Source organism: Sulfitobacter indolifex, assembly GCF_022788655.1.
Classification (GTDB): Bacteria; Pseudomonadota; Alphaproteobacteria; order Rhodobacterales; family Rhodobacteraceae; genus Sulfitobacter; species Sulfitobacter indolifex.
This window is the reverse complement of the sequence record NZ_CP084951.1, coordinates 2024112-2251048: the sequence shown is the minus strand read 5'-3', so window position 1 is coordinate 2251048 and position 226937 is coordinate 2024112. Positions and strand designations below refer to the sequence as shown.

At 59.7% G+C, this 226937-nt stretch carries 211 protein-coding genes, 6 tRNA genes, 1 other RNA gene and 1 pseudogene (2 of these 219 cut by a window edge); 124 read left to right on the top strand and 95 right to left on the bottom strand.

Going from position 1 to position 226937, the window contains the following annotated elements; all coding sequences use genetic code 11:
* On the bottom strand, positions 1 to 931 hold the 5' portion of the coding sequence (locus DSM14862_RS10970) for an amidohydrolase (protein WP_007120478.1). 221 nt of this gene lie to the left of the window's left edge; only the first 931 of its 1152 coding nucleotides appear in the window; it begins with the start codon at positions 929 to 931; the stop codon falls past the left edge of the window.
* 27 nt (positions 932 to 958) lie between these two features.
* Positions 959 to 4375 carry a bifunctional proline dehydrogenase/L-glutamate gamma-semialdehyde dehydrogenase PutA gene (gene putA / locus DSM14862_RS10965; RefSeq protein WP_007120477.1) on the bottom strand — a complete coding sequence of 1139 codons (3417 nt, stop codon included), beginning with the start codon at positions 4373 to 4375 and terminating at the stop codon, positions 959 to 961.
* Between the two features lie 107 nt (positions 4376 to 4482).
* Here putA and DSM14862_RS10960 point away from each other — a divergent pair, with 107 nt between their 5' ends.
* Together DSM14862_RS10960 and DSM14862_RS10955 are read left to right on the top strand one after the other, a co-directional pair.
* Entirely contained in the window at positions 4483 to 4959 is a 477-nt protein-coding gene (locus tag DSM14862_RS10960; protein ID WP_007120476.1) for an Lrp/AsnC family transcriptional regulator, read from the top strand.
* Positions 4960 to 5021: 62 nt separating this feature from the next.
* A tRNA-Leu gene (locus tag DSM14862_RS10955) sits at positions 5022 to 5108 on the top strand.
* Positions 5109 to 5123: 15 nt separating this feature from the next.
* On the opposite strand, the gene DSM14862_RS10950 is transcribed toward DSM14862_RS10955, so the two are convergent.
* Positions 5124 to 6659 (bottom strand): MHYT domain-containing protein, encoded by a 1536-nt coding sequence (locus DSM14862_RS10950; RefSeq protein WP_007120475.1) that lies wholly within the window; start codon positions 6657 to 6659, stop codon positions 5124 to 5126.
* Between the two features lie 423 nt (positions 6660 to 7082).
* On the opposite strand from DSM14862_RS10950, the gene DSM14862_RS10945 reads away from it, so the two are divergent.
* Positions 7083 to 7451, top strand: coding sequence for a PAS domain-containing protein (locus tag DSM14862_RS10945; RefSeq protein WP_131541695.1), 369 nt, complete (start codon positions 7083 to 7085; stop codon positions 7449 to 7451).
* A 78-nt stretch (positions 7452 to 7529) separates the two neighbouring features.
* On the opposite strand, the gene metG is transcribed toward DSM14862_RS10945, so the two are convergent.
* Together metG and DSM14862_RS10935 are read right to left on the bottom strand one after the other, a co-directional pair.
* On the bottom strand, positions 7530 to 9242 hold the full coding sequence (metG, locus tag DSM14862_RS10940) for a methionine--tRNA ligase (protein ID WP_007120473.1): 1713 nt from the start codon (positions 9240 to 9242) through the stop codon (positions 7530 to 7532).
* A gap of 72 nt (positions 9243 to 9314) precedes the next feature.
* Positions 9315 to 10538 (bottom strand): MFS transporter, encoded by a 1224-nt coding sequence (locus tag DSM14862_RS10935; RefSeq protein WP_040701545.1) that lies wholly within the window; start codon positions 10536 to 10538, stop codon positions 9315 to 9317.
* A 154-nt stretch (positions 10539 to 10692) separates the two neighbouring features.
* On the opposite strand from DSM14862_RS10935, the gene DSM14862_RS10930 reads away from it, so the two are divergent.
* From DSM14862_RS10930 to DSM14862_RS10920, 3 genes are read left to right on the top strand one after another with little or no spacing between them, the layout of a single operon-like run.
* Positions 10693 to 11736, top strand: a complete 1044-nt coding sequence (locus DSM14862_RS10930; protein ID WP_007120471.1) for an aldo/keto reductase — start codon at positions 10693 to 10695, stop codon at positions 11734 to 11736.
* Positions 11736 to 12281, top strand: coding sequence for a lipocalin family protein (locus DSM14862_RS10925; RefSeq protein ID WP_007120470.1), 546 nt, complete (start codon positions 11736 to 11738; stop codon positions 12279 to 12281). Before DSM14862_RS10930 ends, DSM14862_RS10925 begins: the two co-directional genes overlap by 1 nt.
* Before the next feature lie 47 nt (positions 12282 to 12328).
* Positions 12329 to 13249, top strand: a complete 921-nt coding sequence (locus DSM14862_RS10920; RefSeq protein WP_007120469.1) for an EamA family transporter — start codon at positions 12329 to 12331, stop codon at positions 13247 to 13249.
* Here the strand turns inward: DSM14862_RS10920 and DSM14862_RS10915 are convergent.
* Together DSM14862_RS10915 and DSM14862_RS10910 are read right to left on the bottom strand one after the other, a co-directional pair.
* Positions 13246 to 13941, bottom strand: coding sequence for an NUDIX hydrolase (locus tag DSM14862_RS10915; protein ID WP_007120468.1), 696 nt, complete (start codon positions 13939 to 13941; stop codon positions 13246 to 13248). The two genes, DSM14862_RS10920 and DSM14862_RS10915, sit on opposite strands and share 4 nt — an antisense overlap.
* 42 nt (positions 13942 to 13983) lie before the next feature.
* Entirely contained in the window at positions 13984 to 14400 is a 417-nt protein-coding gene (locus DSM14862_RS10910; RefSeq protein WP_007120467.1) for a DUF983 domain-containing protein, read from the bottom strand.
* A 218-nt stretch (positions 14401 to 14618) separates the two neighbouring features.
* Here DSM14862_RS10910 and DSM14862_RS10905 point away from each other — a divergent pair, with 218 nt between their 5' ends.
* The 5 genes from DSM14862_RS10905 (at position 14619) to DSM14862_RS10885 (ending at position 17399) form a co-directional block, all read left to right on the top strand.
* Positions 14619 to 15245: an EF-hand domain-containing protein gene (locus DSM14862_RS10905; RefSeq protein WP_007120466.1), complete on the top strand. Its 627-nt coding sequence runs from the start codon at positions 14619 to 14621 to the stop codon at positions 15243 to 15245.
* 55 nt (positions 15246 to 15300) lie between these two features.
* The gene (locus DSM14862_RS10900) at positions 15301 to 15888 is read left to right on the top strand and encodes an RNA polymerase sigma factor (RefSeq protein WP_113075749.1); all 588 of its coding nucleotides are present in this window, start codon (positions 15301 to 15303) and stop codon (positions 15886 to 15888) included.
* Entirely contained in the window at positions 15881 to 16249 is a 369-nt protein-coding gene (locus DSM14862_RS10895; RefSeq protein WP_007120746.1) for a hypothetical protein, read from the top strand. The genes DSM14862_RS10900 and DSM14862_RS10895 overlap by 8 nt, the downstream gene beginning before the upstream one ends.
* 1 nt (position 16250) lies before the next feature.
* Entirely contained in the window at positions 16251 to 16772 is a 522-nt protein-coding gene (locus DSM14862_RS10890; protein WP_007120745.1) for a periplasmic heavy metal sensor, read from the top strand.
* 120 nt (positions 16773 to 16892) lie between these two features.
* Positions 16893 to 17399, top strand: coding sequence for a hypothetical protein (locus tag DSM14862_RS10885; protein WP_007120744.1), 507 nt, complete (start codon positions 16893 to 16895; stop codon positions 17397 to 17399).
* Here DSM14862_RS10885 and DSM14862_RS10880 read toward each other — a convergent pair.
* From DSM14862_RS10880 to DSM14862_RS10870, 3 genes are read right to left on the bottom strand one after another with little or no spacing between them, the layout of a single operon-like run.
* Positions 17396 to 17944, bottom strand: coding sequence for a TadE/TadG family type IV pilus assembly protein (locus DSM14862_RS10880; protein ID WP_007120743.1), 549 nt, complete (start codon positions 17942 to 17944; stop codon positions 17396 to 17398). The two genes, DSM14862_RS10885 and DSM14862_RS10880, sit on opposite strands and share 4 nt — an antisense overlap.
* The gene (locus tag DSM14862_RS10875) at positions 17944 to 18483 is read right to left on the bottom strand and encodes a TadE/TadG family type IV pilus assembly protein (RefSeq protein WP_007120742.1); all 540 of its coding nucleotides are present in this window, start codon (positions 18481 to 18483) and stop codon (positions 17944 to 17946) included. The genes DSM14862_RS10880 and DSM14862_RS10875 overlap by 1 nt, the downstream gene beginning before the upstream one ends.
* The gene (locus tag DSM14862_RS10870; RefSeq protein ID WP_007120741.1) at positions 18480 to 19910 is read right to left on the bottom strand and encodes a Tad domain-containing protein; all 1431 of its coding nucleotides are present in this window, start codon (positions 19908 to 19910) and stop codon (positions 18480 to 18482) included. Before DSM14862_RS10870 ends, DSM14862_RS10875 begins: the two co-directional genes overlap by 4 nt.
* 356 nt (positions 19911 to 20266) lie before the next feature.
* Between DSM14862_RS10870 and DSM14862_RS10865 the strand changes: the two genes are divergently transcribed.
* From DSM14862_RS10865 to DSM14862_RS10815, 11 genes are all read left to right on the top strand, one after another.
* The gene (locus tag DSM14862_RS10865) at positions 20267 to 21697 is read left to right on the top strand and encodes a Glu/Leu/Phe/Val family dehydrogenase (RefSeq protein WP_007120740.1); all 1431 of its coding nucleotides are present in this window, start codon (positions 20267 to 20269) and stop codon (positions 21695 to 21697) included.
* A gap of 149 nt (positions 21698 to 21846) precedes the next feature.
* Positions 21847 to 23100 (top strand): sarcosine oxidase subunit beta family protein, encoded by a 1254-nt coding sequence (locus DSM14862_RS10860; RefSeq protein ID WP_007120739.1) that lies wholly within the window; start codon positions 21847 to 21849, stop codon positions 23098 to 23100.
* Between the two features lie 12 nt (positions 23101 to 23112).
* Positions 23113 to 23385 carry a sarcosine oxidase subunit delta gene (locus tag DSM14862_RS10855; protein WP_007120738.1) on the top strand — a complete coding sequence of 91 codons (273 nt, stop codon included), beginning with the start codon at positions 23113 to 23115 and terminating at the stop codon, positions 23383 to 23385.
* Positions 23382 to 26318 (top strand): sarcosine oxidase subunit alpha family protein, encoded by a 2937-nt coding sequence (locus tag DSM14862_RS10850; protein ID WP_007120737.1) that lies wholly within the window; start codon positions 23382 to 23384, stop codon positions 26316 to 26318. The genes DSM14862_RS10855 and DSM14862_RS10850 overlap by 4 nt, the downstream gene beginning before the upstream one ends.
* Complete coding sequence (locus DSM14862_RS10845) at positions 26311 to 26850, top strand: sarcosine oxidase subunit gamma (RefSeq protein ID WP_007120736.1); 540 nt, start codon at positions 26311 to 26313, stop codon at positions 26848 to 26850. Before DSM14862_RS10850 ends, DSM14862_RS10845 begins: the two co-directional genes overlap by 8 nt.
* A gap of 51 nt (positions 26851 to 26901) precedes the next feature.
* Positions 26902 to 27210, top strand: a complete 309-nt coding sequence (locus tag DSM14862_RS10840; RefSeq protein WP_007120735.1) for a hypothetical protein — start codon at positions 26902 to 26904, stop codon at positions 27208 to 27210.
* A 132-nt stretch (positions 27211 to 27342) separates the two neighbouring features.
* Positions 27343 to 29343: a DNA primase gene (gene dnaG, locus DSM14862_RS10835; RefSeq protein ID WP_040701749.1), complete on the top strand. Its 2001-nt coding sequence runs from the start codon at positions 27343 to 27345 to the stop codon at positions 29341 to 29343.
* 136 nt (positions 29344 to 29479) lie between these two features.
* Positions 29480 to 31462, top strand: coding sequence for an RNA polymerase sigma factor RpoD (gene rpoD / locus DSM14862_RS10830; RefSeq protein ID WP_040701763.1), 1983 nt, complete (start codon positions 29480 to 29482; stop codon positions 31460 to 31462).
* 144 nt (positions 31463 to 31606) lie between these two features.
* A complete protein-coding gene (locus DSM14862_RS10825) occupies positions 31607 to 32017 on the top strand; it encodes a hypothetical protein (protein ID WP_007120731.1) in 411 nt (136 codons plus the stop codon).
* A gap of 3 nt (positions 32018 to 32020) precedes the next feature.
* Positions 32021 to 32422, top strand: coding sequence for a hypothetical protein (locus tag DSM14862_RS10820; protein ID WP_007120730.1), 402 nt, complete (start codon positions 32021 to 32023; stop codon positions 32420 to 32422).
* Positions 32423 to 32839, top strand: a complete 417-nt coding sequence (locus DSM14862_RS10815; RefSeq protein ID WP_007120729.1) for a secondary thiamine-phosphate synthase enzyme YjbQ — start codon at positions 32423 to 32425, stop codon at positions 32837 to 32839. It begins immediately after the preceding gene.
* An 18-nt stretch (positions 32840 to 32857) separates the two neighbouring features.
* On the opposite strand, the gene DSM14862_RS10810 is transcribed toward DSM14862_RS10815, so the two are convergent.
* Complete coding sequence (locus DSM14862_RS10810) at positions 32858 to 33529, bottom strand: SDR family oxidoreductase (protein WP_007120728.1); 672 nt, start codon at positions 33527 to 33529, stop codon at positions 32858 to 32860.
* A gap of 185 nt (positions 33530 to 33714) precedes the next feature.
* Here DSM14862_RS10810 and nrdR point away from each other — a divergent pair, with 185 nt between their 5' ends.
* Both nrdR and ribD read left to right on the top strand, forming a co-directional pair.
* Complete coding sequence (gene nrdR / locus DSM14862_RS10805) at positions 33715 to 34182, top strand: transcriptional regulator NrdR (RefSeq protein WP_007120727.1); 468 nt, start codon at positions 33715 to 33717, stop codon at positions 34180 to 34182.
* Positions 34183 to 34211: 29 nt separating this feature from the next.
* A complete protein-coding gene (ribD, locus tag DSM14862_RS10800; protein ID WP_040701759.1) occupies positions 34212 to 35291 on the top strand; it encodes a bifunctional diaminohydroxyphosphoribosylaminopyrimidine deaminase/5-amino-6-(5-phosphoribosylamino)uracil reductase RibD in 1080 nt (359 codons plus the stop codon).
* Between the two features lie 3 nt (positions 35292 to 35294).
* Here the strand turns inward: ribD and DSM14862_RS10795 are convergent, their stop codons facing one another.
* From DSM14862_RS10795 to DSM14862_RS10785, 3 genes are all read right to left on the bottom strand, one after another.
* Positions 35295 to 37319: a capsular polysaccharide biosynthesis protein gene (locus DSM14862_RS10795; protein WP_007120725.1), complete on the bottom strand. Its 2025-nt coding sequence runs from the start codon at positions 37317 to 37319 to the stop codon at positions 35295 to 35297.
* 9 nt (positions 37320 to 37328) lie between these two features.
* On the bottom strand, positions 37329 to 38462 hold the full coding sequence (locus DSM14862_RS10790; RefSeq protein WP_050770437.1) for a polysaccharide biosynthesis/export family protein: 1134 nt from the start codon (positions 38460 to 38462) through the stop codon (positions 37329 to 37331).
* Between the two features lie 114 nt (positions 38463 to 38576).
* Positions 38577 to 39869: a capsule biosynthesis protein gene (locus DSM14862_RS10785; RefSeq protein ID WP_007120723.1), complete on the bottom strand. Its 1293-nt coding sequence runs from the start codon at positions 39867 to 39869 to the stop codon at positions 38577 to 38579.
* A 129-nt stretch (positions 39870 to 39998) separates the two neighbouring features.
* Between DSM14862_RS10785 and DSM14862_RS10780 the strand changes: the two genes are divergently transcribed.
* The 4 genes from DSM14862_RS10780 to nusB all read left to right on the top strand — a co-directional run bounded on the left by DSM14862_RS10780 (position 39999) and on the right by nusB (position 42822).
* Positions 39999 to 40586, top strand: coding sequence for a riboflavin synthase (locus DSM14862_RS10780; protein ID WP_007120722.1), 588 nt, complete (start codon positions 39999 to 40001; stop codon positions 40584 to 40586).
* Positions 40587 to 40668: 82 nt separating this feature from the next.
* On the top strand, positions 40669 to 41793 hold the full coding sequence (gene ribB / locus DSM14862_RS10775) for a 3,4-dihydroxy-2-butanone-4-phosphate synthase (RefSeq protein ID WP_007120721.1): 1125 nt from the start codon (positions 40669 to 40671) through the stop codon (positions 41791 to 41793).
* Positions 41794 to 41797: 4 nt separating this feature from the next.
* A complete protein-coding gene (locus DSM14862_RS10770; protein ID WP_007120720.1) occupies positions 41798 to 42349 on the top strand; it encodes a 6,7-dimethyl-8-ribityllumazine synthase in 552 nt (183 codons plus the stop codon).
* Positions 42346 to 42822 carry a transcription antitermination factor NusB gene (gene nusB, locus DSM14862_RS10765; RefSeq protein WP_007120719.1) on the top strand — a complete coding sequence of 159 codons (477 nt, stop codon included), beginning with the start codon at positions 42346 to 42348 and terminating at the stop codon, positions 42820 to 42822. The genes DSM14862_RS10770 and nusB overlap by 4 nt, the downstream gene beginning before the upstream one ends.
* A gap of 63 nt (positions 42823 to 42885) precedes the next feature.
* Here the strand turns inward: nusB and ssrS are convergent.
* From ssrS to DSM14862_RS10740, 5 genes are all read right to left on the bottom strand, one after another.
* A non-coding RNA gene (gene ssrS / locus DSM14862_RS10760) (6S RNA) lies at positions 42886 to 43040 on the bottom strand.
* Positions 43041 to 43082: 42 nt separating this feature from the next.
* The gene (locus DSM14862_RS10755; protein ID WP_007120718.1) at positions 43083 to 43505 is read right to left on the bottom strand and encodes an SRPBCC family protein; all 423 of its coding nucleotides are present in this window, start codon (positions 43503 to 43505) and stop codon (positions 43083 to 43085) included.
* A complete protein-coding gene (locus DSM14862_RS10750; protein WP_007120717.1) occupies positions 43502 to 43822 on the bottom strand; it encodes an ArsR/SmtB family transcription factor in 321 nt (106 codons plus the stop codon). The genes DSM14862_RS10755 and DSM14862_RS10750 overlap by 4 nt, the downstream gene beginning before the upstream one ends.
* Before the next feature lie 94 nt (positions 43823 to 43916).
* Positions 43917 to 44693 (bottom strand): COG3904 family protein, encoded by a 777-nt coding sequence (locus DSM14862_RS10745; protein WP_007120716.1) that lies wholly within the window; start codon positions 44691 to 44693, stop codon positions 43917 to 43919.
* Positions 44690 to 46018, bottom strand: coding sequence for a hypothetical protein (locus tag DSM14862_RS10740; protein ID WP_007120715.1), 1329 nt, complete (start codon positions 46016 to 46018; stop codon positions 44690 to 44692). The genes DSM14862_RS10745 and DSM14862_RS10740 overlap by 4 nt, the downstream gene beginning before the upstream one ends.
* A gap of 89 nt (positions 46019 to 46107) precedes the next feature.
* Here DSM14862_RS10740 and DSM14862_RS10735 point away from each other — a divergent pair, with 89 nt between their 5' ends.
* On the top strand, positions 46108 to 46584 hold the full coding sequence (locus DSM14862_RS10735; RefSeq protein ID WP_407705328.1) for an MmcB family DNA repair protein: 477 nt from the start codon (positions 46108 to 46110) through the stop codon (positions 46582 to 46584).
* Between the two features lie 26 nt (positions 46585 to 46610).
* On the opposite strand, the gene DSM14862_RS10730 is transcribed toward DSM14862_RS10735, so the two are convergent.
* Entirely contained in the window at positions 46611 to 46799 is a 189-nt protein-coding gene (locus tag DSM14862_RS10730; RefSeq protein WP_040701755.1) for a DUF6324 family protein, read from the bottom strand.
* Positions 46800 to 46878: 79 nt separating this feature from the next.
* Here DSM14862_RS10730 and DSM14862_RS21875 point away from each other — a divergent pair, with 79 nt between their 5' ends.
* From DSM14862_RS21875 to DSM14862_RS10715, 4 genes are all read left to right on the top strand, one after another.
* Positions 46879 to 47052 (top strand): hypothetical protein, encoded by a 174-nt coding sequence (locus DSM14862_RS21875; protein ID WP_007120712.1) that lies wholly within the window; start codon positions 46879 to 46881, stop codon positions 47050 to 47052.
* Positions 47053 to 47361 (top strand): GNAT family N-acetyltransferase, encoded by a 309-nt coding sequence (locus DSM14862_RS21870; protein ID WP_322790846.1) that lies wholly within the window; start codon positions 47053 to 47055, stop codon positions 47359 to 47361.
* A 65-nt stretch (positions 47362 to 47426) separates the two neighbouring features.
* Positions 47427 to 47503, top strand: a tRNA-His gene (locus DSM14862_RS10720).
* 164 nt (positions 47504 to 47667) lie between these two features.
* Positions 47668 to 48123 (top strand): PRC-barrel domain-containing protein, encoded by a 456-nt coding sequence (locus tag DSM14862_RS10715; protein WP_007120710.1) that lies wholly within the window; start codon positions 47668 to 47670, stop codon positions 48121 to 48123.
* Between the two features lie 71 nt (positions 48124 to 48194).
* On the opposite strand, the gene DSM14862_RS10710 is transcribed toward DSM14862_RS10715, so the two are convergent.
* Together DSM14862_RS10710 and metF are read right to left on the bottom strand one after the other, a co-directional pair.
* Entirely contained in the window at positions 48195 to 48677 is a 483-nt protein-coding gene (locus DSM14862_RS10710; protein ID WP_007120709.1) for a PaaI family thioesterase, read from the bottom strand.
* 80 nt (positions 48678 to 48757) lie between these two features.
* Positions 48758 to 49624, bottom strand: coding sequence for a methylenetetrahydrofolate reductase [NAD(P)H] (metF, locus tag DSM14862_RS10705; RefSeq protein ID WP_007120708.1), 867 nt, complete (start codon positions 49622 to 49624; stop codon positions 48758 to 48760).
* Positions 49625 to 49718: 94 nt separating this feature from the next.
* Between metF and DSM14862_RS10700 the strand changes: the two genes are divergently transcribed.
* On the top strand, positions 49719 to 50624 hold the full coding sequence (locus tag DSM14862_RS10700; RefSeq protein WP_007120707.1) for a LysR family transcriptional regulator: 906 nt from the start codon (positions 49719 to 49721) through the stop codon (positions 50622 to 50624).
* 114 nt (positions 50625 to 50738) lie between these two features.
* Here DSM14862_RS10700 and DSM14862_RS10695 read toward each other — a convergent pair whose 3' ends face one another.
* Positions 50739 to 51779 carry an NADP-dependent oxidoreductase gene (locus tag DSM14862_RS10695; RefSeq protein ID WP_007120706.1) on the bottom strand — a complete coding sequence of 347 codons (1041 nt, stop codon included), beginning with the start codon at positions 51777 to 51779 and terminating at the stop codon, positions 50739 to 50741.
* Positions 51780 to 51945: 166 nt separating this feature from the next.
* Here DSM14862_RS10695 and DSM14862_RS10690 point away from each other — a divergent pair, with 166 nt between their 5' ends.
* Positions 51946 to 52731, top strand: a complete 786-nt coding sequence (locus tag DSM14862_RS10690) for an inositol monophosphatase family protein (RefSeq protein WP_007120705.1) — start codon at positions 51946 to 51948, stop codon at positions 52729 to 52731.
* Here the strand turns inward: DSM14862_RS10690 and DSM14862_RS10685 are convergent, their stop codons facing one another.
* Complete coding sequence (locus tag DSM14862_RS10685) at positions 52732 to 53022, bottom strand: DUF6476 family protein (protein ID WP_007120704.1); 291 nt, start codon at positions 53020 to 53022, stop codon at positions 52732 to 52734.
* Here DSM14862_RS10685 and DSM14862_RS10680 point away from each other — a divergent pair.
* Positions 53021 to 54067: an RluA family pseudouridine synthase gene (locus tag DSM14862_RS10680; protein WP_007120703.1), complete on the top strand. Its 1047-nt coding sequence runs from the start codon at positions 53021 to 53023 to the stop codon at positions 54065 to 54067. The two genes, DSM14862_RS10685 and DSM14862_RS10680, sit on opposite strands and share 2 nt — an antisense overlap.
* 173 nt (positions 54068 to 54240) lie before the next feature.
* Positions 54241 to 55137 (top strand): RNA polymerase sigma factor RpoH, encoded by an 897-nt coding sequence (gene rpoH / locus DSM14862_RS10675; protein ID WP_007120702.1) that lies wholly within the window; start codon positions 54241 to 54243, stop codon positions 55135 to 55137.
* Between the two features lie 61 nt (positions 55138 to 55198).
* Here rpoH and DSM14862_RS10670 read toward each other — a convergent pair whose 3' ends face one another.
* On the bottom strand, positions 55199 to 55831 hold the full coding sequence (locus DSM14862_RS10670) for a GntR family transcriptional regulator (protein WP_007120701.1): 633 nt from the start codon (positions 55829 to 55831) through the stop codon (positions 55199 to 55201).
* Between the two features lie 88 nt (positions 55832 to 55919).
* Here DSM14862_RS10670 and DSM14862_RS10665 point away from each other — a divergent pair, with 88 nt between their 5' ends.
* Positions 55920 to 56480, top strand: coding sequence for a protein-tyrosine phosphatase family protein (locus DSM14862_RS10665; protein WP_007120700.1), 561 nt, complete (start codon positions 55920 to 55922; stop codon positions 56478 to 56480).
* A gap of 218 nt (positions 56481 to 56698) precedes the next feature.
* Positions 56699 to 57085: a hypothetical protein gene (locus tag DSM14862_RS10660; RefSeq protein WP_007120699.1), complete on the top strand. Its 387-nt coding sequence runs from the start codon at positions 56699 to 56701 to the stop codon at positions 57083 to 57085.
* A gap of 57 nt (positions 57086 to 57142) precedes the next feature.
* Here DSM14862_RS10660 and DSM14862_RS10655 read toward each other — a convergent pair whose 3' ends face one another.
* Positions 57143 to 58318, bottom strand: a complete 1176-nt coding sequence (locus DSM14862_RS10655) for a dipeptidase (RefSeq protein ID WP_007120698.1) — start codon at positions 58316 to 58318, stop codon at positions 57143 to 57145.
* 128 nt (positions 58319 to 58446) lie between these two features.
* On the opposite strand from DSM14862_RS10655, the gene DSM14862_RS10650 reads away from it, so the two are divergent.
* Entirely contained in the window at positions 58447 to 58716 is a 270-nt protein-coding gene (locus DSM14862_RS10650) for a DksA/TraR family C4-type zinc finger protein (protein WP_007120697.1), read from the top strand.
* A gap of 71 nt (positions 58717 to 58787) precedes the next feature.
* Here DSM14862_RS10650 and DSM14862_RS10645 read toward each other — a convergent pair whose 3' ends face one another.
* From DSM14862_RS10645 to DSM14862_RS10625, 5 genes are all read right to left on the bottom strand, one after another.
* On the bottom strand, positions 58788 to 60605 hold the full coding sequence (locus DSM14862_RS10645; protein WP_007120696.1) for a M3 family oligoendopeptidase: 1818 nt from the start codon (positions 60603 to 60605) through the stop codon (positions 58788 to 58790).
* Between the two features lie 56 nt (positions 60606 to 60661).
* Positions 60662 to 62260, bottom strand: coding sequence for an ATP-dependent DNA ligase (locus DSM14862_RS10640; protein WP_007120695.1), 1599 nt, complete (start codon positions 62258 to 62260; stop codon positions 60662 to 60664).
* Positions 62257 to 63261: a ligase-associated DNA damage response exonuclease gene (locus DSM14862_RS10635; RefSeq protein WP_007120694.1), complete on the bottom strand. Its 1005-nt coding sequence runs from the start codon at positions 63259 to 63261 to the stop codon at positions 62257 to 62259. The genes DSM14862_RS10640 and DSM14862_RS10635 overlap by 4 nt, the downstream gene beginning before the upstream one ends.
* Positions 63262 to 63323: 62 nt before the next feature.
* Complete coding sequence (locus DSM14862_RS10630; RefSeq protein ID WP_007120693.1) at positions 63324 to 64271, bottom strand: alpha/beta fold hydrolase; 948 nt, start codon at positions 64269 to 64271, stop codon at positions 63324 to 63326.
* Positions 64271 to 64561 (bottom strand): SCP2 sterol-binding domain-containing protein, encoded by a 291-nt coding sequence (locus DSM14862_RS10625; protein ID WP_007120692.1) that lies wholly within the window; start codon positions 64559 to 64561, stop codon positions 64271 to 64273. Before DSM14862_RS10625 ends, DSM14862_RS10630 begins: the two co-directional genes overlap by 1 nt.
* A gap of 74 nt (positions 64562 to 64635) precedes the next feature.
* Here DSM14862_RS10625 and DSM14862_RS10620 point away from each other — a divergent pair, with 74 nt between their 5' ends.
* From DSM14862_RS10620 to DSM14862_RS10600, 5 genes are all read left to right on the top strand, one after another.
* Positions 64636 to 65193, top strand: a complete 558-nt coding sequence (locus DSM14862_RS10620) for a tetratricopeptide repeat protein (RefSeq protein ID WP_243254247.1) — start codon at positions 64636 to 64638, stop codon at positions 65191 to 65193.
* A gap of 15 nt (positions 65194 to 65208) precedes the next feature.
* Complete coding sequence (locus DSM14862_RS10615; RefSeq protein ID WP_243254246.1) at positions 65209 to 68193, top strand: helicase-related protein; 2985 nt, start codon at positions 65209 to 65211, stop codon at positions 68191 to 68193.
* On the top strand, positions 68194 to 68577 hold the full coding sequence (locus DSM14862_RS10610) for an RNA-binding S4 domain-containing protein (RefSeq protein ID WP_007120276.1): 384 nt from the start codon (positions 68194 to 68196) through the stop codon (positions 68575 to 68577). It abuts the gene before it with no gap.
* Between the two features lie 52 nt (positions 68578 to 68629).
* Positions 68630 to 68965 (top strand): ferredoxin FdxA, encoded by a 336-nt coding sequence (gene fdxA, locus DSM14862_RS10605; RefSeq protein ID WP_007120275.1) that lies wholly within the window; start codon positions 68630 to 68632, stop codon positions 68963 to 68965.
* A gap of 315 nt (positions 68966 to 69280) precedes the next feature.
* A complete protein-coding gene (locus DSM14862_RS10600; RefSeq protein ID WP_007120274.1) occupies positions 69281 to 69793 on the top strand; it encodes a CarD family transcriptional regulator in 513 nt (170 codons plus the stop codon).
* Between the two features lie 53 nt (positions 69794 to 69846).
* Here the strand turns inward: DSM14862_RS10600 and cobS are convergent, their stop codons facing one another.
* A complete protein-coding gene (gene cobS / locus DSM14862_RS10595; RefSeq protein WP_007120273.1) occupies positions 69847 to 70653 on the bottom strand; it encodes an adenosylcobinamide-GDP ribazoletransferase in 807 nt (268 codons plus the stop codon).
* 79 nt (positions 70654 to 70732) lie between these two features.
* On the opposite strand from cobS, the gene cobT reads away from it, so the two are divergent.
* Positions 70733 to 71746: a nicotinate-nucleotide--dimethylbenzimidazole phosphoribosyltransferase gene (cobT, locus tag DSM14862_RS10590; protein WP_007120272.1), complete on the top strand. Its 1014-nt coding sequence runs from the start codon at positions 70733 to 70735 to the stop codon at positions 71744 to 71746.
* Positions 71747 to 71779: 33 nt separating this feature from the next.
* Here the strand turns inward: cobT and DSM14862_RS10585 are convergent, their stop codons facing one another.
* Both DSM14862_RS10585 and DSM14862_RS10580 read right to left on the bottom strand, forming a co-directional pair.
* Entirely contained in the window at positions 71780 to 73693 is a 1914-nt protein-coding gene (locus tag DSM14862_RS10585; protein WP_007120271.1) for a monovalent cation:proton antiporter-2 (CPA2) family protein, read from the bottom strand.
* 18 nt (positions 73694 to 73711) lie between these two features.
* On the bottom strand, positions 73712 to 74167 hold the full coding sequence (locus DSM14862_RS10580; RefSeq protein ID WP_040701431.1) for an Lrp/AsnC family transcriptional regulator: 456 nt from the start codon (positions 74165 to 74167) through the stop codon (positions 73712 to 73714).
* Positions 74168 to 74304: 137 nt separating this feature from the next.
* On the opposite strand from DSM14862_RS10580, the gene hppD reads away from it, so the two are divergent.
* The gene (hppD, locus tag DSM14862_RS10575) at positions 74305 to 75399 is read left to right on the top strand and encodes a 4-hydroxyphenylpyruvate dioxygenase (protein ID WP_007120269.1); all 1095 of its coding nucleotides are present in this window, start codon (positions 74305 to 74307) and stop codon (positions 75397 to 75399) included.
* A gap of 87 nt (positions 75400 to 75486) precedes the next feature.
* On the opposite strand, the gene DSM14862_RS10570 is transcribed toward hppD, so the two are convergent.
* A complete protein-coding gene (locus DSM14862_RS10570) occupies positions 75487 to 78363 on the bottom strand; it encodes a hypothetical protein (protein WP_131541693.1) in 2877 nt (958 codons plus the stop codon).
* Positions 78364 to 78490: 127 nt separating this feature from the next.
* Between DSM14862_RS10570 and DSM14862_RS10565 the strand changes: the two genes are divergently transcribed.
* Positions 78491 to 79192 (top strand): SIMPL domain-containing protein, encoded by a 702-nt coding sequence (locus tag DSM14862_RS10565; RefSeq protein ID WP_007120267.1) that lies wholly within the window; start codon positions 78491 to 78493, stop codon positions 79190 to 79192.
* Between the two features lie 48 nt (positions 79193 to 79240).
* On the opposite strand, the gene DSM14862_RS10560 is transcribed toward DSM14862_RS10565, so the two are convergent.
* On the bottom strand, positions 79241 to 80533 hold the full coding sequence (locus DSM14862_RS10560; RefSeq protein WP_007120266.1) for an O-acetylhomoserine aminocarboxypropyltransferase/cysteine synthase family protein: 1293 nt from the start codon (positions 80531 to 80533) through the stop codon (positions 79241 to 79243).
* 77 nt (positions 80534 to 80610) lie between these two features.
* Positions 80611 to 81615: a hypothetical protein gene (locus DSM14862_RS10555; RefSeq protein ID WP_007120265.1), complete on the bottom strand. Its 1005-nt coding sequence runs from the start codon at positions 81613 to 81615 to the stop codon at positions 80611 to 80613.
* Between the two features lie 91 nt (positions 81616 to 81706).
* Here DSM14862_RS10555 and DSM14862_RS10550 point away from each other — a divergent pair, with 91 nt between their 5' ends.
* Positions 81707 to 82291: a hypothetical protein gene (locus tag DSM14862_RS10550; RefSeq protein WP_007120264.1), complete on the top strand. Its 585-nt coding sequence runs from the start codon at positions 81707 to 81709 to the stop codon at positions 82289 to 82291.
* A gap of 1709 nt (positions 82292 to 84000) precedes the next feature.
* Positions 84001 to 84309 carry a hypothetical protein gene (locus DSM14862_RS10545; RefSeq protein ID WP_131541691.1) on the top strand — a complete coding sequence of 103 codons (309 nt, stop codon included), beginning with the start codon at positions 84001 to 84003 and terminating at the stop codon, positions 84307 to 84309.
* A 110-nt stretch (positions 84310 to 84419) separates the two neighbouring features.
* Here the strand turns inward: DSM14862_RS10545 and DSM14862_RS10540 are convergent, their stop codons facing one another.
* Positions 84420 to 85331 (bottom strand): helix-turn-helix transcriptional regulator, encoded by a 912-nt coding sequence (locus DSM14862_RS10540; RefSeq protein ID WP_131541690.1) that lies wholly within the window; start codon positions 85329 to 85331, stop codon positions 84420 to 84422.
* Between the two features lie 412 nt (positions 85332 to 85743).
* Between DSM14862_RS10540 and DSM14862_RS10535 the strand changes: the two genes are divergently transcribed.
* The 3 genes from DSM14862_RS10535 (at position 85744) to DSM14862_RS10525 (ending at position 88002) form a co-directional block, all read left to right on the top strand.
* Positions 85744 to 85998 (top strand): hypothetical protein, encoded by a 255-nt coding sequence (locus DSM14862_RS10535; RefSeq protein ID WP_007120261.1) that lies wholly within the window; start codon positions 85744 to 85746, stop codon positions 85996 to 85998.
* A gap of 184 nt (positions 85999 to 86182) precedes the next feature.
* A complete protein-coding gene (locus tag DSM14862_RS10530; RefSeq protein WP_007120260.1) occupies positions 86183 to 86482 on the top strand; it encodes a hypothetical protein in 300 nt (99 codons plus the stop codon).
* Positions 86483 to 86616: 134 nt separating this feature from the next.
* On the top strand, positions 86617 to 88002 hold the full coding sequence (locus DSM14862_RS10525; RefSeq protein ID WP_083804570.1) for a DUF4214 domain-containing protein: 1386 nt from the start codon (positions 86617 to 86619) through the stop codon (positions 88000 to 88002).
* A 455-nt stretch (positions 88003 to 88457) separates the two neighbouring features.
* Here the strand turns inward: DSM14862_RS10525 and DSM14862_RS10520 are convergent, their stop codons facing one another.
* The 4 genes from DSM14862_RS10520 to DSM14862_RS10505 all read right to left on the bottom strand — a co-directional run bounded on the left by DSM14862_RS10520 (position 88458) and on the right by DSM14862_RS10505 (position 91884).
* Entirely contained in the window at positions 88458 to 88862 is a 405-nt protein-coding gene (locus DSM14862_RS10520; RefSeq protein WP_007120258.1) for a Rap1a/Tai family immunity protein, read from the bottom strand.
* Positions 88863 to 89271: 409 nt separating this feature from the next.
* Positions 89272 to 90561, bottom strand: a complete 1290-nt coding sequence (locus tag DSM14862_RS10515) for an adenylate/guanylate cyclase domain-containing protein (protein ID WP_083804569.1) — start codon at positions 90559 to 90561, stop codon at positions 89272 to 89274.
* Between the two features lie 126 nt (positions 90562 to 90687).
* A complete protein-coding gene (locus DSM14862_RS10510) occupies positions 90688 to 90960 on the bottom strand; it encodes a hypothetical protein (protein ID WP_040701347.1) in 273 nt (90 codons plus the stop codon).
* A gap of 270 nt (positions 90961 to 91230) precedes the next feature.
* Positions 91231 to 91884 carry a recombinase family protein gene (locus DSM14862_RS10505; protein ID WP_007120255.1) on the bottom strand — a complete coding sequence of 218 codons (654 nt, stop codon included), beginning with the start codon at positions 91882 to 91884 and terminating at the stop codon, positions 91231 to 91233.
* A 636-nt stretch (positions 91885 to 92520) separates the two neighbouring features.
* On the opposite strand from DSM14862_RS10505, the gene DSM14862_RS10500 reads away from it, so the two are divergent.
* Entirely contained in the window at positions 92521 to 93273 is a 753-nt protein-coding gene (locus DSM14862_RS10500) for a uracil-DNA glycosylase family protein (protein ID WP_243254245.1), read from the top strand.
* Between the two features lie 116 nt (positions 93274 to 93389).
* Here DSM14862_RS10500 and DSM14862_RS10495 read toward each other — a convergent pair whose 3' ends face one another.
* Complete coding sequence (locus DSM14862_RS10495) at positions 93390 to 93707, bottom strand: hypothetical protein (protein WP_007120253.1); 318 nt, start codon at positions 93705 to 93707, stop codon at positions 93390 to 93392.
* Positions 93708 to 94022: 315 nt separating this feature from the next.
* On the opposite strand from DSM14862_RS10495, the gene DSM14862_RS10490 reads away from it, so the two are divergent.
* Both DSM14862_RS10490 and DSM14862_RS10485 read left to right on the top strand, forming a co-directional pair.
* Complete coding sequence (locus DSM14862_RS10490) at positions 94023 to 94877, top strand: hypothetical protein (protein ID WP_131541688.1); 855 nt, start codon at positions 94023 to 94025, stop codon at positions 94875 to 94877.
* Between the two features lie 1263 nt (positions 94878 to 96140).
* Positions 96141 to 96905, top strand: a complete 765-nt coding sequence (locus tag DSM14862_RS10485; protein WP_007120249.1) for a hypothetical protein — start codon at positions 96141 to 96143, stop codon at positions 96903 to 96905.
* A gap of 752 nt (positions 96906 to 97657) precedes the next feature.
* Here the strand turns inward: DSM14862_RS10485 and DSM14862_RS10480 are convergent.
* From DSM14862_RS10480 to DSM14862_RS10465, 4 genes are all read right to left on the bottom strand, one after another.
* A complete protein-coding gene (locus tag DSM14862_RS10480; protein WP_131541687.1) occupies positions 97658 to 98632 on the bottom strand; it encodes a hypothetical protein in 975 nt (324 codons plus the stop codon).
* 118 nt (positions 98633 to 98750) lie between these two features.
* On the bottom strand, positions 98751 to 99110 hold the full coding sequence (locus DSM14862_RS10475; RefSeq protein ID WP_131541686.1) for a hypothetical protein: 360 nt from the start codon (positions 99108 to 99110) through the stop codon (positions 98751 to 98753).
* Between the two features lie 285 nt (positions 99111 to 99395).
* Entirely contained in the window at positions 99396 to 101045 is a 1650-nt protein-coding gene (locus tag DSM14862_RS10470; RefSeq protein WP_007120246.1) for a tyrosine-type recombinase/integrase, read from the bottom strand.
* A 93-nt stretch (positions 101046 to 101138) separates the two neighbouring features.
* Positions 101139 to 101222 (bottom strand) — tRNA-Tyr (locus tag DSM14862_RS10465).
* Between the two features lie 112 nt (positions 101223 to 101334).
* Here DSM14862_RS10465 and rlmB point away from each other — a divergent pair.
* A complete protein-coding gene (rlmB, locus tag DSM14862_RS10460) occupies positions 101335 to 102111 on the top strand; it encodes a 23S rRNA (guanosine(2251)-2'-O)-methyltransferase RlmB (protein WP_007120245.1) in 777 nt (258 codons plus the stop codon).
* A gap of 258 nt (positions 102112 to 102369) precedes the next feature.
* Here the strand turns inward: rlmB and DSM14862_RS10455 are convergent.
* From DSM14862_RS10455 to DSM14862_RS10430, 6 genes are all read right to left on the bottom strand, one after another.
* A tRNA-Gly gene (locus DSM14862_RS10455) sits at positions 102370 to 102444 on the bottom strand.
* Between the two features lie 156 nt (positions 102445 to 102600).
* A tRNA-Gly gene (locus DSM14862_RS10450) sits at positions 102601 to 102675 on the bottom strand.
* Positions 102676 to 102808: 133 nt separating this feature from the next.
* Positions 102809 to 103198, bottom strand: a complete 390-nt coding sequence (locus DSM14862_RS10445) for an MAPEG family protein (RefSeq protein ID WP_007120244.1) — start codon at positions 103196 to 103198, stop codon at positions 102809 to 102811.
* Positions 103199 to 103298: 100 nt separating this feature from the next.
* Complete coding sequence (gene ctaD / locus DSM14862_RS10440; protein WP_007120243.1) at positions 103299 to 104972, bottom strand: cytochrome c oxidase subunit I; 1674 nt, start codon at positions 104970 to 104972, stop codon at positions 103299 to 103301.
* A gap of 186 nt (positions 104973 to 105158) precedes the next feature.
* Entirely contained in the window at positions 105159 to 105839 is a 681-nt protein-coding gene (lipB, locus tag DSM14862_RS10435; protein WP_007120242.1) for a lipoyl(octanoyl) transferase LipB, read from the bottom strand.
* Between the two features lie 45 nt (positions 105840 to 105884).
* On the bottom strand, positions 105885 to 106592 hold the full coding sequence (locus DSM14862_RS10430; protein WP_007120241.1) for a DsbA family oxidoreductase: 708 nt from the start codon (positions 106590 to 106592) through the stop codon (positions 105885 to 105887).
* 268 nt (positions 106593 to 106860) lie between these two features.
* Between DSM14862_RS10430 and DSM14862_RS10425 the strand changes: the two genes are divergently transcribed.
* The 3 genes from DSM14862_RS10425 to DSM14862_RS10415 all read left to right on the top strand — a co-directional run bounded on the left by DSM14862_RS10425 (position 106861) and on the right by DSM14862_RS10415 (position 113406).
* Positions 106861 to 106946: transfer RNA gene (locus DSM14862_RS10425), tRNA-Leu, on the top strand.
* Between the two features lie 296 nt (positions 106947 to 107242).
* Positions 107243 to 109066, top strand: a complete 1824-nt coding sequence (locus tag DSM14862_RS10420) for an autotransporter assembly complex protein TamA (protein WP_007120240.1) — start codon at positions 107243 to 107245, stop codon at positions 109064 to 109066.
* A complete protein-coding gene (locus DSM14862_RS10415) occupies positions 109066 to 113406 on the top strand; it encodes a translocation/assembly module TamB domain-containing protein (RefSeq protein ID WP_007120239.1) in 4341 nt (1446 codons plus the stop codon). The genes DSM14862_RS10420 and DSM14862_RS10415 overlap by 1 nt, the downstream gene beginning before the upstream one ends.
* A 41-nt stretch (positions 113407 to 113447) precedes the next feature.
* On the opposite strand, the gene DSM14862_RS10410 is transcribed toward DSM14862_RS10415, so the two are convergent.
* Positions 113448 to 113984, bottom strand: coding sequence for a flavin reductase family protein (locus DSM14862_RS10410; RefSeq protein WP_007120238.1), 537 nt, complete (start codon positions 113982 to 113984; stop codon positions 113448 to 113450).
* Between the two features lie 262 nt (positions 113985 to 114246).
* Between DSM14862_RS10410 and DSM14862_RS10405 the strand changes: the two genes are divergently transcribed.
* A complete protein-coding gene (locus DSM14862_RS10405; protein WP_007120237.1) occupies positions 114247 to 114750 on the top strand; it encodes a DUF992 domain-containing protein in 504 nt (167 codons plus the stop codon).
* 74 nt (positions 114751 to 114824) lie between these two features.
* Here DSM14862_RS10405 and DSM14862_RS10400 read toward each other — a convergent pair whose 3' ends face one another.
* Together DSM14862_RS10400 and acs are read right to left on the bottom strand one after the other, a co-directional pair.
* Complete coding sequence (locus tag DSM14862_RS10400; protein WP_007120236.1) at positions 114825 to 115397, bottom strand: MOSC domain-containing protein; 573 nt, start codon at positions 115395 to 115397, stop codon at positions 114825 to 114827.
* A gap of 60 nt (positions 115398 to 115457) precedes the next feature.
* Entirely contained in the window at positions 115458 to 117413 is a 1956-nt protein-coding gene (gene acs, locus DSM14862_RS10395) for an acetate--CoA ligase (protein ID WP_007120235.1), read from the bottom strand.
* A 349-nt stretch (positions 117414 to 117762) separates the two neighbouring features.
* Between acs and DSM14862_RS10390 the strand changes: the two genes are divergently transcribed.
* From DSM14862_RS10390 to DSM14862_RS10380, 3 genes are all read left to right on the top strand, one after another.
* The gene (locus tag DSM14862_RS10390; RefSeq protein WP_007120233.1) at positions 117763 to 118779 is read left to right on the top strand and encodes a C4-dicarboxylate TRAP transporter substrate-binding protein; all 1017 of its coding nucleotides are present in this window, start codon (positions 117763 to 117765) and stop codon (positions 118777 to 118779) included.
* Between the two features lie 96 nt (positions 118780 to 118875).
* Complete coding sequence (locus tag DSM14862_RS10385) at positions 118876 to 119505, top strand: TRAP transporter small permease subunit (RefSeq protein ID WP_007120232.1); 630 nt, start codon at positions 118876 to 118878, stop codon at positions 119503 to 119505.
* Positions 119505 to 120905 (top strand): TRAP transporter large permease, encoded by a 1401-nt coding sequence (locus DSM14862_RS10380; RefSeq protein WP_007120231.1) that lies wholly within the window; start codon positions 119505 to 119507, stop codon positions 120903 to 120905. The genes DSM14862_RS10385 and DSM14862_RS10380 overlap by 1 nt, the downstream gene beginning before the upstream one ends.
* Before the next feature lie 6 nt (positions 120906 to 120911).
* Here the strand turns inward: DSM14862_RS10380 and DSM14862_RS10375 are convergent, their stop codons facing one another.
* The 3 genes from DSM14862_RS10375 to DSM14862_RS10365 all read right to left on the bottom strand — a co-directional run bounded on the left by DSM14862_RS10375 (position 120912) and on the right by DSM14862_RS10365 (position 125859).
* On the bottom strand, positions 120912 to 122027 hold the full coding sequence (locus DSM14862_RS10375) for an AI-2E family transporter (RefSeq protein WP_007120230.1): 1116 nt from the start codon (positions 122025 to 122027) through the stop codon (positions 120912 to 120914).
* A 104-nt stretch (positions 122028 to 122131) separates the two neighbouring features.
* Complete coding sequence (locus DSM14862_RS10370; RefSeq protein WP_007120229.1) at positions 122132 to 124732, bottom strand: AAA family ATPase; 2601 nt, start codon at positions 124730 to 124732, stop codon at positions 122132 to 122134.
* A complete protein-coding gene (locus DSM14862_RS10365; RefSeq protein ID WP_040701346.1) occupies positions 124729 to 125859 on the bottom strand; it encodes a metallophosphoesterase family protein in 1131 nt (376 codons plus the stop codon). Before DSM14862_RS10365 ends, DSM14862_RS10370 begins: the two co-directional genes overlap by 4 nt.
* Before the next feature lie 358 nt (positions 125860 to 126217).
* On the opposite strand from DSM14862_RS10365, the gene DSM14862_RS10360 reads away from it, so the two are divergent.
* Both DSM14862_RS10360 and DSM14862_RS10355 read left to right on the top strand, forming a co-directional pair.
* Positions 126218 to 129145 carry a hybrid sensor histidine kinase/response regulator gene (locus DSM14862_RS10360; RefSeq protein ID WP_243254244.1) on the top strand — a complete coding sequence of 976 codons (2928 nt, stop codon included), beginning with the start codon at positions 126218 to 126220 and terminating at the stop codon, positions 129143 to 129145.
* A 198-nt stretch (positions 129146 to 129343) separates the two neighbouring features.
* On the top strand, positions 129344 to 129610 hold the full coding sequence (locus DSM14862_RS10355; RefSeq protein ID WP_007120225.1) for a DUF3253 domain-containing protein: 267 nt from the start codon (positions 129344 to 129346) through the stop codon (positions 129608 to 129610).
* Here DSM14862_RS10355 and DSM14862_RS10350 read toward each other — a convergent pair.
* Positions 129607 to 129927 carry a hypothetical protein gene (locus tag DSM14862_RS10350; protein ID WP_040701345.1) on the bottom strand — a complete coding sequence of 107 codons (321 nt, stop codon included), beginning with the start codon at positions 129925 to 129927 and terminating at the stop codon, positions 129607 to 129609. The genes DSM14862_RS10355 and DSM14862_RS10350 overlap by 4 nt on opposite strands.
* On the bottom strand, positions 129927 to 130097 hold the full coding sequence (locus DSM14862_RS10345; RefSeq protein WP_243254243.1) for a hypothetical protein: 171 nt from the start codon (positions 130095 to 130097) through the stop codon (positions 129927 to 129929). The genes DSM14862_RS10350 and DSM14862_RS10345 overlap by 1 nt, the downstream gene beginning before the upstream one ends.
* Before the next feature lie 322 nt (positions 130098 to 130419).
* Between DSM14862_RS10345 and DSM14862_RS10340 the strand changes: the two genes are divergently transcribed.
* The 7 genes from DSM14862_RS10340 to DSM14862_RS10310 all read left to right on the top strand — a co-directional run bounded on the left by DSM14862_RS10340 (position 130420) and on the right by DSM14862_RS10310 (position 138003).
* Positions 130420 to 130836, top strand: coding sequence for a hypothetical protein (locus DSM14862_RS10340; RefSeq protein ID WP_007120222.1), 417 nt, complete (start codon positions 130420 to 130422; stop codon positions 130834 to 130836).
* Between the two features lie 30 nt (positions 130837 to 130866).
* The gene (locus tag DSM14862_RS10335) at positions 130867 to 131940 is read left to right on the top strand and encodes an extracellular catalytic domain type 1 short-chain-length polyhydroxyalkanoate depolymerase (RefSeq protein ID WP_007120221.1); all 1074 of its coding nucleotides are present in this window, start codon (positions 130867 to 130869) and stop codon (positions 131938 to 131940) included.
* A 1-nt stretch (position 131941) separates the two neighbouring features.
* Positions 131942 to 133063 carry a C45 family autoproteolytic acyltransferase/hydolase gene (locus tag DSM14862_RS10330; protein ID WP_007120220.1) on the top strand — a complete coding sequence of 374 codons (1122 nt, stop codon included), beginning with the start codon at positions 131942 to 131944 and terminating at the stop codon, positions 133061 to 133063.
* 46 nt (positions 133064 to 133109) lie between these two features.
* Positions 133110 to 133373, top strand: a complete 264-nt coding sequence (locus DSM14862_RS10325; protein ID WP_007120219.1) for an oligopeptide/dipeptide ABC transporter ATP-binding protein — start codon at positions 133110 to 133112, stop codon at positions 133371 to 133373.
* 109 nt (positions 133374 to 133482) lie between these two features.
* Positions 133483 to 134427: a helix-turn-helix domain-containing protein gene (locus DSM14862_RS10320; RefSeq protein ID WP_007120218.1), complete on the top strand. Its 945-nt coding sequence runs from the start codon at positions 133483 to 133485 to the stop codon at positions 134425 to 134427.
* Positions 134428 to 134527: 100 nt separating this feature from the next.
* Positions 134528 to 135946 carry an aldehyde dehydrogenase family protein gene (locus DSM14862_RS10315; protein ID WP_113075725.1) on the top strand — a complete coding sequence of 473 codons (1419 nt, stop codon included), beginning with the start codon at positions 134528 to 134530 and terminating at the stop codon, positions 135944 to 135946.
* Between the two features lie 74 nt (positions 135947 to 136020).
* Positions 136021 to 138003 (top strand): copper amine oxidase, encoded by a 1983-nt coding sequence (locus DSM14862_RS10310; RefSeq protein WP_040701343.1) that lies wholly within the window; start codon positions 136021 to 136023, stop codon positions 138001 to 138003.
* Positions 138004 to 138216: 213 nt separating this feature from the next.
* Here DSM14862_RS10310 and queF read toward each other — a convergent pair whose 3' ends face one another.
* The 7 genes from queF to DSM14862_RS10275 form a co-directional block, all read right to left on the bottom strand.
* Positions 138217 to 138681 carry a preQ(1) synthase gene (queF, locus tag DSM14862_RS10305; protein ID WP_007120215.1) on the bottom strand — a complete coding sequence of 155 codons (465 nt, stop codon included), beginning with the start codon at positions 138679 to 138681 and terminating at the stop codon, positions 138217 to 138219.
* 15 nt (positions 138682 to 138696) lie between these two features.
* On the bottom strand, positions 138697 to 139404 hold the full coding sequence (queE, locus tag DSM14862_RS10300; protein WP_007120214.1) for a 7-carboxy-7-deazaguanine synthase QueE: 708 nt from the start codon (positions 139402 to 139404) through the stop codon (positions 138697 to 138699).
* The gene (gene queD / locus DSM14862_RS10295; RefSeq protein WP_007120213.1) at positions 139401 to 139754 is read right to left on the bottom strand and encodes a 6-carboxytetrahydropterin synthase QueD; all 354 of its coding nucleotides are present in this window, start codon (positions 139752 to 139754) and stop codon (positions 139401 to 139403) included. The genes queE and queD overlap by 4 nt, the downstream gene beginning before the upstream one ends.
* Positions 139754 to 140455: a 7-cyano-7-deazaguanine synthase QueC gene (gene queC, locus DSM14862_RS10290; protein ID WP_007120212.1), complete on the bottom strand. Its 702-nt coding sequence runs from the start codon at positions 140453 to 140455 to the stop codon at positions 139754 to 139756. Before queC ends, queD begins: the two co-directional genes overlap by 1 nt.
* A 610-nt stretch (positions 140456 to 141065) precedes the next feature.
* Positions 141066 to 142133, bottom strand: coding sequence for a tricarballylate utilization 4Fe-4S protein TcuB (gene tcuB, locus DSM14862_RS10285; RefSeq protein ID WP_007120210.1), 1068 nt, complete (start codon positions 142131 to 142133; stop codon positions 141066 to 141068).
* A complete protein-coding gene (tcuA, locus tag DSM14862_RS10280; protein ID WP_007120209.1) occupies positions 142123 to 143508 on the bottom strand; it encodes an FAD-dependent tricarballylate dehydrogenase TcuA in 1386 nt (461 codons plus the stop codon). The genes tcuB and tcuA overlap by 11 nt, the downstream gene beginning before the upstream one ends.
* Complete coding sequence (locus DSM14862_RS10275; protein ID WP_007120208.1) at positions 143505 to 144185, bottom strand: GntR family transcriptional regulator; 681 nt, start codon at positions 144183 to 144185, stop codon at positions 143505 to 143507. Before DSM14862_RS10275 ends, tcuA begins: the two co-directional genes overlap by 4 nt.
* Before the next feature lie 89 nt (positions 144186 to 144274).
* On the opposite strand from DSM14862_RS10275, the gene DSM14862_RS10270 reads away from it, so the two are divergent.
* Positions 144275 to 145321, top strand: coding sequence for an AbrB family transcriptional regulator (locus DSM14862_RS10270; RefSeq protein ID WP_040701341.1), 1047 nt, complete (start codon positions 144275 to 144277; stop codon positions 145319 to 145321).
* Here DSM14862_RS10270 and DSM14862_RS10265 read toward each other — a convergent pair.
* From DSM14862_RS10265 to DSM14862_RS10240, 6 genes are all read right to left on the bottom strand, one after another.
* Positions 145296 to 146270, bottom strand: a complete 975-nt coding sequence (locus DSM14862_RS10265; protein WP_007120206.1) for a D-2-hydroxyacid dehydrogenase family protein — start codon at positions 146268 to 146270, stop codon at positions 145296 to 145298. The two genes, DSM14862_RS10270 and DSM14862_RS10265, sit on opposite strands and share 26 nt — an antisense overlap.
* A 9-nt stretch (positions 146271 to 146279) precedes the next feature.
* Positions 146280 to 146438 carry a hypothetical protein gene (locus tag DSM14862_RS10260; RefSeq protein ID WP_007120205.1) on the bottom strand — a complete coding sequence of 53 codons (159 nt, stop codon included), beginning with the start codon at positions 146436 to 146438 and terminating at the stop codon, positions 146280 to 146282.
* A gap of 7 nt (positions 146439 to 146445) precedes the next feature.
* Positions 146446 to 147261, bottom strand: a complete 816-nt coding sequence (locus DSM14862_RS10255) for a universal stress protein (RefSeq protein ID WP_007120204.1) — start codon at positions 147259 to 147261, stop codon at positions 146446 to 146448.
* Position 147262: 1 nt separating this feature from the next.
* On the bottom strand, positions 147263 to 148351 hold the full coding sequence (locus tag DSM14862_RS10250; protein ID WP_007120203.1) for a 4-oxalomesaconate tautomerase: 1089 nt from the start codon (positions 148349 to 148351) through the stop codon (positions 147263 to 147265).
* Positions 148352 to 148362: 11 nt separating this feature from the next.
* On the bottom strand, positions 148363 to 150393 hold the full coding sequence (locus tag DSM14862_RS10245) for a tripartite tricarboxylate transporter permease (RefSeq protein ID WP_007120202.1): 2031 nt from the start codon (positions 150391 to 150393) through the stop codon (positions 148363 to 148365).
* 71 nt (positions 150394 to 150464) lie between these two features.
* The gene (locus DSM14862_RS10240; protein WP_007120201.1) at positions 150465 to 151541 is read right to left on the bottom strand and encodes a type 2 periplasmic-binding domain-containing protein; all 1077 of its coding nucleotides are present in this window, start codon (positions 151539 to 151541) and stop codon (positions 150465 to 150467) included.
* A gap of 150 nt (positions 151542 to 151691) precedes the next feature.
* Here DSM14862_RS10240 and DSM14862_RS10235 point away from each other — a divergent pair, with 150 nt between their 5' ends.
* Positions 151692 to 152363 carry a response regulator transcription factor gene (locus DSM14862_RS10235; protein WP_007120200.1) on the top strand — a complete coding sequence of 224 codons (672 nt, stop codon included), beginning with the start codon at positions 151692 to 151694 and terminating at the stop codon, positions 152361 to 152363.
* Entirely contained in the window at positions 152360 to 153730 is a 1371-nt protein-coding gene (locus DSM14862_RS10230; RefSeq protein WP_007120199.1) for a sensor histidine kinase, read from the top strand. The genes DSM14862_RS10235 and DSM14862_RS10230 overlap by 4 nt, the downstream gene beginning before the upstream one ends.
* A 370-nt stretch (positions 153731 to 154100) precedes the next feature.
* Here the strand turns inward: DSM14862_RS10230 and DSM14862_RS10225 are convergent, their stop codons facing one another.
* Positions 154101 to 154718, bottom strand: coding sequence for a helix-turn-helix domain-containing protein (locus tag DSM14862_RS10225; protein ID WP_007120198.1), 618 nt, complete (start codon positions 154716 to 154718; stop codon positions 154101 to 154103).
* 155 nt (positions 154719 to 154873) lie between these two features.
* Between DSM14862_RS10225 and DSM14862_RS10220 the strand changes: the two genes are divergently transcribed.
* The 12 genes from DSM14862_RS10220 (at position 154874) to DSM14862_RS10165 (ending at position 168747) form a co-directional block, all read left to right on the top strand.
* Positions 154874 to 156007 carry an NAD(P)/FAD-dependent oxidoreductase gene (locus tag DSM14862_RS10220; protein ID WP_007120197.1) on the top strand — a complete coding sequence of 378 codons (1134 nt, stop codon included), beginning with the start codon at positions 154874 to 154876 and terminating at the stop codon, positions 156005 to 156007.
* On the top strand, positions 156004 to 157287 hold the full coding sequence (locus DSM14862_RS10215) for a TRAP transporter large permease (protein ID WP_007120196.1): 1284 nt from the start codon (positions 156004 to 156006) through the stop codon (positions 157285 to 157287). The genes DSM14862_RS10220 and DSM14862_RS10215 overlap by 4 nt, the downstream gene beginning before the upstream one ends.
* 32 nt (positions 157288 to 157319) lie before the next feature.
* Entirely contained in the window at positions 157320 to 158291 is a 972-nt protein-coding gene (locus DSM14862_RS10210; protein ID WP_040701338.1) for a TRAP transporter substrate-binding protein, read from the top strand.
* The gene (locus tag DSM14862_RS10205; protein WP_243254242.1) at positions 158260 to 158820 is read left to right on the top strand and encodes a TRAP transporter small permease; all 561 of its coding nucleotides are present in this window, start codon (positions 158260 to 158262) and stop codon (positions 158818 to 158820) included. Before DSM14862_RS10210 ends, DSM14862_RS10205 begins: the two co-directional genes overlap by 32 nt.
* On the top strand, positions 158817 to 160265 hold the full coding sequence (locus DSM14862_RS10200; protein WP_007120193.1) for a M81 family metallopeptidase: 1449 nt from the start codon (positions 158817 to 158819) through the stop codon (positions 160263 to 160265). Before DSM14862_RS10205 ends, DSM14862_RS10200 begins: the two co-directional genes overlap by 4 nt.
* A gap of 12 nt (positions 160266 to 160277) precedes the next feature.
* Positions 160278 to 161780: an amidohydrolase family protein gene (locus tag DSM14862_RS10195; protein ID WP_007120192.1), complete on the top strand. Its 1503-nt coding sequence runs from the start codon at positions 160278 to 160280 to the stop codon at positions 161778 to 161780.
* Positions 161781 to 161794: 14 nt separating this feature from the next.
* Complete coding sequence (locus tag DSM14862_RS10190) at positions 161795 to 162676, top strand: CobW family GTP-binding protein (protein WP_243254241.1); 882 nt, start codon at positions 161795 to 161797, stop codon at positions 162674 to 162676.
* Positions 162677 to 163418: 742 nt separating this feature from the next.
* Positions 163419 to 165854, top strand: coding sequence for a TonB-dependent receptor (locus DSM14862_RS10185; RefSeq protein ID WP_007120189.1), 2436 nt, complete (start codon positions 163419 to 163421; stop codon positions 165852 to 165854).
* 57 nt (positions 165855 to 165911) lie between these two features.
* The gene (locus tag DSM14862_RS10180) at positions 165912 to 166595 is read left to right on the top strand and encodes a Fe2+-dependent dioxygenase (RefSeq protein WP_007120188.1); all 684 of its coding nucleotides are present in this window, start codon (positions 165912 to 165914) and stop codon (positions 166593 to 166595) included.
* Positions 166596 to 166598: 3 nt separating this feature from the next.
* The gene (gene exbB / locus DSM14862_RS10175; protein WP_007120187.1) at positions 166599 to 167432 is read left to right on the top strand and encodes a tonB-system energizer ExbB; all 834 of its coding nucleotides are present in this window, start codon (positions 166599 to 166601) and stop codon (positions 167430 to 167432) included.
* Positions 167433 to 167437: 5 nt separating this feature from the next.
* Positions 167438 to 167905 carry a TonB system transport protein ExbD gene (gene exbD, locus DSM14862_RS10170; RefSeq protein WP_007120186.1) on the top strand — a complete coding sequence of 156 codons (468 nt, stop codon included), beginning with the start codon at positions 167438 to 167440 and terminating at the stop codon, positions 167903 to 167905.
* A complete protein-coding gene (locus DSM14862_RS10165) occupies positions 167902 to 168747 on the top strand; it encodes an energy transducer TonB (RefSeq protein WP_007120185.1) in 846 nt (281 codons plus the stop codon). Before exbD ends, DSM14862_RS10165 begins: the two co-directional genes overlap by 4 nt.
* Here the strand turns inward: DSM14862_RS10165 and DSM14862_RS10160 are convergent.
* Positions 168732 to 169820, bottom strand: coding sequence for an alpha-hydroxy acid oxidase (locus DSM14862_RS10160; protein ID WP_040701336.1), 1089 nt, complete (start codon positions 169818 to 169820; stop codon positions 168732 to 168734). The two genes, DSM14862_RS10165 and DSM14862_RS10160, sit on opposite strands and share 16 nt — an antisense overlap.
* Positions 169821 to 170109: 289 nt before the next feature.
* Positions 170110 to 170553: pseudogene (locus DSM14862_RS10155) on the bottom strand (tyrosine-type recombinase/integrase).
* Between the two features lie 612 nt (positions 170554 to 171165).
* On the opposite strand from DSM14862_RS10155, the gene DSM14862_RS10150 reads away from it, so the two are divergent.
* Together DSM14862_RS10150 and dusA are read left to right on the top strand one after the other, a co-directional pair.
* The gene (locus tag DSM14862_RS10150; protein WP_113075722.1) at positions 171166 to 172620 is read left to right on the top strand and encodes a sensor histidine kinase; all 1455 of its coding nucleotides are present in this window, start codon (positions 171166 to 171168) and stop codon (positions 172618 to 172620) included.
* Between the two features lie 871 nt (positions 172621 to 173491).
* On the top strand, positions 173492 to 174454 hold the full coding sequence (gene dusA / locus DSM14862_RS10145) for a tRNA dihydrouridine(20/20a) synthase DusA (protein ID WP_050770412.1): 963 nt from the start codon (positions 173492 to 173494) through the stop codon (positions 174452 to 174454).
* Positions 174455 to 174456: 2 nt separating this feature from the next.
* On the opposite strand, the gene DSM14862_RS10140 is transcribed toward dusA, so the two are convergent.
* Positions 174457 to 175644, bottom strand: a complete 1188-nt coding sequence (locus DSM14862_RS10140; protein WP_007120179.1) for a multidrug effflux MFS transporter — start codon at positions 175642 to 175644, stop codon at positions 174457 to 174459.
* 185 nt (positions 175645 to 175829) lie between these two features.
* Here DSM14862_RS10140 and DSM14862_RS10135 point away from each other — a divergent pair, with 185 nt between their 5' ends.
* Positions 175830 to 176651, top strand: coding sequence for a sulfite exporter TauE/SafE family protein (locus DSM14862_RS10135; RefSeq protein ID WP_007120178.1), 822 nt, complete (start codon positions 175830 to 175832; stop codon positions 176649 to 176651).
* Positions 176652 to 176802: 151 nt separating this feature from the next.
* Entirely contained in the window at positions 176803 to 177057 is a 255-nt protein-coding gene (locus DSM14862_RS10130; RefSeq protein ID WP_007120177.1) for a hypothetical protein, read from the top strand.
* 7 nt (positions 177058 to 177064) lie between these two features.
* On the opposite strand, the gene DSM14862_RS10125 is transcribed toward DSM14862_RS10130, so the two are convergent.
* Genes DSM14862_RS10125 through ccmI form a run of 3 tightly spaced genes read right to left on the bottom strand, consistent with a single transcriptional unit; the run spans position 177065 to position 178996 of the window.
* Positions 177065 to 177304: a DUF1289 domain-containing protein gene (locus DSM14862_RS10125; RefSeq protein ID WP_007120176.1), complete on the bottom strand. Its 240-nt coding sequence runs from the start codon at positions 177302 to 177304 to the stop codon at positions 177065 to 177067.
* A complete protein-coding gene (ruvX, locus tag DSM14862_RS10120) occupies positions 177297 to 177770 on the bottom strand; it encodes a Holliday junction resolvase RuvX (protein ID WP_007120175.1) in 474 nt (157 codons plus the stop codon). Before ruvX ends, DSM14862_RS10125 begins: the two co-directional genes overlap by 8 nt.
* On the bottom strand, positions 177767 to 178996 hold the full coding sequence (ccmI, locus tag DSM14862_RS10115) for a c-type cytochrome biogenesis protein CcmI (RefSeq protein ID WP_007120174.1): 1230 nt from the start codon (positions 178994 to 178996) through the stop codon (positions 177767 to 177769). The genes ruvX and ccmI overlap by 4 nt, the downstream gene beginning before the upstream one ends.
* A 196-nt stretch (positions 178997 to 179192) precedes the next feature.
* Between ccmI and DSM14862_RS10110 the strand changes: the two genes are divergently transcribed.
* The 9 genes from DSM14862_RS10110 to rarD all read left to right on the top strand — a co-directional run bounded on the left by DSM14862_RS10110 (position 179193) and on the right by rarD (position 187430).
* Positions 179193 to 180437, top strand: coding sequence for a sarcosine oxidase subunit beta family protein (locus DSM14862_RS10110; RefSeq protein WP_007120173.1), 1245 nt, complete (start codon positions 179193 to 179195; stop codon positions 180435 to 180437).
* A 103-nt stretch (positions 180438 to 180540) separates the two neighbouring features.
* Positions 180541 to 180831: a hypothetical protein gene (locus DSM14862_RS10105; RefSeq protein ID WP_007120172.1), complete on the top strand. Its 291-nt coding sequence runs from the start codon at positions 180541 to 180543 to the stop codon at positions 180829 to 180831.
* A 108-nt stretch (positions 180832 to 180939) separates the two neighbouring features.
* Positions 180940 to 181269, top strand: a complete 330-nt coding sequence (locus DSM14862_RS10100) for a sarcosine oxidase subunit delta (protein WP_007120171.1) — start codon at positions 180940 to 180942, stop codon at positions 181267 to 181269.
* Between the two features lie 65 nt (positions 181270 to 181334).
* Complete coding sequence (locus DSM14862_RS10095) at positions 181335 to 184352, top strand: sarcosine oxidase subunit alpha family protein (RefSeq protein ID WP_007120170.1); 3018 nt, start codon at positions 181335 to 181337, stop codon at positions 184350 to 184352.
* Entirely contained in the window at positions 184345 to 184923 is a 579-nt protein-coding gene (locus DSM14862_RS10090) for a sarcosine oxidase subunit gamma (protein ID WP_007120169.1), read from the top strand. Before DSM14862_RS10095 ends, DSM14862_RS10090 begins: the two co-directional genes overlap by 8 nt.
* Positions 184924 to 185046: 123 nt before the next feature.
* Positions 185047 to 185646, top strand: a complete 600-nt coding sequence (locus DSM14862_RS10085) for a superoxide dismutase (RefSeq protein ID WP_007120168.1) — start codon at positions 185047 to 185049, stop codon at positions 185644 to 185646.
* 135 nt (positions 185647 to 185781) lie between these two features.
* Positions 185782 to 185991, top strand: a complete 210-nt coding sequence (locus DSM14862_RS10080) for a hypothetical protein (RefSeq protein WP_007120167.1) — start codon at positions 185782 to 185784, stop codon at positions 185989 to 185991.
* Entirely contained in the window at positions 185988 to 186443 is a 456-nt protein-coding gene (locus DSM14862_RS10075) for a host attachment family protein (protein WP_007120166.1), read from the top strand. Before DSM14862_RS10080 ends, DSM14862_RS10075 begins: the two co-directional genes overlap by 4 nt.
* Before the next feature lie 66 nt (positions 186444 to 186509).
* Complete coding sequence (gene rarD, locus DSM14862_RS10070; protein ID WP_007120165.1) at positions 186510 to 187430, top strand: EamA family transporter RarD; 921 nt, start codon at positions 186510 to 186512, stop codon at positions 187428 to 187430.
* On the opposite strand, the gene DSM14862_RS10065 is transcribed toward rarD, so the two are convergent.
* Positions 187367 to 187915, bottom strand: a complete 549-nt coding sequence (locus tag DSM14862_RS10065) for an LOG family protein (protein WP_007120164.1) — start codon at positions 187913 to 187915, stop codon at positions 187367 to 187369. The genes rarD and DSM14862_RS10065 overlap by 64 nt on opposite strands.
* A gap of 104 nt (positions 187916 to 188019) precedes the next feature.
* Here DSM14862_RS10065 and DSM14862_RS10060 point away from each other — a divergent pair, with 104 nt between their 5' ends.
* The 3 genes from DSM14862_RS10060 to DSM14862_RS10050 all read left to right on the top strand — a co-directional run bounded on the left by DSM14862_RS10060 (position 188020) and on the right by DSM14862_RS10050 (position 192916).
* On the top strand, positions 188020 to 189984 hold the full coding sequence (locus DSM14862_RS10060) for a LysM peptidoglycan-binding domain-containing protein (protein ID WP_243254240.1): 1965 nt from the start codon (positions 188020 to 188022) through the stop codon (positions 189982 to 189984).
* A 215-nt stretch (positions 189985 to 190199) separates the two neighbouring features.
* Positions 190200 to 191990 (top strand): ABCB family ABC transporter ATP-binding protein/permease, encoded by a 1791-nt coding sequence (locus DSM14862_RS10055; RefSeq protein ID WP_243254374.1) that lies wholly within the window; start codon positions 190200 to 190202, stop codon positions 191988 to 191990.
* Between the two features lie 110 nt (positions 191991 to 192100).
* Positions 192101 to 192916: an ion transporter gene (locus DSM14862_RS10050; RefSeq protein WP_040701411.1), complete on the top strand. Its 816-nt coding sequence runs from the start codon at positions 192101 to 192103 to the stop codon at positions 192914 to 192916.
* Positions 192917 to 192937: 21 nt separating this feature from the next.
* Here the strand turns inward: DSM14862_RS10050 and DSM14862_RS10045 are convergent, their stop codons facing one another.
* A complete protein-coding gene (locus tag DSM14862_RS10045) occupies positions 192938 to 193387 on the bottom strand; it encodes a DUF302 domain-containing protein (protein ID WP_007120160.1) in 450 nt (149 codons plus the stop codon).
* Between the two features lie 151 nt (positions 193388 to 193538).
* Here DSM14862_RS10045 and DSM14862_RS10040 point away from each other — a divergent pair, with 151 nt between their 5' ends.
* The 3 genes from DSM14862_RS10040 (at position 193539) to der (ending at position 197236) form a co-directional block, all read left to right on the top strand.
* Positions 193539 to 194243, top strand: a complete 705-nt coding sequence (locus tag DSM14862_RS10040; RefSeq protein WP_007120159.1) for a hypothetical protein — start codon at positions 193539 to 193541, stop codon at positions 194241 to 194243.
* 68 nt (positions 194244 to 194311) lie between these two features.
* Positions 194312 to 195694, top strand: a complete 1383-nt coding sequence (locus tag DSM14862_RS10035; protein ID WP_007120158.1) for a PQQ-like beta-propeller repeat protein — start codon at positions 194312 to 194314, stop codon at positions 195692 to 195694.
* Positions 195695 to 195754: 60 nt separating this feature from the next.
* Positions 195755 to 197236, top strand: a complete 1482-nt coding sequence (gene der / locus DSM14862_RS10030; protein ID WP_007120157.1) for a ribosome biogenesis GTPase Der — start codon at positions 195755 to 195757, stop codon at positions 197234 to 197236.
* Between the two features lie 11 nt (positions 197237 to 197247).
* Here the strand turns inward: der and DSM14862_RS10025 are convergent, their stop codons facing one another.
* Together DSM14862_RS10025 and serS are read right to left on the bottom strand one after the other, a co-directional pair.
* Positions 197248 to 197964, bottom strand: a complete 717-nt coding sequence (locus tag DSM14862_RS10025) for a hypothetical protein (protein WP_007120156.1) — start codon at positions 197962 to 197964, stop codon at positions 197248 to 197250.
* A gap of 243 nt (positions 197965 to 198207) precedes the next feature.
* Entirely contained in the window at positions 198208 to 199500 is a 1293-nt protein-coding gene (serS, locus tag DSM14862_RS10020) for a serine--tRNA ligase (protein WP_007120155.1), read from the bottom strand.
* 219 nt (positions 199501 to 199719) lie between these two features.
* Here serS and yajC point away from each other — a divergent pair, with 219 nt between their 5' ends.
* The 10 genes from yajC to DSM14862_RS09970 all read left to right on the top strand — a co-directional run bounded on the left by yajC (position 199720) and on the right by DSM14862_RS09970 (position 206546).
* Positions 199720 to 199998, top strand: a complete 279-nt coding sequence (gene yajC, locus DSM14862_RS10015) for a preprotein translocase subunit YajC (RefSeq protein WP_007120154.1) — start codon at positions 199720 to 199722, stop codon at positions 199996 to 199998.
* A gap of 35 nt (positions 199999 to 200033) precedes the next feature.
* The gene (secD, locus tag DSM14862_RS10010; RefSeq protein WP_007120153.1) at positions 200034 to 201683 is read left to right on the top strand and encodes a protein translocase subunit SecD; all 1650 of its coding nucleotides are present in this window, start codon (positions 200034 to 200036) and stop codon (positions 201681 to 201683) included.
* Position 201684: 1 nt separating this feature from the next.
* The gene (secF, locus tag DSM14862_RS10005; RefSeq protein WP_007120152.1) at positions 201685 to 202653 is read left to right on the top strand and encodes a protein translocase subunit SecF; all 969 of its coding nucleotides are present in this window, start codon (positions 201685 to 201687) and stop codon (positions 202651 to 202653) included.
* Entirely contained in the window at positions 202646 to 203401 is a 756-nt protein-coding gene (locus tag DSM14862_RS10000; protein ID WP_007120151.1) for a sulfite exporter TauE/SafE family protein, read from the top strand. Before secF ends, DSM14862_RS10000 begins: the two co-directional genes overlap by 8 nt.
* 18 nt (positions 203402 to 203419) lie before the next feature.
* Positions 203420 to 203773, top strand: a complete 354-nt coding sequence (locus tag DSM14862_RS09995; protein ID WP_007120150.1) for an Mth938-like domain-containing protein — start codon at positions 203420 to 203422, stop codon at positions 203771 to 203773.
* 19 nt (positions 203774 to 203792) lie between these two features.
* Positions 203793 to 204404 (top strand): heme ABC exporter ATP-binding protein CcmA, encoded by a 612-nt coding sequence (gene ccmA / locus DSM14862_RS09990; protein WP_007120149.1) that lies wholly within the window; start codon positions 203793 to 203795, stop codon positions 204402 to 204404.
* The gene (gene ccmB, locus DSM14862_RS09985; RefSeq protein WP_007120148.1) at positions 204401 to 205057 is read left to right on the top strand and encodes a heme exporter protein CcmB; all 657 of its coding nucleotides are present in this window, start codon (positions 204401 to 204403) and stop codon (positions 205055 to 205057) included. The genes ccmA and ccmB overlap by 4 nt, the downstream gene beginning before the upstream one ends.
* A gap of 67 nt (positions 205058 to 205124) precedes the next feature.
* The gene (locus DSM14862_RS09980) at positions 205125 to 205859 is read left to right on the top strand and encodes a heme ABC transporter permease (protein WP_007120147.1); all 735 of its coding nucleotides are present in this window, start codon (positions 205125 to 205127) and stop codon (positions 205857 to 205859) included.
* Positions 205859 to 206014 carry a heme exporter protein CcmD gene (gene ccmD / locus DSM14862_RS09975; protein WP_007120146.1) on the top strand — a complete coding sequence of 52 codons (156 nt, stop codon included), beginning with the start codon at positions 205859 to 205861 and terminating at the stop codon, positions 206012 to 206014. Before DSM14862_RS09980 ends, ccmD begins: the two co-directional genes overlap by 1 nt.
* A 13-nt stretch (positions 206015 to 206027) precedes the next feature.
* A complete protein-coding gene (locus tag DSM14862_RS09970) occupies positions 206028 to 206546 on the top strand; it encodes a DsbE family thiol:disulfide interchange protein (RefSeq protein WP_040701407.1) in 519 nt (172 codons plus the stop codon).
* On the opposite strand, the gene DSM14862_RS09965 is transcribed toward DSM14862_RS09970, so the two are convergent.
* From DSM14862_RS09965 to acnA, 3 genes are all read right to left on the bottom strand, one after another.
* Positions 206536 to 207126, bottom strand: a complete 591-nt coding sequence (locus DSM14862_RS09965) for an NAD(P)H-dependent oxidoreductase (RefSeq protein ID WP_007120144.1) — start codon at positions 207124 to 207126, stop codon at positions 206536 to 206538. The genes DSM14862_RS09970 and DSM14862_RS09965 overlap by 11 nt on opposite strands.
* A gap of 76 nt (positions 207127 to 207202) precedes the next feature.
* Complete coding sequence (locus DSM14862_RS09960; RefSeq protein WP_007120143.1) at positions 207203 to 208015, bottom strand: hypothetical protein; 813 nt, start codon at positions 208013 to 208015, stop codon at positions 207203 to 207205.
* 140 nt (positions 208016 to 208155) lie between these two features.
* A complete protein-coding gene (gene acnA / locus DSM14862_RS09955; RefSeq protein ID WP_007120142.1) occupies positions 208156 to 210930 on the bottom strand; it encodes an aconitate hydratase AcnA in 2775 nt (924 codons plus the stop codon).
* 249 nt (positions 210931 to 211179) lie between these two features.
* On the opposite strand from acnA, the gene DSM14862_RS09950 reads away from it, so the two are divergent.
* Positions 211180 to 211890: a DUF1223 domain-containing protein gene (locus DSM14862_RS09950; protein ID WP_007120141.1), complete on the top strand. Its 711-nt coding sequence runs from the start codon at positions 211180 to 211182 to the stop codon at positions 211888 to 211890.
* A 13-nt stretch (positions 211891 to 211903) separates the two neighbouring features.
* On the opposite strand, the gene DSM14862_RS09945 is transcribed toward DSM14862_RS09950, so the two are convergent.
* From DSM14862_RS09945 to DSM14862_RS09930, 4 genes are all read right to left on the bottom strand, one after another.
* Positions 211904 to 212812 (bottom strand): lysophospholipid acyltransferase family protein, encoded by a 909-nt coding sequence (locus DSM14862_RS09945; protein ID WP_007120140.1) that lies wholly within the window; start codon positions 212810 to 212812, stop codon positions 211904 to 211906.
* Positions 212813 to 213038: 226 nt separating this feature from the next.
* Positions 213039 to 213197 carry a hypothetical protein gene (locus tag DSM14862_RS09940; protein WP_007120139.1) on the bottom strand — a complete coding sequence of 53 codons (159 nt, stop codon included), beginning with the start codon at positions 213195 to 213197 and terminating at the stop codon, positions 213039 to 213041.
* Between the two features lie 73 nt (positions 213198 to 213270).
* Positions 213271 to 214575, bottom strand: a complete 1305-nt coding sequence (gene purB, locus DSM14862_RS09935; RefSeq protein ID WP_007120138.1) for an adenylosuccinate lyase — start codon at positions 214573 to 214575, stop codon at positions 213271 to 213273.
* Positions 214576 to 214891: 316 nt separating this feature from the next.
* Positions 214892 to 216103 carry a bifunctional alpha/beta hydrolase/OsmC family protein gene (locus DSM14862_RS09930; protein WP_040701405.1) on the bottom strand — a complete coding sequence of 404 codons (1212 nt, stop codon included), beginning with the start codon at positions 216101 to 216103 and terminating at the stop codon, positions 214892 to 214894.
* A 168-nt stretch (positions 216104 to 216271) separates the two neighbouring features.
* Here DSM14862_RS09930 and DSM14862_RS09925 point away from each other — a divergent pair, with 168 nt between their 5' ends.
* The 6 genes from DSM14862_RS09925 (at position 216272) to DSM14862_RS09900 (ending at position 223076) form a co-directional block, all read left to right on the top strand.
* A complete protein-coding gene (locus DSM14862_RS09925) occupies positions 216272 to 217426 on the top strand; it encodes a trans-sulfuration enzyme family protein (protein ID WP_007120136.1) in 1155 nt (384 codons plus the stop codon).
* Positions 217427 to 217551: 125 nt separating this feature from the next.
* The gene (locus DSM14862_RS09920; RefSeq protein ID WP_007120135.1) at positions 217552 to 218523 is read left to right on the top strand and encodes a cytochrome c oxidase subunit II; all 972 of its coding nucleotides are present in this window, start codon (positions 217552 to 217554) and stop codon (positions 218521 to 218523) included.
* Positions 218520 to 221084, top strand: coding sequence for a cytochrome c oxidase subunit I (gene ctaD / locus DSM14862_RS09915; RefSeq protein WP_007120134.1), 2565 nt, complete (start codon positions 218520 to 218522; stop codon positions 221082 to 221084). The genes DSM14862_RS09920 and ctaD (DSM14862_RS09915) overlap by 4 nt, the downstream gene beginning before the upstream one ends.
* Positions 221081 to 221482 (top strand): hypothetical protein, encoded by a 402-nt coding sequence (locus tag DSM14862_RS09910; protein WP_007120133.1) that lies wholly within the window; start codon positions 221081 to 221083, stop codon positions 221480 to 221482. Before ctaD (DSM14862_RS09915) ends, DSM14862_RS09910 begins: the two co-directional genes overlap by 4 nt.
* Positions 221479 to 222054 carry a cytochrome c oxidase assembly protein gene (locus tag DSM14862_RS09905; RefSeq protein ID WP_007120132.1) on the top strand — a complete coding sequence of 192 codons (576 nt, stop codon included), beginning with the start codon at positions 221479 to 221481 and terminating at the stop codon, positions 222052 to 222054. Before DSM14862_RS09910 ends, DSM14862_RS09905 begins: the two co-directional genes overlap by 4 nt.
* Positions 222051 to 223076 carry a c-type cytochrome gene (locus DSM14862_RS09900; RefSeq protein WP_007120131.1) on the top strand — a complete coding sequence of 342 codons (1026 nt, stop codon included), beginning with the start codon at positions 222051 to 222053 and terminating at the stop codon, positions 223074 to 223076. The genes DSM14862_RS09905 and DSM14862_RS09900 overlap by 4 nt, the downstream gene beginning before the upstream one ends.
* Before the next feature lie 3 nt (positions 223077 to 223079).
* Here DSM14862_RS09900 and ligD read toward each other — a convergent pair whose 3' ends face one another.
* The 3 genes in view from ligD to DSM14862_RS09885 are tightly spaced (at most 12 nt apart) and all read right to left on the bottom strand, a layout consistent with a single transcriptional unit that may run on beyond the window.
* Positions 223080 to 225539, bottom strand: a complete 2460-nt coding sequence (gene ligD, locus DSM14862_RS09895) for a DNA ligase D (protein ID WP_007120130.1) — start codon at positions 225537 to 225539, stop codon at positions 223080 to 223082.
* On the bottom strand, positions 225539 to 226378 hold the full coding sequence (gene ku / locus DSM14862_RS09890; protein WP_007120129.1) for a non-homologous end joining protein Ku: 840 nt from the start codon (positions 226376 to 226378) through the stop codon (positions 225539 to 225541). The genes ligD and ku overlap by 1 nt, the downstream gene beginning before the upstream one ends.
* A 12-nt stretch (positions 226379 to 226390) precedes the next feature.
* A protein-coding gene (locus DSM14862_RS09885) for a YihY/virulence factor BrkB family protein (protein ID WP_007120128.1) crosses the window boundary here: on the bottom strand, positions 226391 to 226937 show its 3' portion. 401 nt of this gene lie beyond the right edge of the window; the window shows 547 of its 948 coding nt (coding positions 402-948); the start codon falls outside the window, past its right edge; its stop codon occupies positions 226391 to 226393.

Below are 226937 nucleotides of genomic sequence, written 5' to 3'. Positions count from 1 at the left end.
CCATCGCAGCGGCGGCGATGGCGTAGGCCTCGGGGTCATTGATGGAGGCGGCGAAATGGTCGGATTCCGCAAATTCCGCCGTCAGCCGGTGGGCTTCGGCGGCGCGGGCGACCTCGGCGCGCAGGGCTTCTTCAATCTCGGCTAGGGCGTCGTCGCGGGTGGTGCGCAGGGTGGCGTATAGCACTGCCTCGCCCGGGGCCACGCCAAATGTCGGCTCGCCCATGCGCAGGTGGGTGAGGGTGACACGGCGAAAGCCATCATCGAGCGCCCCGCCGGGGCCGAGCGCTTGCAGCGCGGGGATCAACTCGGCCAGCGCCGGGGCGGGGGAGGAGCCGTCTTCGGGGCTGGCAGCATGGGCGGTCTTGCCGCGGAGGGTCACGGCGACGCCCTTGGAGGCGCAGTTGATCAGGGCGGGGGCCGTATCGACATGACCGAAGGGGCGGCCCGGTTCGACATGGATGGCAAAGGCAAAATCGGCGGCGATCTCGGCATAGGCGGGGTCGTTCACCACCGCCCGTGCGCCGCTGCCGTCTTCCTCGGCTGGTTGGAACATCAGCACGACGCGGCCCTTGGCAACCGGCTGTCGCGCGATAATACGGCCAAGGGCCAGAAGCATGGTCATATGGCCATCGTGGCCGCAGACATGGCTTTTGCCCGGCACTTTCGACACCCATGGGATGTCATGTTCTTCGGGGATCGGCAGGGCATCTAGCTCAGCGCGAAACAGCACCGTGGGGCCGGGCGCGCCGCTGTCAAAGACCGCTGCAACACCATGCCCGCCCAGACCCATCAGAATGCGGGTGGGGCTGAGTTTCTTCAATTCCGCCGCGATGGTCCGTGCGGTCTCAATCTCTTCGCCCGAGATTTCGGGGTATTGGTGGAGCGCCCTGCGAAACTGCGTCAGGTCTTCAATGTCGCTGTTCGTCAGCATGGCGCTCCTCCATTTTCGCGTCTTATCTTAGGCCATCATTCCCAAGAGCTGTGCATTGCCGCCCGAGGCTGTGGTGTCAACACAGACATGACGCTCTGCGCGAACACGTGCGGTGTTAGGCAGGCCGCGCAGCAGCGGGATGATCGCCCCATCGCGGGCCGCCAGCGCTTGGTCGATCTTGCGTGCCTCATCGTCATCGCCCCACCACAGCACACCGCCATAGGCCGGGCCGGTTGTGAGCGCCTCAGGGTCGATCTGACCTGTCGCCTCAACCGCGACACCACCAAGCGCGCGCACGGCTTTGGCTTGCGCGGCAGCCGTCTCGGCCCCCGGTCCCATGCACAACAGCGCAGGGCGGGGCAGGGTCGAGAGGCGGTTGCTCTCTCCGGTCGGGCCGGGCATCGACTGGGTCTCAAGCACAATCGGCTGATGCGCGGGCAGGGCGGGGAGCTTGGTCTCTGCGCTGTCCCATGTGCCAGCGGCGTCCTGATGGTCGGGTGCCGAGAAACGCGGCAGGTAGTTCGGTCCGCCTGCCTTTGGCCCGGTCCCGGAAAGTCCTTCGCCCCCAAAGGGTTGGCTTCCCACGATTGCGCCGATCTGGTTGCGGTTGACGTAGATGTTCCCCGCCTCAATCCTCTCAGAGACATGCTGCACCCGGTCGTCAATGCGCGTGTGCAGACCAAAGGTCAGCCCATAGCCGGTGGCATTGATCGCGTCGATCACGGCGTCGAGCTCATGGCTCTTGAAGGTCGCCACATGCAGAACGGGGCCGAAGATTTCGCGCTTCATGTCAGCAATGCTATTCACCCGCAGGATTGCAGGGCCGACGAAGGTGCCACCCTCGGGCGCTTTGAGGTCCGCGATGACGCGGCCCTCGGTGCGGGCGGCTTCGATATGCTCGACAATCCCTTTGCGTGCGGTGTCGTCGATGACGGGGCCGACATCGGTCGACAGATGCCACGGATCGCCCATGTTGAGCGCCTGCATGGCACCCGTGAGCATGCGGATTAGGTCTTCGGCGATGTCCTCTTGGACATAGAGGCAGCGCACCGCAGAGCAGCGTTGGCCTGCCGATTGGAAGGCGCTTTCGACGATAGCTTGCACCGCCTGTTCGGGCAGGGCCGTGCTGTCGACGATCATGGCGTTAAGGCCACCCGTCTCGGCGATCAACGGGGTGCCGGGGGCGCAATGTTCGGCCATGTTGGCGCGGATGCGCAGGGCGGTGGCGGTGGAACCGGTGAAGGCCACGCCGTTAATGCGGGCATCGCCGGTCAGCGCCGCGCCGACCTTGCCGCCACCCGTTAGGAGTTGCAGCGCGGAGCGCGGCACCCCCGCTTCATGCAGCACTTCGACGGCGAGTTTGGCGATCAGCGGGGTTTGCTCTGCCGGTTTGGCCAGCACGGCATTGCCAGCCGCCAGCGCCGCTGTGACCTGCCCGCAAAAGATCGCCAGCGGGAAATTCCACGGCGAAATGCAGGTGAAGATGCCTGAGGGCGGCGTGTTGGTGGCTTGGCCTGCGTAGTAGCGCAGAAAGTCTACTGCTTCGCGCAACTCGGCCACACAGTCGGGCAGACCTTTGCCAGCTTCGCGGGCGAGGATGGCGAAGATCTCGCCGTAGCGTTCCTCGAACATATCGGCGGCGCGGAGCAGGCAGGCGCGGCGGGTGTCAAGCGGCGCATCCCAAGCGGCGGCATTGTCGAGCGCCGTGGCGACATCGGCGTCGGAGGCGGGCTGCACCGTGCCGGGAGAGGTGCCGCCGGTCGGGTTGCTGACGGTCTCTTCCGCCTCTGGGTTGGCGTCGCCCGCGAGGATTGGCGCGGCGGTCCATGTGGCGTCTGCAAAGGGCGCGCGGGCCTTTTCGATGGCCGCAAGGGTCGGACTATGCGCCAGATCAAAGCCCTTGGCATTGGCGCGTTGCGGCTGGAACACTTCCGGGCCGCGTGGGATTGTCGGTGCGCTGTCCTGCAACTGGTCAAATGGATCAGCGGCCACGACTTCTGGCGGCACGTTCTCATCGACGATCTGGTTCACAAAGCTGGAGTTCGCGCCGTTCTCAAGCAAACGCCGGACCAAATAGGCCAGCAGATCGCGGTGCGCGCCGACGGGGGCGTAGATGCGGCAGCGGGTGCCGTGTTTCTGCATCACGATGTCATGCAGGGTCTCGCCCATGCCGTGCAGACGCTGAAACTCGTAGGCTTCCGGGTCGTCTGCCATGTGCAAGACGGCGGCAACCGTATGGGCGTTGTGCGTGGCGAACTGCGGGTAAATGCGGTCTGTCATGTTCAGCAGTTTGCGGGCGTTGGCGATGTAGCTCACGTCCGTAGCGGCCTTGCGGGTGAAGACGGGGAAGCCGTCGATCCCCTCGACCTGTGCGCGTTTGATCTCGGTGTCCCAATAGGCACCTTTCACCAGACGCACCATGATGCGGCGGTCGTGGCGCGTCGCTATGTCATAAAGCGTGTCGATCACCGTGCCCGCGCGGGGGCCATAGGCCTGCACCACCACACCGAAACCGTCCCAACCGGCCAAGGCGGGCTCGCCCATCACCGTGTCGATAACTTCGAGCGACAGCGCCAGACGGTCGGCTTCTTCGGCGTCGATGTTAAGCCCCATGCCCGCCGACTTCGCCAGCAGTGCCAGTGCGCGCAAACGCGGCACCAGGTCACGCATGACGGCCGCTTCCTGCGCCAGTTCATAGCGCGGATGCAGGGCCGAGAGTTTCACCGAAATGCCGGGATTTTTGCGGATATCGTCATGGGTGCAAGCGTCGGCAATGGCAGAGATCGCGCGGGAATAGCTGAGGTGGTAGCGTTTGGCATCGGCCTCAGTCCGCGCCGCTTCGCCCAGCATGTCGTAGCTATAGGTGAAGCCCTTTTTTTCCATCCCCTTCGCGCGTTTCATCGCGGCGTGAATGTCTTCGCCCAGAACGAATTGACGGCCCATCTCGCGCATGGCGCGGCTGACGGCGGTACGGATCACCGGCTCGCCCAGACGTTTGATTGCGGCGCGCAGGTGGCGCACGGGGCCGGGCTGGTCGTCGTCGAGCACACGGCCCGTCAGCATCAGCGCCCATGTCGAGGCGTTGACGAGGCTGGAAGTCGAATGCCCCATGTGGCGACCCCAGTCCGAGGGGGCGATCTTGTCTTCGATCAGCGCGTCAATCGTATCGGCGTCAGGCACGCGCAGCAGGGCTTCGGCCAAGCACATCAGCGCCACGCCTTCATCCGTGCTGAGACCGTATTCGGCGAGGAAAACTTCCATCATGCCGGGTGCCGAAGTGTCGCGAATGCCACGGACAAGACCCGCCGCATCGGCAGTGATCTGGGCGCGATCCTCGGCCGAAAGATCGGCCTGGGCCTTAAGCTCGGTCAGCATCGCATCAGGGTCGGCGTAGGTGCGCGCATCGATGGTTTGGCGAAGGGCGGGGGCGTGATCGAGGGCCATGGCAAGATCCAGTTGATGTTTGACCCAGAATACCGCATGATGGGCGGGAGTTTCGACTGAAGATAATCGATTTATCAGCCGATACGTCTAAAGTTTGGGGTTATCGCATGGCAAATGAACTTTTCGATCTGGACCGGTTCGACAGCGCGATTCTATCGGTACTGGCCGAAGATGGCCGCATCAGCATCACCGACCTTGCGCGGCGCATCGGACTGTCGAAATCCCCCACCCAAGCGCGCCTGCGCCGGTTAGAGGAAAGCGGCGTGATCCTCGGCTACCGCGCGCTTTTGGATCCGATCCGTCTGGGGCTCGACCATGTGGCCTTTGTCGAAGTTCGGCTGAATGACACGCGCGAGGCAGCGCTGCGGGCGTTCAACCTTGCCGTGGCCAAAGTGCCAGAGATTGAGCAGGCGCATATGATCGCGAGCCATTTCGACTATCTTATCAAAGTCCGCACGCGCAGCATGTCTGAATACCGGCGGTTTTTGGGAGAGGTGATCTCGACCCTGCCGCATGTGGCCAGCACGTCGACCTACGTGGCGATGGAAGCTGTGAAAGAAACGATGCTGGCCGATACGGCTTGACCCGTGGCCAAGGGCATTCGCCCATTTACACCGCCCGCGTGATGGCTATTGTGCGCCACGATGCGGGCGTGATGGAATGGTAGACATACCAGACTTAAAATCTGTTGGGGCGTAGCCCCGTGTGGGTTCGAGTCCCACCGCCCGCACCACTTTTTAACCGTCGATTACGCCGCCAGCGCCGCAGGTTCCGCCACTTGCGGGGTGCCGGGGATGAAGACGGTAAAGGTCGTGCCGCGGCCAAGGGTGCTTTTGACCGAAATATCGCCCCCATGCGCACGCGCCAGTTTCCTGCAGATGGCCAGCCCCAAGCCGGTGCCGCCTTCAGCACGGTCATCGGCGTCTTCGATTTGGGTGAAGGCTTCAAAAATACGCTCAAAGTCCTCTTCCGCGATCCCCACGCCGTTATCTTCCACCTCAAAGCAGAACCCGTCCACATGAGGCCGCGCACGCAGATAGATGTCGCGTGCCTTTGAGAATTTCAGTGCGTTCCCCACAATATGGCTGAGAACTTGCACGCTACGGCGACGGTCGGCGATGACGTTAAGGGGTAGGGTATCGATGTGCAGCGTGGCTGACTTGTCATGCGCTGCGCCGTTATGCTCCTCCACCACTTCTTCCAAGAGTGCGCGCGTGTCGAACGCAGCCTTGTCCAGGGCGAGGTCGTTCAACTCCATATTTGTGTAGTCTAGGATGTCATTGATAATGGTTAACAATTGCCCGCCTGCAAACTTAATGCGCTGGCCGTAGAGCTCCGCCTGATCGCCCATTTTGGTGAAATGCTCGGACGCTGGTTTTTCTTCTGGGGAAAGCTTGGCCAGGTTGTGTCGCTTTAATTCGGACAGAAAGCCGGCATAGCCGATGACGATGGTGAGGGGGGTGCGCAGTTCATGGCTCAAGACGCTCATGAACTCCGATTTTGCGCGGCTGGCACTTTCTGCGGCATCACGGGCACGGCGCAGCTCTTCGATGCTTTCATTGCGGGTTCGGTTCTCAACCACATAGCTAAAGAGCGCGGCAAGGGTGATCATGGCGGCAGTGCCTGCGATGATCAGTGCGATCAGTTGGTATTCAACTGGATTGGCATAGACCGGCTGCGCGGTAAGAGGTGTGACCTGAAAGGCGGCCATACCGGTAAAATGCAACAGAATAATAGCCGAGGCCAAGAGCGCGGTCATCGACAAGACACTGGCTCGCACTTCGCGCCTTGCCGCGCCGAGTGCAAGTGTCGTCAGAACGATCGCGATGATCACCGAGGCCGTGAGATACTCAACGTCCCAATTGATGGTGCCCTGCACCCGATAGGCAACCATGCCAGTGTAATGCATGGCGGAAATCGCCAGTCCAAAGATGGTTCCCCCAAGGATCGTCGTGCGGGGCGACTTGCCCAAACCCGCGATGACAACGCCCAAAGTCGAGCCGATGATGGCGATGATCAGCGACAGAAAGGTCAATGAGAAATGAAAAGTCGCAGGTGCATCAAGCTGATAGGCGAGGATGGCGATGAAGTGGGTACACCAGATCGTGACCCCGGCCGTCATGGCGGTGAGGTAACACCAGATCATCGCCTGCGCGCGCGGCTGCTCGAGAACATGGTGATACAGCCGCGAGACAACCCAACTGCCAAATAGACAAAGCAGTGCTGCCAACAGAACAAGCCCGAGGTCATGATCTTGATGAATGGTGTGAGCGACCCGGAGCATTTAAATCCAATCGTATGTTAAGACTTCATTAACTGCTGTCCTAATAGGGCGAAAATAAGGCTCCTGTACGTTTACACTGTGCCATCTCATTAACCCGGTCGTAAGACGCGGCTGGTAGCCATCGTCGGGCAGCGGTCAGCGGACCTTGGACAGGCAGAAGGGGGCGCCATGGCTGGAACAACGGTCGCAGTGTGGTTTGGTAACCAATTGCAAAGATTTATCTTTCAGAAATCCGGCTGGGGAAGGCGCGTGTCGAAATGGTTCTCTTCGCGTGTGAAGTCAAGGCGCCCTCAGCGGCGGGTTTCTGGTGCCGAGTGGCGGGGGGCCGGTGCAGTCTCAACAATTGCGGAGAGAGCACCACCCACGGGGGATAGGGCCGGTCGGGCCCATTCGAGTATCAAAGTTACCTCCGCTGAAATTTTGGTGGAATTTTCTAAAACCTGTTTGGTGCAGCATGCCAACGAGGAGGCGTGCGGTGTAACCTATGGGCTCGGGGATAGCTTGATTGGCGAATACATCGCGGATCTTTTCGGCCCCCGTCTGAGTGATGGGGCGGAAATCAGCACGCTGTTGCTGCGGATCGTGCAAGGCAAACAACAGTACGGCTGTTTCGAGATGCTTCCGGGGGAAGAGACAGCCCGGATCGTCGAAGGCCAGTTCACCCCGATGCTGGGCCCCGGTGGAGAGGTATGCGGCATCCGGTTTACCGGCGCAGGGGGTGCGGCAAACAGCCCGAGGTCTATGGTTGAGGTCGCGCATGGGCACCAAGCAAAACGCGCGCTGCCACATTGAGGGGGGGATGGCCTAAAACGTGACCGTTTGAGTAGAACAGCGACCCATAGCCATGCGCCGCTGTTCTATCGTTTCAGGTCAGTCTCGCTTGCCTGCAAATCGTTCGGACCAATTCTCTCGATCCTCATCGCTAATTTTAGCAAAGAGCACTTCGGGCACTTCAAAAGCATGATTGGGGGCGAGTTTGCCGAGGGCCGCAGGCACATCGTCGGGCCAAGGCATATCTGCGACTTTCATCGCCTCTAGCATCGAAGCGGCGGCGCTTGGGATGAAGGGCGCGGAAAGCACCGCGTAGAGCGGGATCAGGTTCAGCGCCAAACGCACCTGGGCGGCGGCCTTGTCGGGATCGGTTTTAAAGGTGGTCCAAGGCGCTTGGGCTTGCAGATACTCGTTCCCCGCCGCCCAAATGCCGCGCAGTTCGGCGGCGGATTTGCGGACCTCCATCGCCTCCATCAGCGTCTCATACCGCGCGACGCGGGCGGTGATGTCTTCGATCAACGCCTGTTCGGCCTCGCCGTATTCCCCGGCTTCCGGCACCGCTTCGCCGAATTTAGAGCGGCAGAACTTGGTGATCCGGCTGATGAAATTGCCCAGCACGTCCGCGAGGTCCTTGTTCACCGACGCTTGGAAGTTTTCCCATGTGAACTCCGCGTCCGAGGTTTCGGGCGCGTGGCTCAGCAGCCACCAGCGCCAGTAGTCCGCCGGCAGTATCTCAAGCGCCTGGTCCATAAAGACACCGCGCCCGCGCGAAGTGCTGAACTGCCCGCCATCATAGGTCAGGTAGTTGAACGACTTGATGTAATCCACCAGCTTCCAAGGCTCGCCCGAGCCCTTGATCGTGGCCGGGAAGCTGAGCGTGTGGAAGGGGACGTTGTCCTTGCCCATGAACTGGGTATAGCGCACGTCATCCGCGCCCTTGTCGGTACGCCACCAGCTTTCCCAATCGCTGCCTTTGCCCGCATCGACCCATTCCTGCGCGCAGGCGATGTATTCGATGGGCGCGTCGAACCAGACGTAGAAGACCTTGCCTTCCATGCCCGGCCAGTCCTGATCGCCACGCTTCACCGGCACGCCCCAGCTTAGGTCGCGGGTGATGCCCCGGTCTTGCAGCCCGTCGCCGTCATGCAGCCATTTCTTGGCGATGGAGGTGGTCAGCACGGGCCAGTCGGTCTTGGAGTTAATCCAATCGTCCAGCTCGTCCTTCAGTTTGCTCTGGCGCAGGAACAGGTGCTTGGTCTCGCGCATCTCAAGATCAGTCGCACCCGAGATGGTAGAGCGCGGGTTGATCAGGTCTTCGGGGTCAAGCTGCTTGGTGCAATTGTCACATTGGTCGCCCCGCGCGTCCTCGAACCCGCAATTGGGGCAGGTGCCTTCGACATAGCGGTCGGGCAGGAAGCGGCCATCGGTGGGCGAGTAGATTTGGCGCTGCGAGACTTCTTCGATCAGCCCCTGATCCGCCAATGCCCCCGCGAAATGCTGCGTCAGTTTGCGGTTTTGCACGCTGGAGGAGCGGCCAAAGTGGTTAAACGACAGGCCGAACCCTTCGGCGATGCGGGCTTGAACGGCATACATTTCGGCGCAATAGTCCTCGACCGGTTTGCCTGCTTTCGCGGCAGCCAGTTCGGCTGGGGTGCCGTGCTCGTCCGTGGCGCAAAGGAACAGAACCTCTTGCCCTCGCCCCCGCAGGTAGCGGGCGTAAAGGTCGGCAGGCAGCTGGCTGCCCACGAGGTTACCCAGATGTTTGATCCCGTTGATATAAGGGATGGCGGAGGTGATGAGGTGGCGTGTCATATCTATATTCCCGGTGCTTGGCGCAGCCTTATCGCAAGGGCTGCGCTGTTGCCAGCAAAAGACGGGAATAGTCTAGTTTCGGTCCCGCGTACGGCCCAAGAGCCGCCCGATGAGGAAGGTGGTCCGGGGGGCGTAGACGTAGGGCGTGCGGTCGGTCCGTGTGGGGCGGGCGCGCATCCGCGCAAGGCCGAAGATCACCAAAACCCCATGCGCTGCTGCGATCATCACGAACAACGCCGATGCGCCGAAGCCGTCGATTAGCACAGAGGCAAGGTAGGGCGCGCCGATGGCCCCCACCGCGAAAAAGAACATCAAGGCGGCGGAAAGCTCCACCCGTTCATCGGAACTGGCAAAATCATGGGCATGGGCGGCAGAGACCGAATAGATCGGAAAGGTCGTGGCCCCGAAGAGGCCTGCCGAGAGCATGATCCCCGCCGTGCCATAGCCCGCGCCCATCACAGTGACGGCGCAGCCTCCCATCGCCGCGACCGACAGCCAAATCAAGACCCAACGGCGGTCGTATTTGTCGGCCAGCATGCCCATTGGATATTGCGCCAAAGCTCCGCCCAGCACGAAAGCGGCGAGGAACCATGCGATCTGGGTGGCGCTCAATCCTACCTCTTGCCCGTAGATCGGCCCAACCATCCGAAAAGACGCGCTAGAGACCGCCGCGACCACAACGCCCGCCGCCGCCAAGGGCGAACGGTCAAAGGCGAGGCGCGGGCGCAGCCGTGGCTGGTTTGGCGTTTCAGGTGGGCGGACTTTAGTGAGAGTGAGCGGCAGAAGTGCAGCGCAGCAGATGATGGCCAACAGGTTGTAAGAGACGTATGCAGCAGGGGCTAAGATACCAACGATCAACTGCGCGGCGAGCGAACCGCTCATGTCGACCACCCGGTAGACCCCCATCGTGCGCCCGCGGGTCTCATTGGTGACTTTGGCCTGCATCCACGCTTCGATCACCGTATAGCACCCCGCCACACACATGCCCGATGCCACCCGCATCAGCGCCCAAGCGTAAGGGTCCACGACCATCATATGCGCCATGAGCCCGATGGCTCCGGCGGCGGTGAAGGCGGCAAAAGCGCGGCTGTGTCCGACGCTGCCCATCAGTCGGGGCGCCCACCAGCAGCCGATAAAAAAGCCCAGAAAATGCGCCGAGCCGAGCATACCGATTTCCTGCCGTGAGAAATCAAGTTGCAGCCCCGAGAGCACGTCGAGCGGCCCCACACCTCCGGTAGAGAGTTGCAGGAGGATGACCGAAAAGAAGAGGGCGGCGAAGGAAATGAGCAGGCGCATGAGCGCACATTGCGTCCATTGCCGGGCGAGGGGAAGGGAGAATGCACCCATATTATGCTTTTGCCGGGGTCGAAGGATGGGCGCTTGGCAATTGCCCTTGCGAAGGCGCGGCAGGCGGCTAGGTTGCGGACAAATCACAAGCGAGGACCACAAGATGAAGATGAAAAAGCTCGGCTCAAGCGATATCGAGGTCTCGCGTTTTTGTCTGGGCTCCATGACATGGGGCACCCAGAACACCGCCGAGGAAGGTCATGCGCAGATCGACCGCGCGCTGGAGGCCGGGATCAACTTCATCGACACGGCCGAGATGTATCCGGTGAACCCGATCAGCGCCGAGACGATTGGCCGGACGGAAGAGATCATCGGCCAGTGGGTCGCCCGCGATAAACGCCGTGACGAGGTGGTCTTGGCCAGCAAACACTCCGGCGAGGGGATGCAACATGCCCGCGACGGTGCGCCGATCTCATCCGATACGATCCCCGGTGCCATCGAAGGGTCGCTGAAGCGCTTGCAGACGGATTATATCGACCTGTATCAATTCCACTGGCCCAACCGCGGTAGCTATATGTTCCGTAAGAATTGGACCTTTGACCCGTCCGGCCAGAACCGGGCCGAGACCATCGCCCATATGGAGGACGCCCTCGGCGCGCTCCAGCGCGAGGTCGAGCGCGGCACGATCCGCGCTTTTGGTTTGAGCAATGAAAGCGCTTGGGGGCTGACGCAATGGGCTGCCGTGGCTGAGCGTACGGGCGGGCCGCGCCCCATCTCGGTGCAGAATGAATATTCGCTGATGTGCCGACTGGCGGATACCGATGTGTCTGAGACCTGCGTGAATGAGCAGATCGACATGCTGGCGTTCTCGCCCCTCGCTGCGGGGCTGCTGACCGGGAAATATCAGGGCGGGAAGGTCCCCGCCGGATCGCGTCTTTCGCTGAATGAAGATTTGGGCGGCCGCATCACGCCGCGCGCTTTTGAGGCGGTCGCGGCCTACCTCGATGTGGCCGAGAAACACGGGCTGGACCCGGTGCAGATGGCGCTGGCGTGGTGTGATACGCGGCCCTTCATGGGTTCGGTTATCTTTGGCGCGACCAGCCTTGAGCAGCTTGATGTTGCGCTTGGCGGGGCGGACCTGACCCTGAGTGATGAGGTGATGGCCGATCTTGATGCGGTGCATAAAACCCATCCGATGCCTTATTGATGGGCCGTTTAATCCCTTGGGTGCGCCGTGCCTCCGTGCTTTTGTTGTTGGCCACTTTGGCGGCCTGCAACCGCAGCGAACCGCCCCCAGTGCAGACCGGTTTTCGCAACGCAGACGCGCTGATCGGGGCCACCAGCCGCTATGACGCGGCGCGGTTTGGCGGCGATTGGCAGGTTCGTGCGGCCTTTCCGGGGGACGCCAATCTGCGCGCGGTGACCTTTGCGCCGCAGGGGCCGACTTTGATCGAGACCCGAGGGGCGTGCGATGCCGCCGGGGTCTGCACCGACCGGCGCGACCTTTGGGCGCTGAACGAACAAGGGCCGGGGCGTTACACGATGCGTGCCGCCGTGGGCGGGGCAGAGCGCGCGTTCTGGGTGCTTTGGGTTGACGAGGGGTTCCGCACCGCCGTCGTCGGCAGCCCCGAGGGGGGCTATGGCTGGATCCTCGACCGTCAGGCGACAGGGGGCGAGGACCGGATCACCGCGGCGCAAGAGATATTGGATTTCAACGGCTATGACATCAGCGCCTTGCAAGTGAGGCGCTGACCGTACCAGCACTGGCACTGCTGCCCGGCTTCGGCCTATAGGCTGTTATGGACAGTATTTTCACCCCCGATCTGTGGATCCTCGTCACCCTTGCCGCCGCTGTCTTTCAGACCGGGCGGTTCATGCTGCAAAAGCATCTGGCGTCCGACATGCTTTCGGCGGGCGGGGCGACGTTTTCGCGTTTCCTCTACTCCGCGCCTTTCGTGGCTTTGCTGCTGCCGCTCTATCTGGGGCTTAGCGGGCAGGGGCTGCCCGTACTCGGGCCGGGGTTCTGGCTTTATGGGGTGATGGGCGGCACGGCGCAGATCATGGCGACGGTCTGCGTGGTGCTCTTGTTCAAGCAACGCAACTTTGCCGTGGGCATCACCTTTAAGAAGACCGAAGTGATCCAGACCGTGCTGATGGGGTGGATCGTGCTGGGCGAAGGCGTCTCGGGCGCGGGGTTTGCCGCCATCGCGCTTGGCGTGGTCGGGCTGTTGCTGCTCTCGGGCGGGGCCGAGGCAAAAGGGCTGCGCCTTGCCGATCTGCGCAACCGTGCGGCGGGGCTGGGAATCGCTTCGGGCTTTCTCTTTGCGATTTCGGCGGTCTGTTATCGCGGCGCGTCACTGGCCGTGGTCTCTGACGATCCGCTGCTGCGCGCGGGCGTGACGCTGGCGGCAGTGGTGCTGATGCAAACGCTGATCATGGCTGTCTGGCTGCGGCTGCGCGAACCGGGGCAGATGCGCCGGGTTTGGGCCGCGCGCCGCGTGGCGGTCTGGATCGGGCTGACGTCGATGGGCGGATCGTTATGCTGGTTCATCGCCTTCACTTTGCAAAACGCGGCCTATGTGAAGGCCTTGGGGCAGGTGGAGCTGATGCTGAGCATCGCCGCATCGACACTGTTTTTCCGCGAGCATATATCGCGCCGCGAATGGGCGGGCATGGCCGTGTTGGCGCTGTCGATCATGATGCTGGTGCTGGTGACTTAACCCGTCATCGGGCGGCCATGCAGACGTAGGAACAGGCTTTCTTCGTCGTTGTTTTTGAAAAATGGCACCGACGCGGGCGGGTTTGTGTCGCGCGCACGGGCCGTGATTTCGGCCAGCACAACCTCGGTTATAAACGGCATGTCAAAGGACCGCGCCCGGCTTAGCGGCACCCATTGCAGATGCGAAAGCTCATCACAGGCGGCGTCGAAATCATCGGGGTCGCTGGCAATGTCTTCGGCATCCACGAGGAAGAACCGCGCATCGAAACGGCGCGGACGGCCCGGTGGGGTCAGCGCCCGAAACACGAATTGTAGCGCGGAGGCGTCGGGCAGGTGCCCCGTGGCGGCGAAGCTGTTCCAATCGGCGGGCACATCGCCCTCCCATCCGCCTTTGCGGCCCAGCACCAGACCCGTTTCTTCCCAGAGCTCACGAATGGCGGCGACGGCGATGGCATGGGCCAAGGACGGTTCGGCATCATCGCACAGCCTGCCGTGGCACAGAGCGTTCACCGGGGCAGCAAGCGGCACGCGTGCATCGCTCGCATCGACAGCGCCGCCGGGAAAGACGAATTTATTCGGCATAAACGCCGCTTTGGCCCCCCGCTGCCCCATCAGGATATGCGGGGTCACATGGCGATCACGCAGCACGATCACCGTGGCGGCGTTGCGGATTTGGGTCTTGTCGATGGTCATGCGGCGATGCTCCGGCGATCAGGGGCCGAAGGGCGGGCCGCGTTAGGTGGTGCCGCCGAAGCCGCCCATCCTTTTGGCCCATTGAAAGCCGATCATGGCCCCCTTCAGTCTGGGCAGAAGGTAGAGGGACAGCGCCGTGCAGCCAACCGCAAAAATGGTGAACAGGGTCAAAGGCTCGGGCCGCCAGACAACAAAGGCGATGTGCAGACCCGGGGCCAGCAGGTGACCGACCAGCAAAATGGTCAGATAGGCCGGGCCATCATCCGCGCGGTGATGATGGAATTCCTGACGGCAGGCAGCACAGTCGTCATTCACCTTAAGATAGCCGTGCAGCAACTGCCCGCCCCCGCAAGAAGGGCATTTGCCACGCCAACCACGCAACATTGCGGGCAGGCGGGCCCGCTCTTCGCTGTCATGCGCGTCTACGGTGTCGGGGGACAATTGCTGTGTCTGTGACATGGGGCGATCCTCTGGTTGAGAGGTAGATGCAGGTTGGGGCGTGAAATGAAAAGACTTGAGGCCGTCCTTGCGGCGCCATGTCGCGCAGGGGGCGGGGCCTTGCCGGTTTTTTGAAAAAATTTCGCAATCCAGCGACGGAAGTTCTGACGCCAGCCGTTTGACCCTGTGATCGCGGCGCAAAAGCGTGAGACGGTCTTTAAAAAACGAGGAGTATCAAGATGACCATTCGTACAAACATGAAGATCGCAGCTCTCAGCGGTTTGCTGGCACTCGGTGGTGCAGCTGCCTTCGCACAGCAGAGCGGCGGTCAGAACCCCTTCCAGCAGCTTGACGCTGACGGCAACGGTGAGATCACACAGGCAGAGTTTCAGGCCCACGCTGAGGCGCGTTTTGCTAAGGTTGATGCAGATGGCGACGGTTTCGTGACGGCTGAAGAGATGAAAGCTGCAGGCGAAGCGCGCCACGCTGAGCGTGCCGCCAAGATGCTGGAGCGGTTCGATACCGACGGCAACGGCAGCCTCGATGCGTCAGAACTGGAAGCCATGGGGGGCAAACACGGCGAGATGCGCGGTGACAAACGCGGCGACAAGGACGGCAGCAAAAAAGATGGCAAGCGCGGTCACAAAGGTGGCGAGCGCATGATCGAGCGTATGGACACCAATGACGATGGCAAATTGTCGATGGAAGAAATGACGCAGCGCCACGATCCCGCCAAGATGTTCGAGCGTCTGGACAAAGACGACAACGGCAGCATCAGTGCCGAAGAGTTCGAAGCAGCGAAAATGCATGGCAAACGGCACGGCAAGGGCCACAAGATGGACCATGACAAGCCGCAGCGCGACTAAATGATGTTTCGGGCGCGCTTGATCAAAGCGCGCCCGAACCGTAGCCATGGACGGGATGCAGAATTTGTCCGACGATCAGCGCGATGCGGATGCCGAGTTGTTGCAACGTTACGCCACCGGGGATGCAGCCGCTGCGCGGTTGTTGACCACCCGGCTGGTGCCGCGCATTCACGGCCATGCGTTGCGGGTTCTGGGCGACCGCGCCGAGGCAGAGGACGTGGCCCAAGAAGCGATGTTGCGGCTGTGGCGTCAGGCGCCCGAGTGGCGCACGGGAGAGGCCAAGGTCACCACTTGGGTCTACCGCGTTGTGGCTAACCTTTGCACCGACCGCCTGCGGCGTCGCGGTGCGGGGGCGGCGGGGCTGGACGATGTGGCCGAACCGGCCGATCCGACGCCGGGTGTGACGCAAAAGATGCAGCAGGCGGCCCGTGAGGATGCGTTGCAACAGGCGCTGGCCACCTTGCCCGAAAGGCAGCGCCAAGCGGTGGTCCTGCGGCATATCGACGGTATGGCAAACCCCGAAATTGCCGAGGTCTTGGGCATTGGGGTCGAAGCGGTGGAAAGCCTGACCGCGCGGGGCAAACGGGCATTGGCGGCGCAGCTATCTGCGCAACGGGACGCATTGGGGTTTGACGATGAATGATTTTGACGACGACGCACTAGAAGATTTCTTTGCTGCGGCACGCGCCAATCCGCCACGGGTCACCGCTGACTTGCAGGCGCGGATTCTGGCCGATGCCGAAGCCCTTATGCCCAAGTCAAATTTGCTTAAACTGCCGTGGCACCGGGCACTCTGGCAGCTTTTCGGTGGTGCTGCGGGGCTAAGTGGTCTTGCCACAGCAGCTGCCGTCGGGATTTGGGTCGGGGTTGCGCCGCCCGATGGCATGCCGGACCTTGCCGGGCAATTCGTCTCTGGCACGTGGGATGTTGAAACGGTCGATACGGCTGAAGTTGATACGGAGATCGAGTTCGGCGGTTTCGGTTGGGACATGGAGGAAAGTTGAGATGACAAAGGGACCTTCACCGCGGCGCGGGCGCCTGTTGCAGCTGGCGCTCGGCGTGTCGCTGGCTGTGAACGTGATGATCCTCGGCGCGCTTGGTGGTGCGATGTGGCGTCACGGAGGGGCGGGGCCGCGCGGCGATGGCGATTTGCCGGGGCTGCGCAGCTATGCCTCGCCTTATGTTCAAGCGCTGCCGCCGGAAGCCCGGCGCAGCCTGCATGAGACGATGCGCGCCAGCGGCAAGGCGCATCACCTCGACCGGGCAAAGCGCCGCGGGCTTTATGAACGGATGCTGACGACGTTGCGGGCCGATCCCTTTGATACTGAAGCGGCTGCAGCGGTTTTAGCCGCGCAAGGCGAAGCTGCCGCGACTGTTCAAGAGGTGGCCCATAGCGCGTGGTTGGCACAGATCAGTGCGATGGATGCCGCGAGCCGTGTCGCCTATGCCGATAAGCTGCAAGAACGGTTCGAAACCGGTCGGCAGCGCAAAAAGGACAAACGAGAAGGTAGCCCTGAGCGTAAATAGCGCAGGGCGCTGCGGTGCGCGCTCTTGTCCTTCGTCGGATGCCGGGCTAGGCCAAGGGCGACCGAAAATGGCAGTCAGCGGCGATAATTCCGTCTCTTTGCCTCTTAGAAAGCCCCGTCGATGACCGATATTCCCCAGACAATGCAGCCCGGCGTGGGCGACGTTCTCGCCACCGCCAAAGCTTCTCCGGCGCGACGTGGTGTCGGGCTTTTGGCGCTGGCTGGGTTGGGTGTGGTCCTGATTTATTCCGCGCTCACCCGTTCGCCTGATTTGGGATGGCAAATCGCATTGGCGGCGATTGGTCTTGGCTTCATCGCCATTGCCGAACTGATGCGCCGTTCAACAGCCAGCGCGTTAGAGCTGACCGACGACGCGCTGCGCGATGCGGATGGCCGGGTGATCGTACGCATGGATGAGATCGAGCGCATTGAGCAAGGCGCTTTCGCGGTCAAACCCTCGAATGGTTTTCTGCTCAAGACCAACCGCCGGGTGCCGCGCGGATGGCGCTTGGGCCTGTGGTGGAGCCTTGGCCGCCGCATCGGCGTGGGTGGCATGACCCCTGCCAATGAAACCAAACTGATCGCCGAGATGATCCGCGCCAAATTGGCCGAACGCGACGCTGCTTAGGTATCAGACCAGACAGTGCGGGGCGCATAGCGCGGGCGGGTGAAGACAAAGTTGCGAATTTCGCGCCGCTCAAGCCCGGTTTTGAACAGCGGCTCGAAATCGCGCCATGTTTCAACCAAGGTGATCCGCTCGTTGTCAGGCATGACGGGCAGTTTGCTGTGCCAATTGCTCACCTCATCGCTGGTCAATGGCGCAACATTACCCCGGATTTGCGACCAATCTGCATGGTAGCGGTCGTTCTCTGCGTCATACCAAAGCGAGCTGACCCGAAGGGAGGTCTGCCCGGTGCCACGGGTGAGATACTCAAAAAGCTCCTGCATCCCTTGCAAGTAATCAGGATCAATCGCTTGCGTTTCCCGAGAGATCGCATCGCCGATGGTATAGGCCGCCGTTTGGTTGAGGTTGTACATCCGAAACGTGTCAAAGGTTGAGTACATGGCCAGATAGGCCCAAAACATCAGCGGCAGCATGATCACCGTCTCAATCGCGATTGAGCCGTCGTCGCTGCGTTTGAACCGGGTCAGTAGGGAGGACAGCACGCGCATCAGTTCGGCTCCTGTACAAAGGCCGCGCTCGACACCATTGAGACACGGCCAGCGCCGTCTTTCTCAAGGGCATAGCCAAGGCCGGTGGTCGGAAAGAAGGGTTTGAATTGCACACAGGCGCGCAACATCATCAACTGGTGTTCAACCCCAAGGCTCCAGCCGCGCACCGGTTTGGGATCAATTGAGGTATCCACGCAATCGGGGGATGGGTCAAAAGAGGCAAAGTTGCGCGGGTCCACACGGATCATCTCAAGGCGCAGGGTCTCGTCGCAGTCTTGCAAATAGCCGGCGGTCTCGCAGATCATATTTTTAATGGTCTGATGCGACATGTCTGTGTTGGTGTTCAGCCGGACATAGCGCACCGTCATGTCCAGCCCGCGGTCTAGGAACATGTGGCGCATGGCATAAAAGCTCATCTCGACCGACATGATCAGGCAGCCAAACAGCAACGGGGACAGGATTGCGAACTCGATCAGCATTACTGATCCGTTCTCGTCGCCGCGAAACCGGCGCCATGCTTTTATGGTTTTCTGGATCATTGGGTCAACCTCAACTGGTTGATTTGCCGGGCAATCGCCTCAAATGCGTCCACGATCTCAACCCCTTCGACACGGAAAAAGTGGCTGTCAGAGGAGGCGCAGTTCTTCATTACGGCAGCGCCATGATCGGTCACCTCAAAGCCAATGGACCAGATCACAATGCCCTTAGCCTTGGCCGCATCGCAGATGTTGTCCAGCAGATTGTCGGCCTGACCGGCGGTGTATTTGGTCCGGTACCAGCGATAATGCTCGCTTGAGCGAACGTTTCGGCCCAGCCACCAGTAGAAAGGGTAATCGCTCCAATGGCGATAGTGGTCGCGGTTGGAATAGGCCTCCGGGGCGATCCGCCGGGTCGTCACGTTCACGCCGTCTGTCATTAAGATCACGGTTTTCAGCGTGTCGATGTCATTGTACTCAGCCGGACGGCCCCGAAACACGGCGTCGCCGCCGATCGCCTCATTGATCGCCCTGAAGGAGGGGTCAAGCAAGGCCACGCCCCATTTAAGCCCAAGGTGGATCGCAGTGTTCGCACGCGGTTGAAAGTTGGCGATACGGCTTTTCAACGCTGCCGCGTTTTGCGAGAAAGTTTCGATTTCCTCATAGCTTTGTTTGGGGCAACCGGGGTTAGAGATGTTGTCGTAGTGCCCGGTTCTATCGCGGTCATTTCCGTTCCAGTAATAACCCGCCTCGAAATGCTGCATATGTTCGTAGCTGCGAGTTTGGCTGATCGTGGTGAGATTAAAGTCACTGTCTTCAAAGTCGACGCAATGCGAATAAGAGTGAAGCTGGGTGACATTCAGCTCATCCATGATGTCCTTGCCGACGTTGACCTGCGCGGTATAGGGCACCACCGAGATCGAGATCAGATCCTCAGTGTCAGTCTGAATCACCGTATCGATAAAGACGTTGCTCGCATCATGGAGGTTATTCATTTTGTCGTTCTCTCGCATAGAGCCGGAGATATCGAGCACCATGGAAATTTCGACTTTGGCCACTTTTTCTTCCGCCGTCGCTTTGGCGGGGACGTGCAATTTTTCTTGCCCGAACTTGTCGATGAACATTGTCTTGAGGTCGCGAGACGCATCAACCGTGACACGGCGGTAGTTCAGACCTTCCTCAACCGTGACGCTTGAAATGTAGTCGGCCAGCCCGGACTTGTCGAAATAATCGCGGGCGACGGCTTCGGGGCTGAGCGTTTGATCCAGATCAGCAGCCGCCAGCACAGCGCGGTCGGCCACAGCCTGCACCCTCGCGCGTTCACGCTCATGGCGCATCAGATCGACGCCGACACCGCCCAAAAGGATCATCAGCAGGATCATCAGAATAGCAAAAAGCGTGACCAGCCCGTCTTCCTCGCGGGCGAAACGCCGAAGCATCGCGGGGCAGCAGCCCGCAAGGGTCTCTGAAGTCCGAGGGTCATTGGTCATCGTCATCTACCTTTCATCCATTGGCACTGTGCATGCGCCAAAGGGAATGGGCGGCATTTGCCTAGCTTTTCTTTTGCTGGGGGAAAGTGTCCAGAGTTTGGCGCATCTGGGGCAATTGACGGTGAATTGGACCGTTTGGGGCTGGAATACCCTTGAAATGACCGCTGATTTCTACCGATTGGGGAAGACGCCCATTCCGGTCTCACCCCCGGTTGATAAAGTTTTGAGAATAGCGATTAAATAGGTCGCACCTCGCAAAGAGGCGTCCTACGGTGCGGCGGCATGTCTTAAGGGCAGCCCAATGAGTCGCGCCCGAAAATCAGAGGCAACGCGGCCAATCAGAAGAGGAGAGACCGATGAATCCAGCCAATGAGCCGAGTTTCCGCGACAGTGTGGATCTGATGTTCAACCGCGCGGTCGCGCTGATGGATTTGCCACCCGGTCTTGAAGAGAAAATTCGCGTTTGCAACGCCACCTATACCGTGCGTTTCGGCGTGCGTCTGCGGGGCCGCATCCATACGTTCACCGGCTACCGCTCGGTCCATTCCGAGCATATGGAGCCCGTCAAGGGCGGCATCCGCTACTCCATGGCCGTGAACCAGAACGAGGTCGAGGCGCTGGCCGCGCTGATGACCTATAAATGTGCATTGGTCGACGCGCCCTTTGGCGGCTCCAAAGGTGGGCTGTGCATTGATCCGCGCGACTATGACGAGCATGAGCTTGAGCTGATCACTCGGCGTTTCGCCTATGAGCTGATCAAGCGCGATATGATCAACCCCGCCCAGAACGTCCCCGCCCCCGACATGGGCACCGGCGAGCGTGAGATGGCGTGGATCGCGGACCAGTACAAACGCATGAACACCACCGACATCAACGGCGTGGCCTGTGTGACCGGCAAACCGATCAACGCGGGCGGCATCCAAGGCCGAACCGAAGCCACCGGCCGGGGTGTGCAATATGCGCTTCAGGCGTTCTTCCGTGACCCCGAAGGCCTCAAGAAAGCCGGTCTGAGCGGTAAGCTTGAGGGCAAGCGGGTCATCATTCAGGGTCTCGGCAACGTGGGCTATCACGCCGCTAAGTTCCTGAGCGAAGAAGATGGCAGCAAGATCACGGCGATCATTGAGCGCGACGGCGCGCTGCACAGCGAGGATGGGCTGAACGTCGAAGCCGTGCACAAGTGGATCGAGAAGCACGGCACCATCAAGGGCTATGCCGATGCGAAGTTTGAAGAAGATGGCGCGCAGTTCCTAGAAGCGGAATGCGATATCTTGATCCCTGCCGCACTTGAAGGGGTGATCAACCTTAGCAATGCCGAGCGTATTCAAGCGCCCTTGATCGTTGAGGCCGCCAATGGCCCTGTGACCGCCGGAGCGGATGAGGTGCTGCGCAAGAAGGGCACTGTGATCATGCCGGATATGTATGCCAACGCAGGCGGTGTGACGGTGTCATACTTTGAGTGGGTCAAGAACCTCAGCCACATCCGCTTTGGCCGCATGCAACGCCGCGCCGAGGAATCGCGCCACCAACTGGTGGTCGATGAGCTTGAGCGGCTGAGCGCAGACAAGGAATTGGGTTGGACCCTGAGCCCGAACTTCAAAGAGAAGTATCTGCGCGGTGCGGGCGAATTGGAGCTGGTCCGCTCTGGTTTGGATGACACGATGCGCACGGCCTATGAGGCTATGGCCCATGTCTGGCACAGCCGCGACGATGTCGAAGACCTGCGCACAGCAGCCTATCTGGTGTCGATCGAAAAGGTCGCGGCAAGCTATCACGCCAAGGGGCTTTGAACAGGCCATATACTTTCAAGTGAATTCAAAAGGGGCGCCATGCGCCCCTTTTTGCTGACCCGCCCTGCGAACTGCCGATGAGGCCTTTTCGGTCATTGATACTTGCGCCCCAAGTTGCTTGACTGCGCGCAACCGGGGGGAGGCGAAAGATGCGATTTTCAGGACTGCGGGTGTTGCGCGAAGGCTTGACCGGCAATCGCCGCTGGACGCCACAGTGGGGCGATCCCGAGCCTCAGGCGGAATATGACGCCATCATCATCGGCGGCGGCGGCCATGGGCTGAGTACGGCCTATTACCTCGCCAAGAACCACGGCATGACCAATATTGCGGTGCTTGAGAAGGGCTATCTTGGCGGTGGCAACGTAGGCCGGAATACGACCGTGGTGCGGGGCAATTACTTTCTGCCGGGCAATTCGGAATTCTACAGTCATTCGCTGAAGCTCTGGGAAGGGCTGTCACAGGAGCTGAACTACAACGTCATGTTCAGCCAGCGCGGAGTGATCACGCTGTTTCACTCTGACGCGCAGCGCGATGCCGCGGCTCGGCGCGGCAATGCGATGATCAACCAAGGCGACGATGCGGAACTCTTGGACCGCAACGCCCTGCGCAAGCTGCTGCCCTATCTGAATTACGACAACGGGCGCTTTCCGATCCACGGCGGGCTGCTGCACCGGCGCGGCGGCACGGCGCGGCATGATGCGGTGGCTTGGGGCTATGCGCGTGGCGCGGACCAGCGCGGCGTCGATCTGATCCAGCAATGCGAAGTCACCGGCATTGATATTGAAAACGGTCAGGTGCGCGGCGTGCAGACCACGCGCGGGGCGATCCGGGCTAAAAAGGTGGCGATTGTGACGGCGGGGCGCTCGGGTCAAGTCGCCGCAATGGCCGGGATACGCCTGCCGATTGAAAGCCATGTTCTGCAGGCCTTCGTGACCGAGGGCTTGAAGCCAGTGATCGACCATGTGGTCAGCTTTGGCATGGGGCATTTCTATATCAGCCAGTCCGATAAGGGCGGTTTGGTCTTTGGCGGCGATCTGGATTTCTACGCCTCCTATGCGCAACGCGGCAATATGCCGATGATGGAGCATGTGATGGAGGCGGGGATGACCCTCATGCCGATGATTGGCAAATCCCGCGTGCTGCGCTCTTGGGGCGGGATTATGGACATGACCCCCGACGGCAGCCCGATCATCGACAAGACTGATACCGAAGGTTTGTTCATCGATTGCGGCTGGTGCTACGGCGGCTTCAAGGCGGTGCCGGCCTCGGGCTTTGCACTGGCGCATCTGATGGCGACGGGGCAGCACCATGAGACGGCAGCGGGCTTCCGGCTGGACCGTTTCCGTTCGGGCGAAGGTCTCATGGACGAAGAGGCCACCGGGTCTCAGCACAACTTGCACTAAGGGGAAACGACCATGCGGATTGAATGCCCCATTTGCGGCAGCCGGGACCGGCGTGAGTTCTACTATCGCGGCGCTGCGGTCGCCTTGGCGCGCCCTGCGCCCGATGCCGGTGATGACATCTGGGACGCCTTTTTGCACCTGCGCGACAACCCAGCCGGAGAGACGCGCGACCTGTGGCAGCATGAGGCCGGGTGCGGCGCGTGGCTGGTCGTCACCCGCAATACGGTGACCCACGCGGTTCACGCCGTTGCACTGGCGTCTGATGTGAAAAGGGCCACGCTATGAGGATCGCAGGGCGCGGATTGATCGACCGGGACAAGCCGGTCAGTTTCACCTTCGACGGGCGGCGCTATGATGGCTTTGCGGGCGATACAGTCGCTTCGGCCATGCTGGCAAACGGGCAGCGGTTGATGGGGCGGTCGTTCAAATACCACCGTCCGCGCGGGGTGCTGAGCGCGGGCAGCGAAGAGCCGAACGCGCTGGTGACCACCGGGGTTGGCCCCGCGTCAGAGCCCAATGTCCGCGCCACGATGCAAGAGATTTATGAGGGTCTGGCGGTGCGCAGCCAGAACGCTTGGCCGAGCCTCGACTTTGATGTGATGGCGGTGAACGACCTTGGCGCGCCGTTTCTCGGAGCCGGGTTCTATTACAAGACCTTCATGTGGCCGCGCAATTTTTGGCGCCGCGTTTATGAACCGGTGATCCGCCGTGCGGCGGGGCTCGGGCGATTGAGCGGCCAACCGAATGCCGACGCCTATGAAAAAGCCTATGCCTTTTGCGATCTCTTGGTGATCGGCGCGGGGCCAGCCGGTCTGATGGCGGCGCTGACGGCTGCGCGGTCCGGGGCGGATGTGATCCTCGCCGATGAAGATGCGCCGATGGGCGGGCGGCTTAACTGTGAGAGCGAGCGCATCGGCGGTCAGCCGGGTCACGCTTGGGCCGCAGGCGTAGTCGCGGAACTTGCAGCAATGGACAACGTCCGCCTGATGCCGCGCACGACGGTGACCGGTGCCTATGACGGCGGCATGTTCGGCGCGTTGGAGCGGGTCAACCAACACCGCGCGCGGCGGGGCGAAGGTGCGCCGCTGGAGTGTTTCTGGCGCATCGCGGCCAAGCAATCGATCCTCGCAGCGGGCGCATTGGAGCGCCCCGTGGCTTTTGCGAACAACGACCGCCCCGGGATCATGACCGCAGGCGCGGTGCGGGCTTATCTCAATCGTTGGGGCGTGGCACCGGGCAAGCAGGTGGCGGTCTTTGGCAACAACGACGACGCGCATCGCACCGCCCGCGATCTGGCAGCGGCGGGGGTGCATGTGGCTGCGCTGATCGACAGTCGCGACAGGGTCAGCGTCGATGGCGCGGATTTCCCAGTGCTGAGCGGTGCGGTGGTCTGCAACGCATCAGGCCGCAGAGAACTCGAGGCGGTCACCATCCGCACGGCAGGGGGCGAGCATAAGATACAGGTCGATTGCTTGGCGATGTCGGGGGGCTGGAACCCTTCGGTGCATCTGACCTGCCATCTGAGCGGGCGGCCTATGTGGGATCCAGCGATCCACGCCTTCGTGCCAACCCCCGGTGCAGTGCCGGGGATGCATGTGGCGGGGGCGTGCAATGGCGTGTTTTCGACTCACGGCTGCCTTGCAGCGGGTGTGGCAGCGGCAAAGGGTGCGCTGGAAGCTTTGGGCCGCAAAGCGGAGGCCATAGACTTGCCGCCTGCCGAGGACGCGCCCTACACCCTCAAACCGCTTTGGTCCGTGCCTGGCAAGGGGCGGGCGTGGCTGGATTTTCAGAACGATGTCTGCGTGAAGGATGTGCAGCAGGCGGCGGCGGAGAACTTCCGCTCGGTCGAGCATATGAAGCGCTACACGACGCAGGGCATGGCACCGGATCAGGGCAAAAGCTCCAACGTCGCGGCGCTGGCAGTGCTGGCCGATGCGACGGGACGCGGGATTGCTGAGACGGGTACGACCACCTTTCGCCCGCCCTATACCCCGGTCGCGATTGCAGCGATGGGCGCGGGCGGGCAGGGCAAGGGTTTTGCGCCCGAGCGTCTGACCACCAGCCATGCCGCCAGCCTTGCGATGAACGCGCCGATGGTGGAGGCAGGGCTGTGGTATCGCCCCAGCTATTTCCCGCGCGGGCGGGAGCATAACTGGCGGCAATCTTGTGATCGGGAGGTTGGTTTCGTGCGTAAGTCGGTGGGCATCTGCGATGTCTCGACCTTGGGCAAGATCGACATTCAGGGGGCGGATGCGGCCAAGCTTCTTGATCTGGTTTATACCAATACTTTCAACACATTGAAGGTCGGTAAGGTGCGCTATGGTTTGATGATGCGCGAGGATGGGTTCGTCATGGATGACGGCACCTGCGCGCGGTTGGGCGAGCAGCACTTTCTGATGACCACCACCACGGGTGCGGCGGGACAGGTGATGCGACATTTGGAGTTCGTGACGCAATGTCTGCATCCCGAATGGCAGGTGCATTTGACCTCGGTCACCGAACACTGGGCGCAGTTTGCCGTGGCGGGGCCGAAGTCGCGCGAATTGCTGAACGGGTTGTTGGAGCAACCGATCGACAATGACCGCTTCCCCTTTATGGCCTGCGGCGACGTGCGGCTTGGCGGGGTCGACGCACGACTGTTCCGCATCTCCTTTTCCGGCGAACATGCTTATGAAGTCGCGGTGCCCGCACGCTTTGGGGCGGCGCTGTTTGATCTGCTGGTCGCGCGGGCCGATGCGCTCGGCGGTGGCGCCTACGGGATGGAGGCGCTCAACGTGCTGCGGCTGGAAAAAGGCCATATCACCCATGCAGAGATCGACGGGCGCGCCACGGCGAGTGACATTGGCATGGAGCGGATGGTGTCAGACGCCAAAGACTGTATCGGCAAAACCATGTCTGAACGCGCCGGCCTGCGCGATCCTGAGCGGGCGCAACTGGTTGGACTACGGCCCGTAGGCGCGGTGAAGCAGTTGACCGCCGGCGCGTTTTTGTTTGAGACCGGGGCCGAGGCGAGCCGCGAGAATGCGCAGGGGCATACGACCTCTGTCGGGTTTTCGCCGGATGTCGGCACCTTCATCGGGCTGGGTTTTGTGACCCGTGGCCGCCAACGTCATGGAGAGGTGATGCGCATGGTCGATCATCTGCGTGAGATTGAGGCGGAGGTGGAGATCTGCGCCCCGGTCTTTGTCGACCCGGAAGGAGGGCGCGCCCGTGGTTGAATTGAAAGCGCAAAGCCCCTTTGCGGACCTGCTCCCCCTAAAAGTCGGCAGCATGACGGTCGAGGAACGCGATTTGGGTCGGCTTACCGTGCTGGGCGGCTTTGCCAGTGCTGCGGGATTGTCAGAGACGTTGGAGGCAGCGCATGGGGTTACCTTGCCAAAGCCGTTGCAGAGCACCCAGAAGGACAACACCCGATGCCTTTGGTTCTGTCAGAATGAAGTTTTGCTGGTTGGCCCCGCGCCGGACGAGACACTGGCAAATCACGCAGCGCTGGTCGATGTCTCAGACGGCTGGGCGGCGGCAGAGCTGCAGGGGCCGGGGGCCGAAGACGTGTTGGCGCGGTTGGTCCCTGTCGATCTGCGCAGTGCGACGTTCAAACCCGGCCAAACCCTGCGCAGCCAGTTGCGCGAGATAACCGCCTCAATCACCCGCACCGACGCCGGGTTTCTGTTGCTGGTCTATCGGTCGATGGCCGGCACTTTGGTGCAGGAGTTGCGCCGCGCTATGGAAGCGGTGGCGTCGCGGCGCTAGGTTGCTCAGCGGGGGCCCGAATCCCCGTTTGGCAAACAACGGAGCATAGACATGAACAAGACAATTCTCGCCGCACTCGCCGCGATCAGCATGGCGGTCTCGGGCCCGGCGCTGGCGGCTTCGAAAAAAGAAGAAAGCTGTATGCATCAGGCCGCCGTCGTGGCCGCCGTACAGCAGGCGCGGCTGAACCGGGTGAAGGAACGCGAAGTCCCCGCTACAGTGCAAGCAAAGGCGACTTGGCCCGAGGATTTTAACACCGCGATCCCGCTGGTGACCCCTTGGGTCTATGAGATGAAGATGCGCGACGTGAAGAAGAGCGATCTGTCGGCCGCGTGGAAAGAAATGTGCCTCGCGCAGTAAGCTGAGATACCTCAAGCCGGGCGAGGGCACCACGCCGGGCGGAGCCGCTGCCCGGCATGGACGGGCGCTTTGCCGCCCGTGGCTGGCCCGCCTGCTCTGGACTCTGATCTGCCCCCGTCGGTATATGAAAGCATGAGCCTGCCCCCTGGATTTTTGGAAGAACTGCGTGACCGCGCCAGCCTGTCTCAGGTGGTGGGGCGCAAGGTCATATGGGACAACCGAAAGTCCAATCAGGGCAAGGGCGACATGTGGGCGCCGTGCCCCTTCCATCAGGAAAAATCCGCCAGCTTTCACGTCGATGACCGAAAGGGGTTCTACTACTGCTTTGGCTGCCACGCCAAAGGGGATGCGATCTCTTTCGTGCGCGAGACCGAGAATGTGAGCTTTATGGAGGCGGTGGAAATCATCGCCCGCGAAGTCGGCATGCCGGTGCCCAAGCAAGACCCGCGCGCGCAGGCAAAGTCTGACCGTCGCACCCAACTGGCCGAGGTGATGGAGCAGGCGGTACAGTGGTTCCGCCTACAACTGCGCACCGGGGCGGCGGGGCCCGCGCGGGATTATCTGGCCAAGCGCGGCCTGTCTGAGAAAGCGCAGGCGCATTGGGAAATTGGCTTTGCCCCCGATAATTGGCAGGGGCTGTGGGACGCGCTCAAGGCCAAGGGGGTCGAGGATGACCTGATCTTTGGCGCAGGGCTGGCGAAACCCTCGACCAAAGGCGGGCGGCCTTACGACACTTTCCGGGGCCGGATCATGTTTCCGATCCGGGATGCACGGGGCCGGGCGATTGCCTTTGGGGGCCGCGCGATGGACCCAAACGACAAGGCGAAATACCTAAACTCGCCGGAAACCGAGCTATTTGATAAAGGCCGCAGCCTTTACAACGTGAAAGACGCCCGCGCCGCTGCAGGTCGGGGTCAGCCGCTGATCGTGGCCGAAGGCTATATGGATGTGATTGCCCTGCATGGGGCGGGCTTTGAGGGGGCCGTGGCACCGCTCGGCACCGCGATTACTGAAAACCAGTTGCAGATGCTGTGGCGTATCGCGCCCGAGCCGATCATCACGCTGGATGGCGATGCGGCGGGCCAGCGCGCGGCACTTCGGTTGATCGATTTGGCGCTTCCACTGCTAGAGGCTGGACAGAGTCTGCGGTTTGCCGTGATGCCCGAGGGCCAAGACCCCGACGATCTGCTGCGCGCGCAGGGGGCGGGGGCGTTGCAGAAACTGCTGGATAGCGCCCTGCCGATGGTTAAGCTGCTCTGGCAGCGCGAGACCGAAGGTAAGGTGTTCGACAGCCCCGAACGCAAAGCGGCGCTTGATAAAAGCCTGCGCGAAAAGATTAAATTGATCCGCGATCCGTCGATCCGCAGCCACTACGGGCAAGAGATCAAAGACCTGCGGTGGGACCTGTTTCGCCCGCAAAAGCCACGCGCTGATTTTCGCCCCGTGGGCGGCAGGGGGCCGGGCAAGGGCGTCGGCAAAGGCGGTAAGGGCGGCAACTGGGGTGCACCACTGGCACCCTTGGCAAGCACCAAAGCCTCAGCCCTTGTGGCGATGAGCGACGATCAGGTGGGCCTGCACCTGCGTGAGGCGGTGATCCTTGTAGCGCTGGCCGGCTGTCCCCAATTGATCGAAACCTTTGAGACCGGGTTGGAGGGAATGGCCTGCACGGACCCCGACCACGCGCGGCTGCGCGACCTTCTGCTGCGCTTTGGCCATGCCAGCGAAGAGGTGCTGCGCGAAGAGATTTCCTATTCTCTGGGCTGGGAAACCCTTGAAAACATCAAGGCGCAACGCCACGTTGCCATCACGCCCTGCATCCGCAAACCCGGCAATGTGGAAATGACCCGGATGACCGTGGCCGAGGAACTGGCCAAACTGGACGCCGCCCGCGGGCTGAACGAGGAAATTGCCGAAGCCGTCGAAGACTTAAGCGGCCCGGCAGACGAGGGGGTCACGTGGCGCCTGAGCGAAGCGGCCCGTGCCGCCGACATTGCCCGCCGCAGCGCACAAGAAGACAACAACGGTGAATTTGACGTTGGCGACAACGGTATGACGATGAGCCGCGATGAACGCAGCGCCCTCGACGCGCTGCTTGGAACGATTAGATATGACAAGTCGAAGGGCCGCGGATGAGGCATCAGCGTGACCCTTTTGCAGGACTTTTTGAAAATGCCGGGTAACGGGTTTAAGAATCACCAAGAACCCCGCATGATTCGGAAAACCGAATCATCTGTGGATGATTCGCGCTGACGCGCTGAAGGAGCATGAGATGGCTGCCAAAGATACAAATGACGACGCAAAGACCGACGATTCCGATTCAGGCCACTCGCTCGACATGAGCCAGGCCGCCGTCAAGAAGATGATCGGCGAGGCGCGCGAGAAGGGCTATATTACCTACGATCAGCTCAATACCGTGCTGCCGCCGGATCAGGTCAGCTCGGAGCAGATCGAAGATGTGATGTCGATGCTCTCGGAAATGGGCATCAACATCATTGAGGATGAGGAAGCCGAAGAGGAAGAGGCCAAGGGCTCTACCGAAGTCGCGACCACCGAATCCAATCGCGATGTCGCACTGTCCTCGGGCACGTCTGAGAAACTTGACCGCACCGATGACCCGGTGCGCATGTACCTGCGCGAGATGGGCAGTGTTGAACTGCTCAGCCGCGAGGGCGAGATCGCCATTGCGAAACGCATCGAGGCGGGCCGCAACACGATGATCGCCGGGCTGTGCGAAAGCCCGCTGACATTTCAAGCGATCACCATCTGGCGCGACGAACTTCTGTCCGAAGACATTCTGCTGCGTGACGTGATCGACCTTGAGGCGACATTCGGCACGCAGATGGGCGATGAGGAGGAGACCACCCCCGTGGTCGCCCCGACAGCCACCAGCGACACCAAGTCTGACGAGGGCAAAACCGAGCTGGATGCCGACGGCCACCCAATCTCGTCCGATGATGACGACGATGAGGACGAACAGGCCAACATGAGCTTGGCTGCCATGGAAGAGGCGCTGAAACCTCAGGTGCTCGAAGCGCTCGATATCATCGCGGATGACTACGAAAAACTCAGCGCGATGCAAGACAGCCGGATCTCCGCCACGCTGAACGAAGACGGCTCCTTCACCAAAGATGAAGAAGCGATGTACCAAAAGCTGCGGTCCGAGATCGTGCTGCTGGTGAACGAGCTACACCTGCACAACAACCGTATCGAAGCCCTGATTGACCAGCTGTACGGCATCAACCGCCGCATCATGCAGATCGACAGCGCCATGGTGAAGCTTGCCGACCAAGCGCGCATCAACCGCAAGGAATTCGTCGACAACTACCGCGGCTATGAGCTTGATCCCAATTGGATGGAGCGGATGGCCGAGAAATCCGGTCGTGGCTGGCAGATGTTCATCGAACGCTCGTCCGAGAAAGTGGATGAGCTGCGCAACGACATGGCGCAGGTTGGTCAGTACGTTGGCCTTGATATCTCTGAATTCCGCCGCATCGTGCAGCAGGTTCAGAAGGGCGAAAAAGAAGCCCGTCAGGCCAAGAAAGAGATGGTCGAAGCGAACCTGCGTCTCGTCATCTCCATCGCCAAAAAGTACACGAACCGTGGTCTGCAATTCCTTGATCTTATTCAAGAAGGCAACATCGGCTTGATGAAGGCCGTGGATAAGTTCGAATACCGTCGCGGCTACAAATTCTCGACCTATGCGACCTGGTGGATCCGTCAGGCGATCACCCGCTCGATCGCCGATCAGGCGCGCACCATCCGTATTCCGGTGCACATGATTGAGACGATCAATAAGCTGGTCCGCACCGGTCGCCAGATGTTGCACGAGATTGGCCGTGAGCCAACGCCCGAGGAACTGGCCGAGAAGCTGCAAATGCCGCTCGAAAAGGTCCGCAAGGTGATGAAGATTGCCAAGGAGCCGATCAGCCTCGAGACGCCAATCGGCGACGAGGAAGACAGCCAACTTGGCGACTTCATCGAAGACAAGAACGCAGTGCTGCCGCTGGATTCCGCCATTCAGGAGAACCTGAAGGAAACCACAACCCGCGTGCTGTCGTCGCTCACCCCGCGTGAGGAACGTGTCCTGCGGATGCGTTTTGGCATCGGCATGAACACTGACCATACGCTTGAAGAGGTCGGCCAGCAGTTCTCGGTCACCCGTGAACGTATTCGTCAGATCGAAGCCAAAGCGTTGCGCAAGCTCAAGCACCCGAGCCGCTCGCGCAAGCTGCGCAGCTTCTTGGATCAGTAAGCCACGGGTTTGGTTCACTAAAAGACAGCTTTTCAGCAGATATAACGCGGCTCCTCGGGGCCGCGTTTTTCACATGTGCTTGAGCGTCTTTGACGCGGCCCCTGAGCGGATTACATCCGGTGTATTCAACCGAAAGGATATGTCATGCGGCGTTTTCTGGTTCTGCTGATCTCATGCGTGTTGCCGCTTGAAGCGGCGGCGCAGGCCTATCGGGCCGAGAATTGGCTCCTCGTTGTGCCCCTGAACACTTTTGATTTTGAGGTTATCGAGGACCGAGGCGTAGGCGCGCGGGGAATTTGGTGCGCGGCAGGTGAATTTGCCCAAACCGTCTTGGCCCTTCCGGTAGATGAGCGGCTCTATATTAAAACGCCGCGCGGGCCATCGGTCAGCGGGGTGGGGCGTCGCGGCGTGGTATTCACCACCGATGCCTCCCGGGCAGAGGGTGATGCCGGGCAGTCCTACTCTGTCACCGTAAGACGCGCGGGGGAGAACCTACCCAGCCACCATGCAAGACAGTTCTGCCGCGATAAGTTGATCGAATTAGAGGATTTTTAAACTATGAAACGCAATCTGTGTCACAGACTTCTGGCTCTTGCGCTTATCGCGGTCCCGGGAATGGGGCAAAGCGTGCAGCCGCAGCGCGACCTGAACATCACCCCGGTAGCGGGCGGTTTTCTTGTGGAGAATGACAGCGAGCATGGTGCGCGGGGAATGTGGTGCGCCGCTGGCCGACATGCCCAGACAATCGGCGCCACATCCCCCAAACAACGCATCTATGTTGCTGAAGCCCGGACGCCCGGACTTGGTCAGCGCAACGCGGTGGCATTCACCCTTGACCCGAGTGGTTTGGCGACGCAGCCCGCGTTCCTTGTCGGGGCGTCATTCCGGCAAACGGGATCGTCGATGTCGGTACAGCATGCTCTCAGCATTTGTCACGCCCTGCGCGGGGCTGGCCGCTAAATGCAGACCTGCTTTTCGATCCGAACCGGCGGGCAGGCACTTTATGAGTTCACCGAGGACGTGGCGGCATGGGTGTCCGGGCAGGGTGACGGGTTGCTGACGTTGATGATCCGTCACACCTCGGCATCTTTGCTGATCCAAGAAAACGCAGACCGTGACGTACAGCGCGATTTGCTGGCCTATTTTTCACGGCTGGTGCCGCCCTCAGACAGTCCGCAGATGTCGTACCTGCGGCATGTCATGGAAGGCCCCGACGACATGCCTGCGCATATCAAAGCTTCCGTCTTGCCGGTCAGTCTCAGCATCCCGGTAGCGCAGGGGCGCATGATGCTCGGAACGTGGCAGGGTATCTACTTGTTTGAACACCGCGACGCCCCACATCAGCGGCAGGTCGCGGCGCATTTCCGGCCCGACTGAACGCCGGGCCGGCATGATTTAACCCGTTGGCATCAAATGGATCTCGCGCACAGCGGCACGGGCGGGGGATTCAAGTGCATGCATAACCGCGGCTGCGACATCTTCGGGCTGCAATTTGTCGGGCTTGGCTTCGTCAAAGAAGGCCGTGTCGACCATGCCCGGAGAGACAACCATGCAGCGCCCGCCCCATTCGGCCATCTCATCCGCCAGATTACCGGCAAAACCGTGGATGAACCACTTCGTCGCGCCATAGATCGAGCCTTGGATATGCACCCTTCCAGCCGCGGAACCGGTGACAACATACTGCCCGGTGGTCTTGCGCAAATGCGGCATGGCGGCATGGGCGGTATAAAGCGCACCCATAATGTTAAGATCGACCATCGCTTTCCAGTCCTGCGGATCGCCATTCTCGGTACCCGCGGGGCTAGTGCCGCGCCCAGCATTGGCAAAGGCGGCATCAACCTGTCCAAAGTGGTCGGCCAATTTGTCCAACGCAGCCTTCTGCGCATCGTAGTCAGTGGCATCACCCACCAACACCAGGGCCTGATCGCCGAGTTCGGTTGCAAGGTCTTTCAACTTGTCTTCGCTGCGTGCGAAAAGTCCGATGTTCCAGCCCGCTTTGGCTGCGGCACGGGCGGTGGCTGCGCCGATCCCACTGGAGGCGCCGGTGAGGAAAAGTGTCTTGGTCATGGAGTGCTCCGTTTGTCTGTTCTGGGACCAACGCGGCGCGGGGGCGATGGGTTCATGTCACAGGTTTAAACGCAACATCTAGCTATGAAAATCTTCTCTACCCAAAACCTCGCGGCTCCCCTATAAGTTTTGACAAGAGGGCCGCGCGCCCCACAAGTGAGGCAGGATGAAGAGGGGGACGGCCCATGCGCTGCCCGTTTTGCGGAAATATTGACACCCAAGTGAAAGACAGCCGCCCGGCCGAGGATCACGTCTCGATCCGGCGCAGGCGGTTCTGCCCGGCTTGCGGTGGCCGCTTCACAACCTATGAGCGGGTGCAGCTCCGTGACCTTGTAGTGATCAAGACTTCTGGCAAGCGCGAGGACTTTGATCGCGATAAGCTGGAACGCTCAATCCGCATCTCCATGCAGAAGCGCCCCATTGATCCCGAACGTATCGATCAGATGATCTCGGGCATCGTGCGGCGGTTGGAAAGCATGGGCGAGACCGACATCAGTTCCAAACATATCGGTGAGATCGTGATGGAGGCGCTGGCCCGCATCGACACGGTGGCCTATGTGCGGTTTGCCTCTGTTTACAAGAACTTCCAAGCCGCGGATGACTTCGATAAATTTGTCCAAGAACTGCGGCCCGGCGCCCTTCCCGAAGAGTGACCGGCGATAAGGTGAGCGACGCGCGGTTCATGGCGCTGGCGCTGTCCTTGGGGCGGCGCGGCCAGGGCAATGTTTGGCCCAATCCAGCGGTTGGCTGTGTGATCGTTCAGGGCACCCGGATCATTGGACGCGGTTGGACCCATCCGGGCGGGCGGCCCCATGCAGAGCCGCAGGCGCTGGCACAGGCCGGTGAGGCGGCGCGCGGGGCCACCGTCTATGTCACGCTTGAACCCTGTTCTCACCACGGCAAAACACCGCCCTGCGCGCAGGCGTTGATCAACGCGGGCGTGGCGCGGGTGGTGATCGCGACCCAAGATGATGATGCGCGCGTCAACGGGCGCGGAATTGCGATGCTGCGCGCGGCGGGGATTGACGTTTCGGTTGGCGAGCGCGAGGCCGAGGCCCGTGCCGATCACGCCGGGTTCTTCTGCCGGACCGATTTGGGTCGTCCGATGTTGACGCTAAAGCTGGCCAATTCCTTTGACGGGCGTATCGCCACCGGGACGGGCGAGAGCCAGTGGATCACTGACGCCCCGGCGCGGCGGCTGACCCATGCCATGCGCGCGCGACACGACGCGGTGATGGTCGGCGCAGGCACAGCACGCAAGGATGACCCGAGCCTCACGGTGCGCGATCTGGGCGTGGCGCACCAGCCCGCGCGGGTTGTCGTGTCGCGCAGGCTTGATCTGCCGCTGATGGGGCAGTTGGCGCGGACAGCGGCAGATATTCCCCTGATCTTATGCCATGGTACGGATGCCGACCCGGCGCTGGTACGGACGTGGTCCGACCTTGGTGCCACGCTGCTGCTCTGCGCCGCGCGAGGTGCGCAGCTCGACCCCACGGATGTGCTGCGGCAGCTGGCGGGCCATGGGCTAACGCGGATTTTCTGTGAAGGCGGCAGTGCTTTGGCGGCGTCATTGATTGAGGCTGATCTGGTGGACCGTCTGGTGGGCTTTACTGCCGGGCTGGTGATCGGGGCTGAAGGGCTGCCGGGGATCGGGGCGCTTGGTCTTTCGCGTCTGGCCGAGGCGCCGCGCTTTGCGCTGCAATCGAGCCAACGCATTGGGCCGGACCTGCTGCATGTCTGGCGGCGCAACGCGGCGGATTAAACTCTATCGCCGCCAAAGATAGCTCTGGCTGGCAAAGACGCCTTGTAGCTTTGACAGCAGCCGGTTGCCCAGTCCCACACGGGGTATGTGACCTGTTGAAAGCCGTTCGACCACCACCTCAACCGGGCAAGGCAGGCCGGTGACTGGATCGCGGTAGCGCGGGTAGTCGATCAACGCGGCGTGAACCAGCCCTTCCAGTGTCACGCGCGCGCGGCGGCGGGGGGGCACATCGCCATGGTCTTCGGTCAAGCCCCAGCCCGCGTAGAAGGGCGCGCCGAGCGTTACCACCTGCACGCCGCGCAGCAGCGCTTCAAATCCTAGCAATGAGGTCATGGTCCAAACGGCGTCAACTTGGCCGAGCAGGGCCATCGGGTCGGCGTGGCTTAGCACCACGTCGGCGTCTTGCGCCTCGGTCGCGCCGGTGCGCAGGCCTGCTTCGACATCGGGGTGGGGTTTGTAGAGGATCACGGCATCTGGATTTCCCGCACGGGCAGCGGCGAGGAGTGCGGCGTTGGTGCGCACCTGATCGGTCCCGGTGAGGATCGAGGCGTCATCCTCCACCTGTCCCGGCACGAGGATACGGCGGCCCGTTGGTAGATCGGGGGCGGCACCACCGAGGTTGTATTTGCTGAGGCCCGCGCCGGTCAGCGTCTCAATTAACCTGCGTGCGCGGGCATGTTGATCGGGGCGCAGGTCAGCGCGCTTTTCTATCCATTTTTCTAAGCGGCTTGGCCCTTCGGGATCGTAATAGATACCCAAATCATCGCAAACCAGCGACAGCGGCGGGACCAGTTCGGCGCCCAGCCCCCGCGATCGCAGGAACCCGTCTTCGACCCGCAGTGCGCTTTCTGGAGCGGCTTCGGTCTTGCTGGCCCAGACCATAGCGCGGCGGGGGGGCGCAGGCGCCTCAGGCGGGCCTTTGCGGAAGCGGACCGGTGTGGACTGGCCAAAGAACTGCTGCAGCGGGCGGCGTTTCCAAAGGCGCATGCCCCATGCGTCCCAGCCGTGGTGATCTTCGCGCCATGCGCGGGCCTGAGCGGCGAGCGCGTCGACGGCGGTTTCCAACTCGCAAAGCGTATCGCGGTAGGGGTCGTACCATGTGGGATAGAGGATCATCGCCGCTGCAAAGAGCTGCGCGCGGGTGAGGCTGCGCTGGCGGCGCTGAACGGGGAATTCATCGACGGTCAGCCCCCATCCTGCATAAAACGGCTGGCCAAAAACGCGCGGCTTGTGGCCGGCAAAGATCGCTTCGAACCCCATTTGCGATGACACGGTATAAACGCCGACCGCGCCTTCAAATAGCGTCCATGGGCTGATCGGTTCGCTCAAAAGCGAGATGCGGTCGTTGGTGTCTTCCGGCCCGAAGTGACCGGGGCGAAACCCCTGTGCTGTCTCTGGATGGGTCTTGATGATGACCCGCGCGCCGGGGTGCTCCTCCTGTGCCAAGACCAGCATCTCCAGAAACCGCGCGCGATCCGCGCCCGAGGCGGTGACAGAGGCATCGCCCCGCGTCTGGTCGATCACCAGCACATAGCCGGGATCTGGCGCGGGCATATCAAGGTCAAAGCCCGCGTATTTCGTCAAGTGATGCTCGGCCAGTTGCGCCATGCCGCCGCGCGCGCGGTTTAGCAAGGCGGTATCATCAAGCGGATGATGGGCCAGTAACTCCTCAAGGTCCGAAGGCTGCGCAGGGTCAAAATGCGCGCCCCGACTGTCGATCAACAGACCCAAGGGAGGCTCGCCCGCGCGGCCCGGATGCAATGAGCGCAGCCATGCATCCTCAACCCTGATCACAGGCACCTCGCGTTTCGCGGCAACGGCCAATCCGCGATGTGCGGTAGGGGAATTGCCCCAAACCGCCACCGCATCGCCGGGGCCGGGCAGGCCGATGCGCAGGGAATGGCCGGAGAGTTGCAAAATACGTCGCAGGCGGCGCTGTGTCAGAAACCCGCCGTTATATACGAAAAGCCGCCGGCTCCTTTCGGGACCGGCGGCGGGGTATTGGTATGGGTCAGCTTCAAAGGCCACCGGCGTGGGTCAGCCGCTGGTGAGCGATGAGATGCTGTCGGCCGAGCTTGCCGTGCCGGTGATGGCCGAGATTACCTTGCTCCACTGGGTGAAGGGGGCCTCGGTGACATAGATCGTGTCGCCATCACGGATCACAAAGTCGCGGGCCATGAACATGCCGTTGGGCTTGGTCAGGTCGGTGACATAGACCATACGCTGCGCGCCGGTCAGATCAGAGCGGCCCAGCACCTGTTCGGCAACTTCTTCAGGCTCGTTGCGGAACACAAAAACGCCGGTGGGGTCAGCCGAGATCGGGCTTAACCCGCCAACCTGTGCGATGCCTTCGAGCAGCGAGAGGTTCTGCGATTCAAAGGGAACGCGCGCCTGTCCGCCGGTCGCGCCAAGCGCTGTGAACGAGCGTGTATCCTCTTCGACCAAGATACGGTCGCCGGGGCGTAGCGCGATGTCCAACTCAGGGTGATCATAGAGGTCTTGGAACCAGATTTTGCCGCGCTGGCCGTTCCGGATCACGGTGACCTGCGCGATTTCGGGGATGATGGTCACACCGCCTGCGCGCGCCAGCATGGCGGCCAGTGTGCGGGTCGGGCGCTCAATCGGATAAACGCCCTGTGCCCCGATGGAGCCGATCAGCGATACGGTAGAGCCGTCACCGGCTGCGCGGCGGACTTCGACCTGCGGGTCGGGGGTTTGTTCGCCCAGTTTCTGGGTGATGATGCGGCGGATCGCTTCGGGCGTGTTGCCCGCGGCGCGGATACGGCCTGCGTAGGGAATAAAGATAAAGCCCGCGCCATCAACCTGCACTTCTTCAAGCAGGGTGGCGGGCGCACCCTCGACGCCCAAAAGCGGATCGTCGACGTTCTCATAGATGGTAATGCCAAGGATATCGCCCGGCTGGATCGTGTCAGAGCCGACCTGGCCCGCGCGTTTGAAACTTTCAGAGAAACCGAGCGCCGGGGCCACGGCGATCGCACGGGTCACCCGGTCGTTCACGGCGATGACAAAAGCATCCCCTTCGCGTTGCACGGAACCTGCGTAAATTTGCCGTTTGTTCGGCCCGACCTGCGGCAAACCACAAGATGAGATGACGGCCAATGCCGCCAGCGCTGCGATGGGACGCGCCCACCGGTATGATACGGATTTCACTGCCCGGTCTCCTCGACCTGAATTTTCTGCCTCGAAATCGTCAATTGTCATGACGTATTACTTTGCAACTTAGCGCAGCCTTTAGAAAAAATCTACAGGGCGGAATGGGTTAAGTCAGGTTACGACCCGCAACTGTTGCCGAGGGGCCGCGGTGCCTTGTTCAAGGGCGTCGTAGGGGTCTTCGGCAGAGAGCATCATATCAACCACCTGGCGCAGCAACTGTCGCCGCCCGCGTGCAGCATAGAAACCGCCCGGAACCTGCGAAGTTTCAAGCAGATAGCGCCGGTAGTCCTTATAGGCACGGTTGTCGGGGCGGCTGGCGGTGGCAAAGAATTCTGGCAATGGCTGGTCTGAGACGAATTCAGGCTGGGAATAGACCGCGCGGCCAAAGACCTTGAGCGGAATACCACGCCAAAGCACCTGTTGCCCGGCAGTGGAGTTCACCGTCACCGCGCTGCGCGTGTCGTTCAAAAGCTGTGCCAGCTTGCCGCCGCGCACGAAATGCACCCGGTCAGAGACGCCATGCGCCCGCGCCAACCGTTTGACATCGCGCCGCACCGGCGCGCGGCCATCCTCCAGCGGATGGGCCTTGATGACGAGGTGATGGTGCTGCGGCGCGCCATTGGCGAAACCTTCGATCACCAGTTCGAGGAAATCGGCCATCGTGTTGAAAGGGGAGTGTTGCTGAAACGAGGAGTCGTGCTCCAGCTGCAGCAGCGCCAGATGATAGGGGAAGCCGCCGAGCCGGATCTTGAGCGTGGCGAGCAGACGGTCTGCGGCCAGGACGGGCATCAGCAACAGGCGCTTGAGGTAGAGGCGGAATTCCTTGGTCACCGGCAGGCTGCGGTGCGGTTTGAAATTGCGATAGTCGCCGTTTCGGAACATCACGAACCAATGGTAAAGCGCGCCATAGAAGATGTGATGGCGCATGTCGCCCCAGTGGCCCGGGGGCAGGGGGGCTTCCATATCCGACCGCGCCAAAGCAGCCTGCATCTGTGGGATGGTCATCTCCATCAGGCGCGAGTTGCCGTTCGACCCGCCGCGCTCATAGGTGACCCAATAGGGCCGCATGTAACCTTCCTCAAAGACATGCACGGTGATGCCACGGCGCTTGGCCTCGGCCACCGCTTCGGCGTGGATGGGCCGCGTGTCGCCGTAGAGCACGATGTCGGTGACCTGCTTTTCGTCCAACAGGGTCGCAAAAATCTGGGGCCAGTCTTCGACCGTGCCGCGATAGGGGATGTAGGTCGAAGGATGAAACCAAAAGGCCCGGTCGCCCGCGTTGAAGCCCACACGCCAAACCTCCGCGCCCGCACGGCGCAGCATCTTGCCCAGACTGTTGAAGAAAGGCCCATGCGGGCCTTGCAGGAACAAGAAGGTGCGGGTGGGGTCGGCGGTCACGGTCATACGGGTCCTAAGTCGGCGTGGTTTACCTTTAACCACCATATAATAGGGGCGACAATGTGGCGTCACCCGCTCTTGCCTGTGGCGGTGCGCGGGTTTACCACTGCGCCAAACTGCAAAGGAGCCCACCCCATGTTCACCGGCATTATCACAGACGTTGGCACCGTGACCAAGCTGGAGCAGGAAGGCGATCTGCGCGCGCGTATCCAGACGCGCTATGACACCCGCGGCATCGACATGGGAGCCTCTATCGCGAGCGACGGGGTCTGCTTGACGGTCGTGGGGCTGGGTGACGATTGGTACGAAGTGCAGATCAGCGCCGAGACGGTCGGCAAGACCAACCTTGGCCAGCACTGGGCCGAGGGGCGGCGAGTGAACCTTGAGCGTGCGTTGAAGGTGGGCGATGAGTTAGGCGGGCATATCGTGTCGGGCCATGTTGATGGCGTGGCCGAGATTATCGAGATGAAAGACGAGGGCGACAGCACCCGCGTGACGCTTCGCGCGCCAAAGGATCTTGCGCGGTTCATCGCGCCCAAGGGGTCTGTGGCGCTGAATGGCACCTCGCTGACGGTGAATGATGTCGATGGCTGCGATTTTGGCATCAACTTCATCCCGCACACCAAAGAAGTCACCACTTGGGGCGATGCGAAAGTGGGGGATCTGGTCAACCTCGAAATCGACACGCTGGCGCGGTATGTGGCACGTCTGAACGAGATGTAACGCAGCGCCCTGCGTGCCGCGCTCTGGCCAAGCGGCGCGGGTCAGGCTATGAGCCGGACAACAAATAGATGGAAAGCAGCCGATGCAATTTGACACACCCGGACCGGTCGAGACAGGGCTGAGCGACGCGATTTCTCCGATTGAAGAGATCATCGAAGACGCGCGCCAAGGCCGCATGTTCATTCTGGTGGACCATGAAGACCGCGAGAATGAGGGCGATCTGGTGATCCCGGCGCAGTTTGCCGATGCGGCGGCGATCAATTTCATGGCGACCCACGGGCGCGGGCTGATCTGCCTGCCAATGACCTCGGCGCGGATTGATCATCTGGGCCTGCCGATGATGGCGGTAAACAACTCCTCGCGGCACGAAACGGCCTTTACCGTCAGTATCGAAGCGCGTGAGGGTGTGAGCACGGGTATCTCCGCTGCCGACCGCGCGTTGACCGTGGCGGTTGCGATCTCTGAAGAGACGGGATCGGCGGATATCGCGACGCCCGGCCATGTCTTCCCCCTGCGTGCCCGCGATGGCGGCGTGCTGGTGCGGGCAGGGCATACTGAAGCGGCGGTCGATATTTCGCGGCTTGCCGGCCTGCATCCTTCGGGCGTGATCTGCGAGATCATGAAAGATGATGGCGAAATGGCGCGTCTGCCCGATTTGGTGGAATTCGCCGCCGAGCACGGCCTCAAAATCGGCACGATTAGCGATCTGATCACCTACCGCCACAAGCACGATAACCTGCTGGTGGAGCGTGACAGCCGCACCGTGACCTCGGCCTATGGCGGCGACTGGTTGATGCGGGTGTTCTCGGACCAGATCACCGGGACCGACCATGTGGTGTTGACCAAGGGCGATATCTCGACGCCCGAGCCGGTGCTGATCCGGACCCATGCAATCAATGCGCTCGAAGACATTTTGGGGCTTGGCCCTAGCCCGGCGGATGAGCTGCCGCATGCGATGCAGATCATCGCTGACGAAGGCCGCGGCGCTGTTGTGCTGTTCCGCGATCCCTATCCGCGCCTCCGGCTTGATGCCGAAGACGACGACCGCCCGCGCACGATCAAACGCACCGGGCTTGGTGCACAGATCCTGTCGTCGATGGGGCTGCATGAACTGGTCCTGCTGACCGACAATCCCGACACGCGCTATCTGGGCCTTGATGCCTATGCGCTGGAAATCGTGGGCACCCGGCCCATCACCACGGAGTAACACCATGGCTTCCGCCGAAGAACACACCATCCTGCCGCGCCCGGAATTCGACGCGCCGGTGAAGCTGCTGATCGTCGTTTCGCCCTACTATTCGGACATCGCCCACGGCATGCTAACCGGGGCCAAGGCCGAGCTAGAGGCCGCGGGTGCCGACTATGAAGTCGTCGAGATGCCCGGCGCGCTGGAAATTCCCACCGCCATCGGTATTTCCGATCGGGGCAGCAATTTCGACGGCTACGTCGCGCTTGGCTGCGTGATCCGGGGCGAGACCACACACTATGAGACCGTTTGCAACGACAGCAGCCGCGCCCTGCAACTGCTTGGCCTGCAAGGGCTTTGCATCGGCAACGGCATCCTGACAGTCGAGAATAAGAAACAGGCCGAAGTCCGCGCCGACCCTGAGGGGCAAAACAAAGGTGGCGGTGCGGCGGCTGCGGCCTTGCATCTCATCGCGCTCGCTCGTAAATGGGGCCGCCAGAGCAAGGGCATCGGGTTCAAGCCATTCGGGCAGGACACCTTGATGGCCGGCGACACGGACGGATCAAACATCGCATGACCAGCAACGCGCTTTCGGGCAATCAGAAACGTAAGATGAAGTCAGCCTCGCGGCTCTATGCCGTGCAGGCGCTGTTCCAGATGGAGCATTCCGCGCAGACGGTCGATGTCGTGCGTCACGAGTTCATCGACCACCGTTTCGGTGCTGTCTATGAGGGCGACGAGATGCAAGAGGGCGATGTGGATCACTTCTCTCGCGTGCTCGAAGATGCGGTGAACTATCAGGCGCCAATCGACCAGATGGCCAACCGCGCCATCGTCGCGAAATGGGCCATCGCCCGGATCGACCCGACGCTGCGCGCGCTGTTCCGCGCGGCGGGCGCTGAGTTCCGCCATGACGAGACGCCACCGCGCGTTGTCATCAAGGAATATGTCGACGTGGCGCATGCGTTCTTCCCCGAAGGGCGCGAGCCGAGCTTTGTGAATGCCGTGCTCGACCACATGGCGCGAGAGGCCCGTCCCGAAGCGTTTTAAGCAAAGGGACGACCCAGCCCAAGAGCCAGAGCAGTCAGATCAAATTGCAGCGAAGGGGGAGTGACGGGAACCGCACCTGCCGCTGCTGTTTTATATTCCCGAGGACCTGTATGTACAGGTGGGCGCCAGGTAACCGAACCAGGGCTCGGACAGAGCCAGCTCCCTCGGATTTGCTTAAGGCCACTGGAATGTAACGTTCACGAACAGGGCAGAACCCGTCGACACACGATGTAGGGGCCAATGGGGGCTGCGGCAAGGGGTTAGGCTGCGTTTTCGTGCAAGTGGTCGCGCAATTGTCCAAGATGACCATCCCAACCCTTATCAAGCGCCAGCGTCAGGCCAAATGCGGCTTCGCCAGCGGGCAGGCCTTCATGCTCAAGTGACAGGCGCGTTCCGCCGGGCACTTTGTCTAACGTCCATCTCACCGTGCTCTCCGCGCCGTTCATCGGCTTGATGGTAAAGCTATACTCCAGATATTCAGGGGCACGGGCCTCGCGCACTTGCCCCCAAACCACACGGTCGCCGCTTTCATTCCCATAAAGTGCAAGTTCTTCGCCTTGCTTGAGCGGGGCGGTGGGGGCGTGAAACCATGTGCCGATCTTGTCGGGCTGGGTCAGGAACTGCCAGACAGTTTCCCGGCTGGCCTGGAGAAAGATCGTTTTGCGCAGGGTGTTGTTGGTCATAATTTTTCCTTTTCGATGGCAGTTTTCAATGCGTCGAGATGCGCGTCCCAGAAGCTGTCGAAATATTCGATCCAGCTGAGCACGGGGGCGAATCCTTGGGGGTTGATGCGGTTGACCTTTTCGCGGCCACGGGCGCTGACCGTGATCAACCCGCCGTCGCTGAGCACCGTGAGGTGCTTTTTCACCGCCGCGCGTGTCATGTCGAAATGGCCGGCGACTTCTGCAATCGTCAGGTCGTCGTGGCGGAGCAACTTGAGGATGTCCCTGCGGGTAGGGTCGGCGAGCGCCCGGAAAGTGGGTTGGGACAGGTCTGTCATGATGGTGCCTATGCGATACCTTTTGGTTTTACATAGGAATAGATACCAAAAGGTATCATGTCAAGGTGTGTCGGATGATACGCCCGACTGTGCTCTACTCCACTTCGGGAATGAATCCGTAGCGCCGCAACTCCTCGGGCAGAAGAACGTAAATCTCATCGGGCGGCGTCACCAGCGCATGCTGCATGACCAGCGGGTCGATCCCCATGTCGTCTAGATAGCGCATTACCTCGCCCTGGCCGCGCTGGATGTCCTCTACGGCGACAAAGGCAGGCAAGAGCGTGCTTTTGCCAAAGTAATGCTGATGCACACCCACAGAAGCGCTATCTGGCACCTTGCGCGTCTCACCCGCCGCCAGCAGGTAGGGGCAAGCGGAATAGCAGATGTCCCCGTCGCGCAGCGTGGTGTTAAACCCCTCGCGGCGCAGATAGCGGCCCAGTTCAAGCGCATCGCGCACGGATCCGCCGGGAGAGTTGAGATAGAGCTCCTCAGGCGCAGGCGTAAGCTCAGACAGTTGTTTGACGATTCGTTCGGCATCGCCCGCTTCAATCGCCCCTTCCAGCAGTGCTGCACGCCCGCCAGAAACAGGCGTTAAGACTAGCCGATCGGGCAGGGCGGTTTCGGGCATCGGCTGGCCGGGGTTTGGGGCGCGTTCGGGGCGAAAACGGCGGGTCTGATCACCGGGGCGGATGGGCTCGGTCAGTTCTGGCGCCTGCGGGCCAAACCCCGGCAGACGCAGCCCTTCGCCCAGATCCCCCCAGAACAGCAGCACCGCAAGGCCAAGCTGAAAGATCAGCACGCCAATCAGCACACGCCCAACAATGGGCGGCTTGCGTGTGGTGCCGAGGTCTGGGGGCGTGCTCTCGCTCACGTGCTTTTGATCGGTGTAACGTGGCCGGGCGTGTCTTCACGCCTGTCGGTTTCCTCGGGTTGTTGTGGCGCAGGGGCGCCGCGTTTATGCGCGGGGCTTTCCTGCATCGCCGCATCCACGTCGCGTACAGCGGCAAGCGCGGCGCGCAATTCTGCTAGGGTTAGCGTGTCTTCGACGGCGGCCCCTTCGCGGCCCGAACGGATCGCGCCGTGGGTAACGGCGAGGATCATCACCAACACCGCGGGCAGCAGATCAATCGCGATCGCCCCGGCCCAAGAGGGGACGAAGTTGCGCGCATAAAGGATCACCGCATCGGCGCTGGAGATCGGCGTGTAGGTGGTATCGGCGGCGGGGGGCATAGATTGCACGTCTTGCGCGGCGCGTTCCAGCGTGGCGGCACGTTGGGCCAGCACTTCTAGAACCGAGGTGATCGTGGCACCTTGGGCACCACGTTGCTCTTCGCTGCTGCCATCAAGTTCGGGCAGCACGACAGAGGCCGAAAGATCCTGCGCTGCGCGTTCCACCAACGGGGCGACGGAAAGCTGGCGTAGCCGCGTGATCAGCCCCGCAAGCCGCACCGCTTGTTCGGAAAATTCGACCGAGCGGGCCTCAACCGGGCCGGGTTCCACCGTGAGCGCACGCATTCGGCTGAGGATTTGGTTCCCTTCGGAAAAAGCATCATTCACCAGCGGCGTCTGGGTGGCGATCTGCGCTTCTAACCCCGAAAGCTCTGCTGATTTCTGTCGCAGCACCCGAAACACCGCGCCGCGCCCGGCAAGGCCCGACAGGCTGCCTGCCGCCTCTTGTTCGCTGAGGTCCTCGAAACTTTGGCGTACTCGGGCAACATCGCGTTCAAGACCTTGAGCAGAAAGAGCAATTTCGTGGCTCCGTTCCAGGGCGCCTTGGTAATCTTGCACCGTTTTAGCCAAATGCTGTTCAACCGCCGCTGACCCGGCAAGCGCCGCCGCGTTCAGCCAGCTCGACATCGCGATTATAGCGAGAGAGCCAAGGCCCATCGCCCCCAAAAGCCCCATGCGGGCGCGGGTGGTGCGAACAGCAGGAAAAAGGCGCAGAAGATAGGACCAAAAGACGAAAATACCGACCGACACCGCCACCGAATAAGCAATCGCGGCAAAGGCCGACATGGCACCATTGTCATCCAAAAGTGAAGAAACACCGAGGTACGTATAGATGCCCGAGGCGACAGCCAGCACGCCAAGCGCCGTGCCCGAAAACGTGTCGAGCCATGTCAAATGGCCCTCCAACTCACGGGCGTAGCGCACCCCGCGCGCCTGCGTCTCACTCATCGGTTCGCGGTCTGCCATGGAATCCCCTCGCTTTGCTTATTTCAAGATAGGGGGCGGCGGGGGAATTACCAAACTTTCCGGCCTAGCCCCTTGCGGATGTTCACTAAATGTTCATATTTGTGGTTATGATGGAGACAGACATAAAACAGTTCCAACCCGGTCAGCTGTTGGCGCGGGGGGTGATGCGGCATTTAGCGGACTTGGGATTCGCTTGTGTGGAGGAATTGGTGCCCACGCGTGGCCTGCGCGTAGATGTGATGGCCCTTGGTCCCAAGGGGGAGGTTTGGATCGTCGAATGTAAATCCTGCCGCGCCGATTTTATGGGCGACGCAAAATGGGAGGGCTATCTAGAATGGGCTGATCGGTTCTTCTGGGCGGTCGATAGTGATTTCCCGGTCGATCTGCTGCCCGAAGAGAGCGGCCTCATCATCGGCGACGCCTATGGCGCTGAGATTCTGCGGATGAGTGACGAGACGAAACTTGCGCCTGCACGGCGCAAGGTGATGGTGCAAAAGTTCGCGACCCATGCCGCCCGGCGCCTGCACCGGCTGCGTGATCCGGATATGGCGCCGAACTGGTCATAGGGCTGAGCTGGCGCTCGGGGGGAGGGTTAGCGGCCCTTTTTGCCCGCGCGGCTTGCGGCTGCTATGATTTCTTCTGCGATCTCGCGTGCCTCATCCGGGGTGAAGTCCATCGGAATTTCCACGCCGTCACCTTCAACAAAGAGACGGACCATCCCTTTGTCGGTCGGGCCGATTTGCAGGTTTGCTTCGATGTCGCGTTCGGTGTCGATGCCCATGTGAGCCTCCGGTTTGGTGGGGCTTATCGCTAGCGCGGCGCGGGTTGAAAGGCAAGCGATCTTGCGGCCATGCTGGGGCATGGAGAATATCGAGATTCGTACCTTTGACCCGGACGACCGGGATTGGCTGATCGCCCAGCACCGGGAGCATTATTGCGCAAAAGAGGGGTTCGATGAAAGCTTTGGCGTGCTGGTTACCCAGATCATCGATGATTTCATAGACGGTCATGATCCTAACTGTGAAAGAGGCTGAATCGCCAATCACGAGGGCCAACGGCTGGGATCGATATTTTGTGTAGAGCTAGACGCGCAGCGGGCTAAGCTGAGGCTCTTTTTGTTAATGCCAGAATCCCGAGGGACTTTTCTGGGTCACCTTATGCTCCAGACCTGCATGGGGTTCGCCCGTGATCGCGGCTATGAGGCAATGCAGCTATGGACACACGAATCCCACCGCGCGGCAGGCAGGTTGTATGCGCGGAATGGCTGGCAACTCACCGGCAGCCGCCCGGTTATATCCTTTGGCAAAGCCAACGTTGAACAGACATGGGAAATTCTGGTCTAAAGCTGCAATTCTTCTGCGCCTGAGGTCTTGCATTCCCCGGCCACGGGCGCTAAATCCGCCCCAGTGCCGCCTTAGCTCAGTTGGTTAGAGCGCTTGATTGTGGATCAAGAGGTCCCTGGTTCGAGACCAGGAGGTGGTACCATTACCCTTATATCGCCGATCTCGATTGCAACAGCAGCCGTGCTGCTGGGCGCAAGCTCATTTGTGCATCCGCCTTGGATTGCTTAGACGTGAACAGATTCCTTTTTGGAACAATCGCGCGCCTCTCCCGTTGGTTCTTCAGCAAGAAGATGAAGGAGAAACACTATGAAGAACCTTACAGTTAGCGCCGTTGCATTGACCCTTGCAGGTACAGCCGCATTCGCGGAGGCCCACATGACCGACTTCTCCAAGGTCGACAGCATGGCAATGAGCGAGATGCGCGGCGACCTGATCCGCACGCGGGATATCACTGGTGGAGAAATCTACACCGTGAACGAAGCAAGCGACGAATGGTCCCCGAACACTGCTTATAACGGTATCGATTCCGGTTGGAACGAGATCGGTGAGATCGAAGACATCATTTTGTCCAAAGACGGCCAAATGGTCGGGATCGTGGCAGAAGTCGGTGGTTTCCTTGATATCGGCGATAAGCACGTGATGATTTCTGTGCCAGATGTAAACTTGGTGGCTGTGGACGACACGACCTACGCTTATGTCACACGTCTGAGCGAAGAAGAGCTGGAAGCGCTGCCAAGCGTTGACGAAGGTTTCTGGGACTAAGACATACTCAGGGGCACCCGCCTCTTAGTTTTTTATCCCCGGTTCGGCATATGCCCGGACCGGGGATAATTCTATTTTAGCTTCATCACGATGCATGTGGTGGAACCCGTGGCATAAAGCTTGCCATCATCAACACCGCGAATTTCTCCGTGGGCCACGCCCGTAGAGCGGCCGACGTGATCGATCACACCGGTGCAGTCGATCTCCATCCCGATAGGCAAACCGCGCAAGATGTTAATCTTGTATTCCAATGTGGTGTAGACCGAGCCGCGCGGGACCTTTGTCATAATCGCGCAAGCCATCGCGGAGTCTAAAAGTGTGCCGTACCACCCGCCGTGGACCGTCCCCATAGGGTTGGTCATGGCAAAGCTTGGCGCGCCTCGAAACACGACCTGACCGTCTTTGACCGAATGCAGCGTATAGCCCATGGTTTCGCCAATGGGCGGGCCGGGGTTGGTTCCGTCGAGGATCGCTTGCATGAACTCAAGCCCCGAGAGATTCAGAGCGTCAGATTGTGAGAGAAGATCGGCAGGGCTTTGGGCAATGCGGGGCATATTTCTTTCCGGCAGTTAATCGCTGCCAAGGATACGCCCGGCGGAGGCAGGGGCAAGCCCCTGCCTTCCAAGAGTTTCGCTTACGCGACGTCCGAAAGATCGACCTGCGGGGTCACGCCGATTGCGCGGCAAACATCGCGGGTAAGCTCGGCACGGTTGAGCGTGTAGAAATGCAGCGCGTCGACACCTTCGTCGATCAGATCGCTGCACAATTCGGTGCAGAGGGCTTGGGCCAGCAAATCATGGCGGTCATCACGGATCGCCGCCTCATAGGCTTGATCGACCCACTCGGGGATCGGCGTGCCGCATTTTACAGCGAACTTGCGCGCTGAGGTCCAGTTGACCACCGGCAAGATGCCCGGCGTGATTGGCTTGTCGATGCCCGCTTTGACGCAGGCATCGCGGAAGCGCAGAAAGGTGTCGGCCTCAAAGAAGAACTGCGTTAGTGCTTCGTCGGCCCCGGCGTCGAATTTACGTTTCAGCCAGTCGATATTGGCCTGTTGGTCCGCCGCTTCGGGGTGCGGGTCGGGGTATGCGCCGACGCGGATGGTGAATTTTCCGGTTTTGGCCAGTGCTTCGATCAATTCGCAGCTGTCGGCGAAGCCTTCAGGATGGGGCGCGAATTTATCGGTGCCCGCTTGCGGATCGCCGCGCAGGGCGACGATGTCTTTGATGCCCGCTTCGGCGAATTTCTCGGCAACGTCCATGGTTTCCGCACGGCTAGCGCCAACGCAGGTCAAGTGCCCGGCGACCGGCAGGCCAGAGGTGCGATGCAAAACATGCGCCGAATCATGGGTAAGATCGCGTGTCGTGCCGCCCGCGCCATAGGTGACCGAGAAGAAACGCGGGGCCAGCGGGGCCAGCGCCTGAGCTGCATCCCACAGTTTAAACGCCGCGCCGACGGTGCGGGGCGGAAAGACTTCGAAGGAGACGGCAGGCGTGGTCATCAGGAGATCCTTTTGGCGGTTTCACGTCTTGTCTCATATTCATCGCTGTGAGACAAACTCATAACATTCATCTTGAACATGAGTAATGCCTCACATGCACATTGAGTTCCGTCACCTACGCACGATCAAGGCCATTCACGAGGCGGGCGGGCTGGCCCGCGCGGCGGAGCAGATGAATATCACGCAGTCGGCGTTAAGTCATCAGGTGAAGGGGCTGGAGGATCAGGCCGGGGTCGAGTTGTTTGTGCGACGCTCGAAACCGCTAAAACTGTCTCCGGCGGGACAGCGGTTATTGAAGCTTGCTCAGCAAGTTTTGCCGCAAGTCGAGGCGTTGCAGGACGAATTCTCGGGCCTGCGGGCGGGCAGCACCGGGCGGATGCATATCGCCATTGAGTGTCACGCCTGTTTCGAGTGGCTTTTCCCGGTGTTAGAGCAGTTTCGGCGGCATTGGCCGGATGTGGATGTGGATATCCGCCCCGGCCTGGCTTTCGACGCGCTGCCCGCGTTGTTGCGCGAAGAAGTTGACTTGGTGGTGTCGTCCGATCCCGAAGAGCTACCGGGCGTGGAGTTTGTTGAACTCTTTGATTACAATCCGGTTTTTGTAGCATCGCAGAGCCATCCTCTGGCTGCAAAGCCCTTTGTCGAGGCGGCGGATTTTCGCGGTGAGACGCTGATTACCTATCCGGTAGAGCGTTCGCGGTTGGATGTGTTCAGCCAGTTGTTGATTCCGGCCAAGGTCGAGCCTGCGGCGATCCGGCAGGTGGAACTGACGGCGGTGATTTTGCTTTTGGTGGCGTCGAACCGGGGCGTGTCGGTGCTGCCTGATTGGGTGGTGCGTGAGGTCAAGTATTCGTCGGATTACGTGACCCGGCCGCTGACGGAGAAGGGGATTACGCGCAGGCTTTATGCGGCGGTGCGCAAGGATGATTTGGGCAAGCCGTTTATGGAGGAATTGCTGAAGCTGGCCGGGCAGGAGGCGCGGAAGTTGCAACGGGCCTGAGCGGAGTGCTGTCGGACAGCGACTGCCCGACGGGCTTGGGATTGGGTGAGGCTTGATACCGGACTGGGTTTGGCGATGCGCCGTCCCACAGGGCGGGACGACGCATCTCCAGCATTAGGCCACCTTAACAATCGCCTTGCCGGTATTGCCGCCATTCAGCATGTCGATAAACGCCTGCGGGGCATTCTCCAGCCCTTCGGTGATGTCTTCCTTCACCTTCACGCGCCCATCCGCCACCATTGGGGCCACTTCCCGGTGGAACTCCGGCATCCGGTTCCAATGGTTTGAGATGATGAAGCCGCGGACGGTAAGGAAATTCACCAAAATTGTCCGCCACAGCCGCGGCGCGGTGAGGCCGGCCCCTTCGGCATCAGCCCCAAGCCCGCCCGCATTATACCACGCGATCATACCGCAAAGCGGGATGCGGCCATGTGGGTTCATCAGCGGCAGCACCGCATCTAAGACCTTGCCACCGACATTCTCGTAATAGATGTCGATCCCATCGGGGGCGGCCTCTTTCAGCGCGGCGCGCAGGGATTTGGCGTCGTCATAGGCGCGGTGGTCGAGACAAACGTCAAAACCGAAGTCGCGCGTGGCAATCTCGCATTTCTCAGCCCCGCCCGCGATGCCCACGGTGCGCAGCCCCTTGGCCTTGGCCAGCTGCCCCACGATGGACCCGACCGGCCCCGTGGCTGCTGCGACGACCAGCGTCTCACCCTCTTTCGGCTGGCCGATTTCGTTGAGACCGTACCATCCCGTCAGCCCGGGCATCCCCAGCACGCCAAGCGAGGCGGTGATCGGCACGCCCTCGGCATCGACTTTCTGGCACTGCTTGGCCGGGGCAACGCCATGGGTCGCCCAGCCAAAAGCGCCGAAAGCAAAATCGCCGACCTGAAAGCTCGGATCATTGGACGCGATCACCTTGCCAACGCTGCCGCCCTCCATCAGGCCACCGATGGGCACAGGCTCCGCATAGGATTTCGCGTCGTCCATCCGGCCCCGCATATAGGGGTCGAGCGACATGTAATGTACTTCGACCAAGATTTCGCCGTTACCGGGCTGGGGCACATCCGCACTCTCGAGGCGGAAATTCTCAGGTGTCGGCGCGCCGTCGGGGCGGCTGGCGAGGACGATTTTTTGCATCTGGTCGGACATGGGGTTTCCTTCGTGCTGATTGCTACGTGTCCAAGGTGTCACCTTGTGGTTCGAAAACAACCCGCACGCTGCGTAAGAATGCCCCGGCGGCTTAGGTTTCTGCCCCCTTGGCAATTGCGCTCTTGCGCCCTATACGTCCCGCCTTATCCATCAAAGGGCGCGAACAATGATCGGCAGTGCGAATCTCAACATCATGATCAAAGCAGCACGCAAAGCGGGGCGTGCATTGGTCAAGGATTTCCGCGAGGTCGAGAACCTTCAGGTCTCGGTTAAAGGTGCGGGCGATTTCGTGACCAAGGCCGACATTGGCGCTGAGAAGATCATCAAAGACGACCTGATGGGCGCACGCCCCACTTACGGCTGGCTGGCCGAAGAGGGCGGCGAGGAAGAGGGCCAAGACCCAACGCGCCGTTGGATCGTTGACCCGCTGGATGGCACCACGAACTTTTTGCATGGCCTGCCGCATTGGGCCGTCTCTATCGCGCTGGAGCATAAGGGCGAGATCGTCGCCGGTGTGGTCTTTGACCCGGCCAAGGATGAGATGTTCTTTGCCGAAAAAGGCACCGGTGCTTGGATGAACGAGAGCCGCATGCGGGTCTCGGGCCGCCACCGCATGATTGAATCGATCTTTGCCACGGGCCTGCCTTTCGGGGGCCGTGCCGATCTGCCCGAAACGCTTAAGGATCTGGGCCGCTTGCTGCCCGTCTGCGCCGGTGTGCGCCGCTGGGGCGCTGCTTCGCTCGATCTCGCTTACGTGGCCTCGGGCCGCTATGATGGCTTTTGGGAGCGTCGTTTGAAGCCGTGGGATGTGGCCGCAGGCATGTTGATCGTTAAAGAGGCCGGTGGCCTTGTTGAGGCGATCCGCCCAGAGCGGAACATCCTTCAGCATGGCGAGATCATCTGCTCGAACGAGCCGATCTATTCGACCTTTGCTAAGACGATCCGCGGCTGATTATTCGATCGGGATCGTCTGGCGCAGTTCGCCGGTCAATTGGTCGAAGATTAGAATCGTGTCAGCATCCGTTACCACCGCATACCAGCCGCGCCCTTGTGTAAACGCTTGGGCGCTGCTGCCATCGGGCAGGGTGATCGCGCGCGGCATTGTCGGCCCTTGATCGCTCAGGCGGGTGACAAGCACGAAGATCAGCACTAGAACCCCGCCAATCATCACGACGGTCAAGACCGTCACCATCCGCCGCAGAAACCGCAGGTTTGCCGGTTCATCAGGGTTGTCCGTGTCCATGTCTCACCGCCGCATCGATTTCATTCTGGGCGATAGCCCGCCCGCCCGTCTTGATAAGGCGCTGGCGCGCGATGTGCCAGAGGCTGCGAACCTGTCGCGCACTCGATTGGGCCGATTGATCGAAGAGGGGGCCGTGACCGTGGACGGTGCGGTTGTGCATGATCCGCGTGCTAAGGTGGCAGAGGGCCAGGTGGTGCAGATCAAGGTCGAGGAGGCCGCCGAGAGCCACATCTTGCCTGAAGATATCCCCTTGTCTGTGGTGTTTGAAGACGACGACCTGATCGTGATCGACAAACCTGCAGGCATGGTGGTGCATCCCGCGCCGGGCTCGCCGTCAGGCACGCTGGTTAACGCATTATTAGCTCATTGCGGCGATGATCTTTCAGGCGTGGGCGGCATGAAACGGCCCGGTATTGTGCACCGGATCGATAAAGATACGACTGGCCTGCTGGTCGTCGCCAAATCCGACGCGGCGCATCATGGGCTGGCCGCGCAGTTTGAGAAACATACTGTCGAGCGATACTACCAGACGCTCGTCTACGGTGTGCCAGATGCCAACGACCCGCGTCTGCGCGGTGTCAAAGGCGCGTCGTTTGAGGCCGGGAATATCCTGCGCATGACCACACAACTGGCGCGGCACAAGACCGACCGTCAGCGCCAAGCGGTGCTGTTCCAAGGCGGGCGTCACGCCGTGACCCGCGCCCGGACGATTGAGCGTTTCGGCACGCCGCCCGTGCTGGCGCTGCTGGAATGCTGGCTTGAGACAGGCCGCACCCATCAGATCCGCGTGCATATGTCCCATGCAGGTCACGGGTTAGTGGGCGATGCGACCTATGGCGGGCGGCGCAAATTGGCGAAGACGGCCTTGCCTGAGGCCACCGCCGACGCCATTCGGGCCTTCCCTCGTCAGGCGCTCCACGCGGCTGTTCTGGGGTTTGAGCATCCTGTCACCGGCGAAAACCTGCGGTTCGAAGCGCCTTTGCCGTCGGATATGGCGGCACTGCTGAACCTGCTGCGCGATGGGCCTGTCGCGCCATCGGCATGACCCCGCCACCCTAAGGAACCGCTGCGGCCGTGGGTACGTTCTGTACACAGAAGCTGTGCAATACTGAACAAAAGCGTGAACGCTTCTGTCTTGAAAGCACGGCGGGGGCCGACCATATTGTATGTTAAGAGAAATAACATAGGCCCCAACCTAAATGGGGAAAGGGACAAGACATGGCAAATTATGCAAATCTGCCCGCACCGACACCGGAAGGCGGGCTGAATCGCTATATGCAAGAGATCCGCAAGTTCCCCCTACTGGAACCTGAGGAAGAGTACATGCTCGCCAAGCGGTGGGTAGAGGAGCAGGATACAGAAGCGGCCCACCGGATGGTCACCTCGCACCTGCGTCTCGCAGCGAAAATCGCGATGGGATACCGGGGCTACGGCCTGCCACAGGCTGAGGTCATCTCGGAAGCGAACGTGGGTTTGATGCAGGCTGTGAAGCGCTTCGACCCAGAAAAAGGCTTCCGCCTTGCTACCTACGCGATGTGGTGGATTCGCGCCTCGATCCAAGAATATATTCTACGGTCGTGGTCACTGGTAAAGCTCGGCACGACCTCCGGTCAGAAAAAGCTGTTCTTCAACCTGCGTAAAGCCAAGAACAAGATCGGCGCGCTGGAAGAAGGTGACTTGCGGCCTGAGAATGTGACGGAAATTGCCACTCAACTGGGCGTGACGGAAGCCGAAGTTGTGTCGATGAATCGCCGGATGTCTGGTGGGGATGCATCGCTTAACGCGACTGTCGGCTCCGAAGGCGAGGGGACGATGCAGTGGCAGGATTGGTTGGAGGATGAAGATGCCGACCAAGCTGGCGACTATGCAGAGCGCGATGAGTTGGAAACCCGCCGCGAGATGCTGGCCGATGCTTTGGATGTGCTAAACGATCGTGAAAAAGACATTCTGACACAGCGGCGCCTGTCGGACGAAACGGTCACGCTTGAGGACCTGTCTACACAGTATGATGTGAGCCGGGAACGCATCCGCCAGATCGAAGTGCGCGCTTTTGAGAAATTGCAAAAGCGCATGCGCGACTTGGCCAAAGACAAAGGGATGATGGCTACGACTTAAGCCATCTACCTGTCTGATGATGAAAGCCCCGTTTTAGCAAGCGGGGCTTTTGCGTTGCAGCTTAGCTCGGTTGACACAGCCTGCCTTCGATCGTAGCAATCTGCGCGAAACCTTCGGCCAACGTGCCGTGCTTCATCGCCCGCGCGGCGGATTGAAGCAACTCACGAAGGTGATCAATTTGCGGACCGGACGCGGCAGCATGATCGCGCACCGTCCATCTGATTAAGCGCCAGTAGGCCGCTCGAAATGCGTCGCTCAGGATTGGGTTTTCGATCATTTCTGCCAAAGCCGTTAACAGCCCTGCGCGCGTTTCAAAGAAGTCTTCGGCGCGGTCTAGCTGGCTGATGTCCATTATCCCTAAAATTCCTACTACCGACATGAACTGAGATGGCGGCGCGGCGTGGGCGGATGCACATTTGGCCACAGCCTCGATAATCGCGACCGCAGCGCAAATATCGTCGGCGCGTTTGCTTCCGTCCAAGGGGGTGATGACCGAGCCGACACCTGACTTCACAGCGATCATACGTTCATAGGCGAGCCGCTGAAGCGCCTGCCGGACAGGTGTGCGAGAAACCCCAAAACGCTGCGCCAAAGCCACCTCATGCAGCATACCATCTTCGATATCTCGGTTGAGACAGATATCAGCGCGAAGCGTTTCGGCAATCATGTCGCTGGATTTAACCTGCTGTAGCATTGTTCCCATCCTTCGTCCTAATCGCAGCTTGCCTCGTTAACATGTATACAGGTACTGATGCGTACACTCAATTTATTTGGATGATGTTATGCTTGTTGATGCACCTGCTTTCGATCCCGAGTTCACATCGATCCGCGCTGTCATCCCGACCCCACGTGGCGGGTATCTGGCTATGACGGGCTTTCCGGGGCTGCTGACCCATGTGGACGGTACGCCCTACCTTGACCCGCAACAGATGACGGAAACCCTGAAAGGACTACGCGCTGTCGGTGCCCGGCAGTTTTTGGTTCTCACCGAAGAAGAAGAGCTTCCCAATGGTGCATTTTCACTAATCTCTGATATTTCTCAGCAGGTTGGCCTAGAGATACATTTCGCGGCGATCGAAGATTTCAATGTTCCGGGGGAGGCGTTCCTGCGTAGGTGGCCCGAACATCGTGCTCGGTTTGAGCAAGCGCTGGACGCGGGAGAGGCCGTCGCTCTGTCATGTCAGTATGGGGCGGGCCGCAGTGGGCTTATTGCGGCATGGCTGCTGATGGGGGCAGGGCTGCCTGCAGCCACCGCTGTGGCATTGGTGCGTGAACATTTTCACGAGGCAATTGAAAATCAACTGCAGGAAAACTGGCTTCTAGACAGAGATAAAGTCTCGTAAAGCGCGCAATCGGTTAAAATCCGTGAAAAAAATATCTCGAATTATACGAATGCCCCATTGTCTGCAATTTCTTGCCACATTCCTGCCTTAATTGGCCGCGACAACATGTATACAGCTTGGGTAGACCGCGACGCCTTCTAGGAACAGCAACCACCCTGAAGAAGGGAAGTCACACCGGACGACGAGAAAAAACGGACGACGAGAGAAGAGGATCACACATGTTTATCAGCCCTATCGCCCAAAAATCATCTGCAAAAATCGCCACCCTCACCGCAGGGGACATTATCCGGCGCCGACGCACCTATGATCCCGTTCTCGTCTCAAGCCCGCTCGATGCGCATACTTTGGCCTATAAGGTAATCGAAGCACGCTTCCTGAGTGTCCGTTACGACCGTGACTTCGGCAAGGTCGAGGCGATGGTTGAAGTAACCTATTCGTCCCATCCTTCAGCGCCACCGCGCACCGTTTGCTTGCTCACCAGCGTGCCTTCGCGCGGCATCGGCCAACGTCAAGAATTTCGCGAACGGCTCGTGCAGAGAGCTGTCAGCATATCCGTCATGTTTGACCGGCTGAATAAGGGAGATACCACCCTGCGCGCTGCGTAATTTACGGCCCAATTCCCAACAACTGCACCCCCTTTTGGGGGTGTTTTTTATAGCAGATCATTTCAATCGGGCCCGCAGCACGCGCAGCATGTTTCCCCCCATGACCTTGCGGATTTGAGTTTCGGTCAAGCCGGCGTCCATCAGTGTCTGTGTCAGCGCGGGCATCTCTGAGGTGTCAAACGCAGTGGCAACCGACCCGTCGAAGTCAGAGCCAAGCGAGACATGATCGATCCCGACCACCTCAACCGCTTTGACAATCATCTTGGCGATCCCGGCTGGCCGAATATCGCCACAAGCGACCTCATCCCAATAGCCCATGCCAATCACACCGCCCGTGGCGGCGATCTCTTGCATCAACGCATCGGGAAAGTTGCGTTTGACATCGCAATGCGCGCGGACGCCAGTGTGGCTCACAACGAGGGGTATGTCCGTCATTTCAAGCACATCTTGGGCGACTTGCGGGCTGGAATGGGCAAGATCAAGGACCAAGCCGCGTTTGGCCACCTCGGCCACCACGGCGCGGCCAAAGTCGCTTAGTCCGTGATTGCCTTGCCCGTGAAGCGATCCGCCAAGCTCATTGTCAAAAAAGTGATGCAGCCCGATGACACGGTGCCCGGCGGCTTCAATCAGGTCGAGGTTTGCAAGCTTCCCCTCCAGCGGGTGGGCGCCTTCGATGCCCAGTATGCCGCCGACAACTGCACTGCCAGCTTCGCGGTCCGTCAGCAAAGCGTCGAGATCGGCGCGGGTGCGAATGATCCGGAATGTGTCGGGCAGGGCCGCTTCGACCTTATGCAAACGCTCCGCCTGATAAAGCGCGCGCTCGAGCAGGCTGTTCCACGTACGGAACGGCCAAAGCTGCCCGACCGCCAATGCGGTGATGTTGTCGAAGGCGTCGGCCGAGTTGTTGTCGTAATTCTGCCCGGCGGGAGATTTTGTAACAGCGGTGAAGACTTGCAGCGCCACGCCGCCCTCGATCAGCCGGGGCACATCGACCTGACCATAATCCCCCCGCTGGCTGAGATCGCGGTTCCACAACAAGGGGTCGGCGTGCCAATCGCCGACGATCAGCTGGTCATGCAGGGCGCGGGCGGCATCAGACACGGGGTAGGGATCATGCACAGCCACCGCATTGCGGGACTTTTCGACAAAGGCTGGGGCAAAGGCAAAAAAGCCGATGACCGCCAGCAAAACGACCGCCAGCAGCCCGGCGAGGATGATCTTGATAATGCGCATGTCCCGTCCCATCTGATAAATTGAGCGAAGCGTAGTCTCCCGCCCAACGCGAATAAAGCGTGACGTGAGGGGCGCGGGAACCATATCAATCAAGATCAAGCAGTAATTCCCTAACTGGAGGGCGTAACATGGCAGGTGGATGGGCGCGCGACGGCGCTGTAAGCGAGCAAATTGAAGCGTCAATCTCGGACGAACTGGCACGGATGAAGGCCCGCCGTGCGCAGGTGGGCGAAAGTCTGACCCATTGTGCCGAATGCGAAGAGCCGATCCCCGAAGCGCGGCGCATCGCATTGCCGGGGGTAAAGCTGTGTATTGACTGCGTGCGGGAACGTGACGACCAAAAGCAGATGCGCGGCGGGATCAATCGGCGTGGATCGAAAGACAGCCAACTAAAATAGGCGCAGCTGCTTTGGCCGCTGGAGTGCGGTGAGGGCCAGCCTGTGACCCTCACCAATTTGTGGGCGTGGCGTTATTCCATCGCCTCAAGCTCATCGATCATATCCGAGATCATTGAAAGACCTTTGTCCCAGAATGCAGGGTCAGAGGCATCAAGGCCGAAGGGCGCCAAAAGCTCTCTGTGATGCTTTGATCCGCCCGCTTTCAACATGTCGAAGTACTTGTCTTCAAAGCCTTCTTCGCCTGCGGCATAGACCGCATAAAGCGCGTTCACCAGGCCGTCGCCAAAGGCATAGGCATAGACATAGAAGGGGGAGTGCACGAAGTGTGGGATATAGGCCCAGAAGGTCTCATAGCCGTCCATATACTCAAACGCAGGTCCAAGGCTTTCTGCCTGCACCGACATCCACAATGCGTTGATATCATCTGGTGTCAGCTCGCCCCCGCGCCGTGCTTCGTGCAGTTTGCATTCGAAGTCATAAAAGGCGATCTGGCGCACGACTGTGTTGATCATGTCTTCGACTTTGCCCGCCAGCAGCACTTTGCGTTCGGCTTGGGTTTTGGCCTTGTCGAGCATCTTGCGGAAGGTGAGCATCTCGCCGAAGACAGATGCCGTTTCAGCCAAGGTCAGCGGGGTCGATGACAGCATTTCGCCCTGGTCGGCGGCCAGCACCTGATGCACGCCGTGGCCCAGCTCATGGGCCAGTGTCATCACGTCGCGCGGTTTGCCCAAGTAGTTCAGCATCACATAGGGGTGCACGTTGGTGACCGTCGGGTGTGCAAAAGCGCCGGGCGCTTTGCCGGGTTTCACGCCGGCATCGATCCAGCCGTCAGTGAAGAACGGTTTCGCCAGTTCACCCATGCGCGGGTCAAAGGCGGTATAGGCCTCCATCACGGTTTCTTCGGCTTGTGCCCAGTTCACCACTTTGGGGTCTTCCATCGGCAGCGGCGCGTTGCGGTCCCACACCTGCATCACGTCGAGGCCCAGCCACTTGCGCTTTAACTCATAGTAGCGGTGGCTAAGCTTTGGATAAGCATTCACCACTGCATTGCGCAGCGCTTCGACAACCTCCGGCTCCACATGGTTGCTCAGGTGCCGCCCGGTCTGCGGTGTCTCCATCCCGCGCCAGCGGTCCATGACCTCTTTCTCTTTGACCTGCGTGTTGTGAACGCGGGCAAAGGTGCGGATGTTTGCGCCCAGCACCTCGGCCAGTTCACGAGCACCAGCCTCGCGTTTGGCGCGGTCGGGGTCGGTCAGCAGGTTCAACGTGCCTTCGATGGTCAACGTCTCACCATCGACCTCAAACTCGAGCCCGGCAATGGTTTCGTCGAACATCCGCTCCCATGCGTCACCAACCACGCCCAGATCGTGCAGGAATTTCTCCATCTCGTCGGACAGTTGATAAGGTTTCATTGCGCGGATGCGGTCAAAGACCGGCTTGTAGCGTGCCAAATCGGGGTCTTGGTTCAGCAGATCAGCCAGATGATCGTCGGGCAGCTTGTTTAATTCCAGCGTGAAGAAGACCAGCGGCGTCGTATAATCAGTGATCTTTTCTTGCATGTCAGACATGAACTTGGCCCTGCCAGAGTCCGTCGTCTGCTGGTAATACCGCAGGCCAGCGTAGGACATGATGCGCCCCGCGACCTGATTGATTTTCTCATTGCGCAGCACACAGTCGAGCAGTCCCTTGGCATCCAATTCGGCCAGTTTGCCTTCATAATCAGCGGCAAAGCTCGCGCAGGCTTCCTCCAGCCAGTCCAGATCGCGTTTAAGCTCCGCGGCGTCCTCACTGGTGTAAAGGTCGCTCAAATCCCATTCCGGCAGATTACCGAGGTCTTTGCCCCCGGCGCTGGCGTTGGCATCGTAAAGCGGGAAGGGAAGCTGAAACATCGGTGTACCTCTTTTGCGTTTCGTCACATCTATGCCTCCGGGCGGGCCGGGACAACCTACCCGTAAATCCGCAGCATCTCTTTCAGATCATCGAGGGTGTTCGCCTCTTGCAGCGGCTTGTCTTTACGCCAGCGCAACATGCGCGGAAAGCGCAGGGCAACGCCGGACTTGTGACGTGGACTGGGCTGAATACCTTCGAAGGCGATTTCAAACACATGATGCGGCGTGACCTGCCGCACGGGGCCAAAGCGTTGTAGCGTGTTCTTGCGCACCCATGCGGTGATGGAGCGGAACTCGGCATCCGTCAGGCCAGAATACGCCTTGGTGAACGGCACCAGATCATTGCCATTCCAGACCGCGAACGTGAAATCAGTAAACAGGTTCGCACGGCGGCCTGAGCCGGATTGCGCATAGATCATCACCGCATCAATGGTCAGCGGGTCAAGCTTCCATTTCCACCAATCGCCCTTCTTGCGGCCCGAGAGATACGGGCTGTCGGCGCGTTTGAGCATTAGCCCTTCGGCCTGCGCCTCGCGCGCTGTGTCGCGCAGATCGGCAAGGGCAGACCAATCGCTAAACTGGTGCTGCGGGGACAGGCGGATCGGTGCGTCTTCGGGCAGATCGGCGCTGGCCTGTTCCAAAAGCGCCCGGCGTTCGGCAAAGGGGCGCGCGCGGATGTCTTCGCCCTGCCATTCCAGCAGATCATAGGCGTGTAAGATGACCGGCGCTTCTTTCAGCAGTTTTTTCGGCACGGTCTTGCGGCCAATGCGAGATTGTAAGGCGTTGAAGGACGAAGGAAACTCGGCCCCCGGCTGCCAAACCAGCAGCTCGCCGTCCAGCACCGTGCCGGGCGGCATATGATCGGCGGCGCGGGCCAGTTCGGGAAAGCGGTCGGTCATCAGTTCTTCGCCGCGCGACCATACAAAGTAATCGCCGTCGCGCAGGATCAATTGGCCCCGGATGCCATCCCATTTCCACTCGGCGCGCCAATCGGTCGGATCGCCAAGCGCCTCTGGTCCGTCCTCCAAAGCATAGGCGAGGTAAAAGGGGTAGGGGCGCGAGGCGTCGGCGCTGGCATCCTCAGCCTCGATCAGGCTGTGCCACGTTACGTCATCGGGGTGCCAGTTGCCCATCAAGCGATGCGCCATCTCTGGCTCTGGCTTGCCCGTGGCGCGTGACAATGCGCGGGTCATCAGCTTCTGGCTGATGCCAATGCGAAAGCTGCCGGTGATGAGTTTGTTGAACAGGAACCGCTCAGTGCCGCCAAGCTGTTGCCACGCCGAAAGAACGAAGGCTTTGCGCGCGGCGTCGTCCTCATCCTTCAATTCGCGCAGGGCGTTGATCCATGAGGTCAGCGTGCCGGTGTCGTCGCTGTCCACGGGCGGCAGGACCAGTGCAATGGTCTCAGCCAGATCACCGACAATGGCATAGCTGTCTTCAAATAGCCAAAGCGGCACACCCGAAGCCTCAGACGCCCATTCACGCAGCCGAGTTGTCGTCACCGCCCGTTTCGGACGGCGCCCAGAAAACAGCGCCACAGTCCAGAGCCGGTCATCCTCTGCGGCGGTGGTGAAATATTCGGCCAAGGCTGCGACCTTGACGGTGGTTTTGGTGGTCTGGTCCACGGCGTTAAAGAGGGCGGCGAAATCCTTCATTCGCTATCGCCTCCGTCGCTGTCAAACTGGGTCGGCACCACTTGGGCATTCCAGCCTTGGTCGTTAAGGTATCGCGCGAAGATATCCGTGTAACCATGTGTCACATATATGTTTTCTGCCTCTGTCTCGCGGATCGCCCAGAGCAGCCCGGGCCAGTCGGCATGGTCAGAGATCACAAACCCCCGGTCGCCTGCGCGCCGCCTGCGGACCCCGCGCAGGGCCATCCATCCGGATGCAAATGCGCTTTCCTGCGCCCCAAACCGCCGCGCCCATTGACTCCCGAGCGCCGACGGCGGGGCCAGTACCAGCGCACCGGGGTGCTCTTTGGGCGCAAGCTCGGGCGTGACGAGGGTGGTGTCGGGCAAAGTAATGCCTTGCCTTCGCAGCACGGCGTTGGTGTTTTCGACCGCTGTATGCGTCAAAATGGGCCCGACATCCGGGTCCAGCATTGACAGCAGGCGCTGCGCCTTGCCTAACGAATAGGCACCTAAAAACGCTGTCTTTCCTGCCGCCGCACAGGCAGCCCACCAAGTGTTGAGGTCAGCCGCCACATCCGCCTGCGCTGCCCAGCGAAAGACCGGCAGGCCAAAGGTACTTTCGGTAATAAAATGATGGCATTTGACCGGCTCAAAGGGTTCGGACATGCCGTCGTTGATGACCTTGTAGTCGCCCGATGCCACCCACACCTCGCCGGCCACCTCTACCCTGATCTGCGCACTGCCCGGCACATGGCCTGCGGGGTGAAAAGATACCGTCGCCCCGCCGATAATCCGCTGCTCGCCGTAAGCGATGCCCTCGGCCGTGATCTCGCCCAAGCGGTGGCGCATGACGGGCAGGGCGGCATGGGTGGCCAAATAGCGGCCCATCCCGTCGCGCGCATGGTCCGCGTGGCCATGGGTAATCAACGCCCGATCAACAGGGCGCCAAGGGTCGATATAGAAATCCCCGGCAGCGCAGTAGATGCCGTTTTCGGTGAAGGTGAGGACGGGTTCGCGTGTCATTCAAAGCAATCTAGGCGGCGCGGGCCGATTGCACAGGAAAATGACGCGGGGCGCAGTGTGTGTTAGCCAGATATATTGCCGAGGTAGAGCTTCTCCAGCCCATCAAAGATGGGTTTGCGCAGCTCTGGGGTCTCTAGCAGCACTTCATGCTCACCGCCCTCAACGATCTCCAATCGGCCACCTTTCCACTGCGCCATCCGCGCGTGGACCCGGTTTGTGGCGACGATGCGTTCATTGCTGCCCAGGTAAGTAACGCATGGGATGTTCGGTGCCGCGCGACCGGCGAGATGCTTTGTTTCGGTCAGCGCCTCTCGCAACCAGACAAAACTAGGTCCGCCGAGGCTGAGCTCAGGGTGCGCGGCCAGTTGATTGCGCATCATCTCGTACATCTGCGGATCGGTGGTCAGTAGATTATCTTCGAAAGGGGCGATTGCCGGGTAGGCTTCGATCCTGGTGCCCGGGGGCAGGCGGTGGCCGTGACCGACTCGCGGCATAAGCTGCGCCAAAGACCACGCCAAAGTGCGCAGTCGCGGCGCGACATAGATGCCCCACATCGGGCCAGTGAAAGCGACGGCCTGCACAGGCAGCCCCTCCATCACAGCGCGCAGGCCGATACAGCCGCCCATGGAATGCGCGAGCAAAAAGTAGGGGCGCGGCATGTTAAGACTGCGTGCCGCGCGCAGCATGGCGGCCACGTCTTTTTGATAGTCACTAAAGGCATCTACATGACCGATGCGCGCATCTGGGAGCATCCGGTCGGACAGGCCTTGGCCGCGCCAGTCAATCGCCATGGTGGCAAGCCCGCGCCGCGCAAGTTCGGCGGCACAAAACCCGTATTTTTCAATGTATTCGGTGCGCCCGGGGAACAGCAATACCGTGCCCCGCGCGCCTGCCAGTGGCCAATGACCCAGCCTGATCCGCTTGCCATCCGATGTCTCTACCCAATGGGCTTGGCCCCCCTCTGGTCCGGGGGCGATATCGGTGAAAAGCGGGGCCGGGTCCAATGGCATCAGCCGAGTACAGCCGCAAGTTTCATCGCCATGCCCATGTCGCCGTCGATCTTGAGCTTGCCGGTCATGAAAGCGGATGTCGGGTTGGTGTCACCCTCAAGGATCGACTGAAAGGTTTCCGCGTCGGCGGTGAGCGTCACGTCGGCTTCTTCATCCGCAGCGCGAGCGCCGTTTTCGTCCATCATCACGGTGCCTTCACCTTCGATGTCGAACTTGGCTGTGCCGTCAAAATCGCTTCCGGCCAGCTTTTCGTTCAGCACTACAACCGCTTCGTTCACAATATCGCTCATCGCTCGCCCTTTTTTGGCATTTGGCCCCGCTACGTCTGGAATTGCGGCGGCAGCCTGTTACATTCAGTTTTGTTATGCGCATCATACCCGTCAACCTCAAACATACCGTTGCGGCAGTTGGTAGCTTTGTGTTGCTTGCGGGCATGGCCGTGGCCGAAATGGCCCCGCCAGAGCTTATGCAAAAGCTGCGCAAGGCACCTGCCGCCGAAGCCCCCAGAATCGCTCATGAGATTGAGGCGTATTGGCAGCGGTCAGGCTCGGCTGCGATGGATTTGCTATTGGCGCGCGGGCGGGAGGCCATGGCGGACGGTGATCCGCGGCAGGCGATAGAGCATTTGACGGCGCTGACCGACCATGCCCCCGATTTTGCCGAAGGGTTTCATACGCGGGCGCAGGCCTATTATGGGGCTGACCTCTACGGTCCCGCGCTGGATGATCTGGAGCGGACGCTGGCGCTGAACCCCGACAATTATAACGCGATCTTCGGCCTTGCCGTAATGCTGCAGGAGTTTGGAGATCTGGGCCGCGCGGCGGAGCTGTACCGCAGGGCGCTCGCCCTCAACCCGCATCACGATGACGCTCGGTCGGCCCTTGAGGGGCTGCGCCGGGACGGCATCGGACGCGAGCTTTAATTCAAGGATAAACAGGTGGCAGGCAACAAGCGCGTCGTGGCCGTTCTCGGCCCGACAAATACCGGCAAGACGACCTATGCAATCGAGCGGATGCTGGCGCATCGGACCGGGGTGATCGGCCTGCCGCTGCGGCTGTTGGCGCGTGAGGTTTATGACCGGATCGTCAAGGCGCGCGGGCCGTCGGTCGTGGCGCTGGTTACGGGCGAAGAGCGGATCGTGCCGCCGCGCACGCAGTACTGGGTCTGCACGGTTGAGGCGATGCCCCAAGAGATGGGCGCGGATTTCGTGGCCATTGATGAGATCCAGCTCTGCGCCGACCCCGAGCGCGGCCATGTGTTCACCGACCGCTTGCTGCGGGCGCGTGGCCTGCATGAGACGCTGTTCATGGGGTCAGACACCATGCGCGGCACCATCGCGGCACTGGTTCCGGGTGTCGATTTCATGCGCCGCGACCGGATGAGCGAATTGGTCTATTCTGGTCAGAAAAAGATAAGCCGGATGAAGCCGCGCAGCGCAATCGTGGGGTTTTCGGTTGAGAATGTATATGCCATCGCCGAGCTGATCCGCCGCCAAAAGGGTGGTGCAGCGGTGGTGATGGGCGCGCTTTCGCCACGTACGCGCAATGCGCAGGTAGAGATGTATCAAAATGGTGAGGTCGACTATTTGGTCGCTACCGACGCGATCGGGATGGGGCTTAACCTTGATGTCGATCACGTGGCCTTTTCGGCGCTCAGCAAATTCGACGGGCGGCGGATGCGTCCCTTAGCTCCGAATGAGCTGGCGCAGATTGCGGGCCGGGCAGGGCGCGGGTTCAAGTCTGGCACGTTTGGCACCACCGGCGATGCGCCTGCGCTTGATGACGGGGTGGCGCGGGCAATCATGGACCATAATTTCACCCCGCAGAACAAGGTGAACTGGCGCAACCACGCGCTGCAATTTGGCAGTATCGACCGACTGATCCAGACGCTGGAAATGCCGCCGGAAGATGAACGACTGGTCCGGGCCCGCGAGTCCGACGATCTAAAGGCTCTGAAAGCGCTTGCGCAGGTCGACGAAGTTTTTGCCCGCGCCACGGATGGCGCTTCGGTGCGGTTGCTCTGGGATGTTTGCCGAATTCCCGACTTTCGCGGCATCAGCCATGCCGAACATGCGGGGCTTTTGGAGACTATTTTTAACGACCTGCATCAGCGCGGATACATCCCTGACGATTGGCTCGCACGACAAATCAAGAGAATTGATCGAACCGATGGGGACATTGATGCGTTATCCAAACGACTCGCGTTTATCCGCACATGGACCTACGTTGCGCAGCGCAAGGGCTGGACGAAGGACGAAAGCCATTGGCGCGACACGACGCGTGTCGTAGAAGACCGCTTGTCGGACGCTCTGCACGAGCGTTTGACTCAAAGATTTGTAGATCGGCGTACATCCGTATTGTTGCGCCGGCTTGGACAGAAGGAAGCCATGGTGGCCGATGTAAACGAGACCGGTGAAGTCACCGTTGAAGGTGAATTTGTAGGCAAGCTGGACGGGTTCCGCTTTCGGGTGGACAAGGGCGCAGGCGCGGCCGAGGACAAGACGGTGAAGACCGCAGCCTTGCAGGCCTTGGCTCCGCAGTTCCATCTGCGCGCCGATCGGTTCTACAACGCGCCCGATACCGAGATTGATTTCACCGAGCAGGGTGGCCTCATGTGGGGCAGTGCCGCGGTGGGCAAGCTTACCGCCGGGTCCGACGCGCTGAAGCCGCAGGTTGAGGTCTTTGTTGATGACATCGCCGGACCCGAAGTGGCTGAGAAGGTCAAACGCCGGTTGCAGCATTTCATCGACCGCAAGATCGCCGCCTTGTTCGAGCCGCTCTTGGCGCTCAGCAAAGACGAGACCATGACCGGGCTGGCCCGTGGCTTTGCTTTCCAACTGGTGGAAAATTTCGGCATCCTGCCGCGCGCACAGGTGGCTGAGGACGTAAAATCGCTGGATCAAGACGCCCGTGGCGCACTGCGCAAGCATGGCATTCGCTTTGGTCAGTTCACGATCTTTATGCCGCTGATGCTCAAGCCCGCGCCGACCCGTCTGCGTCTGGTGCTGTGGTCGCTGAGCAAAGACTTGAGCGAATTCCCCGAATCTCCGCCCCCCGGTCTGGTCACCATTCCGGTCGAGGCCGATGCTCCTGCGGGCGCCGACACGATGTCGGGTTACCGCAACGCGGGCAAACGCGCGATCCGCATCGACATGCTTGAGCGTCTGGCCGACATGCTGCGCGCCGAAGATTCCCGCGGTGGGTTTGAGGCCAAGCCTGATATGCTCTCGATCACGGGCATGACGCTTGAGCAGTTCGCTGATTTGATGGAAGGCCTTGGTTATAAGGCCGAAAAAGTTGAGCGTACAAAGGTGAAGCCTGTCGACGTGGTGATGCCCAAAGACGGCAGCCATAACGCGATGGATGCCTCCGCCGACACCAACGTCCCTGAAAAGCTCGACAGTGACCTCGCGGCTGATGACGCGGCCGATAAGCCGATCATGGACGTGGCGGCGGAAGAACCTGCAGGCGGTATTATCGAGACCCCGTCGGATGAGGTGAACCCAGATGACCGCCCCGGTGATGTGGCACAGATGCCCGATGATGGTATCGCGCCCATGGCCGATGTCGCGGCAGAGGACACTGAGGTAGAGGCCGCCATCCCTGAAGTACCAGCGGAAGAAATCCCGCAAGGCACAGCACCCGACGCCGATGTCGCCGGGCCTGAGATGGAGACCTACTATGTCTTCACATGGGCGCGCAGCCCGCGTGGGAATGCTGGTGGAGGCCGTCGCGGCGGTGACCGCAATCAGGGCCAAGGCAAGCCCCGTGGCAAGCCCGGCAAAGGCAAAGGGCGCAAGCCCGGCGGTGAGCAGGGTGCCAAATCGCAGAACTTCTCGGCCCGTCCGCCGCGCAAGGAAAAGCAGATCGATCCTGACAACCCCTTTGCCGCAGCACTTATGGGGCTGAAGGACGACAAGTAAGTGACGGCGGGCGAGAAACTACGGCTCGACAAATGGCTGTGGCACGCCCGCTTTTTCAAAACCCGCTCGCTCGCTGCCGCTCAGGTGGCGGGCGGCGCGGTTCGCATCAACGGCACCCCCACCCAAAAACGCGCCAGCAATGTCGGCCCCGGTGACGTGCTGACCTTCACGCAGGGCGATCATGTCCGCGTCATTCAGATCGAGGCCATTGGCCAGCGCCGTGGTCCCGCACCCGAGGCGCAGATGCTCTACACCGATCTGTCCCCACCACAGCCGAAACCAAAGGACAGACAGCCCGAAAATCCCGGTTTTGAAGGAAAGGGCCGCCCGACCAAGCGTGACCGTAGGCAGCTTGATCTTTCTAAGGCACGCCACCTTGAATGATCCCGCCCCCCGGTTTAGCTAGTCCCCCACACACCCAGCCAGAGTTTCCCGCATGACCTATATCGTGAACGACGCCTGCATCGCCTGCAAATACACCGACTGCGTCGAAGTATGTCCGGTGGATTGCTTCTACGAAGGTGAAAACATGTTGGTCATTCATCCCGATGAATGCATCGATTGTGGCGTCTGCGAGCCCGAATGCCCTGCCGATGCGATCCGCCCGGATACAGAGCCGGACATGGAAAAATGGGTTGAGTTTAACCGCAAATATTCCGAGCTTTGGCCCGTCATCATCACCAAAAAAGACCCATTGCCGGCCGCAGAAGAGATGGACGGCAAAGAGGGCAAGATGGAGCTTTTCTCAGAAAAGCCGGGCGAAGGCGGCTGATTTTTTGCTGATTCGGCCTTTGTTGCGTTTGAATAACACTTGGATCTTCAGCTAAACTGCTGAATTGTCAGGAAATTCACCAAGTTGACCTTGGGATAGCTTTCGGATGGCGTGATTATGTGCTATGATGTTCTCAAGCTGTAACACACGAGCCTGATAATGTTTCGACCCTGCTGCCAAGGTTGACCTCACATTTCTAGATCAGACGCACCCGAACGCAAGCCGCTCTGGCGGTGCTTCGTATGCGTTTTGACGTGTTGTTCAGGTGTATGAGTTAATTGCGGGGCATCCCCCGCGCGCCAAGGAGCGATCTATATGACCAAATCGAAGAAGCTTGATTTCCGCCCGAATGAGTTCGTTGTCTACCCTGCGCATGGCGTGGGCCAGATCGTCTCGATCGAGGAGCAGGAAGTGGCCGGCATCGCGCTGGAGCTGTTCGTGATTTCCTTTGAAAAAGACAAGATGACCCTGCGGGTGCCCACGCATAAGGCGACCGAAATCGGCATGCGCGCACTGTCGACGCCTGACGTGATCAACCATGCGATGAAGACCCTCAAAGGGAAGGCCAAGGTCAAGCGCGCCATGTGGTCGCGCCGCGCGCAGGAGTATGAGCAAAAGATCAACTCTGGCGACCTGATCGCCATTGCAGAGGTTGTGCGCGACCTGCACCGCACCGACGATCAGCGCGAGCAGAGCTATTCCGAGCGTCAGCTTTATGAAGCCGCGCTTGAGCGTCTGACCCGCGAAGTGGCGGCCGTCTCTGGCGGGGATGAGCTTGCTGCGGCAAAGCAAGTCGGCGATGTGCTGGAAAGCCGCGTTGCGGCCTAAAGACGCACAAGTTTAAGAACATGCCGCGTCCCTTTAGGGGGCGCGGTTTTTTTTTAGGGAATGGCCTGCCAGCCATAGGCCATCATCTGGCAACCGATTAACATGGCAATCTCTGTCACCTGTTGAGTCGCGCCCAGCACATCGCCGGTCTGCCCGCCGATCTTGCGTTTGGCGATCTGCCGCACCACCAGCGCCCCAACCAGCCCTAACAGCACCAAACGCCAAGCGGAATAGACCGGCGCCACCACGATCACCACCACTCCGATCAGCACCGCCACAGCTGTGGCCAATTCACCGGGTCGGCCTGTGCGATCTGACAGCCCGTCGCGGCGCACGGTGGGCAGGCTGTCCATCACCCAGACCATCGCGGCGCGCGAGCCACAGGAGGCGATGACAAGCGCCCAGACAAGCGCACCGTCGGTGATCAATTCGCTGATCAGATACCACCGCAACAGCAGCGACAGAACCAGCGCCACAACGCCGTAAGTGCCGATCACGCTGTCTTTCATAATGCGCAGCCGTTTTTCCGCCGTCCAAGCGCCCCAAAACCCATCGGCACAATCCGCCAGACCGTCTTCATGCATCGCGCCGCTGAGCATGACCGTGGTGATCAGAACGAAAGCAGCGGCGAGCGGCGGGGTTGCGCCCATCCGTGTCAGCGCCAGCCCTACGCCGCCTGCAATAAGTCCCAACACAATGCCGACCAGCGGATAGGCCCAAGCGCTGCGTGCGGGCGGGCGGTGAACTTCGGCTTCAAAATGAAAATGGGGCAGGGGCAGGCGGGTCAGCAAAGCAAAGGCCACAGCGATGTCGCGCGCGCGAAAGGCGTGTCTCAGGGCGGAGATGTCGGGAATGGCCATAAATTCGCCCCTTCGGCACTTTCAGCGCCGACAGGCTAAGGCTAGAAACGGTTAAATATCAATCCGCAAAGGGCCGCATATGACCACGTCTTTCGCCAATCTTACCGAATTTCGCAGCCTTCTGCGGTCCATGCCCGACTGTGACGGCGCCGCGATGGAAGAGGCGCGGGCCCATGACGGCATCCTTACCAAACCCCCCGGAGCACTGGGCCGACTAGAGGATTTGGCGATCTGGTATCGCGGTTGGCGTGGCGGCGCACGGGCCGAGATTTCAGCGCCGCAGATCATCATTTTTGCGGGCAATCACGGCGTTGCAGCGCGGGGCGTATCAGCGTTTCCGGCTGAGGTGACAGCCCAGATGGTGGCGAACTTCCAGCACGGCGGGGCGGCAATTAACCAGATCGCGCGGGTGAATGGGGCCAGCCTTGATGTGGTGCCTCTGTCGCTCGAGGTGCCCACCAAAGACTTCACCGCCGAACCTGCGATGGATGAGGCCGAACTCGTCGATGCCCTGCGCGCCGGTTGGGAGGCGGTTGACGCTGATGCAGACTTGCTGGTGGTGGGCGAAATGGGCATCGCCAATACCACATCTGCGGCGGCTCTCGCCGGTGCGCTTTTGGGCGGAGGGGCTGAGTTTTGGACCGGACGGGGCACCGGTGTGGATGATGCGGGGCTTACACTTAAGACAGAGGTGGTGACCGAAGCAATCACGCTGCACGCAGATAAGGGTGACGGGTTGGAGACACTGCGCCGGTTGGGTGGCCGCGAGTTGGCAGGGATGGCCGGGGCCATGGCCCGCGCACGGCAATTGCGCATTCCGGTGATCCTTGACGGCTTTATCTGCTGTGCTGCGGCGCTGTGCCTTGCGCGCAGCGCGCCCGGCGCGCTTGACCACACCGTGGCGGGGCACCTTAGTTCTGAGAGCGGGCACCGCCGATTGCTGGAAGCGCTGGCCAAAGAGCCGTTGCTTCAGCTGAACCTGCGGCTTGGGGAGGGGTCTGGCGCGGGGCTGGCGATTGGCATTCTAAAGACCGCGCTGGCCTGTCACGCGGGCATGGCGACCTTTGCCGAAGCGGGCGTCAGCGACGCATAGTACGGCCCTAGACGGCCCCAGAGGGCCGCCGCATTAGGTACTATTCTTGGCTTTGTCTTCGCCCAGGTTCAAAAAGGCCGTCTCTAGGTCTTTTTGCAACTCTTTGGCGCGGGCGACATAGGCCGCGTTCTGCGAGGGCGGTACATCGGGCCGCCAAAGGGCTGCCAATTCGCGAACCGAGGCGCGGTCATGGGCGTAGAAAAGCTTTTGTGCTTCGCTGGCCTCGAATCCTGAAAGCCCCATATTTTCCAGCACATAGCGCCCTGCACGCAGGGAGCTGTCGAACATCTCGCGGACGATATCATCGGCCCCGGCTTGATAGTGACGGTACACCTCTGTCCGGTCGCGCGCGCGGGTGACGATATGCAGGGATGGGTTCTCCTTACGGGCGTAGGAAATCAGCGACACTGCTGCCTTCGGATCATCTAGCGCCACCACCAGCACGCTGGCATCCTGTAGCCCGGCCTTGCGCAAAATGTCAGGCCGTGTCGGGTCGCCCAGAAATCCTTTAAAACCAAAGCGGCGCATGACGGCGATGGTTTCGGGGTTGTGGTCCAACACGACGGTGGCGAAACCGCTGGCCTGCACCATGCGGTTCACCATCTGCCCAAACCGACCCACGCCCGCGATGATCACAGGCCCACTGCTGTCGATCTCATCCGCGACGATGGGGCTGCTGTCATCAAGCCGCTTGCTGATGAGATCATAGAGGATGAAGAGCAAAGGCGTGATCAGCATGGTCAGCGCCACCACCAGCAGCAGCGTCTCGGCAATCGGGTCCGGCATGACCCCGGTGGCGAGGGAGAAGCTGACCAGCACGAAACCAAACTCACCGGCCTGTGCCAGTGCCAATGTAAACAGCCAGCCATCGCGCCCTTTGAGGCGGAACAGACGCCCCAGCCCCATCAGGATCAGTGCTTTGACGATGATGACCAACAGCGCCATGGAGATCAGGATCAGCGGTTTTTCGAAGAGCAGGACAAAGTTAATGCCCGCGCCCACGGTGATAAAGAAAAGCCCCAAGAGCAGCCCTTTGAAAGGCTCAAGGTCGGTCTCTAGCTCATGGCGAAACTCGCTGCTGGCCAAGACCACACCGGCAAGGAAAGCGCCAAGCGCAGGCGAAAGGCCCACCACCGTCATCAGCGAGGAAATCCCCACCACGATCAGCAGCGCCAGCGCCGTGTACATCTCGCGCAGTTTGGCGAGGTGGATGTAGCGGAACACCGGCCGGGTCAGGTAGATGCCGACGAGGATGATCGCTGCCACGGCCCCGATGGTCACGAGTGTCACGCCCCAGCCGGGCAGGCTTTGTACAAAAGTTTGGGCAGCTTGGGCCGCGCCATTGGCGTGGCTGGCCTCTGCGCTCAGATGGGCGTTCTCAACCTCTTGAGGATCAAGCGAAATGGCCCCGTTGGGCAGGATCCCCCCGGCAAGCCCCGTTGCCAGCAGTGGCAGGAAAGCGAGGATCGGGATCACCGCAATATCTTGGGTCAGCAGCACCGAGAAGACGGATCTGCCCCCTTGCGTTCGCATCAATCCCTTTTCTGAGAGGGTCTGCAGCACGATCGCCGTGGAGGAGAGCGAGAGCGTCAGACCAATCGCCAGCGCCACGCGCCATGGCTGATCATAGGCCATGGCGATGGCCATCAGGGCCGCCGTCGACAGCAGCACCTGCAACCCGCCCATGCCCAGCAACCTATGCCGCATGTCCCACAGCGCGCGGGGTTCCAGCTCCAGCCCGATGAGGAACAGCATCATCACCACGCCGAATTCCGCGAAATGCTGCACGTCCTTGGTCTCGGACCCGACCAGCCCCAGCACCGGGCCGATCAGAATGCCCGCGGCAAGATAGCCCAGCACCGACCCCAGACCCAATCGCGCCGCAATCGGCACGGCGATCACGGCGGCGGCAAGATAGACGGAGGCTTGGAACAAGAAACCTTCCATTACGGTCCTTTCTCAGGGTCAGGTGGGCAGCGGCCCGTCCTGTTTCAGTTGGTCCATGACGATCTGACTATGCACCCGGCTAACGGCCTGATGCGGCAGAAGAACGTCGTGAATGAGCCTGTTAAGGCTCGGCAGATCGTCACAATAGACCCTCAACAGATAGTCCGCATCCCCTGTCATCGTCCAGACGCTCACAATCTCGGGACGGGTGGCCATAAGCCGCGCGAAGCTGGCCGAATGTTCCGGCCCATGGGTGCCCAAATGCACCTGCACAAAGCCCTGCACATTCAGCCCCATCCGCACCGGATCAAGCCGCGCGTGGTAGCCGCGAATATAGCCGTCCGCCTCCAACCGCTGCCTCCTGCGCCCGGCTTGGCTGGGCGACAGGTTAAGCTGTTGACCCAGCTCTTGGGCCGTGAGGTGGGCGTTCTTTTGCAGCGCCGTCAGCAACCGCCGGTCTGTTTCATCCAACATGATGCGTAATTCCCGCGTAGATTTGACCCAGTATGCGGCAGCCGCGCGAAAATGGCCAGAAGTATGCCGCAATACGCGCAAACTGCGCAGGGCCGGCGGCGTATGGTGGGTAAAATCCAATAGCAAAGGAGACTGGCATGGGCCCTTTCCCACATGACGCCCCGAAATCGACCATCACGGCAGAGAACCCCGCCGGCACCGATGGTTTTGAGTTTGTCGAATTTGCCAGCCCCGACCCGCAGGCGCTGCGCGATGTCTTTACCAAGATGGGCTATGCCCATGTCGCCAATCATAAGACCAAGAAGATCGAGCTTTGGCAGCAGGGTGACATCACCTATGTGCTGAACCACGACCCTGAAAGCTTTGCCGCGCGCTTTGTCGAAGATCATGGCCCCTGCGCGCCCTCGATGGGGTGGCGTGTGGTCGATGCGCAAAAGGCATTGGCACATGCGGTGGCCCAGGGGGCCGAGGAATACAAGGGCGACGGCAAGGTGCTGGACGTGCCCGCGATCATGGGGATCGGCGGGTCACTGATCTATTTCGTAGACCAATATTACGACACCTCGCCCTACAATTGGGAATACGACTGGATCGCCAAGTCAAAGCCCGAAGGCGTTGGATTTTACTACCTCGATCACCTCACGCACAACGTGCACAAAGGCAATATGGACGTGTGGTTCAAGTTCTATGGCGATCTCTTCAACTTCCGCGAGATCCGGTTCTTCGACATTGCGGGCAAGTTCACTGGCCTCACCAGTCGCGCGCTGACCTCGCCTTGCGGTCGTATCCGTATCCCGATCAACGAAGACCGGGGCGAGACCGGGCAGATCGTGGCCTATCTAAAGAAGTACAATGGCGAGGGCATCCAGCACATCGCCGTGGGCGCGCGTGACATCTACGACGCCACGGATGCGATTGCCGACAATGGCCTGAAATTCATGCCCGGCCCGCCCGAGACCTACTACAAGATGAGCAAGGATCGCGTGGCCGGCCATGAAGAGCCGCTGGACCGGATGCAAAAGCACGGCATTCTGATCGACGGCGAAGGCGTGATTGACGGGGGAGAAACGCGCATCCTGTTGCAGATTTTCTCGAAAACCGTGATTGGCCCGATCTTTTTCGAGTTCATCGAACGCAAGGGCGATGACGGTTTCGGAGAGGGGAACTTTAAAGCGCTGTTTGAATCGATCGAGCAAGAGCAGATCGACAACGGCGAGCTTGAGACTTCTTAATCAAAGCACATCCGGTATGAGCTGAAGGGGCGCTTCGGTGCCTCTTTTTTGGTGTCCAGTCAGCTCTGTCAACGGATGAGGGAAGCCTTAGTTCGGCATCTTCAGCACGACATTGCGGCCCCGGCGGACATAGCGCAGCTCACTATCGCCAATCGCTGACACCCGGCCGCCATCAATGCGGTCGCCGACCTCAACCTTTTGGTAGCGCCCATTGCTGAGGCGCACCAAGGCGCGGCGGTTCGATGGTTTGCCGTAGACCCCGATCAGGTTAACATCCCGCAGATTGATCGCGTTTTTCACTGTAGCCTGTTTCGCCACCGACGTTTTCGACGGGAAGCGGGGTTGCACCGCTTTTGGTGCGACGCTGGCCACCTGCGCAGGCTCGGGGCTGCGTGCAGCGCGCTTTACGATACGATCAAAATTGCGGGGCCGTGTGTCGGGGCGGCGCGATTGGGTGGTGGCCTGTTCCGTGGCATTCTGAATTGCCGGTGGGGGTGCAAGGGCGGCGGCGACGGCGGCGCTGGTATCAATGGGATCAATAGTCACTTCAGGCGCGGCGGCAGCCGCAAGCGCCTCTTCAGCCTTTTCCTGAACAGATTGGGGGCGCAGTTGTGGGCGCAGGCCAGCCAGTTCAGATCGCGTCAGACCGTCAAGCTGCGCGCGCTCAGTGGTCTCTTTCAGATCTTCGGGGCGCGTGCGAGGGCGAGCCTCTTCCAACGTGTTGTCGACCTCTGGGGCGACGGGCTCAACCTCGGGCCGGGTCAATGTGGCCGGGGGCTGTACCGAGGGGCGGCCAAGGTAAACCAGATGCCCATCGGGGCTAAGCGCACCTTGCACCGTGGGCGCTACCAGACCGCGTGCATCCAGCGCAAAGCGCGTCCCCGCAGCGACAGGAGAGTTCACCGCGCCCGGTGCCGTATCGGTGCCAAAACCAGCGGCGGGTGGCAGGGCCACAGCGTCGGTCGTGGTGCTGATCGGGTCAATGCTGGTGAGGTAGAGATCGTCAATATCGATGGCCGCTGCAGGGGCCGGGGGCACGTCTGGCGCACGGGCCCAAATGCCGGTGGTGGCATATTTGGCGTCGACTTCGGCCTCTGTCATCTCGGTGCTGGGTTGCGGCTCGGGGTCGCGCAGCGCGTCAAGCACGGCACCGTCCTCGTCGGTTAGCCCGGCATCCAACGCGGCGGTTTCAATCGCATCGGGTTCTGCTGGTTCATCCGGGGGCAGAACGGCGATCTCGTCATCCGCTGTGGGGGTGTCGGCGGGGGCCAAGGCTTCGGCAGTGCTGCGCGGGCTGCGATCGCCAAAGAGCCGCGAAAGCGCGTTGCCATCGTCCAGAAAAATTGACGCCCATGCGGCGACGCCGGCGAGGAACACCAAAAGCGCCGCTGTCAGGATGAGGCCCAGAAAACGTGGCTTGCCGCCCACTTCGTTGCGACGACGCGCGCCGAAAACGGTCATCCGGTCGGCTTCGGATGTGGCGGCGGCCGGGGTGCCTGCCGACCGGCGGTCTTGCGTTGGTTTCGGCTTGCGACGGCTGAGGAACGCGCCGGTCGACGCGGGGGTATCGGGCGTCAGCGAGCTGCTGTCGGGCTGGGGTGTCGCGGCCACTGTCGTCGCTGCGGCAGCCGCAGGTGCGATGGCCATCTGCGGCACTAATGGAGCAGCGGCGGGCGAGGGCGCGCCGACGGGGAGCGACGGCGTGCTGAGCGCGGGCGTGGGCGCCACGGTCGGTTCCGGCTTGGCGGCAGGCGGGGGCGGCGGTGTGGCCCGGCTTGCGCCGCCTAGATTTGGCGCTGTGTCAGTCGCACCACTGCGGCTTGCAAATCCAGCGGCAGGCGCGCTGCGCGACGGTGGTGCTGAAAAATCCACCTTGCGTGATGGTTCGGGCGGTGTGGTGGCGGGGGGCGTGGGTGTCGCGGCCTCGGCACCAGCAGCCGCAGCGAGCGGCGCAGCCGAAGCCGCGACGCTGCCGGAGATGGGTGGTGTTGCCAGCTCAGAAGCTTCGCGCGGAGCTTTGGCGGTAGGACCGGAATCCAGCTCGGGCAGGCCTTCTTCCAGCGGCGGGGGGGAGCCCTTGGGCGTGGGGGCCAGCTCCGCCTCTGGCGCGGCGTCCGGTGTCGTGGGGTCCTCCACCGGCGCGTCGAGGATCGGCAACCTCTCATCAATGGTCGGAGGCGTTTCTGCAGGGGTCGCCTTAAGCGCAGCTGGCTCAGCGGCATCTGGCGTTTTCTCGGGCGTAGCCAACGCTGGCAGGTCTTCTTCAACCGGTGGCGGCGTGTCGTTTGGTGGGGCGGCAAGCGCCGGTTCTGCTGAGGGTTTGTCGGCCGTCGGCGTCTCTGCCAGATCGGCGATTGGCCCCTCGGGCGCGCTCAACGCGCCGGTAATTACGATCGGTTCTGCCTCAGGCTCCACGGTTTCGCCGGGGTCCAAAAGCTTTGACGCGGATTTGGTCACCCCGAAATGTGGCGCGCCGGCAAAGGCATGGGCGGCAGGGGCGGCGGCAAAGCTGACCGGGTGGAACCGATGCTCAACAGCGAAAGCTTCGGCCTCATCCAGCGTTTCGCGCGCCACGGCGGCCACATGGGTCTGCCCGCCGTCAGCGCTGACATCATAGACCAGATCAGCAACTGCATAGGGCGTGGCCCCCTCCAGCGCCGCAGCTGCAGCGGCACGGCGCGCAGGCTGGTCCATTCCGGGGGTGTCTGTGGTCAGATATTTAATCTGTGCGTCGGGGATGAGCAGCAGGCTGCGCAGCCCGCCGGAATCAAGCGCCGTGGCAGTTTTGCGCAAGACCGCCAATTCCGCAGCCAAGTCGGCACTATCAAGCGCAACTTCACCAACAAGCCGCCAACCGCCCGCCGTACGGTGGAACAAACGAATGCCGTCGAACGACAAGGAGAGGGTAAAATTCGGCTTCATCGTAGACGACTTTAGCATGGGGTCGGGCGCACTTACAGACACGCCGCGGTCATTGCAAAGGATAGAGCAGGAGTTCGCCCAAGGGAAGGGTGCGCGCGCCGTAGTTGCTTGTCAGCGGCGGCTTGCGGTGGGCAACTGGCGGGGCATTGATGCACGGAAAGGAACGAACATGCGACTGATGAATTGGGTGGCACTGGCGTGGATGGCGGGGGCTGGCATGGTCTCGGCGCAGCAGGGGCCAGAACAGGGGATCATTGTTACCGGCCAAGGCAGCGTCGCTGCTGCACCCGACATGGCAACGATCACCTTGGGCGTGACCGAAGAGGCTGCAAGCGCCAAGGCAGCTATGGACAAGGTGACCGAAGCCGTCGCTGCGATCCTCGCCCAGCTTGACGCGCAGGGCATCGCGGCGAAAGACCGTCAGACCAGCCGCTTCTACCTGCGCCCGGTGCATGATCGTCGCCCTATTGAGGATGGCGCGCCGCCGCGCATCACCGGCTATGAGGCGGGCAATTCTGTGACCGTCAAGGTGCGCGATCTGGACCGTCTTGGCGCGATGATGGATGCGGTGATCGACGAGGGCGCAAATGATTTCAACGGTTTGGACTTTGGTCTTCAAGACCCCAAAGACGCGCTCGCCGAGGCGCGCAAAGCCGCTGTTACTGACGCCACCGAACGCGCCCGGCAGTTGGCCGAGGCCGCGGGGGTGAAGCTGGGCACGCTGCTGCGCATGACGGAAAACTCGCATTCCCAGCCCAAGATGTTCGAGGCCGCCCGCATGGGCATGGCGATGGACAGCGCCGTGGCCGAAGGTGAGGTTGAGGTGCAGGCCGAGGTCTCCATGACCTTCGCGATTGCGCCGGGGCAATAAGCCAAGCCGCGCAAATACCCCCGCCGGTTATCCCGGCGGGGAGTGGGATCAGGCCGTGGCTTTGGCCAGCGCTTGATCCAAGTCGGCAATCAGATCGTCGGCATTTTCCGTCCCGATAGAAATCCGCACCACACCTGGCCCGGCACCCGCCGCTTCCTGCTGCTCTTGCGTAAGCTGGCGGTGGGTGGTGGAGGCGGAGTGGATGATGAGCGAGCGCGTGTCGCCCAAGTTCGCCACATGGCTAAAGATATCGAGGCTATTGACCAGCTTCACACAGGCATCATAGCCGCCCTTGACCGCAAAGGTGAAAAGCCCGCCCGCGCCCTTTGGGCAGACCTTTTGCATCCGGTCGTGATAGGGCGAGGATTTCAACCCGGCGTAGGTGACGTAGTCGACGCGGTCGTCCTGTTCGAGCCATTCGGCCACCTTCACCGCATTCTCCACATGGCGGTCCATCCGCAGCGACAGGGTTTCGATCCCCATCAGCGTGTAATGCGCCGCTTGTGGGTTCATCGTCATGCCCAGATCGCGCAACCCAATGGCGATGCCGTGGAAGGTGAAGGCCATCGCGCCGAAGGTCTCGTGGAACTTCATCCCGTGGTAGGCCTCCTCAGGCTGGCTGAGCGAGGGGAATTTGTCATTCGCGGACCAGTCGAACTTGCCCGAATCCACCACACAGCCGCCCATGACGGTGCCGTTCCCGGTGAGGTATTTGGTGGTGGAATGTACGACCAGCGTGGCCCCATGCTCAATCGGGCGGCAGAGGTACGGCGTGGCGCTGGTGTTGTCGATGATCAGCGGAATGCCCGCCGCATCAGCCACATCGGCAATGGCGCGCACGTCCATGATATAGCCGCCCGGGTTGGCGATGGCCTCGCCAAAGACCGCGCGGGTGTCGTCGTCAATCGCATCGGCCACGGCCTGCGGATCATCGAAATCGACGAATTTGCACGACCAGCCGAAACGTTTGATCGTATGGCTGAACTGCGTGACCGTGCCGCCATAAAGACGCGTGGAAGCGACGATATTTTTGCCCGGCCCCATCAACGGGAAAAGCGCCATGATCTGGGCCGCATGGCCCGAAGAACAGCAAACCGCGCCGACGCCGCCTTCAAGCGTGGCGATCCGCTCTTGCAGCACCGCGACCGTCGGGTTGGTCAGGCGCGAATAGATATAGCCGACCTCTTGCAGGTTGAAGAGCGCCGCCGCGTGATCGGCATCACGAAAGACATAGGCCGTGGTTTGGTAAATTGGCGTCTGCCGTGCGCCGGTGGCCGGGTCAGGGTGGGCACCGGCGTGAATTTGCAACGTGTCAAAATGATGATTGGGGCTATCGGCCATCGGTCTGTCCTCTCAGAAAAATGGATTTCGCGCAGCCTAGGCGCAAAGATCCATCCAGACAACGGGGGACAGTTCGCTCAGCGCATCCAGAAGCCGTTGGATTTGATCCGGTTGCGGATCGCCTGTTCGCGCCGGGGCAGGTTGTCTTGATCAAAGAGCGCGCGCACCTTGGCGCCGCGCCCTTGGTACACCATCCGCTTAATCGCATCGCGTTCTTTCAGCAGCTTTTTCATTCTATTGAGGCTGGTGATCGCCTCTAGCACCTGGATGGCATGGTCGCTTTCGCCGGCATAGAGCAGCGGCAAGAAACGGTAGTGGCAGGACACGGTGCCATCTAGCAGGCCAGAGGGCAGCGCGTCGCGCCCGCCGCCAAGGGCATGGATCACCAGCGGCAGCACGATCTGGTCGAGCCATGGATCAAAGCTCTGCGCGCAGAGCTCAACCGGGGGATCGTCGCGCACCGCAAGCGCGTAGCGCAGAAAGAGGTCTCCAAATTCGCGCGGGCAGCGGTAGTAAAAGAACCCGGCGTTAAAATAGAGATAACGCCGCCAATATTCATCCGGCTGGTTGAGATCGAGGCTGCTGGCGAAGTCGAGGTCGAATTTGTCATAAAGCGATTTCCACAGCCCTGTATAACCCGGCCCGTATAGCTGTGGTTGTGGCCATGTCCCTTCACGCCGAAGGGAGGCAGAGGGGCGATCAAAGTCGAAAGGCACAGCCGTGAGATCACCTGTGATCAAAGTGTCCGTGTCAAAGAAAACAAAAGGTTCGCCCTCCGGCAGTGCGCTGAGCAACTCAATCTTGTTGCCGTAGGGGTAGGCGCTGCCAAAGTGTCGACTTTCAAAGGGGACAAACTCCGCCCCGAGGCCTGTCAGCGCGTCGCGCAGGCCGTCGTCACTGATGCGTGGGTCTTGTTCCCATAGAGGGCCGGGCTGTGGCTCTGCGATAAGCAGGCGGCCGCTGAAATCGGGGCATGAATGCCGGAGCGAGGCGGCGAAAAGCAGCGCCTCATAGGCCAGACGCCCGTGCTGGGCCACGATGACAACGTTGAAAATTTGCGGGATACGCGAGTTGCGTGTCATACTTCGGCGCGGCCTCTGGGTTTTGGATAGTATAGGGGCAAGTACCCATCGACAAAAGGCAGCAAATTGAGCGGCCTTCGGAGAGTTTGCGATGTTTGAGTTTGTTTTTACAGTCGTTGCGATCACCATGGGTGGGGGAGGCGCGCCTGCGGACGGGGTCGGACGCCCCGATGTGCCATCGAAGGTAGACGCACCAGCAAGGCCTGCATCGCCCGCAGCCCTCGCCAGCCCATCCGCCCCCGCCTCGCCAGATACGCCCAAGCGCGCATTTATCATGGAGGTCGTGCCCGCAGGGTTGGTGGCCGAGGATCAGACCCCCACAGGCAGGTTCACCACGGCAGCCGAGGTCAAACCGATCTTGAACGCGACGCGGGGCAGTTGGATCGCTGTCCGGGACTATGATGGCAAGGACTACGTCTATGTCACGCATTTGTGGAGCTGGCGTTGCGGGCTGGCCGCCATGGCCATCGGGGTGAACAACGCGCCGCTCCAAGATTGGCCTTTGCAGCCCTGCCACGAAACACATGCCGCTCCGAATGCGATTCTCGATGAGGATCCGCAGCCGTTTCTGACCTTCGAGCGCGGCGCGGTCCAATCGGTCCGGGTGCAGCTGGTTTATGATGATTTGAGCATGGACACCGCGGGCTTCACTCGGGGTGACGTGCTGATCCCGTGAGGTGGGGCGGGGTCGTTAAACGGTGTTCATCGGAGGGGGGGAGTGGTGGCACATGTGGAGTCGAACCAAACGTGCGTCGCTGGGGAGCTGGACGCGAGCCCTACTACATGGCCGTAGCGTGCAGGATCGATCCGGGGGATCGATTGTCCACCCGTTGCGAAGGACTTGGATGGTCTCGATATCTGATGGGGGAGGAGAAAGTGGTGGGCGACCCTGGAATCGAACCGGGTAGGCAATGCCACAAACTTATTCACATCTATTATTCAGTGGCTTATGATTTTACCTTAAGGCCGTTAGAGCTGAATTGTATCGAATTCCTGCAATTTTGTATCGATTTTGAAAACCTTGTTGAGCGAATTTTGATCACTATCGCAAGCGCTCGGTGCAAATGGCGTTATGGGTCAGGGATGCCGAATCGAGTTTGTGGTGCAATTTCACCTATGCGGGCTCTGGTCGACAGCGTGGTAGGTTGAGAGCCAATTTTAACTAGAGGATATCAAGTGTTGCATAAATGCACCACTTGATGCATTTTTTCTGAAGATAAGCAATTTTTTCCGGAAATCGGGAAGAATGAGAATTTGCCGGACTAAATAGGGGTAACGGCTGAAAACTCTCAGTGTTTCAGGCGGTCATATTAGGGCGGTATCTGAGGAGTCACTGGTTAACTTGATTGAGAACCTAGGGCGGAGCGCAGTTAAAACCCGAAATTTTTGGCCAAGCAGACTAGATAGGTTGCGGGCTGAATCTTAACTAATCAGCAAAGCAAGACCCGCTGAATAAAAATTATTTTGCATGATGGAGGCGCTGCGACACTGCAACCTCCGGGCCTCCGTACTGTCATTTGATCGGCACTCGGAAGCTACCGTTGGACTAAGTGGAGAGTAAAAGGAGACCGGACAACCGCCCTTCCTGTTGAAATACAGGTTTCTCTGATCAAATGTGTACTGGGACGTCCATTGAAGACGAGACACACTTCACCTGCGGAAGGTGAAGTGTGTCTAAACGCCATTGAAGATATTTTAAAAAATTTAAAAAATTCCAAATATCAAAAAAATCTTTAGAATCCTAGAAAATTTTTCAGAATATCCTTATAAATGCGGAATCCAAAAAATCAATTTAAATTAATTGCATGCGAAGCATAGCAAACACCGAAGGTGTTTTTCCAAAACTGATGGCAGTCACTCTTCTTGTAGCTCTAAAGAGCTCGATGTTGGTCCACCTAATGGTGAAGCATGATCAATCGAGGGATGGAAAATATGGTAACTCGAAATGATTATCTTTCTACCGATCTAGATATCGAGCCAGTTGGTTACTCTGCGAGTATTTTCGATCCGGTAAGCGCGGACCAAGTAAGGCTTATGCGCTGGGCTTTGCAGTGTCTGATTGAGAAGTGCCGAACATTAGATGGTCGGGGACGACCCGTGGATTGGACAGAATGGAAGCTCTTCCTTTTAGCAGGATACGTGTGCGGATTTGTCTGCAATGACTTGGATGCAGAGGAAGGCCATACCATCTTTCAACAAGTTCTAGATACTTCGTCATTCGGCAAGCAGCTGACCTTGAGACAGCTTAGAGCGCTCTTCCACTACATCGTCCGTAGTGAACGATGGGGTGACATGGGCGGAGACAGGGGCGGAAATACTCTGTGGATATTTCTGGAATCTGATGCAGCTGAAGCGGTCCGCAAGCGCTTGAGTGAGGTTTAGGATATGACGGAAGACGAAGAAAGGAAACTTCGAGCTTGGTTGGAACGCTGCTTACCCATGCCCAGAAACCATGCCGAGCAAGACCAACGGTTTCGAGAAAGAAGGTCAGTACCCTGGTCTGAGGACCAAACCGAAATCGAGTACTATGCTATCTGCGTTTACCAGTATCTCGTCTTTAACGAAACCAAAAATACTAAAAGCGAGTTAAGGGGGCGCATCATGGAAAAGTTTCCAGACGCTCCGGGTAGCCGGGTAGAAGCTGCCTTCGTGTACGCTGAGCAACGGATGATGGAAGCTTTTGGGTATGAGTGACGACGCATTGAAGCTAGATAGTTGATCTGTTTCGTTCTTATCCGCGGGAAAGGATCAGAGCTAAACTTATTCGATAAACTCCAGAAGCCAATACCTGCGTCAGTCAGAACTTAGCGACAATCTCCAGTCTTCTGCTCTGGTGTGAAATGTTCGCGATAAAGATCAGTAAGATCTTTTCCTCCAAGAGAATTTGGGATGCGAAGCGTCGAAATAATACTCCCACGTGCCCTGAAGACTTCAAATACCTCATGTTCGGTCCGGCGTTCTAGATTTCGGATTTTCACCATTCCTAGACTTTCACACAATTGAGACCCTTCTCTTGAAACGGCAACGGTCCCAATATCATCAAAAAATATGCCGGATCGAGCGAAATCTTCCAGCACCCCTAGGAAAGATTTCAATAGCCGTTGTAAGTTTTTGGCAGAGCGATGTTCCCTAGATAAAAGTAGCACGCAAAAATATAGAGAGTAGTTTCCTGGTAGAACTGGATGGCAAAGCATCTCGCATGTTATCTCAGAGTCCAAGAGTTCCCCACGTATAATTCTTTCTAGAACATCCTCCCGGACTACAGATGCTTGCCAATAGCCAACTACTTCGTCGTCATAGACAAGGACCCTCCAAAAGTCCGACCCTTGGTCAAATATCTTTGCCCATTGATTTGATGTTCCGATGTGGTGTTCATCTACTCTAAGTTCCTCACGGTCTAATGCGAGAAGAGCGTCCAGGAACGCTTCATAATCGTTCTCGAACATACTTTTTACAAACGCGGTATGTGCGAGGCGATATATTTTCAGACCTCCGTCGTTTAAAATGTAATCCCTAGCCATTTCAATGATGTCATCTCTGGTCCAATTGAATGCACTCTTTAGCTCTGCAAGGCTCTCACGATCAGGAAACTTACGACCTTTGATCCAATGGTTTACAGTGGTTGAGCTTACGCCAAGTTTATGGGCCAAAGCACTCTGTGTTACGCCTCCAACAATGAGTTCGGCCTGAATTGCAGCAGATAGTTTTGATGTCATTGTGACCTCTGAGCATGCCAAGTTTCTAAGAAGCTAACATACTTTCTCATTTTTAAGAATAGGTACTCAGCTGGTTAAGTTTTGGTTAAAGGCGCTAGGCGGCGTATTTTCAGTTCAGTTCTTTGGTGGGATGGGTAGCTATATTGATCAAGCTGAGGAAAGCCGACGTTCAATCGCAGATGAAGGGCTGCGAGGGCAGGGAAAAAACTATGAATGAAATCGCGGCTCTGCAAACCGATCTGCTGGCAAGCCATCGAAACTGAAGCTCAATCGAAGCGAAGTGACGAAGCCTCAACGTCCGTTACCAGAGTGCGGGGCGCGACTTGGTTCCGTGGTGAACCATTTCAAGTGGCCAGTTAGTAGGCGGCAGGCAGTATGACATGAGATTGATCGCGTATAATAGGGGGGAAATATGAAAAGTTTTGCTATTTTAGCCAACATTTGTATGCCGGGTGTTGGGTCGTTCATAATTGGAAAGCCCGGTCAAGGTATCGGTCAAATTTTCGTTTGGGGGTTTGGACTGGTTTTGACCTTAGGGACTTTGGGTATTGGTGGCATCATCGGCATCCCATTAATGATTGGGGCTTGGATTTGGGCGATTGTCACAGCTGCTGGCGGTCCCGCGCAGCCTGTTCAAGTCAATATTATTAATAACCGAGATAATTAATTGAGTAAGGATTCTTTGCTAATTGAGAGCAAGAAAAGCTCTTTAAAATGCTAAACACATCACGCGCACACGGCCTATGTGTGGAATAATTCGCCCTTTGCTTGAGTGAAATCCCACGTATCTCAGGATGCTAGGAAAGGTCTGCAAATCATATTCAGAATTAAAAAAAAGAACTGGAGTTAGTATGAAATATAGAAAGTTCAAAATCGCGGCGATCGTTTGTTCGCTTTCTTTGACGCAGGGTTGCCTTGCTTTAGTTCCGATGGCCGCCAGCGGTGCGATGGCATACGCGACAAACAGTGCGGCTGAAAGCGCAATCAACAATAATTTGGATGCTCAAAGGATGAATTGTAGAGAGCTTCGCGCTCGGTACTTAGAGCTAAGCCAGAACCCTCTTCAAAAGATGAATCCGTTTGCGAACCAGGCGCTCAAAGCGGGTCAAGTACGGGCGATAGCGCAGGCTAAAGGCTGTCGAATTCGTTAGCACGGCTCTTGCCTTCAGATGCCATGGCAGGTTTTGGCCATCCTAACGCTTCTATGGAATTGTTGTTTATTTTTTGAACCTGTACTTCCGGTTCGTTCCGCCGACCTCGAAATGTAAACCATACGGAGAGCTATATGACTATCCAAGTAACCGTGGTCGATGCGACAGATAGTAGACCCCCTTTGGGGCCAGGCAGCTATTCTGGTCGACCGTTCATTGACCCTAATAGCGTTTCGTTCACACTTCCAGCGGACAGTCCCGGAAATGTGGCTCTCAGCAAGCTGTTCGTGTTGGACGGTACCTATGCAGGTTATACCGCTTATTACAAAGGTATCGTTACTTCAGGAAGCGCAACGCTTCACATCTATACCTCCCTTGGGAGCGGCGGGAATCCTTCGCGTAGCGACGAAGTGCTTCGTGTAGATTGGGCCACGGGAAACACGCCCTCGCCATGGTTGATTATTGAATTCGATGGTCCTGATCGACCTTCCGTTGAGGAATTTATTAGCCAAAGTATTTTTGGCTACTCAGATATTCTGGCGAGTGCAGATACTATAAATGGTGTTGCGACAGAGGGCGACGTCATACCTGATAATGGGGCAGACGTTGATCTGATCGGAACTGCCGGTGATGACCGTTTAGAAGGCGTTGAGGGCGATGACCACATTGATGGGCGATATGGGAATGACACCCTGCTAGGGGCCGGCGGCGACGACAATCTTGAAGGCGGTGCAGGAGACGATTTCCTGAATGGCGGTTTGGGCGAAGACGCGGCGATATTCCTGGGGAATGCTAGCTCGTTCACTATCAGGTTCTCTAAAACTGGTGACGTAACGGTCAGCGACCGTGTTGGAGCCGAAGGGGTAGATACTCTCACCGGTATAGAGCAAATAGTATTTTCGGACAGAACTTTTGACCTTGGCCAGTTCGCAAGCCTTGCAGCGCTTAGCGAGGCCGAGTTTATCACTCTCACTGAAATATACGTTGCCTATTTCAATCGGGCAGCGGACGCTGAAGGTCTATATTTTTGGGCCGATAAATTAGCAGAAGGCATGGATGTGTCTACGATTGCTGGCTATTTTTCACAATCCGCTGAAGCAAAAGCGTTGTATCCTGACCCAGCAGATACGTTCGCTTTTGTAAACTCTGTCTATACGAACGTCCTGGGGCGTGTACCCGACGCAGCCGGACTAGAGTTTTGGACCACAGCTCTGAATGGCGGAAGTATCCCACCGGAGAGCTTCGTTCTAAACATTATCGGCGGTGCCCAAGGAGCAGATATTTCCTATCTTTCGAGTAAGACGGACCTTGGGGTCTACTTTTCAGCGATCAAAGGGATGTCGGACGTAAGCGACGCGCAAGAGGTTATGAGTGTTTTCGGCAATCAGGCGACCTCGAACCTTGCCGGGGCAAAGTTAGAAATTGACAGCCATTATGCAGATGCGATCTCCAGTTCTGACGGGGATTTCCTCTTTAGTTTGGTGGGAGTGGTTAGTGATCCGTTCGAGAGTTGGATATAACCAGCCAAATAGGCGCTAAATTGTACGCTGCTCCCGGGAGCTGGTTCATTCCTAGTGATATGTCTTCAGTTGTTTAAGGCACGGTTGGCTTTACTAGCCACGGATAGGGGTTAAGAAACGTGGCAACCTTCTTCTCAGTTCCGAGCACGCTGCATAGACTTTTTGACGGGCTAGTTAGTCGCCGACCACCTGTTTAGCGCATTCCGTGCATTTCCAGGGTCATCTCTAATGCGCAAAACGGTTTGGCGTGAGAGGCAGCTTACCCGACGGACGTGACGTTGGAGAAATATTGATCGGAGGCGGCTTTTATCAGCGTTGGCGAGACCGAATCCTACATTGGGTCAAACACATCGAATGCATCCTTTGTCCGCTCCGCCCGGAACTCTCTGAGGATCATGGCTGGATTGAGTCCAATCGAGACGCTCAACAGATGAATTCTTCAGATCGAAGTCTAATTAATTCTCGCATGGAAATTGCGAACTTATTGCTTCGTATACTCCAGATTGGCGCGGATCGGACCATCTTCTAGGATTCTCATCAGCCCAATTAAGGAAACCCTGAGCGATCGCTCTCATGGTGTGGTTTGGGTCAGCCTTAAGCATTGGCGGAACAGTAACTTCATTAGACCGACACATTGTCATCATCAATTCAGATACACCTTTCAGGAAACTAGCACAGTCGGTGAACTGTATCATTTCTTGTTTGTCTAGTTCTTCCCATTTTTGGCTTACAAACTGGCAATTTTCCCTCAAATCGCCAATCGTTTTATACCCCACCTCTGCGGCACCGCGATCCGGAGAGAAGGCGACTATTACGAGGGCAGCACAAAGGATAGAAGTGCTCTTTCTAACTGGTTTCATCCGAAAATCCTTGCATGGCTAGTCTGCTGAGAGAATGTAGGGTCGCAGCAGTGCGAGAAACAAGCCAGTTTTCCGGGTAGTGTTTGTTTTCTTGCTCGACCAGTGCACTCTGCCAAGGATTTCTAGTTTTAATTTCGCCCTGCGTCAGCATCCACTAAATAGCGCTGGTGTTCGACGACATTAGGAATAGTCGCTTTGCCCGCATTGCGGTTTGTGGTTCAGACCGCAGCGAAGGTCGGGTCCGAGCCCTCTTTACCAAATGCCGTCCCGCAGCATTTTGCGTGTGCAGCAAAACCATCCTGACATGAACGGCCCATTGCAGACCTTGTCCTTAAACGCATGGGGAAGGTGCTTGCATCAGAGCCTGCTACTCAATGCCGGTACTGCGATAGAAAAGATGTAGAAACCGCTAGTTGACACCATACTTTTCAAGCACGCTTTCTGGAACATAGAAGTCGTCTTCGAAGACGTATGTCTGTCTTTCACCAAAACTCTTTAGTTCGACGCTTTGGAGCGCGTCTAGACGAAAGTCTGACCTAATCCTCCAAAACGTTGCTTCAGATATCTGAATCCGGCCTACAGGGCAGCTGGATTCTAACCTACTTGCCAAGTTAACCGTATCCCCCCAAACATCAAAAGTAAGATACTCACTGCTAAGAACACCAGTCACCGCGCTGCCCGTAGCTACTCCGATACGGACACCTAGCTCTAATCCATGTGAAGCTGAAAACGAAGCAACGGTATCGCGCACACAAGTTGCAAACTTGAGCATTTTGATGATCTCTGCAATACCCTCACCGGTCAAACCGGATGCCGCCATATAAGAGTCTCCGATTGTCTTAACTCGGGTAATTCCTAGCCTCTTCGCATCCCTGTCTATTTGTCCAAATAGTTCACTGATAAGCTCAATCAGATGACCCGGCGAAACTTTTTCTGTTAGATTAGTGAAACCAACCAAGTCCGCGAAAAAAACTGAAGCGTCAGTTCGTCCAGCAGCAACGTGCTCGCCGCTTTTACGAAACTCTTCGAGTACATGTTCGGGCAAGATCCTCAGGAGTAGTGCCTCAGTTCCCCTGATTTGCTCAACCTGGGCAATCTTGCTCCTGTAAACTTCACTCATCAAGTGTTGCGCTAAGACGGAGAAAAACAGAGCCGTAAAGCCGGAGAGCCCAATATAATATACACTTGTGAAAAAGGTGATGAACTCTGCATCTAGGTATACTAAGTTGCCCAACCTTAGTCCGAATACGCCGAAAGTCAGCATGAGTGTTTGTAACGGCGTAAGCAAAAATAGTGTTGTACCAACAAAAATGATCAGTACGGGCCCAGTTACAGCCGAATAAGTGCTCAGTCCGTAAATGCTAACCAAGTACTCGGTAATAGCCACTGACAGCATGCCCACTGGGACGGTCAAAAAGTGCCCAACCAGGAAACTGGGTTTGATATGCAAAAAGATAAAAAAGCCTATTACAGTAACGAAGAAATATACGAAACGAAGAGGTATGAAGTATTCCGCTAAGTGCGGAACCAAGCTATAGTCCCAAATTAGAAAAACGAGAAACATCAATCCAGTAGGTATCGCTGAGATTCTTGAAAATTGCAATTGGACAGAATAGAAGAACTCACGATCGCTTTTTGCAGATGTCAGGGCATCGCTGAAAACACTCGAAAGGTACTTTGTAACAGGAGAAGGCTTCATTGTGCCCCGCGTGGGTTTTGGCTGCAACAAGATCAAAGCACGGCAATTGATCGCTGGCCAGATTTTTCTCTCTGCGTAGACGTGCCTCAGATCAGCCGATTAAACTTAGGGCTGTTTTGGCTAGCCCTAAGATGGCATCTGATTAAATGCGGTAAATCTGCATTGGGCAAATGAGAACTGGGCGGCAAGAGCCGTCAATTGGTTGGGCCATTTATCCGAGATCGAACGAGGTTCATCTTCAAGCGGCCTCTCACCGCGCCGTTGCCATGCGGAAATTCGCTTTGGTACGTCATTTTCTCCGCAAGCCTCTTCCATTCCAACCAGCCAGATAGGTGCTTCAAAAGTTCCATACCCCCAGAATTTCGAGATAAAACTTTCAAGGGCCTCTGGGGCAATCATCACGTTTTCATTCAAAGTGGGCTCCAAATCCGAGATTTTCTGTAACGTCACCTTATCAAATCTACAAATTATGGCCAGACATCTTGGGTTGAGGGCCTGCATCAAACGGCAGCAGAGTCCGCATAACTAACTTCCACGCTAAAAGAAGAGCGTATGTCCCTCCGGCTGAAAGAGCAGAACTTTCTATAGCCTTTCTGTACATTCGACAGATGTTTGGCCAGCTTGAGGGCTGAGGCCAATGCGTTGAACTTCCTAGATGACTTTCGAGGCCTAAATTTGGGGTTTGCTGACAGACCACCTGTTAAGCGCTTTCTGTGCGTTTTCGGGATGATCCCTAATTCTCAAGACGGTCTGGCGTGAAAGACCGCAGTCTCGTGCAATGCTGCTGATAGAACAGCTTCCCAGCTCTAGGAGCCTCTGTACCTGCTCGAACGTTGCCTGATCAAAGCTTGGCTTTTTCCCTCGATACTTGCTGCTGTCGAATTTCGCGTGAAGGATGCCAGCTTTCTGGGCTTCTTTGGTAGCTTCTGCCTGAGCCTGTGCGGTTGCTGCCATGAAGGCGATGAGCGCATCTCTAACGGCCTTCTGAACTGGGTCTGTCGTAGAGCCATCAAATGTAAAGTTGTTGATAACAGTCCGGATGATTACTCCCTTTCGCATAAAGGTACGTATCGTCGTAGTAACGTCATCATAGTTGCGGCCTAGTCGGTCCACCCATCGAACGACCAGCACGTCGCCGGCCCGCAGTATGTCGAACAGTCGCCTAGCTTCAAGCCGGTCGCGGAAGGGGATGGCAACTCCGCTTATACCGTCATCAGTAATGACGCGGTCAATCTTAAATCCCGCGTTCTTTGCATGGGACAGTTGATGTTCAGCGGTTTGATCGGTGGTTGATACTCGGGCGTAGAGAATTGTTTGATGCATATACAGAATCGTCCGTTAGGGTTATGTCCTCATACTAGCATGTTCGTTGAGGTAAACCAATGTTTGCGGACAGGGCAGGGGGCACAAATGACCCTGTCCGTCGGGGTATACCTTTTAGGACAGCCTGGGCTTATGGTGCTACTTCAGACCCCCTCCATTCGTCTGAGGTGGCGCAATTCCCTTGCCCGTCGCGCCAAACTGAACTGTACATTCATGAGCGCCGTTCTTGGGGCGCTCATTGAATTCACAAGAGTTACGCTTCCCAACTTATACGTCTGAACTTGGCTTGCAGAACATTGGGCGGCATGACATCTCAAGCGTCAGCAGTTGAACGTTTGACTTGAGCGACCCGCTTCTTAGAAACTTCTTGCGCCGCTAAAGCCGGGTCCAATTGGGCTAATAGGCCAGTGCGGGTGGGTTCGGTTAGCAATAAATAGGAAAACATGAGAATGCTGGTTAGGAGCGTCGTTCGCGGCAACAGATGCGGCTAGACCCTCTCGTAGGGACAGTCAAATACGCGCGTACTCCGTCATCGCTCTGAGCCAGCGCTACCGGTCCTGCTATTGACCTACAGGCAGCCAGCTGCATGATGAGCCAAAAGCTATTTAACTACTTAAGCATATGAAGGTGCCCATTTTGAACTATGCCGAAAAAGTTTCGGACCACCACCTTGAGCGGTTCATGTCAGAGTTTTGGGGTTACGGTGTGTTCAGTGCCCCGATTTGGATGGTAGGAATGGAAGAGGCTTGTGGTGAGCGCGACTTCGTTAAAAGGATATCGACGTGGCAGCTGCGCGGCGAGCAACCCTTGGAAGACCTGGCAACTTACCATGACGACCTCGGCTATCCTGAGCATTTTCTGCCCGGAGCCAGACTTCAGCGAACGTGGTCAAAACTGATACGGGCTTACTTGGCTGCGAATGGTTGTCAGACGGATGTGGACAATGCCCGTCAATTTCAAATCAGTTCAATAGGCCGTTCTGATCAGCCAGCAGTCCAAACTTGTTTGATCGAACTTATGCCTCTCCCATCACCCTCGACAAAAAAATGGCTTGTCAAGAACCATACTGATCTCGGATATCTGCAACGACGCAAAGATTATTTTAAGCGCGTGGCTCCCCGACGAGTTGAACGACTTAAAGAACTCATAAACAAACACCAACCCAAAGCGGTAGTGTTTTATGGGCTAGGGTATCGCGCCCAGTGGGAGCAGGTAGCAGGAAAGATGTCTTCCCATCCAAAGAACCCGCGAACGTTATATACTCGAAGCGAAGGCACAATGTTTTTTGCGATGCCACATCCAGTATCGCATGGCGTGACTAACCACAGTTATATTAAGCTGGGCGACACTCTAAGGGACAACATCTGTACGCAGGCTAAAAGCCGCTAAGCCGCAGGCGAACCTAGCATCGTTATTGAACTCCTTTATTGCAAGCCACCTCCGCGGCTGTTCCTTATAGGGAGGGGCGGATTGAACGGGACATGCAAATGGAGGAACGAGAGTACTTAATCTAGTGCTATTGCCATAACTCCAACCCCAACCCCTAGAACAGCTGCAATAGCTGCAATCCATAGGAGGCGGTTCTGTATCTCAGATCTTTTTGATAACGCGCTTTCTTTTTCTGAGAGCCAGTTTTCCACAAAAAGCCTAGAGGGAAGGGTTGCGGGATTGCTTGTTCCATCTATCTTCATAAACCTGACAGAAGCGCCATCACTGCTTCCAACCTCCCCGGAACTCATTCTGCTGCGCACATTCTGAGCGCCCATTTTTTCGAGGCTCTCAGTCCATTTTTTTTCTAGTTCTTCTTGGCTATTCTTTGGCATTGCCCGTTCCTATTCGGTTTGCTCCTTTCTGACGTAACCTTGACGCGTTTGATAAAATATTTACCAATATTCAATCACATTTTATTACTGATTGCAACATATCCCCGAAATACGGCGTGTTCTGTGAAGAGATAGAAATTTGGTTTACTAAATAACAGTAAGGCTTGGTGGCACTTGCAAGTGGATATCGGCAGCCAGCGGCAGGATCGATAGGAAGCATATCACAACCGTCATTAGCACTCTGGGACCTCCAAATCCACGAAATGCTAAATAAATAGATTAGGAAAAAATAGATAGTTAGGACAATTACATATCATGGCAAATCTCCCTTACGAAACTAGAAGTGATGGCAAGCGAAACCCTTACGCAACGGCAAAGCGGCAGTATGACCGACCAGGCCGTTTCAAAGCTGTCGAAACAGAGTCCCCCTTAACGCGTTCTTCGAACGATAACACCGTTTTCCTGAACGAAGATGGTGTCGAATTTGTTCTTTCCGGAAAACGCTTTGTCGAACGGTCTTCAGTGGAGGCTCCCGAAACTTCGCCTATCGTGAAGAGCTCCGAAATGACACGCCGGGAGGTTCGCTATGACAATGCGAGCTTTTTCGGAGATTTCCACATGATGGCTATCAACATAAACAAGGCTATCATTGCTGGCGGTGCCTTAGCGTACAAAGCCCTATCGAATGCATATGAGTGGGGTTCAGCAATTGATAAGATTGAAACAATCCTACGGAAGTTGCCGTCTCAAAAGATCTATAACATAATTGCTTCTGGCTGGTATCAGCATGCTAATAATGGGCTGTATGATTCAAGAATTGAACGGATGCACTATGACATGCAGTCACAGTATGATCGAACAGTTGCGATGAATGAGGTCTCCGGCAAGCATGGTAAAGGCATGTCTGCCGATAATTTTGTTAAAGATATAGTCGAGGTTGACACCGTGTACGGCGCTCAGAATGAGCCTGCCCAGACTTATTATTCGTCAAAGCAACAGCCATACAAGAGGGCTTTACGCGGCGAAGTTATTCTGGCCCGCGAGACGCGATTGGTAATGCTTGGTAATTCTCTGTCAGTCTCTTATATTCCTATTCATGTCCGTGGATACTGCTCCTATATGGTATATGCCCTGCGGGAGTGGAAAAAGCACTCGTTGGCGGTCCCTTGATAGTATAGGCATATGAGCCTTGAACCCCGGACAATCCTTTAGCAGCTAAGTTGGAACAGCTATACCAACCTCTCAAATTACGTCTCGCCCGCCACATCCAATCTAACAGTGCATTATTTCTTATATAGGAAAATGCAGTAGCTACGCTGTGGAAAAATGAATATTGATTGATTTTAGAATTATTAGATTTGTTTATAGGCTGCTACGCAGCAAACACCAGAGATTTGAAGAGAAAAATGTTGAACCTGTAAGATATGTCAGATGTTAGAAGCTTCTATAAAGGATAATCCTTAAAAAGACATCCGGTAGGATGTCATGAGTGTAACGAATGACCCTCAAAAAGATTGTAGCCTTATAGGATACTCTATGATCATGATATTTTAAAAAGACATGCTCGCTACGCTCACATGTTTGATAAATCAAAGATCATCCTTGTTGGTACTTCACTAGCTCACTAGCTCACGAGTGCAACGAGTGTTAAAAGGATAATTTGTCAGAACAAGAATATTTAAGGTTCTTATGAGCCCTCCGGGCATTCATCCCTTCGGGACTTCATGGTTATGAAGAATAAACATTTTTGAGCCTTTTGGAACAAGAATCATTACTCATAAAAGTCCTACCATTAGCTCATGAAGGGTAACTTCGTCATTTCACCCCTCGTTACATCCTGGGGATGATCCCATTTAGAATGAAGATGCCCATGCATGGCTCTGTCCAATATTAAGTAGAGCAGCCCTTCCATCGCAAAGCTGGTTTTCTGCACCTGATATGGGGCACCCTGTCTGGCAATGTGCCCCCCCAATTGCTTGTAGGGTGGTCCGAGGGTCACCTATGCGGGACTTTCCTGCCGTTCGCTGCGACCGCTCAGTTTGCGCTGCGATTGCGAGGGCCTTTGGAAGGAAGGGCGGAAAGTGTGCATTCGCTTCACCTGCGCGATAAGATTGGGTCAACGGCAACCGCCGACACTCAAATGGTAACGGTTCGAAGATTCTTTCTGCGGTGCGGAAGGTAGCTCCGAGCCCAATGTGCTGGATGCTGCACGATCCGCCAACGGTTGCTTCCGCAAACGCGGCCAATATCGTGACAATGTCTGACGAGGTTAGGCCAAGTGTTTATGCACAAGAAGGTGACAAACAACGAGTTCTGAGCCGTCGAGTCGTGGGCCTTGATTATCGTTCATGATCATTGACACAAATTGATATTTTGCGTCAACTTTGATCTGCCCATTATTCGAGAGCGTTTTCAAGAGACAGGAGTTGCTTTATGAGACGATTTTTGCTCGGGTTTTCGACGGCAGCAATTCTTGCCATTGTGGCAGGAGGCACTTGTGCAGGGCCGCTTGAAGAGGCCCGACTAAAGTGGAAATCCGGAGACAGAAATGGTGCCGTTGTTCTGCTGAAGCCATTGGTCGCTGAGGGTGTAACAGATGCTGAATTCGCCCTTGGAGGCTTGCGCTACCTTTACGGTGTCAAAGATAAGGACGAGGATCTGAAAGCCGAGGGTTTTGAGCTGCTTTTGAAGGCGGTCGAAGACGGCCATAGCGAAGCGGCATCTTTCCTGTGCATTAGCATGATCGAGGATACAGATGGCCTGATCTTTATGGGTGCTATTGACGGCATTTGTGCCAAGGCTATAGCGGAAATAGGTAAGCCAGTGCCCGATATTCACTTCAATGCTGACTATGCGATTGCTTATCTTGTGCCGATAGGACGTTTCTATGCAGACAAAGGCCACGATTTGCAGGCGGCGTCGTGTTATGGTGCCTACCTGAAATACTTTGCCAAAATGACCACTGCTTCTCGATCTAAACCTCGTTACCGCACCGAACTGGACAATGCTTCAAAGGGTATGAACGGCATATTTCTTCAAAGGACTCTGCGTGGCGGTTTCAGAGGCGGACAGGCGGATATGTTTGGCCCACTTGGAACGGAGCCGATTCCACCCTGCGGACTTTCAGCTGCCGAAGTCGGTATGATCGCCGGTTCGAACATACTGAGAGAGGGATTTGGGGGGAAACGGAAGAATTAGCGCGCTGAGGGTCGATCGTTTTGACCGACTGTCGACCTGACCAGACATTAAAGCTGGAATGAAGCTTTTGCTGCGCCTCCAACATGGCGACGTCCAGTCAGGTGTTCATTAACCTGTTCTGAGTAAGTGACGGTAGAGGGATCCCCGATGCTTAGAGGCACTTTCTATGCTTTTTGCTAACCCCGTATGGTCTATCTCCGAAGAAAACGAACGCGCTTGTCTACGCGCCATCTGACAGTTGTCATTGGCCTGCTGCGATCAGACGACAACATAGTCCGCTGATCTACTTCTTGGCAGACAAAATGCTGCGTGATGCACGAATGTCTCCTTCAACGGGCCGCACCGCAGCATCCAAGATTACTGTTGGAAGTCGGCTTTGGGCCGCTCTTGCGGGCCCAGCTTATGCCGCAACTGCGAAGAACTCCGCCCCTCACGCGGTCAGTTTGGGCTCACTCCGGACCTTCGCGGCCCAACACGCCAGGGTTCGCACTGCGTGACTTTGCTGCCGTTCGCTGCGGTATTTTGTTTTCTCCTGCGACTACGGAGACCCCGTTCAAAGGGCGGGAACCGGACTTTCACTGCGTTGGGCAACAGTGTGGGCTATGGATGCGCAAGCGGCGACAACGATGAAACAAGGTAATATTCTAAACTTCCTGATCACAACCAGGCGGCTCCACCGCCAACCTACAATCTGTCTCGAGCCAAATTAGCAGCTCTAGCCAAACCTGTCGCTCGGGTGGAAACGTCTGCTGTCATTCATGAAATCCTATCTTGGCCCGACTAGAAAGACCCGCATCGCGAATGCATTTCCACAATTCTGAGTCGCGCACATTGGAATCTTGCAAGTCCGGGCTGAGCACTATCTTTTCAATCGTTTCAAGATGAAATGGCACCTTAATTCCTGGCTCAGCCACTAGAGTCGGGAACGTTTGGTGAAAGTTAGTTGTAATGGCTTCTGTCAGTTCTCTTGTTTTCTCTTCTGAAAGCTTGAACAGGTCGAACACTCCATCGCCCTCATAACACAACCAAAGTTCGCCTTCCGGAATGTTATTCATATCTGGAACTTCAGTGTGCCGCTCGAGCACGAGTTTATTGCGACCAAAAAACCAATATAGGAGAGATCGATCAAAAGTACCTGGCGACAGTACTGATCGGACCTCACGTTCCGCTCGGAACCGATCATCCTTAAGAAAATACGACATGCCCGGGTGTAGATATCCAGAGCTTGTGGTGCTCATTGCGTGGTCTATCTGCTCAATCTTCAGCCCTTCTCTGTCTTCAGCAGCAATGTATTCAACTTTCCGGAAGAATTTTGTGCATGTGGTTTGTTGCATTGCGGACGCAACAGCTTGAGCGCGAACGACGAACATCGCACCTGAGCCATCAGGGCAAAAAGTGTCCCACATGTGCTGTTCATCTTTTCCACTATACTCCATAAAACAACAGGCAAATGAGGATCGGAGATAGAGTTCGGTTCGCGCCGTCAGAAAGGACTTAGTGGCATCAGACTCGTGCGGCTCCGCCAAAGCTTCCGAAAATGACGGTATTAAAATGCCTTCGAGGGGATCATCAATCTTCCAATTATCTATTCTTGAGTACCAAATTGACGACGATTTGATAAGGTCTATAAACCTGTTTGACGGGACATATCGGCAAAGCAAATCATCGCTTTGCAGTGCTCCAGCGGATGGATCGACTAAAAAACCAGTTTCGATCATCGTGGACATACTGTCACGCCTTCCCACACAACAGTTTTTCCTTCCCTCGTTGTAGCCCCTTTGCATTCGATGCGGGCTTCTTAGCGATAGCGGTCAATGCGGGCGTTGGACGGAATTCAATGAAAAGTCAGTAAGCGACTTCCTGCGTAACTTCGGTCAGGTGGCCCCCGATCACCGATCCTGCTTCTAGCACTGCTGTCCCGTCGCCTAAAATATCGCCGACAATGCCTTCAATTGCAACTCGTCCGCCGTCGCGTAAGAAGATGGAAGTTACCTGTCCAGATATGTTCGCGGCGCCACTCACCTCCAATCTTTTCACGATACCGGAAACGTAAGCGGTGCCGCCTCGTTCGACGACCACGTGGTCGGCTAGGCCGGAAACCCTAAGCGACCCACCCGAGAGCACCTGAGCACCTTCCGAAACGCCTGACAGCAGACTAAACGAGTTGACCACTTGATATGCTGTACGCCCGATGTTCACGGTCACGCCAGCACAGTCCCCGTGGGCTCTGCCGTTCACGATGTTGCACGCGGTAGTCGCACTCGTAGCTAGCAATACAGACATGAGGGACAGGATAACTAGGCGCATGGTTTCCTTCGGAAGAAAAAGTAGATCGAACTATAGGCAAGAATGTTGCGACAAGGATTGTGTTACCATAGCGAAGCACCCCTTGAGAGTGGTCATCAAAGCAAATTGAGGGCCCTGAATGTGTAGCAAAGCCAGTGTCTCTTCGTTTGAAAATCGACGCAGGTCTAAAGCCACTAGCACGTCTTAGTAAGGTTTCCTCGGATCGGTTTTCGCAATAATTTCGAGCTTCTCTCTAAACTCGGGGCCATCGTCGTAATGCCTGATAGCCCCCGCTTCCTTATGGCCGAGAATCGCGCGCCTCATCTGTATATCTGCGCCAGCACGCCGCATCGCGTTTACGAATGTAGTTCGCAAAGAATATAAGGTTTTGCGGTCATCCAGGATTGGCGGTGATAATTTCGTTCGGATTAGACGGCTGAAGTTGTGCCGAACTGGGCCTACCGGGTCCGATGTGACAGATGCAAACGTGCTAAGACCACCTTCGCGAACCCACTTCGGAAAACTTTTAAGTTCGGGATGTAGGGGAACAATACGAGTGGAGCTCTCAGTCTTACTGTCTGTAACGCGGATTAGATGATCCTCTACATCGTGGGGTTGCAATCTTAGAATTTCGATTGGTCGCATGCCAGTGAACATCAGCGCTCGCACAACCTGAGAGAGGGCTTCCCTTCTTTTGTCAGATAGCCCGTAAACTGGATTGCCCCACACTGCGCTAATCGCTTCGTCGATCCGACAAGCTTCCTCCGGGTCAAACTTCTTCCGTTTTCTTTCTTCGATTGACCTCTTATCTCGAGGAAGCACAAGTGCTGAAGCTGGGTTGACGTCTAGTATCTCTTCCTGGGCGGCGTACTTAAAAAGGCCCTTTATGGGGGTGAATACGGCATGTAGCGAGGCAGCCTTCATCGTCGGGGCTAGATGGTCTCTAAGCTGCTTTAAGTGCGCTGTGGTGACCCCTTTGACCGGTATGTCACCCACTAGTGCTGCCAGCCGTCCTATGTCTCTGCGATACTTCGCCTGTGTGAACGGTCTAATGCCGTTAAACGTAAAGTACGCTTCAGAGACCGCCGTGAGCGTATGGGGATCGGGGGTCAGCTCTGAAATTCTTCTCTCTAGCTTCAATTTTATCAAATCGTATTCATCCCGCTCATCCGGGTCGGTCGGCGGAGCAGGTGATGCCGCACCGAAAGCTGCCGCATGAATTTTCTGCATCTCTTCGACGTACTCTTCTGTCCCCATTGGATCAGGAAGCTTATGACCAAGCGACACGCTGCTAATGTTGGGGGCGTCGCTATATCGGTGCAGGAGCTCTTTGAAGGCTTGAAAAGGCGGAAACTCCATCGGCATGCTTGGTCCGTTTGAGACGGCCTCTCTATGGAGGCGCGCCAGTAACTGAGTACGCATGTGTCGGGTTGGCCGATCCCCATCTCGCTCAGCGTCTAATTCTCGGAGGGAAAATTTTGCCCATCGCCAATCTGGGGCGGCGTCAGCGCTGGAGCTAGTCGACAATTCTTCGAATGGCAGAGGGAGGTCATACATGGGCGTATCCGCAGCCTCACTCCCCATAGCATTCTCAAATGCTTCCTGCACATCGAGCCTTTGCCTTCTTGCGTAAACCTGCCTAGCTTCCAAAGAAGCCATCTGGGCTATGAATTCGTCATGCTCTTCAGCCCAGGTCACAACCAGCTGGATTGCCTTAGAGTAGGGTACGTCGCCGCAGGGCCTTAACCAAATCTTTTGGTCAAGAAGGTCGTGTAGCTTCTGCGGAACACGTCTCTGGTAGAAGAATCTTCCACGGTCGATCTTTAGGTATCGAACCTTCTTTGAGGGTGCCATTGTATCGAAATGTGCCTAATTTGTATCGAAATCGGATCAAGAACACCAACATGATACCACCACTACTCCATGCTTTCAAAGCGTTAGGGGTAGTGGTGGGCGACCCTGGAATCGAACCAGGCGTGCGTCTCCGCGAGGGAGTTACAGTCCCCTGCCACACCTTGCGGCCTGTCGCCCACTTTGTCCTGTGCATTGCACCTGACGTGGGGGCGTGATTACAAGCGACCCAAAGGACCGTCAAGGCGAATTCCCGAGAAATCTTGGGGAAATCGCGCGAAAGGATAAAGAGATGAAGAAACCCAAATGGGTCGTGCAAAAAGAGCAGGACAAAAAGGCCGATGCGGCGCAGACAGTTTGGCTTTTTGGCCTGCATGCGGTGCGCGATGCGTTGATGAACCCTAACCGCGAAAAACTGCAGTTGATGGTCACGCCGAATGCGCAAGCAAAGCTCGAAGATGCCATTGCCGAGGCGGGAATCGCGCCCGAAGTCGTGGACCCGCGCAAGTTCCGCCCGCCGCTTGATCCGAACTCCGTGCACCAAGGCGCGGTGTTGGAGGTGAAGCCGCTGAACTGGGGCGGGTTGGAGGATGTCGCCATCGGTGACACCGCGCCGCGCCTGTTGCTGCTGGACCGGGTGACCGATCCGCATAACGTGGGGGCGATTTTGCGCTCGGCTGAGGTTTTGGGTGCGTCTGCGGTGATCGGCACCAAACATCATTCGGCACCCGAGACAGGTGCCTTGGCCAAGACCGCCAGCGGCGCGTTGGAGCGTCAGCCCTACCTGCGGGTGCGCAACCTTGCCGACGCAATCCGCGCGTTGCAGGGCATGGGGTATCTGGTGCTGGGGCTTGACGGTGAGGCGACGCAGACCATCGAAACCGCCGTAGAGGGCCGCCGGGATCGCCCTGTGGCGCTGGTCCTTGGCGCCGAAGGCCCAGGGCTGAGAGAGAAGACACGCGAGACGGTTGACGCATTGGTGCGGATCGACGCGGCGGGGGGGTTTGGCTCCCTCAACGTGTCCAACGCGGCGGCCATTGCCCTTTACGCCAGTCGGGTTGGCGGCTGAGAATCGGCAAGAACTGGCTCAAAACCGGGCAGGGGGCGCGTCCAAGGGTCGCGTCCCCTTTGAAAACGGTTGGGACTTCCTAAGTTTAATAGTGACCGCAGGCCCGGAACGCCTGCCGGCCTCAAACTGTCCCTCGTTCCGTACCTATACGCCCCGTGCTCGTCATGGGGCGTTTTTTTTGTTTGGGAGTGGAGCCAGATACACAAAAGCCGCCCCGAGGGGCGGCTTTGAGTTTCCTACGGGGTGGTAGGATCAACCTGGAGCGGGCGAGGCGATTCGAACGCCCGACCCTAACCTTGGCAAGGTTATGCTCTACCCCTGAGCTACGCCCGCATCCGGTTGGTGAGGCGGGAATACCCATTCGGGCGGACGGCTGCAAGAGGGAAAATGAGGTGTTATCGCCGACGGCATGCGTTTTTCTGGGTAAGGGTAAGAGGTGTCGGAAACACAAAGGGCCGCATCCGAAGATGCGACCCTGTGCAGACCAAATGGAGCGGGCGAGGCGATTCGAACGCCCGACCCTAACCTTGGCAAGGTTATGCTCTACCCCTGAGCTACGCCCGCTTACCGTTTGGTGTGGGCGGGATACCCATAGGCGCGGAGGGCTTCAAGAGGGAAATGATGTTTTGGGTGGAAAAATTTGGTGAAGGCGGGGGCGCTGCCCCCGGGCCCCCGCGGGTATTTAAGAAAGGATGAATTAGAAGAGGGAATGGGCCAGTAGGCCAAGCGCCGAAAGGGCGATCATGGCGAGGGTTAGGATCATGCCGATCTGGCGCAGGATGAATTTTTGCGGGGTCGCTGCAAAGCCTAAGGGGTGCAGGATGCGGCCCGTGAGCAGCGCGAGGCCTAAGGTGTGGACCGCCAGTGCCGGTGCGCCGCTGGCTTCGATCAGGGCCAGTAGGATCAGCGCGATAGGCATATATTCTGCTGCGTTGGCCTGGGCGCGCATGCGTTTGAGCAGCGCCTTGTCTCCGGTATCGCCTAGAGAGATGCGATTGGCGCGGCGGTAGGCGATGACATGCCAGCTGAGGCCTAGGAAAACCAGCGCGCAGAGGGCGGCGTAGATTGGGGTGAGGGTGAGAGACATCAGGTGACCTTTGTGAGGGAGCTATGGGCTAGAGTGAGGATGAGGAGGCGCAAAAGAAAAGGCCCCGCGCTGGCGGGGCCTTTCTAATTTTCAGCAAAGCTTAGTGGCTGTGCTGCTTGTCCCAGTCTTCCTGCTTTGGAAGCTGCTCGAACGTGTGCTCGGGCGGCGGGCTGGGCAGGGTCCATTCCAGCGTGTCCGCAAACTCGTTCCATGGGTTGTTCGCCGTGGAGCGGGCGCCGCGTGTCAGCGTGTAGGCCATGATCCCGAAGAAGAACAGGAAGGACGCGAAGCTCAGGAAAGCACCCCAGCTCGACCACTGGTTCCAATAGGCGAAGGCCTCTGGGTAGTCGATGTAGCGGCGTGGCATGCCCTGACGGCCCAAGAAGTGCTGCGGGAAGAAGGTCAGGTTGGCACCGATGAACATCATCCAGAAGTGCAGTTTGCCGGCCCATTCGGGGTACATACGGCCTGTCATCTTAGGCAGGTAGAAGTAGATACCTGCGAAGATGGCGAAGACCGCGCCGAGGGACATCACGTAGTGGAAGTGTGCCACGACGTAATAGGTGTCGTGATAGGCACGGTCCACAGCGGCCTGGCTCAGTACGATGCCGGTGACGCCACCAACAGTAAAGAGGAACAGGAAGCCAAAGGCCCAGAGCATCGGTGTTTTGAACTCGATAGAGCCGCCCCACATGGTGGCGATCCAGCTGAAGACCTTCACCCCTGTTGGCACCGCGATGACCATGGTGGCCAGCATGAAGTAGGCCTGCTGGTTCAGGGTCATGCCCACGGTGTACATGTGGTGCGCCCAAACGACGAAGCCCAGAGCACCAATCGCGATGATCGCCCAGACCATCGGCAGGTAGCCGAAGACCGGTTTGCGCGAGAAGGTCGCAATCACGTGGGAGATGATGCCAAAGCCCGGCAGGATGATGATGTAAACTTCGGGGTGACCAAAGAACCACAGGATGTGCTGGTAGAGGATCGGGTCACCACCGCCTGCGGGATCGAAGAACGCAAAGCCAAAGTTACGGTCCATCAACAGCATGGTGATCGCGCCCGCCAGAACCGGCAAGGACAGAAGGATCAGCCAGCTTGTAACGAAGATCGACCATGCAAAGAGCGGCACTTTGAACAGGGTCATGCCGGGGGCACGCATGTTCAGGAAAGTGGTGATCATGTTGATCGCGCCGAGGATCGACGAGGCACCCGAGACGTGAACCGCGAAGATCGCGAAGTCCATGGACATGCCTGCTTCGCGTACCGAGAGCGGCGGGTAGAGCACCCAGCCCACGCCGGAACCCAGCTGGCCATTGCCGCCCGGTGTCAGCAGCGAGCAGACCGCCAGCGTTGTACCGGCGACATAGAGCCAGAAGCTGAGGTTGTTCATGCGTGGGAACGCCATATCCGGCGCGCCGATCTGCAGCGGCATGAAGTAGTTGCCGAAACCGCCGAAGAGGGCGGGAATCACGACGAAGAACATCATCAGGATGCCGTGGCCGGTGATCAGCACGTTCCACAGATGACCATTGGGCGTACATGCAGCGGCGCTATCCGCGATGAAACGCGCGCCTTCCATACACATGTATTGAACGCCGGGGTTCATGAGCTCAAGGCGCATGTAAACGGTGAATGCCACCGAGATAAGACCCACGAAGGCCGAGACGATCAGGTACAAAATACCGATGTCTTTGTGGTTGGTGGACATGAACCACCGGGTGAAGAACCCCCGGTCGTCGTGGTGATCTTGGCCGTGAATGGCTGCGTCTGCCATGCGGTGCCTCCTGCAAATGAATTGGACACATGGCGCCATAGGCGGCGCATGCGTAGTCGCGCCCGTTTTAGAGCGCTCGCTTCGCGGGGGCAATGGGCGCGATGGTCGCAGGGAGGGTATTTTTTACCCTGTTGCTGTCGCGGTCAAATTGGGCTGAGGGGCCGTTCGAGGCGCGGTTATCGGAGGTCAGGGGGCGGTATCGCAGCTGCCGACGGGATCGCTGGCAAAGACATCATCGAACGTGGCGCGCAGGGCCAGATCGACATCATCCATGGTGACAGGCAAGCCAAGATCGACAAGGGAGGTCACCCCATGATCGGCAATACCACAAGGGACAATGCCGCCAAAATGGCTGAGGTCCGGTTCGACATTGATGCTGATGCCATGAAAGCTGACCCATTTCCGCAGCCTGATTCCAATCGCGGCGATCTTGTCTTCGGCGGGGCTGCCATCGGCCTGCGCGGGCTTTTCGGGGCGTTGTACCCAGACGCCGACGCGGCCGGGGCGAATCTCTCCACGCAGGTTAAACTGACCTAGTGTGGCAATCACCCAATTTTCTAGCTGGCGCACGAAGCAACGCACATCGCGGCCACGGGCGGCCACGTTCAGCATTACATAGGCCACGCGCTGGCCCGGCCCGTGATAGGTGTACTGCCCCCCGCGCCGGGTGGGGTAGACCGGGAAACGCTCCGGATCGGTCAGGTCTTCGGCCTTTGCCGAGGTGCCGGCGGTGTAGAGCGGGGGGTGCTCTACCAACCAGATGCATTCCTCGGCTTCGCCTGCTGCAATGGCGGCGGCGCGCGCTTCCATCCACGCCTCGGCGGTGCGGTAATCGGTCAAGCCGTCGGTGATGATCCATTCAACCATATAGATGCCTTAACAAGACCCGTGTCGCACCGCCATAGGCGACAATTACGCGGCGGCGTCGCGCTCTTCGAGAACCTTGCGCAGCATTTGGGCATAGTTATCGGCCCCCTGCGCGCCGGTGACGAGGTATTTCCCCTCAAATACCATCGAGGGCACGCCGGAAATTCCGCGCGAGGTCCAGAATTCCTGCGCTTCGCGGGTTGGTTCGGCCAAGCTGCCGCTGTTCAGAACCTCCAACGCTTCTGCGCGGTCGAGACCAGCGGTTGCGGCAACATCGGCCAGCACGTCGGTGTCATTCACATTGCGACCTTGAGTGAAATGCGCGTCGAAAAGGGCCATCTTCAGCGGGTGCTGCAAGCCTTTGGATTGCGCCCATGTCAGCAACTGATGCGCTGCGAAGGTATTTTGCATCCGGGTTTCATCAGAAAAATTAAAGGTAAAGCCCAGATCGCGGCCCATATCGGACAGGCGCTTGCGATTCTCGACCGACTGCGCAGGGGTGGAGCCGTATTTCTCGGCCAGATGCTCGGCCATGTTCTGACCTTCGGCGGGCATCTGAGGGTTCAACTCGAAAGGATGCCAGCGGATGTAGGCGCCAACACCCACTGACCCGAGCGCCTGTTCCAACTGCTTGTAGCCAACGATGCACCATGGGCACATGACATCCGACACAATGTCAATTTGCACGGTGGGGGCATCGGTTGGATCTGCTTGGGAGTTGGTCTGATCGGGGGCGGTGCTGTCTGCGGGCATGATGTAATCCTTGTTGCTTGCCCCATCAGATGGCCTGCCGGGCGCAGTGTTTCAACGTTTGGGGTGCGAGATTGCAGCGCATTAAAGGATTTGTGAACGGGCCAAGCGTACCTTGGGGTCGGCGCCGCCAAGTTTGGGGCCGACTGGTCGAGGGGCAGGGGGTTTCAAACGGCCAACTGAACAGTTCGGAAAAAGACTGAAAATATTGCCGATTGCCTCTTCACAAGCCTCTGGTCTTTGGCTAAACCCCGCCCACCAACCATGGCGTGCGGTCGTGGCGGAATGGTAGACGCGCAGCGTTGAGGTCGCTGTGGGGTAACACCCGTGAGAGTTCGAGTCTCTCCGACCGCACCACCTTGCTTTGCAACAGCAAAGCGACGGTTGGAAAATTCATGAAACGAACTTGCTCCGAAGCCTCGCATCTCTGCGCAGACAGTCTACACTCAGGCTGCGCGAGATTACGCCGATTTTGCGTCCCAGACACCCATTGGGTGGGGGGCCCGTTGTTCACATCCCCTTTATGTACCCGCAGAGTGTTTGCAGCCAAAGCAGCAATGCCGTTTAAAGGGTGATGAGATGAATGCCCGTCTGCGGCGGGCAAAGCAGAACCGGCACGGAAACCGGGACGACGGGATGCAGGAGGGTAGCGCGTGGCGCATCAGGGGCAGACTCAAGGGGCGGCGATCTATCTTGCCATAAGCCTTCTTCTTGGCGGAGGCGCGGCTGCGCAGGCAGCGCAACTGGTACTCACGGGGGTGGCTGAGGATACAGAGCTTTATACCACGCTGCTTGATGGCTCTTTGCTTGCGGAACAAACGGGTGAAACGGATGAAGATGCCGAACCTGCCACACCCCAAGAACTGGTTGCAGCCGCACAGGCGGACTACGGCAGGCTCTTGGCGCTTCTTTATGACAATGGGTATTTCGGGCCGACGCTGACAATCACGCTGGATGGCGTCGATGCCGCGGCAATTCCGCCGGTACGACCCCCGCGCCGGATTGACCGCGCCGTTATCACTGTCACTCCGGGGCCAAAGTTCCGCTTTGGCTTGGCCCGGATCGCCCCTGTCGCGCCCGAGACAAAATTGCCCGATGGGTTTGCCACAGGTGAGACTGCCAGACTTAGCGTGCTGAAAGAAACCGTTTCCGCGGGGATCAGCGGCTGGCGCGGTGTGGGACATGCCAAGGCTGAATTGGCCGATCAAGACCTGACTGCCAAACACCGCGAGCGTCAGATCGACGCGGATTTGCGGCTGGCCCCCGGCCCGAAGCTGCGCTTTGGCGCGCTTACCGTGACCGGGAACGAGGATGTGCGCACCGCGCGTTTGATTGAAATTGCTGGCCTGCCGGAAGGGGAGGTCTTTGATCCCGAGGAGTTGGAACTGGCCACGGAACGTCTGCGCCGCACCGGTGCCTTTGACGCTGTGGCGCTGATTGAGGCCCGCCGGATCGGCCCCAATGACACGCTCCCGATCACCGCGCAGATTACCGAAGCGCCCAAACGCCGTTTCGGCTTTGGCGCGGAGCTGTCATCGCTTGAAGGGCTGACGTTCAGCACCTTTTGGTTGCATCGCAACTTGTTGGGCGGGGCCGAACGGCTGCGTCTTTCGGCTGAGGTTGAGGGCATTGGCGGCAATTCGGGCGGCGAAGACTACAGTCTGGCCGCACGTTTCGAGCGGCCAGCGACCTTTAATGAAGACACGAATTTCTATGCGCTGGCGACGTTGGAGCAGCTCGATGAGGTGAATTTCTTTTCACGCCAGCTGGATCTTGAGGCGGGGATCGAGCGGATCGCCAATCAAAACCGCACCTACTCAGCAGGGCTTGGTCTGCGTGTGGCCGAAACGGAAGACGCTTTCGGCACCAATGAGTACACCTTGCTAACCCTCCCATTGGGCGCTGAGTTTGATTACCGCGACAAAGAGCTGGATGCGACCGAAGGCTATTACATTGATGCCAGCATAACGCCCTTCGTTGCGCTTTCGGGGTCGGAGAGCGGGCTGCGCACCTATTTTGACGCGCGCTATTACCGTACTTTCGGTAGTGAACGCCCGGTCACTCTGGCCTTTCGTGGTCAGCTTGGTTCGGTCGCCGGGCCAGACCTGTCTGAGGCACCTGCGGACTACCTCTTTTACTCGGGTGGGGGTGGCAGCGTACGCGGGCAGCCCTATCAGTCATTGGGGGTCGATCTGGCAAGCGGCGATACGGTCGGCGGGCGCAGTTTTGCAGGTGTCTCAGCCGAAGCGCGGGTGTCGCTGACCGAAAAGATCGGTGTCGTGGGCTTTGCCGATGCGGGCTACATCGGGTCAGAAGAATTCTATGACGGGTCCGGCACGTGGCATTCCGGTGCGGGTCTGGGTTTGCGCTATGCGACGGGTATCGGCCCCATCCGTTTGGATGTCGCTGTGCCCACGTCGGGGCCAGAAGTGGATGAAGATTTCCAAGTCTATATCGGGATCGGGCAGTCATTTTAATGCGACAGTTTTTGCAGTTTCTCACCGCCAGCTTCGTCTATCTGGCCGCTCTCTCTCCGGCCTTCGCGCAGGATGATGACAAGGGCTTTTTGACGCGCACCATTCAAGACGCGCTCAGCGGGGCGGGCCGAACGGTTAGCATTGATGGCTTTTCAGGGGCGCTAAGCTCGGCGGCCTCTTTCGAGCGGATGACCATTTCCGATGACGACGGCATCTGGCTGACATTGGAAGATGTGGTGCTTGATTGGAACCGTTCAGCCTTGTTGCGCGGTCGGCTTGAGGTTGAACAGCTCACGGCAGGCCGGCTTGATGTGGAACGGCTCCCGGTCAGCGATGAAGTCGATCTGCCCGACGCCGAGGCCACGCCTTTTGCACTGCCTGATCTGCCCGTATCTATTGAAATTGCAAACTTTTCTGTGGATGAGATCAATCTTGGCGAGCCGATCTTGGGCGAAGCGGCGCAGCTGTCGGTGCAGGCCAACGCGCGTCTGACCGACACCGTCGGTTTCATTGATTTTCAGGCGCGCCGTACCGATGGCAAAAAGGGCGAGTTCGATATTCAGGCCGATTTTGACCGCACGGAGAACGTGCTCGATCTGCTGTTGAACCTGACCGAAGACCCCGAAGGCATTGCGTCGAAGCTGTTGAACCTGCCGGGCCAACCTTCGGTACAGATGACCGTCAAAGGCGCAGGCCCGCTGGACGATTTTGCCACCGATGTGACAATTGCCACGGACGGTGAAGAGCGTCTGGCCGGACAGGTCACTTTGGGCACCCAGACCTCGCGCCGCGCAAGCGAAACGCCGGACCGCCGTATTCAGGCGGACATCGGCGGCGATATCACTGCACTGCTTGCCCCGCGCTACCGCGAGTTTTTCGGCGATGAGGTGCGGCTTGCAGTTGATGCGCTGTTGGAAAGCAACGGCGCTATTGATGTCAGCAGCTTCACCCTCGCGGCTAATTCGGTCGACCTTGAGGGTAAGGTCACGCTGAACCAAGAGAAATGGCCGACACTGATCGACATTTCGGGCCGGATCGAAAACCCCGATGGCACCACGACGCTTTTGCCTATCTCTGGTGATGGCACGCGGGTTGAGGCTGTGACCCTGCGGGTGGATTACGACGCCGCTGATGGCGACAGCTTTGAAAGTGCGTTCGACATCACCGGGCTCGACACGGGCGCGTTGCAAATTGCCGAAACCCAACTTGCGCTTGATGGGATCCTTGAGGGAAATCTTGGCAGTTTGGGGCAGTTTCTTGGCGATGTGACCTTTGCCGCCAAAGGGCTTGCGCTCACCGATCCGGCCAGTGCTGAAGCCATTGGCGATGCGATCAACGGTAGCGCTGAGATCCGCTTCGTTGAGGGGGAGCCGATTGAGATTAACGGTCTGACCCTGTCGGGTGAGGATTATGGCCTGACGGGGGAAGCCGCGATTGACGGTGTTGATGCCGGACTTTTGACGCAGTTGAAGATGACGTTGGAAGCCAAGGATATCAGCCGCTTTTCCGCGTTGGCGGGGCGCGATATTGCGGGCGCAACAGCGCTGGCGTTGAACGGCACGGTCACGCCCTTGGGCGGTATGTTCGATCTGGCGATCGCGGGTGGTACGGACGATCTTAAAATTGGGATTGAACAGGCTGATGCGGTTCTGGCAGGGCGCACCAACCTGAGCATGGTCGCGAAACGCAACGAGACAGGGACATATCTGCAAGACTTGGAACTTAAGAATGACGCGATTGATCTGACCGGTAATGTGGAACTGCGCAGCGAAGACAGCCGCGCGGCCTTGGACTTTACGCTGGCCGACGTGGGACTGGTGCTGCCGCAATATGAAGGCCCGATTTCGGTAAAGGCGACGGCAGAGCAAGAGGCGCGCGGCTGGATCGTCGATGCCGTCACCGACGGCCCCTATGGTGCAGCGCTGACAGTTTCGGGTTTGGCCACGGGCGAGGATGCCCAAATCGATTTCACCGCTGATATCCCGCAGATTGAGGATTTCGTGCCGGAAGCGGATATCACGGGTCCGGTCACGGCCAAGGGCACCCTGCGCCAAACCCCGGAAGGGTGGCAGATCAACACCGACGCAAGCGGGCCGCTGAATGCGCAGGCTTCGGTTGTGGGGTTGGTCTATCCGCGCGTTGACGTGGCCTTTGACTTGGCCCTGCCAGATATTCAGCCCCTCGTGCCGCAGGTCACTGGCGGGGTAGAGGCCAGCGGCACTTTGGAGCAGACGGAGCAGGGGTTTGTCGTCGACACGATCGTCAACGGCCCTTACGACAGCCGCGTTTCACTCGAAGGTTTGGCAACTGGCCCGAATATGGCGCTGAGCTTTAATCTTTCGCTGCCCGATGTCAGCCCTCTTGCACCGGGCGCGAACGGCCCCCTTTCCGCGCAGGGTGACATTCGTCAAACGCCTGACGGGATCGCCGTCGATTTTACTGCAGACGGTCCCTATGGCAGCAGTGCGATGGTCGAAGGCTTGGCAACTGGTCCGAATATGGCGCTGAGTTTCGATCTTTCTGTGCCAAATGTGAGCCCCTTTGCGCCCGGCGTAAACGGCGCGCTTTCGGCACAGGGTGACATTCGTCAAACGCCTGACGGGATCGCCGTGGATGTCGACGCCAGCGGCCCCTATGGCAGCCGTGCGATGGTTGAAGGGCTGGTCACGGGAGAAGTGTCGCTGAGGTTTGATGTCTCTGTTCCAAACGTGAACCCGTTTGTGCCGAGTGTCTCAGGCGCGTTCGCAGCCAGTGGTTTGGCCCGTCAGACTGACGCGGGCGTGGTGCTAGATGCCAGTGCCAGTGGTCCCTATGGCGCGCAGGCGACGGTCGAAGGCTTGGTAACCGGGCCCAATGCAGATATCGATTTCCAACTTAGCATGCCCGATATCGGCGCCTTGGTGGAGCAGGTAAACGGCCCGCTCAGTGTCGCAGGCTCGGCCCGGCGCGAAGGGGAGGCATGGCGGATTGACACCAATGCCAATGGCCCTGCGGGCACGCAGGCGAGCGTGGCCGGATTGGTCAACACTGATGGCACTCTAAACCTTGATATCGCGGGCAACGCGCCGCTTGGGTTGGCGCGGCCTTTCCTCGCGCCGCGCGATTTGCAAGGGCAGGCGCAGTTTGATTTGAGTATCAATGGCCCGGCGGCGCTGTCTTCGGTCAGTGGGCGGATCACCACCAATAACGCGACGTTCACGGCGCCGAACCTGCGCGTGGCCCTTCAGGGGATCAATGCAGATATTGAGCTAGGCAACAACCGCGCGCAGATCAACGTGACCGGTCAAGCGGTAGACGGAGGGGAGCTGCGGGTGGCAGGTGCAATCACGCTGACCCCAGCTTTGCCTGCGGACATCGCCGTGACTGTGCGCAACCTCACCTATGCCGATCCAAGCCTCTACAGCACCACGCTGAATGGCGATCTGCGGCTTGCGGGACCCTTGAGCGGTGGCGCGCAGATTTCCGGCGTGATCAATGTGGGTGAGACGAGTATTCAGGTGCCTGCGACGGGGCTGACCTCGATCGGTGACATTCCACAGATCACCCAAGTCAATGCGCCTGCCGATGTCTTGGCCACCCGTCGCAAGGCCGGGCTTGATGGGGCCGATGCCGGGGAAGACCCGGCAGAGAGCGCCTCTGGACCCGGGTTTAGGCTGAACTTGCAGATCAATGCGCCCAACCGCATATTTGTGCGGGGCCGCGGGTTGGATGCGGAACTTGGCGGGGCCCTCACTCTGACGGGCAGCACCAACCGCATCATCTCTGCCGGACGGTTCGAATTGATCCGGGGGCGGTTGGACATCTTGGGCAAGCGCTTTTTGCTTGATGAAGGGTCCGTACAATTTCAGGGCGACTTCATCCCCTATATTCGTTTTGTGACCTCTACTGATACCAAAACAGGTGAGGTACGGGTCATCGTCAGCGGTCCGGCGAATGAGCCTGAGGTAACGTTTGAATCCACGCCGGCCGCACCGCAGGATGAGGTGCTCTCGCAACTGCTCTTTGGCCGCAACATCTCGGAAATCTCGGCCTTCCAAGCGCTGCAATTGGCGAGTGCTGTGGCAACCCTTGCAGGTCGCGGCGGTGAAGGGGTGATCGGCAACCTGCGTGAAGGCTTTGGGTTGGACGATCTGGATGTAACCACGACCGACGACGGCGCGACGGCGCTGCGGCTGGGGAAATATCTGACGGATAATGTTTATACCGATGTCACGGCGGCCTCTGACGGGACCGGCGAGGTTTCCCTTAACCTCGATATCACTGAAAGCCTGACGGCCAAGGGCACGCTGGGGTCGGATGGTGACAGCAGTATCGGTATCTTCTTTGAGCGGGATTACTAAGATCGGGGCGCCTTTCGGGGCGCCCTTGGCCTCTGAGGTGCTTAACCGTCGTCGCGTGGGGTAAAACGCCCATAGCGGCCTTGGTCAAACATCAAACCGGCTGCACCGTCTTCGCGCAGGGCAACCTGCCGCACATGTCCCAGAATTAGCGAATGATCGCCCGCTGGATGTACCGCGTAGGTATTGCAGTGGAAACGTGCAAGGCAGCCTGCGAATGTGGGCACACCTGCAGCGTCTTCGCCCCAATCAAAGCCGGAAAAGTCATGGCCTTGGGTGGCGAAACGTTGGGCTAAATCTTCTTGATCTGCGCCAAGCACGTGAATGCAAAACGACGCTGCCGCAGTGAAACTGTCGTGCCGTTTGGACGAGATCGCGGGCGACCAAAGCACTAAAGGCGGATCAAGCGAGACCGAGGCGAAGGAATTCGCGGTCATCCCCATAGGGCCCTGTGCGGTCTTCACGGTAATCACGGTCACGCCAGTGCCAAAACGCCCAAAGGCGCGGCGCAGGTCCGTGGCATCGCCACTGTCGGGGGAGAAAGGGATCAGATCATCGTTCATAGCGTCAAGCGGTGCCATGTGGCGGCTGATTTGTCCAGCGGTGGTCGGGTGCCCTGCGGCATCGAAAATGCGCAGATATCTGCGGCATCAACAACCTGTAGGAACCCTTTGGACAGGCGGACGTTGTCTCTGCGATGAGAGGCAACATCAGTGTTCAAAGGACGTTGATGCTGGCTGTCGGAAGGGGGCGGAGCGCGTGACGTGCGCCGCCTGACCTAGGCACCCGAATGCCGTTTAAATCAGATAAGGTGCCCCAATTTGCACCGGAAAGTGACAGACGATGATGCATGTAACAAAACTCACTCTCGGCGCCGCCCTGTTGAGCGCCACCGCCTTTGGCTCTACCGCAGTGGCCGATGAAGAGACCGTGGACCACGCTGAGATCGGCTCGCTGTCTTGCGATGTGGGTAATGGTACTGGCTTTATCTTCGGCTCCACCCGTGAGCTGACATGTACCTTCAACCCCATCGAAGAAGGTCTCGCAGATGAGACCTATGTCGGTGAGATCAACCGCTGGGGCGTCGATATCGGCAAAACCCAAAACGGCCAGATGTCTTGGCTGGTGCTCGCCCCGACCGAGCAGGAATATTCCGAAGGCGGTTTGAACGGCAGCTATAAAGGCGTTTCCGCCGAGGCGACCGTGGGTGTGGGCGCAGGTGCCAACTTGATGACAGGTGGCTCTGAGGACACGCTGGCGCTTCAACCGCTGAGCGTAAACACCCAGACCGGCGTGAACTTTGCCGTGGGCGTGGGTGAAATCAACCTGCAGCGCGTAGAGGGCTAAGCCTGAGCGAAAGCTTGTAAGGATTGATGAATTGGGCCGTCCCCTAGGGGTGGCCCTTTTCTATTGGCGAAGCTTCAGAGTTTAGTAAGCTGATCTTCGACCCGAACGATGCCATCTTTCACGATTTTACACAGAATACCGCGCAGGCGATGCGGCCGGTTTTCCTTTCGGTTGATCCAGCGCAGGCTGTCCTGCCCATACCGGTCGTGCCATTTGATGCAGCCGTTATTGAACTTATCACTCACCTCCAGCACCGCGGTCCCGGCCTGTAATCGCGTGCCGACGGGCAGGTTCTCGTGGCCAAGGTCCATGTCCACGATCATCGTATCGCCGGGGTGGACCGTATTGTCGCGATCGCGCCAGCAGAGGTCCATTACCCTTTTCGACAGGATCGAGACTTGGATGCGCGGGTCGGGGCTGCCGTCGGGCAGGGTGAGCCAAGGCTTCTTGGTCCAGCGTTCGCCAAGGATGCCTTGAGCCACCGTCAATTCCAGCTCTTGGGGGAACTCCCGCAAGGTGTAGTCGGGGCGGAAGCATAGCTGAAGGATGGGTGCCGCATCCGTAGGGGCGGCGAGGATATCCGGCAGGGCGGCATCACATTCCGCCGCCGTGGCATGCAGCGCGGTCTGGGGGGCGATCTGATCCATGTCTTTCTTTCTATTGCAATATGGCGCGGAGGCGGATGGCCGCCCGCGCCATATCGCGCTTTAGCGGTTCATGCGATTGTCGATCAGGTCATCTACCACACTGGGATCGGCCAGCGTTGATGTGTCTCCCAAGGCACCGAAATCGTCTTCGGCGATCTTGCGCAGGATGCGGCGCATGATTTTTCCCGACCGTGTTTTCGGCAGGCCCGGTGCCCATTGGATCAGGTCGGGCGAGGCGATGGGGCCGATTTCCTGACGGACCCAATTGCGCAGCTCGGTGCGCAGGTCTTCGGAAGGTTCCTCACCGCTCATCAAAGTAACGTAGCAATAGATGCCCTGACCCTTGATGTCATGGGGGTAGCCGACGACGGCGGCTTCGGCGACTTTGCTATGTGCCACCAGCGCGCTTTCGACCTCTGCCGTGCCCATGCGGTGGCCTGAGACGTTAATCACGTCATCCACGCGGCCCGTGATCCAATAGTCGCCGTCGGCATCGCGCTTGCAGCCATCGCCGGTGAAATAGTAGCCGGGGTAATCCGCAAAATAGGTCTTCTCGAACCGCTCATGATCGCCCCAGATTGTGCGCATCTGGCCGGGCCAGCTGTCGGCGATGCACAGCACGCCTTCGGCGGGGTTGCCGTCGATCTCTTGACCCGAGGTTGGGTCGAGTATTACCGGTTTGATGCCAAAGAACGGTTTCATTGCCGCACCCGGTTTCATGTCATGGGCGCCGGGCAGGGGGGTCATCAGGTGGCCGCCGGTTTCGGTCTGCCACCATGTATCGACGATGGGGCACCGGCCATGGCCAACCACCTCGTGGTACCAATTCCACGCCTCGGGGTTGATCGGCTCCCCCACGGTGCCAAGGATGCGCAGCGACGACAGATCGCTTTTGGTGACGTATTCTTTGCCTTGCCCCATCAGCGCGCGGATCGCGGTGGGGGCAGTGTAGAACTGCGTGACCTTATGCTTTTCGCAAACCTGCCAGAAGCGGCTGGCGTCGGGGTAGGTAGGCACGCCTTCGAACATCAGCGTGGTGGCCCCATTGGCGAGCGGGCCATAGACAATATAGCTGTGCCCGGTCACCCAGCCCACATCGGCGGTGCACCAATAGACATCGCCGTAGTGGTAATCAAAGGTCACCTCATGGGTCAGCGCGGCATATGTGATATAGCCGCCGGTGGTATGCACCACGCCCTTGGGCTGCCCGGTGGAGCCAGAGGTGTAGAGGATGAACAGCGGGTCTTCAGCGCCCATCGCAACCGGCTCGCATTTGTCCGAAGCATCCTGAGCCAGCGCGTTATAATCGCGGTCCCGGGCCTCGTTCCAAGCCACGTCCCCATTGGTGCGCCGCACGACAAGGCACTGCACGCTGGCGTCGCACTGCGCCAGCGCCTTGTCGGCATTGGCCTTGAGCGGGGTGGCCTTGCCACCGCGGGGGGCTTCGTCGGCGGTGATGACGACCTTGGCTTCGCAGCCGTTGACGCGGGCAGCGAGGGCGTCGGGCGAGAACCCGGCGAAGACGATGGAATGGATCGCGCCAATCCGCGCACAGGCCAGCATGGCATAGGCGGCTTCGGGGATCATCGGCATATAGATGATGACCCGGTCGCCCTTGGTCACACCCAAATCGCGCAGCACATTGGCCATACGGCAGGTGGCGCTGTGCAACTCGCGGTAGCTGATGTGTTTGGCCGCGTCCTCGGGGCTGTCCGGCTCCCAGATGATCGCAGTCTGATCGCCGCGGGTCTCAAGGTGGCGGTCAATGCAATTGGCGCTGACGTTCAACTCCCCATCCGCGAACCAGTTGATGCTGACCGAACCGAGATCGAAATTCACATCGCGCACTTGGGTGAAGGGTTTGATCCAGTCGATCCGCTGCGCCTGTTCGCGCCAGAACCCGTCGGTGTCGGTGACCGAGGCTTGGTACATCTTATCATAGGTCTGGGCATTCACATGGGCGCGGGCGACCATGTCGGCGGATGGCGGATAGGTCTTTGCGGTGGCGTCGGACATGGTGGTTCCTCCCTAGATGTACGCGTCTTGCCACGGGCTGCGGGTCTTACCGAGCTTGCCGTGGCCTCCTCCTGAGCTGGATCATAACGGCCCGTGAAAAGAAGTGAATAAGCAACTGGAATACAAGGGCTTGCCTGTAAAGGTTTTTCCCGTTTGCCGGGTTGACTGTAAACTTTTCGATTTTCGCGGGCAATTGGTGGGCTTTTTCAATGCCTTGCCAGTCAAACATGAGCCAACTGTCTTGCAGCTGTCGGATTTGCACGGCATGACGGGGTTGGCAGGCTTGCCCCCGCGGAGTAGCCTGTGCGCCAATCCGCTCACTAAGGGCGGGCATCTAGGGAGAGATATCATGAACAAACTGCTGAGCGGCGCCGCCGCCTGTGCGCTGAGCATTGCCTTCGTCGGCCAAGCCGCCGCGACCGAGTGGAACGCCTCCGTCTGGGGCAAGCGCCGCGCCTTCACTGAACACGTTGAAAAGATCGCCGAACTGGTGAGCGAAAAGACCAACGGTGAATTCACCATCAACGTCAGCTACGGCGGCCTGTCCAAGAACCGTGAGAACCTTGATGGTATCTCCATCGGTGCTTTCGAGATGGCCCAGTTCTGCGCCGGCTACCACGCCGACAAGAACCGCGCGATCACCGTGCTTGAGCTGCCGTTTCTGGGCGTAAGCAACCTTGAAGAAGAAGTCGCGGTCAGCCGTGCCGTCTATGCCCACCCCGCCGTGGCCAAAGAGATGGCGCAGTGGAACGCCAAAATGCTGATGACCTCGCCCATGCCGCAGTACAACCTTGTCGGCACTGGCGATCCGCGCACCACGCTGGAAGATTTCGATGGCATGCGCGTGCGCGCCACAGGTGGTCTGGGCAAAGCCTTTGAAGCCGTTGGCGCTGTGCCAACATCCGTGACTTCTTCGGAAGCGTATAACGCGATGGAATCTGGTGTTGTTGACACCGTGGCCTTCGCCCAGCACGCGCATCTGTCGTTCGGCACGATCAACAAAGCCGATTGGTGGACCGCAAACCTCAACCCCGGCACCGTGAACTGCCCCGTTGTGGTAAACATCGACGCCTATGAGGCGCTGAGCGATGCAGAGCGCGAAGCGCTTGATGGCTCCGTGGATGAGGCGCTGGATCACTACCTCGCCAACTACGGTGAGTTGCTTGAGCGTTGGGACACCGTTCTTGAGGAAAAGGGCGTCGAGAAGGTTGAATTCTCCCCCGAGGTGATTGCCGAGTTCAAAGCCAAAGCGGCTGACCCTGCGCGCGAAGCATGGATCAAAGACATGGAAGCCCAAGGCATTCCGGGTCAAGAACTCTATGACCTCGTGATCGAAACGCTGGAAAAAGAGCAGGCGTCGAACTAAACCCTGCCACGCATGACAGTGAGGGCCGTGCGGCAAACCGCGCGGCCCTTTCGACTTTCAAAACGAAACAAACAGACTTTCTGAAAAGGAGAGCCGATGGCCGGATCATCCGCCGTGCTGGAGGACAGCAGCATCCTCAGCCGCCTCGACCGGGGCCTGCTGAAGCTGGAGACCTTCTTTGCCCTGATCTCGGGGATTGCCGTTTTCATGTTGATGGTGCTGGCCGTCTGGTCCGTGGGGGGGCGCAAGTTCTTTGCCTCACCGCTTGCGGGCTATGTCGACTGGATAGAAGCGGCGATGCCGTTCATCGCCATCATGGGCATTGCCTATACCCAACGCATGGGTGGCCATGTGCGCATGGACATTCTGATCGGCCAGCTTAAGGGCCGCGCACTTTGGGCGGCGGAACTGCTGTCGGTGGTTCTGATCCTGCTTTTGATGCTGGCGTTGACTTGGGGCGCTTGGGCGCACTTCGACCGCAGCTTTGATATGGGCGCACCGATGTGGAGCCGCGATAGCTCGATTGATATCGGTCTGCCGATCTGGCCCAGCAAACTGGTGGTGCCGGTGGCCTTTGCCGTGATCAGCCTGCGGCTTTGCCTGCAGATCTGGGGCTATGGCCGGGCCTTGGTGCTGGGGCTGGAACGCCCCGTGGCCGTGCCGCTGGTACAATCAGCAGCAGAACAAGCAATGGCCGAGGCCGAACAACTGGATGGACGCGACTGATGGATCCTATCGAAATCGGCCTTTGGGTCTCGGGCGGGATGCTGCTCATGGTGGTGCTTGGCATGCGGGTGGCCTTTGCCGCCGCCATGGCCGGGCTTATCGGTCTTATCTGGATTTTCTGGGCCAAGAAGGGCATGGAATGGGACCAGTTGGGCTGGGCGCTGACCGTGGCGATCAAGACCGCAGGGCAGGTGCCACACTCGAAAGTCTCGAGCCAGACACTCTCACTCATCCCGACCTTCATTCTGATTGGTTTTCTGGCCTATTACGCAGGTCTGACCAAAGCGATCTTTGAAGCCGCGAAGCGCTGGTTCGCTTGGGTGCCGGGCGGCTTGGCCGTCTCGACCGTATTTGCGACAGCGGGCTTTGCGGCCGTGTCGGGCGCATCGGTGGCCACCGCGGCGGTTTTTGCCCGTATCGCCATCCCTGAGATGCTCAAGATCGGCTATAACAAACAGTTCGCGGCGGGTGTCGTGGCGGCAGGGGGCACGCTGGCCTCATTGATCCCGCCCTCGGCGATCCTCGTGATCTATGCGATCATCGTGGAGCAGGACGTGGGCAAACTGCTGCTTGCAGGCTTTATCCCAGGTGCTTTCTCGGCGGTGGTCTATGCCATTCTGATCATTGGCATCGCCATGATCTGGAAAAACGTCGGCCCGCCAGTGACCGGTTTTACGTGGCGTGAACGCTTTGCTTCCTTGCCAGCGGCCCTGCCGATCGTGGCGGTGGTCGTGATCATCATCTTCTTCGTCTACAACCCATTTGGCGACGCATGGGGCACCCCGACTGAGGGCGGCGCCGTGGGTGCGTTCATTGTCTTCTGCATGGCTGTCTTCCGTGGGATGCGTCTGGCCGAGTTGAAGGACGCGCTGTTGGAGACGGCCAAGCTGACGGTGATGATCTTCACCATCATTTGGGGCGTGTTGATCTACGTGCGTTTCTTGGGCTTTGCCGATCTGCCGGGGGCGTTTGCGGAGTGGATTTCCTCACTCGAAACCTCGCCAATGCTGATCTTGATCTGCATTCTGTTGGCCTATGCGGTATTGGGCATGTTCATGGACGCCATCGGCATGCTGCTTTTGACGCTGCCCGTGGTTTACCCCGCGGTCATGGCGCTCAACGGGGGCGAGTTCGTCTCTGCGGCCGACAGCGCCTTTGGCATGTCGGGTCCAATGTGCGCGATCTGGTTTGGCATTCTGGTGGTGAAAATGGCGGAGTTCTGTCTGATCACCCCGCCCATCGGCCTCAACTGCTTTGTGGTCGCGGGCGTGCGCCCTGACCTCAGTGTGCAGGACGTGTTCCGCGGCGTGATGCCCTTCTTCGTCGCTGACGCGGTGACCATCGGCTTGCTGGTGGCCTTCCCCCAAATCGTGCTTTGGCTGCCGTCCCTCGCGGGCTAGCCAGCTTTAGGCACCGGGCTTTTCCGCGGCGGGTTCGTCCGCCGCGGTCGCCGTTATGTCGGGGGAGGATTTATCCAGGAAATGCCCGATCATATTGAGCGCGGTGACGTTCTCGCAGATCACCTTGAACACCACGAGGAACGGCACCGCCACTAGCGCGCCCGCAATCCCCCACAGCCAGCCCCAAAAGACCACGGTGAGGAACACGGCAACCGTGTTCAGCTCCAGCCGGCGACCAACGAGGTAGGGGGTGATAAACTGCCCCTCGACCCCGGTTAGGATTTGATAGCCGATCGGGGCCAAGATCGCATAGCCAAGACTGTCAAACGAAGCGATGGCATAGGCACCGACCAACACCGCACCGATCACGCCGCCGATATAGGGCAAGAAGTTCAACAAGAACGCCGCAAGCCCCCAGACGTAGGGCACCGGTAAACCAAGTGCGAAGAGGTAAAGCCCCACGGAGATCCCAAGGCCTGCGTTGATGATCGTGATTGTCAGCAAATAGCGCGACACGCGGCGCTCAACGTCGTAGACGGCCTTCAGCGCGCGTTTCTTGCCGGTAAACGTCTGAAATGATTGCACAAGCTTAAGGTAGAACATATCGCCTGACGCCAGCAGGAACAGCGCCAGCACCAGTGCCACGGCGACCGTGCCACCAATGCGCGCGCCTGCGGTCATGGCGTTGTTCAAAAGGCCGGGTTGTTTGACCACGACCTCTTCAGCAGCCCCGTTGCCGCCATTTTCTGCGGTGATCTGCTCGACCTGCTCCGTCGCTGAGCGGACGTTTTCGACCGTTTGCACCCAGCCTTGCAGCTTGCGGCGTATCTCATTGCCCATTGATGGGATGTCATCCGCCCATGTGGCCACTGTGCCTGCCGAAAGACCGGCCAGCACAAAGATAACCAGACCTACGAGGCCTATCAGCATCACTGCGCCCAGAGGCGGTGCAATGCCAAGCTTTTCCAGCGAACGGATCAGAGGGCTAAGAGTAAGGGCGATGATGAAACCAAGGAGGATCGGCAGCAACAAATCCTTGGCGAAATATGCAGTTACGAAGAGGGCGATCAATACCAACACTTCTAACAGCCGTCTGATCGCGGCGATATCTTTCAAAATCATTCCCCCAAGAGCCCTGCACAGATGCTAGGGTGCCAACGCGCGAGGAGAGAATAAGTTCAGCTCTAGTAAGTATTTATATAGTGGCGGCGCGCGCGTCCTCAACGCTACTCCCCGACGGGTTGCAGCCGCAGCGCCTGACCTCCCAATGCGCGAAATGCGCGTTGGCGGCAGGTCAGCACGATGATTTGCATATCGCCTGCTTGCCGGTGCAACGCGTCAAACATTCGTTCAATCCGGTCGTCATCGGTAAAGACCAGCGCGTCGTCCAAGATCACCGGCGCGATACGCCCTGCACGGGCCAGCATGCGCGCAAAGGCAAGCCGCACCAGCAGCGCGACCTGTTCTTGCGTGCCGCCCGAAAGGACATCTATCGGCTCCTCCCGCCCACCACGGATCAAGGCATGTGGCAAGAGCGATTCCTCGCCCCAGGTCAATTCCGCGTCTGGCCAAAGCAGTTGCAGCAGCGGTTTAAGTTCTTTGACAATAGGGGTGAAATACCGCTCTCGGGCCTCATTGCGGGCGTCTTGCAAGGCGGTCTCGAGCCGGGTGAGTACAGCGACCTCATGCACAATCCGGGTGAGCTTAGCTTCTGCCGCCTGCAATTGCTCTTGGGTCTCGGCCAGCCGTTCCTCTACGGCGTCGCCGGAAGCGCGGGTGATCCTTTCGCTGAGCCGTGCAAGCAAGGGACGCAGGCGGGCAATCTCATCGCGCGCTTGGGTTTCCACTGATTCCGCGCGGGTAAGGGCAGCCTGAAGACTGGCCGCGTCTGGCGCGGATTTCGCCTTCTCAGCGTGGCTCAGCCGCGCGGCCTCAAGCGCGGCGGCGGTGGGGACAGTTTGCGATGCAAGGGCTTCTTCTGAGACATCGCCCAGTTTGGCCTGCTGTGCCTCGGCACGCTGCAAACGGTCGGTGAGCGACGCCAATTGCGCTTCGCTGCGCGCGGCGTCGGCCTTGGCATCGGCAAGCGCATCGGCAGCCGTTTCACGGGCGAGCCGGCAGGCTTCGTGTTGGTCTTGCACGCTTTGCAGGGCGGCTTCGGCGGCCTCAAGGTCAGGCGTCTCGGCTTCTTCCGCCGGCGTCGGAATGGCGGCAAGCGCGTGGTGCAGCGCGTCGATCCCGTCAGGGGCAAGGCTGGCCAGAACGGCTTTGGCTTCACCCTGACGGGCCGCAGCCTCGGCTCGGGCGGCAGCGGCGGCGCGGGCATCGGTCAGGTCAGCCGCGCCAACCCTATCCAGAGCGGTCTGCAGTCTGACCGCGGCGGCCTCTACTGTGCCGTCCTCTTGCCCGCCAGCGCCGGGGTGGATTTCCAAACTGCCGATACCATCAATCCGCAACGTCGCGCTGCGTGGGAGCGGTAGCGCCACGCCATCGGCCAGCGGGCCAGTCTCGCCATGGATCGCGCCCGATTGACCGGGGGCGTAGCGCATGATCACTTGGGTCGCCGTGGCGTCCCGTGCGGCGCGGCTGGCAGAAAGCTCAGCAGACAGGGTCTCAAGCCGTTGCAGCGCGACGGCGTCGGGGCCGGATTGGGCCGCAGCGGCAGCTGTCTCCATTCGGCGGCGGGCCTCTTCGGCCTCTTTGATCCGGTTCTCAAGGGCGCGGCGTCGGTCTGCCCCTTCGCGGGCGGCAAGCGCCCGCAGGGCACTGCGGCGCTGATCTTCGGCGGATTGCAAAGCTGTGCGGGCCTGTTGGGCAGAGACATCTGCCGCCTCTAGCGCGGCGCGGCGCTCAGACAGGGCACTGCGCGCACTCTCAGTCGCTTTGCGCGCCAGCGCTTCGTCGGATTTAGCGGTCTTTTGCTCGGTCCGTGCCGCGCGGTAGCTGTCGAGGCGCGCGGTCGCGCTGTCGGCGTTTAGCCGGGCAAGCTCCACCGCGCGGGTGAGGGATTCCACCTCTTCGGCGTGGCGTGTGGCAGCCGCATGGGCGGCGCGGGCGGTCTCCAGCTTTCGGCGGCGCGCCTCAACGACCTCAGGCGCTTCTAACTCTGCCAAGGCCCGTCGGGCGCGCTGCCGTTCGGCCAAGGCGTCATGCAGCTCTCGCGCCGTACTGACGAGGTGATCGCGCGCGACAGCCAAAGCTTCGACATGGTCTTGCGCTTCTTTCCATGGGCCGCCGGTGCGCGGACGCCCGGTGCTAGTAGTATAATTGGCAAGCTCCTCGCGGCATTGAGCCAGCGCCTTGTCCATGCGCCGCCCACCTGTCATCGCCTCTACCTCGGCCCCAACCGAGGACATCAGATCGCGGCGTGCCTCCAGCGCCAGCTTTTCCTCTTTGGTAGAGCCGCCGGTGAGTGCGGTCATCCCCTGTCGGACCCAGATCAGCCCCGATGGCCCGCCTGCATCGCCGCCCAAAAGCTGCGCGATCCACGCCTCGGCTTCATCCGCCTGCGCGATCAGCGTGCCGTTCCGGTGAACGGTGGCGAGCGGCTTTTGAAACCAGCGTTTGAAAACGACAAATCGCCCCTCGTCAGTCTCTACTTCAATGGTCACCTCGGGCGCACCGCCCGCATGGGGGCGCAGCGCGGCAACATCCTTGTCGCGCGAGCCGTAGGGTTTGAAAAACAACGCCTGTATCGCATCAAAGAGCGTGGATTTGCCGTGTTCATTCGGCTCGCTCAGCACGTTGATGCCATCGCCGATCCCCACCACCTGCGCAGGGTCGGTAAAGCGGCGAACATTGTTAAGGGTGATGGCGCGGATTTTCATGTTTTCGCCCCCTGCACATAGGCATGCAGCCGGGCAAGAGCGTCGGCAGCCACGTCGCGCTCGGCTTGTGAGTGGGTCTCGGATTCCGCTTCGGCGACCAAGGTTTCTGCCGCCAATCGCAGCGCGCCACCGCGGTCAATCTCATCGAGGTCACCGGCCTCGTATTGCGTGGCCAGCGCCTCTGTCACCAGATCGAAATGGGCGAAATCCGGGGCGCAGGATTCTGTGGCGCGGGCAAGGTCCGCCCGGTCTGGCAGACCCGCCCAACCACTGACCGTAACGCGCAGCAGGTGATCCCGACGGCCCGTGGTGGGCAAGAGAGCGTGCAATGCCACAGCGGCGTCTTGTCTGGGGTGAAGCTGAAGCTCGGCTTCTGACCAAAGGAAACTGCCGGTTTCGACCTCTTCCACCTCAGGCGTGGCGCCGGGGCCCGCAATATTAACCGCAAGGCAGACGCCACGACGGCCATGTTTGAACCGATCCTGTTCCGGCGTGCCGCAATAGTGCACCCGATCAGAGACAGCCATCCGCCCGTGCCAATCGCCAAGGGCCAGATAATCCAGCCGCGCGCGTCGGTCCCGGTCCGGGGCAATCGCATCGCCGCTTTCAGTGAAATCTGTGACGCCGCCATGGGCAAGGCCAATGCGCAGATCGCCCTCAGGGGTCTGCATATGATCCAACGGGCTGCTGGGGTCGCTGGCCCCTGCACGAAAAGCGACAGGGCAGGGCAGCAGCGTGGCTCCTTCGGTCATTTCAATCGGGGCGGCCTCGGCTAGGGCGCGTATATTGCCAGGTGCGTCGCGGCGGATCACGTCCCACAGGGGTTCTGCATCGCGCAGGTTGTCGTGGTTGCCGGGCAGGATCCACCAGATGACGCCCGATGCTTCGCCCATCGCGGTCAGCGCCTGACGCATGACCGCGGGCGAGGGGGTTGCCGTATCGAAGGTATCGCCGGCCAGCAACACATGCGCAGCCCCATGATCGCGCGCAGCTTGGGCCAGTTTGGTGATGGCTCCGTGCCGCGCCTCCATCAAGCGCCCGCGAATGTTACCGTCCGGCGGCTGCGGAATATTCGCGAATTTGCGCCCGATGTGCAGATCAGAAGCGTGAATGAAGCGGAATGTCATGCGGTTGTCCTGAATGGCTTGGGGCGGCGGTGTGCGAATGGGCGGCAAATGGCGAAAGATCTTTGGATGCGCGACACCGATACGCCGATGCTTGCACCGGTTTCATTCATCGCAAACTGAGCGCGGAGTTCAAGGCGTGGCGAAATACGTCACAGAAAACTGGCGTAGCGCGCTGTGTAGACTACATCACCTTGCACCGCCTTTATGACGCAGTGGTTTTACATTGCCACGACCCGCATGTTCCGAGATACGATGATCAACACAGCACTGCCTAAAGTTTTCGACCCTGCATTTGCTCATCGGCTCTGCAAACGCGGTACGACAACCCTTCTTGCCTGCCACCGCAAAGCGGGCTTGAATGCACAGCTACGGGCGCCAACCGAAATTCTCTAATAGAAATGCAGATTTAGACACGATGAACCACGACTTTGAAAAAATCCTCCAAGCCGCACCATCTTCTTTTGTGTTGCTGGACAAAGATCTTCGGGTGGTCTGGGCGAACAATGCTTACCTTGCGGTCACAGACCGGCAGGCCGACAAGCTATTCGGCAAAATCCTGACCGAAGAATTCCCCTCTGACCCGGACAGCGAATCTGGCCGTATGTTGCGCGGATCCTTTGAGCGTGTGTTCCGGGATGGTATTGCCGATCACCTTCCCGTTATCCCTTACCCAATTTCCGGCGCAGATGGCGAAAGCGAAGACCGCTATTGGAGTGCGACCCACACCCCGATCTTGGACGCGGACGGCGAGGTTGAGTTCATCCTGCAGCACACCCAAGACATCACCGAAATCTACGCCGCCGAAGCCCATGCAGATGGCAATGCGAGTATCGCCCAAGCAGACGTGTTGCGCCGCGCGCATCAGGTAGCGCAACAAAACCTTGAGCTGGATTCCAGCATCAACTTTTTCAAAATGATTTTCGAACAGGCTCCGAATTTCATGGTCACCCTCATGGGGCCGAACCATGTGTTTCGCACAGCCAACGCTGCCTATATGCAACTGGTAGGCCAGCGCGATCTGATCGGCCGGCCGCTGTGTGACGCCGTGCCAGAGGTCGCAGGCCAAGGCTTTATCGAAATGCTTGATGAGGTTTACCGCAGCGGTAAGGCCGTAACGCAACTGGGGGCCGAAGCGTGGCTGCAGCGCAGCCCCGATGGGCCGCAAGAACGTGTGTTCGTCGACTTCGTGTTTCAACCGCTCGACAATATGCACGGTGATACCATTGGGATTATGGTGCAAGGTCATGATGTCACGGCGCAAAAGATGGCCGAAATCCATTTGCGCGAGGCAGAAGAACGTTTTCGAACCATGGCACATACCATGCCCGTGCATGCGTGGACCGCCACGGCTGATGGCAATTTGGATTGGATCAGCGAGCAGCTCTATGCCTATTCCGGGGTGGAGAAAGGCAGCTTGTTGGAGAACGCTTGGCCGGATGTCGTACACCCCGATGACCGCGCGGTTTCAATGGCAACCTGGGCCAATGCGATCAAGACGGAAACGGTTTATGAAACAGAGTTTCGTCTGCGCCGCGAAGATGGATCCTATCGTTGGCATTTGGTGCGGGCAGCCCCGATTAAGGATGATCAGGGCAACTTGTTGCGTTGGGTCGGGACAAACTCAGACATTCATGAGCAAAAAGAGTTGGCACGCCAGCTTGCCGAGTTAAACAGCACGCTGGAAGAGCGTGTGGAGAAGCGCAACCGCGAGTTGGAAGAGCTTCATGATCGGTTGGCGCAAAGCCAGCGGGTTGAGGCAGTGGGCAACCTTGCTGGGGGCATTGCCCATGATTTCAACAATCTGCTGCAGGTGATGACGGGCAGCCTGACAATGGCCGCGCGTGAAATCCCTAAAGATGCCCCCGTAAACCGCAGGATAGATGCCGCCATGCGCGCGGTTGAGCGAGGGGCGTCACTGTCCTCGCAACTGCTGGCCTTTAGCCGCCGCCAGCCGCTGCAACCCCGCTCGATTGACCTGTGCGATCTGCTGACAGATATCGATGACATTATACGCAGCGCATTAGGCGAGGGGATGGAGGTCGAACTTGATGCTGTTGAGGCGCTTTGGCCCGCCTATGTCGATGCCGCCAGCACTCAGAACGCTGTGCTGAACCTCTTGATCAACGCACGCGACGCAATGGAGGGGCGCGGCAAGTTGAAGATCGCGATCGCGAACCGGCATTTTGGTCCAGAAGACCTGTTGGGAGAGCCCGACATGGTGACAGGCGACTATGTCGAGGTCAAAGTCATCGACCACGGGCCGGGCATCCCTGCCGAGACATTGCCCAAGGTCTTTGATCCGTTCTTCACCACCAAACCTGTTGGCAAAGGCACGGGGCTGGGGCTGTCTACTGTCTATGGTTTCGCACGGCAATCGGGGGGGCGGGTGACCATCAACAGCCGGCCTGGCGTTGGCACCTCTGTGGTGTTGCTGCTGCCGCGCGCGCAATCTGCGGCGGAGCCTGTACGATGGCATGACCCGTCCGATATTGCTGGCGGAACCGAGACGGTGCTGTTGGTCGAAGATGACGCAGAGGTGCGCGATGCTACCGCCGCCTTGCTGTCTGATCTGGGCTATCAGGTCCGAACCGCCGAAGACCCGACCGCTGCCCTCAAAACCGCGCGCCAAGATCCGGATTTCGACTTGCTGGTCTCTGATGTGGTCATGCCCGGTGAGCTTAGCAGCCGCGATATGGCCGAAACCCTTCAGGCCGAGCGTCCCGATCTGCCGATCCTTTTCATCTCGGGCTACTCGCGCGATTCGATTGTGCGCGATGGGAAGGTCGATGCCGGGGTGCAGTTCCTTGCCAAACCCTTCACCAAAGACGCTTTGGCGATCAAGGTGCGCGATGCCTTATCTTCGGTGCAAGCGACTGCGCCTGAGCAAGCAAAAGACATTTCAGACCGCCCCTGCCATGTGTTGCTCTGCGAAGATGATGCGCTGATCCGGCTGGATTTGGCGGATATTTTGGATGGGCTGGGCACCGAAGTAACCGAAACCGCATCTGGGCAGGAGACTTTGGATAAGCTCCAAACCGGGCATTACGACGCTCTGCTTATCGACGTGGGTCTACCCGACATGTCCGGCGAAGAGGTGGCCACCCGGGTGCGCCAGCAACATCCCGACATGCCCATCATTTTTGCCACGGGCCAAGCCAATGTGCCTGCAGCTGAAACTCTGGGCCATTGTGCTGTGGTGCAGAAACCTTTCGGAGACCGCGATCTGGCACGCGCCCTTGCGCGTTTGGGCATTTTGTCTCACGCGGACGCAGCCTCCGGGTTTTAACACAGTCTCGGCGCGCGGAGGTGTGGGGGGGTATCTCGCTGCACAGCCGCGCTGGGGGGGCAGGAGAGAGAAGGCGCCGCGTGATTGTAAATGACGTGTTCAATCACGCGGCGTTCTGTCGTGTGCGTTGTGCGTAATGCCAAATGCAGCTCTTGTAGGTTCTACTTTGAAAAAGAACTGTCCAGCACATGAGATCCGATGATTGACCCTGAGCGCATTGCCGCAACTATTGTCGAACTCGCAGCGGCGCGGGGGGCGGACAAGACAATCTGTCCTTCCGAAGTCGCCCGGTATCTTGGCGGCCAGAACGAAGACATGTGGCGGCCGCTGATGGATCCTATCCGTGAACAGGCGATTAAGCTGGACGGGGAAGGTGCGATTTTAATCAAGCAAGGTGGTGTGCGCGCCGATCCCAAGACGCTTACCGGGATCTACCGGATCGCCATCGCCAAGGGCAAAACTTAATCCTGCGGCAGACCGCGCCACCAGTTGGCGTAAGAGGTATTTTTCGGATGGTGCCGGTTCACGTCCGGCGCACCGTCGTCCCACCAAACCGGGCCTCGTTCGCCCAACGCAACCTTGGCCGCATGTACCCGTCGACGCGCAGCCTTCACGTCATCATCTGACTTCGCATTCTTCACCGCTGAGCGCGCCTGCATGAGTTCCTTCACATACGCCGCGCGCTCAGCTTCGGGCAGGGCGGGATTGCTGCAGCGCCACAAACGGTTCTTTACCAGAAAATACCGACCGTCCGGGGTGGTAGGATAAGAATGGCTGGCCATTAAACTCTGCAAAAACTTATGCCGAGGTCAGTAAACGGTGCGTCGCCCAGTGACGCGGAAATAGGGCTGCTGCCGCCGACAATTTTAGCGCCCAGATAGCTGCCCGGCACGGCATTGTGCCGGCTAAGTTTGATCGCATTTGGCCCATCGACCGCGCGGCGTGCTTTCATAACATCGACCATCTTTGTTGAGCCTCTTGTCGTTTTTCTTCGCCAAACACCTAATGGGAATTTTAGCGCTTGGGGGCGGAGAGTAAACGCCGAGCTATGATCGCTGTAGGCCAGTTACAGAATTTGCCGATCCTACAAACTGAGAGATTGATGGATTTCTGGCTCAGTCGATGAACTTGTGTGCGGGTTTACGTCAACTTCCACCCGATCCGCGCCGTCGAAGTTGATGCCAGTGCAAAGAGACGCGCGCTTGAGCATTGTCAGATCTTGCTTTTCGATCAAATGACATCCATATACCATCCACACGGATGGAGAATGGTTTATGAGTAATGTTCGGCAACTGCGCGAAAAGACCCCTGACAGCGAGAAGATAACGATCAATCTTGGCTATGTGGACCTAGGTAGGATCGACCTGCTGGTGCAGGAAGGGTTCTATTCTAACCGCAGCGACCTGATCCGCACAGCGATCCGCAACCAACTTGAGAGCCATGTCGAGGTGGTCAGCAAATCGCTTGAACGCCACACGATGGAGCTTGGTCTGCGCGATTACACGGTGGCCGATCTGGAAGCGCTGAAAGCGGCCGGAGAGGTGCTGCACGTCAAGGTGGTCGGGCTGGCGCGGATTGCGTCAGATGTGACGCCGGAACTGGCGCTTGAGACCATCGGATCAATCACCGTGCTGGGCGCACTGCAGGCCAGCGCGGATATCAAAAAGGCACTCGCCGACCGCATCAAGTAAGATGCGTACCCCTTCATAAGGATAGATGAGATGAAACTTTTTAACGTCGGTGCCACGCGCCGGGCGACCAATGATGCACGCCTTACGGCTGCGAATGATCTGGTGCAGCGCACGCTGGCGCAGCACGGCCTTGGCGGCCAAGCCGTGCCCATGGGCGCAACAGAACTGCCAGCCATGCCGTCGATCAACGACCTTCTATCAAAGCTCGGGGCCGCGTCCCCATCCTCCGCTACTCCAATCGCAGACATCCCCACAGGGGCCAGCTTTCTCAACGATACATTTAACTGCACGGCGGGCAGTCGAAGCTTTCGCACCTATATCCCCGCGTCCGCTGCGGATGGTGCCAGTGGTGTTGTCGTCATGCTGCACGGCTGCACGCAAACGCCTGAGGATTTCGCCGCAGGCACTGGCATGAACCGTCTGGCCGAAGAGCACCGTTTCATCGTGGTGTACCCCGCCCAGTCGCGGCGCAACAACACGCAGTCCTGTTGGAACTGGTTCAGCCGTGGGGATCAGCGCCGCGATGCGGGTGAACCTGCAATCCTCGCCGGTATGGTGCAACAGGTCTGCGCGACCCATGGTATCGCGCCGGACCGGACTTTCGTTGCGGGATTGTCGGCGGGGGCAGCCATGGCCGTTATCTTGGGAGAGACCTATCCGGACGTCTTCGCTGCTGTCGGCGTACATTCAGGATTGGCCTATGGGTCGGCAAAGGATGTCGCCTCGGCCTTTTCGGCCATGGCAGGGCCAACGGCGGAGCCTTTGCCGAAAAAGTCGCACATTCCGACCATCGTCTTTCACGGCACATCGGATGCGACCGTTCATCCCTCGAACGGCGAAGCGGTGGTAAGGCAGGTTCAAGACATCGGGCCGGGCCAGACGCTCGAGACAGTTGAGAACGGCAACCACGGCGGGCGGTCCTATTCGGTTCTGCGCTCTACGGCGGCAAACGGGCAACCGACGCTTGAGCATTGGACGGTTTCCGGGCTTGGCCACGCATGGTCTGGCGGCCAGAGGGAGGGGTCTTATACCGACCCGAAGGGCCCAGATGCCAGCGCCGAAATGATCCGCTTTTTCTTTGAACAACCCGTACAGGGCGCTTGATATGACCCAGATGACACTGACCTTTGATGCCGTTTCCGAGGCCACCCCCGGACCTAAATGGGCGGCGCGCTGGCAGCGGTCGTGGCCCGCCTATGAGGCGTGGTTCACCGCCCGCGGGGGTGATTACGGCCCCTCCCGCGAGGACTGCCGCGCGGCCATCGAGCGCCATATGCCTGAACTGATCCCAATCTATGACCGGTTGGTGCTGATCGCCGGTGGCTCGGACCGCGCAGCGCGGTTCCTGTCCACTTGGTGCCCGCCGACCTATCTGGGCGGCTGTTCGCTCGCCGCCATTGGTGACGCAAGCGATGTCCGGCTGGTGCGCAACTATGATCTGTCGCCGGGCTTAAACGAGGGATTGCTGCTGAGAACGCAGTGGTCTGGTCGCGCTGTGATGGGGATGGTGGAGTTTCTCTGGGGCCTGTCTGACGGCATCAACGACGCGGGGCTTACTGTGGCGCTTGCCTATGGCGGACGGTCTGAGACAGGCCCCGGCTTTGGCGTGACCACGATCCTGCGCTACATTTTGGAAACCTGCGACAGCGTGCCAGAGGCGTTGAAGGTCTTGCACCGGGTGCCGTCGCATATGGCCTATAATCTGGTGCTCGCAGATGCCTCGGGGCGCACAGCAAGCGTCGAGCTTTCTCCCGGAGGTGGGGCAAAAGTGATGCCGAAGGCGATAGCAACCAACCACCAATCTGCACCGTCCCGCGCCGACCGGCCTAGCTTTACCCGCAGCTTTGAACGCCGCGACCATCTCGACCGACTTCGCGTCACACCGCGCAGGCTGAACCGAGAGTTCCTGCGCGCGCCACTTTTGCAGGATCGTTATGCAGAGGGTTTCGGCACTTTGTTTACGGCTGAATACAGTCCGATGACGCGGGCTCTGGGTCTGACATTGAAAGGGGAGCGATGGGAGCAAAGCCTTGATGCATTTCAGGAGGGGCAGCGCATCGTCGATTATGCAGCGACGGAAACGTCAGAGGTAGCTTCCCGAACGACGCCAGATGCCCATCCCAGCGTAGACTGGACCCAAGCGGCCCGGATTGATTGGACACAAATGGCGCAGGACTACGCGGCAGGCAGGGGCAAAGAAATCGCCGCGTATTTGCCGGAATTTTGATCTGGGGTTGGGGCCGTTACGAAGCGCATGTCTTCGGATCGCGGTGATGTACCTTGGCCAGGTCGTCGAGGTCGGCGCGGCGGATGCGCTGTTTGCGGCACCGCAGCACCCCTACACACCGGAATTGCTCTCGGCGATTCCGCTGGCCGCCCCCCGCGCCGAGCGCAACCGCAAACGGACCATGCTGAAAGGCGATATGCCCAGCCCGCTGAACCCCCCATCGGGCTGTCGTTTTCGTTGCAGCTTAATGCCGCACCTATACTTCGGTGCGGCCGGACGGTGGAACGAGCGAGAGCAGCTCTCCAGATGATGCAAAACGTCGATCGGCCTTCGTTCGGCCGCGCTTGATGCATGCAAATGAATGCGATAACCTTTTCTAAGAGGCGCCACAGCGCGGGTTTCTGAGGGGTTGCGGGAACATGAAAGCACTGAGCCGTATCTCGACAAAGTCCACGCCCATTGAAGTTCTGCGCAACGACATTTTACAAATCTGCGGCGCTTTTGAGGTGGAACCGGCGCGCCGCGAGGGGCCGTCTCACGGTTTGGCGCGAAAGCGGGAGATGGGCGGCTTCGAGGCGGCGCTGGTCTCGCTCGACGCCCAAGAAGCGGCCCGCACGCAGACTTGCATCCGGCGCGATCCGGGCGAATATTTCTTTATGCTGGTGCAGGACGTCGGCGAATGCGTGGTGCATCAGAACGGTTCATCGACCCTCCTGCGGCCCGGCGATATGTATATCGTCGACGCGACGCGCCCCTCGAAATTTGTCTATGACGGGCAGTTGGCACATCAGATTTCAGTGCATCTACCGCGGGATGAGATGATCGGCAGGTTCGGTGGCATCTGTGATGGCGGCGTGGCGATTGACCGCAATGATCCGCTGTGGCTGGCGCTGCGCGCAGTGCTTTACAAGATGATGCATTGCCCGCCTGAAACGGGCCTACAGTTGAGCGAAGCGTTTTATGGGCTGATGGGGGCCTATCTTCACGAGCGGCGCAGTCAGACCTTGGATGCACGTGGGCAGATCATTGAACGCGCACTGCAACTTATGACCCGCCACTACCGCGACCCTGAGTTTGGGCCGAGCGCTTTGGCGCTGCACCTGGGCGTATCGCTGCGCAGCCTGCAACGCTATTTCGAACCCTTGGGCGAAACGCCCGGTCAGCGTCTGTTGCAACTGCGTCTGACACAAGCACATGCAGAACTCTCTCGCCGCGGGGGCATGGAAGTCTCTGTCACCGACTGCGCCTATGGTTGCGGCTTTAACGATCTATCGCATTTCTACCGTGCGTTCCGGCAGCGTTACGGCATGACCCCCGGTGCCGTTGTCGCACAAGTCCGCAACGGTGGCGCGATCGTCCAATAGCGCTGTCGCGTTATCCCAAGATGCCCGTCCGATCCGCGCCTAACCTCTTACCCGAGGAGGCGTTTCGGCACAGTGCCGGAACGGGATGACGGAGGACATCATGAAAGACACTATTGATAGCATCGGCCTGATTGCGGGCGGCACGCGGATTGAGACGGGCGCGCGTTTTCCCGTGGCCAATCCCGGCACGGGGGGGCAGGCGGGCACGGCGCCGGATGCCGGTCAGGCAGAATTAGACCGGGCGGTTGCTGCGGCGAAGGCGGCTTTCCCAAGCTGGTCCGCGACCTCTGACGAGGAGCGCGCCGCCGCCTGCAACGCCGTGGCTGACACGCTCGAAGCGCATGCCGAGGAATTGGCGCAGTTGATCACGGCAGAACAGGGCAAACCCTTGGGTGGCATCGGTTCGCAATGGGAGATGGGCGGCGCGGTCGCTTGGGCGCGTTATACCGCGAGCCTGTCACTGCCGATGGAAGTGCTGCAAAACACGCCTGAGGGCCGGGTCGAGATGTACCGCAAGCCGCTGGGCGTGGTGGGGTCGATCACCCCGTGGAACTTCCCCGTGCTGATCGCGGTCTGGCACATCCTGCCCGCGCTGCGCAGCGGCAATACGGTGGTCAGCAAACCGTCCCCGATGACACCGCTCGCGTCACTGCGCATGATTGAATTGATGAACGAAGTGCTGCCCGCAGGCGTGGTCAATTCAGTGAGCGCCGCCGATGGTGCCTTCAACATGGGCGCGGCCATGTCCGCGCATGAGGATATCGCCAAGATCGTTTTCACCGGCTCTTGCGGCACCGGCCAGAAGGTCATGCAATCCAGTGCCGAGACGATGAAGCGTCTGACCCTTGAGATGGGCGGCAATGACGCGGGCATTGTCCTGCCCGATGCCGATCCACAGGCGATTGCCGAGGGGCTGTTCTGGGGGGCGTTCATCAACAACGGCCAGACCTGCGCCGCGATGAAGCGGCTTTATGTTCACGACGATATCCACGATGCGGTCTGCGACGCACTGGTCGCCTATGCGCGCAACATCAAAGTGGGCGAAGGCACGCAGGAGGACAGCGTTCTTGGCCCCGTGCAGAACCAGATGCAATTCGACAAACTCTCGCGTTTGGTGGCGCAGGCCAAGGAGCGCGGGCAGGTGCTGCTGGGCGGAGAGCCAGGCGAGGGGCTGTTCTACCCGCCGACAATCATCGCGGGAATGCGCGCCGACGATCCGCTGGTCTACGAAGAGCAATTCGGCCCCGCGCTGCCGATCATCCGCTATAGTGATCTGGACGATGCGCTGGCGCAGGCCAATGCGCTGGACGTGGGCCTCGGTGGCTCTGTCTGGTCGTCGGACAAGGCGGCGGCCAAGGAGGTGGCGAAACGGATGGAATGCGGCTCGGTCTGGATCAACAGCCACGGCATGATCCAGCCCAACGCACCCTTCGGGGGCGTCAAGAAATCAGGCTTCGGTGTCGAATTCGGCGAAGAAGGGCTGAAGGAATACACCGACATTCAGGTAATTTTCGCCTGACGCTGGGAGGCGAGGGCGATCATTCGGTGTCTGCCATGGCGGACACCTTAAAGAAAAACATGAAGGGAGACAGCATGTTACGTAAAACTCTACTCGGCGGGGCCGCGGCCCTTGCCTTGACTGGCGGGGCGTCATTCGCGCATCCGCTTGATGGTTTTTCCGGTGAGGAATACCAAAAGATCAACGAAATCCTGCGCGCAGGCGATCTGGCTGGAGATGAGACGCTCTATCCGCTGATTGAGTTGATCGAGCCCCCCAAAGCCGATGTGCTGGCGTGGAGCGAGGGTCACACGCTCGACCGTCGCGCGATGGTGCATATGTCCAACGCCGACAACAGCGGCTTTGTTGAGACTATCGTTAACCTTACCACCGGAGAGATCGAAAGCAGCGCGCCCACCGAGGGGCAGCCGATGATCCTTTTCAACGAGTTCGCCAATGCCATGACGGCGGCGCTGGAGCATCCCGACATGATCGCGGGGCTGGAAAAGCGTGGGCTGACGCCGGATCAGGTGTTCTGTTTGCCGCTCACCGCAGGCAACTTCTTTTCGGACGAAGACGACGGCACGCGGCTGATGAAAGTGCCCTGCTATGTCTCGCCCGAGGGGTCGAACTTCTACGCCAAGCCGATTGAGAACATCTATGCCGTGGTCGATCTGCAAACCGGCAAGGCGCTGCGCGTGATCGACGAAGGCAATGTGGCGGTCCCCGAAGACGGCTGGGGCTACACAGGCGAAGAGATCGAGGCCCGCGCCCCTCAGCGCGCGGCGACCAATCCCGCCGTGCTGACCCAAGAGGGTGGGCCGAACTTCACCTATGCCGATGGCGCGCTGGAATGGGACATGTGGCGCATGCGCCTGCGGGTCGACAAACGCCCCGGCCCGGTGCTGTCGAACATTGACGTGAAGGATGGCGATGAGTGGCGCACGTTGCTCTATCAAGCGCATCTATCTGAGGTCTTCGTGCCCTATATGGACCCGAGCGCCGGGCTCTATTGGCGGACCTATATGGACAGTGGCGAATACGGCTTCGGCCTGTTTCTGACCCCGCTGGTGGCCGGGATCGACTGCCCGTCTTATGCGACCTTCCTGCCGGCGATGATCGCGGGCGACGATGGCCAACCGCTGGAGATCCCCGACGCGGTCTGTATCTTTGAGCGCAACATCGGTGATCCTGCGTGGCGACATTTTGAGGTCTTCGCCCAAGGCCCCGATCAATATACCCCCGCTGAAGGTCGGCCCGAGACTGAATTGGTGGTGCGTACAGCGTCCGAAGTGGGCAACTACGACTATCTGATCGACTACCGTTTCAAACAGAACGGTCAAATGGAGATCAAGATTGGTGCCACGGGTCTGGACGGTGTGAAAGGTGCCGATGCGACCTCGATGGACGATCCTTCGGCGGCGCGCGAGACGGAGTATGGCACGCTCATCGCGCCCAATCTGGTGGCGGCGAACCATGATCACTACTTCAACTTCCGGCTCGATTTCGACATCGACCAGCCCAGCAACCGTTTCATGACGATGGACATTGTGCCCGCCGAGGTTGCCGATGACAGCCCGCGCCGGTCCCTGTGGAAGGTCGAGCATAACATGCCCGAGTCTGAGGCCGAGGCGACCTATCAGGTGTCTTCGTTCAAGCCGCGCTACTTCATGTTGCAAAACCCCGACCGGAAAGGGCCGTTGGGTCATAAGCCGGGCTATATGATCCACCACGGTAGCGTCGCCTACGGTCCCTTCGACTTTGAGAACGACCCCCCGATGATCCGCAACGCCTATATCGAAAACTCGGTTTGGAACACGGTGCATGATCCTGAGGAACGCTACGCAGGTGGTAAGTTCGCGTTGCAAAGTGATGGGTCCGACACGCTGGCGCAATGGGTCAAGGAAGACGCGCCGCTACAGGATCAGGACATCGTGACGTGGTTCACCGCGGGCTTCCACCATGTGCCCCGCACCGAAGACTGGCCTGTGATGTCGACCGAATGGAAGACCGTGCATATCATGCCGCACAACTTCTTCCCAATGAACCCGGCGATCACGATCCGCGATCCTGAATAAGGACGCGTGATAAAAAGACAAAGACGAGCAGCACTGGGCTGCTCGTCTTTCTCGTTGAGGAGGTTTTCGACGAGCATGCGGATATCAGCGAAATCACTTTTACTTGCGAAGCAAATGGGCGCTGACCTTAAGGGGCAACACCGGCCAGCTTGCTGACGCGTCTCGCGATGTCCGCCTCAGTCCGCTTTACGCGCGGCAGCTTGTTTGCGGCTCTCAGCCCCGACCTCGGTAAGGGGGAACACCCTGGTCAGGAATCCACACGCCTTCCGGGAGCGGGCCGGTCTGCCAAAAGACATCAATCGGGATGCCCCCGCGCGGATACCAATAGCCACCAATGCGAAGCCATTGTGGATCAAGGAAATCGGCCAAACGACGTGCGATTGAGATCGTGCAATCCTCATGAAACGCGCCGTGGTTGCGGAACGAGGTCAGGAACAGCTTGAGCGATTTCGACTCCACCAGCCACGGGCCGGGCACATAGTCAATCACCAGATGGGCAAAGTCCGGCTGGCCGGTCATCGGGCAAAGCGAAGTGAACTCCGGCGCGGTGAAACGCACGTTATAGGCCACATCGGCCTGCGGATTGGGCACCCGCTCAAGCTCGGCCTCTTCGGGGCTGGCGGGGATGCGGGTCTCACCGCCGAGTTGTTTGAGATTGCTATAGATGTCATCGGACATAGGTGTCTCCATCGGTCAGACGCCGCGCTTGTTGCCCCAAATCAGGACATGAAGCTGCGGCAGGATACGGGGGGCGAACCAGCTATCGGCCATCGCCATTTCAGTGAGCCAGCCCAGCCGGTCAGCCAGCGCCTGCGGATCAACCGGGGTGGCGGGGTCGACTTCAGGGTTGCCGGGCTGGAGGTAGAGGGGGATATCAAGGTGGTGGGCATGCACTTCGCGCGCCCATTGGTAGTCGATCTCGTCGAAAATTACGATTTTCATCACCTGTTGCCGCGCCTTTGCACCGATGGTGCGGCAGGCATCAAAGGCGTCCCAATCAACGTCCTCACCGCTGGACGGCGGCTTGGGGGACAGCACCAGCGTATCAAGATCGGCAAACCACGGGCGCGCGATGGACCCTTGGGTTTCGCAGGCAAAACGGTAGTCCGCGGCTTTGCCCATTTTGATCAGCGGGCCGAAGTCCTGAATGGCAGGGTTGCCGCCCGAGAGCGACACAGTCAGCGGCTGGCCACCTGACAGCTTGCGGACTTTGCGCCACACGTCCTCAGAACTCATCGGTGCCCAAGTGTGGCGGTATTGGCTCTCGACGGCGTGCAGGCTGTCGCACCAGCTGCAACGGTAGTCACAGCCGCCCGCGCGGACGAACACCGTGGGCTCCCCGATCAGCGCGCCTTCGCCCTGAATGGTGGGACCGAAAATCTCGGCGATGCGCAGGGTCATGGCCGGTATTCCGCCCATGTCTTGGGCGTCTCGCTGACCAGCACGGCACTGGTCTCGGACCAACGTGCAGCACACCAGTCATAGAAATGTTTTGCCATGTTCTCGGCGGTGGAGGGGCCGTCCATTACATCGTTCAGATGCCGGTGGTCAAAGTGATCGTCGATATAGGTCTTGAGCGCCTTCAGGTCGTGATAATCGCGCACGAAGCCGTCGGCGTTCAGCGCCTCGGCGGCCAGTTCGACCACGACGATATAGTTATGCCCATGCAACCGCGCGCATTGGTGGTCGTCGGGCAAGTGGGTCAATTGGTGGCTGGCGGAGAAGTGGAATTCTTTGCGAATGCGGAACATCAGCTCTCCCCTCGCGTGGCCAGTGCTTCGGTCCAATAGTCCGGATCGGCATAGACCGTGGGGTCGCTGACTTCGGCCAAATGGAAAGCCTCGCGCCGCTCAACACAGGTGCCGCAGCGCCCGCAATGGACCTCGCCCCCTTTGTAGCAGGACCACGTCTCTGCAAAGGGTGTGCCATGCTGCGCGCCTTGGCGGACGATCTCGGCCTTGCTCTGTTCGACGAACGGCGTGTGCAGGCGCACCTGAGCATAGCCGTCGAGCGCAGCCTGCTGCATTGCGTCAAAGGCGCGGGTGAATTCGGGGCGGCAGTCGGGATAGATGAAGTGGTCGCCGCCGTGCACGGCAGTGGCCACGGCCTCATCCCCCTGCGCTGCCGCGATGCCAAAGCCGATCGACAGCATGATCGCATTGCGGTTCGGCACGACGGTGATCTTCATCGTGTCTTCGGCGTAATGCCCATCGGGCACGTCGATATCGTCAGTGAGGGCGGAGCCTGACAGCGCCGCACCGATGCCGCGCATGTCGATCAAGTGGAACGGCACGCCAAGCCGCTTGGCGGCGGCTTCGGCAAAGTCGACCTCTTTGCGGTGGCGTTGACCATAGTCAAAAGAGACAAGCCGGGTGAGCTGATGCTCGACGGCGGTGATATGCGCAAGCGACACGGAATCGAGTCCGCCAGAGCAGATGACAAGTGTTTTCATTTTGGGGCCCTTGTTTTGATGTCCGGGTAGGCTGCGACCGGATGGCGGGGCTTATTGCAGATATTACACAGATTGCAAGCGGGGTTGGGTGCGCATCGTGATGTGCTCGACCTGATCATCCTTTGGACAAGAACGACCGTTTTCCACAGAGCAGCTTAATGTCTGGTCAGGGCTATGGAGGCCCTCTCGAAGGGGTAAATTAAGGGCTCGCCTTCGCTTGTTAAAAATGCTCGCCAGCTTTGGTTGACCGGGGTCAGCGTATTGCCCTTCCGGAGGCGAGCATCCGAAACGTGAGACTTCTCAGCGATTATTTCCTTGGCGATCAAGATACTTGCAAGATGCGCAAGGCCGCTGTCACCGTGAACGCATTGAAGTAGTTGTGAGCGATACCTATACCGCGACATGCGTTTCGCGATCTACCTGCCACAGCAGACAGCAACGGGCCAGAAGGTCGCTGCAATCTATTTCCTATCGGACGTTGCGATACGGCACAGGTTTGCATTTCTTTCGAAGGTAAAGCCTTGAGGCAGGCGTCTCTTTTCAAACCCAAGCTATAACGAGGTTCAAAATCGGCGCCCTGAGAACACTATCACTCTCGCAGAGCGCAAAGTTAGCCCCCCTCACGCCTCTGCGCATCCCTTACCAATGCCGCCATTCGGTAAAACCCATGCGCCATTTTGGTGAAAGGTGTCAGCAGAAAGAACGCCAGCACCGCGCCAAGGTGTATGACCAAAAGGCCCGGCATCCAGCCAGTGCCACTTGCCGCATAGAGCAACAGTCCGCTCAACCCGACAAACCCCAACAGCCCGGTAAAAGCAATCTCTCCCCCAAAGGCATTGGTCGCGCCGAGCGATTTGTCCGAGCGCAGCTTGAGCCAGACCATCTTGCTACAGCCCAACACCAATAGAACACCACCGGAGAGCCCCAAAACCTTGGGCGCCGAGAACAGCCCATAGGGGGCGGGCATATTCAGTAGATAGTGCATCAGTGTTCCCACGCTGGTCGACGCGAAACACAGAAGAAAGCCATACATAATCGCCTGATGCGCATAGCGCCGGGCATGGGTGAAACGGTCTTCGTCCTCAAAGTTGCAGCCGTCGCCGTGGCCGCCCTTGAGGTTGCGCATGTCGGCAATCGAGGCGATGGCTCCGCTTAAGTGAGATAGGCGAACCGGGGCACCGCCAACCGTTTGCCAATAACGCCGCAGACCGATGGCGATGCTGAAGAGTGGAAATAGAAAGGCGGGCAAGAAGATCGCTACCATCGCATTGTGAGACAGCACCGCGTAGAAACCTTCGCCCCCCGCGGCGGCCAGCGCACGGGCGGCCCAAAACAGCAAGGCAAAGCCTAAGATGGTGGCGAGCACGATGGCGAGGCCATTTTTCTGAAAGGCTTTCCCGGCGGCGCGGGGAAAGGCGAACTCTTCCCAGCTGTCTTGGCGCACATCGGCCAAGGCTTGCGGCAGGTTCAGCTCAAACTCATGCGGGGCGGTGTATTGGCACGCGTAGTAGCAGCCACGACAGTTGTGACAGAGGTTTGCAAGTTGCGTCAGATCCCCGTCAGAGAAGGCGCGGTCGGCTTGGAGAGCCGGGAAGACAGAACAGTAGCCCTCGCAATAACGGCAAGCGTTGCAGATCTCGGCCTGACGGCGCGCCTCTTGGAGTAGATCAGTTTGCATGAGCTGCGGCCTCCTTACCTGCGATACGTCCGAAGACGGTGCCGATGGTCATGCCAAACCCGGCGAGATAGCCTTGGCCCAAGATTGAGCCCGCCATGGTTTCCCCCGCCGCCCAGAGGTTGCTGACCGGCTGGTCGGCGCTAGAACACTGCGCATTTTCATCCACTTTCAGCCCGAGATAGGTAAAAGTGACGCCGGTGCGCAGGCTGTAGCCGTAAAACGGCGGCTCTGTGATCGGTCGCGCCCAGTTCGTCTTGGGCGGGGTGAGCCCAGTGGTTGCCACGCCGTCAAGCTCGGTGGAGTGAAAGGCACTTTGATCGCCGCAGGCGGCGTTGAACTCAGCCACGGTTTGCTCCAGCGCGTCAGCGGGTAGGCCCATCTTTCCGGCCAGTTCCGCCAGCGTATCGGCTTTAATCGGTGGAAAAACGGAAGGCATGAACAGGTTCAACGATTTCGCATCAATGATGACATAACCGACCTGCTCGGGCTGGGCAGCCACCAAACGGCCCCAGATCGCGTAGCGTTTGGGCCAGACATCTTCGCCCTCATCATAGAAACGCTGCGCGTCCTTGTTGACGACGATGGAGAAGGGCACGCAGTCCAGCCGCGTTACGATCCCGCCGTCAAACTTTGGCGCGCGCCCGTCAATGGCGACAGCATGGCATTGGGTCGGGTCGCCCACCTGTGCGATGCCTTGGTCCAGCAGGTCCGCCAGTACCACGCCGCGATTGTAGGGTGTGCCGCGGATCAAAAAGTTCTTCGCCGCTGGTCCCCATGCGCGCGCCAGCCAGTCGGTATCCGCCTGAAAGCCACCAGAAGCAACGACGACAGATTTGGGCGAAAGGCTCTTAGCGGCCCCCTCATGGGTGTAATCCACCCGCGTCACCCGGTCGCCTTCCAGTTCCAGATGGGTCACGGCAGCTTCATAAAGCACATCCACGCCCAACCCCTCGGCAGTGCGGTAATAGGCGTTCACAAGGCTTTTGCCGCCGCCACGGAAGAAGGCGTTGGTGCGTGCCAAGGACAGGGTGCCAGAGAGCGATGGCTGAAAGCGAACGCCATGTTCCTCCATCCAAGGCAGGCATTCCTCTGAAGTGCGGATGGCGAGGCGGGCGAGGTGCTCATTCGTCTGGCCACCCGTCACCTTCATCAAATCGGCGAGGTATTCCTCTTCGGTGTAGCTTTCCACCAGTGGCCCCAGCGGCCCGTGGTGCATACAGCGGAAGTTCCGGGTGTGGCGCGAATTGCCGCCCCGGTAGGGTTTCGGTGCCGTTTCTAGGATCAGCACGCGGGCGCCGGCCTCGGCTGCGGTGATCGCGGCACAAAGTGCTGCATTGCCGCCGCCGATCACGACAATATCGTAAGGCTCGGTCACAGCAGGTCTCCGTCATAGGTCTGATCGCGCGACGGCTGTGCGCGCAGGGCGCGAACCCGGACCCGCTGGGCCGCTTCGATATGCGCGCGCATGGCCGCTTCGGCGAGGGTAGCATCGCGGGCCTTGATCGCGTCGAGTATGCCAAAGTGCTCCTCCACCGCTCTCTCGGCGCGGGCCGGATCGGTGAGTGTCGTCGGGCCAAGGATCATCAGCGTCTTCTGCAACGTATGGATCGAACGGGTTAGGAAACGGTTCTTGGCTGCGTCCAAGAGGGCTGCGTGAAACTGACGGTTGAGGGTGAAGGCTTCGGGCACGCTGCCTAGGGTGGCGAGTTGCCGGTTCATGTCCTGCAACTCTTCGATCTCGATGTCCGACGCGGCGCGGGCAGCCAGTCGCGCGGCGGTGCCCTCCAGCACGGCGCGCATCTCGTAAAGCTCCATCACCTCGGCATAGTCCAGGGTGCGGATGCTTGCACCCTGGCGCGGGATGTGAGCCACGACGCCGTCAGCCTCCAACTGGCGGATCGCCTCGCGCACCGGGGTGCGGGAGACGCCCAAACGCTCTGCCAATTCAGTCTCACGCAGCCTGTCGCCGGGGTTCAGCCGTCCGGCGCGAAGTTCATCCATCAGCTGAGCATAGGCAGAGTTGCCCTGCGGTGTGCGGTCTTCTTCGCTCATGAAATGCCCCTACAGTCGCTATTGCATACAAGTGGATACAATCGTATCCAATAGCGGTCAAGCCCGGAAGAATAAGCGAGTTGAACCCGATGCGCATCTCCCAACCGACCCGAAGCCGCGCGCTTACCCTGATCCTTACGGGGGCTGGAACTTTGCTCTTTTGGTGGCTTGATCTGCCGCTGCCATTCCTTTTTGGCCCCATGGCGGCTTGCCTTATCGCGGCATTGTCGAACGTGCCGATCAAAGGCTTTGGGCAGGTCTCGATCGCGGCGCGCACGATCCTTGGGGTGGCAGTGGGGGCGTCAATCACGCCTGACCTGTTTCACCAACTTCCTCAAATGGCGCTGTCGGTGGCGCTGGTGCCGGTCTTCATCGCGCTCATCGGCTTAATCGGTGTCCCGTTCTTCCGCCGGGTCTGGGGGTTCGACGCGCCGACGGCCTATTACGCCGCGATGCCGGGCGGCTTGCAGGACATGGTGATCTTTGGTGCAGAAGCGGGGGGCGATCCGCGTGCGTTGTCGTTGATCCACGCCACGCGGGTGCTGATTATCGTCACCCTTGCGCCAGCTTTCCTGACCCTGGCTTACGGGGCGGGGCTGACCAATCCCATAGGCGCCCCGGTGACTGAACTACCTCTGGGCGAGATGGCCTTGATGGCCGCCGCAGCCCTGATCGGTTGGAAGGGGGGAGAGCGGATCGGCCTGTTCGGCGCGTCAATCCTTGGCCCCATGATCGTCACCGCCGTGCTGTCACTTTCCGGCCTGATCCACAGCCGCCCGCCAGCCGAGGCCATCCTTGCCGCGCAGTTCTTTATCGGCTGCGGAATCGGCGTGCATTTTCTGGGCGTGACATGGGGCGAGCTGACGCGGGTGGTGCTGGCGGGCATCGCTTATGTGCTGGTACTAGCGGTGCTTGCGGCAGGCTTTACCGCATTCGTCACCGGGATGGGGCTGGGCGATCCGGTCGAAGCGTTCCTCGCCTTCGCGCCGGGGGGGCAGGCCGAAATGACGGTGTTGGCCATCGTAACCGGCGCAGATCTGGGCTTTGTCATCACGCACCACCTGACCCGCATCGTGCTGGTGATCGTCGGCGCGCCGCTGGTTGCGGGCCTTATGGCACGTAGACGGAAGGGTTGATCATATGGATGGGTGCGCCCGCCGCGTAAGCATTCACCTGCGCGAAGATATCAGCGAATTGCTTGTCGAATTCGTCTTCGGTGACAAAGCCGATATGCGGGGTGGCGATCAGCTTGGGGTGTGAGAGCAGGGGGTCATTAGGGTTGGTCAGCGGCTCTGTGTCAAAGACATCCACCGCTGCCGTGCCTAAATGACCAGCATTTAGCGCCTGCAGCAACGCGCCCTCGGCAATCAGCCCGGCCCGCGAGGTGTTCACAAGTATCGAGCGGGGCGGCATGGCGCTGAGGTCTTCAGCCGTGACGCTGCCGCGAGTCTCAGGGGTGAGCCGCAGGTGCAGCGAGACCACGTCACATGTTCCGAAAAACGCTTGGCGACTTTCGGCGACAGTCTCACCGTCGCCTTTCGCCCGCGTGCGCCCGGCATCGGACCCCCACCAGACGACCTCCATCCCGAATGCGCGCGCATAGTCGGCCACAACACGGCCAATGCGCCCATAGCCATAAAGCCCCAGTCGCCGCCCGCGCAGGCTACGCCCGACGCCCATCTGCCAGTTGCCAGCCTTGGCGCTGGCCATCTGCTGCGGCAGTTGCCGCATGGCAGCGAGGATCAGCGCGAAGGTCAACTCCGCCGCCGCATGGTTGGCCCCATCTGCCCCTTTGTTGGAACACAGCAACACGCCGTTGTCAGTGCAGGCCGCGACATCCACATGCGGATAGGCGCCGCGCTGCGAAATTAACCGCAAGTTCGGCAGTCGCTCCAGCAGCCCCCGCGTCACCTTCGTCCGCTCGCGAAAGAGCACCACGCAATCGGCATCCTGCAAACGGTCAGCCAAGACGGTCTCATCGGGCTGATGGTCCGTCCAGACGGTGACTTCGTGCCCTGCCAGCAGGTCAAAGGAGGGCAGGCTGCGCAGGGTGTCGAACCAGTCGTCGAGGATATGGACTTTCATCGCAGCCCCCTACGCGGAAAGCGCGTTGATCGCTTTGCTCACCCGTTCATGGAGGATGAGCAGATCAGGGTCGCGGTCTTTTTGCGTGTTGAGGCTGGCAATCAGCTCGGCGCGCAGTTTTTCCAGATCATGGCGGGCGATGCGGATTTTCTCGTAATTGGTCATCATTCGCTTCTCAGTGGGACAACAAAACGGGGATCTTGATCTTTTCCAGCACCTCGGCAGTCACCCCGCCAAGGAAGTCTTCGCGGAACTTGGAATGCTCATAGGCTCCGAGGACCAGCAGGGAGGGATCATGGCGTTCGCAATAGGACAGCAGAGTTTGCGCCACCGGATGGCTCGTGGGGAAGTTCTCATGCACCGCTTCGACGCCGTGGCGGTCAAGATGGGTCATCAGATCGGTGATCGGCCAGGAGGTCCGTTTTCCGACCGTCAAAACACTGACCCGGCCTTCGGCCTCAAGCAGACGCAGGCTGTCTGACAGTGCCCGCGCGGCGGCGCGCCCGCCGTCCCACGCCAATGCCGCATGGCTATGCTGCGCGCCCGCGTCATAGCCCGCCGGGACCACGATGACCGGACGTCCGGATTGCAACGCGATGCGATCGGGGTGGTGGGTCACATGGGCATCATCACTCTCGGCGCGGGCACCGACGATCAGCATGTCATAGTACCGCGCGCCCTCTGAAAGCAGCGTGTCAACGCGGCCAGTCTCATCACGGAAATCCAGCGCGTCACCCAGATCAAGCGCGGGGCGTAATTCTTCGAACTGTCGGGTAACCTCGGCCACAATCTCGCTATTGGCAGCCTCCAGCAGGGCGCGGGCCTCTTCGGGGATCCAACGCGAGCGACGGTCGATCACCTCATGCGCGGTATGGGCGAGGATCGCCGTGACATGCGCGCCACGCTGTTTGGCGAGAGAAGCGGCATAGCGCAATGCGGCGACGGAGGCGTCGGAGCCGTTGAAGGCGACAAGCAAGTTCATCACGGGCATATCAGCGACCCTCCCAGATGCGCGACGGAACAAAGACACAGCCATCCGCCAGTTTCCGTGCCGTCCGCAGCAACCCGGCGGAGTTCAGCGCGAACCCCTCTGACGTTTCGTAATCCACCAGCACGTCAATCGTGCCCGAGGCGTGTTCGAGCACTATATCGGCAGGGCTCTGGGTGGGGCGGTCGAGCAGCCCATCCGCCACACTGCCCGGCGTGAGCGCGCAGGAGGCAAGGCACTGTGCCCCGGTCACCGCCATGGATGGGTGCGTGTTCCACGGCATAAAATAGCGTGTCGTGATGGTGCCGCCGTCTCGGGCAGGGGCCAGCAGGCCGAACTTTGGCGTAACGAACTTTGACACGTCCCCCATGCCCATTGCTGCTCCAGCCTGAAGACGGATCGCTTCCATACGCGCAAAGAAATCTTTGTTTGCATCGAGAACAGCGACGCTCTCATAGCCGGTCAGGCCGAAGTCCGTCGCGCGGGCGATGACCATTGGCATGGCCACATCCATGCAGGTGACCTCGATCCCGTCAAAGGTATCGCGGATGTTGCCCGTGGGCAAAAACGCCCCGGTCGAAGAGCCGACAACCCCCATGAAGTTCAGCGCCACGGCGGCACCAGCACCGGGCACGCCTGCGATCTCGGTGTCGCCGTCATAGGTCAAAACGCCGCCGGGGGTCAGCACCTTGGCCAGCACTTTGGCCCCAGTATTGATGGCGTGAATTTTCACATCCGTTACATCGCCGTCAGGTCGAACGAGGCCCATTTCGACCGCCGCAGGGCCGACACCCGACAGGATATTGCCGCAGGTGGGTTTGAAATCGACCAACCGATCTTCAACCGAAACCTGCGCAAAAAAGTAGTCCACATCGGCCCACTCGTCCTCCGACGGGGAAAGCATCGCGACCTTGGTCGTCACCGCCGCGCCGCCGCCGATGCCGTCGATGTTGAGCGGATGGCCGGAGCCGACAACGGCGAGCAGCACTTCGGCCAATGTTTCGCGATCCTCTGGCAGATCCGCGCGGTTAAAATATGGCCCACGCGATGTACCGCCGCGCATGAAGAGATAAGGGATAGCTGTTTGGGTCATCTCAACGCTCCTCAATTCAGCGGCCACGGCAAGTCGACTGCGTCTTGCAGCAGACCCGGCGGGAAATCGCGGTTGAGCGCACCAGCCATGACGCACATCAGCGCAATGCCACAGGCGGTCAGGATTAAGGTTTTCGGCCAATGTGCTTGGGCGCGGACCCGCAGGAAGCTGACCAAAAAGCCCAAGAGCGCGAGGATGAACCCGACGAAGTAGGTCGCAACGATCAGCCCCGCGAACCAAGCCAAAGTACCCCAAAGGCCATAGGGCGCATCTGCGTCCTCGCCTGAGACTTCCTTATCGGCAAAGATCGCATTGCTTTCAGGGCGCAGGATCATCTGCACCAGCAGGATCAGCAGCGCGGCCAATGCGATGCCACCCACAACCAGCGGCACGATCTTGTCGGTCATGTTGTAGTCAGGGATCAGCGAGGCATTGATCAGCGCGGCCACGACATAGCCCATGATGATCAGCAAAAAGACCAACGGTGCGCGTTTAGAGCCGGACTGGACATCGCCTTCGGCCATGATCGACTTGGCTTGACGCAGGCCCAGCACCACCGAAACGACGGTAACGATCAGCAGAACGATGACGATAGGCGAGAAGATGTACTCCATGCCTTCCTCAAAGGATTTGCGGAACCGGAAAGAGGCGATCTGAAACGCTTGGTTCGAGAATTTCTCGACCGGGTTGGACAGAACGAAACCGATCAGGAACGCCGGCCGTGACCAATCAAAGCGGCGCAGGAAGATGCCGATCAGGCCGATTGCGAAAAGTGCGAGGATGTCTTCAAAGTTCTGCCCAGACTGAAACGCCGCGAAGGAGATCAGCATGAAGAGGAACGGCGCGAGGTAGGTAAAGCGGATGGTGGTCAGCTTGGCGATCCCGCCCGAGGCCGCGATGCACAGCAGCGTGCCAACGACATTGGCCAGCGCTAATAGCCATACGATCGAATAGGTGATGTCGAGATTGTCGCGCAGCATCGATGGGCCGACTTCGATCTCGCCAGATCCCAACAGCGCGATGGCACCAATGAAGATCGCCATGGAGCCAGAGCCGGGAATGCCGAAGAGCAGGGTAGGGACCAAGCCGCCGCCCTCTTTCGCGTTGTTCGAGCTTTCCGGCCCGATTACGCCGCGCACTTCGCCCTTGCCAAAGTTCGATTTGTCTTTCGTCGTTTGAACCGCATGGCCATAGGCGATCCAATCAACGACCGAGCCACCAAGGCCCGGAATAACGCCAACCACAACGCCGATCAGCGAGCAGCGCACCGAGAGCCATTTGTTATCAACCCAGTCGCGCACGCCTTCGCCCCAGCCTGCGCCAAGCTTGGCTTCTTTTGAGATGGCACGGTCTTGGCGCAGGAGCGATACGATCTCTGGCACCGCGAAGATGCCCAAGCCAACGATCACCAGTTTCAGCCCGTCCGTCAGGTAGGGGATGTCATAGGTCGCCATGCGCAGGGAGCCGCCCGCGTCGGCCTCACCGATGGTGCCGATGAGCAGGCCGAGCCCCGCCGCCGCAAGACCTTTGAGCGCCACGCGCCCCGCCAGCACCGCCACCATCGACAGGCCGAGGATTGAGATCATCAGCATCTCGGGCAGGCCAAAGGACAACACGATGGGCCGCGCCACGACGATGAACATTGTCAGGAATGCCGCGCCGACCAGCCCGCCGAAAAGCGATGAGGTGAACGCCGCAGACAACGCCCGCGCGGCTTGGCCCTTCTTAGCCATCGGGAAGCCGTCAAGCACCGTGGCTTGGCTGGCCGAGGAGCCGGGGATGCCCATTAGGACCGAGGCGAAAGTGTCAGAGGTCGGCACGACCGCGACCATGCCGATCATCAGCGCCAGACCCAGCACCGGGTCCATGCCGAACATGAACGGCAAGAGCAGCGACAGCCCCGCGATCCCACCGAGACCGGGAAAGACCCCGACCGCGAGGCCCATGACCACGCCCAGCACCAGATATCCCAGAACCATAGGTTGCAGAATTAGAGCCCATGCCTCGCCAAGCGCAGGCAGAGCGGTTGCGAACAGATCCATCGCACCGACCTCGAAATGTTAGAAAAAGGGGGGGTGGCCCCGAGGTTGTCCCGGGGCCGGTAGGGTTTCGCTTACTTCAGCGAAACGCCATAGGCTTCTTGCAGCCAGTTGGTGACGAAGGCCTTCGCCTCCGCAGAGACAGTCGTGCCGCGCTGCGTCGCCTTGGCCGCGCCTTCGCCTACAAAGACGGGGTACTTACCGACGCGTTTCTCGGCAATCTGAGCAAAGTCTTCGCGGTTGCGCACTGCGTCAAAAGCCGCTGTGTAAGTTGCGATCACATCGTCGGGTGAGCCTGCAGGCAGGAAGGCGATCTTTTGCACAGGGAAACCAGCGATAAAGAATGCTTTCCATGCGTCCCATGCCTCACCTTCGGTCTCACAGCCTTCGGTCGCTTCGCAGACTTCCTTAAAGGTCGCGATTTCGGGGAAGGTGGGGTCGCGAACGATGTTGCCGTCCTCGTCCAGCGCGCCCCATGTCATCATCGGCACGGCTTGACCCTTTTCGACCAGATCAGCAGAGGCACCGAGGTAGCTCGACGAGGTCTGATAGTCGATCGTGGCCTCACCGCGCTCAAACATCAGGCGGCCATCGCCACGGCCTTTGATGCCAAAGACCGGCTCGACGTTCATGCCCAGCATTTCCCATGCCAGCAGCGGCACGAGGTCAAGGCGCGTGGCCCCCTGCGAGCCGTAGATGAAGTTGACGTCTTTGAGGTTATTGGCGGTGCCGTCGAACTTCTTACCGTCCGTGGGGTTCAGATAGGCGACGCCCCCGGTGCCCGATGCCATAACTGGGTTCCAGTCGCTGTACTCATAGCGCACGCGCGGATCGTCCAGCAGATATGGGAACTGGGTCGAGCCGGAGGTGCCGAACAGGACCGTGCCCTCGTCATGCTCTTGCTCTTGGAACCAGTTGGCGCCTTTGGTTGAACCGGCACCCGGCATGAACTTGACGACGACTGTCGGGTTGCCCGGCAGTTCTTCGGACAAAAGCGGGGCAAAGAAGTTGGCCCATTTGGCCGACCCACCGGTTTCCGAGAAGGGGATGACCCACTCGATCGTCTTTCCTGCAAAGTCAACCTCGGCGAGCGCCGGGGCAGCAAGGCAAGCGGCGGATGCAGCGGTTGCGGCGAAATACTTGATAGTCATAGGTGTCCTCCCGTAGACATTTTGTATCGGTCAGACTTTCACGTCTGCCGTAATTCGTATTTGTTTTAGGGAACGAATCCCTCCTCCAACACGGGCACACTGCCTTCCCAACCTTGCGCAAAGCTTGCGCATTAGGATTAAGTTTTAATCATGCGTATTGCAGTCATCGAAGACAATGAGGCCCTTGCGCAAGGAATTGCCCATCGCCTGCGGGATCGTGGCCATGCGGTGGACCTGCTGCATGACGGTGAAGAGGCAGACGCTTTTCTGCGCCATGAGGGGGCAGACCTGATCGTGCTCGATTGCAACTTGCCCGGCAGTGATGGGTTGGAGGTTCTGGCCCGTCTGCGCCGCCGTGGCGACGGGACGCCGGTGATCCTGCTGACCGCCCGGGCAGAGACGTCAGAGCGAGTGGCAGGGCTGGATGCCGGGGCCGACGATTACCTGACCAAGCCCTTCGAAATGGATGAGCTAGAGGCCCGACTGCGGGCCATGGCGCGGCGCAAGAACCTTGAGTTTGCCGCCCGCGACGCGCTCGGTCCCTTGATCTTTGACCGCACTAACCGCCAATTGTTGAAGGATGAACAGCCACTGGCCTTCCCCCGCAAAGAGCTAGCGACGCTTGAATGCCTGCTGGAAAGGCGCGGGCGGATCGTGTCGAAATCCCAGTTGATCACCCATGTCTATGGCACCGGGGCCGAGCAGGAAGACAGCGCAATCGAGCCGCATGTGTCGCGTCTTCGCAAACGGTTGGAGCCCTTCGGCATCCGCATCAAAGCCGCCCGTGGGCTGGGCTATATGCTTGAGGTCGACAGCGCATGACCGCGATGTCGCTACGCTCGCGGCTTTTCTTGCTGATCCTGCCGCCGCTGCTGTTGCTCTCTGTCATTCTGGGGTTTTGGCGCTTTGAAGTCGCGCAGCGCACCTCTGAAACCCTGTTCGACCGCAGCCTGCTGGCCGCAGCTTTGGCCATTTCCCGTGATGTGGCAATTTCTGGTGGGGACGCGCTGTCACCCAGCACGCGGGATTTTGTCTCTGACGCCGGGGGAGGTGAGCTTTTTTATCACGTAACGGGTCCCGGCGGTATTTACATCACCGGCTATGCCTATCCGCCGGTATCCGGCAACCGAACAGGCGAGGATAGGCTGAACTACTCGATGGCGGAATATCGGGGCGAGCCGGTGCGCGTATTGCGGATGACGGAAAGCACGACCATCGGCAACTTGACCGGCGACACGATTGTAACGGTCTGGCAAAGGGACAGTGATCGGAACGCCTTTGCCGCCGCCTTGGCGCGGCGCGCTGCTGCTCTGATCGCCAGCTTGATGGCCGCACTTGCGTTTGTGGTGTGGTTCGGGGTGAAGATTGGCCTGCGTCCCTTGAACGATTTGCAAGACGCTATTCAGCACCGATCCCCCGATGACCTGCGTGATATTCGCCGCGCGGTGCCGACAGAGGTTTCTGGCATTGTCGCCACGTTGAACCGGCTGTTCGGGCAAGTACGGCAGAGCATCGAGGATCATCAGGTCTTCATCTCCAACGCCGCGCATCAGCTGCGCAACCCCGCGTCGGCATTGTTGTCGCTGGCCGAGGTTTTGCCAGATGTCAGCGATCCACAAGAGCGTCGTTTGCGGGAACGCGAATTGATTGCTGCCGCACGTAAATCTGCGCGCCTCGCCAATCAGTTGTTGTCTCTTGAACGGTTGCGTTACGATGAGACACCAACGTTCGATGCGCTTGAACTCAACTCTATCGCTGCCGAAGTGTGCAGCGACTTTGCCCCGACGGTCCTGTCGCGGGACATTGGCTTTGGCTTTGAGCCACATCCTGCCCCTTTGCCGGTGAATGGGGACAATGTGCTGCTCGGTGAGGCGATCATCAATCTACTTGAAAACGCGCTATCTCATGGTGGTGCAGGCCTCTCAACGATCCGCGTGAGTACTATGGCCGAGGGACGATATGCGGCGCTGATCGTACAAGATGACGGCATTGGCATCCCCAAAAGCAGCGGGCAGGCCGCGTTTCAAAGGTTCGGTCAATTGAGCGAAGGAGAGGGCAGCGGCCTTGGCCTTGCTATCGTCCAAGATGTCCTGCGCCGTCACGGTGGTGAAGTCGAGCTGTTGCCGCAGGACAGGGGACTGGTGGTAAAGTTTAAAATTCCGTCGCTGTCGCCGACCGCAAAACCCTGACATAAACCGCGCGCGGCTTTCTATCTTACTTCGCGCAACCGGATAAGCGGGTCGATGCACAAAGCCTGTCGGCCGCCTCGTGGTTTGTTGCGCACAATCCGAGCTATGTCAGCTTCGCTTACTTGCAGGTGCCCAATCTTCATGAATTCGGTTCCTTGTCCAACCGGCGCATACGGATCGGCGAGGCGGCTGAGTTCCGAAGATGCGACAGAGAACGAATGACCGATTTGGGCCGCGAACGGACATATTGTGGATAGGTGACGTGTCGGCAAATATACCAATTTAACGGGTCGAACCCGATCGGCACTTACACAAGCAGCCGATACGATGATTGGAGGTCAAGGGGTTAACAAACCTTGACGACCAGCGATTAAATACTGTCGTGATCTCTTTGACCGTCGACGGTGACGCGGAGAGGCTCCGTACAAATGCAGCATACTTCTGCTTCTTGGTCGCCAACGCTAACGTAGGCATGGCCCATCGTACTGTCGAGGTAAATGCTCTCGCCGCGGCTTAGCCGAATGGGGGCATAGAATTCAGTATGCACTTCAATCTCACCATCAAGTACAATCAGAAACTCCTCTCCGCCATGGCGCTCCAACGGGCCGAACTCCTGCAAGCCTGAAGCCTTGATACGCGCGTGTATCGGGACCATGCGTTTATTCGTCAACTCAGCACAGAGATAGCGATATTCGTAATTCTGCGTGTCGATTACGATCCCGTCGTCGGCGCGTGCGGACAGGAGACGGCTGTTTGGTTGGCTTTTGTGATCGTCGATCTGTTCTTCTCCAATCAACTGGCCGATCGACAAGTCGAGCCCATCGGCCAGCCGCAACACCTTGTCGAGCGTTGGTGACAGCGCGCCGTTTTCGATCTTGGAGATGGTGGAAACAGCGACGCCCGACAAGGATGCCAGCGCGCTCAAGGTAAGTTTGCGGGACTTGCGAAGGTGGCGGAGTCTCGCGCCCAAGGCATGGGCAGTGGTCATAGGCGATAGTCCTTCTGGCGATAAAAACACAGACTACCCTCAGGTTGTCGGAAAGGGAAATATTTTCGTATCCGAAAATTTTTATTGATTAATGGGAAAATAGAGGTAGCGTTTGAGCAGTGGAATCGACACTTGGGGGCTTGAGGTTGCATCAGATGGCGGAGAATTCAGACGTGGTCGTCATCGGCGCGGGCATCGCCGGGGCCTCTCTGGCAGCCGGTCTCGCACCGTCAATGCGCGTTATCCTTGTGGAGATGGAAGCTCAGCCTGGCTATCACACGACAGGGCGCTCCGCGGCAGTGTTTGCGCCGAATTACGGGCCATCCGGCGTGCGCGCCCTGACACGGGCCTCGCGGGAGTTCTTCGACGCGCCGTCCGAAGGTTTTGCCGCCGCACCGCTGCTGACCCCGCGCCAAATTCTCATGATCGCGCGAGATGATCAAGTTGGCGCGCTTCAGACTCTGTACGAAGAAGCCGCGGGCGTCAGCCCCGTTGAACTGCTGACTGCTGAAGAGATGCAGGCGCAACAACCGCTATTGCGCACAGGTTATGCCTCGGCTGGGATGCTGGATACGGGCGGCCAAGATATTGACGTAGCCGGGCTGCATCAGGGCTATTTGCGTCAGTTCAAGGCGGCAGGTGGGGTTCTTATCACCAAGGCTGCGGTGCAAGCGTTGACACATGATAGTGCGGGATGGACTATCGAGACCCGGCAGGGGCGGTTTGTGGCGCCCGTGGTGGTAAACGCCGCTGGGGCATGGGCCGGTGAAGTTGGGTTGATGGCGGGCGCGGAGAGCATTGGGCTCGTACCCAAGCGCCGTACCGCCATGGTTATAGCCGAGCCGAATGGCTTCACCCACCGCGATGGGCCGATCACAATTGATATTGATGAGAACTTCTATCTCAAGCCCGACGCGGGGCGGTTGTTGATCTCGCCTGCTGATGAAACGCCATGCGATCCTTGCGATGTGCAGCCTGATGAGATGGATGTGGCGATTTGCGCGGACCGGATCATGACGGCTTTTGACATCGACATCCGACGCATCGAAAACAAATGGGCCGGACTGCGCAGCTTCGTCGCGGACAAGGAGCCGGTGATTGGCTTCTCGAAATGCGCGCCGGGATTTTTTTGGATGGCCGGGCAGGGGGGGTATGGGATCCAGTCGGCACCCGCCGCCGGAAACCTGGCAGCGGCGCTGGTCCAGGGAAAGCCAGTGCCTGATCATATTGCTACCGCCGGTTTCGATGTGGCGCGGGTGGCGCCTGACCGAGCGGGGATCGTGCAATGATCTGGGTCGTCCCACTTATCGCCGCTGTCTTGCTCGCGTCGGGACTGGCGCTGGCCTATGTCATCGGCGGCGCGGCTGTGCTGGCTTTCGTGATATCCGACAACACGCGGTATCTGGCCGTGCTGCCGCAAAAAGTCTTCTCACAGATATCCGTCTTTTCGCTTCTGGCGATGCCGCTCTTTATTCTTGCGGGCGAGCTCATGAATCGAGGCGGTGTTACCAAATCTCTCATCGATCTCTCCATGGCGCTGATTGGACGCATGCGCGGCGGGTTAGGGCATGTGAACATCATGACCTCAGTTTTCTTTGCCGGGATTTCCGGCTCCGCGGTGGCGGATGCAGCGGCGTTGTCGAATACGCTCGTGCCAGCGATGCGGGAGCGCGGCTATAGCGCCGAATATGCCGGAGCGATCACGGCGGCCTCTTCCATCATCGGCCCAATTGTTCCCCCCTCAATCATCCTGATTTTCTACGGTGCGTTAATGCAGACCTCGGTCGCCGCGCTGTTTGTGGCAGGGATACTGCCGGGGCTTGTTCTTGCCGCGGCCCTGTTTCTGGTCAACGGGTTCTATGCTTGGCGCGACGACCATCCGCGTGTGGAAAAGGGCGAGGCGCCAGCGCTGCTACCCGCGATCTTTGCGGCGCTGCCAGCGCTCTGCCTACCGGTCATTATTGTAGGCGGCATCGTTTTGGGGTGGATGACCCCGACCGAAGCCGCCGCCGTAGCCGTATTCGCCGCTGTCGTTGCAGCCTTCTTCTACTCCCCGCTAACCCCCACGGACATTTGGGAGAGCTTTTCCCGGACCGCGATCCTGACAGGTTCGATTTTCATGATCCTTTGCGCGGTCGCAGCCTTCGGTCACCTGGCAGCGTTGGAGCGCATCCCGCAGGCGATAGCCGGTCTGGTTGAGCAGATGGGCTTGGGTCCAGTTGGCTTCCTGCTGTTGATGAATGTCATCTTCATCTTTGCAGGCATGGTGATGGACGTGCCCGTGGCACTGGCACTGCTTGTACCCTTGCTCGCCCCCGTGGCGCTCGCCAATGGCGCCGACCCCGTGCATCTGGGCATCGTCATTTGCTTCAACCTCTGCATCGGGCTGGTCTCGCCGCCCTTAGGAGGGTGCCTGCTGATCGTCTCAACGGTGACCGGGGTGAACTATTGGAAGCTCGCCCGCGCGGTCATGCCTTTCGTATTCGCTGAGATCGTCGTTCTGGGGATCCTCGTTTTCACGCCAGAAATCAGTCTTTGGCTGCCCCGTACTCTGGGGCTGTGGAAGTAACAAAAGAAGAACCAATCAGGGAAGGAAATACAATGAAACTAACACATGTATCCGCACTCTCCGCTCTGGCCATGGCAGTCTCGATGCCTGCCGCTGCAGAGGTCAAAATCGCCCTCGATAGCCCGCCAGACTTGGAAAAATCCGGCACCTATGTTTGGGCACATACTTTCGGCAATTACCTGAACGAACACGGCATGGACGCCGAAGAATACGAGCGCAACTCGCTCGGTGAAGAAGCAGAGCGGCTCGATCAAGTGAGCCAAGGTCTTCTCGAAGTTTCGATGTCGGATGCCAAATCGGCAGGCACGCTGAATGGCACCGTTTCGGGCGCCTCGATGCCCTATTTTTTTGACGATCTTGACCAATTGGACATGGCTCTGGACAAAGGTGGCATGTTGGCGCGGATCAACGAGGGTACGACCCCCAAGGGCGTGCGCGTGCTTGACCTGGTGATGACCGGTACGGCCACCGGCATTTTCACCACCGAAGTGCCGATCCGTGCCTTCGAGGACATGCAGAACGTCCGGATGCGCGCATTGGACGAGGTCCAGATCAACACCTTCGAACAATGGGGCTCCAAAGGCACCATCGTGTCTTGGTCCGAAGTCCCCAACGCGTTGCAGACCGGTGTTGCGGGTGGCTACATCAACCCCGCCTTTGTACCACTTACCTATGGGCACACGGCCTTCATCAAGTATTTCACCAATGCCGAGATGAGCCCTTCGGTGCGCGTCGCTATTGCCTCCGAGGACTGGTACCAGAGCCTATCTGACGAAGAGCGTGAGATCGTTGAGCAGGCAGTTAATGCGGCCCATGAAGCGAACCGAAAACTGGTTTCGGACGATTCCGCGGTGCTTAAACAGCTCGAAGAGGCGGGCATCGAAGTGATCGAACTGACTGCAGAAGAACGCGAAAAATTCCGCGCCGCCAGCCAGCCGATCTATGAAGCCACAGACATGCCCGAGGGCGCGCTTGAGGCCTGGAACACAGCGGTCGGTCGCTGAACCGATGCGGGCGGTGGCACATCTGCTTGATCGGCTTTCTGCAGGTCTGAACCGGGCGGCATTAGTGGGGGCGGCGCTGGCCGTTGCCCTCATGCTGGCCGCCGCCGGCTGGCAGGTCATCGCCCGCTACCTCCTTAACCAGCCACCGATCTGGACCGAGGAATTGGCGCGTTTCTCAATGGTCTGGGGCGGACTGCTTGGTGCCTCCTGTGCCTTTCGCTACAGGCTTGATCCGACGCTGTTTCCCGAAGCGCTTGCCGTGAAGGGCGCTCGGGGCTTTGCCTTTACTGTGTTTCGGGCCTTTGGCGTCCTCTGTTTTGCCCTGCCGATCCTGTGGTTCTGCTTCTTTGGCCCCGGCGCGAACCCGGCGCGCGGCTATCTTGCGCGGCTCGCCGGACGGCAGACCGAGACGATGGACCTGCCCATGGTGGTCTTCGGCATCGCTATCCCATTGGCATTCAGCCTGATACTTTTGCACGTGATTGCTGATGTAGCAAAGGCGCTCACTCAGCTGAGGAATACACAATGAAGCTCTTCATGGCCTCTTTGGCCACCGAGACCAATTCCTTTTCTCCCATTCCCACCGGTTGGAGTGGTTTCAAAGAACATCTACACACCAAGACTGCTTCGCAAGGAGAGGCGGGGCTCTATGCTGCCGCAGTCACAGTCTGGCGTCGCCGCGCCGAAGCGCTTGGGTGGGAGGTGGTCGAGGGGCTGTCGACCTATGCGCAGCCCGCTGGCCCGACTGTCCGTTCAGTCTATGAAACCATGCGAGACGACATTCTCGACGATCTGCGTGCCGCATTGCCAGTTGACGTTGTGCTGATGTCGATGCACGGCGCGATGATCGCGCAGGGCTATGACGATTGCGAAGGCGACATGATGGCCCGCATCCGCGAGATCGTGGGGCCGGAGGCGAAGATCGGGTTGGAACTTGATCCGCATTGCCACCTGACCGAGACGATGCTCGAGAACACCACCGCGATCATCTGCTATAAAGAATACCCCCATGTCGATGTTGTGCCCCGCGCGGAAGAGCTTTTTACGCTCTGTGCCGACGCTGCTGCGGGAAAGACCACCCCAGTCATGCGCGATTATGACTGCCGCATGATGGCAATGTACCACACGCCTTTCGAGCCGGTGCGCAGCTACGTTGATCGCATGTCCGCGCAGGAGGGCAGGGAGGGCGTGTTGTCCGTTTCGCTGGTCCATGGCTTCCCATGGGGAGACAACGCGCGCAGCGGTACACGGGTACTGGTTATGACCGATGGCGATGCCGATCTTGCGGCCTCACGTGCAGAGGCGCTTGGGTGCGAGCTTTGGGACATGCGGCATGAGCTGCGCACCTTCCCGACCATGGACGAGGGGCTGGATCGTGCCGTGGCCTTAGAGGGCGCACCCATCGTTCTGGCGGATTTTGCAGACAACGCGGGCGGGGGTGCCCCCTCAGATTCGACCTTTGTTCTCAAGGCAGCCCTTGACCGGGGCCTGACCGACATCGCCTTTGGCACGTTTTGGGATCCGGTGCTGGTGGGCATGTGCATTGACGCAGGTATCGGAGCGGAAATGGACGTAAGGCTCGGAGGCAAGATCGGCCCGATGTCGGGCGATCCGGTTGATCTAAGGATCACTGTCCGTGGCATCTTGCGTGATGCGGTGCAGCATCTGGGAACAGCGGCAATGAATATGGGCGATTGCGTCTGGATGGAAAGTGATGGGCTTCACGTCGTTGTAAACACCAAACGCACCCAGATCTTCCATCCCGAAGCCTTCGAAAATCTTGGCCTTGATCTTAGTCAGATGAAGTATGTCGTGGTGAAATCCTCGCAGCATTTTTACGACGGTTTCGCGCCGATTGCCGCAGAGGTCATACACCTTGGCACGCCCGGCGCGATCACGCCCAACTTTACAATCGTTCCCTATACCAAGCGGGACCGGAACTACTGGCCTAAGACAGAAAATCCTTTCAGCTAAGGAGATGCCCCCGTGATCGAGGCTTACGACGTCATCTTGCGGGGCGGCCGCGTCATGGACCCCGAAACAGGATTTGACCGGGAATGCGACGTGGCCATCGCAAAAGGGCTGATCGTAAAGATCGGCATCGTCGAAGGCGGGGCCGGGCAAGAGATTGATGCCAGGGGTCTGATCGTGGCACCGGGGTTCATTGATCTGCACGCGCACGGCCAATCCGTCGCGGCAGACCGTATGCAGGCTTTTGATGGGGTCACCACCACGCTTGAGCTCGAAGTGGGGGCATTACCGGTAGCCGGCTGGTATGATCGTCAGGCGGGCATCCCGCGCGCGCTGAACTACGGCACTGCGGCGGCGTGGATATTTGCTCGTAAGGCGGTAATGGGCGGGCTTGATCTCGATCCCGACATCCATCCGATTGATCAGATGGGCGCCGGAGCTGACGATATGCGCTGGTCAACCGAGGCCGCAGACGCCGTGCAAACCCGCGCTATCGTTGCACATGTGCGGCAGGGGCTTGATGAGGGCGCTATCGGTATTGGTCTGCCCAACGGCTATGCCCCTGGTGCCGGGGTCAAAGAAATGAGCGACATTTGCGATCTGGCCTTCGAGTACGGAACGCCGACCTATACTCATATCGCCTACCTCAGCAATATTGACCCTCAAAGCTCAGTCGACAGCTACGTGCGGCTCATCGGTCTTGCCGGAGCGACCGGCGCGCATATGCACATTTGTCATTTGAACTCGACCTCGCTGATGGACATCGAACGGGTGACCGAACTGGTATCTAAGGCCCAAGAACAGGGGTTGCCCGTCACCACCGAAGCCTACCCGTATGGTGCCGGCGCGACGGTGGTCAGCGCGGGATTCTTCATTGATCCAGATTTTACCAAACGCACCGGCAGCGCCTATTCAAATGTCGAATTGATCCACAACCACCACCGCTTTGTTGACCGCGAAGATGTCGTGCGGGCGCGCGATGCCTCGCCGACCGATCTGGTCATGTGGCATTTCCTTGATGTAGAGGTAAATGATGAGCACCGACGTTTGCTGGATCTATCGGTTACCTATCCGGGTGGCTCGATCGCCTCGGATGCGATGCCTTGGATCAACGAAGATGGTAGCATCTATGAAGGGCTCGACTGGCCCTTGCCCGATGGTCTCTCGGCGCATCCCCGGTCATCTGGGACATTCACCCGCTTTTTGCGCGACTACGTGCGCGACCGGGCGGTCATGACGTTGATGGAGGGGGTGGCGAAATGCACAATCCTGCCTGCGCGGGTTATTGAGGGGTGTGTCCCACAAATCCGTAAAAAGGCGCGGGTACAGGAGGGGTGTGATGCTGATCTGGTGGTCTTTGATCTGGAGACGCTGACCGATAAGGCCGAGTTCACAGCGATGAATCGCGCGTCCGAAGGGGTGCGGTATCTCTTTGTAAACGGCGTTGCGGTGATTGCGGAAGGCGCACTCGATACTGCTGCGTCCCCCGGGCGCCCGATCCGCTGCCAACCAACATGAGCGTTCCGGTTCTGTTGGTCACCGGATTTCTGGGGGCGGGCAAAACAAGTTTCATCAATCAGCTCCTACAGGCGGACCACGGCCTGCGCATCGCCGCCATCGTCAACGACTTCGGCTCGATCAACATCGACGCAGCGCTTCTCGAAGGGGCCGCGGACGGGGTGATCGGGCTTAAAAATGGCTGCATTTGCTGTTCGCTGCAAGGCGATCTTTTGCGGACGTTAAAGATCGTCCTCAACCAAAATCCCGGGACCGACCACATCGTGATCGAGGCCAGCGGCGTTGCCGATCCTGCTGGGATAGCGCAGTCCCTGACCGACCCGGTACTGTGGTCGCAAGTCCGACTTGAGACCATAGCTTGTCTGATCGACGTACCCGATCTAGCTGCGCGTGCTGACGACCCGCTGTGGAAAGCTCAGGTGTCCGGGTCCGACATCCATTGTTTGGCCAAGACGGAAGGAACGACACTAACTGAACTTACCGCCGTTCACGGAACTCTTGCTGATCTGGGCAAACAGCATGTTTTCGACCTTTCCAAAGGTTTTCCCCAAATGGCGGTGTTCCACCCCGAACCTCGTAAGCGCACAGCTTTGAATAAGCCGTTGCAGGATGACCGGTTTGCCCACCTCGAATGGCAATACAATGGCAAAATAGATTTGCGAAGATTTCAAAGTGTAATGTCCGCGCTTGCCCCCGACTTGTTACGTGCAAAGGGGTTTGTTTGGGTGGCAGAGGGTAGCTTGCTATTCCAGATGACCGGCACCCGCGCCACTCTCTCACGTGCGCCTGAGGTGGCAAGCGCCGCCCAGCAGGGTTGCCGACTTGTACTGATCGGAGAGCGCAAGCGCTTCGACGCAGACCGTGTAGAACAGCAGCTCAATGGGTTGATCGCATGAGCTAAAAAGGAAGACGATGGGCCACAGTAAATGCGAGATGGCCGCAGACTTTGTCGGACGTCTATTCGGAACCAGTTTTTGGCGCCAAACCCAGACTAAATCTTTGATGATGTGAGAGAGGGCGGATAGCGGTCATTCGCTGCCTGAGCGAACTACGATGCCCAAACTCATCAAAGCGGACGTTCCAATGCGCACCGAGATTCCTATGGAGGCGCAGGCGCTGGAGTTTGCGTGTTCGAGGACTCTCAGGTCCATTGCCGCTAGAGCTGAGTTATTGGCAGCGGGCGCTATCTGACGACTAAATGGTCAGCACCATCACCTGAGTGCGCATGCCAAAGGAGATGTCATATCCGATCTCCCAGTATTCGCGTTTCCTGACGAGTTTATCAGGTCGCTGTAAGTGCTTCGAAACCGCATTCGCGCAAGCTCTTTTCCCTGTAATAGCCTCCGGCCCTATAGGCGTCACGGTCCGCAGAATGGCATCCGCTATTAGGAGCCAGGCTGTTGGAACCTTAGGGCCAACGTTTCTTGGCGGGCGTTGTAAATGAGCAACTAAATATGAAACATGACCGTTTTACTAAGGTAAAATATTTACTTACTAAAATAGTCAGGTTAATCGGCCCTCCATCAACATAGCCAGCCGTTCGCAGCGCGGTCAGCCAGAAAAAAACTCTGCGAGGGACCTATGCGCCGAACCAACAACTCCGAAAACTGCCCAGACAAAATTCACAGACACTCCACGATGATGATCGGGGGCTTTGGTGCCTCTTTGGCCGTGGCCTGTATGGCCACACCCGGTGCCGCACAGGACAGTGATCTGATCATCCTGCCGACAGTCGAGGTCGAGACAACCGAAAAGCCGACGCCCCGGCCCGCGGCAAAGCCGGCGCCGCGCGCTACTCAGCCAGCCCCGCGCCGAGCAGCCAAGCCGCGTGCGGCTGAACCCACGGTCTGCACACCCGCATTGGCGGGGACCCCAATCTGCGCCGCCGAAGAAGCCGCAGAACGCCAAGCGCAAGAACTGGCCGAAGCGCAGGCCCGCACTGCAGCAAAAGCAGCAGCAGGTGGCAGTTCTTACGTTAATCAGGACGCCCCGTTCAAAGCCAACACGCTTGCCAACAGCCGGATGCCCGGCCCGATGAAAGACAATCCGCGCACGGTAACGGCGATCACCCAAGAGGTTCTGGAAACCACTGGTACAACCAGCGTGCGGGAGTTGGCGCGTTCGACACCGGGGATTTCGCTTGGCTTCGGCGAGGGCGGGAACTCCTTTGGTGACAACATCTATATCCGCGGGTTCAAGGCCAACAACGACACCTATACCGATGGCATCCGTAGCCCCGGCACCGGTGTTGCCGAGACTTTCAACACCGAACAGGTCGAAGTGACCAAAGGCCCGGCTGGCACAGTTGGCGGACGCGGCACAACCGGCGGCGCGATCGATGTGATCTCCAAAAGCCCGCAGAACGTCGATTTTACTAAGACAGTAACAACTGTGACCGACGCGGCGACCGTGCGTCAGACCATCGACACCAACAAGGTCATCAACGACCGCCTGCAACTGCGCTTTAATGGCATGTTGCAAGACGGCGAAGTGGCGGGGCGCGATGAGATCACCGATGACCGCCAAGGCGCGGCGCTGGCACTGAAATTCGCGGCGACCGATGCGCTGACCTTGGAAGGCAACCTGAGCTACACCAAGATTGAGCAGACGCCGGACTGGGGGGTGCCTTACGTCAATAACGAAGAGCTGGGGCTGATCGGTCCTGTTACCGAATACGGCATTGACCGCGATACCTTCTACGGGGTGCCCGGGCGCGATTTCCAGACTGCCGAAGAGACGGTGGCCACGGCCAAGGCAACCTATGCCTTTGACAATGGCATGACGCTTACCAACACATTCCGCGCAGCACGCTCGACCAACGACTATGTTTTGACAGCGCCAAGCAGCCTGATCGACAATGGTTCCACCAATCCCGAGGACTGGGACGTCGGGCTCAGCTTCAAGAGCTGGAATCAGCAGACCGATGTGCTTGCCAATGTGCTGGAACTCAGCGGGGCAGCCCAATTCGCCGGAGCATCGCATTCTTATGTATTTGGCCTTGCCACCTCGCGTGAAGAAATCGAGAAGTTAAGCTACTCGAACCTCTCCAGTGAAGATTATGAGCCACCGGCCGGTCAACGCGGCTGCACCGTCAGCGCCATCAATCCCGATCCCATCGGTGAAGGCTGCTGGACCGGTGAAGAGCCCGTATTAGGAACGAACCTTACGGAAACGACGGTCAAGACCACCTCTCTCTATGCGCTTGATACTGTGACCCTGTCGAACCGTCTTAAGGTTAATGGCGGGCTGCGGGTCGACATGTATGACATTGCTCGCACTGGCGGCACAGGCGAGGATGCCTATTCCTTGTCGCGTGATGATGTCATGATGAACTGGAACTTGGGCGCGACCTATGCCTTCGATGATCGTTTGAATCTCTACGCGGCGGCGGCGACTTCGACCAACCCTGCGGGACAGGAACTCGAAGCAGGCGGTGGTTTCTACGGCGGGTTGGATGATGGCGGCGCAGGACTTGCGCCCGAAGAGAACACCTCACTAGAAATCGGTGCGAAATACAGCTTCACGCCGAACTTTCTGTTCACCGCAGCCCTCTACCAGACCACCAAAGATCAAGCGCGTGAGGATATCGGACCGCGCGGTGCGACCGTCACCTCCGACACGCTCAAGTACCGCATGCGGGGTCTTGAATTCGGTGTTGCAGGCAAGGTGACCGAACGGTTGAGCCTCTTTGGCGGCGCCAACTTCATGGACAGCAAGGTCTTGCGCAGTGCCGACAGCGACAACATCGGCCTCTCGGTGGCGAATGTCGCGCATGAGCAGCTGAATCTTCTCGCCACCTATCAGGTGACGGACAAGCTGATGCTGGGCGGGCGTGTGAACTATCAAGGCGCAATCGATCTGGGCAGTGTGGCAGCGAATGGCCGGTCCATCCCCGACGCTTGGACCTTCGATCTGCTTGGCGAATACAAAGTCGCCGACAACACCCTGTTGAAGATGGGCATCACCAATGTCTCGGACGAAACGGTTTATGACGCGGCCTACCGCTCTGGCACGCCGTTTACCTATGTCGCGCCGGGCCGTGAGGTTTCTGTCTCTTTGGAAATGAAGTTCTGAGCCTGACTTACCAACGCGGGCAGCCTTCGGGCTGCCCACAGACCCAAGAGGTACGCAATGCTGATCACACTCCCTTCGATCCTGAGCAAAGACGACGTCAAACAGGTCCGCGCGCATCTTGATGCGGCTGACTGGCAGGACGGATCAACCACCGCCGGCCCGCAATCGCGCGAGGTCAAACGCAATCAGCAGCTGCCACCGACCTCAGAGACGGCGCAGACCTTAGGCAAGTTTATCCTGCAAAAGCTTACCGCCGATCCGCTGTTTCTCTCAGCCGCCCTACCGGCGCGTATTCTTCCGCCGATGTTCAACAAATACGAAGAGGCCGAGACCTTTGGCGCGCATATCGACAATGCCATTCGGGTGAACCCACTGACGCAGGAACGGCTGCGCACGGACCTCTCAATGACGCTGTTTCTAAGCGAGCCGGAAGACTACGACGGCGGTGAATTGGTGATCGAGGATCACTATGGCCACCAGACCGTGAAACTGCCAGCAGGGGATATGATCCTCTATCCGGCCACCAGCCTGCATGAGGTTACCCCCGTTACGCGCGGTGCGCGAGTATCGTCCTTTTTCTGGCTGCAAAGCATGATCCGCTCTGACGCAAACCGCCGCATCCTGTTCGATCTGGATCAGTCGATCCAATCCCTGAGCAACAGCATCGGGGACAATGATCCCGAAACGGTACGCCTCACGGGCATTTACCATAACCTTATCCGCACATGGGCCGAGACCTGAACGATGAAACTTTCCCCGATCCTTACCACCTTCACCCTATGTGTCGTCGCGGCCCCCGCCGTCGCCTTTGATCTCGAGACACTGACCGCACTGCTTGAGCGAGCCGAGCATGACGAGATGTCGCCTTTGGGAATGTTCATGGCGGCCGATTGGGTCGTCAAAGGCGTCATGCTGTCGCTGCTCTTTGCCTCGGCGCTGGTCTGGGTGATCTTCGTCGCACGGGTGCTGATCCTGCGGTGGGAACGCGGGGCACTGCGCCGCCGGTACCGCGCTCTGGACCGGGCAGGGTCGCTCGTCGCGGCCCGCGAAATCTTTGCCAAGCGTAAGGGCGTCATGGGGCAGATGGTGCGGGCCGCCGAACGCGAACGCGCCACCACTGGCGAAGGCGCTGCGCTGAAGCCCGGGATCAAGGAACGCGCCGGTTCGGAAATCGCTCGGATCGAGGCCGGGGCCGCCAGACGCATGGGGCACGGGGCAGGGGTGCTGGCCATCGTCGGCTCGACAGCGCCCTTTGTCGGGCTGTTCGGCACCGTCTGGGGGATCATGAACAGCTTCATCTCGATATCGGAGAGCAATACCACCAATCTGGCCATCGTCGCCCCCGGTATCGCCGAAGCGCTGCTGGCGACGGCCATCGGCCTTGTCGCGGCGATCCCGGCGGTGATCTTCTACAACATCATGGCGCGGGGGCTGGGGGGCTATAAGGTCATGCTGGCAGATGCGGGCGCGCTGGTCGAGCGAACCTTGTCGCGAGATCTGGACCTTGCCGCCTCCGAGGCCGCTGAAAGCCGGCCCGCCTTCCGTCTGGGTGCCGTTTCGGCTCCGGCGGCGGAGTAAGTAGTATGGGAGCACGACTGCGCGGTGACGACGAAGGCGACCTCAGCGAAAACAGCGAGATCAACGTCACCCCCTTTATCGACGTCATGCTGGTGCTGCTGATCATCTTTATGATCGCAGCGCCGCTGTCGACGGTCGACATCCCGGTGGAGCTGCCCGTGGCGGTGGCCGAAGCGCCGGAACGGCCCAGTGATCCGGTGTTTGTCACCATCACCGAAGACCTCTCCCTGTCGGTGGGCGAGACGGCCACGACGCATGATAGGCTCTATATCGACATCGGCATTGCCACCTTGCAAAAACGCGACACCCGTATCTACATCCGCGCTGACAAATCTGTGCCCTACGGTGAATTCATGCGGGTGATGAACATCCTGAGGGCTGATGGGTTTCTTATGGTCGGGCTGGTTGGATTAAATGAAAACGTCGAAGGGGCGCGCGACTCCAGCATGCCACAGACGGAGGCAGCGCAATGAGCCTGACCTACGCGTCACGCCGCGTCAGGCCGCTGTTCTGGTGTGCCGCCATCGTCCTGAGCGGTGCCCTGCATGCCGGCCTTCCTGTCTTGCTGTTAGATCATGATGCAGTAGACAAACGGGCTGAACCAGAGGCCGATGGGATCACCGGGGCCATGATGTTCGACCTGTCGGACATCATCGCGGCCCCTTCGGCCTTGCAAGAAGACAGTGTGGCGCAGGTCGAGGCACAGGAGGCGCCCACCGTAACCGAAAGCCCAGAAGTCTTGGAGGCCGCAAAGGCCGCCGAACAACCGATCCTGAGCCAAATTCCTTATGAGGTCGAAGACGAAAGCCTGAAGTTCGGCGTGGCCGCCCCCAAGCCCGACGCCGAGACGGAGGAGGTGGCCGAGGAAGTCGCCACCGAGCAAGACCCCGAACAGATCGACGCGGAAAGCCAAGTCGGTGCAGAGGATCTGCAAGCCTCTGAGCAGTCTGTGGCAGGGGTCGAGGCCGAGACTGTGGCCGAGACTGCCAAGGCTGAAAGCGAGGGACTGACCGCCGAGCAGACGGAGGAAATCCGCGAATGGCAGAAAAGTATCGTTCTGCTGATCAGCGGCGCAAAAACCTATCCGGCCAAAGCGCGCAGCGACAAGATCGAAGGCGAGGTACAGGTGCGTTTTACGCTGGACCGGTATGGCGCAATTCTCTCGGCGGAAGTCGCGCAAAGCTCCGGCTCGGACGTTCTCGACAGGGCTGCCGTCCAGACTGTGGAGAAGCTGGAAAAGATGCCCACGCCGCCAAACTATCTGACCGGTAAGGAGTTCACCCTCATCATCCCGCTGCGCTACAGCTTCAGGTGAACCATATCGCGGCGAATGTCCTGCACCGTCGCACAACCGCTTAGCAGCATGGCGATTTCCAACTCGTCACGCAGCAGGCGCAGCACGTGGCTGACCCCCAGATCGCCCGCCACCGCCAAGCCGCAGGCGATCGGACGCCCGACCAGAACGGCCTTCGCCCCGAGGGCCAGCGCAATCAGGATATCGACCCCGCGCCGGATGCCCCCGTCCATCAGCACGGGGTAGTCGGGCCCAACCCTGTCGACGATCGCAGGCAGGGCGCTTAGCGTCGCGGGCGCCCGGTCCAGCACCCGGCCCCCGTGGTTCGAGACAATTACGCCCGCCGCCCCGATCCTCTGCGCCTGCGCTGCATCCTCGGGGTGCAGGATACCTTTCAGCAGTAGCGGAACCTGTAGCGTCTTGATTAGCCAAGCGACATCAGCCCATGTGGGCAAGGTTTCGGCGATGTGATCGAAAATGATCGACTGCGCGTTTTCACGCGGCGTGAAGGCGGGCGGCGCGAACTGTGCGAGATTGACAGCGCTGACATCGGGCGGCAGTTGAAACTGGGCCTCGATTTCCTGGTCTCGCACCCCTTGGACTGGCGCATCGATGGTCAGGATTAACCTGTTGAAACCCGCGGCCAATGCCATTTGCGCAAGCGCCTGCGTGGTCTCCCGGCTGCCCATCCAATGCAGTTGGAACCAATCACTGCTCGGCCCGCTGGCGCGCACGCTGTCAAGCGGTTCGCTGCTCTGCGCGCTTAGCACCATCTTGATCGACTGGGCCTCGGCCCCGCGGGCCGTTGCGGTTTCGCCTTCGTTATGCAGCAATCGCTGATAGGCAAAGGGCGCAATTAACAACGGCGCAGCAAGCTTTTGCCCCAGCACCGACACTTCTGTCGACCCGCCCCGCAGATCGCGCAGCATCCGTGGCATGACCTGAGCCTGCTGAAAAGCGGCTTCATTGGCGGAGGCGGTCTGCTCATCGCCAGAACCGGCCAAAAAATACGCTCGGTTGTGCGGACCCATGCCTGCACTTGCGCGGCTGTAATAGTCGTTCAAGGTGTGGGGCAATTGATCTGAACCAGGCACTGTAAAACTCAATGTTCCGGCTCCATGCTGCGTCTAACTGCTGAAAGCAGTCAGAGCCTCCGATTAGAGAAACAGACACTAACTACCGCAATTAGAGGTTGGGTGAAACCCAAAGTCTACCCGAGCTTGCCTGCACGCCCTTTTGGGTGTGGCGCCATAGATTAAAGCTTATCGGCACCGTCTTAGAAGGCCTGAAGCCATTCTGCAAAACCGAATATACACAGCGTTACCGCTCACCGGAGTTCTATCCCCGGGTTATGCTGCACGGTGCCTCGAACGGCCCAAATCATCAAATTTCGAAGGCTTCAGCGATTGCGAGGGCATCTTCCAGCTCAACGCCGAGATAGCGCACCGTACTGTCCATCTTGGTGTGACCCAATAGAAGCTGAACTGCGCGCAAGTTGTCCGTCTTCTTGTATATCTAAATGACTTTCGTGCGCCGCATTGAGTGAGTGCCATAAGCCGTCACTTCTAAACCAATCGACGAAACCCATTTCCGCACAATGCGGGCAAACTGGCGGGTCGAAATGTGCAACCGCTCGTGAAAGCGCCCGGGCCATAGGTACTCTGACCAAACCATTAGCGGGTGTTCCATCCACTTCGCGAGCGAGGCTCTGGTTCCTTCGGAAATCTCGAAGCGCACAGATTTCTGTGGGCGCTTCTGACCGACAATGCGGCCCTTGTTCCAGACAGGGCGAAGCGCGAGAATGGCAGGTAAGTTTCGTGTTTTCATGACCGATCCTTCGATCCGCTAATCACTCCCACATCGACAACCTGACGTTGACCGAGCCAGCATATCACAGGATGCTGCAACGCATCCGAGGTCAGCTTCGAGCCCTTATTAACCGTGCCAAGCTTAAAGCTATTCCCAGTTGCGGCATCACCTGCGACTTCTCAATGCTGCAGTGCCGCCCGTCGAAGGAGACGTTCGTGGGTCGTGCAGCAATTTGTCAGCCAGAGTGTCGATCTGCGGACTTTCTGCCGTCCGCAACAGCGGGTTGAGTTTTCAAATGCTACCATTACGACAGCAATTATCAACGACACACGCATCGTGGCGACCCATGGCAGGCTACAACTTTGCCCGAAGTCTGAAGTCGTTCAACGGCCTCGCTGCCCTACAAATCGATCTGCAAAATTCGAAAGTTAGCCTCAGAAAGCTTCATCATTGAGCCGATCCACCAAATGCCGTGAGTAAGCGCCGAGTGGGCCGCAATTTAGTCTAATTCGCTAACTAATGGAAAGGGCAGCTTAGTTAGCAAGAACGCAGAAGCGCAAGAAAATTTAACGCCGAATGACCCAACTTGGCCATACTTCGAAAGCGGCGCATGGACATGAGGAAGAGCAAATGACAAAAATTTACAGCACTGCCCATAGCGCTAACGCAACTACGGTCCCTACAGGCAATGCGCCCGCTCGTATTGAGCCCAAATTTGTCGTAGCATTTACTATTGGGTTTTTCATCTTGTTGGCCGTTGCGACCTATCAGATCGTCACCGTTATGGTTCACCATGGGGTGCAACGTGATGCGTCTCGGAGGTCACTCGAGTGGGCGGAATTTGCGGTAAAACAAGTTCCTGAAATAGCTGCCTTGGCTGTCGGGGCGCCGATTAAACCAGAAAATTGGGACGCATTCCGAGATCTCGCCAGCTTTGGCGGAGTCTTTCGATTCAAGATCTTCAGTCCCGAAGGGGTGCTACGCTTCGAATCAGATGATCCTACCGCTACAGGTGAAAGTTTGGGCAAGCATAATGCTATTGCCGCATCCGTTGTGAAATCCGGCGAGGCCTATACTACCGTAGAGAGCGGGCACTCGAAGCCCAATCGGCCTGACTTATATAGCGAAACCTACCTGCCAGTATACGACGGCGGCCGGTTAGTTGCGATCGCTGAGACCTACATGGATCAAACGAGCAAGACAGCGGCCGTGAGAGTTGAATATGCTTTCGTCGGCGCGGTGATGGCCGGCATGGTACTATTAGCACTGTCTGTTCCATCGGCTGGTTTATGGGTTATGTTCCGACGCCTCAAACATAATAATGAACAGTTGAAGCATGCTCAGATACGCGCAATGGCCTCAGACAAGAGCAAGAGCGAATTTATCTCCACGGTCAGCCATGAATTGCGGACGCCTTTGACCTCGATAAAAGGTTCCCTCGAAATGTTAAAATCAGGAAAGATAATTGACTTATCGGGCGCCGCAGAAAGATTGGTGGGGATGGCGGCAAAGAACGCAAATATTCTAAATCTTCTCGTGAATGATCTATTGGACTTTGAGCGGATTGACACCGGAAACCTTGAGGTAACCAAGCGACCATCTGATATTGTCGGCATTGTAAAAGATGAAATTGAGACAATGAAATCTTATGATACAGAACAAGAGGTGGAATATTTCTATTCAGGAGTCGAGGGGCCGCTCGTCGCCCATGTCGATCCCGATAGAATAGCCCAGATTGTCCGAAATTTACTGTCAAACGCAGTCAAATTCTCACCGAAAGGCGGAAAGATTGTCGTTTCTGTTAGAAAGGAAGCCCAGTCGGTGCGGGTTGACGTCGCGGACTCGGGTTGCGGTATCTCAAAAGTAGATTGCGTAAGGATTTTCGATAAGTTTACGCAAGTCGATTCGTCAAACACGCGAAAGCACCGAGGAACAGGATTGGGTTTGGCTATTTCGAAGGGCATTGTTGAGGCCCATGGTGGTGATATCGGCGTTACCAGTGTCGAGGGTGCAGGAAGCGAATTCTTTTTCGTCGTGCCAATTGGCATGGAAGATAAGGGGGTGCCTCTGCAAGACGCCGCCTAAGTTTTCGCTTGCCAATATCGCAGCCGTTTTAAGCTAAGTGAAGTAAGCGGTGAAACGGTGTCCATGCCGCCTTCCGCACCGCAGCACACCCCCTAATCCGTGGATACTTGAATGTCGGCTTCGGGCGGAGAGCATCCTGGTGCTCCACCGCATTGGTCATATGAGCACCAGTAGCGCGGTATCACCGGTTCGAGCCCTTCATTGCCTTAAAGACGGCCCCCCATATCTCCCATTCTCAATGGCGCATTTTTGCATGGAGTCTACGAAATTGAATCGTGAAGCTTGCACCAGATACGCAACTGCGAAGGAATACGTGGAGGCGGTCAAGCTCGTAATTTCGAGCCCACACTATCATAACAAACATGTAATGGTAGCGATCCGACCAACACATTTACTCATTGGCTTCGCTTCGCTTAATGCGCTCGGCACTCGGCTTGGGCTCCTCATCGGTTCGTGCCTTAGCGGGTAATCCAGCGAGTGTGGCAAATGGAGAGCCCGTTGAGCGGTCACGGGAGATTTGCTGAAGCAGTTTCGCTGAGCTATGTTGGGCCTGTTGAGATATCGGGTGCCCTTTCATTGTTGATTTTTGAGCATTTGGTGCCACTTCGATCTGGCCGGAAGCAGCGTAAGTGGAATAAGTCGGAGTTGGCCGGATTCGCTTGGATGGCCCGACATTGGCGCGGGTCAGGCTCGAACGTTATCGGTCGGTTGCGTAATGCTACTAGGTAGCAATCGATCTCGGAGAACTTCCGGAAACCGTGGGAAACCCAAGGGAATCAAAAGAAGTGCAGTCAGAAGGTTGCAATCGCGAAGTTTGGATAAGTACTTGAACATAAATGTTGAAACGGCGGCCCGCCTCTCCGTCGCCCCGATGATGGACTGGACCGACCGCCATTGCCGCTATCTCCACCGGCTGCTGAGCCGCGAAACCCTGCTTTATACAGAGATGGTCACCGCCCCCGCTTTGGTACGCGGCGGCGCGCTGCATCTGCTGGATCACGATCCGTCTGAACATCCCGTGGCCCTGCAGCTTGGCGGCTCGGACCCCACAGAACTCGCGCAGGCGGCGCGGTTGGGGGCAGAGGCGGGCTATGATGAGATCAACCTCAACTGCGGCTGCCCGTCTGATCGGGTGCAGTCAGGCGCATTTGGCGCGGTGTTGATGCAGCAGCCGGGGCTGGTGGCGGATTGTGTCGATGCCATGCGCGCAGCTTGCGATGTCGAGGTCACGGTGAAATGCCGCATTGGCGTGGACGATCAGGCCCCTGAGGAAATCCTGCCCGAGTTTTTGGCGCGCATTGTGGCGGCGGGTTGCACCCGCGTTACGATCCATGCGCGCAAAGCGTGGTTGCAGGGGCTGAGCCCCAAGGAGAACCGCGATATCCCGCCGTTGGATTATGATCTCGTGCATCAGATGAAGGGGCTGTTTCCGAACCTGCATATCTCGGTCAATGGCGGGATTACCTCGCTCGATCAGGCCGAAGCCTTTCTTGACGCAGGTTTGGACGGCGTCATGGTGGGGCGCAGCGCTTATCATGCGCCGACCGACATCCTTGCCGGCGCGGATCGGCGCATCTACGGGCAGGGCGCGGACAGCAGTGCTGAGGCAGCGGTGCAGGGGATGTTGCCCTATATCGAGACACATCTGGCGAGCGGTGGGCGTTTGGGGCAGATCACCCGGCATATGCTGGGGCTTTTCGCCGGGCGGCCCGGGGCGCGGCAGTGGCGGCGCATCCTGTCCGAAGGGGCGCATAAGCCCGGCGCAGGGCCGGAATTGGTTGAGGCCGCCTTGGCCGAGGTCGCCGCGGCGCAGGAAAATGCCGCGGCGGGGTAGGGTTAAACGCTGGGCTCTGCCACCGGGCGCGGCCGCAGCAGCACCAGCGTGAGGAGGGCCGCCACCAGACCACAGGCCGCAATGGCCCCCAGCATCGGTGTGACAGTCCCGTCAAAGAACGGCCCGGCCAGCGCGATGGAAAGACCCCCCGCCACCATCTGCAAGGTGCCGCCCAGTGATGAGGCCAGCCCTGCGATATCGCCGTGATCGTCCAGCGCCACGACCATGACCGTCGGCACCACCACGCCGAGGCAGGCGTTGGCGCAGAACAGCCCCGCCATCACCAGATAGAGGCCCGGATCGGTTGCCAACGCCGTGAGAAAGATCGCCGCGGAGAAGAAGACGAAGCCCGCCACCCCGCGCCGAACGAGGCTGCGCATGCCCCAGCGTTCACCGAGCCATCCCGCCAGTTGCGAAGCCGAGAAGAAGCCGACCGCATTCACCGCAAAGGCCAGCGAAAACCCCGTCGGCCCCAGCCCGTATTGCCCGGTATAGACGAAGGGCGCGAAGGCGATGAAGACAAAAAACGATCCCATGGCGAAGCCACCGATAAAGGTCAGCCCCATGAAGATTGGATCGCTCAGCAGCACTTTCGCCCCGCGCCAAAGGTTGCGCGGATTAATCCGCACACGGCGTTTGACGGGCAGCGTCTCGGGCTGGGCGAGGGCGGTCAGCGCCAGCGCGGCGATGGCCAGCACGCCCAGTGTCACGAAGATGCCGCGCCAATCGGCCAGTGCCATCACCGCACTGCCCGCCAGAGGGGCCAACATCGGCGAGATTGAGATCACCAGCATCAGCATCGCCATCAACCGCGTGGCCTGCGTGCCGGTGTATTGGTCCCGGATGATCGCCCGCGGCACCACCATCAACACGGCGCCGCCAAGCCCCTGCAGCGCCCGCCAGCCGGTCAATGCCGCCATCGTCGGCGCGAAGGCAGCCCCGAATGAGGCGACCACGAAGAGCACCAGCCCCACCATGATCGGCAGCTTGCGCCCCGCCTGATCGGCCCAAGGACCGTAGAAAAGCTGACCCAGCCCGAAGGCGATGAAATAAGCGGTGATGGTTGCCTGAACTGCCGTTTCAGACGCGCCATAGCTGGCGGCGATGGCGGGCATGGCGGGCAGATACATGTCGATGGCGAAGGGGCCGACCAGCCCCAGCAACCCGAGAATGAGCGCTGAACGTAGCACGTTATGTCCTTTCGGATGGGATGGCCGGGGCCAAATGGGGGAGGCGGCAAGCGCAGGCCAACGCTTGGGGCCAACTTTCGCGCGCAACCTAACCTGAGCGGGAGGAAGTGCAACCCCCGCGTTATCGCCTTGAACCCCCGGCGCGAAACGGCTTGATAGAGCGCAACGACAGCCGGAGGGGCCCCATGCCAGAGTTGAACGATCTTTTTCCGATGCTGGTGCTTATCGCCCTAATCGGAGGGTTTGCCGGTGTTCTGGCAGGGCTGTTGGGCGTGGGCGGGGGGATCGTCTTGGTCCCTGCGTTTTTCTACGCGCTGCAGTCGCTGGGCTATGACGGGCCGCAACTGATGCAGATTTGCTTGGCGACATCGCTGGCGACGATCATCGTCACCTCCGCGCGCTCGGTCCATGCGCATAACAAGAAGGGCGCGGTTGATTGGGACATTCTGCGCAGTTGGGCGCCGGGGATTATGCTTGGGGCTGTTCTGGGCGTGCTGTTGGTGTCGCAATTGCGCACGGTCACGCTTCAGGCAATTTTTGGTGGGCTGGCGTTGATTGTGGGGCTTTACCTTGGCTTCGGGCGCAGTGAATGGCGGCTGGGAGAGACCATGCCGCGCGGCATCAAACGCGCGATCTTGTCGCCGATGGTTGGGTTTTTGTCGGTGCTCATGGGGATCGGCGGCGGCAGCTTTGGCGTCCCGCTGATGACATTGCACGGACGTCCCATTCATCGGGCCGTGGCCACGGCAGCAGGCTTTGGCCTGTTGATCGCTGTGCCCTCGGTCATCGCATTCCTATTTGTTGATATTGATCAAAACCGCCCGCCGTTCACTGTAGGCGCGGTTAATCTGGTGGCCTTTGGGACCGTGATTACTATGACCCTGATCACTGCGCCGTGGGGCGTGCGTTTGGCCCATGCGATGGACCCCAAACCGCTGAAACGAATCTTTGCCGTGTTTCTGGTGCTGGTGGCGATGAACATGTTGAGAAAGGCGCTTTGGGGCTAAGCCGACCTGTTTTTCACCTTAAACCTGCCGGAATGCGGCTGTTTCTGCCTAATTTCGGACAATGTTCATTAAATCGCCGCAATCTCGACACAAAGTAAGGGCTTAATGCCTTAACAAACGCAGAATCATCCAAACCAAGGGACGTGAAGAGATGGGCCAGACCGGGACCAAAGCAATCATCCTCAAGGGGCAGGGCAGCGACCTCGCCTATTGGAGACCTGCGCGCAGTGGTCGTCGGGCGTTTCGTTTTGACGGGATGTTCACCCGCGAAACCAGCCTGTCCTTCGCCCGCGCGTCTATCCCTGCGGCCAACTACGACGCGACGCCCATGGGCTACGATGATGCCACAGATGGCGAAGCGGCCCTTATTTTCCTAAATCAGATCATCCAACGCCGCGGCGCGTAACGCTGCGCTAGTCTCGGCGCCGCGCCAGCTTGGCAGCACGGCCCCCGCGCCTTTTGGCGTGGGCAGTGGCGCGTTGGGGCAGCTCTTCCATAATCGCGCGACGTTCCTCACCGCTCATGGCAGACCAGCGACCGATTTCATCAATCGAGCGTAGGCAACCGGTGCAAAGCCGGCTTTCGGGATGCACCACGCAGATGTTGATGCAGGGGCTTTCGACCTCATCGCGTTGCCAGACCTTTTTAGTCACGCCGCATCACCTGCAAGCGGTCCAAAAGCCCCTGAAGGATGTAGCCCGCCGCCACATGGTCGATCACCTCGGCGCGGCGTTTGCGGGTTGTGTCGGCCTCCAAAAGCGCGCGTTCGGCGGCCACGGTCGACAGGCGCTCATCCCAATAGGTAATCGGCAGCGGGGTGAGCCGATCAAAGTTGCGGGCAAAGGCGCGGGTAGATTGGCAGCGCGGCCCTTCGGAGCCGTCCATGTTACGCGGCAGGCCCAAGACCAGCCCACCAATGCGACGCTTGGCGATGATCTCGGCCAGACGCGCGGCATCCAGCCCAAACTTCTTGCGCCGCACTGTTTCCAGCGGGGTGGCAACCGACTGAAAGCTATCACTCACCGCGACGCCAATGGTCTTTTCGCCCAGATCGAGCCCGATCAGCGCCTGCATCGGGGGCAGGGCGGCAAGGAAATCAGCGGTGTCGTCAAAGATCATCCTGCGACCCCTGCGCGTTCTCCGGCGTTACGGATCATGTCCAATGCCGCGTTATCGCCCGAGAAGACCTCAAGCGCATTGTCATAGACTGCGCGGGCCTGATCTGTGTCGCCCAAAACGCCGAGCGACGTAATCAGCCGCGCCCAGTCCTGCGGCGGGCCGCCTTCGCTGGCCAGACGGTCAGAGAGGCCCGCGACCATGCCGCTGATCATCTCCATCCGGTCACCTGCGTCCATTTCCGAGGCAGCTTCGATGTCTTGGGCCGATGGACCACGCGCAGGCGCGCCAGTGCCTGTCTGAGGTATCTCGTAATCCACCCCGGCAAGGGCTGCGACCTGTGGTACCTGTACGCGGATCGGCTCGATCCAGGGCGCATCTGCTGGCCCACGCCGCAACAGCGCGTCCCAGATACGGAAACCGACATCCGGTCGCCCGGTCTGCACCATCATCAGCCCAAGGTAATAGCGCGCGCGGCCATCCTGCTCATCGCGGTTCAGCACTTCGCGCAGGGCCGTTTCCGCCTCGGGAGAGACATAGCCCCCCGCCGCCAGCACCAAAAGCTCGGCGTAATCGGCGATGTCCTTGGTGGTACGATCCGCGCCCTTGAGGCGCAGCACATTGCCCTGCGCCTCGGCTGCGGCGGCGAAATTGCCAATCCGGGCTTCGTTCTGGGCCAACAATACCTGACCTTGCACATCCTCTGGGCGTTCTTTGATCGTCGCGCGAAGCTGTTGGATCAGGGCAAGATAATCGGCGCTCAGCCCTTCGGTGTTGGGGCTGGCAGGCAGGCTTTCCACCGCGCTTTGCTGGTTGGGACGGTTGCGGCGCATGTCCTCGGCAAAGGCAATGCGGTCTGCCAGCGCCAGATCGCCATAGCCGGGCTGGCCCAGATGCCAATACAGCGCCAGTGACCCGGCACCCAAGGCTAGAATACTTGCGATCAGGACGACGGGCGCGGGGCGCGACGTGCTCTGCGCGCGCGTGTCGCGCCCGGCGTCGGTGGCAAGGATCCGGCGCGAGATTTCGGTACGGATGCGCGCGGCATCGGCCTCAGGCACCACACCGCGCGCAACATCACGCTCCACCTCGTCCAATTGGTCGCGGTAGACCTTAAGATCATAATCCGCCTGTGGGGGAAGGGGCGTATCCGCACCGCGCCATGCGGCCCGTGCCAGAAAACCACCCACGACAAGCGCCATTGCGCCAGAGAGAAACCAAAATATCATGCCCTCTACCTAACCTTTGCCCGGCGCCGACAAAAGACCGCATTTGCCACGCCCCCTGCGGCATTTTTCACCAATTGCGCCACATGTCGCAAAACCGCGTCTAAATGCCGTGGTGGTCATTTCGCAAATGTGTTCCTAGGCTCAGAAAAGACCACAGCCGCCCGCGCGGCCCGAATCCTTGCTGGGAAGTGACGTGATGAAGAAATACTCCGTTTTCGCAGTGGCCCGAGAGGCGATGCGCCATCATACGGGCTGGACCCGCGCGTGGCGCGATGCGCAGCCGAAAAAGCGCTATGATGTGATTATCGTCGGTGCCGGGGGGCATGGGCTGGCGACGGCTTATTACCTTGGCAAGAATTTCGGCATCACCAATGTGGCGGTGCTTGAGAAGGGATGGCTTGGCGGCGGTAACACCGGGCGCAATACGACGATCATCCGCTCTAACTATCTGCAAGACCCCTCTGCCGCGATCTATGAAAAGGCGCGCAGCCTTTACGAGACGATGAGCCAGGATCTGAACTACAACGTCATGTTCTCCCCGCGCGGGGTCATCATGCTGGCGCAGACCGAACATGAGGTGCGCGGCTATAAACGCACGGCGCACGCCAATGCGCTGCAGGGCGTCACCACCGAATTCATCGGGCCAGATCGTGTGAAACAACTGGTGCCAATCATCAACATCGACGGGCCGCGCTATCCGGTGCTGGGCGGTCTTTGGCAAGCGCGGGGCGGCACGGCGCGGCATGATGCGGTCGCTTGGGGCTATGCGCGGGCGTGCTCGGACATGGGCATGGACATCATCCAGCAATGCGAAGTCACCGGTGTGCGCCAATCAGGCGGCAAGGTCATCGGCGTCAGCACCACGCGCGGCGATATTGACTGCGATAAGCTTGGCATGGTGGTGGCAGGGCATTCGGGCCAGTTGGCGAATATGGCGGGCTTCCGGCTGCCGATTGAGAGCGTCGCCCTGCAAGCGCTGGTCAGCGAGCCGGTCAAACCCTGTATGGATGTCGTGGTGATGGCCAATACGGTGCATGGCTATATGAGCCAGTCCGATAAAGGTGAGATGGTCATTGGCGGCGGCACGGACGGGCATAACAACTACACCCAACGCGGCAGTTTTCACCATATCGAAGAGACGGTGCGCGCGCTGGTTGAGACTTTCCCGATGATCTCGCGCCTCAAAATGCTGCGCCAATGGGGCGGGATCGTGGATGTGACGGGCGACCGCTCTCCGATCCTTAGCAAGACCCCGGTTGAAGGGGTCTTTATCAACGGCGGTTGGGGCACGGGCGGGTTCAAGGCGATCCCCGGCTCGGGATGGGGCTTTGCGGAGTTGATGGCAAAGGGGCATTCGCCGTTGACGGAGGCTTTCGGGATGGAGCGTTTCGCCGAAGGGCGGTTTATTGACGAATCCGTGGCTGCAGGGGTGGCGCACTGATGTTGCGGATCGGCCACAAGTCGCTGATGCGTTGTATTGCACGGAACGAATTCGCCCGCGCTGGCGTTGCCTGTTCAGAACTTGAAATAAACGGAGCTGAACAATGGCAATCCCGGAAAACAATCGTACCGACCATACCGACCACACAAATACCACCACGACCACAACCACAACTGACCGTGGTGGCAGCAGCAGCCTCGCGTTTATCGTGGGTGCGGTTGTCGTTGTTGTGGCTCTGTTGGCCTACTTCCTCTTCGCAGGTGGTGACATCGACGGCGCGAATGACGTCAATGTTAACATCGAAGGCGCAGCCGAAAGCACCGGCGAAACCATCGAAGGTGCCGCCGAAGGCACAGCGGACGCTGTTGAAGAGACGGCTACACCGACTGAATAAACGCATCTTGGCAGCGCGCAGCGCTCTGCCCAGTTACGACCAACGCCGCTCCGCGCTTTTGCGCCGGGGCGGCGTTTTGCCGTTCTCCCCCTGCTCAGGAGCCTGCCCATGTTGATCCTCACCTGTCCCTGCTGCCATGTCACCGCCGAGGAGACAGAGTTTCACGGCGGCGGTGAAGCGCATCTGAAACGTGTGGGCCCGGGCGGGTCGGAAAACGATTTCGAAAGCTACCTGTTCATGCGCGAAAATCCAAAAGGCGTGCATCTAGAACGCTGGCGGCATGCATTTGGCTGCGGCAAGTGGTTCCACATGGCCCGCGATACCGCCACGCTAGAGGTCTTTGGCAGCTATTCGGCCCAGACCCTTGAGCCGCCGGATCATATCACTGACGCAATCCGCAAACGGCATCCCGATTGGCAATGGCACGCAGCCAGCTAAGCCCGCCTCGGCCCCAACCCAACCGGGAGGCATCCGCCCTCCACCAGCCCGCAAGGTTTCCCACGATGAGCACAAGACTGGCCACAGGCGGCCGCCTGCTGAACAAAAGCAAACCGCTGAGTTTCTCCTTTAACGGCAAACAGATGCGCGGCTATGAGGGGGACACGCTGGCGTCGGCGCTGCTGGCCAATGACCAAGTGCTGGTTGGGCGCTCGTTCAAATACCACCGCCCGCGCGGCATCGTGACCTCTGGCCCGGAAGAGCCCAATGGTCTGGTCGGCCTTGGCCAAGAGGGGCGGTTTGAACCCAACGCCCGCGTCACCACGACCGAGCTTTACGAGGGGCTGGAGGCGGCGAGCCAGAACCATTGGCCGAGCCTAGAGTTCGATGTGGGCGCGTTGAACAAACACCTAAGCCGCTTTCTGCCCGCCGGGTTCTACTACAAGATGTTCATGCATCCGCGCCCGTTGTGGAAGCATCTTTACGAGCCGATCATTCGTCATTCCGCAGGTTTGGGCAAAGCGCCGAAGGCGGCGGATGCGGATACCTATGAGCATTTCCACGCCTTCTGCGATGTGCTGGTCATCGGCGGCGGGGTCGCGGGGCTGCAAGCAGCACTGGCGGCGGGTCTTAGCGGTGCGCGGGTCATCGTGATGGAGCAGTCGGCCCTTTGGGGCGGGCGTGCGCCGGTCGATGGCGGCACGGTCGACGGCGCGCAGGTCGAGACGTGGATCACCGCGACCCTCGACCGCCTGCGCGGGATGGAGAATGTTGATCTGCGCGACCGGACCATGGGCGCGGGTGTTTACGACCACGGCTATGTCTTGGGCTATGAACGGCTGCGCGATCATGCGCCTGAAGTTGCCGGGCCGCGCCACCGCCTTTGGCGCGTGCGCGCGGGCCATGTGATCACCGCCACCGGGGCGATCGAGCGCCCGCTAAGCTTTGCTGGCAATGACGTGCCCGGTGTGATGCTGGCCTCGGCCATGCGGGACTATGTGGCGAATTACGGCGTCTCGCCTGGGGATCGCACCGTTCTGGTAACGAATAATGACAACGCCTATCTGACCGCCATCGCGCTGAAACAGGCGGGTCTTGAGGTACCTGCCGTGCTTGATGCGCGTGTGTTGCCACAAGACAGCGAACTGGTGGCGCAGGCCAAGGCGCTCGGCATTCGGGTGGTCATGGGGCAAGGGGTTTCCTCGGTTCTGGGCGGCAAACGGGTTACGGGCGTGGCCGTCTGTTCGCAGGCTGGTGAAGGCGCGGTGCTGGAAGAGATCGCTTGCGACGCGGTCGCCATGTCGGGCGGTTGGTCGCCTGTGGTGCACCTGTGGTCCCATTGTGGCGGCAAACTGACGTGGGATACGACCCATGCCTGCTTCCGCCCCGATCAGGATCATCCACCAACCGGCGCAGACGGGCACGGTTTCGTCACGCCCGCCGGGGCTGCCGCTGGGGTGTTCCCCTTGGATGACGTGCTGCATGACGCCCACGCCGCCGCTGATGGCGTGGCCACCTCGCTTGGGTTCAAACTGCCCCGCGATTTCACCTCGCCTGAGGCTACGCGCCGTGAAGAGGCGCCGATGATGCCGGTCTGGCAGATGCCACAGGGCGCCAGTGTGAAACTGCGCGAAAAGACCTTTCTGGACTATCAGAACGACGTGAAAGTCTCGGATGTGCGGCTGGCCGCGCAGGAGGGGTTCGTCTCGGTCGAGCATGCCAAACGCTATACCACGCTTGGCATGGCGACGGATCAAGGCAAGCTCAGCAATATCAACGGGCTGGCCACGTTGGCGGGGGCGCTGGACGCCGAAATTCCCAGCGTTGGCACCACCACTTTCCGGCCGCCCTATCACCCGATTTCGATGGGCTCGATTGCGGGCGCGGCGCGGGGCGACACTTTCCAGCCGATCCGCCGCACACCGCTGCATGATTGGCACGAAAGCAACGGCGCGATCTGGGAGCCGGTCGGCCAATGGCGGCGGCCCTATGCCTATGTGCAAAGCGGCGAGAGCACCCATGACGCGGTGATGCGCGAGGTCACCAACACACGCGAAAACCTCGGGCTGCTTGATGCCTCGACACTGGGCAAACTGATCGTGCGCGGCCCGGATGCGGCGCGGTTCCTCGACATGCTTTACACCAATATGATGTCGACGCTGAAGCCCGGCAAATGCCGCTATGGGCTGATGTGCAATGAAAACGGCTTCTTGATCGACGACGGCGTGGTCGCGCGGCTGGATGAGCAGACCTTCCTCTGCCACACGACCACCGGCGGGGCCGACAGCATCCATGCCCATATGGAAGAATGGCTCCAGACCGAGTGGTGGGACTGGAAAGTGCATGTGGTGAACGCCACCGAACATTATGCGCAAGTTGCCGTGGTTGGTCCCAACGCACGCAAATGTCTTGAGAAACTCGGCGGAATGGATCTGAGCCGTGAGGCACTTGGCTTCATGGAGTGGACCGAAGGTGAACTTGGGGGCTTCAAGGTGCGCGTCTTCCGCATCTCTTTCTCGGGCGAGCTGAGCTATGAGATCGCGGTTGAGGCCGGGCAGGGGCAAGCTTTCTGGGACGCGCTGCTGATCGCGGGGCATGACTTGGGCGTGATGCCCTATGGCACGGAATGTTTGCATATTCTGCGCGCCGAGAAGGGCTTTATCATGATCGGGGATGAAACCGACGGCACGGTGATCCCGCAAGACCTCGGCCTCAACTGGGCGATTTCGAAAAAGAAAGACGACTACCTTGGCAAGCGCGCGCAGGAGCGCAGCCACATGCAGGATCCGACCCGCTGGAAGCTGGTCGGGCTAGAAACCACCGATGGCAGCACCCTGCCGGATGGTGCCTATGCGCTTGGCGAGGGCGAGAACGAGAACGGCCAAAAGGTGATGCAGGGGCGCGTGACCTCGACCTATCAGTCGCCGACGCTTGATCGCGGCATTGCCATGGGGCTGGTGCTCAACGGGCCGGACCGGATGGGCGAGGTGCTGACCTTCCCTGGCACGGACGGCAAAACCTATGAGGCTAGAATCGTCGACCCGGTATTTTACGACCCCAAAGGGGAGAAACAGAATGTCTGAAGCCGTCACCGCTTTGAAGAACGCGCGTTATGATGCTGAAATTGCAACGATTTCTGAGGTTGGCCCCTTGGGAATGATCACCATTCGCGGCGATCTTGATGCGCCGTTCCTGCGCAAGGTTGTTAAAAAGGTCACCGGCGTTGAGCGCCCCGACCGCGGCATGTGCAACACCGGAGGCGTGGCTGGGGTCGCTTGGATGTCGCCGGATGAATTGCTGCTGATGTGCCCCCACGCGCAGGTGCCCGAGGTGCTGGCGCGGCTCCATGCAGCGTTTGAAGATACCCATACGCTGGCTGTCGATGTCTCCGGCGCGCGGGCGGCATTTCGGATCGAAGGCCCTCATGCCCGCGACGTGTTGGCCAAGCTTGCCCCGGTTGATCTGGCGCCCGCGACATTCACCCCCGGCATGTTCCGCCGTACCCGAATTGGTCAGGTGCCCGCCGCCTTTTGGCTGCTTGAAGACGGTGCCTTTCAGGTGGTCTGCTTCCGCTCTGTCGCGCAATATATGTTCGACCAGCTTAAGGTCGCAGCACAGCCCGGCGGCGAAGTCGGGCATTTCGGAGCCGGATAAAGCAGAGGAAAGTCCGACTATTCTGCTCGGAACGGATATGATTTGCGGACGTTGATCTTGACGTTGCCGCTTGATGCACATCAAGTGGCCGCAGCGAAATTCCAAAATGAGGAGGCCCCCGAAATGGCTTTTCAACTTCCCGATCTTCCCTATGCCCACGATGCGCTTGCTTCCAAAGGCATGTCCAAGGAAACGCTGGAATACCACCACGACAAGCACCACAACGCCTATGTGACCAACGGTAACAAGGCGATCGAAGGTACCGAGTGGGAGGGCAAGACCCTCGAAGAGATCATCAAAGGCACCTATGACGCGAATGCGGTCGCCCAGAATGGCATCTTCAACAACATCAGCCAGCTGTGGAACCACAACCAGTTCTGGGAAATGATGACCCCGAACGACAGCAAAATGCCCGGTGAGCTGGAAAAAGCGATCACCGAGAGCTTTGGTTCGGTCGACAAGTTCAAAGACGAGTTCAAAGCCGCAGGCGCGGGTCAGTTCGGCTCTGGCTGGGCCTGGCTGGTCAAGGCCAAAGACGGCGGCCTGAAGGTCAGCAAGACCGAGAACGGCGTGAACCCCGTTTGCTTTGGCCAGACTGCACTGCTGGGTTGTGACGTGTGGGAGCACTCCTACTACATCGACTACCGCAACGCGCGCCCTGACTACCTGTCGAACTTCCTCGACAATCTTGTGAACTGGGAAAACGTCGCATCGCGCCTGTGATTTGACGAACGCAGCCTTTAAGTTGCAGTTAACCAAGACCAAAACCCCGCAGTCCAGCTGCGGGGTTTTTCGTTGGAACCCAAGACCCTCCAGAACTGTTTTCCTACTGAGACTTCACGTCATAAGGAGGACAAGATGGCCGAGCGAAATCGATCCAACGACGGCAGCAAAGAAACCGATAAGTTCCTTTCTGACACCGATACACCAGATCAAGGCGGCCGCGCCGGTGGGGGGCTGCAAAAGGACGTAGGCACCCAAGACGCCCTGCGCCGCGCCGAAAAGGGTGAGGACGGCGTAACCCGCGTCACTGGCGAAGATAAGCGCAACCACGGAGAGCCTTCATGACCAAACTTAGCCAAGACACTTGGGTGTTGATCGCGGATGGCCAGAAAGCCCTTTTCCTGCAAAATCATACCGACGGCGATGACCCTTACCTTCAGGTCGTGCGGAAAGAAGAGCAGGAAAATCCCCCCACAAGAGAGCAGGCCGCCAACCGCCCCGGACGGATGAGCGATGGGCCAAGCGGCCACCGTTCAGCTTTCGATGATACAGATTGGCATGAATTGGAAAAAGAGCGCTTTGCCAAAGACTTGTCGGACATTCTTTACAAGCTCGCACATAAGGGCAGCTATGACCGGATCGTCTTGGTTGCCCCACCCGCGGTGCTGGGAGAGTTGCGTGACAACCTCCACAAAGAGGTGCAGAACAAGGTCGTGGGTGAAATCCCCAAGACCCTGACCAACCACCCCATTGATGAGATCGAAAAGATCGTCGCTGGGGAACTGGCAGACGCCTGACTTTACCCTTGGCGCGGGAATTGATTGCCGTCACAACTAGGCAATCTACCGCGCCAAGGATTCCCAATGACCGACACCACCAAAGGTATCGCCGCTATGATCGCGGCTTGTTCCATTTGGGGGCTGTCATCTATTTTCTACAAATTGCTATCCCACGTGCCTGCTGCCGAAGTGCTGGCGCACCGTACCCTGTGGTCGCTCGTGTTTTTCGTGATCTTGCTGACCGTACAGGGACGCCTGCGCGCGGTATTCGACGCGATGGCCGGGCTACGGGCCTTTGGCCTGCTGGCCTTCGCAGCTTTGATGATCGCGACGAATTGGTATCTGTTCATTTCTGCGGTGCAAAGCGGGCAGGCGACGGAGGCCGCCTTGGGCTATTACATTTTCCCGCTGGTTTCCGTGCTGCTGGGTCGTCTGGTCTATGCCGAGCGGCTAAGCCTTGTGCAGCTATTTGCGGTGGGTTTGGTGTCTGTGGCGGTTTCGGTGCTTACCTATGGACTGGGCACCGCGCCGTGGCTTGCCTTGGCACTCGCGGCCTCCTTCGGGCTCTATGGGCTCGCCAAAAAGCGGTTGGCGGTGGGGCCGGTGGTCTCTGTCACGGCGGAGGTCTTGCTTTTGTCGCCCCTCGCGGTCCTCGTGCTGTGGCAAACGGGTGACAATGGGGCCGGGGCCTTTGGTGTGTCTTTTCGCGATACGGCGCTGTTGATGCTGGCGGGTCCGATCACGGCGACACCGCTGATCTTGTTCAGCTACGCCGCGCGGCGGTCGTCGATGGCGACCGCCGGACTGCTAAGCTACATCAACCCGACCTTGCAGTTTTTCTGCGCCGTCGTCCTATTCCAAGAGCCGTTCACCGGCTGGCATGTCCAAGCCTTCGTGCTGATCTGGTGCGCCTTGGCGCTCTACTCGGTCAGCACGTTCCGTCAGGACAAAGCGCGCCGCAGGGCGCTAAGGGCCGCATCGGCATCCGCGACCACGGTGACGTAATCCAGCAGGGTCGCATCGGCAAAACCATGGGCCACGACGTGGTTCATCAGCGACATGAACGGATCCCAATAGCCGTTTGTGTTTACAAGGAAAATTGGCTTTTCATGCAGGCCCAGCTGGCGCCATGTCAGCACTTCGAAAAGCTCATCCAGTGATCCCGCACCACCGGGCAAGACCGCCACGGCATCGCAGTTCATGAACATGACTTTTTTGCGCTCATGCATCGTCTCGGTCACGATGTAGCGGGTCAGATCGGTCTTGCCGACTTCCCATGCTACCAGATGCGCAGGTATCACGCCAAAGGTGTCGCCGCCCGCTGCCTGCGCCGCGCGCGCGACACTGCCCATAAGGCCCACATCGCCCGCCCCGTAAACCAGCCGCAGCCCGGCTTCGGCCAGACCCCGGCCAAGTGCTTCGGCATCTTGGGTGAATGCATCGTTATCGCCGGGGCGGGAGCCGCAATAGACACAGACAGAATGTTGCATGGTAAAGTGTCCTGATGATTTGGAAAAATCGGCGCAGATGGTCTGCGCTTTTGACCCCTGTTAGCCTGCTTGCTAAAAAGGCTCAACCACAGGGGAAGTAGAAGATGTTAAAGGGACTTGGTCGGTTTGGCGGCATGGGGGCAATGGCGGCGGGCGCCTTTGCGGCGGCGGTGCTCGCACTTGGGGCGTGGATCGGCAGCAAACGCGCCGGCCCGGAAGACGCGCCGCAAAGCGCCGTGGCCGTGGTCCCTGAACGCGATGCTACGCCGGAAAATGCCACCCTTGCGCCAAATGCCGTGCAGGGCGTTTCTGTCGGGCCCGAAGGCGCGGCGGCGACAGCGCCTGACGCCCCGGTTGATACTTCTGAGGTGGCCCCGAACCACCAGGCGCCCACCTTTGACGAAGTGCGTCGCGAAAGCGACGGGATGACCGTGATCGCAGGCCGCGCGGCGCCCGGCAGCACCGTCCTCGTGCTGAAAGACGGTGAAGAGATCGCCAGCGCCACCGCCGATGGGTCGGGCAAGTTTGCCACCCTCGCGATGGTTCAACCAAGTGAGACGGGCCATGTGTTAACCCTTTTGGGTCAGGACGGTGCAAACAAGATCGCGTCGGAAGAGGAAATCATTCTTACGCCGACGGCTTCCCCCGATGCGCCGGTAGAGTTGGCTCAGGCAGATACCGCGCCCAAGCAAAGCCCGCTTGATCTGGTGGAAGAGACTGCTGACCTTGGTGCGCAGAGCGAGGGTGCCGCAGCTAAGTCGGCTGAGGCTGAGGGCGTGCCCGAAACTCAAGACACAACACCGCTTGCTGGAGCTGGGACGGCTCAAGAGCAGAGCGCGGATGCGGCCCCGTCAGAGAAGACCCGCGATTCAGATGGTCCTGCCGAGACGTCAGCGGCGACTGATAGCGAGGCTACGTTGTCCGACACAGCGCCTGAGCCGGCGACCCCGCTCGCAGGAACTGCAACCTCGGTGCCGCAGAATGCCGAGGCTGAAGGCCAGATGGGTACAACCACCGCTGCAACGCCGCTTGCAGATACCGGTACGGCTCAAGTCGACAATACCGTAGCGGCGGGGCAGGCCGCGCCGACGAGCGAGGCAGGCCAGATCAACGGTGCAACCGATCCGGCGCAGGCCACGCCCTTATCTGGCACCGGGACCGATGCGTCAGATGCCTCGACGTCCGCAGAGCAGACGCGCGCCGCTAAAGAAGGGGGCGCGTCTGATACCGAAACCGATCCGGCGCAGGCCACGCCGCTTTCCGGCGTCGGCACAACCAACAGTCCCGCGCCGACAGGGCAGAACCCAGATGGTGCGGAGGTTGAGGGGCTCGCGAATGGAACCGCTCCGACCCCAGCCACGCCGTTGGCTGAGACGGGAACTGCGGAGCCAGAGGTACCTTCAAACGCAGAACCATCCGCCCAAGCGACGCTGACACCGGACACTACCACCGTTCCCGAGAGCACGGCGCCAGCCTTCGAAAACCCAGCCGCGCCAGAAACCGCGCCAACCCGACCTCCCGCGCCGGCTCCGGTGCTGAAATCCACCGCTGACGGGGTTGAGCGGCTCGACACCGCGCCACCGCAGGTCATGACCAATGTGGCGCTCGACACTATCGGCTATTCCGATCAGGGGGATGTGCAACTTGCAGGCCGGGCCCAACCCGATACCAGCGAAGTGCGCGTCTATCTGAACAACAACGCGGTGATCAGCCTGCCGGTCGATCAAGAGGGCCGTTGGCGGGGCGATCTGCCCAATGTTGATGAGGGCGTCTATACTCTGCGGGTGGATGAGCTTTCCAGTGCAGGCGATGTGACGAGCCGGGTGGAGACCCCGTTCAAGCGCGAATCCCCCGAGGTGCTGGCCGCCGCCACGGAGGGGCAGACCGGACCGCTGAACGCAGTGACAGTCCAAAAAGGCGATACGCTCTGGGCGATCTCGCGTGACCGCTACGGCGATCCCTTGCTTTACGTTAAGGTGTTCGAGGCCAATAGCGCCAACATCGGCGACCCCGATCTGATCTACCCCGGACAGGTCTTTGACCTTCCCGAAGAGCCCGCTTCGGAGTGATCGACGCCCGACCTCAGGGGCCGAAACCGGGGCGGCATTCGCAGCGCGCAGAGCCGCTGTGCGCCGCCCCCCACTGGCAACCCTTGGCTTTGGGGCCTATGTAGCCTGTAATCACTTCAGGAATTCCCATGCCAGCCGATACAGACCAAACGCCCGCCGCGCGTCGGCGCGACCGCAAAACCCCTAAGCCTGACCGCATCCCCACCGAGGCCGAGATGATTGACGCCGCCGAGCGTCAGTCGGGCTTTTTGGTGCTGCGCAAAGTAGCGCCCTACCTTTGGCCCAAGGATATGCCTTGGGTGAAGCGCCGGGTGATCTTGGCCATGCTGGCGCTTTTCGTGTCGAAACTGATCATCGTCGCCACGCCGTTCTTCTACCGCGACGCGGTGGATGCGCTGGCGGGCGAGGGTGCGCCGATGCTGGTGCTTGGGGCCATTGGTCTTACCGTGGCTTATGGCATGGCGCGGCTGATGGGCGTGGGTTTTCAACAGGTGCGCGATGCGGTCTTTGCCCGCGTCGGGCAGCGCGCCTTGCGGATGCTGGCGCTTGAGACCTTTCAGCACATCCACAAACTGTCGATGCGCTACCACATCACCCGCAAAACCGGGGGGCTGAGCCGGATCATCGAGCGCGGGGTCAAGGGTGTCGACTTTCTGCTGCGCTTCTTGCTCTTCTCCATCGGGCCGCTGATCCTTGAGTTGATCCTTGTCGGCGTGATCCTCGCCGTGCTGTTCGACATTTGGTATCTGGTGGTCGTGACCGTGACCATCGCGATCTATGTCTGGTTCACTTTTGCCGTCACCGAATGGAGGGTGCGCCTCCGGCGGCAGATGAACGACAGCGACACCGAAGCCAACCAACGCGCGATCGACAGTCTGCTGAATTATGAGACGGTGAAGTATTTCGGTGCCGAGGGCCGCGAGGCCGCGCGCTATGACCTAGCGATGGCCGACTATGAAAACGCGGCGATCAAGACGAACTATTCGCTCGCGTTCCTTAACTTCGGCCAAGCGCTGATCATCACGGCAGGGCTTATCGGCGTCATGGTGATGGCGGCGATGGGCGTGCAAAGCGGTGAGCTTAGCGTCGGTGATTTTGTCATGGTCAACTCTTATATGATCCAATTGACCGTGCCGCTGAACTTCCTCGGCACCGTTTATCGCGAGATCCGTCAGGCGCTGGTGGATATGGGGCAGATGTTCGGCCTGCTCGAACAACCGGCTGAGATTGATGACAAGCCCAATGCGCCAGACCTTAAAGTCACCGGCGGCCATGTGTCGTTGGAAAACGTGCGCTTTGCCTATGACACCGACCGGGAAATCCTCAAAGGCGTCTCGCTAGAGGCGCGACCGGGGGAGACTGTGGCGATTGTCGGCTCGACCGGGTCCGGCAAGTCCACCATCGGGCGGCTGTTGTTCCGCTTTTACGATGTGGCCGGTGGCGCGCTGAAGATTGACGGCCAAGATGTGCGCGACGTAACGCAGCATTCGCTGCATATGGCGATTGGCGTGGTGCCCCAGGACACGGTGCTGTTCAACGATACCATTGGGTACAACATCGCCTATGGCCGCGACGGGGCCACGCAGGCGGAGGTCGAGGACGCCGCCCGCGCGGCGCAAATCCATGACTTCATCATGACGCTGCCGCAGGGCTATGAGACCACAGTTGGCGAACGCGGGCTGAAACTCTCGGGCGGTGAGAAACAGCGCGTGGGCATCGCCCGGACGTTGTTGAAAGACCCGCCGATCCTGCTGCTGGACGAGGCGACAAGCGCGCTCGACAGTGAGACGGAGCATGAGATCCAAGACGCGCTGCGCCGTGCAGGGCAGGGGCGCACGGTACTGACCATCGCCCACCGTCTGTCGACCATCGCCGAGGCGGATCGCATCGTCGTGCTGGAAAAGGGTGAGATCATGGAGCAGGGCAGCCATGAGGCACTGCTGGCCAAAGGCGGGCGTTATGCTCAACTCTGGCAGCGCCAACAGGCGGAAGAAGAGCAGATTTAACGCAAACCCCGCCCTCTGTTATGACAGGCGGGCGGGGCATTGCCGCCGATGGCGTTTTTGACGCTGATCTGCTCTTGCGCTGCGCCAATCGGCACACGATATCTACCGCCATGACCGATCTCTCCACCTCACCGCAATCATCGCTCCGCGCCCGTGCGGCACGACTGGCTGACCGCCCCTCGTTCCAGAATTTCATTCTGGCCGTGATTCTCTTTAATGCCGTGATCTTGGGGCTTGAGACCTCGGACGAGGTGATGGCGCAGGTGGGCCCGCTGATCCTGCTGCTCGACAAGGTCTGCCTTAGCATTTTTGTCATTGAGATCGCGATCAAGCTCTACGGCCGGGGGATGGATTTCTTCAAACGCGGATGGAGCATCTTTGATTTTGTGATCGTCGCCATCTCGCTAATCCCGGCCACCCAAGGCCTTAGCGTTCTGCGCGCCCTGCGCATCCTGCGCCTGCTGCGCGTTGTCTCCGTCGCCCCCTCGCTGCGCCGCGTGGTCGAGGGGCTGGTCAATGCGCTGCCGGGCATGGGGTCGGTTTTCCTGCTGATGGGGGTGATCTTTTACATCGCGTCCGTGATGGCCACGAAACTCTTTGGCGCTGACTTCCCGCAGTGGTTCGGCACGCTAAGCCGGTCGGGCTATTCGCTGTTTCAGATCATGACGCTTGAGTCGTGGTCCATGGGGATCGTGCGCCCGGTGATGGAAATCTATCCCTATGCGTGGATGTTCTTTGTGCCCTTCATCATGGTCACGACCTTCGCGGTGGTGAACCTGTTGGTGGGTCTGATCGTCAACTCGATGCAAGACGCGCATCATGAGGAAAGCAACGAGCAGACCAATACCTACCGTGATGAGGTCATGTCGCGGCTGACCGATCTGGAAAACCTGATCAAAGCGCAGAACACCCCGCCCAAACGCTGAGGTCCGGGCGGGGAAAAGGGGTTACTCTTCGCCAATCGCCTTGGCGGTGAGGTTATCCAGCGCCTCAGTCATCTTGGTGATATACTCAGCCTCTTCCGGCAGGCCGTGGGCCGTTACCAGCGTTTCGGGGTCAGCATAGGTGACATGCACGGCCCCTTCGCCATCGGCATAGACCAGCACGCGCAACGGCAGATCAAGCCCGGCCGTCTGGGCATCCTGCATCGCGGGCGTGCCAAGCTTGGGGTTGCCGAAGATCAAAAGCTGCGTCGGGCGCAGCTCCATCTCGACCTTCTCGGCCCCAGCGGCGTGATCGACGCGGGCAAATACCTCGGCCCCGGCCTCTTCAACCGCGCTTTCCAGCCGGTCCATTGTGGTTACCACGTCATGGGGTGAGACCTTGGCCACCAAATCCTGCGCCAAGGCTGGGACCGCGGCCATCATAAGACCTGCCGCCATTGCAATCGCTCTCATCATCGTCTCCTTTGCTGCATTCTGCCCCTGACCTAGCGTGACCTTGGCCCGCGCCAAGCGGTCATCAGAAGGCGCGCGTAAGTTCGCTGGGTCTTGGCTTGGCTGGCCGCGCGCGGTAAGAGGGGCAAAATCAGGCCGGGGGCAGGGCGCGATGAGCGATACCGACAGTTTTATTGACGAAGTGAACGAAGAAGTCCGCCGTGATCGGCTTTATGGGCTGATGCGCCGCTATGGCTGGATCGCCGTGGTCGCTGTGATTGCCATTGTCGGTGGTGCTGCGTGGAACGAATACAGCAAAGCGCAGGAACGCGCGCAGGCCGAAGCCTTGGGCGATGCGATGCTCGCCGCATTGGAAGCTGATGCCAGCAATGCCCGCGCCGAAGCGCTTGCCCCGATTGAGGCCGAAGGCCCCGGTGCCAATGCCGTGCTGAATTTCATGCGCGCCGATGCACTGGCCGAGGCGGGAGAGATTGACGCCGCGGTGGAACAGCTCGACGCCATCGCGCTCGACGGCGATCTTGCGCCGATCTACCGCCAGCTTGCACAGTTCAAAGCCGTGACGCTACAGGGCCAGTCGGTGCCGGTGGCTGAACGCCGTCAAGCCCTCGAAGCGCTGGCACAGCCCGGCGCGGCCCTGCGTCTGCTGGCCGAAGAACAACTGGCCCTGATCGATATCCAAGAGGGCGAGACCGGCAAAGCCGTCGCGCGCTATCAATCCATTCTTTCCGATGCTGAAACCACCCCGGACTTGCAACAACGCGCCCTTCAGGTGATTGTGGCTTTGGGTAAGGAACCGGAGCTTGATGGTGCCGCCGCTGAGGCTGAACTGGATATCCCAGAAACAACGGGCGACTGACACATCTCTACCGCCCAAAAATGGGCGGAGACGTGAAGGTTGAGGAACGACAAGAAGTGAGCAGGTCCATGACAAAGCATCGCGAAATCAACCTCGGGCATCCGGGTCTGCGTCGTCTGGGTGTGGCGGGTGCCGTAGGCGCTGCGCTACTGCTAAGTGCCTGCGAAGACAAGCAAACCTATCTTCCCGGCAAACGCGAAGATGTGCGCGCTGTGTTGCAGAACCCCGGACCGCAAGACCTTGCTTTAGCAGCAGTGGACGGTCCGGTGCCCGCGAACACCAGCCGCGCCATTGCTCTGGGCGGCACGGTAAACAACGCCAATTGGACCCACAGCATTGGCACCGCGTCGACGCGCGTCAGCCATCCTGCATTGCGCAGCACGCTGCAGCCCGTGTGGAGCGCAAAGATCGGTGCCGGCGACAGCCGCAAGCAGCGTATCACTGCCGACCCGGTGGTCGCAGGCGGGCGCGTCTTTACCCTTGATGCAGGTGCTCAGGTCACGGCAACCTCGACCTCTGGTCAAACCCTATGGACCCGCGATCTTACCCCTTCTTCTGACCGTCAGGGCCAAGCCACCGGCGGCGGGCTCGCCGTGGATGGTGAGACTCTTTATGTCTCCATCGGTTTCGGCGTTCTGGCCGCATTGGACGTGACAACCGGCGGTGTGCGCTGGACCCAAGACCTTAACGCCACAGGCTCTGGCACCCCGACCGTTTCGGGCGATCTCGTCTATCTCACGGCCGGGGATGACACCGGCTGGGCGCTCAATAAAACCGATGGCCGTATCCAATGGCAAACCGGCGCGACCACCAGCCTCAGCAACGTATTGGGCGCGCCCGCACCCGCCGTAACGAGTGATCTGGCAATCTTTGCTTTTGGGTCGGGCGAGGTGCAAGGGCTCTTCCGCCAAGGCGGGCTTGAGCGGTGGTCGACTTCCGTTCTAGGCAAGCGCGTAGGCCGGGCGTTAAGCTTTGTCGGTGACGTGACCAGCGCGCCGGTGATCTCGGGCGGGACGGTCTATGTGGGGAACCATTCGGGCCGTTTGGCGGCGCTGGACGTGAACAGCGGTGACCGCAAATGGGTCGCGCGGGATGGGGCCATTGGCCCGGTCTGGCCCGCAGGCGATTCTGTCTTTGCGGTGACCGATCTGAACGAACTTGTGCGGCTTGATGCCAGCACCGGACGCCGCATCTGGGGCACGCCTTTGCCGAATTTCGTCAAAGACAAGCCAAAGAAGCAATCCGAAGTCGTCGCGCATTATGGTCCGATCATCGCCGGAGGGCGTGTCATCGTCGCCTCCAACGATGGCGTATTGCGCAGCTTTAACCCCACCAATGGCGGCCTGACGGGCACCACTCAGATCCCCGGCGGCGCGACCACAGCGCCCGTTGTGGCGGGCGGTACGCTTTATGTCGTGTCCACCAAGGGGCAATTGCACGCTTTCCGTTAGGCCGCAAATAGGCTAAGGCGCGTGTCTGAAGTGGCCCAACCGGGGCCCGGAGCCTGAATTATGTCCTTTACCCTTGCCATCGTGGGCCGCCCCAATGTCGGGAAATCCACGCTGTTCAACCGCCTTGTCGGCAAACGTCTCGCGCTGGTCGACGACCAGCCCGGCGTGACCCGTGACCTGCGCGAAGGTGCTGCCAAACTGGCAGACCTGCGTTTTACCGTGATTGACACGGCCGGTCTTGAGGAAGTCACCGACGACAGTCTGCAGGGCCGTATGCGGCGCCTGACCGAACGCGCGGTTGATATGGCCGACATTTGCCTGTTTATGATCGACGCCCGCGTCGGCGTGACCCCGTCCGACATGGTGTTCGCTGAAATCCTGCGCAAGAAATCCGCGCATGTGATCCTTGCGGGCAACAAGGCCGAGGGCAAAGCCGCTGATGCGGGTATGATCGAGGCCTATTCGCTAGGTCTGGGGGAGCCGATCCGCCTGTCCGCCGAACATGGGGAAGGGTTGAACGACCTTTACAGCATGCTGATGCCGCTGGCCGATGAATACGAAGACCGCGCCGTGCAGGACGCGCCTGAAACAGACGTGGACCTGCCCGAGGATGACGCCGATCTTGAGGCCGAAACCGTCCCCATGCCGACGCGAGCCAAGCCGTTGCAGGTTGCCGTGGTGGGCCGCCCCAATGCGGGCAAGTCGACGCTGATCAACCAGATTCTGGGCGAGGACCGTTTGTTAACTGGCCCCGAGGCCGGGATCACCCGCGATGCGATCTCGCTGATGACCGAATGGGCCGGGCCAGACGGCGATCCGGTGCCGATGCGAATCTTCGATACCGCAGGTATGCGGAAAAAGGCGAAGATTCAGGAAAAGCTTGAGAAACTTAGCGTTAGCGACGGTCTGCGCGCAGTGAAATTTGCCGAAGTCGTGGTGGTTCTGCTGGACGCCGAAATTCCCTTCGAACAGCAGGATTTGCGTATTGCCGATCTGGCCGAGCGCGAAGGCCGCGCCGTGGTCGTCGCCGTGAACAAATGGGACATCGAAGAGAACCGTCAGGACAAGCTGCGCGAGTTGAAGGAAAGCTTTGAGCGCCTTCTGCCACAGCTTCGTGGTGCGCCGCTGATCACCGTGAGCGCCAAAACGGGCAGGGGCCTTGACCGTCTGCAAGCCGCCATCATGCGCGCCTATGAGGTTTGGAACCGCCGGATCACCACCGCCCAGCTGAACCGCTGGCTCTCGGGCATGATGGAGGCGCACCCGCCCCCCGCGCCGCAGGGCAAACGCATCAAGCTGCGCTATATGACCCAAGCCAAGACCCGCCCGCCGGGTTTTGTGGTAATGTGTAGCCATCCTGACAAGGTGCCAGAGAGCTATTCGCGTTATCTGGTCAATGGGTTACGGGTCGACTTTGACATGCCCGGCACGCCGATCCGTCTGTGGATGCGTGGCCAGTCGGACGCGAACCCCTATAAGAACCGCAAGAAAGCCGCGCCTTCAAAGCTGCGCAAACACACAGCAGGGCGCCGCAAGGACTAACGGCTGGGGCATCAGCCCCGCCGAAACGCCCGCAGGGTGGGCAGCGCCACCGCGACGCTGCCCCCAAGCGCCAGATAGGCGACCACGGGTGTTTCGCCCCAGTTGGTCACGATAACACCCACCAGCCCCCAGATTACCGCGATGCCGTAGGTCGGCGTGCGTCCCAAGGCGGTCTGCACGATCGCCCCAATCGCAATCGCCAGCCCAACAAACACCACGGCTGCCGTTTGCCCCTCAAGATAGCCATAGCCTGCCGCTAGCAGCGCCAGTGAGACGCAGGACGCGGCAGAGAGCCACCCAGCGTAAAGGCCCACCGGCGCGGCAGCCCAGAGCGGGTCTTCGACCGGGGCGAGGAACAGGGCGATCAACGCGGTTATCAGCATGATCCAAATGAGCACTGCCGCCCAGATCGGGCTCATGGTGGCCACCGCCAGCCATGTGGTGCCCACCGCGAGCGAGAGGCACAGCGGCACGCGCATGTCATGCCACTGCGCGTCACGTGGTGCGCGCAACAGGCCGTAGGCCAAACCGACGATCAGCCAAAGATAGATCAGGCCCCAGATAGAGAAGGCATAGCCTGCGGGCTGTGCGGGCGGGTTCTCTTGCGGGACGGGGAACTGGTTGGGATCAAAGCCCGAAAAGCTGGGGACAAAGAATGGCGAAATCGCGAAGGCGATGCTGAGCAGCAGCGCGAGCGCTGCGATCAGGGTGCGGGATGATTTGGGCAAGCGGGGGCCTCGCGGGATTAGGTGTTGTGTTACATCTAATCTTAGAGCGTCGGGTGCTTTCGGCAACTAAGGGCCATCGCCTGCCCGCGGGTCGGCGATCTCACCGTTGTTTCATGCCGCTTCATAGTTCAGCCTGCATGTGTGTTCGCGGAGTAGCGCCCAGCCTCACCAAATCGCCTACCCGTCCGGGCGGGCAGGCAATGGCCCGGCGCCTGCGGCTTGATTCCGGGCCTGGTAATAGCCTCAGGCGAGCACACCCTCAGCGGTCAGTGTCGTCTTGCCCCCCAGATACGGCGCAAGCACCTCCGGCAGCCTCACCGACCCATCCGCCTGCTGACCATTCTCCAACACAGCAATCAAACACCGCCCTACAGCCAGACCAGAGCCATTCAGTGTATGCACGAACTGCGGCTTGCCGCCACCTTCGGGCTTGAACCGCGCGTTCATACGCCGCGCCTGAAAATCGCCGGTGGTTGAGACCGACGAAATCTCGCGGTAGCAATTCTGCCCCGGCACCCAAGCTTCAATGTCATAGGTCCGGCGCGCGCCAAACCCCATGTCGCCGGTGCAAAGGATCACGGTGCGATAGGGCACGCCCAGTTTTTCCAAAATGCCCTCGGCACAGCCAACCATGCGCTGCTGCTCGGCGTCGCTTTCATCGGGATGGGTGATCGACACCATCTCCACTTTTTCAAACTGGTGTTGGCGCAGCATGCCTGCGGTGTCACGACCCGCGCTGCCGGCCTCGGAGCGGAAGCAAAGCGTATGCGCGGTGAGACGGATCGGCAGGGCGCTTTGCTCAAGCGTGTCACCGCCGACCGAATAGGTCAGGGGCACTTCGGAGGTCGGGACCAGCCACCAGCCGTTCGTGGTCTGATAGCTGTCCTCGCCGAACTTGGGCAGCTTATCCGTGCCATACATCGCCTCGTCGCGTACCAGCACGGGGGTGTTGACCTCAGTCAGGCCATTCTCATCCACATGGGTATCGATCATGAACTGCGCCAATGCCCGGTGAATGCGGGCCACGCCGCCTTTCAGCATGACAAAACGCGCGCCCGATGTTTTCGAGGCTGTCTCGAAATCCATGCCGGGTTTGACGCTTTCGATCTCGTAATGCTCAACCGGGGTGAAATCAAAGCTGGGTTTGTCGCCCCAAACCTTCACCTCGACATTGTCACCTTCATCCGCGCCCTGCGGTACGTCATCGGCGGGGCTGTTGGGAACGCGGGCCAGCATGTCCGTCAGCTGTGCATCCAGTTCCTGCGCCTCGGTATTCATCGCGGCGACTTCGGCCTTTTTGTCGCTGACCAGTGCGCGCAGGCGTTCAAATTCGGCCTCATCGCCCTTGGCTTTGGCAGCACCGACTTCCTTGCTGGCCTTGTTCTGCTCGGCCTTTGCCGTCTCAGCCGCAGCAATCTTGGCGCGGCGCGCGGCATCAAGGGACAGCACAGCCTCAGACATCGCAGCTTCGCCCCGGCGGGCAAGAGCGGCATCAAAAGCCTCGGGATTGTCGCGGATGGCGCGGATATCGTGCATAAGTCTGTCCTCGGGATCGGGTGAGTCGGTTTAGCTGCGTTATGCCTCAAAGCGTGGCAGGGCGGTAGGGGCCGCAACCATGCGGCGATATGCGCCAGTCTGGGCCCATATAAACCACGGGGCTTTGCACCTTGCACCCGGCTGTTAGCGCGCTTAGGTTCTGGCCAAATTCTCAAGGCCCGTTTTGTGGCCCAATACCCATCGAAAAGGACGACCCCCATGGAAGGCATCCAGCAATTTGTGCCGCTGATCCTGATCTTCGCGATCATGTATTTTCTGCTCATCCGCCCACAGCAGAAGAAGGCGAAAGAACATCAGGCCATGGTTGCCGGTCTGCGCCGGGGTGATCAGGTCGTCACCCAAGGTGGGATCATCGGCAAAGTGGTCAAGGTCAAAGAAGATGGCGAAGTCGAAGTTGAAATCGCTGAAGGCGTGAAAGTGCGTGTGGTGCAGGCCACCATCGCGACCGTCGTTTCCAAGACCGAACCGGCGAAATAAACCCTACCCCGAGGCCGCAACCCAAAGGCGGAACTATGCTACAGATTGATCTGTGGAAGCGGATTGCCATTGTCCTGACCTGTTTGGCAGGACTTTGGCTCGCGCTTCCCAATGCCTTTTACGCTCCTGTCGAAAAGCACAATGACGCCGTGGCGGCCATCGACGTGCAGGGCAGCACGCCTGAGTTGGAAGCGCAGCGCGCGCTTTGGCCTGAGTGGATGCCCTCGGGGTTGGTGAACCTTGGCCTTGACCTGCGCGGCGGTGCGCATCTGCTTGCCGAAGTGCAGCTTGCCGATGTCTATGCCTCGCGCATGGAAGCACAATGGCCCGAGGTTCGTGACGCATTGCGCAGCCTGACCCCGGTCCGGCGCGAAGAAGCGCCAGCGGGCGAGTTGCGGGTCCGTTTGAACGATGCGTCGAAAATGGCCGAGGCCCTGCAGATCACCCGCGATCTGGCCCGTCCTGTGACCACGGTCACCGGGGCAGGTGGCAGCGACATCAACGTCAGCGGCACGGATGGCACCATTAACATCACCCTGTCGGACGCCGAAAAGCAGGCGACTGACGAACGCACGATGCAGCAAAGCCTTGAGATTGTGCGCCGCCGTATTGATGAGGTCGGCACCCGTGAGCCGACGATCCAGCGTCAGGGTGCGGACCGCATCCTGATCCAAGTGCCCGGCATCGGCTCAGCAGCCGAGCTGAAAGCGATCATCGGCACCACGGCACAGCTGACCTTCAACCCGGTGGTCAACCGCGGCTCTAGTGAGAACGACAACCCCGGCATCGGCAACGCGATCTTGCCTGCGGCGGATGAAGAGGGCGTGTTCTACACCGTGGAAACCGCCCCCGTCGTCACCGGAGAGCAATTGGTCGACGCGCAGCCGAGCTTTGACCAAAATGGCGCGCCTGCCGTGTCCTTCCGATTTGACACCTCTGGCGCGCGCAAGTTTGGCGATTATACGGCTGATAACATCGGGTCGCCCTTTGCCATCGTGCTCGACAACGAAGTCATCAGCGCCCCGACCATCCAAAGCCATATTCCGGGCGGGTCGGGCATCATCACCGGGCGTTTCTCGGTCGAGGAAAGCACCAACCTTGCCGTGCTGCTGCGCGCTGGTGCCCTGCCTGCGGGGCTGAGCTTTGTCGAAGAGCGCACCATTGGGCCAGAACTGGGCCAAGACAGCATCGACGCGGGCAAGATCGCCACGATGGTGGCCTTCGCCGCCGTGCTTTTCTTCATGTGGGCATCCTACGGGCTCTTTGGGTTCTTCGCCAATATCGCGCTGATCATCAACGTTGGCCTGATCTTTGGCCTGCTGAGCCTGATTGGGGCCACGCTGACCCTGCCGGGCATCGCCGGGATCGTGCTGACGGTGGGCATGGCGGTCGACGCCAACGTGCTGATCTTCGAGCGTATCCGCGAAGAGCAGCGCAACGCCAAGGGTGCTGCGCGGGCGATCTCGCTCGGCTATGAGCGTGCGCTCAGCGCTATTCTGGATGCCAACATCACCACTTTCATCGTCGCGGTCATTCTCTTCGCTTTGGGCTCTGGCCCGGTGCGCGGGTTCGCCGTCACGCTGGGGCTGGGCATTATGACATCGGTTTTCACCGCCTTCTTCGTCACCCGCTTGCTGGTGGTGATCTGGTTTGAACGCCGCCGTCCCAAGACAATCGAGGTTTGACATGCGACTAAAGCTGGTACCCGACAACACGAACTTCGACTTCTTTGGCTATGCCAAGATCACCTTTGGCGCGTCTGTGGTGGCGATGATCCTATCGCTGATCGCTTGGGGCGTGATGGGGCTGAACTTTGGCATCGACTTCCGCGGTGGGACAACCCTGCGAACCGAAGCCACTGAGGCCGTGGACGTGGGCGCTTACCGTGACGCGCTGAGCGTGCTTGAGCTGGGTGACGTGACCATCTCTGAGGTCTTTGACCCCGGCTTTCGCGACGATCAGCATGTGGCGATGATCCGGGTTCAGGCCCAAGAGGGGCAGGAAGCTGCGACCACAGACACGATCCAGACAATTCAGACGGCGTTGCAGGAGGTATCCCCGGATATCAAGTTCACCTCTGTCGAGTCTGTTGGGCCGAAGGTCTCGGGCGAGTTGATCCAGACGGCGTTTCTGGCCGTGGGGGGCGCGCTGGCGGCGATCTTGATCTACATTTGGCTGCGGTTCGAATGGCAGTTTTCGGTCGGGGCGGTTGTGGCATTGTTCCATGACGTGGTGCTGACCATTGGTTTGTTCTCACTCTTGCAAATCCGCTTTGACCTGCCGGTAGTGGCCGCGATCCTGACGATCATTGGCTATTCCATCAACGATACGGTGGTGATCTTTGACCGCCTGCGGGAAAACCTGCGCAAATACAAAAAGCGCCCCCTGCGTGAGGTGATGAACCTATCCGTCAACGAAACGCTGAGCCGGACGCTGATGACCTCGGGTACCACGCTACTGGCACTGATCGCACTGCTGATCCTTGGCGGCGACGTAATCCGGGCCTTTGTCTTCGCCATCACATGGGGCGTGATCGTGGGCACCTATTCGTCGGTCTATGTCGCGAAGAACGTCGTCCTGTTCCTTGGTGTGAAGCGCGACTGGTCCAAGCCTGACGCGGGCGCTGGTACGCAATTCGCAAATATTGATGCCTGACCTGCTGGCGCAGGCCATCGCCACCCCCGGGGTGGTATGGCTTGCGCTGGCTGTGATCGTGGCGGGGCTGGTCCGGGGCTTTGCGGGCTTTGGTTCTGCCATGATCATCATGCCGGTTGCGGCCTTTGTGCTCTCCCCGGTCGAAGCCATCCTGTTTATGACCGCCGCCGAACTGATCGGCCCCCTTCCCAATCTGCCAGATGCCCTGCGCCAAGGCGCGACGCGAGAAGTGGGGCGCTTATTGTTGGGGGTGCTGATCGGCATGCCACTGGGCCTTTGGGGGCTGTCGATGATGTCACCCGAGGGCTTTGGGTGGATCGTTTCCGGCGTGGTACTGGCGCTTCTGGTGCTGCTGCTGGCGGGCTGGCGTTATCATGGCCCGCTGGGCGCGCGGTTGGTTGTGGGGACGGGCGCTTTGGGCGGCTTCATGACGGGCTTTGCTGGCATCGCCGGGCCGCCTGTAATTTTGCTCTATATGGCCAGTCAGCGGCCCGCTGCAGTAATCCGAGCGAATTTCCTGCTCTACCTGCTGGGGATCGATCTGCTGCTTTTTGTGATGCTGGCTGCGACGGGGCAGGTGGTCTGGTCGGTGCTCGTCCTCGGGCTGCTCGCTGGGGTGCCGAACATCATCGCCAATATCATTGGGGCGCGGCTGTTTGATCCGGGCCGAGAGCGGCTTTTTCGCGCGGTGGCCTATATCGTCATCGCCGCATCGGCTATCCTTGGTCTGCCGCTGTGGAATATCTGAGCCTGAGAGGGACATGACATGCGATTGAATGAGATCACCTATACCGACGCCAAACCGATCGACGGCTACGGCCCCGGCTTTTTCCGCATCGGCGGAGAGGTCGTGCAAGGGCCGCAGGTGATCGGCCCCGACGGGATTACCGGCTGGGGCGGCTTGGCCGACGCGGCCCCGGTGTTGGCGCTGGCGGGCAAGGTCGATGTCGTCTTCCTCGGCACCGGGGCAGAGGTGGCGCATATCCCTGATGACCTGCGCGAGACGCTAGAAGAGGCTGGTCTGGGGATTGAGGTCATGTCCTCTCCCGCCGCCTGCCGCACTTATAATATCCTGCTGAGCGAGGGGCGGCGCATCGCGCTGGCCCTTTTGCCGGTCTGAGAGCGGAGCCGCACCGCGCATGAAAGTAAGTGATCTAAGCGTCGCGCGCGGCGGGGTGCCGGTTCTGTCGGGCGTTTCCTTCGAACTGGAACCGGGCAAGGCGCTGGTGCTGCGCGGCCCGAACGGGGCGGGCAAGACGACGCTGTTGCGCTGCATTGCAGGGCTGCAAGCACCGCTGTCGGGGCGGATCGAAGGGGCGGAGGACAGGGTGGCCTATGCCGCCCATGCGGATGGGTTGAAATCCATGTTGACGGTGCGTGAGAACCTGAGCTTTTGGGCGCAAGTGTTTGGGAATAATGATATATCCGGTGCCCTTGATGGCTACGCGCTGCGGCCTCTCGCTGATCGTCTGGCAGGGACGCTTTCCGCCGGGCAAAAGCGGCGTTTGGGGCTGGCACGGCTGTTGGTGACGGGCCGTCCGATCTGGGTGCTGGATGAACCTACCGTTTCGCTTGATGCGGATGCTGTGGCTCTTTTTGGCAGCGTTCTGCGCGGGCATCTCGCGGCAGGCGGTTCGGCCTTGATGGCCACGCATATTGATCTCGGGGTCGAGGCCCATGTGCTCGACATCAGCGCCTACCGCGCGGCTCTCGACGTCGATCTCGGCGCCAGCGATGCGGCATTCCTATGAAGGCGCTACTGCTTCGCGATCTACGGTTGGCGCTGCGGGCGGGCGGGGGCTTCGGCCTTGGGCTGGCGTTTTTCCTGATCGTGACAATGCTGGTGCCTTTCAGCGTCGGACCGGAAGGCGCGCTGCTCAAGGCCATCGCCCCCGGTGTGCTCTGGCTCGGCGCGCTGTTGGCCTGCTTGCTGTCGCTGGATCGGCTGTTGGCGCTGGACCTAGAGGACGGCTCCCTTGAATTGCTGCTGACTGCGCCTTTGCCGCTGGAAGGTGCGCTGGCGATCAAGGCTTTGGCGCATTGGCTGACCACTGGGCTGCCGCTGGTGTTGGCCGCGCCGTTTCTCGGCGTCATGCTCCAACTCGCGGCCCCCGGCCATCTGTGGTTGCTCGCCTCGCTCGCGCTTGGCACCCCGGCGCTGTCGGTGATCGGCATGTTCGGCGCGGCGCTGACGGTGGGGATCAAACGCGGCGGGCTGCTGCTGTCACTGCTGGTGCTGCCGCTCTATATTCCAACTCTCATCTTCGGGGCCGAAGTCGCACGGCGCGGGGCGGCGGGGCTGGATGCCAGCACGCCGCTTTTGATGCTGGCGGGACTGACCCTTGCTGTGGTGGCGTTGATGCCATTTGCCGCAGCGGCGGTCCTGCGGATGGGGTTGCGATGACCCCGCGAAATTGTGCCCCAAGAATTTGTGCATTGAGCACCACCCAACCGCGCGATAGGTAAACCGCATGTCCCTTTGGCAATACGCAAACCCCGTCAAATTTTTAGCGCTTTCCGAGCGCGTGCAGCCTGTACTTTGGGTCTTAGCAGCGGTCTTTGTGAGCGCTGGCCTGATCTGGGGGTTCTTCGGCACGCCGGATGACGCGCGCCAAGGCAGCACGGTCAAGATTATCTATCTGCACGTGCCCGCCGCGCTGATGGCGATTAACGCATGGTTCATGATGCTGGTGGCCTCGCTGATCTGGTTGATCCGTCGCCACCACGTTAGCGCGCTGGCGGCCAAGGCTGCAGCGCCGGTGGGGCTGGTCATGACGCTGATCGCACTGGTCACCGGCGCAATTTGGGGCCAGCCGATGTGGGGCACGTGGTGGGCTTGGGATCCGCGGCTGACGTCGTTTTTGATCCTGTTCCTGTTCTACCTCGGCTATATCGCGCTGTGGCAGGCGGTGGAGGATCCCGATACTGCTGCTGATCTGACCTCGGTGCTCTGCCTCGTTGGTTCGGTTTTTGCGGTGCTGTCGCGCTATGCGGTGCAGTTCTGGAACCAAGGGCTGCATCAGGGGACCTCGATCCCCGTGGCCACCGGAAACCGCAGCGTGGCGGATGTGTTTTTCTATCCGTTGGTGCTGGCAATGGTGGGTTTTGGCCTGCTGTTTCTGGCGCTGGTGATTTACCGCACGGGCACCGAAATTCGCCTGCGCCGGACGGCGGCGCTGCGGGCGCGGATGAACAGGGGGGCGTGATGCCAGAGCTTGGAAAATATGCAGCCGAGGTGCTTTCGGCCTATGGGGCATCACTGCTTTTGTTGGCCGCGCTGGTTGGCGTGACGCTGCTGCGGGGCCGTGCGGCGCGCCGCGCGCTTGAAGAGACCGAAGCGGAGGCCGGACGCCGTGGCTAAACTCTCGCCTATGATGATCGCACCACCGTTGATCTTTGCCGCCTTCGTCGCGCTGGCGGCCGTGGGCATGTACCGCGATGATCCTGAAGGGCTGCCCTCTACGCTTGTTGGCCAACAGGCACCCGCAATGCCAGAGGCGACGCTGCCCGGCTATCCGCAGGCGACGGACGATATGCTGCGCCGGGGGGAGGTGAGCCTCGTGAACTTCTGGGCCAGCTGGTGCCCGCCTTGCCGTGCTGAACATCCTAAACTGCTGGAGATGCAGGCTGAGGGGATGAACATCATCGGCGTGAATTTCAAAGATACTGAGAAGAACGCCACCACCTACCTTGAGGACGAGGCAAGTCCTTTTGCCGGGGTCGGCTTTGACCCGCAGGGGCGGGTGGCGATTGATTGGGGGGTCACCGCCCCGCCAGAGACTTTCATCGTCGGCGGGGACGGCACCGTGCTGTTTCGCTTTGCCGGGCCGCTGGTCGGTAGTGATTATGAGCAGCGGTTCCTCCCGGCCCTGCGCAAGGCGCTTAGCCGCTGAACTTGCCTGCGAATTCGACCAGCCGCTTGGCTTGATAGGCGATGGATTTCTTTCCGGTCTCGGTCAGCGGGCCGGGTTCGCAGGAATAGCCGTAAGGGTTGCCGCCGTCCTCAAACTTTACCCCATCGGCATAGCCCGGTGGAACGATGATCGCGCCCCAATGCATGGCCGTGACATAGATCGACTGGATCGTGGATTCCTGGCCCCCATGCGGGTTCTGGGCAGAGGTGGTCGCCGTGACCGCCTTATTGGCCAGCGCGCCTGACTGCCACTGTGGCCCCAGCGTGTCGATGAAGGCGCGGAACTGGCTGGCGGCGACGCCAAAGCGCGTCGGGGCCGAGATGAAGTAGCCATCGGCCCATTCCATGTCTTCGGGCTTAGCCTCGGGAATGTCCTTCATTTTATCCAACTGCTCACGCCAAGCATCCTGACCATCGACGACGGCCTGTGGTGCGGTCTCTGCACAGCGGCGGAGGCGAACCTCGGCGCCCGCTTCTTCGGCGGCGCGTGCGGCTTCTTGGGCGATGGCGTGGTTGGTGCCGTATGTTGAATAAAAGAGAACTGTAATTTTCGGGCTCATGGAGTGTCCTTTCGCTAAAGTGCGTCTGGATCAACTGCCGTGACCGTTGTCAGTTCCTGACGCACGGCCATGAGGGCTAAAGCGAGTATTGTTCCGCCCATTCCCGCAGCCGCGCGGTGAACTCTGCATCTGTCAGCTGGTCCAAGGTACCCTGCGGCGCCATAAAGCCCGGCAGTGGTTCCAGCGCAATGCGCAGACGGCGCATCGCTTCGGGATAGGGGGCGACACGCTGGGCCATCTCAACCATCGCCGGTGGCACGCGGCGCGCCGGGTGCTCAGCGCTGTAGTAAAGGGCGAACTGCATCGCGTTAAGGTTTGACACCAGATCAGCAAGTTCAGGCAAAATGATGCTGTTCATCTCTGCGCTGTCGGCATCAAACATCGACGCTTTGGTAAGCAGCCCGCGGGCTTGGGCCACCGTCGTGGTGGTCGACAGGACAAAACTGACCGAGAGGGTCAGGATCACCATGCCGTTCACCCCCGCAAGAACCGATAGGACGAGCCAGAAGGGGTTCTCGGTCTGAAATGGCCCGCCCCCAAGTGTGGACAGCAAATGCCCGACGAAAGCAAAGTCGCGGACGAACCCGGCGGGGCGTTCGCTTTCGGTCATCATCACGGCATCGGTGCTTATCTGAAACACCAAAGTCCAGCCAAGCGACACCAGAACGATCCAAGTGACGGCGATTGCCGTCATGACCACCGGACCAGAAAGCCGGTGCCGGGTTTTGCCTTGAGGCATTATTTTGGTGAAGACGAAGAAAGCCGCCCGTGCGACCCTTTCCGATAGGGGGGCCACAGGGGCTGCACCGATGGCGGTATAGAGGAAGTCCAGAAGCACCAAGACAAGGATCGCCACGCCCACCGCACCGAGTGCGAAACTTATAAACATGGTCGCATCCCCGATCTGTCAGTGTGACTGTCTCATTGGGGCAACCCCCTCATAGGACAGCAGGTTCCCCCGCAAACGAAAAGGGAGCGGCCCATGACAGGCCGCTCCCCCTAAAGTTTACTGCAAGCAGTGTCCGGCGCTTAGGCCGATTTTGCCAAGTTGCGCAGCACGTAGTGCAGCACGCCGCCGTGTTCGATGTACTCAATCTCGATCGCGGTATCGATGCGGCACTTCAGAGTGATCTCTTTGGTGCTGCCATCGGCCATTGTGATCGTGCAAGGCACTTCTTGTAGCGGCTTGATGGTGTCCAACCCGCTGATCGACACGGTTTCTTCACCGGTCAGACCCAGCGATTTGCGGGTGTCGCCGCCGGTGAACTCGAACGGGATGACGCCCATGCCGACGAGGTTGGACCGGTGGATACGCTCAAAGCTCTCGGCAATCACGGCCTTGACGCCCAGAAGCGCTGTACCCTTGGCTGCCCAGTCCCGCGAAGAGCCCGCGCCATACTGCTCACCACCGAAGATGACCAGCGGCGTGCCGTTTTCCTGATGCGCCATGGCGGCATCGAAGATCGACGTTTGTTCGCCATCGGGGCCTTTGGTATAGCCGCCCTCAACACCGTCCAGCATCTCGTTCTTGATGCGGATGTTGGCGAAGGTGCCGCGCATCATGACCTCGTGGTTACCACGACGCGACCCGTAGGAGTTGAACTCCCGCACCGGCACCTGACGCTCTACCAGATACTGACCCGCAGGCGTGGTTTCCTTGAAGGACCCAGCAGGCGAGATGTGGTCGGTGGTGATCATGTCACCCAGCACCGCCAGCACTTTCGCGCCTTCGATGTTGGAGATCACGCCTGGCTCGGGCGACATGCCTTGGAAGTAGGGTGGGTTTTGCACATAGGTCGAGGTCGGCGGCCAGTCGTAGGTCTTGCTGTCCGTGGTCTCAACCGACTGCCACTTCTCGTCGCCCTTGAAGACGTCGGCGTATTTCTCTTGGAAGGCTTCGCGCGTCACGGTCTGTTCGACCAGTTCAGCGACTTCCTGCGTCGAGGGCCAGATGTCTTTCAGGTAAACGTCGTTGCCGTCTTTGTCCTGACCCAGCGGGCTGTTGGCCAGATCATGGTTCATGTCACCGACCAGCGCATAGGCCACCACGAGGGGCGGGGAGGCGAGGTAGTTGGCGCGCACGTCGGGGCTGATGCGGCCTTCGAAGTTCCGGTTGCCTGACAGGACCGAGGTGCCGATCAGGTCATAGTCGTTGATCGCCTTGCTGATCGGCGCTTCCAGCGGGCCGGAGTTGCCGATGCAGGTGGTGCAGCCGTAGCCCACGAGGTTGAAGCCAATCGCATCGAGGTCTTCTTGCAGGCCAGCGGCCTCAAGATAATGCGACACGACCTGTGAGCCGGGGGCCAGCGAGGTTTTCACCCAAGGCTTGCGTGTCAGACCCAAAGCACGGGCTTTGCGCGCCACAAGACCCGCACCGATCATCACATAGGGGTTGGATGTGTTGGTGCAGGAGGTGATCGACGCAATCACGATCGAGCCGTCATGCAGCTGGTAGTGGCCATCATCCGTGGAGACAAAGCCGCGGTTGTGATGACCTTCGTCACCGGGGATGTCCTGCGGCTCGGGCTGGCCGCCTTCGCCTTCCCAACGGATTTCCGAGTTCGCCGAGGTGTCTTTGCCTTCGCGGACGCCTTTGACATAGTCGGCAAAGGCGGTGTGCGCGGAGGTCAGTGCGATGTAATCCTGCGGACGCTTTGGGCCCGAGATCGCAGGCACGATGGTGCCCATGTCGAGGGTCAGCGTATCGGTGTAGACCGGTGCGTAATCTGCATCGCGCCACATGCCGTTCTCTTGGGCATAGGCTTTGACCAGCGCCACACGATCCTTGTCGCGGCCTGTGTTGGTCAGGTAACGCAGGGTCTCGTCGTCGATCGGGAAGAAGCCACAGGTCGCGCCATATTCAGGCGCCATGTTGGCGATGGTTGCCCGGTCTGCCAGCGGCAGGTGATCCAAACCTTCGCCGTAGAACTCGACGAATTTGCTGACCACGCCCTTTTCGCGCAGCATTTCCACAACTTTCAGCACGAGGTCGGTACCGGTGGTGCCTTCCATCATGCGGCCTGTCAGCTCAAAACCGATGACTTCGGGGATCAGCATAGAGATCGGCTGACCCAGCATCGCGGCTTCGGCCTCAATCCCGCCAACACCCCAGCCCAGAACGGCAGCGCCGTTGACCATGGTGGTGTGGCTGTCGGTGCCGACGAGTGTGTCGGGGTAAGCCACCTCTTCGCCGTTTTGGTCCTTGTCGGTCCAGACGGTCTGCGAAAGATACTCAAGGTTCACCTGGTGGCAGATGCCGGTGCCGGGGGGCACAACGCGGAAGTTGTTAAACGCTTTCTGGCCCCACTTGAGAAAGGTATAGCGCTCGATGTTGCGCTCATACTCGCGGTCGACGTTCATCTGGAACGCGCGCGGGTTGCCAAATTCGTCGATCATGACGGAGTGGTCGATGACCAGATCAACGGGGTTCAGCGGGTTGATCTTGTCGGCGTCACCGCCCAAGGCCACCAGACCGTCGCGCATCGCGGCAAGGTCAACAACGGCTGGAACACCGGTGAAGTCCTGCATCAGCACGCGGGCAGGGCGGTAGGCGATCTCGCGAGGGTTCTTGCCGCCTTTGGTCGCCCATTCGGCAAATGCCTTGATATCGTCCTGAGTAACGGTCTTGCCGTCCTCGAAACGCAACATGTTCTCCAAAACGACTTTCAGCGCCGCTGGCAGTTTTGAAAAATCGCCCAAGCCCGCAGCCTCGGCGGCAGGAATGGAATAGTAGGCGACTTTCTGGCTTCCAACGGAGAGGGTCTTGCGGGTTTTGGCACTGTCGTGACCGACTTGGATCGTCATGGCGGGCTCCCTTCGGGGTCTGATGGGTGGCTAGATTGAGGTCTCAATGCCACTAGAGGCGCGGCGGTTCAACTGTTATCAAGCGGGTTCGCGCGATTTTGTATACCATTGTGTACCGAATTTGAAGGGGGAAGCATACTGAGGGCGGCGTGGGGGCGCTAACGGGCGTTTCAACAAAGGTTGATTGGCAATTTACCCGTCGGACAGCTAAACCGGGGCCCATAATAGTATTTGGCCGTCTGGAAATTTATGAAGCCCCTGATTTATCCTGTTCTCACCGCCCTGATCCTGCTGGCCGCGCCTTCGCAGGCCCAGCAGGATCAGCCTGTTGTGGTCGAACTCTTTACCTCTCAGGGCTGTTCCTCTTGTCCCGCTGCCGATGAAATGCTGGCCGAACTGGCCGAGCGGGAGGATATCATCGCGCTGGCGCTGCATGTGGACTATTGGGATTATATCGGCTGGAAAGACCCGTTTGGCGATCCGGCCCATGCGGAGCGTCAACGCGGCTATGCTGCCGTGGGCGGGCGGCGCAGTGTCTATACGCCGGAGCTGATCGTGCAGGGGCAAACGGATATCGTGGGCGCCAAACCGATGAAGTTGATGGACGCGGTCGAGAAACATGCTGAGGCCGCGCCGCGCGTGGCGCTGGCGATCATCCGCTCAGGCGACGCAGTTCAAATTGAAGCAGAGCCGTTGGCCGCGGCATCGGAACCGATGCATGTGCATATGCTGCGCTACTCCCCGATGGAGCGGACCAAGGTCACCCGCGGCGAGAATGCGGGCAATCTTATGGAACACAGCAATGTCGTCCAAGATTGGCAGGTCTTGGCGGAATGGGACGGGTCGGCACCCCTGTCGCTGAGCGCGAAGGCCGAGGGTGATCTGCCTGTTGTGGTGATCATTCAACGCCAAGAGAAGGGCGGGCCGGGCGCTATTCTGGCGGCAGCGCGCAGCAAATAAACCGCGGCTGCCGTTACGTCTCGTGCGGGCGCCAGCGGCGGTGAACCCAGAACCACTGCTCAGGTGTCTTGGTGACCTGCGCGGTCAAGCTGTCGTTCAGCGCCTGCGTCATGGTCATCGGATCGCTATGCGGTACGGGGGCCTCTAGCACCACGTCAAAGCTCACCCCATCGTCTTGTCGGATGCCGTAAAACGGGATCAACAGCGCATCATAGCGCAGCGCCAATTCCGCCGCCGAAATCGCCGTGCGGGCAGGTTGGCCGATAAAGTCGAGGATCGGCGCGCGGATGACGTGTTGGTCGAACAGCAGCACCAGCCGTCCGCCCTGTTTCAAATGCCGCACGAAACCCGCTGTGCCGCGCCGCCCTTGTGGGAACACCGGGCCGCCGAAGGCCTCAAGCGTTTTGACGTAATGCGCGTTGAAATAGGGGTTCTTCATCTCGCGGTAGAGCCCGCCGATGTCATAGCCGCGCGCCACGAGGGCCGCCCGCGCCGCTTCGTAATTGCCGTAATGCCCAGTCACGAGGATCACGGGCTGGCCCTTTAGGTTGGCCTCTTCCAATGCTGCCATGCCGTCGCCGCGCGGTGTGGCCTCGGCCATGCGTTTGGGAAAATCATTGGCCGAGTAGTTTTCGATAAAGGACCGGCCGAGGTTGTTCAGGCAACGCGTGGCGATTTCCTTGCGGCGGGCCAGCGGCATCTCGGGCCAGACATGCTCAAGATTGTCGAGCGCGCGGCGACGGTAGCCCGCGAGCGGGGCGATGACATGCTGCACCAAAGCGCCGACAAAGCTGAGCCGCGCCTTATAGGGCAGGGCCAAAGCCGTGCGGATGATCCCGACGATCAGCAGATTGCTTAGGTAATGCCGCGCACGGCGGCCGAAGGGATAGGGCTTTTTGACTGTTGTGGCTTGGTCCGACATGGGCTCTGACAGGCTGTTAAACTTTTCCTGACATAGCCTGCACAGACGGGCGCAACAAGTCATGGCGCAAGCCATCAGCCGGGGTCAGCCGCTGTCAGCCCTAGCGTTCCCCGTGACCGAAGCCGGCCCCTGCCCATCTGGGAGTGGTTAACGCAGGGCAACAGGGATCGTTCACGCGTCGATCAATTCAGACCACGCGCGGTGGCGCTGTTGCAAGGTTGTCGCCTTAAGCGGTGGCGTCCGGCACACAGGTGCCGCTGCTGGTGTCGAGTTTCATCCCCTCGGCGCAGGTCATGACCTGTTTGTCATGTTCGCAGCCCGATGCGAGGACGAGGGAGGGGGCCGTGAGCGCCATGAGGGCGCCGAGTGTCAGTGCGAGTCTCATTGTATTGCTCCTTTGACAGGCGCAGACAGGGTACACCCGTCTGCGCCAATCTCAAAGCGTTACGATCTTTGCCTTATTCGCCAAAGACGCGTTTGAAGATCGTGTCGACATGTTTGGTGTGGTAGTCCATGTCGAATTTTTCGTTCACGCCATCTTCGCCCAAGGCCGCGACGACCTCTTTATCGGCCAGCAGCAACTCGCGGAAATCGAGGCGTTCTTCCCAGACTTTGAGCGCGTTGCGCTGCACCATCGAATAGGCGTCCTCGCGGCTTACGCCCGCTTGTGTCAGCGCCAAAAGCACCCGCTGGCTCATAACCAAGCCGGGGAATTTGTTCATGTTGTCCAGCATGTTCTGCGGGAAGACAAGCATTTTGTCGATGACGCCCGCCAGACGGTGCAGCGCGAAATCGAGGGTCACGGTTGCGTCGGGGCCGATGCCGCGCTCGACCGAGGAGTGCGAGATGTCGCGCTCATGCCAAAGCGCCACGTTCTCCATCGCGGGGATCACCGACATGCGCACCAAACGGGCGAGGCCCGTGAGGTTTTCGGTCAGCACGGGGTTCTTCTTGTGCGGCATGGCAGAAGAGCCTTTCTGCCCCATCGAGAAGAATTCCGCCCCTTCCAGCACCTCGGTGCGCTGCATGTGGCGGATCTCAATCGCGACGTTCTCGATGCTGCTGGCGATGACGCCGAGCGTGGCAAAGAACATCGCATGGCGGTCGCGCGGGATGACTTGGGTCGAGATCGGTTCAGGGGTGAGGCCCAGTTTCTCGCAGACATGCTCTTCGACGCGCGGGTCGATATTGGCGAAAGTGCCAACAGCGCCCGAGATCGCGCCAGTGGCGATTTCTTCGCGTGCGGCGACGAGGCGGGCGCGGTTGCGGTCCATCTCGGCATAGAAACGGGCGAAGGTCAGGCCCATGGTGGTGGGCTCGGCGTGGATGCCGTGGCTGCGGCCAACACGCACGGTGTCTTTATGCTCAAGCGCGCGTTTCTTCAGCGCTTCCAGGAGTTTATCAAGACCGACGAGCAGCAGATCAGAAGCGCGGACGAGCTGCACGTTAAAGCAGGTGTCGAGAACATCGGAGGAGGTCATGCCCTGATGCACAAAGCGCGCTTCGTCGCTGCCGACATGTTCGGCGAGGTGTGTGAGAAAGGCGATAACGTCATGTTTGGTGACGGCTTCGATCTCGTCGATGCGAGCGACGTCGAATTCGACGTCTTTGGCTTTCCAGACAGCGTCAGCATTCTCGCGCGGGATCGTACCCAGATCGGCCATCGCGTCGCAGGCGTGGGCCTCGATCTCGAACCAGATGCGGAATTTCGTTTCCGGCGACCAGACGGCAACCATATCGGGACGGGAGTAGCGGGGGATCATGCGCGCACCTTTTTAGGACAGGGGAAGGGTCAGGGGCGGCATAGACTGACTTGGGGTTAAGGACAAGTGTGAGGGGGTTATGGGGTGGTGAGGGCCAACGCCTGCCCGTGGGTTGGCGATGCAAACGTGGCCTCGTGCCACTTTATGGGGCAGCCTTGGGATGACTTTACAGACGCGCACCCAGCCTCACCAAATCGCCTACCCGTCGCACCAAAGGTGCGCCAATGTCTGTCGGCACGCCTTTGGCGTGACGGACGGGCAGGCGATGGCCCGGCGCCTGCGGCTTGATTCCGGGCTGTGACCGGTCTCATCGTTCTTACAACAACTCCGTCAGCACCGTCGAACTCCGCTCTAACGTCCTATGCACCGGGCACTTATCCGCAATCTCCAACAGCCGTTGCCGTTGCTCCTCGCTCAAATCCCCCTCCAGCCGGATACGCCGCCGCCACGTGTCGATCTTCTCCGCCGCACCAGTCCCGGCATCCTGCGCGTGGACTTTATCGTGGCACACGTCCACGCTCACACCCGTCAGCGGCCAACCTTTGCGCCGAGCATACATGCGGATCGTCATCGACGTGCAGGCGCCAAGCCCCGCCGACAAAAATCCATAGGGCGACATGCCGCGATTGGTGCCGCCGTAGGCCAGCGGTTCATCTGCCAGCGCGTGGTGATGCGGGCCTGCATTCACGTCTTGCAAAAAGCCATCGGGGTCGGCTTCGCTTACCCGCACAATCCCTTCGGGCGCGCCGGGGGGCGGGGCGGGGGATTTCAGCGCCATATAGCGGTCGGCCCAAGTGGCGATAATCTCGGCCGCATATTCCGCATCGCCTGCGCGGGTGATGAGGTGGTCGGCATCGTCCAGCGTGACGAAGCTTTTGGGGTGTTTCGCGGCCATGAAAATCTGGCTCGCATTGTCGATGCTGACGATCTCATCGCGCGGGGCGTGGAGCACCAGCAACGCGGCTTTCAGCTTGGCAATATCTGGCGCAAGGGTGGCCCCTTGGACGTCCTCGATAAAGCCCTGACTGATGGTAAAAGGCCGCCCGCCAAGATTAACCTCGGCGCTGCCCTTGGCCGAAATTTCAGGCAAGCTTTCGGCGAAATTATGGGTCACATGGGCCGGATCAAAGGGCGCGCCGAGCGTGGCGACCGCTTTGACATGCGACAGTTGCGTGGCCGCTTTCAGCACCGCCGCCCCGCCGAGCGAATGACCGATCAGCAGCGCCGGGGCCATGTCGCGGCTGGAAAGGTAGCTGCAAGCGGCGATCAGATCATCGACGTTGGAGGAGAACGACGTGTTCTCAAACTCGCCGCCCGAATGCCCGAGCCCGGTGAAATCAAACCGCAGCACCGCGATCCCCATCGCCGCCAGCCGCCCCGCGATGCGCCGCGCGGCGGGCATGTCTTTGCCGCAGGTAAAACAATGCGCGAAGAGGGCAGTCGCCAGATGCGGCCCCTCGGGCATGTCCAGCCGTGCGGACAGTTCCGTGCCATCTGGGCCGGGGAAGGTAATGCGTTCGATGGCCATGTGGCTCTCCAATTTGCTTGCCCCAAAGGTGACATGTTCGGCGGTCTGATCAAGGGGCGAGGCGGCACGCTCACCCAAGCGTGACGCGAAAGCACTGTGCGTGATCGCATTTGCCCCGGCTTGTTGCTTTGTATACGACTTGGGCAAACTACCTGTCGGAGAACAACCTTGGCCCAGCCCCCCAAACCAAACCTGCACCCTGCCACCATCGCGGCCCAAGCCGCCGGGGCCGTTGATCCAGCCTCGGGCGGGGTTGTGCCGCCGGTGCAATTCGCCACCACCTATCTGCGGGACGAGAATTACGATCTGGTGAACCCCGCCAATGTCTACCTGCGCTCACATAACGAAAATACCCGCGTGGCGGAGCGTATCTTGAACGCGCTCGAAGGGGCGGAAGAGACGCTGATCTTCCCCTCAGGCATGGCCGCAATCGCGGCGGTGTTCCGCACCGTGCCCAATGGCGCGAGTGTGGTGGTGCAAAGCCAGATTTACTGGGGCACGACGAAATGGATCCGCGATTTTTGCACCCGTCGGCAAATTGCGTTGCATGAGGTGGATGCGAGCGATCTTGACGCCTTCGCCGCGCTATGCCGCGCCGAAAAGCCCGACCTGTGTTTGATCGAGACGCCATCGAACCCGTGGCTGCGGATCACCGATATCGCCGGGGCCGCTGCCGCCGCGCATGAGGTGGGTGCGACGCTGGTCGTCGACAGCACCGCCGCGTCGCCGGTGCTGAGCCATCCGCTGGAGCATGGCGCGGATATTGTTATGCATTCGGCAACCAAAGGGATCAACGGCCACTCCGACGTTTTGGCCGGGTCTTTGGCCACCAATGATACGGGCGCGGCGCGCTGGCAGATGATCCGCGATGACCGTAACGAGGCCGGTGCCGTGATCGGCCCGATGGAGGCGTGGTTGCTGGCGCGCGGGATGCGCACCTTGCCGCTCAGGATGCGCGAAATGTCTCGCAATGCCATGATCTTGGCAGAGTTTTTGTCGGACCACCCGCAGGTGGAACAGGTGATGTACCCCGGCCTGCCAGACCATCCCGGCCATGCCCTTGCCGCCCAGCAGATGAGCGGCGGTTTTGGCGGGCTGCTGTCTTTTGTCGTCAAAGGCGGGGCCGAAGCGGCGCTGAAAGCCGCCGGGCGGTTGCAGCTTTTCCACCGCGCCACCTCGCTTGGGGGTGTCGAAAGCCTTGTCGAGCATCGCCACACGATTGAGCCACATACCGGGATCCCTGAAGGGCTGTTGCGGCTGTCGGTCGGGATCGAGGATGTCGAAGACCTTGGTGCCGATCTGGGTCAGGCCCTCGGCCAGTAAAAATCTTCTGGCCGTGGGTTTCTGCGGCCAGTTTTGCCTATGGCGGCCCTATTCTACCGCGGCTGCCTGTGCCACTCTGACGCGAATTCTGCGTGACGCTTGAACAGGATGACGGAGCCAACACCATGCGCCTGATGCTGATTTGCCTGAGCCTGTTGGCGCTTTCGGCCTGCGAAGGGCGGCAATCGGTTCTAAACCCCGCCGGGCGCGACGCGCAGGATGTGCTGTCGCTCATCTGGGTGATGTTTGGCGGGGCAGTGCTGCTTTGGCTCACGCTGGGGGCGATCTTTGTCTATGTGACCCGCGTGGAGCCGCGCGAGATGCCGCGTCGCTGGGGGGAGATACTGATCGTCGGCGGCGGGGTGATTTTCCCGGTGATCTTGCTGGGCGCCTTGCTGACCTACAGCCTGCCGATGATGAAACCGCAACGCGACGCTGATCCGGGCCTCAAGGTTCATATCACGGCTGAACAATGGTGGTGGCGCGTGGACTATGAGCTGCCCGACGGCAGCCGCGTGACCTCGGCCAATGAGTTGCGGCTGCCTACGGGACGGCGCACCGGGCTGGTGCTGAACGCGCATAAGGTGATCCATGCCTTCTGGGTGCCCGCCCTTGGCGGCAAGGTTGATATGATCCCGGGGCGCGAGACGTATCTGTCGTTCCTGCCTGAAGAGCCGGGCGTTTACCGGGGGCAATGCGCCGAATTCTGCGGCGCGTCCCATGCATTGATGGCATTCGAGACGGTGGTGATGACACCCGAAGACTTTGCCGAGTGGTTGACGGCTGAGGCCGAGGCAGCCCCCGCGCCCGCCAATGGAGAGGCCGTTCGTGGTGCGCAGGTCTTTGCCCGCGAGGGCTGCGGCGCTTGCCATAGCGTGCGCGGCACACGGGCGGTGGGGCAGGTGGGGCCGGATCTGACCCATGTCGGCAGCCGGAGAAGCATCGGTGCTGGCATTCTGAACGGCAGCGAAGAAGATTTCGCCCGCTTCATCGCCCATACCGAAAGCCTGAAACCCGAGGTCGCCATGCCAAGCTATGACCACATCGCGCCCGAAGACCTGCGCGCGCTGGTTGCTTATCTCAAGGGGCTGACATGACAAAACCCGCATCGCTCCCCATGGCCGAAGGGCCATATCCGCCAAGCGAGGCGGCCCTGGCCGAACCGGTACCGCAGGCCGAGCAGCAGCGCGGCGCCGAGGAGTTGCGCGCGGCGTGGAAGACGCCGGAAGGCTGGCGCTATGTCACTGCGGTCAATAACTCCGAAGTGGGCAAATGGTATGCGCTGACGGCGCTGGCCTTCATGCTGATCGCAGGGGTGGTGGCGCTCTTGATGCGGGTGCAACTGGCCTTTCCAGACATGACCTTTCTAGACGCGGATCGGTTTAACCAGTTCTTCACCATGCACGGCTCGGCGATGATGTTTCTTTTCGCCGTGCCGATGTTTGAGGCGATATCGATCCTGTTGCTGCCGGCCTTCCTCGGCGCGCGGGACATGCCGTTTCCCCGGCTATCTGCTTATGGATACTGGTGTTTTCTAATTGGCGGCTGTTTCGTTCTGGGCTCATTGCTGTTTGATGCCGCGCCCAAGGCGGGCTGGTTCATGTACCCGCCGCTTGCCACCAAAGAAGAGGGGATCGGCCCCGATGTCTGGCTTTTGGGGCTGAGCTTCATCGAAGTTGCCTCCATCGCGGCGGCGGTTGAGTTGATCGTCGGCGCGCTGAAATGCCGTCCGCCGGGGATGCGCGTTAACATTATGCCGCTCTATGCGTGGTATGTGTTGGTTGTGGGGGGCATGATCCTTTTCGCCTTTCCGCCGCTTATCGCCGGGGATTTCCTTTTCGAGCTGGAGCGGTCCTTTGACTGGCCGTTCTTCGATCCGACACGCGGCGGTGATCCGATCCTATGGCAGCACCTCTTTTGGATCTTCGGGCATCCCGAGGTCTATATCGTCTTCCTGCCCTCCATCGCCATCGCTGCGATGATCGTGCCCACTGTCGCGCAGCGGCCCATCGTGGGCTATTCGTGGATCGTGCTGAGCGCGGTGGGCACCGGGTTCCTCAGCTTCGGCCTTTGGGTGCACCACATGTTCACCACCGGGCTGCCGCAGATCAGCCTCGGCTTCTTCTCGGCTGCGTCTGAGGCGGTTGTGATCCCCACCGGCATCCAAATCTTCGCTTTTGTCGCCACGCTGATGGTGGGGCGGGTGAAGCTGACGCTGCCGATGCTCTGGATCGCCGGCGCGCTGGCAATATTTGTCGCGGGCGGGCTGACGGGGGTGATGCTGGCCATCGTGCCGTTTAACTGGCAGGTGCATGACACCTATTTCATCGTGGCACATCTACATTACACCCTTTTCGGCGGCATGGTCTTCCCAGTGATCGCCGGGGTCTATTATTTCTATCCCTTCATCGCCAAGAAGCTGCTGAGCGAACGCTTGGGCCTCTGGGCGTTCTGGCTGATCTTCTCGGGCTTCAACATTACCTTTCTGCCGATGCACCTAACCGGGTTGATGGGCATGCCGCGGCGGGTGTTCACCTATCCCGAAAGTTCGGGCTGGGGCTGGCTTAACCTGATCTCGACGCTGGGGGCTTTCATCATCGCGGCGGGCTTTGCCGTGTTCCTTTACGACCTGCTGCGCCCGAAAAAGGCCCAAGGTGAGATCCCGCGCAACCCGTGGGGTGCCGGCACGCTTGAGTTCTCCCATGAAGTGCCAGAGGAGGCGTGGGGCGTGCGCTCGGTCCCGCATGTGACCTCGCGCTATCCGCTGTGGGATCAACCGCTATTGGTCGAACGGATGGACGCGGGCCGCTACTATCTGCCAGATGCGCCTGATCATCAGCGTGAGACCATCGTGACCAGCGTGATCGACGCCAAGCCCGTGCATGTGCAGCGTGTCACCGGGCCTGCGTGGATCACCATCCTTGCTGCCGGTTTCACCGGCGGAGCGTTTATCTTTCCGACCTTCCACATCTACACACCCGCCATCATCTGCGGGGCCTTCGCCATCGTCTGCATCATGTATTGGCTCTGGACCAGCACCGCCCGCCCTCCGAAGGAAGCGATGCGCGATGCGGGGCTTGGCCTGCGCCTGCCGACCTATGCTTCGGGGCCGGATTCCGTCGGCTGGTGGGCCATGTGGATCACCATGTTGGGGGACGCCACGGCCTTTGCCAGCGTGGTCTTCGGGTTCTTTTTCTACTGGACAGCACGATCCGATTTCCCACCCGAGGGGGCGCTGCATCCCATGGGCCATTGTGTCGTCTTGGCAGCGCTGGCGGGCGTGGCGGCTTGGGCGTTGACGCTTGCGGCGCGCGAGGCGAACGTGCGCGGAAAGGTCGCGCTGGCCCGCGTGGCGCTGGTCTTGGGGCCCTTGGCCGCTGGGGCGGCAAGCGTGGCCGCTTGGGCCGCCGTGCGCGATCTTGACCCGACGTCCCATGTCTATCCCGCGATCCTGTGGGCGTTGATGGTCTGGCTGGTGGCGCATCTGAGCGCGGGCGTGTTGATGCAGGGTTATTGCTTGGCCGGGAGCGTATTTGGCAAGCTGACCCCGCGCCACGACGCCGATCTGCGCAATGTCACGCTTTATTGGCATTTCATGGCTGTCAAAGCGCTGGTGACCGCCGCGATCTTGGGCCTCGCGCCGGGGTGGCTGACATGAGCGACATCCGAGACGAAGAAGACGCCCATGAGTTCCGCGCCGAGGCGCTGAGCCTGTGGCGGATCACCTTCAGCCCGCTGATCTGGGCGGTGCATTTCGTGACCTCTTACGGGGCGACCGCGCTGGTCTGTGCCAAGGGCGGGACCGGGGCGGTGGCGCTGCTGCGGCTGGGCATCGGCATCGGCACGGTTTTTGCATTGGCGCTGATCCTCTGGCTGGCTTGGGGGGCATGGCGGCAATGGGATTTGCGGCGCGACCGGGAATGGGAGAATGACGCGGGCACAAGCGAAGACCGGCACCAGTTCCTTGGCCATGCGGCGTTTTTGTTGGCGGTGATTTCTTTCATCGGGGTGGTCTATGTCTCCCTGCCGGTGCTGCTGATCGGCGGCTGTGGATGAGGGTGGGGCTGGGATATGCCGGGCTGGCGTTGCTGGCATTGCTCTGGCTTTTGCCGCTGGGGCAATGGCTTGGCGCGGATTTCCCGCATCACATGCTGCGGCATATGGGGCTGGTGGCTGTGGTGGCGCCGCTGCTCGTGTTGGGCTTTCCCAAAGCAACTGCGGTGTTCGCCCTGTCGCCGCTTTTGGGCGCGGTGGTTGAGTTTGTCGTGGTCTGGGGCTGGCATCTGCCGGCGCTGCACGGCTGGGCCGATAGCGGATGGCCGGGGCTGCTGCTTGAACAGCTAAGTTTCGCTTTGGCCGGGCTGCTGGTCTGGGCCGGGTGCCTGCGCGGCGCGCCGTTGGCGGGGGCAGGTGGGCTGCTGCTGACCTCCATGCATATGACGCTGCTAGGCGCGCTGATTATTCTCGCCCCGCGTGACCTCTATGCTGCGATCTGTGGCCGTGCGCCGGACCTTGACGCGCAGCAATTGGGGGGGCTTTTGATGTTGGGGATTGGCACGCCGATTTATCTGGTCGCAGGATTGGCACTGGTCGCTAAGGCGCTGGAAGACAAAAGGGAAACGGCATGAAGCGGGTGATCCAAACCCTCGCCGCAGTGGCGGGTGGCGGGGCCATGGTGGCAGTCTTGATCGTGACGGTCGGGCTCTACAACGTCTCGGCTCGGGAGGGGCATATGTGGGGGGTGACCTGGCTGATGCACACGACCTTCAAACAGTCGGTCAAACTGCGCGCGCCGGGGCCAAAGGAGGTGCCGGATGACCTTGGTGCGCCGGATCGCGTGACGCTTGGGGCGCTGCATTTCAAATCCGGCTGCGCCTTCTGCCATGCGCTCCCCGGCCAGCCGCAAAGCGCCACGGCTCAAGCGATGGAGCCGACGCCGCCGCATATCAGTACCATCACCGATTGGACGCCGGGTGAGATGTTTTGGATCATCGACGAAGGCGTGAAAATGACCGGCATGCCACACTGGCCCGCCAAGGATCGCGACGACGAAGTTTGGTCGGTCGTGGCCTACCTGAACGCGCTGCCTGACGCGGCGGGGCAGGTGGCGCTGGCAGGCGAAGGGCGGGGCCGCGCAAGCTGTGCAGAGTGTCATGGCGAAAGTGGTGAGAGCGGCAACAGGTACATCCCTCGGCTTGACCTGCTGACCCCCGGCCAAATCGCAGAGGCGCTGCGGCAGTACCGTAGCGGTCAGCGGCCCAGCGGGATCATGCGAGAGGCGGCGATGGCGCTCAGCGACAGCGAGATCGCCACGCTGGCGCAGCAGTTCGGTTCTTCCAAAGGTCCACGGCGGCAGTCTGAACCTGCGCCCGAGGCCACAACCCCCGGCGCGCTGCTGGCGCAACGTGGCACTGGTGACGTACCTGCCTGCACCGCCTGTCACGGGCCGGGACGGCAGGCCGATGCGCCCATCGCACCGCTGCTGACCGGGCAAAGCCGCGACTATCTGGCGGCACAGCTCAGACTTTGGCGCGACGGGCATCGCGGTGGGGGGGAGCGGGCGCGTTTGATGCGCAAGGCCGCGCAGGACTTGAGTGATGCGGATATCGCAGCCTTGGCGGACTATTTCGCGGGGCTTCCGACTGAGTAGCCCTTAGCCCTCGGACCAAGTCTGCAACTTCTCGATCACCCGATCGGTCAGCGATTGCAGATCGTTTTGCACGGCCATCGCCGGGCAGGGCTGATCCAGCCGCGCGGCCATATCGCCCATGCGGAAGCCATTGGCGCTGTCGAGTTTCTCTAATTCCTCCCAAGTCACCGGCACGGCCACCGGCGCACCGGGGCGGGCGCGCAGGGAGTAGGGCGCGATGGCCGTGGCCCCGCGTTCGTTGCGCAGCCAGTCGATGAAGATGCGGCCCTTGCGCTTGGCCTTGGACATGGTGGCGACATAACGTTCGGGGTTTTGCGCGGCCATGACATGGGCGAAGGTTTTTGAGAAAAGCTTGACCGTGTCCCAGCCGCGTGTGCGGCGCAAAGACAGCCAGACATGCACGCCCTTGCCCCCAGTCACGATAGCCCCCGATTGCAAGCCGAGTGCCGCCAGCGCGTCGCGCAGCTCAAAAGCCGCGGCGCGCACATCGGGCCAGTCCAACCCCTCATCTGGATCAAGGTCAAAGACCAGCCGGTCGGGGCGGTCCAACCGATCCACCCGCGCGCCCCAGATGTGATACTCCAAACTGCCCATCTGCGCCGCCGCAATCAGGCTGTCGGGCCGCGTGGCATAGAGGTAATCCGCTGCGTCGCCGTCACTTTCTTCGATTGAAACCCGCGACAGCGCATCGGGCATCCCGCCGCTGTCGTGTTTTTGAAAGAAACATTGCCCGTCGATCCCCGAAGGGCAGCGGAACAGCGACAGTGGGCGGTGGCCGATCAGTTCGATCATGCGGGGGCCGACGCGCTCGTAATGCCGTGCCACATCACCCTTGGTGCAGCCCGCATCGGGGAAAACTTTGCGGTCGGCATTGCTAATTTGAACGCCGCCGACCTTGCTGTCATCGCCCATCTCTGGCTCCTCTAGCGGTTCTTCCACGGTCACTTGGGCGGCGTCTTTGTCGTGACGCAGGCCCAGAAAACTGCCGTGCCGGATCACACCATCGTCGGTGAATTCGGTGAAATCCACCTCCGCCACCAGATCGGCGCGGACCCATTTGGCATCGCGGGCGACCTCGGGCGGAACGTCGCTCGCAGGCGGGGTTTTGCGGGCGGTCATGGCGCGAGAGAGGTCGTCCATAACCTCCGCCGAGAACCCAGTGCCGACGCGACCCTTATAACGCAATTCGCCCCCTTCATGGCTGCCGAGCAGCAGCGAGGCAAAGGCGCGGCCCTTCTTGTCAGAGGGGGAATAGCCAATGATGACGAATTCCTGCCGCCGGGTGCATTTGACCTTGAGCCAGTTTTTGCTGCGCCTGCCGGAATAGGGCGCGTCGATGCGTTTGCTGATGATCCCCTCGGCCCCGGCCTCGCAGGCGCGTTTGAATACTTCGGGGCCGTGGCTGACCACATGTTCGCTCAGGCGCAGCGCCCCACCTGCGGGCACGCCAGAGAGCAGTTTTGCCAGTCGTGCGCGGCGGTCTTCTTGCAGGGTGTCACGGAAATCTTCGCGATCGAGCGACAACAGGTCGAATGCATAAAACACCAACGGATGCCCTTCCTTCAACGCCCGTTGCAGCGAGGAGAAAGCCGAACCTTTGATCTTGGCCGCCATGACTTCGCCGTCAAGCAGCGCGCTGTCACAGGGCAGCGCGTCGAAGGCACGGCCAAGTGCACCGAACTTGTCGGTCCAATCCTTGCCCGTGCGGGTAAAGAGCCGCGTACCTGTCGTGCCGAGGGAAGCCAGACAGCGATATCCGTCAAATTTCGTCTCATGCATCCACCCTTCGCCCTCAGGCGCGTCACTGACCAGAGTGGCGAGTTGCGGTTTAACGAATGCAGGGTTTTTGCTTTTCCGCGCCGGCCGCGCATCAGCAACCTTCTTCGCGGGGGCATCCTTGGCGATCTCGGACATCGTGCGGCCCGTCGTTATCGACCGCGCGGTGCCCTTGGTTAGTCCGTCGGGCTGATCAGTCGCATAGTCGTCGCGTTCTTTGATCAGTAACCAGTTTTCGCGCTTTTCACCGCCGCGCATCCGCACCAGCGTCCAGCCGCCCTGCATATGCTGGCCTTGAAGCGTGAATTTTAGCTTGCCGTCGTTCAATCCTTTGGTGACATCACCTTGGGGCATCCAAGTGCCACGGTCCCACAGCATCACCGTGCCGCCGCCATATTGGCCCTTCGGAATGGTCCCCTCGAACCCGCCATAATCAAGCGGATGATCCTCTGTCCGCACGGCAAGGCGTTTTTCCGATGGGTCACGCGAGGGGCCTTTTGTGACCGCCCAACTGAGCAGCACCCCCTCCCACTCAAGGCGAAAGTCGTAATGTAGCCGAGTGGCGTCATGCTTTTGGACGACAAAGCTTTGCGCTGCGCCCGCGCCAATCTGGCCACGTGGTTCGGCGGTGGCGTCGAAATCACGTTTGGCGTTGTAACTGGCGAGCTTGTCTGCAGGTTTTGCCATCACGAGGCCTTCTTGCGCGGTGCCTTTTTCTTGGTGCCAGACTTCGCGCCGCCCGCGTCTTTCAGGCTCTCTTTCAGCGCGCTCATCAGGTCGATGACGTTCTCGCCCTCAGCAGGGCCGTCATCGCCGGTCTGCACGCGCGGTGTCTTTTTGTTTTTCACCTTGGCGTCCAAAAGCTTTTGCATCGCTTCGGCGTATTTGTCGGTATAGGCGGAAGCGTCGAAGGGCGCGGTCTTCTTGTCGATCAGCGAGGTGGCAACTTCGAGCAGTTCCTTGTCGGTCTTGTCATCCTCTATATCGGTGAAAATCTCATCCGCGTCGCGCAGCTCATCAGCGTAGTGCAGCGTCTCCATCAACAGGCCGTCACCGCAGGGTTTAACGCAAGCGAGGTATTCCTTGCCGCGCATGGTAACCTGGCCCAACCCCACCTTTTTGGCCTGACGCAGCGCGTCGCGCACAACGCGGTAAGCGTCTTGGGCCAAATCATCTGAGGCGGTGATGTAATAGGGCTTGTCGAAGTAGAGTGGGGAAATCTCGCAGGCATCGACGAATTGTACCAATTCGAACGTCTTCTTCGTCTCAAGTTTGATCTGATCCACTTCATCGGGGTCTAGCAGGATATATTCGTCACTGCCAACTTCGTACCCCTTCACGATGTCTTCGGCCTTTATCGGCCCGATGCCGGGAACTGATTTCTCATAACGGATGCGCTTGCCCGAGGGTTTATGAATTTGGCGAAAGGAGACCTTTGAACTGGTCTTTGTGGCCGAGAAAATCTCGACCGGGATCGATACGAGCGAAAGGCGAAGCTGTCCTTTCCAAAGTGCGCGCGGTGCCATGGTATCTCTCTCCTATTTACCTTTCGCGCGCCCTAGTTTGTCGGCCTTGACCGCGTCGCGCTCACCCATCGGCTCATCCGGTCCGGTGGTGCTGTCTTTACGGGTCTGGGCCTCCATCTCAGAGTTAAACTCTGCGCCCAAGAGGACGATAAAGGCCGAAATCCAAAGCCACATCAGCAGAATGATTGCCCCGGCCATGCTGCCAAAACTTTCGTTATAGCTGCCGAAATTGCTGACATAGATCGAGAACCCGACCGATGCGACGATCCAAAGAACGCAGGCGATGACAGAGCCGGGGGTCAGCCATTTCCACTCAGCGTTGTCGCGCGCCGGACCGTAGCGGTAAAGGACAGCCAGAGCGAGGACCGTGAGGGCAGCCAAAAGCACCCAGCTGCCGTAGGTCAACAGCGTTTCAAACCAGTCAGGCAGCGCGAGAAAGTTAACGACGGCAGGCACGGCTAATGTCGCGCCGAGGCCCAAAAGCAGCACGCCAACAAGCATGAGCGTGAGGCCAAGGGTCCAGATCAGTTTGGTAACGAAGCCGCGGGTCTCATCCTCG

Excerpts from the sequence above, each read along its gene's own strand:
- putA (WP_007120477.1), bottom strand. The coding sequence starts at position 4,375 with ATGGCCCTCGATCACGCCCCCGCCCTTCGCCAAACCATCGATGCGCGC.
- DSM14862_RS10960 (WP_007120476.1), top strand. The coding sequence starts at position 4,483 with ATGGCAAATGAACTTTTCGATCTGGACCGGTTCGACAGCGCGATTCTA.
- DSM14862_RS10950 (WP_007120475.1), bottom strand. The coding sequence starts at position 6,659 with ATGCTCCGGGTCGCTCACACCATTCATCAAGATCATGACCTCGGGCTT.
- metG (WP_007120473.1), bottom strand. The coding sequence starts at position 9,242 with ATGACACGCCACCTCATCACCTCCGCCATCCCTTATATCAACGGGATC.
- DSM14862_RS10935 (WP_040701545.1), bottom strand. The coding sequence starts at position 10,538 with ATGCGCCTGCTCATTTCCTTCGCCGCCCTCTTCTTTTCGGTCATCCTC.
- DSM14862_RS10930 (WP_007120471.1), top strand. The coding sequence starts at position 10,693 with ATGAAGATGAAAAAGCTCGGCTCAAGCGATATCGAGGTCTCGCGTTTT.
- DSM14862_RS10925 (WP_007120470.1), top strand. The coding sequence starts at position 11,736 with ATGGGCCGTTTAATCCCTTGGGTGCGCCGTGCCTCCGTGCTTTTGTTG.
- DSM14862_RS10920 (WP_007120469.1), top strand. The coding sequence starts at position 12,329 with ATGGACAGTATTTTCACCCCCGATCTGTGGATCCTCGTCACCCTTGCC.
- DSM14862_RS10915 (WP_007120468.1), bottom strand. The coding sequence starts at position 13,941 with ATGACCATCGACAAGACCCAAATCCGCAACGCCGCCACGGTGATCGTG.
- DSM14862_RS10910 (WP_007120467.1), bottom strand. The coding sequence starts at position 14,400 with ATGTCACAGACACAGCAATTGTCCCCCGACACCGTAGACGCGCATGAC.
- DSM14862_RS10905 (WP_007120466.1), top strand. The coding sequence starts at position 14,619 with ATGACCATTCGTACAAACATGAAGATCGCAGCTCTCAGCGGTTTGCTG.
- DSM14862_RS10900 (WP_113075749.1), top strand. The coding sequence starts at position 15,301 with ATGCAGAATTTGTCCGACGATCAGCGCGATGCGGATGCCGAGTTGTTG.
- DSM14862_RS10895 (WP_007120746.1), top strand. The coding sequence starts at position 15,881 with ATGAATGATTTTGACGACGACGCACTAGAAGATTTCTTTGCTGCGGCA.
- DSM14862_RS10890 (WP_007120745.1), top strand. The coding sequence starts at position 16,251 with ATGACAAAGGGACCTTCACCGCGGCGCGGGCGCCTGTTGCAGCTGGCG.
- DSM14862_RS10885 (WP_007120744.1), top strand. The coding sequence starts at position 16,893 with ATGACCGATATTCCCCAGACAATGCAGCCCGGCGTGGGCGACGTTCTC.
- DSM14862_RS10880 (WP_007120743.1), bottom strand. The coding sequence starts at position 17,944 with ATGCGCGTGCTGTCCTCCCTACTGACCCGGTTCAAACGCAGCGACGAC.
- DSM14862_RS10875 (WP_007120742.1), bottom strand. The coding sequence starts at position 18,483 with ATGATCCAGAAAACCATAAAAGCATGGCGCCGGTTTCGCGGCGACGAG.
- DSM14862_RS10870 (WP_007120741.1), bottom strand. The coding sequence starts at position 19,910 with ATGACCAATGACCCTCGGACTTCAGAGACCCTTGCGGGCTGCTGCCCC.
- DSM14862_RS10865 (WP_007120740.1), top strand. The coding sequence starts at position 20,267 with ATGAATCCAGCCAATGAGCCGAGTTTCCGCGACAGTGTGGATCTGATG.
- DSM14862_RS10860 (WP_007120739.1), top strand. The coding sequence starts at position 21,847 with ATGCGATTTTCAGGACTGCGGGTGTTGCGCGAAGGCTTGACCGGCAAT.
- DSM14862_RS10855 (WP_007120738.1), top strand. The coding sequence starts at position 23,113 with ATGCGGATTGAATGCCCCATTTGCGGCAGCCGGGACCGGCGTGAGTTC.
- DSM14862_RS10850 (WP_007120737.1), top strand. The coding sequence starts at position 23,382 with ATGAGGATCGCAGGGCGCGGATTGATCGACCGGGACAAGCCGGTCAGT.
- DSM14862_RS10840 (WP_007120735.1), top strand. The coding sequence starts at position 26,902 with ATGAACAAGACAATTCTCGCCGCACTCGCCGCGATCAGCATGGCGGTC.
- dnaG (WP_040701749.1), top strand. The coding sequence starts at position 27,343 with ATGAGCCTGCCCCCTGGATTTTTGGAAGAACTGCGTGACCGCGCCAGC.
- rpoD (WP_040701763.1), top strand. The coding sequence starts at position 29,480 with ATGGCTGCCAAAGATACAAATGACGACGCAAAGACCGACGATTCCGAT.
- DSM14862_RS10825 (WP_007120731.1), top strand. The coding sequence starts at position 31,607 with ATGCGGCGTTTTCTGGTTCTGCTGATCTCATGCGTGTTGCCGCTTGAA.
- DSM14862_RS10820 (WP_007120730.1), top strand. The coding sequence starts at position 32,021 with ATGAAACGCAATCTGTGTCACAGACTTCTGGCTCTTGCGCTTATCGCG.
- DSM14862_RS10815 (WP_007120729.1), top strand. The coding sequence starts at position 32,423 with ATGCAGACCTGCTTTTCGATCCGAACCGGCGGGCAGGCACTTTATGAG.
- DSM14862_RS10810 (WP_007120728.1), bottom strand. The coding sequence starts at position 33,529 with ATGACCAAGACACTTTTCCTCACCGGCGCCTCCAGTGGGATCGGCGCA.
- nrdR (WP_007120727.1), top strand. The coding sequence starts at position 33,715 with ATGCGCTGCCCGTTTTGCGGAAATATTGACACCCAAGTGAAAGACAGC.
- ribD (WP_040701759.1), top strand. The coding sequence starts at position 34,212 with ATGGCGCTGGCGCTGTCCTTGGGGCGGCGCGGCCAGGGCAATGTTTGG.
- DSM14862_RS10785 (WP_007120723.1), bottom strand. The coding sequence starts at position 39,869 with ATGACCGTGACCGCCGACCCCACCCGCACCTTCTTGTTCCTGCAAGGC.
- DSM14862_RS10780 (WP_007120722.1), top strand. The coding sequence starts at position 39,999 with ATGTTCACCGGCATTATCACAGACGTTGGCACCGTGACCAAGCTGGAG.
- ribB (WP_007120721.1), top strand. The coding sequence starts at position 40,669 with ATGCAATTTGACACACCCGGACCGGTCGAGACAGGGCTGAGCGACGCG.
- DSM14862_RS10770 (WP_007120720.1), top strand. The coding sequence starts at position 41,798 with ATGGCTTCCGCCGAAGAACACACCATCCTGCCGCGCCCGGAATTCGAC.
- nusB (WP_007120719.1), top strand. The coding sequence starts at position 42,346 with ATGACCAGCAACGCGCTTTCGGGCAATCAGAAACGTAAGATGAAGTCA.
- DSM14862_RS10755 (WP_007120718.1), bottom strand. The coding sequence starts at position 43,505 with ATGACCAACAACACCCTGCGCAAAACGATCTTTCTCCAGGCCAGCCGG.
- DSM14862_RS10750 (WP_007120717.1), bottom strand. The coding sequence starts at position 43,822 with ATGACAGACCTGTCCCAACCCACTTTCCGGGCGCTCGCCGACCCTACC.
- DSM14862_RS10740 (WP_007120715.1), bottom strand. The coding sequence starts at position 46,018 with ATGGCAGACCGCGAACCGATGAGTGAGACGCAGGCGCGCGGGGTGCGC.
- DSM14862_RS10735 (WP_407705328.1), top strand. The coding sequence starts at position 46,108 with ATGTTCATATTTGTGGTTATGATGGAGACAGACATAAAACAGTTCCAA.
- DSM14862_RS10730 (WP_040701755.1), bottom strand. The coding sequence starts at position 46,799 with ATGGGCATCGACACCGAACGCGACATCGAAGCAAACCTGCAAATCGGC.
- DSM14862_RS21875 (WP_007120712.1), top strand. The coding sequence starts at position 46,879 with ATGGAGAATATCGAGATTCGTACCTTTGACCCGGACGACCGGGATTGG.
- DSM14862_RS10715 (WP_007120710.1), top strand. The coding sequence starts at position 47,668 with ATGAAGAACCTTACAGTTAGCGCCGTTGCATTGACCCTTGCAGGTACA.
- DSM14862_RS10710 (WP_007120709.1), bottom strand. The coding sequence starts at position 48,677 with ATGCCCCGCATTGCCCAAAGCCCTGCCGATCTTCTCTCACAATCTGAC.
- metF (WP_007120708.1), bottom strand. The coding sequence starts at position 49,624 with ATGACCACGCCTGCCGTCTCCTTCGAAGTCTTTCCGCCCCGCACCGTC.
- DSM14862_RS10700 (WP_007120707.1), top strand. The coding sequence starts at position 49,719 with ATGCACATTGAGTTCCGTCACCTACGCACGATCAAGGCCATTCACGAG.
- DSM14862_RS10695 (WP_007120706.1), bottom strand. The coding sequence starts at position 51,779 with ATGTCCGACCAGATGCAAAAAATCGTCCTCGCCAGCCGCCCCGACGGC.
- DSM14862_RS10690 (WP_007120705.1), top strand. The coding sequence starts at position 51,946 with ATGATCGGCAGTGCGAATCTCAACATCATGATCAAAGCAGCACGCAAA.
- DSM14862_RS10680 (WP_007120703.1), top strand. The coding sequence starts at position 53,021 with ATGTCTCACCGCCGCATCGATTTCATTCTGGGCGATAGCCCGCCCGCC.
- DSM14862_RS10685 (WP_007120704.1), bottom strand. The coding sequence starts at position 53,022 with ATGGACACGGACAACCCTGATGAACCGGCAAACCTGCGGTTTCTGCGG.
- rpoH (WP_007120702.1), top strand. The coding sequence starts at position 54,241 with ATGGCAAATTATGCAAATCTGCCCGCACCGACACCGGAAGGCGGGCTG.
- DSM14862_RS10670 (WP_007120701.1), bottom strand. The coding sequence starts at position 55,831 with ATGCTACAGCAGGTTAAATCCAGCGACATGATTGCCGAAACGCTTCGC.
- DSM14862_RS10665 (WP_007120700.1), top strand. The coding sequence starts at position 55,920 with ATGCTTGTTGATGCACCTGCTTTCGATCCCGAGTTCACATCGATCCGC.
- DSM14862_RS10660 (WP_007120699.1), top strand. The coding sequence starts at position 56,699 with ATGTTTATCAGCCCTATCGCCCAAAAATCATCTGCAAAAATCGCCACC.
- DSM14862_RS10655 (WP_007120698.1), bottom strand. The coding sequence starts at position 58,318 with ATGCGCATTATCAAGATCATCCTCGCCGGGCTGCTGGCGGTCGTTTTG.
- DSM14862_RS10650 (WP_007120697.1), top strand. The coding sequence starts at position 58,447 with ATGGCAGGTGGATGGGCGCGCGACGGCGCTGTAAGCGAGCAAATTGAA.
- DSM14862_RS10645 (WP_007120696.1), bottom strand. The coding sequence starts at position 60,605 with ATGTTTCAGCTTCCCTTCCCGCTTTACGATGCCAACGCCAGCGCCGGG.
- DSM14862_RS10640 (WP_007120695.1), bottom strand. The coding sequence starts at position 62,260 with ATGAAGGATTTCGCCGCCCTCTTTAACGCCGTGGACCAGACCACCAAA.
- DSM14862_RS10635 (WP_007120694.1), bottom strand. The coding sequence starts at position 63,261 with ATGACACGCGAACCCGTCCTCACCTTCACCGAAAACGGCATCTACTGC.
- DSM14862_RS10630 (WP_007120693.1), bottom strand. The coding sequence starts at position 64,271 with ATGCCATTGGACCCGGCCCCGCTTTTCACCGATATCGCCCCCGGACCA.
- DSM14862_RS10625 (WP_007120692.1), bottom strand. The coding sequence starts at position 64,561 with ATGAGCGATATTGTGAACGAAGCGGTTGTAGTGCTGAACGAAAAGCTG.
- DSM14862_RS10620 (WP_243254247.1), top strand. The coding sequence starts at position 64,636 with ATGCGCATCATACCCGTCAACCTCAAACATACCGTTGCGGCAGTTGGT.
- fdxA (WP_007120275.1), top strand. The coding sequence starts at position 68,630 with ATGACCTATATCGTGAACGACGCCTGCATCGCCTGCAAATACACCGAC.
- DSM14862_RS10600 (WP_007120274.1), top strand. The coding sequence starts at position 69,281 with ATGACCAAATCGAAGAAGCTTGATTTCCGCCCGAATGAGTTCGTTGTC.
- cobS (WP_007120273.1), bottom strand. The coding sequence starts at position 70,653 with ATGGCCATTCCCGACATCTCCGCCCTGAGACACGCCTTTCGCGCGCGC.
- cobT (WP_007120272.1), top strand. The coding sequence starts at position 70,733 with ATGACCACGTCTTTCGCCAATCTTACCGAATTTCGCAGCCTTCTGCGG.
- DSM14862_RS10585 (WP_007120271.1), bottom strand. The coding sequence starts at position 73,693 with ATGGAAGGTTTCTTGTTCCAAGCCTCCGTCTATCTTGCCGCCGCCGTG.
- DSM14862_RS10580 (WP_040701431.1), bottom strand. The coding sequence starts at position 74,167 with ATGTTGGATGAAACAGACCGGCGGTTGCTGACGGCGCTGCAAAAGAAC.
- hppD (WP_007120269.1), top strand. The coding sequence starts at position 74,305 with ATGGGCCCTTTCCCACATGACGCCCCGAAATCGACCATCACGGCAGAG.
- DSM14862_RS10565 (WP_007120267.1), top strand. The coding sequence starts at position 78,491 with ATGCGACTGATGAATTGGGTGGCACTGGCGTGGATGGCGGGGGCTGGC.
- DSM14862_RS10560 (WP_007120266.1), bottom strand. The coding sequence starts at position 80,533 with ATGGCCGATAGCCCCAATCATCATTTTGACACGTTGCAAATTCACGCC.
- DSM14862_RS10555 (WP_007120265.1), bottom strand. The coding sequence starts at position 81,615 with ATGACACGCAACTCGCGTATCCCGCAAATTTTCAACGTTGTCATCGTG.
- DSM14862_RS10550 (WP_007120264.1), top strand. The coding sequence starts at position 81,707 with ATGTTTGAGTTTGTTTTTACAGTCGTTGCGATCACCATGGGTGGGGGA.
- DSM14862_RS10545 (WP_131541691.1), top strand. The coding sequence starts at position 84,001 with ATGACGGAAGACGAAGAAAGGAAACTTCGAGCTTGGTTGGAACGCTGC.
- DSM14862_RS10540 (WP_131541690.1), bottom strand. The coding sequence starts at position 85,331 with ATGACATCAAAACTATCTGCTGCAATTCAGGCCGAACTCATTGTTGGA.
- DSM14862_RS10535 (WP_007120261.1), top strand. The coding sequence starts at position 85,744 with ATGAAAAGTTTTGCTATTTTAGCCAACATTTGTATGCCGGGTGTTGGG.
- DSM14862_RS10530 (WP_007120260.1), top strand. The coding sequence starts at position 86,183 with ATGAAATATAGAAAGTTCAAAATCGCGGCGATCGTTTGTTCGCTTTCT.
- DSM14862_RS10525 (WP_083804570.1), top strand. The coding sequence starts at position 86,617 with ATGACTATCCAAGTAACCGTGGTCGATGCGACAGATAGTAGACCCCCT.
- DSM14862_RS10520 (WP_007120258.1), bottom strand. The coding sequence starts at position 88,862 with ATGAAACCAGTTAGAAAGAGCACTTCTATCCTTTGTGCTGCCCTCGTA.
- DSM14862_RS10515 (WP_083804569.1), bottom strand. The coding sequence starts at position 90,561 with ATGAAGCCTTCTCCTGTTACAAAGTACCTTTCGAGTGTTTTCAGCGAT.
- DSM14862_RS10510 (WP_040701347.1), bottom strand. The coding sequence starts at position 90,960 with ATGATTGCCCCAGAGGCCCTTGAAAGTTTTATCTCGAAATTCTGGGGG.
- DSM14862_RS10505 (WP_007120255.1), bottom strand. The coding sequence starts at position 91,884 with ATGCATCAAACAATTCTCTACGCCCGAGTATCAACCACCGATCAAACC.
- DSM14862_RS10495 (WP_007120253.1), bottom strand. The coding sequence starts at position 93,707 with ATGCCAAAGAATAGCCAAGAAGAACTAGAAAAAAAATGGACTGAGAGC.
- DSM14862_RS10490 (WP_131541688.1), top strand. The coding sequence starts at position 94,023 with ATGGCAAATCTCCCTTACGAAACTAGAAGTGATGGCAAGCGAAACCCT.
- DSM14862_RS10485 (WP_007120249.1), top strand. The coding sequence starts at position 96,141 with ATGAGACGATTTTTGCTCGGGTTTTCGACGGCAGCAATTCTTGCCATT.
- DSM14862_RS10480 (WP_131541687.1), bottom strand. The coding sequence starts at position 98,632 with ATGTCCACGATGATCGAAACTGGTTTTTTAGTCGATCCATCCGCTGGA.
- DSM14862_RS10470 (WP_007120246.1), bottom strand. The coding sequence starts at position 101,045 with ATGGCACCCTCAAAGAAGGTTCGATACCTAAAGATCGACCGTGGAAGA.
- rlmB (WP_007120245.1), top strand. The coding sequence starts at position 101,335 with ATGAAGAAACCCAAATGGGTCGTGCAAAAAGAGCAGGACAAAAAGGCC.
- DSM14862_RS10445 (WP_007120244.1), bottom strand. The coding sequence starts at position 103,198 with ATGTCTCTCACCCTCACCCCAATCTACGCCGCCCTCTGCGCGCTGGTT.
- ctaD (WP_007120243.1), bottom strand. The coding sequence starts at position 104,972 with ATGGCAGACGCAGCCATTCACGGCCAAGATCACCACGACGACCGGGGG.
- lipB (WP_007120242.1), bottom strand. The coding sequence starts at position 105,839 with ATGGTTGAATGGATCATCACCGACGGCTTGACCGATTACCGCACCGCC.
- DSM14862_RS10430 (WP_007120241.1), bottom strand. The coding sequence starts at position 106,592 with ATGCCCGCAGACAGCACCGCCCCCGATCAGACCAACTCCCAAGCAGAT.
- DSM14862_RS10415 (WP_007120239.1), top strand. The coding sequence starts at position 109,066 with ATGCGACAGTTTTTGCAGTTTCTCACCGCCAGCTTCGTCTATCTGGCC.
- DSM14862_RS10410 (WP_007120238.1), bottom strand. The coding sequence starts at position 113,984 with ATGGCACCGCTTGACGCTATGAACGATGATCTGATCCCTTTCTCCCCC.
- DSM14862_RS10405 (WP_007120237.1), top strand. The coding sequence starts at position 114,247 with ATGATGCATGTAACAAAACTCACTCTCGGCGCCGCCCTGTTGAGCGCC.
- DSM14862_RS10400 (WP_007120236.1), bottom strand. The coding sequence starts at position 115,397 with ATGGATCAGATCGCCCCCCAGACCGCGCTGCATGCCACGGCGGCGGAA.
- acs (WP_007120235.1), bottom strand. The coding sequence starts at position 117,413 with ATGTCCGACGCCACCGCAAAGACCTATCCGCCATCCGCCGACATGGTC.
- DSM14862_RS10390 (WP_007120233.1), top strand. The coding sequence starts at position 117,763 with ATGAACAAACTGCTGAGCGGCGCCGCCGCCTGTGCGCTGAGCATTGCC.
- DSM14862_RS10385 (WP_007120232.1), top strand. The coding sequence starts at position 118,876 with ATGGCCGGATCATCCGCCGTGCTGGAGGACAGCAGCATCCTCAGCCGC.
- DSM14862_RS10380 (WP_007120231.1), top strand. The coding sequence starts at position 119,505 with ATGGATCCTATCGAAATCGGCCTTTGGGTCTCGGGCGGGATGCTGCTC.
- DSM14862_RS10375 (WP_007120230.1), bottom strand. The coding sequence starts at position 122,027 with ATGATTTTGAAAGATATCGCCGCGATCAGACGGCTGTTAGAAGTGTTG.
- DSM14862_RS10370 (WP_007120229.1), bottom strand. The coding sequence starts at position 124,732 with ATGAAAATCCGCGCCATCACCCTTAACAATGTTCGCCGCTTTACCGAC.
- DSM14862_RS10365 (WP_040701346.1), bottom strand. The coding sequence starts at position 125,859 with ATGACATTCCGCTTCATTCACGCTTCTGATCTGCACATCGGGCGCAAA.
- DSM14862_RS10360 (WP_243254244.1), top strand. The coding sequence starts at position 126,218 with ATGCACAGCTACGGGCGCCAACCGAAATTCTCTAATAGAAATGCAGAT.
- DSM14862_RS10355 (WP_007120225.1), top strand. The coding sequence starts at position 129,344 with ATGATTGACCCTGAGCGCATTGCCGCAACTATTGTCGAACTCGCAGCG.
- DSM14862_RS10350 (WP_040701345.1), bottom strand. The coding sequence starts at position 129,927 with ATGGCCAGCCATTCTTATCCTACCACCCCGGACGGTCGGTATTTTCTG.
- DSM14862_RS10345 (WP_243254243.1), bottom strand. The coding sequence starts at position 130,097 with ATGAAAGCACGCCGCGCGGTCGATGGGCCAAATGCGATCAAACTTAGC.
- DSM14862_RS10340 (WP_007120222.1), top strand. The coding sequence starts at position 130,420 with ATGAGTAATGTTCGGCAACTGCGCGAAAAGACCCCTGACAGCGAGAAG.
- DSM14862_RS10335 (WP_007120221.1), top strand. The coding sequence starts at position 130,867 with ATGAAACTTTTTAACGTCGGTGCCACGCGCCGGGCGACCAATGATGCA.
- DSM14862_RS10330 (WP_007120220.1), top strand. The coding sequence starts at position 131,942 with ATGACCCAGATGACACTGACCTTTGATGCCGTTTCCGAGGCCACCCCC.
- DSM14862_RS10325 (WP_007120219.1), top strand. The coding sequence starts at position 133,110 with ATGTACCTTGGCCAGGTCGTCGAGGTCGGCGCGGCGGATGCGCTGTTT.
- DSM14862_RS10320 (WP_007120218.1), top strand. The coding sequence starts at position 133,483 with ATGAAAGCACTGAGCCGTATCTCGACAAAGTCCACGCCCATTGAAGTT.
- DSM14862_RS10315 (WP_113075725.1), top strand. The coding sequence starts at position 134,528 with ATGAAAGACACTATTGATAGCATCGGCCTGATTGCGGGCGGCACGCGG.
- DSM14862_RS10310 (WP_040701343.1), top strand. The coding sequence starts at position 136,021 with ATGTTACGTAAAACTCTACTCGGCGGGGCCGCGGCCCTTGCCTTGACT.
- queF (WP_007120215.1), bottom strand. The coding sequence starts at position 138,681 with ATGTCCGATGACATCTATAGCAATCTCAAACAACTCGGCGGTGAGACC.
- queE (WP_007120214.1), bottom strand. The coding sequence starts at position 139,404 with ATGACCCTGCGCATCGCCGAGATTTTCGGTCCCACCATTCAGGGCGAA.
- queD (WP_007120213.1), bottom strand. The coding sequence starts at position 139,754 with ATGTTCCGCATTCGCAAAGAATTCCACTTCTCCGCCAGCCACCAATTG.
- queC (WP_007120212.1), bottom strand. The coding sequence starts at position 140,455 with ATGAAAACACTTGTCATCTGCTCTGGCGGACTCGATTCCGTGTCGCTT.
- tcuB (WP_007120210.1), bottom strand. The coding sequence starts at position 142,133 with ATGCAAACTGATCTACTCCAAGAGGCGCGCCGTCAGGCCGAGATCTGC.
- DSM14862_RS10275 (WP_007120208.1), bottom strand. The coding sequence starts at position 144,185 with ATGAGCGAAGAAGACCGCACACCGCAGGGCAACTCTGCCTATGCTCAG.
- DSM14862_RS10270 (WP_040701341.1), top strand. The coding sequence starts at position 144,275 with ATGCGCATCTCCCAACCGACCCGAAGCCGCGCGCTTACCCTGATCCTT.
- DSM14862_RS10265 (WP_007120206.1), bottom strand. The coding sequence starts at position 146,270 with ATGAAAGTCCATATCCTCGACGACTGGTTCGACACCCTGCGCAGCCTG.
- DSM14862_RS10260 (WP_007120205.1), bottom strand. The coding sequence starts at position 146,438 with ATGATGACCAATTACGAGAAAATCCGCATCGCCCGCCATGATCTGGAA.
- DSM14862_RS10255 (WP_007120204.1), bottom strand. The coding sequence starts at position 147,261 with ATGCCCGTGATGAACTTGCTTGTCGCCTTCAACGGCTCCGACGCCTCC.
- DSM14862_RS10250 (WP_007120203.1), bottom strand. The coding sequence starts at position 148,351 with ATGACCCAAACAGCTATCCCTTATCTCTTCATGCGCGGCGGTACATCG.
- DSM14862_RS10245 (WP_007120202.1), bottom strand. The coding sequence starts at position 150,393 with ATGGATCTGTTCGCAACCGCTCTGCCTGCGCTTGGCGAGGCATGGGCT.
- DSM14862_RS10240 (WP_007120201.1), bottom strand. The coding sequence starts at position 151,541 with ATGACTATCAAGTATTTCGCCGCAACCGCTGCATCCGCCGCTTGCCTT.
- DSM14862_RS10235 (WP_007120200.1), top strand. The coding sequence starts at position 151,692 with ATGCGTATTGCAGTCATCGAAGACAATGAGGCCCTTGCGCAAGGAATT.
- DSM14862_RS10230 (WP_007120199.1), top strand. The coding sequence starts at position 152,360 with ATGACCGCGATGTCGCTACGCTCGCGGCTTTTCTTGCTGATCCTGCCG.
- DSM14862_RS10225 (WP_007120198.1), bottom strand. The coding sequence starts at position 154,718 with ATGACCACTGCCCATGCCTTGGGCGCGAGACTCCGCCACCTTCGCAAG.
- DSM14862_RS10220 (WP_007120197.1), top strand. The coding sequence starts at position 154,874 with ATGGCGGAGAATTCAGACGTGGTCGTCATCGGCGCGGGCATCGCCGGG.
- DSM14862_RS10215 (WP_007120196.1), top strand. The coding sequence starts at position 156,004 with ATGATCTGGGTCGTCCCACTTATCGCCGCTGTCTTGCTCGCGTCGGGA.
- DSM14862_RS10210 (WP_040701338.1), top strand. The coding sequence starts at position 157,320 with ATGAAACTAACACATGTATCCGCACTCTCCGCTCTGGCCATGGCAGTC.
- DSM14862_RS10200 (WP_007120193.1), top strand. The coding sequence starts at position 158,817 with ATGAAGCTCTTCATGGCCTCTTTGGCCACCGAGACCAATTCCTTTTCT.
- DSM14862_RS10185 (WP_007120189.1), top strand. The coding sequence starts at position 163,419 with ATGATGATCGGGGGCTTTGGTGCCTCTTTGGCCGTGGCCTGTATGGCC.
- DSM14862_RS10180 (WP_007120188.1), top strand. The coding sequence starts at position 165,912 with ATGCTGATCACACTCCCTTCGATCCTGAGCAAAGACGACGTCAAACAG.
- exbB (WP_007120187.1), top strand. The coding sequence starts at position 166,599 with ATGAAACTTTCCCCGATCCTTACCACCTTCACCCTATGTGTCGTCGCG.
- exbD (WP_007120186.1), top strand. The coding sequence starts at position 167,438 with ATGGGAGCACGACTGCGCGGTGACGACGAAGGCGACCTCAGCGAAAAC.
- DSM14862_RS10165 (WP_007120185.1), top strand. The coding sequence starts at position 167,902 with ATGAGCCTGACCTACGCGTCACGCCGCGTCAGGCCGCTGTTCTGGTGT.
- DSM14862_RS10150 (WP_113075722.1), top strand. The coding sequence starts at position 171,166 with ATGACAAAAATTTACAGCACTGCCCATAGCGCTAACGCAACTACGGTC.
- dusA (WP_050770412.1), top strand. The coding sequence starts at position 173,492 with ATGATGGACTGGACCGACCGCCATTGCCGCTATCTCCACCGGCTGCTG.
- DSM14862_RS10135 (WP_007120178.1), top strand. The coding sequence starts at position 175,830 with ATGCCAGAGTTGAACGATCTTTTTCCGATGCTGGTGCTTATCGCCCTA.
- DSM14862_RS10130 (WP_007120177.1), top strand. The coding sequence starts at position 176,803 with ATGGGCCAGACCGGGACCAAAGCAATCATCCTCAAGGGGCAGGGCAGC.
- ruvX (WP_007120175.1), bottom strand. The coding sequence starts at position 177,770 with ATGATCTTTGACGACACCGCTGATTTCCTTGCCGCCCTGCCCCCGATG.
- ccmI (WP_007120174.1), bottom strand. The coding sequence starts at position 178,996 with ATGATATTTTGGTTTCTCTCTGGCGCAATGGCGCTTGTCGTGGGTGGT.
- DSM14862_RS10110 (WP_007120173.1), top strand. The coding sequence starts at position 179,193 with ATGAAGAAATACTCCGTTTTCGCAGTGGCCCGAGAGGCGATGCGCCAT.
- DSM14862_RS10105 (WP_007120172.1), top strand. The coding sequence starts at position 180,541 with ATGGCAATCCCGGAAAACAATCGTACCGACCATACCGACCACACAAAT.
- DSM14862_RS10100 (WP_007120171.1), top strand. The coding sequence starts at position 180,940 with ATGTTGATCCTCACCTGTCCCTGCTGCCATGTCACCGCCGAGGAGACA.
- DSM14862_RS10095 (WP_007120170.1), top strand. The coding sequence starts at position 181,335 with ATGAGCACAAGACTGGCCACAGGCGGCCGCCTGCTGAACAAAAGCAAA.
- DSM14862_RS10090 (WP_007120169.1), top strand. The coding sequence starts at position 184,345 with ATGTCTGAAGCCGTCACCGCTTTGAAGAACGCGCGTTATGATGCTGAA.
- DSM14862_RS10085 (WP_007120168.1), top strand. The coding sequence starts at position 185,047 with ATGGCTTTTCAACTTCCCGATCTTCCCTATGCCCACGATGCGCTTGCT.
- DSM14862_RS10080 (WP_007120167.1), top strand. The coding sequence starts at position 185,782 with ATGGCCGAGCGAAATCGATCCAACGACGGCAGCAAAGAAACCGATAAG.
- DSM14862_RS10075 (WP_007120166.1), top strand. The coding sequence starts at position 185,988 with ATGACCAAACTTAGCCAAGACACTTGGGTGTTGATCGCGGATGGCCAG.
- rarD (WP_007120165.1), top strand. The coding sequence starts at position 186,510 with ATGACCGACACCACCAAAGGTATCGCCGCTATGATCGCGGCTTGTTCC.
- DSM14862_RS10065 (WP_007120164.1), bottom strand. The coding sequence starts at position 187,915 with ATGCAACATTCTGTCTGTGTCTATTGCGGCTCCCGCCCCGGCGATAAC.
- DSM14862_RS10060 (WP_243254240.1), top strand. The coding sequence starts at position 188,020 with ATGTTAAAGGGACTTGGTCGGTTTGGCGGCATGGGGGCAATGGCGGCG.
- DSM14862_RS10055 (WP_243254374.1), top strand. The coding sequence starts at position 190,200 with ATGATTGACGCCGCCGAGCGTCAGTCGGGCTTTTTGGTGCTGCGCAAA.
- DSM14862_RS10050 (WP_040701411.1), top strand. The coding sequence starts at position 192,101 with ATGACCGATCTCTCCACCTCACCGCAATCATCGCTCCGCGCCCGTGCG.
- DSM14862_RS10045 (WP_007120160.1), bottom strand. The coding sequence starts at position 193,387 with ATGAGAGCGATTGCAATGGCGGCAGGTCTTATGATGGCCGCGGTCCCA.
- DSM14862_RS10040 (WP_007120159.1), top strand. The coding sequence starts at position 193,539 with ATGAGCGATACCGACAGTTTTATTGACGAAGTGAACGAAGAAGTCCGC.
- DSM14862_RS10035 (WP_007120158.1), top strand. The coding sequence starts at position 194,312 with ATGACAAAGCATCGCGAAATCAACCTCGGGCATCCGGGTCTGCGTCGT.
- der (WP_007120157.1), top strand. The coding sequence starts at position 195,755 with ATGTCCTTTACCCTTGCCATCGTGGGCCGCCCCAATGTCGGGAAATCC.
- serS (WP_007120155.1), bottom strand. The coding sequence starts at position 199,500 with ATGCACGATATCCGCGCCATCCGCGACAATCCCGAGGCTTTTGATGCC.
- yajC (WP_007120154.1), top strand. The coding sequence starts at position 199,720 with ATGGAAGGCATCCAGCAATTTGTGCCGCTGATCCTGATCTTCGCGATC.
- secD (WP_007120153.1), top strand. The coding sequence starts at position 200,034 with ATGCTACAGATTGATCTGTGGAAGCGGATTGCCATTGTCCTGACCTGT.
- secF (WP_007120152.1), top strand. The coding sequence starts at position 201,685 with ATGCGACTAAAGCTGGTACCCGACAACACGAACTTCGACTTCTTTGGC.
- DSM14862_RS10000 (WP_007120151.1), top strand. The coding sequence starts at position 202,646 with ATGCCTGACCTGCTGGCGCAGGCCATCGCCACCCCCGGGGTGGTATGG.
- DSM14862_RS09995 (WP_007120150.1), top strand. The coding sequence starts at position 203,420 with ATGCGATTGAATGAGATCACCTATACCGACGCCAAACCGATCGACGGC.
- ccmA (WP_007120149.1), top strand. The coding sequence starts at position 203,793 with ATGAAAGTAAGTGATCTAAGCGTCGCGCGCGGCGGGGTGCCGGTTCTG.
- ccmB (WP_007120148.1), top strand. The coding sequence starts at position 204,401 with ATGAAGGCGCTACTGCTTCGCGATCTACGGTTGGCGCTGCGGGCGGGC.
- DSM14862_RS09980 (WP_007120147.1), top strand. The coding sequence starts at position 205,125 with ATGTCCCTTTGGCAATACGCAAACCCCGTCAAATTTTTAGCGCTTTCC.
- ccmD (WP_007120146.1), top strand. The coding sequence starts at position 205,859 with ATGCCAGAGCTTGGAAAATATGCAGCCGAGGTGCTTTCGGCCTATGGG.
- DSM14862_RS09970 (WP_040701407.1), top strand. The coding sequence starts at position 206,028 with ATGATCGCACCACCGTTGATCTTTGCCGCCTTCGTCGCGCTGGCGGCC.
- DSM14862_RS09965 (WP_007120144.1), bottom strand. The coding sequence starts at position 207,126 with ATGAGCCCGAAAATTACAGTTCTCTTTTATTCAACATACGGCACCAAC.
- DSM14862_RS09960 (WP_007120143.1), bottom strand. The coding sequence starts at position 208,015 with ATGTTTATAAGTTTCGCACTCGGTGCGGTGGGCGTGGCGATCCTTGTC.
- acnA (WP_007120142.1), bottom strand. The coding sequence starts at position 210,930 with ATGACGATCCAAGTCGGTCACGACAGTGCCAAAACCCGCAAGACCCTC.
- DSM14862_RS09950 (WP_007120141.1), top strand. The coding sequence starts at position 211,180 with ATGAAGCCCCTGATTTATCCTGTTCTCACCGCCCTGATCCTGCTGGCC.
- DSM14862_RS09945 (WP_007120140.1), bottom strand. The coding sequence starts at position 212,812 with ATGTCGGACCAAGCCACAACAGTCAAAAAGCCCTATCCCTTCGGCCGC.
- DSM14862_RS09940 (WP_007120139.1), bottom strand. The coding sequence starts at position 213,197 with ATGAGACTCGCACTGACACTCGGCGCCCTCATGGCGCTCACGGCCCCC.
- purB (WP_007120138.1), bottom strand. The coding sequence starts at position 214,575 with ATGATCCCCCGCTACTCCCGTCCCGATATGGTTGCCGTCTGGTCGCCG.
- DSM14862_RS09930 (WP_040701405.1), bottom strand. The coding sequence starts at position 216,103 with ATGGCCATCGAACGCATTACCTTCCCCGGCCCAGATGGCACGGAACTG.
- DSM14862_RS09920 (WP_007120135.1), top strand. The coding sequence starts at position 217,552 with ATGCGCCTGATGCTGATTTGCCTGAGCCTGTTGGCGCTTTCGGCCTGC.
- ctaD (WP_007120134.1), top strand. The coding sequence starts at position 218,520 with ATGACAAAACCCGCATCGCTCCCCATGGCCGAAGGGCCATATCCGCCA.
- DSM14862_RS09910 (WP_007120133.1), top strand. The coding sequence starts at position 221,081 with ATGAGCGACATCCGAGACGAAGAAGACGCCCATGAGTTCCGCGCCGAG.
- DSM14862_RS09905 (WP_007120132.1), top strand. The coding sequence starts at position 221,479 with ATGAGGGTGGGGCTGGGATATGCCGGGCTGGCGTTGCTGGCATTGCTC.
- DSM14862_RS09900 (WP_007120131.1), top strand. The coding sequence starts at position 222,051 with ATGAAGCGGGTGATCCAAACCCTCGCCGCAGTGGCGGGTGGCGGGGCC.
- ligD (WP_007120130.1), bottom strand. The coding sequence starts at position 225,539 with ATGGCAAAACCTGCAGACAAGCTCGCCAGTTACAACGCCAAACGTGAT.
- ku (WP_007120129.1), bottom strand. The coding sequence starts at position 226,378 with ATGGCACCGCGCGCACTTTGGAAAGGACAGCTTCGCCTTTCGCTCGTA.